This window comes from Streptomyces speibonae, from assembly GCF_984686075.1.
Map to the genome: position 1 here is coordinate 5,957,553 of NZ_OZ480260.1, position 225,936 is coordinate 6,183,488.

The 225,936-nt window shown below is 71.6% G+C and carries 208 protein-coding genes, 1 other RNA gene, 9 pseudogenes and 1 riboswitch (2 of these 219 running past the window's edge); of the genes and pseudogenes, 108 read left to right on the plus strand and 110 right to left on the minus strand.

Translation table 11 applies throughout. From position 1 onward, the window contains the following. The 6 genes and pseudogenes from AC5L3C_RS26675 to AC5L3C_RS26700 form a co-directional block, all read left to right on the plus strand. Window positions 1–738: the 3' portion of an MFS transporter gene (locus tag AC5L3C_RS26675; protein ID WP_493651363.1), read on the plus strand. 540 nt of this gene lie to the left of the window's left edge; 738 of the gene's 1,278 nt are visible here — the last part of the coding sequence; the start codon falls outside the window, past its left edge; its stop codon occupies window positions 736–738. Window positions 739–793: 55 nt separating this feature from the next. Continuing rightward, window positions 794–1,774: a phosphoglycerate dehydrogenase gene (locus AC5L3C_RS26680; RefSeq protein ID WP_493651364.1), complete on the plus strand. Its 981-nt coding sequence runs from the start codon at window positions 794–796 to the stop codon at window positions 1,772–1,774. Window positions 1,775–1,830: 56 nt separating this feature from the next. Continuing rightward, window positions 1,831–3,216: an acyclic terpene utilization AtuA family protein gene (locus tag AC5L3C_RS26685; RefSeq protein ID WP_493651365.1), complete on the plus strand. Its 1,386-nt coding sequence runs from the start codon at window positions 1,831–1,833 to the stop codon at window positions 3,214–3,216. After that, window positions 3,209–3,559, plus strand: coding sequence for a DUF4387 domain-containing protein (locus AC5L3C_RS26690; protein WP_493651366.1), 351 nt, complete (start codon window positions 3,209–3,211; stop codon window positions 3,557–3,559). The genes AC5L3C_RS26685 and AC5L3C_RS26690 overlap by 8 nt, the downstream gene beginning before the upstream one ends. A gap of 64 nt (window positions 3,560–3,623) precedes the next feature. Continuing rightward, a pseudogene (locus tag AC5L3C_RS26695) lies at window positions 3,624–3,803 on the plus strand (hypothetical protein); the annotation flags it as partial. A 638-nt stretch (window positions 3,804–4,441) separates the two neighbouring features. After that, a pseudogene (locus AC5L3C_RS26700) lies at window positions 4,442–4,606 on the plus strand (helix-turn-helix domain-containing protein); the annotation flags it as partial. An 11-nt stretch (window positions 4,607–4,617) separates the two neighbouring features. Here AC5L3C_RS26700 and AC5L3C_RS26705 read toward each other — a convergent pair. The 8 genes from AC5L3C_RS26705 to AC5L3C_RS26740 all read right to left on the minus strand — a co-directional run bounded on the left by AC5L3C_RS26705 (window position 4,618) and on the right by AC5L3C_RS26740 (window position 13,245). Then, complete coding sequence (locus tag AC5L3C_RS26705) at window positions 4,618–5,289, minus strand: TetR/AcrR family transcriptional regulator (protein WP_493651367.1); 672 nt, start codon at window positions 5,287–5,289, stop codon at window positions 4,618–4,620. Then, window positions 5,286–5,684 carry a PaaI family thioesterase gene (locus AC5L3C_RS26710; RefSeq protein ID WP_493651368.1) on the minus strand — a complete coding sequence of 133 codons (399 nt, stop codon included), beginning with the start codon at window positions 5,682–5,684 and terminating at the stop codon, window positions 5,286–5,288. The genes AC5L3C_RS26705 and AC5L3C_RS26710 overlap by 4 nt, the downstream gene beginning before the upstream one ends. Window positions 5,685–5,725: 41 nt before the next feature. Next, a complete protein-coding gene (locus AC5L3C_RS26715) occupies window positions 5,726–7,036 on the minus strand; it encodes an MFS transporter (RefSeq protein WP_493654038.1) in 1,311 nt (436 codons plus the stop codon). A gap of 68 nt (window positions 7,037–7,104) precedes the next feature. Then, the gene (locus AC5L3C_RS26720; protein WP_493651369.1) at window positions 7,105–7,587 is read right to left on the minus strand and encodes a MarR family winged helix-turn-helix transcriptional regulator; all 483 of its coding nucleotides are present in this window, start codon (window positions 7,585–7,587) and stop codon (window positions 7,105–7,107) included. An 86-nt stretch (window positions 7,588–7,673) separates the two neighbouring features. Further along, window positions 7,674–9,089: a sensor histidine kinase gene (locus tag AC5L3C_RS26725; RefSeq protein ID WP_493651370.1), complete on the minus strand. Its 1,416-nt coding sequence runs from the start codon at window positions 9,087–9,089 to the stop codon at window positions 7,674–7,676. Continuing rightward, window positions 9,086–9,805 carry a response regulator transcription factor gene (locus AC5L3C_RS26730; RefSeq protein WP_493651371.1) on the minus strand — a complete coding sequence of 240 codons (720 nt, stop codon included), beginning with the start codon at window positions 9,803–9,805 and terminating at the stop codon, window positions 9,086–9,088. Before AC5L3C_RS26730 ends, AC5L3C_RS26725 begins: the two co-directional genes overlap by 4 nt. 103 nt (window positions 9,806–9,908) lie before the next feature. Further along, window positions 9,909–12,140, minus strand: coding sequence for an MMPL family transporter (locus tag AC5L3C_RS26735; protein ID WP_493651373.1), 2,232 nt, complete (start codon window positions 12,138–12,140; stop codon window positions 9,909–9,911). A 151-nt stretch (window positions 12,141–12,291) separates the two neighbouring features. Continuing rightward, on the minus strand, window positions 12,292–13,245 hold the full coding sequence (locus tag AC5L3C_RS26740; RefSeq protein WP_493651374.1) for a LysR family transcriptional regulator: 954 nt from the start codon (window positions 13,243–13,245) through the stop codon (window positions 12,292–12,294). A 148-nt stretch (window positions 13,246–13,393) separates the two neighbouring features. On the opposite strand from AC5L3C_RS26740, the gene AC5L3C_RS26745 reads away from it, so the two are divergent. Next, on the plus strand, window positions 13,394–14,518 hold the full coding sequence (locus tag AC5L3C_RS26745) for a tartrate dehydrogenase (RefSeq protein WP_493651376.1): 1,125 nt from the start codon (window positions 13,394–13,396) through the stop codon (window positions 14,516–14,518). Here AC5L3C_RS26745 and AC5L3C_RS26750 read toward each other — a convergent pair. After that, window positions 14,513–16,699 (minus strand): 2Fe-2S iron-sulfur cluster-binding protein, encoded by a 2,187-nt coding sequence (locus AC5L3C_RS26750; RefSeq protein ID WP_493651378.1) that lies wholly within the window; start codon window positions 16,697–16,699, stop codon window positions 14,513–14,515. The two genes, AC5L3C_RS26745 and AC5L3C_RS26750, sit on opposite strands and share 6 nt — an antisense overlap. A 150-nt stretch (window positions 16,700–16,849) precedes the next feature. Here AC5L3C_RS26750 and AC5L3C_RS26755 point away from each other — a divergent pair, with 150 nt between their 5' ends. The 3 genes from AC5L3C_RS26755 (at window position 16,850) to AC5L3C_RS26765 (ending at window position 18,260) form a co-directional block, all read left to right on the plus strand. Further along, entirely contained in the window at window positions 16,850–17,470 is a 621-nt protein-coding gene (locus AC5L3C_RS26755) for a TetR/AcrR family transcriptional regulator (RefSeq protein WP_493651379.1), read from the plus strand. A gap of 179 nt (window positions 17,471–17,649) precedes the next feature. Beyond that, a complete protein-coding gene (locus tag AC5L3C_RS26760; protein ID WP_493651381.1) occupies window positions 17,650–17,847 on the plus strand; it encodes a hypothetical protein in 198 nt (65 codons plus the stop codon). Window positions 17,848–17,963: 116 nt separating this feature from the next. Next, complete coding sequence (locus AC5L3C_RS26765) at window positions 17,964–18,260, plus strand: PIN domain-containing protein (protein WP_493651383.1); 297 nt, start codon at window positions 17,964–17,966, stop codon at window positions 18,258–18,260. Between the two features lie 77 nt (window positions 18,261–18,337). On the opposite strand, the gene AC5L3C_RS26770 is transcribed toward AC5L3C_RS26765, so the two are convergent. From AC5L3C_RS26770 to AC5L3C_RS26810, 9 genes and pseudogenes are all read right to left on the minus strand, one after another. Next, the gene (locus AC5L3C_RS26770) at window positions 18,338–18,757 is read right to left on the minus strand and encodes an aggregation-promoting factor C-terminal-like domain-containing protein (protein WP_493651384.1); all 420 of its coding nucleotides are present in this window, start codon (window positions 18,755–18,757) and stop codon (window positions 18,338–18,340) included. Window positions 18,758–19,027: 270 nt separating this feature from the next. Then, window positions 19,028–19,903 carry an ECF transporter S component gene (locus AC5L3C_RS26775; protein WP_493651385.1) on the minus strand — a complete coding sequence of 292 codons (876 nt, stop codon included), beginning with the start codon at window positions 19,901–19,903 and terminating at the stop codon, window positions 19,028–19,030. After that, window positions 19,900–21,570 (minus strand): ABC transporter ATP-binding protein, encoded by a 1,671-nt coding sequence (locus tag AC5L3C_RS26780; protein WP_493651387.1) that lies wholly within the window; start codon window positions 21,568–21,570, stop codon window positions 19,900–19,902. The genes AC5L3C_RS26775 and AC5L3C_RS26780 overlap by 4 nt, the downstream gene beginning before the upstream one ends. After that, complete coding sequence (locus AC5L3C_RS26785) at window positions 21,567–22,700, minus strand: CbiQ family ECF transporter T component (RefSeq protein WP_493654039.1); 1,134 nt, start codon at window positions 22,698–22,700, stop codon at window positions 21,567–21,569. Before AC5L3C_RS26785 ends, AC5L3C_RS26780 begins: the two co-directional genes overlap by 4 nt. Window positions 22,701–22,827: 127 nt before the next feature. Further along, on the minus strand, window positions 22,828–23,463 hold the full coding sequence (locus AC5L3C_RS26790) for an SCO2322 family protein (protein ID WP_493651388.1): 636 nt from the start codon (window positions 23,461–23,463) through the stop codon (window positions 22,828–22,830). Further along, a complete protein-coding gene (locus AC5L3C_RS26795) occupies window positions 23,460–24,698 on the minus strand; it encodes an SCO2321 family membrane protein (RefSeq protein WP_493651390.1) in 1,239 nt (412 codons plus the stop codon). Before AC5L3C_RS26795 ends, AC5L3C_RS26790 begins: the two co-directional genes overlap by 4 nt. Window positions 24,699–24,837: 139 nt before the next feature. Then, window positions 24,838–24,899, minus strand: a riboswitch (cobalamin riboswitch). 193 nt (window positions 24,900–25,092) lie between these two features. Continuing rightward, window positions 25,093–25,986: an IS982 family transposase gene (locus AC5L3C_RS26800; protein WP_493651354.1), complete on the minus strand. Its 894-nt coding sequence runs from the start codon at window positions 25,984–25,986 to the stop codon at window positions 25,093–25,095. Between the two features lie 127 nt (window positions 25,987–26,113). Then, a pseudogene (locus AC5L3C_RS26805) lies at window positions 26,114–26,413 on the minus strand (endo-1,4-beta-xylanase); the annotation flags it as partial. Between the two features lie 271 nt (window positions 26,414–26,684). Beyond that, window positions 26,685–27,377 carry a TetR family transcriptional regulator gene (locus AC5L3C_RS26810; protein ID WP_493651392.1) on the minus strand — a complete coding sequence of 231 codons (693 nt, stop codon included), beginning with the start codon at window positions 27,375–27,377 and terminating at the stop codon, window positions 26,685–26,687. A 206-nt stretch (window positions 27,378–27,583) separates the two neighbouring features. Between AC5L3C_RS26810 and AC5L3C_RS26815 the strand changes: the two genes are divergently transcribed. The 3 genes from AC5L3C_RS26815 to AC5L3C_RS26825 are packed head-to-tail and all read left to right on the plus strand — an operon-like array spanning window position 27,584 to window position 31,070. Further along, window positions 27,584–29,245, plus strand: coding sequence for a glycosyltransferase family 4 protein (locus AC5L3C_RS26815; RefSeq protein ID WP_493651394.1), 1,662 nt, complete (start codon window positions 27,584–27,586; stop codon window positions 29,243–29,245). Beyond that, window positions 29,239–29,979, plus strand: a complete 741-nt coding sequence (locus tag AC5L3C_RS26820; RefSeq protein ID WP_493651395.1) for a class I SAM-dependent methyltransferase — start codon at window positions 29,239–29,241, stop codon at window positions 29,977–29,979. The genes AC5L3C_RS26815 and AC5L3C_RS26820 overlap by 7 nt, the downstream gene beginning before the upstream one ends. Next, window positions 29,976–31,070, plus strand: a complete 1,095-nt coding sequence (locus tag AC5L3C_RS26825) for a prenyltransferase/squalene oxidase repeat-containing protein (RefSeq protein ID WP_493651396.1) — start codon at window positions 29,976–29,978, stop codon at window positions 31,068–31,070. The genes AC5L3C_RS26820 and AC5L3C_RS26825 overlap by 4 nt, the downstream gene beginning before the upstream one ends. Window positions 31,071–31,095: 25 nt before the next feature. Here the strand turns inward: AC5L3C_RS26825 and AC5L3C_RS26830 are convergent, their stop codons facing one another. Beyond that, entirely contained in the window at window positions 31,096–31,389 is a 294-nt protein-coding gene (locus AC5L3C_RS26830) for a hypothetical protein (RefSeq protein ID WP_493651397.1), read from the minus strand. 62 nt (window positions 31,390–31,451) lie between these two features. Next, window positions 31,452–32,234, minus strand: a complete 783-nt coding sequence (locus AC5L3C_RS26835; RefSeq protein WP_493651398.1) for a DUF2249 domain-containing protein — start codon at window positions 32,232–32,234, stop codon at window positions 31,452–31,454. 74 nt (window positions 32,235–32,308) lie between these two features. Here AC5L3C_RS26835 and AC5L3C_RS26840 point away from each other — a divergent pair, with 74 nt between their 5' ends. The 4 genes from AC5L3C_RS26840 (at window position 32,309) to AC5L3C_RS26855 (ending at window position 38,025) form a co-directional block, all read left to right on the plus strand. Next, the gene (locus AC5L3C_RS26840; protein ID WP_493651400.1) at window positions 32,309–33,037 is read left to right on the plus strand and encodes a helix-turn-helix transcriptional regulator; all 729 of its coding nucleotides are present in this window, start codon (window positions 32,309–32,311) and stop codon (window positions 33,035–33,037) included. Between the two features lie 559 nt (window positions 33,038–33,596). Next, the gene (locus tag AC5L3C_RS26845) at window positions 33,597–34,751 is read left to right on the plus strand and encodes a DUF8744 domain-containing protein (protein WP_493651401.1); all 1,155 of its coding nucleotides are present in this window, start codon (window positions 33,597–33,599) and stop codon (window positions 34,749–34,751) included. Further along, window positions 34,748–37,453, plus strand: coding sequence for a multicopper oxidase domain-containing protein (locus AC5L3C_RS26850; RefSeq protein ID WP_493651402.1), 2,706 nt, complete (start codon window positions 34,748–34,750; stop codon window positions 37,451–37,453). Before AC5L3C_RS26845 ends, AC5L3C_RS26850 begins: the two co-directional genes overlap by 4 nt. Before the next feature lie 167 nt (window positions 37,454–37,620). Next, window positions 37,621–38,025, plus strand: coding sequence for a putative zinc-binding protein (locus tag AC5L3C_RS26855; RefSeq protein ID WP_206302321.1), 405 nt, complete (start codon window positions 37,621–37,623; stop codon window positions 38,023–38,025). Window positions 38,026–38,038: 13 nt separating this feature from the next. Here AC5L3C_RS26855 and AC5L3C_RS26860 read toward each other — a convergent pair whose 3' ends face one another. The 7 genes from AC5L3C_RS26860 to AC5L3C_RS26890 all read right to left on the minus strand — a co-directional run bounded on the left by AC5L3C_RS26860 (window position 38,039) and on the right by AC5L3C_RS26890 (window position 46,328). Beyond that, window positions 38,039–38,788: a helix-turn-helix transcriptional regulator gene (locus tag AC5L3C_RS26860; protein ID WP_493651405.1), complete on the minus strand. Its 750-nt coding sequence runs from the start codon at window positions 38,786–38,788 to the stop codon at window positions 38,039–38,041. Window positions 38,789–38,866: 78 nt separating this feature from the next. Then, complete coding sequence (locus AC5L3C_RS26865; protein ID WP_125506772.1) at window positions 38,867–39,241, minus strand: hypothetical protein; 375 nt, start codon at window positions 39,239–39,241, stop codon at window positions 38,867–38,869. After that, window positions 39,238–41,613, minus strand: a complete 2,376-nt coding sequence (locus AC5L3C_RS26870) for a nitric-oxide reductase large subunit (protein WP_493651406.1) — start codon at window positions 41,611–41,613, stop codon at window positions 39,238–39,240. The genes AC5L3C_RS26865 and AC5L3C_RS26870 overlap by 4 nt, the downstream gene beginning before the upstream one ends. A 189-nt stretch (window positions 41,614–41,802) precedes the next feature. Beyond that, a complete protein-coding gene (locus AC5L3C_RS26875) occupies window positions 41,803–42,648 on the minus strand; it encodes a DUF5336 domain-containing protein (RefSeq protein ID WP_125506774.1) in 846 nt (281 codons plus the stop codon). Between the two features lie 160 nt (window positions 42,649–42,808). Then, window positions 42,809–43,798, minus strand: a complete 990-nt coding sequence (locus AC5L3C_RS26880) for an N-acetylmuramoyl-L-alanine amidase (RefSeq protein ID WP_493651407.1) — start codon at window positions 43,796–43,798, stop codon at window positions 42,809–42,811. 22 nt (window positions 43,799–43,820) lie between these two features. Next, the gene (locus tag AC5L3C_RS26885; protein ID WP_493654041.1) at window positions 43,821–44,471 is read right to left on the minus strand and encodes a class I SAM-dependent methyltransferase; all 651 of its coding nucleotides are present in this window, start codon (window positions 44,469–44,471) and stop codon (window positions 43,821–43,823) included. 141 nt (window positions 44,472–44,612) lie between these two features. Next, entirely contained in the window at window positions 44,613–46,328 is a 1,716-nt protein-coding gene (locus AC5L3C_RS26890; protein WP_493651409.1) for an MFS transporter, read from the minus strand. 195 nt (window positions 46,329–46,523) lie between these two features. Between AC5L3C_RS26890 and AC5L3C_RS26895 the strand changes: the two genes are divergently transcribed. After that, a complete protein-coding gene (locus AC5L3C_RS26895) occupies window positions 46,524–47,960 on the plus strand; it encodes an MFS transporter (RefSeq protein WP_493651411.1) in 1,437 nt (478 codons plus the stop codon). A 349-nt stretch (window positions 47,961–48,309) separates the two neighbouring features. On the opposite strand, the gene AC5L3C_RS26900 is transcribed toward AC5L3C_RS26895, so the two are convergent. Beyond that, window positions 48,310–48,942, minus strand: coding sequence for a response regulator (locus tag AC5L3C_RS26900; RefSeq protein WP_493654042.1), 633 nt, complete (start codon window positions 48,940–48,942; stop codon window positions 48,310–48,312). 66 nt (window positions 48,943–49,008) lie between these two features. After that, the gene (locus AC5L3C_RS26905; protein ID WP_493651412.1) at window positions 49,009–50,322 is read right to left on the minus strand and encodes a sensor histidine kinase; all 1,314 of its coding nucleotides are present in this window, start codon (window positions 50,320–50,322) and stop codon (window positions 49,009–49,011) included. 162 nt (window positions 50,323–50,484) lie between these two features. On the opposite strand from AC5L3C_RS26905, the gene AC5L3C_RS26910 reads away from it, so the two are divergent. Beyond that, window positions 50,485–51,342 (plus strand): MaoC/PaaZ C-terminal domain-containing protein, encoded by an 858-nt coding sequence (locus AC5L3C_RS26910; RefSeq protein WP_493651413.1) that lies wholly within the window; start codon window positions 50,485–50,487, stop codon window positions 51,340–51,342. Between the two features lie 377 nt (window positions 51,343–51,719). Here AC5L3C_RS26910 and AC5L3C_RS26915 read toward each other — a convergent pair whose 3' ends face one another. After that, on the minus strand, window positions 51,720–52,952 hold the full coding sequence (locus AC5L3C_RS26915; protein WP_493651414.1) for a hypothetical protein: 1,233 nt from the start codon (window positions 52,950–52,952) through the stop codon (window positions 51,720–51,722). 173 nt (window positions 52,953–53,125) lie between these two features. Between AC5L3C_RS26915 and AC5L3C_RS26920 the strand changes: the two genes are divergently transcribed. From AC5L3C_RS26920 to AC5L3C_RS26930, 3 genes are read left to right on the plus strand one after another with little or no spacing between them, the layout of a single operon-like run. Next, window positions 53,126–53,983 (plus strand): Nif3-like dinuclear metal center hexameric protein, encoded by an 858-nt coding sequence (locus AC5L3C_RS26920; RefSeq protein ID WP_493651416.1) that lies wholly within the window; start codon window positions 53,126–53,128, stop codon window positions 53,981–53,983. Beyond that, window positions 53,980–54,723 (plus strand): zinc ribbon domain-containing protein, encoded by a 744-nt coding sequence (locus AC5L3C_RS26925; RefSeq protein WP_185930989.1) that lies wholly within the window; start codon window positions 53,980–53,982, stop codon window positions 54,721–54,723. The genes AC5L3C_RS26920 and AC5L3C_RS26925 overlap by 4 nt, the downstream gene beginning before the upstream one ends. Window positions 54,724–54,734: 11 nt before the next feature. After that, window positions 54,735–56,639 carry a bifunctional RNase H/acid phosphatase gene (locus tag AC5L3C_RS26930; RefSeq protein ID WP_493651417.1) on the plus strand — a complete coding sequence of 635 codons (1,905 nt, stop codon included), beginning with the start codon at window positions 54,735–54,737 and terminating at the stop codon, window positions 56,637–56,639. 59 nt (window positions 56,640–56,698) lie between these two features. Here the strand turns inward: AC5L3C_RS26930 and AC5L3C_RS26935 are convergent, their stop codons facing one another. The 8 genes from AC5L3C_RS26935 to AC5L3C_RS26970 form a co-directional block, all read right to left on the minus strand. Further along, on the minus strand, window positions 56,699–57,280 hold the full coding sequence (locus AC5L3C_RS26935; protein ID WP_493651419.1) for a hypothetical protein: 582 nt from the start codon (window positions 57,278–57,280) through the stop codon (window positions 56,699–56,701). Next, window positions 57,281–59,530, minus strand: coding sequence for a DUF6571 family protein (locus AC5L3C_RS26940; protein ID WP_493651420.1), 2,250 nt, complete (start codon window positions 59,528–59,530; stop codon window positions 57,281–57,283). A gap of 15 nt (window positions 59,531–59,545) precedes the next feature. Then, entirely contained in the window at window positions 59,546–60,004 is a 459-nt protein-coding gene (locus tag AC5L3C_RS26945) for a hypothetical protein (protein ID WP_493651422.1), read from the minus strand. 232 nt (window positions 60,005–60,236) lie between these two features. Continuing rightward, window positions 60,237–60,881 carry a bifunctional 4-hydroxy-2-oxoglutarate aldolase/2-dehydro-3-deoxy-phosphogluconate aldolase gene (gene eda, locus AC5L3C_RS26950; protein ID WP_493651423.1) on the minus strand — a complete coding sequence of 215 codons (645 nt, stop codon included), beginning with the start codon at window positions 60,879–60,881 and terminating at the stop codon, window positions 60,237–60,239. A gap of 116 nt (window positions 60,882–60,997) precedes the next feature. Continuing rightward, window positions 60,998–61,780, minus strand: a complete 783-nt coding sequence (gene yaaA, locus AC5L3C_RS26955) for a peroxide stress protein YaaA (protein WP_493651424.1) — start codon at window positions 61,778–61,780, stop codon at window positions 60,998–61,000. 27 nt (window positions 61,781–61,807) lie between these two features. Next, on the minus strand, window positions 61,808–62,473 hold the full coding sequence (locus tag AC5L3C_RS26960; RefSeq protein ID WP_493651426.1) for a TetR/AcrR family transcriptional regulator: 666 nt from the start codon (window positions 62,471–62,473) through the stop codon (window positions 61,808–61,810). Between the two features lie 29 nt (window positions 62,474–62,502). After that, on the minus strand, window positions 62,503–63,060 hold the full coding sequence (locus tag AC5L3C_RS26965) for a hypothetical protein (protein ID WP_493654044.1): 558 nt from the start codon (window positions 63,058–63,060) through the stop codon (window positions 62,503–62,505). A 47-nt stretch (window positions 63,061–63,107) separates the two neighbouring features. Beyond that, the gene (locus AC5L3C_RS26970) at window positions 63,108–63,863 is read right to left on the minus strand and encodes a MerR family transcriptional regulator (protein WP_493651428.1); all 756 of its coding nucleotides are present in this window, start codon (window positions 63,861–63,863) and stop codon (window positions 63,108–63,110) included. A 172-nt stretch (window positions 63,864–64,035) separates the two neighbouring features. Between AC5L3C_RS26970 and AC5L3C_RS26975 the strand changes: the two genes are divergently transcribed. The 11 genes and pseudogenes from AC5L3C_RS26975 to AC5L3C_RS27025 all read left to right on the plus strand — a co-directional run bounded on the left by AC5L3C_RS26975 (window position 64,036) and on the right by AC5L3C_RS27025 (window position 73,926). Next, window positions 64,036–64,605: a Uma2 family endonuclease gene (locus AC5L3C_RS26975; RefSeq protein WP_493654046.1), complete on the plus strand. Its 570-nt coding sequence runs from the start codon at window positions 64,036–64,038 to the stop codon at window positions 64,603–64,605. A 26-nt stretch (window positions 64,606–64,631) separates the two neighbouring features. After that, complete coding sequence (locus AC5L3C_RS26980) at window positions 64,632–65,468, plus strand: AraC family transcriptional regulator (protein ID WP_493651429.1); 837 nt, start codon at window positions 64,632–64,634, stop codon at window positions 65,466–65,468. An 82-nt stretch (window positions 65,469–65,550) separates the two neighbouring features. Further along, window positions 65,551–66,318 (plus strand): annotated as a pseudogene (locus AC5L3C_RS26985) (DMT family transporter); the annotation flags it as partial. A gap of 61 nt (window positions 66,319–66,379) precedes the next feature. After that, an RNA gene (gene rnpB / locus AC5L3C_RS26990) (RNase P RNA component class A) lies at window positions 66,380–66,787 on the plus strand. Window positions 66,788–67,228: 441 nt separating this feature from the next. Then, a pseudogene (locus AC5L3C_RS26995) lies at window positions 67,229–67,713 on the plus strand (MFS transporter); the annotation flags it as partial. Further along, window positions 67,601–67,912: a DUF8832 domain-containing protein gene (locus AC5L3C_RS27000; protein ID WP_493651431.1), complete on the plus strand. Its 312-nt coding sequence runs from the start codon at window positions 67,601–67,603 to the stop codon at window positions 67,910–67,912. The pseudogene AC5L3C_RS26995 and the gene AC5L3C_RS27000, both read left to right, overlap by 113 nt. Before the next feature lie 943 nt (window positions 67,913–68,855). After that, complete coding sequence (locus AC5L3C_RS27005) at window positions 68,856–69,044, plus strand: hypothetical protein (RefSeq protein ID WP_344009596.1); 189 nt, start codon at window positions 68,856–68,858, stop codon at window positions 69,042–69,044. A 145-nt stretch (window positions 69,045–69,189) separates the two neighbouring features. After that, on the plus strand, window positions 69,190–70,341 hold the full coding sequence (locus tag AC5L3C_RS27010) for a PLP-dependent cysteine synthase family protein (RefSeq protein WP_344009599.1): 1,152 nt from the start codon (window positions 69,190–69,192) through the stop codon (window positions 70,339–70,341). After that, entirely contained in the window at window positions 70,338–71,639 is a 1,302-nt protein-coding gene (locus AC5L3C_RS27015) for an MFS transporter (RefSeq protein ID WP_344009601.1), read from the plus strand. The genes AC5L3C_RS27010 and AC5L3C_RS27015 overlap by 4 nt, the downstream gene beginning before the upstream one ends. Before the next feature lie 82 nt (window positions 71,640–71,721). Beyond that, complete coding sequence (locus AC5L3C_RS27020) at window positions 71,722–72,942, plus strand: DUF1015 family protein (RefSeq protein WP_344009604.1); 1,221 nt, start codon at window positions 71,722–71,724, stop codon at window positions 72,940–72,942. Between the two features lie 666 nt (window positions 72,943–73,608). Next, entirely contained in the window at window positions 73,609–73,926 is a 318-nt protein-coding gene (locus tag AC5L3C_RS27025; RefSeq protein WP_344009607.1) for a hypothetical protein, read from the plus strand. A gap of 83 nt (window positions 73,927–74,009) precedes the next feature. Here the strand turns inward: AC5L3C_RS27025 and AC5L3C_RS27030 are convergent, their stop codons facing one another. The 3 genes from AC5L3C_RS27030 to AC5L3C_RS27040 form a co-directional block, all read right to left on the minus strand. Further along, complete coding sequence (locus AC5L3C_RS27030) at window positions 74,010–74,663, minus strand: hypothetical protein (protein WP_344009609.1); 654 nt, start codon at window positions 74,661–74,663, stop codon at window positions 74,010–74,012. A 488-nt stretch (window positions 74,664–75,151) separates the two neighbouring features. After that, complete coding sequence (locus tag AC5L3C_RS27035) at window positions 75,152–75,592, minus strand: hypothetical protein (RefSeq protein WP_344009611.1); 441 nt, start codon at window positions 75,590–75,592, stop codon at window positions 75,152–75,154. A 184-nt stretch (window positions 75,593–75,776) separates the two neighbouring features. Next, the gene (locus tag AC5L3C_RS27040) at window positions 75,777–76,352 is read right to left on the minus strand and encodes a histidine phosphatase family protein (protein WP_344009614.1); all 576 of its coding nucleotides are present in this window, start codon (window positions 76,350–76,352) and stop codon (window positions 75,777–75,779) included. 265 nt (window positions 76,353–76,617) lie between these two features. On the opposite strand from AC5L3C_RS27040, the gene AC5L3C_RS27045 reads away from it, so the two are divergent. Then, window positions 76,618–76,839 carry a CbtB domain-containing protein gene (locus AC5L3C_RS27045; RefSeq protein ID WP_171110568.1) on the plus strand — a complete coding sequence of 74 codons (222 nt, stop codon included), beginning with the start codon at window positions 76,618–76,620 and terminating at the stop codon, window positions 76,837–76,839. 16 nt (window positions 76,840–76,855) lie between these two features. Continuing rightward, complete coding sequence (locus tag AC5L3C_RS27050; protein ID WP_344009621.1) at window positions 76,856–77,620, plus strand: CbtA family protein; 765 nt, start codon at window positions 76,856–76,858, stop codon at window positions 77,618–77,620. A gap of 540 nt (window positions 77,621–78,160) precedes the next feature. Here the strand turns inward: AC5L3C_RS27050 and AC5L3C_RS27055 are convergent. After that, complete coding sequence (locus AC5L3C_RS27055) at window positions 78,161–80,728, minus strand: heavy metal translocating P-type ATPase (protein WP_493651435.1); 2,568 nt, start codon at window positions 80,726–80,728, stop codon at window positions 78,161–78,163. A 145-nt stretch (window positions 80,729–80,873) separates the two neighbouring features. Next, window positions 80,874–81,353 carry a general stress protein gene (locus AC5L3C_RS27060; RefSeq protein ID WP_266552449.1) on the minus strand — a complete coding sequence of 160 codons (480 nt, stop codon included), beginning with the start codon at window positions 81,351–81,353 and terminating at the stop codon, window positions 80,874–80,876. Window positions 81,354–81,751: 398 nt separating this feature from the next. Between AC5L3C_RS27060 and AC5L3C_RS27065 the strand changes: the two genes are divergently transcribed. From AC5L3C_RS27065 to pspAB, 4 genes are all read left to right on the plus strand, one after another. Further along, on the plus strand, window positions 81,752–82,528 hold the full coding sequence (locus tag AC5L3C_RS27065; protein WP_344009633.1) for a PspA/IM30 family protein: 777 nt from the start codon (window positions 81,752–81,754) through the stop codon (window positions 82,526–82,528). Next, window positions 82,525–82,803 carry a PspA-associated protein PspAA gene (gene pspAA / locus AC5L3C_RS27070; RefSeq protein ID WP_344009636.1) on the plus strand — a complete coding sequence of 93 codons (279 nt, stop codon included), beginning with the start codon at window positions 82,525–82,527 and terminating at the stop codon, window positions 82,801–82,803. Before AC5L3C_RS27065 ends, pspAA begins: the two co-directional genes overlap by 4 nt. Window positions 82,804–82,808: 5 nt before the next feature. Further along, window positions 82,809–83,711: a zinc metalloprotease HtpX gene (gene htpX / locus AC5L3C_RS27075; protein WP_344009684.1), complete on the plus strand. Its 903-nt coding sequence runs from the start codon at window positions 82,809–82,811 to the stop codon at window positions 83,709–83,711. Between the two features lie 78 nt (window positions 83,712–83,789). Then, complete coding sequence (pspAB, locus tag AC5L3C_RS27080) at window positions 83,790–84,368, plus strand: PspA-associated protein PspAB (protein WP_344009639.1); 579 nt, start codon at window positions 83,790–83,792, stop codon at window positions 84,366–84,368. Between the two features lie 106 nt (window positions 84,369–84,474). Here the strand turns inward: pspAB and AC5L3C_RS27085 are convergent, their stop codons facing one another. From AC5L3C_RS27085 to AC5L3C_RS27105, 5 genes are all read right to left on the minus strand, one after another. Further along, a complete protein-coding gene (locus AC5L3C_RS27085; protein WP_344009642.1) occupies window positions 84,475–84,798 on the minus strand; it encodes a thioredoxin domain-containing protein in 324 nt (107 codons plus the stop codon). A 277-nt stretch (window positions 84,799–85,075) separates the two neighbouring features. Further along, window positions 85,076–86,674 (minus strand): multicopper oxidase family protein, encoded by a 1,599-nt coding sequence (locus tag AC5L3C_RS27090; protein ID WP_344009645.1) that lies wholly within the window; start codon window positions 86,672–86,674, stop codon window positions 85,076–85,078. Between the two features lie 74 nt (window positions 86,675–86,748). Then, on the minus strand, window positions 86,749–87,195 hold the full coding sequence (locus AC5L3C_RS27095; protein ID WP_344009648.1) for a DUF6153 family protein: 447 nt from the start codon (window positions 87,193–87,195) through the stop codon (window positions 86,749–86,751). A gap of 104 nt (window positions 87,196–87,299) precedes the next feature. Beyond that, window positions 87,300–87,635, minus strand: coding sequence for a metal-sensitive transcriptional regulator (locus AC5L3C_RS27100; protein WP_344009650.1), 336 nt, complete (start codon window positions 87,633–87,635; stop codon window positions 87,300–87,302). Beyond that, window positions 87,632–90,466: a heavy metal translocating P-type ATPase gene (locus AC5L3C_RS27105; protein ID WP_493651438.1), complete on the minus strand. Its 2,835-nt coding sequence runs from the start codon at window positions 90,464–90,466 to the stop codon at window positions 87,632–87,634. Before AC5L3C_RS27105 ends, AC5L3C_RS27100 begins: the two co-directional genes overlap by 4 nt. A gap of 207 nt (window positions 90,467–90,673) precedes the next feature. Here AC5L3C_RS27105 and AC5L3C_RS27110 point away from each other — a divergent pair, with 207 nt between their 5' ends. The 12 genes from AC5L3C_RS27110 to AC5L3C_RS27165 all read left to right on the plus strand — a co-directional run bounded on the left by AC5L3C_RS27110 (window position 90,674) and on the right by AC5L3C_RS27165 (window position 99,047). Further along, window positions 90,674–90,940, plus strand: a complete 267-nt coding sequence (locus tag AC5L3C_RS27110) for an SHOCT domain-containing protein (RefSeq protein WP_344009686.1) — start codon at window positions 90,674–90,676, stop codon at window positions 90,938–90,940. Between the two features lie 28 nt (window positions 90,941–90,968). Continuing rightward, the gene (locus tag AC5L3C_RS27115) at window positions 90,969–91,214 is read left to right on the plus strand and encodes a DUF2933 domain-containing protein (protein WP_344009656.1); all 246 of its coding nucleotides are present in this window, start codon (window positions 90,969–90,971) and stop codon (window positions 91,212–91,214) included. Between the two features lie 42 nt (window positions 91,215–91,256). After that, window positions 91,257–91,532 carry a hypothetical protein gene (locus AC5L3C_RS27120; RefSeq protein ID WP_344009658.1) on the plus strand — a complete coding sequence of 92 codons (276 nt, stop codon included), beginning with the start codon at window positions 91,257–91,259 and terminating at the stop codon, window positions 91,530–91,532. After that, a complete protein-coding gene (locus tag AC5L3C_RS27125) occupies window positions 91,532–92,239 on the plus strand; it encodes a methyltransferase family protein (protein WP_344009660.1) in 708 nt (235 codons plus the stop codon). Before AC5L3C_RS27120 ends, AC5L3C_RS27125 begins: the two co-directional genes overlap by 1 nt. Window positions 92,240–92,245: 6 nt before the next feature. Beyond that, complete coding sequence (locus AC5L3C_RS27130) at window positions 92,246–93,286, plus strand: ABC transporter ATP-binding protein (protein WP_344009662.1); 1,041 nt, start codon at window positions 92,246–92,248, stop codon at window positions 93,284–93,286. Beyond that, a complete protein-coding gene (locus AC5L3C_RS27135) occupies window positions 93,283–94,776 on the plus strand; it encodes an ABC transporter permease (protein WP_344009664.1) in 1,494 nt (497 codons plus the stop codon). The genes AC5L3C_RS27130 and AC5L3C_RS27135 overlap by 4 nt, the downstream gene beginning before the upstream one ends. Before the next feature lie 226 nt (window positions 94,777–95,002). Further along, a complete protein-coding gene (locus AC5L3C_RS27140; RefSeq protein WP_344009666.1) occupies window positions 95,003–95,356 on the plus strand; it encodes a cupredoxin domain-containing protein in 354 nt (117 codons plus the stop codon). Window positions 95,357–95,409: 53 nt separating this feature from the next. Further along, on the plus strand, window positions 95,410–95,823 hold the full coding sequence (locus AC5L3C_RS27145) for a DUF6153 family protein (protein WP_344009668.1): 414 nt from the start codon (window positions 95,410–95,412) through the stop codon (window positions 95,821–95,823). 92 nt (window positions 95,824–95,915) lie between these two features. Next, window positions 95,916–96,548, plus strand: a complete 633-nt coding sequence (locus tag AC5L3C_RS27150; protein WP_344009669.1) for a DUF305 domain-containing protein — start codon at window positions 95,916–95,918, stop codon at window positions 96,546–96,548. A 301-nt stretch (window positions 96,549–96,849) separates the two neighbouring features. Next, complete coding sequence (locus tag AC5L3C_RS27155; protein WP_344009671.1) at window positions 96,850–97,311, plus strand: hypothetical protein; 462 nt, start codon at window positions 96,850–96,852, stop codon at window positions 97,309–97,311. A gap of 90 nt (window positions 97,312–97,401) precedes the next feature. Then, on the plus strand, window positions 97,402–98,061 hold the full coding sequence (locus AC5L3C_RS27160) for a DUF305 domain-containing protein (protein WP_344009673.1): 660 nt from the start codon (window positions 97,402–97,404) through the stop codon (window positions 98,059–98,061). A gap of 119 nt (window positions 98,062–98,180) precedes the next feature. Beyond that, window positions 98,181–99,047 carry a F510_1955 family glycosylhydrolase gene (locus AC5L3C_RS27165; RefSeq protein ID WP_344009674.1) on the plus strand — a complete coding sequence of 289 codons (867 nt, stop codon included), beginning with the start codon at window positions 98,181–98,183 and terminating at the stop codon, window positions 99,045–99,047. A gap of 14 nt (window positions 99,048–99,061) precedes the next feature. Here the strand turns inward: AC5L3C_RS27165 and AC5L3C_RS27170 are convergent, their stop codons facing one another. Both AC5L3C_RS27170 and AC5L3C_RS27175 read right to left on the minus strand, forming a co-directional pair. Then, window positions 99,062–99,967 (minus strand): DUF5134 domain-containing protein, encoded by a 906-nt coding sequence (locus tag AC5L3C_RS27170; RefSeq protein ID WP_344009676.1) that lies wholly within the window; start codon window positions 99,965–99,967, stop codon window positions 99,062–99,064. A 146-nt stretch (window positions 99,968–100,113) separates the two neighbouring features. Further along, entirely contained in the window at window positions 100,114–100,728 is a 615-nt protein-coding gene (locus AC5L3C_RS27175; protein ID WP_344009678.1) for a TetR/AcrR family transcriptional regulator, read from the minus strand. Between the two features lie 99 nt (window positions 100,729–100,827). On the opposite strand from AC5L3C_RS27175, the gene AC5L3C_RS27180 reads away from it, so the two are divergent. The 6 genes from AC5L3C_RS27180 (at window position 100,828) to AC5L3C_RS27205 (ending at window position 106,372) form a co-directional block, all read left to right on the plus strand. Beyond that, window positions 100,828–101,073, plus strand: a complete 246-nt coding sequence (locus tag AC5L3C_RS27180) for a hypothetical protein (protein WP_344009679.1) — start codon at window positions 100,828–100,830, stop codon at window positions 101,071–101,073. Further along, window positions 101,070–101,618 (plus strand): hypothetical protein, encoded by a 549-nt coding sequence (locus tag AC5L3C_RS27185; protein WP_344009680.1) that lies wholly within the window; start codon window positions 101,070–101,072, stop codon window positions 101,616–101,618. The genes AC5L3C_RS27180 and AC5L3C_RS27185 overlap by 4 nt, the downstream gene beginning before the upstream one ends. A gap of 114 nt (window positions 101,619–101,732) precedes the next feature. Beyond that, window positions 101,733–102,230, plus strand: a complete 498-nt coding sequence (locus AC5L3C_RS27190; protein WP_493651443.1) for a hypothetical protein — start codon at window positions 101,733–101,735, stop codon at window positions 102,228–102,230. Window positions 102,231–102,315: 85 nt separating this feature from the next. After that, window positions 102,316–103,209, plus strand: a complete 894-nt coding sequence (locus AC5L3C_RS27195) for an IS982 family transposase (RefSeq protein ID WP_493651444.1) — start codon at window positions 102,316–102,318, stop codon at window positions 103,207–103,209. A 95-nt stretch (window positions 103,210–103,304) separates the two neighbouring features. Next, entirely contained in the window at window positions 103,305–104,906 is a 1,602-nt protein-coding gene (locus AC5L3C_RS27200; protein WP_493651446.1) for a multicopper oxidase family protein, read from the plus strand. 134 nt (window positions 104,907–105,040) lie between these two features. Beyond that, window positions 105,041–106,372, plus strand: a complete 1,332-nt coding sequence (locus tag AC5L3C_RS27205; protein WP_493651447.1) for an AlbA family DNA-binding domain-containing protein — start codon at window positions 105,041–105,043, stop codon at window positions 106,370–106,372. Window positions 106,373–106,459: 87 nt separating this feature from the next. Here AC5L3C_RS27205 and AC5L3C_RS27210 read toward each other — a convergent pair whose 3' ends face one another. From AC5L3C_RS27210 to AC5L3C_RS27250, 9 genes are all read right to left on the minus strand, one after another. Next, window positions 106,460–106,801, minus strand: a complete 342-nt coding sequence (locus tag AC5L3C_RS27210; RefSeq protein WP_344016485.1) for a C40 family peptidase — start codon at window positions 106,799–106,801, stop codon at window positions 106,460–106,462. A 321-nt stretch (window positions 106,802–107,122) separates the two neighbouring features. Then, entirely contained in the window at window positions 107,123–107,434 is a 312-nt protein-coding gene (locus AC5L3C_RS27215; protein ID WP_344016474.1) for a hypothetical protein, read from the minus strand. Between the two features lie 120 nt (window positions 107,435–107,554). Continuing rightward, on the minus strand, window positions 107,555–108,421 hold the full coding sequence (locus tag AC5L3C_RS27220) for a hypothetical protein (RefSeq protein ID WP_344016476.1): 867 nt from the start codon (window positions 108,419–108,421) through the stop codon (window positions 107,555–107,557). Beyond that, complete coding sequence (locus tag AC5L3C_RS27225; protein WP_344016477.1) at window positions 108,418–109,131, minus strand: ParA family protein; 714 nt, start codon at window positions 109,129–109,131, stop codon at window positions 108,418–108,420. The genes AC5L3C_RS27220 and AC5L3C_RS27225 overlap by 4 nt, the downstream gene beginning before the upstream one ends. A 188-nt stretch (window positions 109,132–109,319) precedes the next feature. Continuing rightward, window positions 109,320–109,892, minus strand: a complete 573-nt coding sequence (locus tag AC5L3C_RS27230) for a helix-turn-helix domain-containing protein (RefSeq protein WP_344016479.1) — start codon at window positions 109,890–109,892, stop codon at window positions 109,320–109,322. After that, window positions 109,889–111,208: a helix-turn-helix domain-containing protein gene (locus AC5L3C_RS27235; RefSeq protein WP_344016480.1), complete on the minus strand. Its 1,320-nt coding sequence runs from the start codon at window positions 111,206–111,208 to the stop codon at window positions 109,889–109,891. Before AC5L3C_RS27235 ends, AC5L3C_RS27230 begins: the two co-directional genes overlap by 4 nt. A gap of 636 nt (window positions 111,209–111,844) precedes the next feature. After that, on the minus strand, window positions 111,845–112,276 hold the full coding sequence (locus AC5L3C_RS27240) for a hypothetical protein (RefSeq protein WP_493651449.1): 432 nt from the start codon (window positions 112,274–112,276) through the stop codon (window positions 111,845–111,847). 93 nt (window positions 112,277–112,369) lie between these two features. Further along, entirely contained in the window at window positions 112,370–112,705 is a 336-nt protein-coding gene (locus AC5L3C_RS27245; protein ID WP_493651451.1) for a hypothetical protein, read from the minus strand. Between the two features lie 122 nt (window positions 112,706–112,827). After that, window positions 112,828–112,983: a DUF3696 domain-containing protein gene (locus tag AC5L3C_RS27250; RefSeq protein ID WP_493654048.1), complete on the minus strand. Its 156-nt coding sequence runs from the start codon at window positions 112,981–112,983 to the stop codon at window positions 112,828–112,830. Window positions 112,984–113,362: 379 nt separating this feature from the next. On the opposite strand from AC5L3C_RS27250, the gene AC5L3C_RS27255 reads away from it, so the two are divergent. Beyond that, window positions 113,363–114,058 carry a hypothetical protein gene (locus AC5L3C_RS27255; protein ID WP_493651453.1) on the plus strand — a complete coding sequence of 232 codons (696 nt, stop codon included), beginning with the start codon at window positions 113,363–113,365 and terminating at the stop codon, window positions 114,056–114,058. Between the two features lie 286 nt (window positions 114,059–114,344). Continuing rightward, window positions 114,345–114,584: a hypothetical protein gene (locus AC5L3C_RS27260; RefSeq protein ID WP_493651455.1), complete on the plus strand. Its 240-nt coding sequence runs from the start codon at window positions 114,345–114,347 to the stop codon at window positions 114,582–114,584. Between the two features lie 416 nt (window positions 114,585–115,000). On the opposite strand, the gene AC5L3C_RS27265 is transcribed toward AC5L3C_RS27260, so the two are convergent. From AC5L3C_RS27265 to AC5L3C_RS27285, 5 genes are all read right to left on the minus strand, one after another. Continuing rightward, window positions 115,001–115,144, minus strand: a complete 144-nt coding sequence (locus AC5L3C_RS27265) for a hypothetical protein (protein WP_493651457.1) — start codon at window positions 115,142–115,144, stop codon at window positions 115,001–115,003. Between the two features lie 308 nt (window positions 115,145–115,452). Beyond that, window positions 115,453–116,805: a PLL family lectin gene (locus AC5L3C_RS27270; RefSeq protein ID WP_493651459.1), complete on the minus strand. Its 1,353-nt coding sequence runs from the start codon at window positions 116,803–116,805 to the stop codon at window positions 115,453–115,455. Window positions 116,806–117,370: 565 nt separating this feature from the next. Beyond that, window positions 117,371–118,267, minus strand: a complete 897-nt coding sequence (locus tag AC5L3C_RS27275; RefSeq protein WP_493651460.1) for an AAA family ATPase — start codon at window positions 118,265–118,267, stop codon at window positions 117,371–117,373. Further along, the gene (locus tag AC5L3C_RS27280; RefSeq protein ID WP_493651462.1) at window positions 118,260–118,505 is read right to left on the minus strand and encodes a hypothetical protein; all 246 of its coding nucleotides are present in this window, start codon (window positions 118,503–118,505) and stop codon (window positions 118,260–118,262) included. The genes AC5L3C_RS27275 and AC5L3C_RS27280 overlap by 8 nt, the downstream gene beginning before the upstream one ends. Then, window positions 118,502–118,963 carry a DUF262 domain-containing protein gene (locus AC5L3C_RS27285; protein WP_493651463.1) on the minus strand — a complete coding sequence of 154 codons (462 nt, stop codon included), beginning with the start codon at window positions 118,961–118,963 and terminating at the stop codon, window positions 118,502–118,504. Before AC5L3C_RS27285 ends, AC5L3C_RS27280 begins: the two co-directional genes overlap by 4 nt. Before the next feature lie 653 nt (window positions 118,964–119,616). Between AC5L3C_RS27285 and AC5L3C_RS27290 the strand changes: the two genes are divergently transcribed. After that, window positions 119,617–120,459 carry a helix-turn-helix domain-containing protein gene (locus AC5L3C_RS27290; protein WP_493651465.1) on the plus strand — a complete coding sequence of 281 codons (843 nt, stop codon included), beginning with the start codon at window positions 119,617–119,619 and terminating at the stop codon, window positions 120,457–120,459. Continuing rightward, window positions 120,456–120,662: a DUF397 domain-containing protein gene (locus AC5L3C_RS27295; protein ID WP_493651467.1), complete on the plus strand. Its 207-nt coding sequence runs from the start codon at window positions 120,456–120,458 to the stop codon at window positions 120,660–120,662. Before AC5L3C_RS27290 ends, AC5L3C_RS27295 begins: the two co-directional genes overlap by 4 nt. Window positions 120,663–121,132: 470 nt before the next feature. On the opposite strand, the pseudogene AC5L3C_RS27300 reads toward AC5L3C_RS27295, so the two are convergent. Together AC5L3C_RS27300 and AC5L3C_RS27305 are read right to left on the minus strand one after the other, a co-directional pair. Beyond that, a pseudogene (locus tag AC5L3C_RS27300) lies at window positions 121,133–121,750 on the minus strand (class I SAM-dependent DNA methyltransferase); the annotation flags it as partial. A 152-nt stretch (window positions 121,751–121,902) separates the two neighbouring features. Beyond that, a complete protein-coding gene (locus tag AC5L3C_RS27305) occupies window positions 121,903–122,265 on the minus strand; it encodes a CU044_2847 family protein (RefSeq protein WP_493651469.1) in 363 nt (120 codons plus the stop codon). A gap of 219 nt (window positions 122,266–122,484) precedes the next feature. Here AC5L3C_RS27305 and AC5L3C_RS27310 point away from each other — a divergent pair, with 219 nt between their 5' ends. Next, on the plus strand, window positions 122,485–122,694 hold the full coding sequence (locus AC5L3C_RS27310; RefSeq protein WP_493651471.1) for a hypothetical protein: 210 nt from the start codon (window positions 122,485–122,487) through the stop codon (window positions 122,692–122,694). 61 nt (window positions 122,695–122,755) lie between these two features. Further along, a complete protein-coding gene (locus AC5L3C_RS27315) occupies window positions 122,756–124,564 on the plus strand; it encodes an HEXXH motif domain-containing protein (protein WP_493651472.1) in 1,809 nt (602 codons plus the stop codon). Window positions 124,565–125,213: 649 nt separating this feature from the next. Here the strand turns inward: AC5L3C_RS27315 and fxsT are convergent. The 4 genes from fxsT to AC5L3C_RS27335 all read right to left on the minus strand — a co-directional run bounded on the left by fxsT (window position 125,214) and on the right by AC5L3C_RS27335 (window position 133,591). Beyond that, on the minus strand, window positions 125,214–129,692 hold the full coding sequence (gene fxsT, locus AC5L3C_RS27320; protein WP_493651473.1) for an FxSxx-COOH system tetratricopeptide repeat protein: 4,479 nt from the start codon (window positions 129,690–129,692) through the stop codon (window positions 125,214–125,216). After that, entirely contained in the window at window positions 129,689–130,843 is a 1,155-nt protein-coding gene (locus tag AC5L3C_RS27325; protein ID WP_493651475.1) for an AAA family ATPase, read from the minus strand. Before AC5L3C_RS27325 ends, fxsT begins: the two co-directional genes overlap by 4 nt. A gap of 122 nt (window positions 130,844–130,965) precedes the next feature. Continuing rightward, window positions 130,966–132,474: a VMAP-C domain-containing protein gene (locus AC5L3C_RS27330; protein ID WP_493651476.1), complete on the minus strand. Its 1,509-nt coding sequence runs from the start codon at window positions 132,472–132,474 to the stop codon at window positions 130,966–130,968. A gap of 1 nt (window position 132,475) precedes the next feature. Further along, window positions 132,476–133,591, minus strand: a complete 1,116-nt coding sequence (locus tag AC5L3C_RS27335; RefSeq protein ID WP_493651477.1) for an effector-associated domain 2-containing protein — start codon at window positions 133,589–133,591, stop codon at window positions 132,476–132,478. A 227-nt stretch (window positions 133,592–133,818) separates the two neighbouring features. Between AC5L3C_RS27335 and AC5L3C_RS27340 the strand changes: the two genes are divergently transcribed. The 3 genes from AC5L3C_RS27340 (at window position 133,819) to AC5L3C_RS27350 (ending at window position 137,765) form a co-directional block, all read left to right on the plus strand. Further along, window positions 133,819–134,550 carry a DUF7873 family protein gene (locus AC5L3C_RS27340; protein ID WP_125506798.1) on the plus strand — a complete coding sequence of 244 codons (732 nt, stop codon included), beginning with the start codon at window positions 133,819–133,821 and terminating at the stop codon, window positions 134,548–134,550. Between the two features lie 474 nt (window positions 134,551–135,024). Next, a complete protein-coding gene (locus AC5L3C_RS27345) occupies window positions 135,025–136,008 on the plus strand; it encodes an epimerase (protein WP_493651478.1) in 984 nt (327 codons plus the stop codon). A gap of 143 nt (window positions 136,009–136,151) precedes the next feature. After that, window positions 136,152–137,765, plus strand: coding sequence for a hypothetical protein (locus AC5L3C_RS27350; protein WP_493651479.1), 1,614 nt, complete (start codon window positions 136,152–136,154; stop codon window positions 137,763–137,765). A 294-nt stretch (window positions 137,766–138,059) separates the two neighbouring features. Here the strand turns inward: AC5L3C_RS27350 and AC5L3C_RS27355 are convergent, their stop codons facing one another. Continuing rightward, window positions 138,060–138,842 carry an SDR family oxidoreductase gene (locus AC5L3C_RS27355; protein WP_493651481.1) on the minus strand — a complete coding sequence of 261 codons (783 nt, stop codon included), beginning with the start codon at window positions 138,840–138,842 and terminating at the stop codon, window positions 138,060–138,062. A 135-nt stretch (window positions 138,843–138,977) separates the two neighbouring features. Between AC5L3C_RS27355 and AC5L3C_RS27360 the strand changes: the two genes are divergently transcribed. Then, window positions 138,978–140,618: an alkaline phosphatase D family protein gene (locus AC5L3C_RS27360; protein ID WP_493651482.1), complete on the plus strand. Its 1,641-nt coding sequence runs from the start codon at window positions 138,978–138,980 to the stop codon at window positions 140,616–140,618. Here the strand turns inward: AC5L3C_RS27360 and AC5L3C_RS27365 are convergent. Beyond that, window positions 140,605–141,630 carry a Gfo/Idh/MocA family protein gene (locus tag AC5L3C_RS27365; RefSeq protein ID WP_493651484.1) on the minus strand — a complete coding sequence of 342 codons (1,026 nt, stop codon included), beginning with the start codon at window positions 141,628–141,630 and terminating at the stop codon, window positions 140,605–140,607. The two genes, AC5L3C_RS27360 and AC5L3C_RS27365, sit on opposite strands and share 14 nt — an antisense overlap. 144 nt (window positions 141,631–141,774) lie before the next feature. Between AC5L3C_RS27365 and AC5L3C_RS27370 the strand changes: the two genes are divergently transcribed. The 4 genes from AC5L3C_RS27370 to AC5L3C_RS27385 are packed head-to-tail and all read left to right on the plus strand — an operon-like array spanning window position 141,775 to window position 145,968. Next, a complete protein-coding gene (locus tag AC5L3C_RS27370; RefSeq protein WP_493651486.1) occupies window positions 141,775–143,112 on the plus strand; it encodes a multidrug effflux MFS transporter in 1,338 nt (445 codons plus the stop codon). Continuing rightward, complete coding sequence (locus AC5L3C_RS27375) at window positions 143,064–144,257, plus strand: serine hydrolase domain-containing protein (RefSeq protein ID WP_493651488.1); 1,194 nt, start codon at window positions 143,064–143,066, stop codon at window positions 144,255–144,257. The genes AC5L3C_RS27370 and AC5L3C_RS27375 overlap by 49 nt, the downstream gene beginning before the upstream one ends. Before the next feature lie 9 nt (window positions 144,258–144,266). Further along, window positions 144,267–145,268 (plus strand): small ribosomal subunit Rsm22 family protein, encoded by a 1,002-nt coding sequence (locus tag AC5L3C_RS27380; protein WP_125506804.1) that lies wholly within the window; start codon window positions 144,267–144,269, stop codon window positions 145,266–145,268. A 58-nt stretch (window positions 145,269–145,326) separates the two neighbouring features. Next, complete coding sequence (locus tag AC5L3C_RS27385; RefSeq protein WP_125506805.1) at window positions 145,327–145,968, plus strand: TetR/AcrR family transcriptional regulator; 642 nt, start codon at window positions 145,327–145,329, stop codon at window positions 145,966–145,968. Window positions 145,969–146,030: 62 nt separating this feature from the next. On the opposite strand, the gene AC5L3C_RS27390 is transcribed toward AC5L3C_RS27385, so the two are convergent. Together AC5L3C_RS27390 and AC5L3C_RS27395 are read right to left on the minus strand one after the other, a co-directional pair. After that, entirely contained in the window at window positions 146,031–146,498 is a 468-nt protein-coding gene (locus tag AC5L3C_RS27390) for a hypothetical protein (RefSeq protein ID WP_493651490.1), read from the minus strand. Window positions 146,499–146,623: 125 nt separating this feature from the next. Then, window positions 146,624–147,497, minus strand: a pseudogene (locus tag AC5L3C_RS27395) (glycerophosphodiester phosphodiesterase). Window positions 147,498–147,732: 235 nt separating this feature from the next. On the opposite strand from AC5L3C_RS27395, the gene AC5L3C_RS27400 reads away from it, so the two are divergent. Then, window positions 147,733–148,467 (plus strand): bifunctional DNA primase/polymerase, encoded by a 735-nt coding sequence (locus AC5L3C_RS27400; RefSeq protein ID WP_493651492.1) that lies wholly within the window; start codon window positions 147,733–147,735, stop codon window positions 148,465–148,467. Window positions 148,468–148,477: 10 nt separating this feature from the next. On the opposite strand, the gene AC5L3C_RS27405 is transcribed toward AC5L3C_RS27400, so the two are convergent. Next, window positions 148,478–149,476 (minus strand): SCO2278 family lipoprotein, encoded by a 999-nt coding sequence (locus tag AC5L3C_RS27405; protein ID WP_493651493.1) that lies wholly within the window; start codon window positions 149,474–149,476, stop codon window positions 148,478–148,480. Beyond that, a pseudogene (locus AC5L3C_RS27410) lies at window positions 149,439–149,579 on the minus strand (iron transporter); the annotation flags it as partial. The pseudogene AC5L3C_RS27410 and the gene AC5L3C_RS27405, both read right to left, overlap by 38 nt. Before the next feature lie 475 nt (window positions 149,580–150,054). On the opposite strand from AC5L3C_RS27410, the gene AC5L3C_RS27415 reads away from it, so the two are divergent. Next, window positions 150,055–150,507: a hypothetical protein gene (locus AC5L3C_RS27415; protein WP_493651494.1), complete on the plus strand. Its 453-nt coding sequence runs from the start codon at window positions 150,055–150,057 to the stop codon at window positions 150,505–150,507. 68 nt (window positions 150,508–150,575) lie between these two features. Further along, complete coding sequence (locus AC5L3C_RS27420) at window positions 150,576–151,265, plus strand: PhzF family phenazine biosynthesis protein (RefSeq protein ID WP_493651495.1); 690 nt, start codon at window positions 150,576–150,578, stop codon at window positions 151,263–151,265. Between the two features lie 7 nt (window positions 151,266–151,272). On the opposite strand, the gene AC5L3C_RS27425 is transcribed toward AC5L3C_RS27420, so the two are convergent. Continuing rightward, window positions 151,273–151,476, minus strand: a complete 204-nt coding sequence (locus AC5L3C_RS27425) for a DUF397 domain-containing protein (RefSeq protein ID WP_493651496.1) — start codon at window positions 151,474–151,476, stop codon at window positions 151,273–151,275. Further along, complete coding sequence (locus tag AC5L3C_RS27430; protein WP_493651498.1) at window positions 151,473–152,357, minus strand: helix-turn-helix domain-containing protein; 885 nt, start codon at window positions 152,355–152,357, stop codon at window positions 151,473–151,475. The genes AC5L3C_RS27425 and AC5L3C_RS27430 overlap by 4 nt, the downstream gene beginning before the upstream one ends. A 191-nt stretch (window positions 152,358–152,548) precedes the next feature. Between AC5L3C_RS27430 and AC5L3C_RS27435 the strand changes: the two genes are divergently transcribed. Genes AC5L3C_RS27435 through AC5L3C_RS27445 form a run of 3 tightly spaced genes read left to right on the plus strand, consistent with a single transcriptional unit; the run spans window position 152,549 to window position 153,763 of the window. Beyond that, complete coding sequence (locus AC5L3C_RS27435; RefSeq protein WP_493651500.1) at window positions 152,549–153,187, plus strand: ATP-binding protein; 639 nt, start codon at window positions 152,549–152,551, stop codon at window positions 153,185–153,187. Next, window positions 153,177–153,353 (plus strand): hypothetical protein, encoded by a 177-nt coding sequence (locus AC5L3C_RS27440; protein WP_493651501.1) that lies wholly within the window; start codon window positions 153,177–153,179, stop codon window positions 153,351–153,353. The genes AC5L3C_RS27435 and AC5L3C_RS27440 overlap by 11 nt, the downstream gene beginning before the upstream one ends. Then, window positions 153,350–153,763, plus strand: coding sequence for a DUF4276 family protein (locus AC5L3C_RS27445; RefSeq protein WP_493651503.1), 414 nt, complete (start codon window positions 153,350–153,352; stop codon window positions 153,761–153,763). Before AC5L3C_RS27440 ends, AC5L3C_RS27445 begins: the two co-directional genes overlap by 4 nt. A gap of 12 nt (window positions 153,764–153,775) precedes the next feature. On the opposite strand, the gene AC5L3C_RS27450 is transcribed toward AC5L3C_RS27445, so the two are convergent. Continuing rightward, on the minus strand, window positions 153,776–154,423 hold the full coding sequence (locus AC5L3C_RS27450) for a biliverdin-producing heme oxygenase (protein ID WP_125506822.1): 648 nt from the start codon (window positions 154,421–154,423) through the stop codon (window positions 153,776–153,778). 140 nt (window positions 154,424–154,563) lie between these two features. Further along, a complete protein-coding gene (gene map / locus AC5L3C_RS27455) occupies window positions 154,564–155,421 on the minus strand; it encodes a type I methionyl aminopeptidase (protein WP_125506823.1) in 858 nt (285 codons plus the stop codon). A gap of 65 nt (window positions 155,422–155,486) precedes the next feature. On the opposite strand from map, the gene AC5L3C_RS27460 reads away from it, so the two are divergent. Further along, a complete protein-coding gene (locus AC5L3C_RS27460; protein WP_493651506.1) occupies window positions 155,487–155,717 on the plus strand; it encodes a hypothetical protein in 231 nt (76 codons plus the stop codon). Window positions 155,718–155,733: 16 nt separating this feature from the next. Here AC5L3C_RS27460 and AC5L3C_RS27465 read toward each other — a convergent pair whose 3' ends face one another. Then, window positions 155,734–156,336, minus strand: a complete 603-nt coding sequence (locus tag AC5L3C_RS27465) for a hypothetical protein (protein ID WP_493651508.1) — start codon at window positions 156,334–156,336, stop codon at window positions 155,734–155,736. A gap of 141 nt (window positions 156,337–156,477) precedes the next feature. Between AC5L3C_RS27465 and npdG the strand changes: the two genes are divergently transcribed. Then, window positions 156,478–157,203, plus strand: coding sequence for an NADPH-dependent F420 reductase (gene npdG, locus AC5L3C_RS27470; RefSeq protein ID WP_493651509.1), 726 nt, complete (start codon window positions 156,478–156,480; stop codon window positions 157,201–157,203). A 4-nt stretch (window positions 157,204–157,207) separates the two neighbouring features. After that, on the plus strand, window positions 157,208–157,450 hold the full coding sequence (locus tag AC5L3C_RS27475; protein ID WP_493651510.1) for a hypothetical protein: 243 nt from the start codon (window positions 157,208–157,210) through the stop codon (window positions 157,448–157,450). On the opposite strand, the gene AC5L3C_RS27480 is transcribed toward AC5L3C_RS27475, so the two are convergent. Further along, on the minus strand, window positions 157,440–158,240 hold the full coding sequence (locus tag AC5L3C_RS27480) for a site-2 protease family protein (RefSeq protein WP_493651511.1): 801 nt from the start codon (window positions 158,238–158,240) through the stop codon (window positions 157,440–157,442). The two genes, AC5L3C_RS27475 and AC5L3C_RS27480, sit on opposite strands and share 11 nt — an antisense overlap. Before the next feature lie 218 nt (window positions 158,241–158,458). Here AC5L3C_RS27480 and AC5L3C_RS27485 point away from each other — a divergent pair, with 218 nt between their 5' ends. Further along, window positions 158,459–161,749: an ATP-binding protein gene (locus AC5L3C_RS27485; RefSeq protein WP_493651513.1), complete on the plus strand. Its 3,291-nt coding sequence runs from the start codon at window positions 158,459–158,461 to the stop codon at window positions 161,747–161,749. On the opposite strand, the gene AC5L3C_RS27490 is transcribed toward AC5L3C_RS27485, so the two are convergent. The 3 genes from AC5L3C_RS27490 to panB form a co-directional block, all read right to left on the minus strand. Continuing rightward, window positions 161,750–162,568: an ABC transporter permease gene (locus AC5L3C_RS27490; protein ID WP_493651514.1), complete on the minus strand. Its 819-nt coding sequence runs from the start codon at window positions 162,566–162,568 to the stop codon at window positions 161,750–161,752. After that, the gene (locus tag AC5L3C_RS27495) at window positions 162,565–163,584 is read right to left on the minus strand and encodes an ATP-binding cassette domain-containing protein (RefSeq protein WP_493651516.1); all 1,020 of its coding nucleotides are present in this window, start codon (window positions 163,582–163,584) and stop codon (window positions 162,565–162,567) included. The genes AC5L3C_RS27490 and AC5L3C_RS27495 overlap by 4 nt, the downstream gene beginning before the upstream one ends. Before the next feature lie 327 nt (window positions 163,585–163,911). After that, entirely contained in the window at window positions 163,912–164,787 is an 876-nt protein-coding gene (gene panB / locus AC5L3C_RS27500; protein WP_493651517.1) for a 3-methyl-2-oxobutanoate hydroxymethyltransferase, read from the minus strand. Window positions 164,788–164,960: 173 nt separating this feature from the next. On the opposite strand from panB, the gene AC5L3C_RS27505 reads away from it, so the two are divergent. Together AC5L3C_RS27505 and AC5L3C_RS27510 are read left to right on the plus strand one after the other, a co-directional pair. Further along, a complete protein-coding gene (locus tag AC5L3C_RS27505; RefSeq protein WP_493651518.1) occupies window positions 164,961–166,550 on the plus strand; it encodes an MFS transporter in 1,590 nt (529 codons plus the stop codon). A 75-nt stretch (window positions 166,551–166,625) separates the two neighbouring features. Further along, complete coding sequence (locus AC5L3C_RS27510; protein ID WP_493651519.1) at window positions 166,626–167,249, plus strand: TetR/AcrR family transcriptional regulator; 624 nt, start codon at window positions 166,626–166,628, stop codon at window positions 167,247–167,249. Between the two features lie 47 nt (window positions 167,250–167,296). Here the strand turns inward: AC5L3C_RS27510 and AC5L3C_RS27515 are convergent, their stop codons facing one another. After that, a complete protein-coding gene (locus AC5L3C_RS27515; RefSeq protein ID WP_493651520.1) occupies window positions 167,297–168,310 on the minus strand; it encodes an Lrp/AsnC family transcriptional regulator in 1,014 nt (337 codons plus the stop codon). Here AC5L3C_RS27515 and AC5L3C_RS27520 point away from each other — a divergent pair. The 3 genes from AC5L3C_RS27520 to AC5L3C_RS27530 all read left to right on the plus strand — a co-directional run bounded on the left by AC5L3C_RS27520 (window position 168,291) and on the right by AC5L3C_RS27530 (window position 172,645). Next, window positions 168,291–169,979: an amidohydrolase family protein gene (locus AC5L3C_RS27520; protein WP_493651522.1), complete on the plus strand. Its 1,689-nt coding sequence runs from the start codon at window positions 168,291–168,293 to the stop codon at window positions 169,977–169,979. The two genes, AC5L3C_RS27515 and AC5L3C_RS27520, sit on opposite strands and share 20 nt — an antisense overlap. Window positions 169,980–170,008: 29 nt before the next feature. Next, entirely contained in the window at window positions 170,009–171,355 is a 1,347-nt protein-coding gene (locus AC5L3C_RS27525; protein ID WP_493651524.1) for an MFS transporter, read from the plus strand. Between the two features lie 237 nt (window positions 171,356–171,592). Beyond that, window positions 171,593–172,645, plus strand: coding sequence for an endonuclease/exonuclease/phosphatase family protein (locus tag AC5L3C_RS27530; RefSeq protein WP_493651525.1), 1,053 nt, complete (start codon window positions 171,593–171,595; stop codon window positions 172,643–172,645). A 253-nt stretch (window positions 172,646–172,898) separates the two neighbouring features. Here the strand turns inward: AC5L3C_RS27530 and AC5L3C_RS27535 are convergent, their stop codons facing one another. The 3 genes from AC5L3C_RS27535 to AC5L3C_RS27545 all read right to left on the minus strand — a co-directional run bounded on the left by AC5L3C_RS27535 (window position 172,899) and on the right by AC5L3C_RS27545 (window position 176,097). Further along, the gene (locus AC5L3C_RS27535) at window positions 172,899–174,689 is read right to left on the minus strand and encodes an NAD+ synthase (RefSeq protein WP_493651526.1); all 1,791 of its coding nucleotides are present in this window, start codon (window positions 174,687–174,689) and stop codon (window positions 172,899–172,901) included. A 116-nt stretch (window positions 174,690–174,805) separates the two neighbouring features. Further along, window positions 174,806–175,435: a DUF305 domain-containing protein gene (locus AC5L3C_RS27540; RefSeq protein ID WP_125506837.1), complete on the minus strand. Its 630-nt coding sequence runs from the start codon at window positions 175,433–175,435 to the stop codon at window positions 174,806–174,808. Further along, complete coding sequence (locus AC5L3C_RS27545) at window positions 175,432–176,097, minus strand: thioredoxin-like domain-containing protein (RefSeq protein ID WP_493651527.1); 666 nt, start codon at window positions 176,095–176,097, stop codon at window positions 175,432–175,434. Before AC5L3C_RS27545 ends, AC5L3C_RS27540 begins: the two co-directional genes overlap by 4 nt. 168 nt (window positions 176,098–176,265) lie before the next feature. Here AC5L3C_RS27545 and AC5L3C_RS27550 point away from each other — a divergent pair, with 168 nt between their 5' ends. Together AC5L3C_RS27550 and glnA (AC5L3C_RS27555) are read left to right on the plus strand one after the other, a co-directional pair. After that, window positions 176,266–176,709, plus strand: coding sequence for an RrF2 family transcriptional regulator (locus tag AC5L3C_RS27550; protein ID WP_493651529.1), 444 nt, complete (start codon window positions 176,266–176,268; stop codon window positions 176,707–176,709). A 283-nt stretch (window positions 176,710–176,992) separates the two neighbouring features. Next, complete coding sequence (gene glnA, locus AC5L3C_RS27555) at window positions 176,993–178,354, plus strand: type I glutamate--ammonia ligase (protein WP_493651530.1); 1,362 nt, start codon at window positions 176,993–176,995, stop codon at window positions 178,352–178,354. A 54-nt stretch (window positions 178,355–178,408) separates the two neighbouring features. On the opposite strand, the gene AC5L3C_RS27560 is transcribed toward glnA (AC5L3C_RS27555), so the two are convergent. Beyond that, window positions 178,409–178,966 (minus strand): DinB family protein, encoded by a 558-nt coding sequence (locus tag AC5L3C_RS27560; RefSeq protein ID WP_493651532.1) that lies wholly within the window; start codon window positions 178,964–178,966, stop codon window positions 178,409–178,411. A 244-nt stretch (window positions 178,967–179,210) separates the two neighbouring features. Between AC5L3C_RS27560 and AC5L3C_RS27565 the strand changes: the two genes are divergently transcribed. Then, window positions 179,211–179,750: a snapalysin family zinc-dependent metalloprotease gene (locus tag AC5L3C_RS27565; protein WP_493651534.1), complete on the plus strand. Its 540-nt coding sequence runs from the start codon at window positions 179,211–179,213 to the stop codon at window positions 179,748–179,750. A 23-nt stretch (window positions 179,751–179,773) separates the two neighbouring features. Here AC5L3C_RS27565 and AC5L3C_RS27570 read toward each other — a convergent pair whose 3' ends face one another. Continuing rightward, window positions 179,774–180,220 (minus strand): VOC family protein, encoded by a 447-nt coding sequence (locus tag AC5L3C_RS27570; protein WP_493651536.1) that lies wholly within the window; start codon window positions 180,218–180,220, stop codon window positions 179,774–179,776. Between the two features lie 568 nt (window positions 180,221–180,788). Between AC5L3C_RS27570 and AC5L3C_RS27575 the strand changes: the two genes are divergently transcribed. Beyond that, window positions 180,789–183,791, plus strand: coding sequence for a bifunctional [glutamine synthetase] adenylyltransferase/[glutamine synthetase]-adenylyl-L-tyrosine phosphorylase (locus AC5L3C_RS27575; protein ID WP_493651537.1), 3,003 nt, complete (start codon window positions 180,789–180,791; stop codon window positions 183,789–183,791). Between the two features lie 48 nt (window positions 183,792–183,839). Here AC5L3C_RS27575 and AC5L3C_RS27580 read toward each other — a convergent pair whose 3' ends face one another. Next, window positions 183,840–184,730, minus strand: a complete 891-nt coding sequence (locus AC5L3C_RS27580) for a phosphatase PAP2 family protein (protein ID WP_493651539.1) — start codon at window positions 184,728–184,730, stop codon at window positions 183,840–183,842. Between the two features lie 131 nt (window positions 184,731–184,861). Further along, entirely contained in the window at window positions 184,862–185,896 is a 1,035-nt protein-coding gene (locus AC5L3C_RS27585) for a LacI family DNA-binding transcriptional regulator (RefSeq protein ID WP_493651540.1), read from the minus strand. Window positions 185,897–186,335: 439 nt separating this feature from the next. Here AC5L3C_RS27585 and AC5L3C_RS27590 point away from each other — a divergent pair, with 439 nt between their 5' ends. The 7 genes from AC5L3C_RS27590 (at window position 186,336) to AC5L3C_RS27620 (ending at window position 199,068) form a co-directional block, all read left to right on the plus strand. After that, a complete protein-coding gene (locus tag AC5L3C_RS27590; protein WP_493651542.1) occupies window positions 186,336–187,607 on the plus strand; it encodes an extracellular solute-binding protein in 1,272 nt (423 codons plus the stop codon). Between the two features lie 103 nt (window positions 187,608–187,710). Beyond that, window positions 187,711–188,715 (plus strand): carbohydrate ABC transporter permease, encoded by a 1,005-nt coding sequence (locus tag AC5L3C_RS27595; RefSeq protein ID WP_493651543.1) that lies wholly within the window; start codon window positions 187,711–187,713, stop codon window positions 188,713–188,715. A gap of 13 nt (window positions 188,716–188,728) precedes the next feature. Next, window positions 188,729–189,640, plus strand: coding sequence for a sugar ABC transporter permease (locus tag AC5L3C_RS27600; protein WP_493651545.1), 912 nt, complete (start codon window positions 188,729–188,731; stop codon window positions 189,638–189,640). A gap of 108 nt (window positions 189,641–189,748) precedes the next feature. Next, entirely contained in the window at window positions 189,749–191,443 is a 1,695-nt protein-coding gene (locus AC5L3C_RS27605; protein ID WP_493651547.1) for a glycoside hydrolase family 13 protein, read from the plus strand. Window positions 191,444–191,629: 186 nt separating this feature from the next. Further along, window positions 191,630–193,003: an alpha-amylase gene (locus tag AC5L3C_RS27610; protein WP_493651549.1), complete on the plus strand. Its 1,374-nt coding sequence runs from the start codon at window positions 191,630–191,632 to the stop codon at window positions 193,001–193,003. A 205-nt stretch (window positions 193,004–193,208) separates the two neighbouring features. Further along, window positions 193,209–198,650, plus strand: coding sequence for a pullulanase-type alpha-1,6-glucosidase (gene pulA, locus AC5L3C_RS27615; RefSeq protein WP_493651550.1), 5,442 nt, complete (start codon window positions 193,209–193,211; stop codon window positions 198,648–198,650). Window positions 198,651–198,708: 58 nt separating this feature from the next. Continuing rightward, window positions 198,709–199,068: a 5-carboxymethyl-2-hydroxymuconate Delta-isomerase gene (locus tag AC5L3C_RS27620; RefSeq protein WP_493651552.1), complete on the plus strand. Its 360-nt coding sequence runs from the start codon at window positions 198,709–198,711 to the stop codon at window positions 199,066–199,068. Window positions 199,069–199,071: 3 nt separating this feature from the next. Here the strand turns inward: AC5L3C_RS27620 and AC5L3C_RS27625 are convergent, their stop codons facing one another. The 3 genes from AC5L3C_RS27625 to AC5L3C_RS27635 form a co-directional block, all read right to left on the minus strand. Next, window positions 199,072–199,521, minus strand: coding sequence for a hypothetical protein (locus tag AC5L3C_RS27625; RefSeq protein ID WP_493651553.1), 450 nt, complete (start codon window positions 199,519–199,521; stop codon window positions 199,072–199,074). After that, a complete protein-coding gene (locus AC5L3C_RS27630) occupies window positions 199,518–200,213 on the minus strand; it encodes a TetR/AcrR family transcriptional regulator (protein WP_493651555.1) in 696 nt (231 codons plus the stop codon). Before AC5L3C_RS27630 ends, AC5L3C_RS27625 begins: the two co-directional genes overlap by 4 nt. Window positions 200,214–200,277: 64 nt before the next feature. Next, the gene (locus tag AC5L3C_RS27635) at window positions 200,278–202,203 is read right to left on the minus strand and encodes a hypothetical protein (RefSeq protein WP_493651557.1); all 1,926 of its coding nucleotides are present in this window, start codon (window positions 202,201–202,203) and stop codon (window positions 200,278–200,280) included. A gap of 157 nt (window positions 202,204–202,360) precedes the next feature. On the opposite strand from AC5L3C_RS27635, the gene AC5L3C_RS27640 reads away from it, so the two are divergent. Beyond that, entirely contained in the window at window positions 202,361–202,843 is a 483-nt protein-coding gene (locus AC5L3C_RS27640; RefSeq protein ID WP_493651559.1) for a hypothetical protein, read from the plus strand. A gap of 92 nt (window positions 202,844–202,935) precedes the next feature. Here the strand turns inward: AC5L3C_RS27640 and AC5L3C_RS27645 are convergent, their stop codons facing one another. From AC5L3C_RS27645 to AC5L3C_RS27670, 6 genes and pseudogenes are all read right to left on the minus strand, one after another. Next, window positions 202,936–204,426, minus strand: coding sequence for a DUF1996 domain-containing protein (locus AC5L3C_RS27645; RefSeq protein WP_493651561.1), 1,491 nt, complete (start codon window positions 204,424–204,426; stop codon window positions 202,936–202,938). A 215-nt stretch (window positions 204,427–204,641) separates the two neighbouring features. Beyond that, a pseudogene (locus tag AC5L3C_RS27650) lies at window positions 204,642–204,728 on the minus strand (DNA-binding response regulator); the annotation flags it as partial. 129 nt (window positions 204,729–204,857) lie between these two features. Next, window positions 204,858–205,859, minus strand: a complete 1,002-nt coding sequence (locus AC5L3C_RS27655) for an NAD-dependent epimerase/dehydratase family protein (RefSeq protein ID WP_493651562.1) — start codon at window positions 205,857–205,859, stop codon at window positions 204,858–204,860. Between the two features lie 143 nt (window positions 205,860–206,002). Further along, the gene (glnII, locus tag AC5L3C_RS27660) at window positions 206,003–207,031 is read right to left on the minus strand and encodes a glutamine synthetase (RefSeq protein ID WP_493651563.1); all 1,029 of its coding nucleotides are present in this window, start codon (window positions 207,029–207,031) and stop codon (window positions 206,003–206,005) included. A gap of 266 nt (window positions 207,032–207,297) precedes the next feature. Further along, window positions 207,298–207,960, minus strand: a complete 663-nt coding sequence (locus tag AC5L3C_RS27665; protein WP_493651565.1) for an SCO2207 family protein — start codon at window positions 207,958–207,960, stop codon at window positions 207,298–207,300. Window positions 207,961–208,059: 99 nt separating this feature from the next. Further along, entirely contained in the window at window positions 208,060–208,431 is a 372-nt protein-coding gene (locus tag AC5L3C_RS27670) for an arsenate reductase family protein (RefSeq protein ID WP_493651566.1), read from the minus strand. A 230-nt stretch (window positions 208,432–208,661) separates the two neighbouring features. On the opposite strand from AC5L3C_RS27670, the gene AC5L3C_RS27675 reads away from it, so the two are divergent. The 6 genes from AC5L3C_RS27675 (at window position 208,662) to AC5L3C_RS27700 (ending at window position 215,037) form a co-directional block, all read left to right on the plus strand. Then, a complete protein-coding gene (locus AC5L3C_RS27675; RefSeq protein WP_493654049.1) occupies window positions 208,662–208,970 on the plus strand; it encodes a hypothetical protein in 309 nt (102 codons plus the stop codon). A gap of 188 nt (window positions 208,971–209,158) precedes the next feature. Then, window positions 209,159–210,409 carry a sensor histidine kinase gene (locus AC5L3C_RS27680; protein ID WP_493651568.1) on the plus strand — a complete coding sequence of 417 codons (1,251 nt, stop codon included), beginning with the start codon at window positions 209,159–209,161 and terminating at the stop codon, window positions 210,407–210,409. Then, window positions 210,406–211,080 (plus strand): response regulator transcription factor, encoded by a 675-nt coding sequence (locus tag AC5L3C_RS27685; RefSeq protein ID WP_493651570.1) that lies wholly within the window; start codon window positions 210,406–210,408, stop codon window positions 211,078–211,080. The genes AC5L3C_RS27680 and AC5L3C_RS27685 overlap by 4 nt, the downstream gene beginning before the upstream one ends. Window positions 211,081–211,262: 182 nt before the next feature. Then, the gene (locus AC5L3C_RS27690) at window positions 211,263–211,691 is read left to right on the plus strand and encodes a hypothetical protein (protein ID WP_493651572.1); all 429 of its coding nucleotides are present in this window, start codon (window positions 211,263–211,265) and stop codon (window positions 211,689–211,691) included. 23 nt (window positions 211,692–211,714) lie between these two features. Continuing rightward, on the plus strand, window positions 211,715–212,470 hold the full coding sequence (locus AC5L3C_RS27695) for an ABC transporter ATP-binding protein (protein ID WP_493651574.1): 756 nt from the start codon (window positions 211,715–211,717) through the stop codon (window positions 212,468–212,470). After that, complete coding sequence (locus tag AC5L3C_RS27700) at window positions 212,467–215,037, plus strand: FtsX-like permease family protein (protein ID WP_493651575.1); 2,571 nt, start codon at window positions 212,467–212,469, stop codon at window positions 215,035–215,037. The genes AC5L3C_RS27695 and AC5L3C_RS27700 overlap by 4 nt, the downstream gene beginning before the upstream one ends. 18 nt (window positions 215,038–215,055) lie before the next feature. Here the strand turns inward: AC5L3C_RS27700 and AC5L3C_RS27705 are convergent, their stop codons facing one another. Next, window positions 215,056–215,337: an SCO2583/SCO2584 N-terminal domain-containing protein gene (locus tag AC5L3C_RS27705; RefSeq protein ID WP_493651576.1), complete on the minus strand. Its 282-nt coding sequence runs from the start codon at window positions 215,335–215,337 to the stop codon at window positions 215,056–215,058. 131 nt (window positions 215,338–215,468) lie between these two features. Next, a complete protein-coding gene (gene glnA / locus AC5L3C_RS27710) occupies window positions 215,469–216,878 on the minus strand; it encodes a type I glutamate--ammonia ligase (protein WP_493651577.1) in 1,410 nt (469 codons plus the stop codon). 210 nt (window positions 216,879–217,088) lie between these two features. On the opposite strand from glnA (AC5L3C_RS27710), the gene AC5L3C_RS27715 reads away from it, so the two are divergent. Next, window positions 217,089–217,559, plus strand: a complete 471-nt coding sequence (locus AC5L3C_RS27715) for an RDD family protein (protein ID WP_125506883.1) — start codon at window positions 217,089–217,091, stop codon at window positions 217,557–217,559. An 86-nt stretch (window positions 217,560–217,645) separates the two neighbouring features. Here the strand turns inward: AC5L3C_RS27715 and AC5L3C_RS27720 are convergent, their stop codons facing one another. The 4 genes from AC5L3C_RS27720 to lipB form a co-directional block, all read right to left on the minus strand. Then, window positions 217,646–218,350, minus strand: a complete 705-nt coding sequence (locus AC5L3C_RS27720) for a DUF4191 domain-containing protein (RefSeq protein ID WP_125506885.1) — start codon at window positions 218,348–218,350, stop codon at window positions 217,646–217,648. 69 nt (window positions 218,351–218,419) lie between these two features. Beyond that, window positions 218,420–218,620, minus strand: a complete 201-nt coding sequence (locus tag AC5L3C_RS27725) for an SCO2195 family GlnR-regulated protein (protein WP_493651578.1) — start codon at window positions 218,618–218,620, stop codon at window positions 218,420–218,422. Window positions 218,621–218,879: 259 nt separating this feature from the next. After that, window positions 218,880–219,869: a lipoyl synthase gene (gene lipA, locus AC5L3C_RS27730; RefSeq protein WP_493651579.1), complete on the minus strand. Its 990-nt coding sequence runs from the start codon at window positions 219,867–219,869 to the stop codon at window positions 218,880–218,882. A gap of 197 nt (window positions 219,870–220,066) precedes the next feature. Next, a complete protein-coding gene (gene lipB / locus AC5L3C_RS27735) occupies window positions 220,067–220,915 on the minus strand; it encodes a lipoyl(octanoyl) transferase LipB (protein WP_493651580.1) in 849 nt (282 codons plus the stop codon). Window positions 220,916–221,181: 266 nt separating this feature from the next. On the opposite strand from lipB, the gene AC5L3C_RS27740 reads away from it, so the two are divergent. Then, window positions 221,182–222,669: an NsdA family TPR-like regulatory protein gene (locus AC5L3C_RS27740; RefSeq protein ID WP_125506893.1), complete on the plus strand. Its 1,488-nt coding sequence runs from the start codon at window positions 221,182–221,184 to the stop codon at window positions 222,667–222,669. A gap of 220 nt (window positions 222,670–222,889) precedes the next feature. Here the strand turns inward: AC5L3C_RS27740 and AC5L3C_RS27745 are convergent, their stop codons facing one another. Continuing rightward, complete coding sequence (locus AC5L3C_RS27745; protein WP_493651581.1) at window positions 222,890–223,372, minus strand: GNAT family N-acetyltransferase; 483 nt, start codon at window positions 223,370–223,372, stop codon at window positions 222,890–222,892. A gap of 37 nt (window positions 223,373–223,409) precedes the next feature. Here AC5L3C_RS27745 and AC5L3C_RS27750 point away from each other — a divergent pair, with 37 nt between their 5' ends. Then, on the plus strand, window positions 223,410–224,303 hold the full coding sequence (locus AC5L3C_RS27750) for a TIGR01777 family oxidoreductase (RefSeq protein ID WP_493651583.1): 894 nt from the start codon (window positions 223,410–223,412) through the stop codon (window positions 224,301–224,303). A gap of 190 nt (window positions 224,304–224,493) precedes the next feature. Beyond that, window positions 224,494–225,870 carry an NAD(P)/FAD-dependent oxidoreductase gene (locus AC5L3C_RS27755; RefSeq protein ID WP_493651584.1) on the plus strand — a complete coding sequence of 459 codons (1,377 nt, stop codon included), beginning with the start codon at window positions 224,494–224,496 and terminating at the stop codon, window positions 225,868–225,870. 22 nt (window positions 225,871–225,892) lie between these two features. Here AC5L3C_RS27755 and AC5L3C_RS27760 read toward each other — a convergent pair whose 3' ends face one another. Continuing rightward, window positions 225,893–225,936: the 3' portion of a MarP family serine protease gene (locus AC5L3C_RS27760; protein WP_493651585.1), read on the minus strand. Its footprint extends 1,141 nt past the window's final position; only the last 44 of its 1,185 coding nucleotides appear in the window; the start codon falls outside the window, past its right edge — the gene reads right to left on this strand; its stop codon occupies window positions 225,893–225,895.

The following is a 225,936-nucleotide window of genomic DNA, read 5'->3' on the forward strand; positions in this document are numbered from 1 at the left end:
GCGGTCATCATGCTCGTCTCCGTCCTGGTGCTCGCGGCCACCGTGCGTGACAGCCGGTCCGACGCCTACCGGGCCGCCGTCGCGGAGAGCCAGGAGGCGAAGGCGGCGGATCGCAAGGACCCACGGGTGCGGGACACCTTCCTGGAGATCCTCAAGGACACCGACCGCAGCCGGCTGCTCATCCTCTTCGCCATCCTGCTCTTCGGCGGCGCGTGGGCGGCGTCCCGCTCCCTGATGACGCCGTACGGCATGGAAGCACTCGACATGTCACGGGGAGCCGCGGGCGGTCTCACCCTGCCCAGCGGCATCGCGTTCATCGTGGCCGCCTACCCCGCCGCGGTCCTGGCCGAGCGCTACGGACGGCTGCGGGTCATGGCCTCGGGCATGTCGGTCTTCGCCGCGGCCATGGTGCTGGGCACGATCGTCCGGACACCGACCGGTGCCGCCGTGGCCCTGTGCCTGGCGGCGGCGGGCGCGACCTGCTTCCTCGTCAACGCGGTCGTGGTGCTGTGGAACCTCGCCCCGTCGGCCCGCGTCTTCGGTACCTACGCCGGCCTGTACACCGTCGGCTGGGCGAGCGGCGGCTTCCTCGGTCCCGCGCTGGTGGGCGCCATGGTCGACATCACCGGCTGGTCGCTGATGCTCCTCGACATCGCCCTCGTCGCCACCCTCGCCATCCTCGTCGTCATGAGGATCACCACCCTGCGGCGCCGCGCCGTCCCGGCCCCCGTCCCGTGACCACCGACGCCGCCCCGCACCGCACGACAGCGCAGCAAGAAATGAGGAACCACCCGTGGCCCGCATCCTGATCACGACGGACTACCTGCGGCCGGGCGACGAGGTCGACCGGTACCTGCGCGAGCACGGCCACACCACCGTCCACGCGCCGATGACCGGCCGTCGCGACCCCGAGGACCTCGTGGCCGCCCTCGACGGCGTCGACGGCGCACTCGTCGCCGCGAACGAACCTTTCACCGCCGACGTCCTGTCCAGGGCCCCGCGCCTGAGGGCCGTCGTCCGCACGGGCGTGGGCCACGACTCCATCGACGTGGCCGCCGCGCGCGAACTCGGCATCACGGTGAGCAACCTCCCGGGCATCAACGCCGGCGCCGTCGCCGAGTACACCCTCGGGCTGCTCCTGGCGGCGGCGCGGCGGCTCGTGCAGAGCGCGACGGGAGTGGCGGCCGGCGGCTGGCCCCGGCAGGACGGCCACGAGCTGCGCGGGGCGACCCTCGGGCTGATCGGATACGGGGCCGCCGCCCGCGCCGTGGTGCCGCTCGCCCGGGCCTTCGGCATGCGGGTGCTCTGTGTGACCGGCGTGCCCGACAGCGAGCGGACCGACCCCTCGGTGGAGTTCACCGGGCTCCCTGAACTGCTGGCCGCCTCCGACTACGTCTCCGTGCACACCGCGCTGACGGAACGGACCCGACACCTGCTCGACGCCGACGCCTTCCGGCGGATGAAACCGACCGCGGTCCTGGTCAACACCGCGCGCGGGGCCGTCGTCGACGAACAGGCGCTCGCCGACGCGGTCCGTACGGGACGGATCGCCGGGGCGGCCCTGGACGTGGTGGGCGAGGAGCCGCTGCCCGCCGACAGCCCTCTGCGGGACGTCGAGGGCATCGTCGTCCACCCCCACATGGCGGGACAGACCGCCGAGGCGCGGGCCGCCGCGGGCCGGGAGGGCGCGGCCGAACTGGTGGCCGCCCTGGAGGGCCGGCCGCGCTTCGCCGTGAACGCCGCCCCCACACCGACGGTCGGCGACCTCGGATGATCGCCGGCCCGACCACGCGCCGGACACCGGGAACGAAGCCCAGAAGGAAGAGGAACATGGACAACGAACAGGTCGACAGCATCAAGGTGCTGGCACCGACCGGCATGCTCGGGGCCGGTTTCCCCGAAACCACCGTCGAACGCGGCCTGGCGCTCGGTGCCGACGTGATCTCCGTGGACGCGGGAAGCACCGACTCGGGCCCCTACTATCTCGGGTCCGCACAGCCCAAGACCACGCGCGCGGCCGTCGCCCGCGACCTGCGCGTCCTGCTCAAAGCGGCCGCGCGGGCCGGCATCCCGCTGATCGTGGGCTCCTGCGGCACCAGCGGCACCGACGCCGGCGTCGACTGGATCGCCGGGATCACCGCCGAGATACTCGCCGAGGAGGGGCTCGGCCTGCGGGTCGCCCGCATCTACAGCGAACAGGATGCCGCCACCCTCGTCGGGCATCTGGACGCCGGCCGCATCCACGCCCTGCCGCCCCTGGGCGAGCTGACGGCGGAGACCCTCGAGAGCTGCACGCACATCGTGGCCATGATGGGCCACGAACCCATCGTCGCCGCCCTGGAGGCCGGCGCCCAGGTCGTCCTCGCCGGACGCGCCACCGACACGGCCAACGCGGCCGCCTACCCGCTGATGAAGGGCATGCCCGCCGGACCCTCCTGGCACGCCGGCAAGATCATCGAATGCGGCGGCCAGTGCACCACCGACCCCCGGGCCGGGGGAGTGCTGGCCACCATCGACGCCGACGGCTTCACCATCGAACCGCTCGACCCGGCGGTCGCCTGCACCCCGATCCTGGTCGCCGCCCACATGCTCTACGAGACGGTCGACCCCTTCCAAATGCGTGAGCCCGACGGCACCCTCGACGTCCGGGACGCCACCTACACCGCCCTCGACGACCGCCGGGTGCGGGTCGAAGGGTCGCGCTTCCACGTCGCCGACCAGCACACCGTCAAGCTCGAAGGCGCCCGTGTCACCGGCTACGAGACCATGTCGTTCACCGCGATCCGCGACCCGCACATCCTCGAGCACATCGACGACTGGGCGGACCTCCTGCGCACCATCACCACGCAGCGCGTCGCCCAGACCCTCGGCCTGAGCGAGGACAAGTACGCCTTCGACGTGCGCCTCTACGGCTACAACGCCGTCCTCGGGGACCTCGACCCGGCAGAGGGACCGCCGCGCGAGGTCGGCGTCATGCTCCTGGTCAACGCCCCGGACCAGAGCACCGCCACCGCCGTGGCGAAGGTCGCCAACCCGCTGATGCTGCACCTTCCGACACCCGACATGAGCTATCTGCCCAGCCTCGCCTTCGCCACCTCACCGGCCGAGATCGAGCGCGGGCCCGCCTACGAGTTCGTGCTCAACCACGTCGTGGACACCACGAGCCCGACCGACATGTTCCGCATCGAGATCCAGGAGACCCCGCACCGTGGCTGACCGCACCCCCACCACCCTGGCGGACCTCGCGCACGAGGTCCGGTCCAAGAACGCCGGACCCTTCTGGGTCACCATGGAACTGTTCATGCGCGACGCGGACGGCTACGCGATCGCCGCCGACCCGTCGTTCCTCGACGAGCGCAGGATCGCCGAGCTGTACGGGGTCGACGAGGACGACATCCAGATGTTCCGCATCCCCTCCCTGAACGTCGTCAAGATCTCCTTCCCGCGCCCGGTCGGCCAGGCCTCGCTCCGGGACCGCGACGTCCACTCCGGCCAGCACCATGTCCCGCTGGCGCTGCTGCCCGTACCGGACGGGGCCCTCACGGTTCCGTCGGACTGAGCCCACGGGTCACGTGCCACGCGCGGACGGCCTGCCGGAGCCGGGATTCAAGGGACCGCCAGGTTCCACCTGCGAGGCCTTCGACCGCGCCTACGGAACCGGCTGCTTCCACGACCCCGGTTTCCGTCCCGAGCCGTTCGCGGCGAAGGTCCGGCCCCGGCCCGGCGGCGCACACTGGCCCGCCATGTCCGCGGCCCAGGAGCGCGCCTGGAGCCGGATCGGCGGTGTGGGGATCGCGCCCTGACGTCGCAACGCCGATGACCGGGCCGGGGAGGCGCGAGCCCCCGGGGCCCGGTCATCGGCGTTGATGGTGGGGCAGCGGGCGGACCGCCGGTGGCACGGACCGTCAAGAACCCGTCAGGTGCAACCGCGGGCGTCCGTCAAGCCCGCGCAGCAGGATCGGATCGCAAGGCCTCAACCGAGCGGTGCCGAGATGAAAGCCCACCCATGCAGACCCTAGTTCTCGCCGGCGGTCCGAACCTCGTCCGCGCGGCCGTCACCGAAGTCGTCGAGCGGAGCGGTTGCGTGACGGTGGTCGGACAGGCCGCCGGCCACACCGAACTGCCCGAGCTGCTCGGGTCCGAAGGGGAACGGCCGGACGCCGTCCTCCTCGACCGTTCCCTGCGGACCGAGGGCGGACCGGACCTCCCGGAGGTCGTCTCCCTCGCCGCCGCGGCCGCCCGCACCCTCGTCCTCGGTGTCTCCGACATCGGGGAGGCCGACGCCTGTCTGCGGGCGGGCGCCACCGGGGTGCTGGGCCCGGGCATCACCGCCGCCCAGCTGACGGGAGCCCTGGAGACGGTGCTGGGCGGCGGACTCGTCGTGGTCCTGGAGACCGCGCCCACCGTCGAGGCGCACGTACGCCGGACCGTGGGCGCGCGCATGGCCGCGCCGCTGTCGGGGCGGGAGCGGGAGATCCTCACCCTGCTGGCGGTCGGCCAGGAAGGGTCCGCCATCGCCCGTCACCTGGGTCTCAGCCCGCTGACCGTGAAGACCCACATCGCCAACATGCTCACCAAGCTCGGCGCCCGTCACCGCGGTCAGCTCATCACGTACGCCTACGAGCACGGCATCGTGGTGCCGGGGGCCGGACGGATCACGGTGGACATCGAGGGCCGTGACTGCTGGGCCGCGGTGAGGAGAGCGCCGTGCACGGCCGAGGACGCGGCCCGGGTGGCGTAGCGGGCGGGGTCGGCCGGCCATGCGTCGGGGCATTCCTGGTGGATCAGGAGAGCGACCGCGCCGTGAAGGCCGGCACACAGGATCCGGGCCGTTTCGGTGGTGCTCGCCACCGGCACTCCGGCCTCGGCACACGCCGCGACCTTGTCCCGGACGTAGCGGAAACACGCGTCCGCGTTCCGGCGGCTGGCCTCGGTGGCCTCGCCGTCCATCACCAGGCGGTACTGGGCGGGATGGCCGAGCCCGAAGGAGATGTAGGCGACGCAGATCTCGTGGAGCGCCGTCACCGGGTCCGCGACGCCCCGGGAGACCGCTTCCAGCTCGGTGAACAGGGAGTTCCACACCCGCAGACAGGTCGCGTGGACGAGTTCCCTCTTCGAGGCGAAGTGGAGGTAGACGGCCGGCGGTGTGACCCCCGCGCTGGTCGCCACGGCACGGATCGTCAGCGCCCCGGCACCGCCCTCCTCGAGCAGTCGACCGGCGACGTCGAGGAGCTGCTCGCGGAGCAGGCCGCCCTCGCCCTTGGCGGCGCGGGCCCGGGAGCCGGTCACTTCGGCTTGACGGCGGTGACCACTTGGGTCACCCGGGCGCACAACTCGCCCTCGCTGTCGTGCACGTCGACCTCGATGACGGTGTTGCGGCCCACCCGCAGGGGACGGGCCGTGGCGATGACGTCCGTGCGGGCCGGCCGGAGGAAGTGCGTGGTCGACTCCACGGTGGCCGGGGCGGCACCGGCCGGACCGTTGAGCGCGGCGCACACCGCGCCGCTCACGTCGGCCAGGCCCATCAACGCCCCTCCGTGGAGACCGCCGCCCACCGTGGAGAGCGAGTGGTCGTGGGCCAGCGTGGCCCGGACGCCGGCCGGCGTCATCTCGTCGAACACGACCCCGAGGGTCCGGGCGTACGGCGCGAGCGCGTAGACGTCTTCCGCTGCGAGTGTCGGCACGGGCGGCTCCCATCTGAGTGAAGGACGATAAGTTATTGCCGTTAACTCAGACCGTCAACGTCGTCTCGGGATGTCCGAACGGTGCACAGGACCAGGAACACGGCGGCCACGCCGATGAGCGGCCAGGCCATGGCGTGCAGTCCGGAACTCGTGGCGCCGTCGCGGAAGAACACGGCGTTCGCCGCCGCCGCGAACAGTGCGCCGACGTACATGAAGGTGCGCAGCAGGCCCGCCGAGGAGCCCATGCGCGCCGGGTCCGCCTGCGCGTACAGGGCGTTCTGGTTGGCGAGCCCGATCAGCCCGTGCGGGATGCCGACCACCGCGCTGAGTACGACGAGCAGCCACAGGGGGCTGTCGTCGTGCAGCAGCAACAGCGCCGCACAGCCGAGGCATTGCAGAAGCGCTCCGGCGACGAGCCTGCCCCGGATCCGGCCGCGGCGCCCGGTGAGGACGGTGACACCGATGGCCGTCGCCGACAGCGGCACCAGAAGCAGCCCGGCCTGCGACGCGTTGAGCCCCCGCCCCTCCTGGAGCCACTGGCTGTAGCCGTAGAAGAAGGCGTACGACGTCGTGTACGCGAGGCACTGACGGATGTACGTGGCGAGCAGCGGTATGTTCCCGCCGAGCACGCGCAGGTCTATGAACGGCCGGGCGGTGCCGAGTTCACGGCGCACGAACACCGCGCCCGCCGCCAGGCCGAGCACCGGCAGATACCAGGACGCGACCGCCGGCCGCATCAGGAAGAACATGAACGCGGTCAGTGACCCCGCGAACCACAGCATGCCCGGAACGTCGATGGGTGCCGCCCCGCCCGCCGGTGTCGCGCGGGGCAGCCGCAGCGCGCCCAGGACCAGGCACATCAGCGACAGAGGCACGTTGATGCCGAAGATCAGCTGCCAGCCGCCCGCGCCGATGAGCAGCCCGCCGAGGGCCGGGCCGACGACCGCGACGACCTGGTTGGAGACGGACAGCGCGGCGAGGACGCCACCGGGGTTGCCGCGGCCCGTGCGCTCGGACTCGGAACGCAGCAGCGACATGGACGCCGGGAACGCCGCGGAGGTGCCGAAGCCCAGCAGGACGCGGGAGGCGACCAGGACCCACAGGTTCGGAGCCAGCGCGCCCAGCAGCCCGGCGAGGCCGGCCAGTGCGGTGCCCAGCAGATAGAGCCGGCGCGGACCGAACGCGTCGACGAGCCGGCCGATCACCGGCTGACCGACCGCCGTGGCGAGGTAGAGGCCGGACACCAGCCACGCCGTCTGCGAGGGCGGCGCGCCGAAGGCATGCCCGATCGGCACCAACGCGACCGCGAGCATGGAGGAGTTGACGGGGTTGAGGACCGACCCGAGGACCATCGGCGCGATCAGCCGGCGGTCGAAGCCGTCCTTCCCCGCCCGGCGCCGTGTGGGCCCGGCGGTCCGTGTCACGCCTGCGCCACCCGGTCGAGCAACGCCATGGCGGTGATGACCGCCCGCACCTCCTCCTCCGTGCCGTGCTCCTCCAGGGCGCGGGCCAGCCACGCCTGACGCGCGAGACGCTCGCCCCTGCGCCGCTCGCGCCCCCGGTCGGTGAGCGAGACGACCTGGCGTCGCCCGTCTTCGGGGTCCGGGCTGCGGGAGACGAGCCCGGCCGCTTCGAGGGCGAGGACCGTCTTGGCCATGGACTGCGGGCGTACGCCCTCGGCGGCGGCGAGTTCACTGGCGGAGGCGGGGCCGTTCCGGTCGAGGCGGCGCAGGACGGAGCTCTGCGGCGGGGACGGCTGCCGCTCCCCGTCCCCGTCCCTGCGCATCCCTTCCTCGGCCGCCTCCAGGGCCCGCAGCTTGCGGCGGATCCGGCCGACCACCACCCAGATGTCGCCGGCCGCCTGCACCGCCGCCTCGGTCAAGGGTTTCTCGTCCGTCGTCATGCCCTGAGCGTAGATAGACAGCCCAGACTGCACAACCTTGGCTGTACAGTCCGGGCTGTCCAAAAATGCGGGCCGAACCCGCCGCGTCAGGGGCGGGGGGTGCGCGGGATCCGCAGGGTGACGGTGGTCCCCACGCCCAGCTCCGAGCGCACGTCCACCTGCCCGTCGTGGGCGTGGACGATGGCTTCCACGATGGCCAGGCCGAGCCCGGAACCGCCGTAGGCGCGGCTGCGGCTCGCCTCGGCGCGCCAGAACCGCTCGAAGACGCGGGGCAGGTCCTCGGGGGAGATGCCCGGGCCGTTGTCGATGACGCTCAGCTCCACGGACTCGTGGCCGAGGGTGATCTCGACGCGCACGGAGGTTCCGGCCGGGGTGTGCTGGACGGCGTTGCCGACGAGATTGCGCACGACCTGTTGCAGACGGGGCGCGTCCCCGGTGACGGGTGCGGGTGGTGCCGGCGCCAGGGCGATGTCGCGTTGCGGGTAGATGATCTGGGCGTCGTCGACGACGCCGGCGGCCAGGGCGGTGAGGTCCACGTCGTCCTGCTCCACGGGCCGGCCGGCGTCCAGGCGGGCGAGCAGGGACAGGTCCTCCACGAGCAGGCGCATCCGGCCCACTTCGTTCTCGATGTGCTCCAGCGCGGTCTCCAGGCCGGGACCGGACAGGCCGCCCTGGCGGTGCAGGTCCAGCCAGCCGGAGATGGTGGACAGCGGGGTGCGCAGTTCGTGGGAGGTGTCGGCGGCCAGCGAGCGGACGGTCGCCTCCGCGCGGGCCTGGGCGTCGAACGCCCGGTTGACCGCCTTGGCCAGCAGGTCGGCCTCGCTGCCGTTGCGGTGCGTGGGCAGCCGTTCGGTCAGGGAGCCCGCGGCGATGGCGTCGGCGCTGCGGGCCATCCGGGCCAGCGGACGCATACCGAGGCGCAGCACTACCACGGACAGTCCCAGCAGTACCAGTAACGCAGCGCCGATCAGCACCAGTTGACGCCTGATGAGCGCGTCGGTGGTGGCGTCGTCGATGGAGGTGTCGATGGTGAGGACGACGGCCGCCGGTGCCACGGTGCCCTCGGCTTCCCCACGGTCGATGACCAGACCGGGACTGGGGATGCGTACGGCGCTGAGGTCGCCGTCTTTCAGGTTGACCACGTCTCCCGCCGATGCCGTCGCGCTGACCTCGGCCACCTCCTCGGCGGCCCGGGCCGCCGAGCCGGTGCTCAGCAGGACGTCGTTGTCCTCGTCGACGGCCACCGTGCCCATGGGCGAACCGAGCAGTGCGCCGATCTGGTCGGCGTCGGCGGTCTGCGGTCCCCGGGCGAGGACCCGGGTCAGACGATCGGCGTTGGCTTCGAGGGTGTTCTGGTGGCGCTTGTCCAGGAAGTCCTCCAGAAGGAAGGCGCTGATGACGGCGCTGGCGAGGAGGCCGGTGACCAGGAGGGCGGCCAGCCCGGCCAGCAGCCGCAGACGGACGCTGGAGGAGGCCCAGGGAAGACGGCCGCGGAGTCTCACGTGGCGTCCTGCTCTCGGAGGGTGTAGCCGACGCCGCGCACGGTGCGCAGCAGCGGCGTACGGCCGTGGTCGATCTTGCGCCGGAGATTGGAGATGAACCGTTCGACCACCACGGAGTCCCCGCCGAAGTTGTACTGCCACACCGCCTCGAGGATCTGGGCGCGGGAGAGCACCTGCCCCTGATGACTCATCAGGTAGTGCAGCAGCCGGTACTCGGTGGGGGAGAGGTCGATGATCTCCCCGGCCCGGCGGACCTCGTGACGGGGGTCGTCGAGGGTGAGGTCGCCGCAGCGCAGACGTGTGTCGTCCACGGCCGGCGTCCCGCTCTTGGCGCGGCGCAGCAGCGCCTGGAGGCGGGCGCCGACCTCGACGACGCTGAACGGCTTGGTGACGTAGTCGTCGCCGCCCAGACGCAGTCCCCGGACGCGGTCCTCGACGGCGTCCCGGGCGGTGAGGAAGAGCACGGGTACGTCGATGGCACGGTCGCGCAGGAGCTGGAGGATCTCGAAGCCGTCGGCACCCGGGAGCATCACGTCGAGGACGATGACGTCCGGCGAACGGCGGGCGACCTGGTCGAGGGCTTCGCTCAGGTCGCCGGCCACGTCGACCTCGAATCCGGCGAATTGCAGTGCCGAGATCAGCAGGCGCCTGATACCGGGGTCGTCGTCGATGACGAGGACGCGGTCGGCGGTACCCGGCGGGGTGACGGCGTTCATGTCTGCTCCTGGTGGCGGCTGCGGCCGCCCGATGTCTGCCGTGGCCGCCGGTGCGGCGGACCGGTCGGATGCCCCGGTATCGGCTCTGCTGACCATTGTCACGTCACACGCCTGCCCGGGCGGTTTCCTTCGCGGGGGCGTGCGGGGCCGCCGGTTCGGGAGCGTGGAAGCTCTCGCCCTCGACGTCGAGGTGGGGCAGCACACGGTCGAGACGGCGCGGCAGCCACCAGGCCCGGTCCCCGAGGAGTGCCAGGACCGCCGGCACGAGGGTCATGCGGACCAGGAAGGCGTCGACCAGGACTCCGAAGGCCAGGGCGAAGGCGATCGGCATGATATCGGGGTCGTGGGAGAACAGGAAGCTGATGAACACCGAGATCATGATGAGCGCGGCCGACGTCACCACTCGGGCGGCGTTGCGGGCACCGTCGACGATGGCCGTGTGGGCGTTGCGGTGGCGGTTGTAGTCCTCGCGCATGGCCGAGACGAGGAACACCTCGTAGTCCATGGCCAGTCCGAAGAGCACGGACATCACGATGATGGGCACGAAGCTGGCCACCGGGCCCTCGCTGGGCACACCCAGTGGGCCGGCCAGCCAGCCCCACTGGAAGACCGCGACGGTGGCCCCGAAGGCGGCGCCCACGGACAGCAGGAAGCCGAGGGTCGCCTTGATGGGGATCGCGACCGACCGGAACGCGACCATCAGCAGGAGCAGCGAGAGGCCGACGACGACGATCACGAAGGGGAGGAGCGCGCCGCTGAGCTTGTCGGAGACGTCGATGCTGACCGCGGTCATACCGGTCACGGCGACATAGCTGCCGCTGGACTGCGCCAGCGGCTCCATCTGGGCGCGCAGCCGGGACACGAGGCTGCTGGTCTCCTCCGAGCGCGGCCCGGTGGCGGGGATGATCTGGATCCGCGCGGCCTTCTCGTCCTCGGCCGTGTCGATGCCGCTGACGTCCGCGACGCCCCGGACCCCGCCCAGTTCCTTCTCGACGGCGGTGGCCGTGGCGGTGACGGCGGCCGGGTCGTCGTTCTCGACGAGGACGACGAGAGGACCGTTGGCGCCGGGACCGAACGCGTCGCTGATCACGTCGTAGGCCTGGCGGCTGGAGGTGCTCGTGGCGGCGGAACCCTCGTCGGTGAGGGCCAGCTTCAGCTGCATGGCGGGCAGGGCCAGGGCGATCAGAGCGACGGTGCCCAGGATGAGGTGGCGTACGGGGTGGCGCAGGACGCCCTCGGTCCAGCGCACGCCCATCGGGGCCGTACGGCCGCCGTGCGCCGCCTTGCGCAGGGTGCGCCGCGTCTTGGGTGTCTTGGGTGTCTTGGGTGTCTTGGGGGCGAGCCGGTGGCCGGCCATTCCCATCAGCGCGGGCAGCAGGGTCACCGCTGTGACGACGGCGACCGCGACCGCTCCCGCGGACGCCAGACCCATGGAGGTCAGCATCGGCACACCGGCCACAGCCAGACCGGACAGCGCGATGACGACCGTGGCCCCGGCGAAGATCACGGCGCTGCCCGCGGTCGCGGTGGCCGTGGCGACGGACTCCCGCACCGGCATACCGGCGCCGAGCTGGGCACGGTGCCGGGAGACGATGAACAGGGCGTAGTCGATGCCGACGGCGAGTCCCAGCATGATCGCCAGGGTGGGCGCGTTGTCGGAGACGCCGAACGCGGCCGCCAGACCCAGCATCGCGGCCATCGTGCCGACGATCCCCAGAACGGCGGTGAGCAGCGGCAGCCCCGCCGCGAGCAGCGACCCGAAGGTGATCACCAGGATGACCAGGGCCACGCCCAGGCCGATCAGCTCGTTGGGGCCCACCGGCGGATGCGACTCCTCGTACGGCTCACCGCCGTAGATGGTGCGCAGCCCCGCCTGCTGGGCCTCCTCACCCGCGGCCTTCACGGCGTCCAACGTGCCCTGCGGCACGTCGTCCTCCGCCTTGGTGGTGAAGGTGACCCGAGCGACCGCGGTGCGTCCGTCCTCGGAGACGTCGCTCTCGGCCGCGTCACTGACCTCGCGCACCCCGGGCACCTGGCCCGCGGCCTCCAGCGTGGCCTCCATCGGTCCGCTCAGCCCCGCGTCGGTGACCTTGCGTCCGGCCGGGGCCTGGAAGACGATCTGCGCCGACTGGGCGTCCGGCTCCGGGAAGTGCCGTTCCATCTTGGTCAGGGCGGTCTGGGCCGGCGAGCCCGGAATCGAGCTGCTGTCGGTGAACGAGCCCGCGAAGGACACCCCCACACCGACCAGTGCGCCGAGGGCCAGGAGCCACCCGATCAGCATCCTCGGCCACCGGCGGGCCGCCAGTGCGCCCAGGCGGTACAAGAGCGTAGCCATCAATGATCCCCTCATGGTTGCGGAAGACGACCCGCCACATACTTCTGAGCGGACCTGACGATGCCCGCACAGGTGACTTGAGGGTTTCTTGACGGTTCGGCGCCGGGACCGTCAGGCACACCGGCCACCGGTCACGGTCACCGCCCACCGGTCACCGGTCCTGGGTCTGCTCCAGTCGCTGCGGGAGCCGCTCGGCGAGGTGGTCGATGAGCGCGCTGACGCGGCGCGGGACATGGCCGTCCTCGGCCAGGAGGGCGTAGATGTCGGCGGCCGGTGTCGACAGATGCGGCAGGACCCGCACCAGCTCGCCCCGCTCCAGATGCGGCCTGACGTGCCACTCCGAGCGCATGATCACACCACGGCCCTCCAGGGCCCAGCCGGTCACCACGTCACCGTCGTTGCTCGACAGACTGCCCTGGACCCGTACGTGCCGGGGACGGTCCGCGTCCCCGAAGCGCCAGAGCGCGAAATCGCTCTCGTTCTCGCGCAGCACGATGCAGTTGTGCCGGGCCAGGTCCTCGATACCGGCCGGTGTGCCGTGTTCGGCGAGGTAGGACGGGGCCGCGCAGGGCACACGCCGGTTCCTGGCCAGACGCCGCATGCGCAGCGAGGAGTCGGGCGGCAGGCCCACGTGGACGGCCACGTCGAACTCCCGCTGGTGGGGCCTGAGCGGCAGCGCGGACGTCTGCATCCGGACGTGGAGTTCCGGGTGGGCCGCCGCGAACTCGCCGAGCAGCGGCGCGATGTGGGTGCGGCCCAGACCGAGCGTGGCCTCGACGACCAGGGACCCGCGCAACGCCCCGGCCGTGTCGGTGATCGTGTCCTCGAGCTCGCGCACCTGGTCGAGAATCGCCTCGACGCGCGCCGCGTACAGTTCGCCCTCCGACGTCAGCACGAGCCGGCGGGCGCCGCGCTGCACGAGCTTGACGGCCAGGCGGCGCTCCAGCGCGCTGAGGCGTTTGCTGACGACGGGCAGCGAGCAGCCGAGTTCCCGCGAGGCGGCCGTCAGCGTCTCGCTCGAGGCGACCACGTGGAAGAACTGCAGGTCGTCCATGGCGGAACGGCTCTTGGACCAGGGGCGACCGGAACGCCGGGAGCTTTCCATGGGGGAAAACGTACCTTGCCGGCCACGGCCTTGTTCCCGCGTGTCACCGCTGGCCAAGGTGGGACCCAGCCGCGCGCCGACCGGACGCCTCCGGACGGAGTGCTCGTCACCGGGCCCGCGCGGGGATCCGTGGACTGGGAGTGAATTCGTGCCGCAGAGCTATCGCATCGCCGTGATTCCGGGGGACGGAATCGGACGGGAGGTGGTCCCCGAGGGACTGAGAAGCCTCCGCGCCGCCGCCGACGTCCACGGGTTCCGGCTCGACGTCACCGAGTTCGACTTCGCCAGCGCCGACTACTGGCTCGAGCACGGCACGATGCTGCCCGATGACTGGCGGGACGTGCTCGGCGGCTTCGACGCCATCTACTTCGGGGCCGTCGGCTGGCCGGAGGTCGTCCCCGACCATGTGTCGCTGTGGGGCAGCCTCCTCCAGCTGCGGCGCGGATTCGACCAGTACGTCAATCTGCGCCCCGTCCGGCTGCTGCGCGGCGTGCGCAGCCCGCTGCGCGATCACCGGCCCGGTGACATCGACTTCCTCGTCGTCCGGGAGAACACCGAGGGCGAGTACTCCAGCATCGGCGGCCGGATCTTCGAGGGCACCGACCGGGAGACGGTGGTGCAGGAGACGGTGATGACGCGGATCGGGGTCGACCGGGTGCTGCGGTACGCCTTCGACCTCGCCGCCTCCCGCCCCCGCAAGCGCCTGACCTGGGCGACGAAGAGCAACGGGATCTCGATCTCGATGCCGTACTGGGACGAGCGGGCGACCGGGATGGCCGCCCGGTATCCGGCGGTGAGCGCGGACAAGGACCACATCGACATCCTGACCGCGAAGTTCGTCCTCCAGCCCGACCGCTACGACGTGGTCGTCGCCAGCAACCTGTTCGGCGACATCCTCTCCGACCTGGGCCCGGCCTGCACCGGCACCATCGGCATCGCCCCCAGCGCCAACATCAACCCCGAGCGCTCCTTCCCCAGCCTCTTCGAGCCGGTGCACGGCTCGGCCCCGGACATCGCCGGCCGCGGGGTCGCCAACCCCGTCGGGCAGATCTGGAGCGGCGCCATGATGCTCGACCACCTCGGCGAGCCCGAGGCGGCCGCGCACGTGGTGGCGGCCATCGAGAGCGTGCTGGACGAGCAGCCGGCCGTGGTCACCCCCGACCTGGGCGGCTCCGGCACCACGGCCGGACTCGGCAAGGCGATAGCGGACCGCATCGCCGCGGGCCCGCCCGGCGACGCGGACCGCACGACCGGAAGGGCGGCGGCGTCATGACGGTCCGGCGCCGTCCGCTGCCGTGAGGTCGCCCATGTCGAGGGTCACCGGGGACAGCGGGCAGCTGACACAGGCCAGCACGTGGCCTTCGGCCTTCTGCTGAGGGGTGAGGCAGGTGTGCTCGGGCCGGGTGACGTCACCGGCGCGCAGACGCACCACGCATTCACCGCAGTTGCCGACCGTGCAGGAGTACGGCATGGGCAGCCCCGCGGCGAGACCGGCGTCGAGCAGGGTCTGACCGGGCTCGACCACGGCGGTTCCGACGGGCCTCCCGTCCTTCTCCAGAACCATCTGCTGGGGTTCCGCGGCGCCGGGAGCGGCGTCGGCGCTGCTGGTGAACCGCTCCTGGTGCACGCGCTCGTCCGGCACGCCGAGCCGGCGCAGGACGTCCTGGACGGTGTCCATCATCGCTTCGGGACCGCAGGTGAAGTACTGCGCGAGATCGGACCGCTGAGGCAGACCGGTCACCCACCGGCGGATGCCGTCGGCGTCGAGCCGGCCGTCACGGCCGGTGAGAACGTGAGTGACGGTCAGCCGGTCGGCATGGTCCTTCTCCAACCGGGCCAACTCCTCCCGGAAAATGATCTCTTCGGCGGTGCGACTGCTGTAGAGAAGGCCGATCCTGCCGCCCGCCGCCGGGTCGGACAGATGGGAACGCATCATGCTCATCACGGGCGTGATGCCGCTGCCGGCCGCGATGAACACGAGTTGACCGGGGACCGGCGCCGGCGTGTGGAAGGTGCCGGAGGGCCCGCGCACCGCGAGCCGGTCCCCGGGCCGCAGCACCCCATGGGCGTGCGTGGAGAAGACCCCGCCCTCCACCCGCTTGACGGTGACTTCCAGGCGGGGACCGCCGGGTACGGAGGACGCCGAGTAGGCGCGCCGTACCGGACGCCCGTCGATGTCCGTGACCAGGGTGAAGAACTGCCCGGGACGAAAGTCGAAGGGCTTGCCCTCCCCACCCGCGTCCTCGAGGACGATCGTCCGGGCACTGGGCGTCTCCTGCCGTATCCCGCAGACGCGCACGGCCCGCAGCGGCCCCTCCTCCGCTGCCGCTTGGTGGTGACGGCCAGCGGGCGCCCGGACACCGTCGTAGCCTTCCTTGCGCAGCCAGGAGACGTAGGCACGGTCCACGGCCTTCCGCATCAGCCAACTCACGCCCGGAAGGGCGGTGATGGCCTTGATCAGCCCTGCGGACCTACGCCCCGACTCGGCGGAGCCGGCGGCCAGGTGGGCGCTGCCCAGGGCCATCATGTCCGGTGCCCGGCCACGGCCGGCCCGGCCGTCCGGCGTCCACAGCCGTGCGCCGGCCACGGCGTCGCTGCTGCTCAGCTCGGCGTGCTCGGCGTGGATGAGCAGCGCGAGATGCGGTGGCACGCCGCGCAGCGCCATCGTTTCCAGCAGCGTGGCATCATCGGTGATCGCCGCACGTCCGCGCAGGTGCAGCACGCCGCTGCGGCCGGGAACGAGCGCGGCGAGCGAAACCCTGTCGTCCTGGAGCAGGTTGTGCAGGGTGTCGGCGCGCTTGTTGCCCTTGCGGTCGGCGAGCACCAGAGTCCGGTCGTCCAGGATGCGGGCGACCGCCTGACGTTCCCCGCGGGGGCTGGTGTCACTGCCGTTGCCGGCGTCCCAGGAGGACAGGGCGATAAACGGTGAGGCGGCAAGGAACTCACTCACCCCGGCACCGGCCAACGGCCCGTCACCCGCGACGTGTTCAGCCACCAGGAACGGGCCCGGCGACGGCTCCCACAGCCCGGACCGGATGACGGCCTGCGCGCAGTGCACGTACGCCTCGGAGACGTCCACGGCTGTTTCCCCGCCGTCGAGGGCGGACGCGGTGCCGTTGACGCGCAGTACCTCGCCCACGCCGGGCAGCAGAAAGAACAGGGACACCGGGCCGCGTGCGACGCCCGGCCCGAGAACGCGGAAGGAGAACCGCTTCGACGAGTGCACGCGCGCGAATCCTGGCGCGCCGCCGACGAAGGTGGTCCGCGCGGTGCCGTCCACGTCCCGATACCCGAAGGCCGCGACGGGGCTGTGCGCCAGGACGTCGCGGCACCCGGCGTCGAGGTGGCCGATCTGCTTGCGCGTGATCATCGCGGCCGGACGTCCGACGACCGCCTCGACCTCATCGACGGAGGAGAGCAGACGGACGGAGTCAAACGGGCGTGTGTGCTGCATGGGATTCCTTGTCGGCCGGGAGAAAGGAAAGGGGAGTCACTGCGCCGCGCCACGATCGCTTGATCTATCGTTTCCGCAGGTCACATACCTATTCTGAGTAAAGACTCACCTTTTGGCTACTCGCATTCCGCCGCCCGGAAGGACCCCCGCATGACATCCGCCGACCGCCGCCTCACCCCACGTCGCAAGCCCCGTCAGGTCCGTGCGGAACTCACCCGCGAGCGCATCCTCACCGCCGCTGCTCACGTTTTCGCCGAGTACGGCTACGCCGCCGGCACCACCAACCGGATCGCCGAACACGCCCGTATGTCCATCGGCTCGCTGTACCAGTACTTCCCGAACAAGGACGCGATCCTCGCCGAGCTGCTGGTGCGCCACATCGACCGTGGCCCGTGGGCGGGTGCCGAAGAACTGGCCCGATCCCCCGGCAGCCTGAGTGAGACAGTGCGCGCACTGGTCCGTGACGCGATCGACCACCACCGTGACGATCCCCAGCTCCTGCGCATCATGATCGAGGAAGCGCCGGTCTCCAAAGACCTGATCGAAGCGATCGACCGCCACGGCAAACTCCGGGTGGGACAGGTACGCGACCTGCTCACCCGCCACCCGGACGTCCACGTCCGGGACCTCGACGTGGCGGCCGAACTCGTCGTGGGCACGATCGAGATGAACACCCACAAGCTCATGGCGGCCCCGGAACCCATCGAGGTCGAACGCCTGGAAACGGAACTGGTGGCCATGCTCACCCGCTACCTGAGCGGCGACCAGTGATCGCCGTTGCCCTGGCCGGAGGGTGAACGGCTCCAAAGTCGGCCCCTGCGTCCATGACGACCGGGGTGAGTGCTGCTGTACATGTGCTCGGGGTGTCGCTCGCGGCGCGGAAGTGAATGTCAGCAGGTGGCGCCGACCGTATGCTGGCAGCGGAGCCGGTTTTTCCGCTGGAGGTCCTGATGAGTACGCCCGCCCCCGACGACTTCACCTGTGCGCAGCCCAGGCCGCGCCTGTCGGTCGAGGAGCTTCTGGCGGCGAAGGGTACTCAGCCGATCCGTTCCCTGGACGACCTTGCCGCCGACACCTTCGAGTCGGACACGGAGCTGGGAGAGTTCCTTGCCTTCACGTACGCGGAGCGCCACCGAGACGCAGCCTGAGGTCTCAGCATGCAACCCGTCATCCTTGACACCGACGTCGCATCCTGCTGCACAAGCGCAAGCTGACCGGCCCTCTTGCTACCCGGCTCATCGGCCGCAAGCCGCTGATCACCTTCGTGACCTACGGTGAACTCACCAAGTGGATGGAGATCCGTCACTGGGGCGCCCGCAGCCGCCAGGAGCTCGCCGACTGGCTCGCCGACCTTCCCGTTCTTCCTGGCGACGAGGCCGCCGCCACCGCCTGGGGACGGCTCTCCGCAGCAGGGATACAGCGAGGTCGGCCTCGCCCCACCAACGACATGTGGATCGCCGCAATCGCGCTCACGTACGACCTGCCGCTTGCGACTCTCAACGTCAAGGACTACGAGGACTTCCGGCTTCATCACGGCCTGCGCATCCTCGGCGCTGAGTAGCAGGCGGCTCATACGGCGAAGGCGGCGGCCCCGGGGATCTTGGGGTCGCCGCCTTCGGTATGGGGGGTGTGGGGCTGTCAGTACCAGTGGTTGGTCTGCCAGAAGGACCAGGCGTCGCAGGCGCTGCCGTAGCGGTCCTTCATGTAGTCCAGGCCCCACTTGATCTGGGTGGCGGGGTTGGTCTTCCAGTCGGAGCCGGCCGAGGCCATCTTGGAGGCCGGCAGGGCCTGGACCAGGCCGTAGGCGCCGCTGGAGGCGTTCGTGGCGGTGTGGTTCCAGCCGCTCTCGTGCTCGACGATCTTCGAGAAGCACTGGAACTCGGCCGAGTTGCCGATCATCTTCTTCGCGGTCGCCTGGGCCGAGGACGCGCTCGTCGGGGCCGCGGCCTGGGCCGGCGCGGCGGCGATCAGGGTGCCGCAGGTGGCGGCGACCAGGGCGGCGCCGGCGAGGGTCTTCTTCGGGGCGGAGACGGTGCGGAGGAAGGAAGCGGCGGACACAGGCGGCCTTTCGGTCGGGATCGGGGCGGTCGCGTGACGCCGTGCCGGATGCCGTGGTGTGCGGCGGGGGCATGTGTCGGCGCCGCGATCCCGTGGGATTCGTCGGCGCCCGGCGACGGCTCCACAGAAGCAAATCCCGGGAATGTCCGCAAAGGTCCCTTTTACTACCGAAGGTCGGAGGGGATGGGGGGAGGATGGTGGGTGGCTTGCGGGGGGCGGGGCGGTTTCTACGGGGGGCGGTCGTATGTGATGCGGGTCATGTGGGGTGGTTCACCGTCCTGCGGACGGAGCGTGTCCGGCGGGTTGCTCAGGGGCGTCCTTGAATGTGACCGGCGCCTCGAAGGCCGCCCTGCGGGTGGCTCGGCGGAGGGCCTTGAGGACCGGCGTGCCCAGGGTGAGGGTCAGGACGATCGTGACCAGGGCCCGGCCCAGGTCCCAGCCCAGGGACGTGGCCAGGCAGTACGCGACGAAGCAGGCCAGGTTGGTGGGGAGCGGCGCGTCGGGGGAGAAGGAGATGTTCGAGGCCAGGGACGACATGAAGGGCCAGCCCGCCATGTTCATCACCGTGCCGTAGGCGAACGCCGCCAGGAAGCCGTACCCGGCGAGCAGCCACACCTCCGCGCGGCCGCGCAGGCGGTCGGCGCCCGGCAGGAAGCCCGCGCCCATCGTGAACCAGCCCATCGCCAGCATCTGGAACGGCAGCCACGGCCCGACACCGCCCGTGAGCAGCGCGGACGCGAACATCGTCACCGAGCCGAGGACGAAGCCGAAGCCCGGTCCGAGCACCCGGCCGCTGAGGACCATGAGGAAGAACATGGGTTCCAGGCCGGCCGTTCCCGCGCCGATGGGGCGCAGGGCCGCGCCCGTGGCGGCGAGGACGCCCAGCATCGCCACCGCCTTCGGGCCCAGGCCCGACTCCGAGATCGTCGCCGCCACGACCGCCACGAGGAGGACCAGGAGGCCCGCGAAGAGCCACGGCGCGTCCTGGGCGTGTGCGTTCAGTGTGGAGGTGGGCGGGGCAAGGAACGGCCAGCCGAAGCCCACCACACCCACCACGCTGACCAGGGCGAGGGCCAGCCACGAGCGGGGGCCCAGACGGATCGCCCGGGCCTGGCGGTCCGTGCGCCGCGTGAGTGTCGTCGTCATCGCAGTGCCTCCCTGACCTGGGAGACCGTGAGCCAGTGCTGCGGGGCCAGGATCTTCGCCACCTGCGGCGCGAAGGACGGGGACGCCACGACCACCTCCGCCGACGGGCCGTCCGCGATCACCTCGCCCTCGGCCAGCAGGACCACCCGGTGCGCGAGTTCCGCCGCCAGTTCCACGTCGTGGGTCGCCATCACGATGGCGTGGCCCTCCGACGCCAGTCCGCGCAGGATCCTCACCAGGCGGGCCTTCGCCGCGTAGTCCAGGCCGCGGGTCGGTTCGTCGAGGAGGAGCAGGGGCGGGCGGGCCGTGAGGACCACGGCGAGGGCGAGGGTCAGGCGTTGGCCCTCGGACAGGTCGCGGGGGTGGGTGTCGTCCGCCACCGAGGGCAGGAGTTCCGTGAGCAGGGCGCGGCAGGTGCCGGCGGGTGCCTCCGCGTCGCGGTCGGCGGCCGTGCATTCCGCGGCGACCGTGTCGGCGTAGAGGAGGTCGCGGGGTTCCTGGGGGACCAGCCCGACCCGGCGGACCAGGTCGCGGGGGCGGGTGCGGTGGGGGACCGCGTCGCCGGTGCGGACCGAGCCCGAGGCGGGGGCGACCAGCCCCACCAGCGCGCTGAGCAGCGTCGACTTGCCCGCGCCGTTGCGGCCCATCAACGCGATCGTCTCGCCGGGTACGACCGTCAGGTCGACGTGGCGCAGGGCCTGGACGCGGTCGCGGCGCACGGCCAGGGAGCGGACCTCCGCCACGGGGGCGGCGGGCGGTGCGTGGTGGTCCGGCTTCGTGCGCTGGAACAGGCGGCGGGTGGGAGTGGCGGGGGGCGGGGGTGCCGGGTTGTGCTGCCGCACCGGCTCGTGGGGGGCCAGGCGGGTGCGCAGCGCTGCTGCCCTGCGGCGGGCGTCCCGGACCGTCAGGGGGAGGGGGGACCAGCCGGCCAGGCGGCCCAGGCCGACCACCGGGGGGTGGACGGGGGAGACCGCCATCACCTCCGCCGGGGTGCCGAGCCACGGGCGTTCGCCGGGGCCCGGCAGCAGGGCCACCTGGTCGGCGTACTGGATGACGCGTTCCAGGCGGTGCTCCGCCAGCAGGACCGTGGTGCCGAGGTCGTGGACCAGGCGCTGGAGGACCGCCAGGACCTCCTCGGCCGCCGCCGGGTCGAGCGCGGAGGTCGGTTCGTCGAGGACCAGGACCTGAGGGTGCGGGGTCAGCACCGAGCCGATGGCCACGCGTTGCTGCTGGCCGCCGGAGAGTGTGGCGATGGGGCGGTCGCGGAGGCCGGCCAGGCCCAGGAGATCCAGGGTCTCCTCGACCCGGCGGCGCATCACGTCGGGGGCGAGGCCCAACGACTCCATGCCGTAGGCGAGTTCGTCCTCCACCGTGTCCGTCACGAAGTGGGAGAGCGGGTCCTGGCCCACCGTGCCCACGACGTCGGCGAGTTCGCGCGGCTTGTGGGTGCGGGTGTCGCGGCCCGCGACGGTGACCCGGCCGTGCAGGGTGCCGCCGGTGAAGTGCGGGACCAGGCCGCTCACCGCGCCCAGCACCGTCGACTTTCCCACGCCGGACGGGCCGACCAGGAGGACCAGTTCACCCTCCGGGACCTCGAAGTCGACGCCGTGGACGGCGGGTTCCGTCATGCCGTCGTACGTCACCGACACGTTGTCGAAGCGGATCACGTCGTCGGCTCCTTGTGGGAGGGCACGGGGGCGGGGGCCGGCGTGATGAAGGCCGGGAGCAGGGCGATCAGGATGGCCGCCGCCGGCCACAGGGGGAGGGTGGGGGCGACCAGCGGGACCACACCGGGGTGCAGGGCCGCCGGGTCGCGGGACGCCGCGAGGGTCAGGAGAGCGGCTACGGCGACTCCGGACGCGGTGACCAGCCAGGCCCGGGTGTTCCAGGGGTCCGGGCGGTAGCGGGTGCGCAGGGTGCGGCGGCCGCCGAGCCAGAGGCCGGCGAGGGCGCAGGCCAGGCCGGCGAGGAGGACGGGGGCGCCGTAGGTGCCGCCCTCGGCGGTGAGGAGTCCGTACGTTCCCGCGCAGACGCCGAGCAGACCACCGAGGGTGAGGGCGGCGGTGGTGCGGCGGACAGCGGGGGCGACCTCGGCGGTACGGCCGTATCCGCGCGCGTCCATCGCGGCGGCGAGGGCGACGGAGCGCTCCAACGCGCCCTCCAGGACCGGGAGTCCCACGTGCAGCAGGCCGCGCAGGCCCTTGTCGGGGCGGCCGCGCAGACGGCGGGCGGCACGCAGGCGCCGTACGTCGGCGATGAGGTGGGGGGCGAAGGTGAGCGCCACGACCACCGCCACGCCGAGTTCGTAGAGGGCGCCGGGGAGGGACTTGAGGAGGCGGGAGGGGTTGGCCAGGGCGTTCGCCGCGCCCACGCAGATGAGGAGGGTGGCGAGGCGGAGGGCGTCGTAGAGGGCGAAGGTGAGGGCTTCGGCGGTGACCTTGCCGCCGAGGCGGATGCCCTGGGCCCAGTCGGGGAGGGGGATTTCGGGGAGGTGCACGAGGACGTGCGTGCCGGGGATGGGGGAGCCGAGGATCACTGCGAAGGCGAGGCGGATGAGGAGGACGGCGGCGGCGAGTTTGACGAAGGCGCCGTAGGAGCGGGACCAGGGAGTGTGGGGGCGGCGGGTCGCCACGACGTAGGCGGAGGTGGTGATGAGGAGGGTGAGGAGGAGGGGGTTGGTGGTGCGGGTGGCGGCGGTGCCGAGGGAGAGGGACCAGAGCCACCAGGCGCCGGGGTGCAGGTTCGCGTGCGCGCGCTGGGGCTGGGCGGGGGTGGGGGCGCCTTCCTGCGCTGTCAGGGTGCCGCTGCGCCCACCCTCCCCCGCTCTCGACTTCGCTCGAGCGGGGGGACCCCCATCGCCCCTGGGGGTACCTCCCAGGCCCTTCAGGCACTGGGGGAGGCACGACTGCCCGCGGCTGCCATCGTTACGCACGGCGGCGGGCCTGCCAGATTGCTGCTGTTGCCAGGGCCGCGACCACTGCGATGCCTGCTATCAGGCCCACTGACGGCCCCGAGTCGGATGGGCTCGCGTTGTTCTCCGGAGGTGCGGTGGGGTTTTTCTGGGAGATTTGTTCTCCGCAGCCCTTTTTCGGGTAGTCCGCTATCGCGCACAGCAGGGCGTTCGTGTCGTAGCGCAGGGGGCCCGCCACCGCGGCCAGGGCATCGGCCGTCGTCGCGTCCTCGGGGACCTGCGCGCAGGCCGTGCGGCCGGCCGGCGGGGTTTCGCCGGACGGGGCGTCCGCGGGGGTGCCGAAGTCGAGGACCAGGGCGACGCGCTTCTCGCCGTCCCGGGCCGGGGTCTTCGCGCAGATGGTGTCGAAGTCCGCCGTGCCCCGGGGCTTCACCGCGTCCGCGGAGTTCTCGCTCACGGAGAAGCGGAAGCCCTGGACGTCGCCGTCGGCCGGGCGGGCGAGGGACGGGCCCTGGGTGGCGTACGTCCATGCCGTGCCGCTGCGCTCCCAGAAGGACCAGTAGCGGTAGCCGGCGGCCTGGGCCTGGCCCGCTCCTGCCAGCAGGGGCAGGAGCGCGGCCAGGAACACTGCGGTGGCCCGGCGGATCACGACTGCTGCTTCCTGCGGCCGCTGATCAGGAAGCCGATGCCGATACCGGCGACCAGGCAGACGCCGACCACCCACCAGACGCTCATGCTGCTCGAGTCCGACTCGCCTTTCTGCTCCTCGTCCTTCGCCGCCCGCGTGGTCTTCTCGGCGGCCGGGCCCGTCGCCGTCAGCTGCCGCACCAGGTCCGTGCCGCCGAAGGCGCGCGGGTCCGCGCCCGTGGCGTGGGCCGCGAAGATCAGCTGGGCGTAGGCGGCGGGGCCGCTCTGCTCGGCCCAGTCACCGGCGTTCTTCCGCAGCCAGGCCAGGGACTTGCCCGCCTGCTCCGTCGCGCCCTGCGCGGCGAGCGCGACGACCGCGTCGGCGGTGTTGCCGTAGTCGGGCTGGTCCTCGGCGCCGGGGAGGGCGGAGACGAGATGACTGTCCTTGGCCAGCGCGTCCGTCAGGTACGCGGCGCCGTTGGCGGCGGCCTGTTCGGGCGTCTTCGCCTCCTCACAGCCGTCCGCACCGTCCTTGGCGGCATCGTCCCGCGCCGTACCGTCCTGACCGGGCTTCGCGGCCAGGCCCGCGCCCAGCAGACCGAGCACGCCCGCCGCCGTCGCGTCCGCGTTGGCGATCAGCTTGCCCTTCTTGTCCGGCTGGAAGGCGAACGCGCCCCCGCCGTCGTCCTCGCAGGGCAGCTCCAGCGCCAGCAGGGCGTCGTGGGGGGACTTGCCGTCCTTCGTCACCTCGGCCGGCTGCTCGCCGGCGGCGGCGAGCGCGCCTATGACGACCGAAGTGGAGTTGGTGTCGCTGGCGCCGCCCGCGGTGTAACCCCAGCCGCCGTCCTCGTTCTGCACGGACTTCAGCCAGCCGACGGCCTTCTTCGTCACGTCGTCGTGGCCGCCGAGCGCGGCGAGGGCCTGGACGGCGGCGGCGGTCTGGTTGGTGTCGACCATCGTCTTGTCGTCGCACGCCTTCGACGGGTCGGCGCGGTACGGGGCGAAGGAGCCGTCCGCGCACTGCTGGCCGGTCAGCCAGTCGACGGCGCTCCTCGGCGGCTCGACGCCGGCCGTGTGCTGCGCGAGGAGGGCGAGCGACTGGCGCCAGACGCCGTCGTACTGCGGGTCGCTGTCGCCGTACAGGGCGGAGGGAAGCGGTGACGGGGACGGCGACGAATCGGCGGCGGCTGCCGGTGCGGCGGCGGCGCCGATCACGGCGACGGCGGCCAGGACCGCGGCGCTGCGGCGGACATTCATGATCGGGCGGGTGCCTCTCCCTGAAGAGGGCCGGGCAGCGCGGGACACCCCGGCGGCTCGGCTCCGTATACCTCGACGGTGCCCGTGCGCCGGCGGGCTGCCGGGCACGTGAGCCGGTCACGACCGTGCGGGGCAGTCCGGCTCACCGTCTCGCGGACGGCTCACGGTTGCGGGTCAGCGCCGGAATTGCACCGGCTTCCCCCCGTACGGGTGTGATGACGACGCCGCCACTCTACCCGCACGTATGAACGGCGTAAGGAGCGGCCCGACGGGTGCGGTCGCGAGGCGCGAGCGAGGTGGGAGAGGGAGGTGAGCACCGCCGTGACCTCGGTCACGGCGGTGGTGGGACGGAGCCCGCACCCGCGGCTCCCCTAGACGAGTCATTCCGATGTGATCAGTGGTCGTAGGCGATCAGGGATCGCATGACCGGCTGTCCGGTCTTGTGGTTGTGCCAGATCGCCGCAGCCAGCGCGAGGACGCGCTGAGCGACGCGGGTAGCGACGCCCTCGAAGGTCCGGCCGCCGTGTTGTTCCAGGTCGAGCTGGCCCTTGAGGGTGTCGTTCACCGACTCGATCAGCTGCCGCACCGACTTCAGCAGCGACTCGCCCGCGCGGCGCTTCTCCCGTTTGAACGACGGCCGCAGCAACGCCGCCCCGCGCAAGGCCAGATCGGCCTCGAACTCCTTGGAGGCGAAGCCCTTGTCCGCGATGAACAGCAGGCCGGGCCGGCCGGTGACCGCGTCCGGCTCGCGATCCAGCATCGCCATCAGCACTTCGCGCTCGTCCAGCTTGGGGTTGGCCAAGGCCCACAGGATCGGCATGCCGGTCGGGGTGCACACCAGGTACAGCCGCAGGCCCCAGAAGAACCGCGAGTGGCTGGCGCAGTATCCGTATCCGGCCCAGCCGGCCATGTCCGACCGCTTCACCGTGGGCCGCGAGCGGCCGCACTCCACCGGGGTCGAGTCGATGATCCAGTGGTTGTCGAACCAGAAGTCGGTGTCCGCTGCAAGGAGTCGTATCACGCGCTTGACCAGCGGCAACGCTGCCCGCAGCCGCTTGTTCCAGCCCGGCTGCTTCGGCACGTACGGGAACATCGCGCCCAGCCGGGAGTGGACGAACCGCAGCCATCTGGACTCCGAGGCGAAACCCAGCATGGCCTGGGCGACGGCGAGGCAGACGAGTTCGGAGTCCGTCAATCGCGGCGGGCGGCCCAGCCATCGGGTATCTCCAATCTCGTCATCGATCTTCACGTACAGTGCGGTCAGCAGGGCGTCCAGGTCATTCGTCACAGATCGATCTTGGACGCCCTGTCTGTGTTCCCGGACGCACCGTCAGCATTCGGAATAACTCGTCTAGGGCCGCGGGTGCGGGCGGTTCGGGGCGGGCCGGTCAGGCGGCCGTACAGGCGCCGACCTGTTTCATCTCGTTCTCGGGCGTCACCGAGTTGAACTCGCGGTCCAGCGTGGTGGCGTACTGCGACTCACCGAGGTGGTTCGCGGCGACGGCGGCCCCGAAGTTGCGGCCCTGTCCGGCCGCTGCCGCGCCCAGCGTGTCGGCGGCGTGGGCGGTGGTCTGGGGGAGTGCCGCGAGCGGGGTGACGGTGAGCGGGGCGGTGGTCGTGGCGCCGAGGCCGGCGCGGAGCCGGCGTCGGGAGGGGGCGCCTGTGGTCCTCGTGCCGGGGGGTAACGGTCTTCTCGATCGCCTTCGCTTTCGCATTCCGATCATGCGCATGCCTTCCCTTCGATGGGGCCCGTGCGATGCGACTCGGCGGGCGGGAATGCCGTGCTGTGCGCTGTGTACGTACTGTGCGGTGGTGCGAAAATTTCGGACTCGGCTCCGATTGCTGCGGAGACGATACGGAGGGATGGGGCAGGGGTCAACCATCCGGGCGGGGTGGAGCGGGAGTTGGCCGATTGAGGTGTCTCGTGCTCGGGGTGGGTCATCCGGGCCGGCGGCGGGGTGTCGAAAGTTTCGACCCCGGTGGCGCTCAGTCGGTGTCGGGTGTTCCCGATGTCGCCGACAGGTCCATCAGCCGGCACACCGTCTCGAGGTCGACCCTGACCTGGGCGATGGACGCGCGGCCCGAGAGCCAGGTGATCAGCGTCGAGTGCCAGGTGTGCTCGATGACGCGCACCGCCGCCAGCTGGTCCGGTGTGGGGTCGGTGAGCTCCATCGCGTCCAGGATGATCCGGGTGGTCAGCCGGGAGACCTGGTCGACCTCCGGGCTCACGCTGCGGTCCGCGAAGGTCAGCGCGCGCACCATCGCGTCCGCCAGGTGCGGCTCGCGCTGGAGCGCGCGGAAGGCGCGCATCAGGGTCTGCGCGACCCGCTCGGCCGGGGTGTCACCGGCCGGCGGCTTCTTGGCCAGCGTCGCGTGCAGGTGCTCCAGCTGGTCCTGCATCGTGGCGACCAGGAGGTGGATCTTGGAGGGGAAGTAGCGGTACAGCGTGCCGAGCGCCACCTGGGAGGACTCCGCGACCTCGCGCATCTGCACCGCGTCGAAGCCGCCCCGGGCGGCGAGCTGCGTGCACGCCTGGAGGATGCGGCGCCGGCGGGCCTCCTGCCGCTCGGTGAGCGGGGAGGCGGAGTCGGCGCGCCCGGCGGCCGGGTCGGGGCGTGCGGCGCCCGCTGCCGGCTTCGCCTTCTTGGGCGCCTGGGGCCTGTGGACTTCCGCGGGCATGGGTCCCGTCCGTGACAGTCGGTGAGGGTTGATGATCGGACAGCATGGCACGCCGTCCGCCGTGGCGTGAATCACCTGATCCACTGCTCACAGCATCCCTACCTGCCGGTAGATTCGGATCCTCCGAACGATCAACTCTGAAACTTGTTCTAGGTTAGCGTCCCGGCGTAATCTCGCGGGACAGTGCAGGCAGAAGGGGGCCCAGAGTGACCGCTGAGGCCAGTCAGGCCGGGCCCTCGGCGGGCCCCGCATCCGACGGCTTGCGACCGCTCCGGATCGCACTCCTCTCCTACAAGGGAAACCCGTTCTGCGGCGGCCAGGGCGTCTACGTACGCCACCTCTCCCGCGAACTCGCCCGCCTGGGACACCGCGTCGAGGTCATCGGCGCCCAGCCCTACCCCGTACTCGATGAGGGGTACGACGGGCTGAGCCTCACCGAGCTGCCCAGCCTCGACCTCTACCGCCAGCCGGACCCCTTCCGCACCCCCGGGCGCGACGAGTACCGCGACTGGGTCGACGCGCTCGAGGTCGGCACGATGTGGACCGGCGGCTTCCCCGAGCCGCTGACCTTCTCCCTGCGCGCCCGCCGCCATCTGCGTGCCCGGCGCGGCGACTTCGACGTCGTCCACGACAACCAGACGCTCGGCTACGGCCTCCTCGGCGACCTCGGCGCCCCCCTCGTCACCACCGTCCACCACCCCATCACCGTCGACCGGCGGCTGGAGCTGGACGCCGCCGAGAACTGGCAGCGGCGCTACTCGGTGCGCCGCTGGTACGCCTTCACCCGGATGCAGAAACGCGTGGCGCGCCGCCTGCCGTCCGTGCTCACCGTCTCCGGCACCTCGCGCCAGGAGATCATCGACGATCTCGGCGTACGGCGGGACCGTATCCACGTCGTCCACATCGGCGCCGACACCGACCTGTTCTCCCCCGATCCCTCGGTGGCCGTCGTCCCCGGCCGGATCGTGACCACCTCCAGCGCGGACGTGCCGCTGAAGGGGCTGGTCTTCCTCGTCGAGGCGCTGGCGAAGGTGCGGGCCGAGCAGCCCGACGCCCACCTGGTCGTGGTCGGCAAGCGGCCCGAGGAGGGACCCGTCGCCCAGGCCATGGAGCGGTACGGCCTTGAGGGCGCCGTCGAGTTCGTCAAGGGCATCTCGGACGCCGCACTGGTCGACCTGGTGCGCTCGGCGCAGGTCGCGTGCGTGCCGTCGCTGTACGAGGGCTTCTCCCTGCCCGCCGCCGAGGCCATGGCCACGGGCACCCCGCTGGTCGCCACGACCGGCGGCGCGATCCCCGAGGTGGCCGGGCGCGACGGGGAGACCTGTCTCGCCGTACCGCCCGGAGAGTCCGGGGCGCTGGCCGCCGCGCTGACCCGGCTGCTCGGCGACCCGGAGCTGCGCGCCCGCCTCGGCGCGGCCGGGCGCGAGCGGGTGCTGCGGCACTTCACCTGGGCCCGCGCGGCCGAGGGCACGGTGGCGCACTACCGGGAGGCGATGGACCGCGCGGCCGGGCGGGGCGACGCCGGCGGTGTGACGCGTACGACGGCACCGGCACCGGCTCCGGCTCCGGCTCCGGCACGGGCTTCGGCTCCGGCTCCGGCTTCGGCTCCGGCACGGGCTTCGGCTCCGGCTCCGGCACCGGCTTCGGCTCCGGCACGGGCTTCGGCTCCGGCACGGGCTTCGGCTCCGCGCGGGCAGGCGCCGGGCGTTGCAGGTGACGCCACCCTCGACACCCCCGCCGACGCGGGCTCCGCCCCCGTCCCGGTGAACGCGGCCGACGGCCTCTCCCGCAGGCCTGAACCCTCCGCAGCCTCCGACCGCTCCGGCCACTCCGACCGTTCCGACCGTGAAAGCAGGGCCACGTGCTGACCGTCGACTTCTCCCGGTTCCCGCTCGCCCCGGGCGACCGTGTCCTGGACCTCGGCTGCGGGGCCGGCCGGCACGCCTTCGAGTGCTACCGGCGCGGTGCGCGGGTCGTGGCGCTGGACCAGAACGGGGAGGAGATCCGCGAGGTCGCCAAGTGGTTCGCGGCGATGAAGGAGGCCGGGGAGGCGCCCGCCGGGGCCACCGCCACCGCCATGGAGGGCGACGCCCTCGCCCTGCCCTTCCCTGACGAGTCCTTCGACGTCGTCATCATCTCCGAGGTGATGGAGCACATCCACGACGACAAGGGCGTGCTCGCCGAGATGGTGCGCGTGCTCAAGCCCGGCGGACGGATCGCGATCACCGTGCCGCGCTACGGCCCGGAGAAGGTCTGCTGGACCCTCTCCGACGCCTACCACGAGGTCGAGGGCGGCCACATCCGCATCTACAAGGCGGACGAACTGCTCGGCAGGATCCGCGAGGCGGGCCTGCGCCCGTACGGCACCCATCACGCGCACGCGCTGCACTCCCCGTACTGGTGGCTGAAGTGCGCGTTCGGCGTGGACAACGACAAGGCGCTGCCGGTGCGGGCGTACCACAAGCTGCTGGTGTGGGACATCATGAAGAAGCCGCTGGCCACCCGGGTCGCCGAGCAGGCGCTCAACCCGCTGATCGGCAAGAGCTTCGTGGCGTACGCGACCAAGCCGCACCTGCCGCGCGCCGAGGCGGACGCCGCGTGACCACCTCCAGGTCCCCCCGGTCGCCCCGGACCGAACACCTCGTCCTGCCCGGCGTCCTGACGGCCGAGCAGGCCGCGGCGACCGTCGCCGGCATCCTCGCCGTGCAGCGGGAGGACGGGGCGATCCCGTGGTTCCGGGGTCACCACCTCGACCCGTGGGACCACGTCGAGGCGGCGATGGCCCTGGACGCGGCGGGCGAGCACGAGGCCGCCGAGCGGGCCTATCTGTGGCTGGCCCGGCACCAGTTGGAGGACGGCTCCTGGTACGCCGCCTACGCCGACGGCGACCCGCGCGACGTCACCGACCGGGGCCGGGAGACCAACTTCGTCGCCTACATCGCGGTCGGGGTGTGGCACCACTACCTCTCCACCGGTGACGACACGTTCCTCGACCGCATGTGGCCGGCCGTGTGCGCGGCGGTGGAGTTCGTGCTGCGGCTTCAGCAGCCCGGCGGGCAGATCGGCTGGCGGCGCGACGACGACGGCACGCCCGCGGCGGACGCCCTGCTCACCGGATCCTCCTCCGTCCACCACGCGCTGCGCTGCGCCCTCGCTATCGCCGAGCAGCGCGAAGAGCCGCAGCCGGACTGGGAGTTGGCGGCGGGGGCGCTGCGGCACGCGATCCGGCGGCACCCGGAGCGGTTCCTGGACAAGGACCGCTACTCGATGGACTGGTACTACCCGGTGCTCGGCGGCGCGCTGGACGGCGCCGAGGCCAAGGCGCGGATCGAGGACGGCTGGGACCGGTTCGTCGTGCCCGGCCTCGGGGTGCGCTGCGTGGTGCCCAACCCGTGGGTGACGGGCGGTGAGTCGGCCGAACTCGCCCTGACGCTCTGGGCGGTGGGCGAGTCCGACCGTGCGCTGGAGGTGCTCCAGTCGATCCAGCACCTGCGCGATCCGGAGAGCGGACTGTACTGGACGGGGTACGTCTTCGACGACGACGCGGTCTGGCCGCGCGAGCTGACGACATGGACGGCCGGTTCACTGCTGCTGGCCGTCTCCGCGCTCGGCGGCCACGAGCCGACCTGCGCGGTCTTCGGCGGCGACCGCCTGCCCGAGGGACTGGACCCGGACTGCTGCGCGCACGCGTAGACGCGGCCGCGACCGGACCGGCCGGTCAGCGCCGGCCCAGCCGGCCCGCAATGGCGTGGCCGATGAACAGATAGACGACGGCGGCGAGTCCGTAGCCGGCGACGACCCGGGCCCACTCCTCGTCGAAAGTGAACAGATCACGCGACCAGGCGGCCAGCCAGTCGGCCGCGTCATGGACGAACCGGACCAGGTCGTTGGCCCGGTTGGCGTCCAGCAGATACATCAGAATCCACAGTCCGAGGATGACGGCCATGATGTCCGCGATCACCGCGACGGCCGTCCCCGCGGAGTTGGAACCAGTGCGATATCGAGGGGACATACCTTCCGACTGGCCCCGAACGGCCGGTTGAAACCCGCAACGTCCGGGGCCGGGCCGGAGGTTCAGCGGTGGGTGAGCAGCAGCCGCCACGCCTCCGGGCCGCGCTCCTGGTACTCCACGGCGAAGACACCGGGGTTGCGGTCCTCGATCTGCCGCAGCAGCGGCAACGGGTCGTGCGGCGCCACGAGCAGCATGGACCGCCCGGCCTTCACGGCGCCGAGCGCCCCGAAGACGGTGGCGTGCCGCAGCGCGTGGGGGACCTCACGGACGTCGAGTTCGGGCACGTCGGCGTCGTCCGAGCCGCCGCAGGCGCAACCGCCGCCGCAGCCGCCGCCCGAGGACTCGCCCTCGGTCTCCTCGCCGCCGCCGAGCAGTTCGTGCATGCCGCCCAGCAGATCGGCCAGTGAGATGTCCGGGGCACCGGCGAGGAGCGGCAGGATCAGTGCGTTCTCCTTGTCCAGGTGCTCCTCGAACAGCACTTGGAGCGCCCGGGCGTCGGCCGCCGTCCGCACGGCGGGTCCGGACTCGCGCAGCGCGTCGACCAGGGCGGTCAGCCGGCGGTGCTCGGCGAGCATGCCGTCGACGAGGAGACGGGCCTCGGGCAGGTCGCGGGCGGCGGCGTACAGGGTGCTTTCCTCGGCGACCGCGTGCGGGAGCAGGTCCCGGTCGCAGAAGGCCACCAGTCCGGCGCGGACCTCGCCGGCCTCGGCCGGGTCGCGGTCCGCCGCGGCGATCAGCATCGCCACCCGTCCGGCGAGCTCACCGGCCAGCTGGGCGTGATGGGCCTCGACGGCTTCGACGGCCGCCGCGTCCTTCGGGTCCGATGCGAGGGTCAGGGTGCTCATCAGGGGGCCGTTCCTTCCAGCCGTGGGCGACCCGTCCGAATGGACCGGGCCGGTACCTGCAATATAGTACGGACATGACCGTGGAAAATAACGGCCCACTTCCCGGCAGCGGATCGCACCGCGTCCCGCTGTCCCGGCAGCGGCGCGGCGTCCTGCAGTACCTGCGCGGCCAGTCCGGTCCCGTCACCGCCACCGTGCTCGCCCAGGTGTGCGCGCTGCACGTCAACACCGTGCGCGAGCATCTGGACGCCCTGGTCGACGACGGCCTGGCGGCCCGCGAACGCTCCGCCCCCGCCGGACGCGGCCGGCCCGCCTGGCGCTACCGGGCCCGCCCGCCGCAGGAGTCCCCCGCCCGGGAGTACGCCGGGCTCGCCGCGGTACTGGCCGCGCGGATCGCCCGCACCAGCGCCGATCCGCGCGGGGACGCGCTCGCGGCGGGCGAGGACTGGGGGCGCGTGCTCACCGCCGGGCAGGAGCCGTCGGCCGACCCGCGGGAGGCACGGCAGCGGCTGCTCGACCTCCTCGGGGAGATCGGCTTCGCCCCGGAGGCCGACGCGGAGGCACGCGCGGTCCGGCTGCCGCGCTGCCCGTTCGTCGAGACGGCCCGCGAGCACCCCGGCGTCATCTGCGGCGTCCACGAGGGGCTGGCGAGGGCCGCGCTCGCCGCGCTGGGCGAGGACCGCCAGGAGATCGAACTCCTCCCCTTCGCCGAGGCCCACGCCTGCCGCCTCCACCTGGACACGGGCCCGCCGCCGACCGGGCGGGGCGGCAGCGCCGACGCCGGCCCGGGGGAGGCGTCGTGACGGCCCGGCATGCGCGCGCCGACGTCCCGCCCGGGGGCACCTCGCCGGGGATGCGTGCGCGGCACGGCATGGCCGGCGCGCTGCCGGGTGGGCGCTCCTACGCTTCCGGCTGCGCCTCACCGGCCGGTGGGACGGGTGGCGTGGTGGTGCGGTCGGCGTGTGCCGGTGCTGTCGTGCGCCGGAATTCCGCCGGGTGCGTGGGTGGGCGGTCGGGCGTCGGTGTTCGGCCCGAGGGCTGTCTCCGTCCGGCCGGCGGTGCCTGGTCGGGGGTGCGTGCGCGGCACGGCGTCGGCATGTCGCCGGGTGGGTGCTTCTGCGCCTTCGGTGGCGTCTCAGCGGCGGGTGGGACGGGTGGCGTGGTGGTGCGGTCGGCGTGTGCCGGTGCTGTCGTGCGCCGGAATTCCGCCGGGTGCGCGCCGGTGCTGTCCGGTGGCGGTACGCCGTCGGTGGGCTGTTGGCGGCCGGGTCCCGGCACCCCGCCCGGCGGGGGCCCGCGCCCGGGCACCGTCGCCCCGTCCGCGCGCCCTTCGTACGGCGCCGGCCTGCCGGAGGTGGCCCCGTGACCCCCCTCGGTGCCGAGGCCCGGCGGGCCGGTGCCCGGCGGGCGCCGTTGCTCGTCGCCGCCGGGGCCTGTCTGCTCGCCGGGCTCGATGCCGCCCTCCTGCTGCTCGGACTCCCCGCCCCGGTCACCAGTGAGCGTCTGCCCCAGGTGCACGGGGTGCTGCTGGTCCTGGGTTTCGCCGGCACGCTGGTCGCGCTGGAACGCGCCGTCGCGCTGGGCGGCCGCTGGCCCTACCTGGCCCCCGCCGCGCTCGGCGCCGGGGGCCTGTTGCTGCTCGGCCCCGTGGACCTGGCCGTCCCGCGGCTGCTGCTCGTCGCCGGGACCGCCGTACTGACCGCGCTGTACGTGCGCTTCTGGCGGCGGCAGCCGAGCGCGGCCCTGCTCGCCCAGGCGGCGGGTGCCGTATCGGCGCTCGGTGCGGCACTGCTGTGGCTGGGCGGCATCGACGTCCCCCGCATGCTGCCCTGGCTGGCCGCCTTCCTCGTCCTGACCATCGCGGGCGAGCGCCTGGAACTCGCCCGGGTGGCGGCCCTGACCCCGCACGCCGAACCAACCTTCCTGGCCTGCGTCGCAGCCGTCGCCACCGGCACCGTCGCCACCCTGATGTGGCCGGCCACGGGCACCCTCCTCCTCGGCGCCGCCCTGCTCGCCCTCGTCGCCTGGCTCGGCGTCCACGACGTCGCCCGCCGGCTGCTGCGCTCCACGGGACTGCCCCGCTTCACCGCCGCCTGCCTGCTCGCCGGGTACGCGTGGCTCGGCCTCGCCGGCGCCCTGTGGCTGCTGGGCGGTCCCGTCGTCGAGGGCAGCCGCTACGACGCCGTGGTGCACGCCGTGTTCCTCGGCTTCGTGATGTCGATGATCATGGCGCATGCCCCGGTGATCCTGCCCGCCGTACTGCGCCGCCCGCTGCCCTACCACCCCGGCCTCGCGGTGGCGGCCTGGCTGCTGCACGCCTCCCTCGCCCTGCGCGTCCTCGCTGGCGACCTGCGGGAGATCCACGGCGCCTGGCAGCTCGGCGGGGCCCTCAACATCGCCGCGGTGCTGCTCTTCGTCCTCACGGCGGCGACCGCGTCGGTCGCGGCCACCCGGCGCGCCGCCTCATCCGCTCCACCCGTCGCACCCGCCCACGCCGACCCGAGGAACACCCGGTGACCACGCACCTGTCCTCCCCCAGCGCGAACGCACCCGCCCCGAAGCCGCCCGGCCGCTCCCCGCGCGCCCTGTGGCACCTCGGAGTGAACGCGATCGTGGTGGCCTGGCTCGCGCTGTTCGCCGGGGTCGGCAGCGCCCACCACTTCCTGCCGCACGCCTCCTGGCTCCTGGTCCACACCCTCCTCCTCGGCGCGGTCACCAACGCCGTCGTCATCTGGTCGGGGCACTTCGCCGCGTCCGTGCTCCGGCTGCCCGAGGCGAACCGGGGCGCCCCCGCCGCACTGCGGCTGGTCTGCCTGAACGCCGGGGCCGTCGCCGTGATCGGCGGCATGTTCACCGACCGCTGGCCCGTCGTGCTCGTCGGCGCGGGCCTCGTCGCGGCCGCCGTCACCGCCCACGCCTGCTGGCTGGTCCGCCTGCTGCGCCGGGCGCTGCCCGGCCGGTTCTCCATGACCGTGCGCTACTACATCGCCGCCGCCGCCCTGCTGCCCGTGGGCGCCGCGCTGGGCGTCGTCATGGCCCGCGGCGACCTCGGCGGCGACCTGCCGGAACGGCTGCTGCTCGCCCACGAGATGATCAACCTGCTCGGCTGGGTCGGCCTCACCGTGGCCGGAACCCTGATCACCCTGTGGCCCACGATGCTGCGCACCCGCGTCGCCGACGGCGCGGAACGGGCCGGACGCCGGGCCCTCCCCGTCCTGCTCGCCGGGCTCGGCGCGGCCGTCGCCGCCGCGCTGCTCGGCCCCCCGCCGCTGGCCGCCCCGGGCGTGGCCGCCTACGCCGCCGGGCTCGTCGTCGCCGGCATCCCCTGGGTGCGCGAGGCCCGGGCGAAGGCCCCGAGTTCCTTCGCGGCCTGGTCGGTGGCCGCGGGCAGCCTCTGGCTCGCCGGGTCCCTGCTCGCCCTGGCCGGCATCCTCCTCTCCACGACCTCGTGGGTCACGGTGGGGGAGCGCACGTCGCTGCTCACCGCGCCGCTCGCCGCGGGCTGGATCGCCCAGGTGCTGCTCGGCGCCCTCAGCTTCCTCGTGCCCGTGGTCCTGGGCGGCGGCCCCCTGGCCGTACGGGCGGCCACCGCCGGGCTCGAACGAGCCTGGCCCGCCCGGCTGACCATCACCAACGCCGCGCTGCTGCTCTGCGTCCTGCCGGTGCCGTCCATGGTCCGGGTGGTCTGCTCGGTGCTGCTGCTGGTGATGCTGCTGTACTTCCTCGTCCTGCTGCTGCTCACGGTCGTACGGGGCATACGCAACCGGCGGAAGGGCTCGACGGCCGAGCCGGCGCCCCGGCCCGCCCCCGCTCCGGCGCATCGGGTGCTCGGGGGCGTGGCCCTCGGGCTCGCCGTCGTGATGCTGGCCGTCGCGGGCGGTGGCGCGGCGGACGTGCGGTCGCTGCCGGTCCTGGAGCGGTCCGCCGCGACGAGCGCGGACGGCGGCGAGGTGACACCGACCGGCCGCACGACCACCGTCGAGGTGACGGTGCGGAACATGCGCTTCTCCCCGGCCACCGTGGACGTGCCCGCGGGCGACCGCCTGGTGATCGAGCTGCACAACACCGGTGACGACACCCACGACCTGGTCCTGGAGACCGGCGCCCGCACCGACCGGATCGCCCCGGGGAAGCGGGCGACGCTGGACGCGGGCGTCGTCGGACGGAACCTGGACGGCTGGTGCTCGGTGGTCGGGCACCGGCAGATGGGCATGGTGTTCGCCGTACGGGTCACCGGCGGCGGCGACGACGGACGGGCGGCCGACGCCCAGGAGCACGGCACCGCGCACGACCACACCGGGACGGCCCCCGACGGCGACGGCACCTCCGCCGCCGACGCCTTCGACCCGATGGCCGAACCCGCCGACGGCTTCACCGCCCGCGACGCCCAGCTCCCGCCCGCCGGCGACGCGTCCGGGCCCACCGTGCACAAGCGCACCCTCACCGTGAAGGAGACGGAGACCGAAGTCGCCCCCGGCGTACGGCAGACGCTGTGGACCTTCGACGGAACGGCCCCCGGGCCCGTGCTGCGCGGCCGCGTCGGTGACACCTTCGAGATCACCCTCGTCAACGACGGCACCATCGGCCACTCCGTCGACTTCCACGCCGGAGCGCTCGCCCCGGACAAGCCGATGCGTACCATCGGGCCCGACGAGTCACTGACGTACCGCTTCACGGCCACCCGTAGCGGGGTGTGGATGTACCACTGCTCGACCATGCCGATGTCCCTGCACATCGCCAACGGCATGTTCGGCGCCGTCGTCATCGACCCGCCCGGGCTGCCGCGCGTGGACCGCGAATACCTGCTGGTCCAGTCGGAGTTCTACCTCGGCGAGCAGAACGGCACCGCCGACGCGGACAAACTCAAGGCGAAGGAGCCCGACATGGTCGCCTTCAACGGGTACGCCAACCAGTACGACCACGACCCGCTGACCGCGAAGGCCGACGAGCGGGTACGGATCTGGGTGCTGACGGCCGGACCGAACGTGCCGAGTGCCTTCCATGTGGTGGGCGGGCAGTTCGACACGGTGTTCCGCGAGGGCGCCTACGAGCTGCGGCCGGGGAACCGGGAGCGCGGTGGCGCGCAGGTGCTCGATCTCGCGCCCGCGTCGGGCGGATTCGTCGAACTGACCCTGCCCGAGCCCGGCAACTACCCCTTCGTCACCCACGTCATGACCGACGCGGAACGCGGCGCGCACGGCATCCTGCGCGTGCGCTGAACCGCGTGCGCCGAACCGCTTGCGCCGAACCGCGTGCGCCGACCGGGCCGAAGGGGCCGAACGGCCCCGGGCGGTGGCCCGACGGACCCCTGCGTCCGCCGGGCCACCGCTCCTACGCTGCGGGGGAACGCACCGTGCGATCCCCGCCGTTGTGAGTGAGGTCCCCTGTGAAACGCCGCCGTGATCTGCCGCTCGTCTACTCCTGCTCGGGCTGCTCGAGCGCGGCTCAGATGACCAACTGGATCGCCGTCCAGCTCGACCGGCGCGGCATCGCCGAGATGTCGTGCATCGCGGGCGTCGGCGGGGACGTGCCGAGCCTGGTCCGCAAGGCCCGCAGCGGCCGGCCGGTCATCGCCGTCGACGGATGTGTGCTGCAGTGCGCCCGGAACTGTCTCGCGCGGCAGGGCGTGACGCCGGCCGTGCATCATCTCCTCAGCGACGACGGCGTGCGCAAACGGCTGGGGGAGGACTTCGACCCGGAGCAGGCCGAGCAGGTGCTCGACGGGCTGATCGCCCGGATCGGGGAGGAGACCGGAGGCGCGCAGCAGCAGGGGGAGCCCGTCGGCCGCTGAGCCGTGCCGGGGCTCAGGCGGCGTCCGTGCGGCGCAGGGTCGCCACGCACACGTGCGGGGTGACGAAGGGCTCCAGGCCGTCGGCGGCCAGCGGGGCCCGCAGCGTCTCCACCGTGCCCCGCATCAGGCCCAGGTGGATGGCGCACACGATGTCCGGGCGGCGCTCGGCCACTTCACGGAACGGGCAGTGGTGCAGGCGCAGCTTCCGCCCGCCGGCCCCGCCCGGGCCCGCCTCCGCCGCTGCCTCTTCCTCCGTGCCCGCCTCTTCCACCGCCTCCGTCACCGCTTCCGGCGCGAAGCCCACGGCCTCCAGGGTCGCCACCAGCCGGCGCTCCGCCTCCGCCGCGCCGATCCGCTCGGTGGGGGCGGGTGCGTCGGTCAGATACGAGCCCCACGCGTGACCGGCCCGAGTGGCGGCGGCCACCGGATCGTCCACGGTGGAGGAGACGACGCCGAGGAGGATGTCGGAGAGCAGCCGGTAACTGCGGGAGCCGTCCGGGCCCTCGGCGGCGACGGCGGAGTACACCACCTTCGGCCGCCCCGGTTCGTCGCGCGGCGCGGTGTCGCGCACCGCCAGGCCTTCGGCGACGAGCGCGTCCAGATGGAAGCGGGCGGTGTTGAGATGCACGCCCACGCGGGTGGCGGTGTCGGCGGCGCTCAGGGGCTTGCCCGCCTCGCGCAGCAGTTGCAGGACGGCGGCACGCTTTCCCCGCTGGGCCGGAGCATGGGTGCCGGGGTCGGTGAGCGGGCCTCGTGGGGTCATGTCAGGATGATACAACCGTAGGGGTTAGAAACAGGAATATCTGTTTCTAACCCCTACCGTGTAGGGCCGTGGCCCCGCTCACCCGGGCGGTGAGACCTTGGCGTGCCGCAGCCTGCGCCCCAGCAGGGCCAGGAGCACACCGTGCGGCACGGCCACCGCGGCCAGCAGCGCGGCCTCCGCCGGTGCGTGGTGGCGGACCGCCTCGGCGCCGGTGAGCACGAGGGCCACCACGGAGACGAACAGCGAGACGGCCCGGTGGAAGCGGTGCACCTCCGAGTGCGGCCACTCATGGGGGTCCGCCCGCTCCGGGGTCCGCCCGGCCGCCCGGTGGTAGCCCGCGAAGATCCGGGACTCCCAGGCGCCGGTGCTCTGCCGGCCGTAGACGTCGAGGCCGATCACGACCAGCAGGAGCAGGGTCACGTATCCGGCGGCGAGCAGGGTCTCGCCGCTCATGGGGACACCTCCTTCGCACCGTCCGTCTCGCCGTCCGGGTCGCCGTCCGTCTCGCTCTCCGTCTCACCGTCGGTGTCGGCTCCCACCTCGGTGAACAGCAGGCTCACCTCGGTGTCCCCGGGCTGCCTGGTACGGCCGACGCGGTGGCGTACGCCCAGCCAGGTCATCCACAGCAGCGGCAGCACACCGCCGACGATGAACACCACGTCTCCGGGCAGGCGCAGCCATTCCAGGAACACGTTGGTGTCGCCCTGGAGATAGCCGAGGCTGCGGGCGTCCGCGTAGCCGCTCTCGACCACCTCGTACAACTGGAGGGCGCCGCTGGGCAGCAGGGTGGCGAACGACATCCACGCCAGGCCCAGGTTGAGCGACCAGAACGCGAGCCGGGGCCAGCGGTCCGACCACTTGTTCTCGGGGATGAGATACCGCAGCGCGAACACCGCGAAGCCGACCGCGAGCATGCCGTAGACGCCCATCATCGCGCCGTGCGCGTGGTTGGCCGTCAGTCCGGTGCCCATCTCGTAGTAGGAGACGATCGGCAGGTTGACCAGGAAGCCGAACACCCCGGCGCCCAGGAAGTTCCAGAAGCCGACCGCGGCCAGGAACATGACCGCCCACCGGTGCGGGAAGGGCGTGCCCGACGGGCTGTGGCGGCGGGCGCCCATCTGCAGGAAGCTCCACGCCTCCACGGTGAGGAAGAGCAGGGGCACCACTTCGAGGGCGGAGAACGTGGCGCCGAGCGCGAGGTGTTCGGCGGGCTCGCCCGAGAAGTACAGGTGGTGCATGGTGCCGATCACGCCGCCCGCGCCGTACAGCACGATGTCGAGGAAGATGACGGACAGCGCCACCCGTTCGCGGACGACACCGAGCAGGACGAAGAGGTAGGCGACCGTCGCGGTGGTGAACAGCTCCATGAAGTCCTCGACCCACAGGTGCACCACGATGAAGCGCCAGAAGTCGGCGGCGGTGAACTGCGTGTCCGGACTGGCCAGCAGGCCGACGGCGTAGAACGCGGGCAGGGCGAGCGCGGCCAGGAAGAACAGCCACGGCATGTTGGCGACGCTCTCCCCCCGGAGGCGGCGGCGCAGCCCGCGGAAGAGGATGACGACCCAGATCACCATGCCGAGGGTCAGCAGGACCTGCCATACGCGCCCGAGGTCCAGGTACTCCCAGCCCTGGTTTCCCAGTTGGGCCCACAGGTCGCCGAGCCAGCCGCGCTGACCGGCCAGTTCGCCCAGCAGGCTGCCGACGACCACGACGACCAGCGCGCCGAGCAGGATCCGGGTCAGCAGGGCCTGCCGCCGGGGCTCCCAGCCGCGGGAGATCAGCGGGGCGATGAAGATGCCGATCGCCAGGAACGAGGTGACCACCCAGAAGATCGACAGCTGGGTGTGCCAGGTGCGGACCAGGTTGTAGGGCAGCCAGCGGTCGAGCGGGACGCCGAAGAAGCTCTGCAGGTCGGCCCGGTAGTGCTGGGCGGCGGAGCCGAGCAGCACCTGGACCAGGAACAGGGCGGCCATGACGAGGAAGAACCACGCCGTGGCGCGCTGCGCCGGGGTGAGCGTGACCCGGTCGGGCGAGTGGAAGCGCAGCTCGCGATGGTCGCGGTGGTGCCAGCCGAGGAAGTTCCAGCGTCCGAAGGCGGCGAACAGCGCACCGGTCCCCACCAGCAGGAAGATCAGCGACAGCACGCTCCAGGTCACGGTGTGACCGGTCGGCTCGTTGTCGACCAGGGGCTCGGAGGGCCAGTTGTTGGTGTACGAGTAGTCGTGGCCGGGACGTTCGGCCGCGGCGGTCCACGCCGTCCAGGCGAAGTAGGCCGTGACGTCGTGGATCTCGCCGGGGTCGGTGATCGCGTCCGGCTTGAGGCCCTGCTTGCCGTCGGGGCTGCCGAGCAGGCCGGCGTAGTGCTCGGTCAGTTCGGCGAAGGCGGCGGCCTGCGCGTCGCTCCACACCAGGGTGCTGGTGGAGGCGTCGTAGCGGTTGGTGCGGTAGTCGTCGACCGTGCGCTCGTGGGCGTCCGCCGAGTCGCCGCCGTAGGACTCGCGTACCAGTGTGGCGCTGCGGTTGAGGTAGTCGGCCGTGAAGTCCGGGCCCAGATAGGCGCCGTGGCCGTAGATCGATCCGTACTGCATCAGCCCGGTGCGCAGGAACACCTTCTGTCCCTCGCGGACGTCGTCACCGGTGAAGACGACCTCGCCGGCGGCGGTGACGGTGCGCTCGGGTATGGGGGGCTGGGCCTGATAGGTCCGGATCGCCAGGAAACCGAGGACGAAGAAACCGCCGAGCGTGACGAGTACCGCCGCCTGGACCCAGCCGCGGGCGATCAGCCGCGGCCGCTTGGTTCCGGGTGGTCTGGGTGCTGCTCCCATGTGGCATGCCCTTCTTGACATGGGGCGCCCGTGGAGGGCGCTCTGTCCTGCCCGAAGAGTAGTACCAGTGGATTTAGTTTTAACTATGGGGTTCGGTTAAACGAGCCACGTGCCCGCCGCGGGCGGCACCGACGACAACGGCCCCCCGCCCGGGAAGGGCGGGGGGCCGTGACGAGGAGGGGGCCGGGATCAGCCGCGCTGGATACCCGACGTGTCCTGCAGAACGCCGCGACGGCCGTCCTGCGTCTGCGCGATGAGCGACTGGCCGCGCTGCTCGACCGCCAGGTACCAGGTACCGGGCGCGAGTTCCGCGATCGGCGTGGGCGAGCCGTCCTCCGGGTAGAGCGGACGCGGCACCGGCACGGCGAACCAGAACGGCGAGAAGTCACCGGCGGGCGCGGGAGCGGCGGGCTGCCCCTGCTGCGGCTGGCCCGGGAAGGGCTGCTGCCCGGGCTGACCGGGATGGCCCGGCTGCGGCTGGCCACCGAAGGACGCCTGCTGCGCACCGGCACCCGGGTAGCCGTAACCACCGGGCGGCTGGGCGCCGTACGGCTGCGGGGCGGCGGCGGGACCGGCGGCCGGGAGGAGGGAGCCCTTGAGGGCGGGGACCAGGGGGGTCGCGACGGCGGCGGCGGCCATGACGAGCGTGGCGATCAGGGCGAGGATCAGGCCCGTGCCGGCGCCGATGTCGTCGGAGAAGCCACCCTCGCCGTCGAATCCACCGGTCGGGTCGAAGATGTTGCCGAGCGCGCACCACGCGGCGAAGACCGTGAAGCCGACGCCGAACTGGCCGAGGTCGAGGCCGACGATCTTGCGCGGCTGAGGCAGCCCCCGGGCCACGACGACGAGCGCGGCACCGATGATCCCCGCCAGCACGATGCCGAGCACCACGGGCCCGCTGTCCCACAGGTTGGGGATGTCCGCGCTGTCCGGGGCGCCATCGATCGAATAGAGATCGAGGAACGACGCGATGAACAGCAATACCGCTGCTCCGATCACCACGCCGTCGCCTCGAGTGAGGGAGCGGATATTCACTTCAGGTCCTTCGTAGGTCGTCTCGTCGTCGGAAGAGGCGTCGCTGTCACCATGTCGCCCGAAGCGTCCGGTGCGAAGCGCGGGGGTGGCGCCCCTCATCGTACGGACGACACTATCGTCCGCGGGATCGGGATGTCCGCCCGGATCAGCGCGCTGACCCCTACCCGCGCAGGAAACTCACGATTCCCTCGGAAATCCCTTGCGCCGCTTTCTGCCGCCAGGCACCGCTGGTCAGCAGTGCCGCGTCCTTGCTATCGCGCATGTTGCCGCACTCGATGAACACCTTGGGAACCGTTGACAGATTGAGACCGCCCAGGTCCTTACGCGTGACGAGACCGGTGCCGCCGCCGACGTAGTTGGAGGGCGCGCTGCCGGTGACGCGCACGAAGTTGCCCGCGATGCGTTCGCCGAGTTCGCGGGAGGGTTCGACGATGGGGCGGGTGTCGGCCGCGCCGGCGTGCACACTGCCCGGAAGGATGACGTGGAAGCCGCGGTTCCCGGTGCCGGAGCCGTCCGCGTGGATCGAGACCACGGCGTCGGCCTGTGCGTTGTTGCCGATCCGGGCCCGCTCGTCCACGCACGGCCCGAACGGCCGGTCGGCGTCCTGCGTCAGTTTCACGGTGGCGCCCTGCTGTTCGAGCAGCGTACGCATCCGGTGGGCGACGTCGAGGGTGAACTGTGCCTCGGCATAGCCGTCGTTGGTGGCGGTGCCGGTGGTGTCGCACGCCTTGCGGTTGGTCCCGATGTCCACCTGCCGGTTGATCTCCGAGGTGTGCCGGACGTTGCCCGGATTGTGACCGGGGTCGATGACGACGACCTTGCCCTTGAGCGGGCCGGTAGCGGCGGGCGCGGAGGCGGAGGCCGACGGGGACTTCGCGGGTGCGGAGGCCGAAGGTGCCTTGTCCTCGGGACCGGCCGACGGCGACGTGCTCCCGGACGTCGCGGACGAGGGCGACGGCGTGGGGGACGCGGCGGACGAGGAGGCGGCGGCGCTGCCCGAGCCCGTGCCGTCCCCCGACCCGCCCACGGCCGCGTACACGGCCCAGCCGAGCAGCGCCCCGGGCACGAGCGCGGCGAGCGCCACGGTCAGGGTGCGACGCCGGGAGCGCGGGGGCGGGGGCTGATCGAATTCGGGACCTGTGTACGACACGCAGTCACCCTAGCGTCGGGGATCAGACGCCCGCGCCCGTGCGCCGCAGGACGCGCAAGGAGCCGGTCACCGAGGTTTCCGTGAACGCGCCGGACGCCAGTGCCCTCAGGTACACGCGGTAGGGAGCCTGGCCGGTGAACTCGTCCGCCGGGTCCGGGAAGACGTCGTGGATGACGAGGAGGCCGCCCTCGGCGATGTGCGGGGCCCACCCCTCGTAGTCGGCGGTGGCGTGCTCGTCGGTGTGGCCGCCGTCGATGAAGACGAGGGCGAGCGGGGCGGCCCAGAGGGCGGCGACGCGGGGGGAGCGGCCGACCAGGGCGACCACGTGGTCCTCCAGGCCCGCGCGGTGCAGGGTGCGCCGGAAGGTGGGGAGGGTGTCCATCAGACCCAGTTCGGGGTCGACGGTCTCCGGGTCGTGGTAGTCCCAGCCGGGCTGCTGCTCCTCGCTGCCGCGGTGGTGGTCCACGGTGAGGGCCGTGACCCCGGCGGCGCGGGCCGCGTCGGCGAGCAGGACCGTGGAACGGCCGCAGTAGGAGCCGATCTCCAGCAGGGGCAGCCCCATCCGGCCGGCCTCGACCGCCGCCGCGTACAGGGCGAGCCCCTCGTCCACGGGCATGAACCCCTTGGCCGCCTCGAACGCGGCCAGGATCCCCGGTTCGGGTGCCGTCGGCAGGGTGCGTGCCTGTTGTGAGGTCGTACGTGTGTCCACGGGCCCATGCTGCCGCACCGCCCGCCGGACGACGCGCCGGGGGTACCGAGGGGTAACGGGAGCGAGGGGGCGCGGCGGACGCCGCCTCGCTCCGGGCGCCCGGGACTACGCCGTGACCGTCTCTCCCGGCAGGGACAGGTCCAGGTCGATCGGGTCGTGCTCGCCGGTGTGGGTGGCCGGGGAGGTGAGCGGGGGATGGCCGGGGGCGTGGGCGGTGAGGGCGTAGGCGCCCCGGCCGGGGACGGTGAGCGCGTAGGTGCCGTCGGCGGCGGAGACGGTGGTGCCCGCCGGGCGGCCGTGGCGGTCGGTCAGGCTGATCCGGGCGCACGCGACCGGGACCCCCGCCGCGTCCAGGACCCGGCCCCGGAAGCCGCGCGGGGCGTCGTCCTCGCTGCCGGCCCGCAGCTGCGGCGCCGGCGGGCGTCCGGCGGGCAGGAACACGGCGAGGAGCAGGCCCACGGCCACCGCGGCCGTCGCGATCATGAAGGAGAGGCGGAAGCCGTGCAGCGTCGGGATCTCCGCACCGCCCACCGTGTCCGAGGTGACCGCCAGCACCATGCCGATGACGGCGCTCGACACCGACGTACCGATGGAGCGCATCAGCGTGTTGAGCCCGTTCGCCGCGCCGGTCTCCGACGCCGGGACCGCGCCGATGATCAGCGCGGGCAGGGAGGAGTAGGCGAGGCCGATGCCCGCGCCGATGACCGTCGAGGTGACGACCGTCTGCCAGGCGGCGTCCATCAGTCCGAGGCCGCCGCCGTAGCCCGCCGCGATGACCAGCAGGCCGATGATGAGGGTGGTCTTCGGGCCGTACCGGGCGGACAGACGGGCGTAGAGGGGAGCCGTGAACATCATCGTCAGGCCCAGCGGGGCCACGCACAGGCCCGCGACGACCATGGACTGGCCGAGCCCGTGCCCGGTCGCGGCCGGCAGTTGCAGCAACTGGGGCAGGACCAGCGAGACGACGAAGAAGGAGACGCCGACCATGATCGACGCGAGGTTGGTGAGCAGGACCTGACGGCGGGCGGTGGTCCGCAGGTCCACCAGGGGCGCGGAGACCCGCAGCTCCATCAGGCCCCACAGGAGCAGAACCACGACCGCCGCGCCGAGCAGCCCCAGCGTGGTGCCGGAGGACCAGCCCCAGTCGCTGCCCTTGGAGAGGGGGAGCAGGAACAGCACGAGCCCGGCGGACAGCCCCAGCGCGCCCGGCAGGTCGAAGGTGCCGGGCGCCCGCACCGGGGACTCCGGTACGACGGCCAGGGTGAGGACGATGGCGAGGGCGCCCAGTCCCGCGGCGCCGAAGTAGAGGGCGTGCCAGTCGGCGTGCTGGGCGACCAGCGCCGCGGCGGGCAGCGCGAGACCGCCGCCGACGCCTATGGAGGAGCTCATCAGCGCCATCGCGGAGCCCAGCCGCTCGCGCGGCAGCATGTCGCGCATCAGCCCGATGCCCAGCGGGATCGCGCCCATCGCCACGCCCTGCAGCGTGCGGCCGACGATCATCAGGATCAGGTCACTGGTGAACGCGCTGATCAGCGCGCCGGCCACCATCCCCCCGAGGCTGGCGACGAGCATGCGCCGCTTGCCGTGGAGGTCGCCGAGCCGGCCCATGATCGGGGTGGCCACGGCGCCGGAGAGCAGGGTGGAGGTCAGGACCCAGCTGGCGTCGGCGGGGGAGGCGTCCAACAGCCGCGGCAGGTCCTTGACGACCGGGAGCAGCAGGGTCTGCATCACCGCGACGGTGATGCCCGCGAAGGCGAGCACCGGGACCACGGTCCCGGCCGCTCTGCCGACGGGGCGGTCGGACGTCGTCGTGTGCGTCATGAAGGGTGCCTCCGGTGCCGGCAAGTCGATACGTGTACGCCGAACCCCGTACACCGAGGCAACTATTCCGATGTTTCGGCCCCCTAACGAATTCTTGACCGTTCCTTGGTGAGGAGGCCCACCCCGGCCTAGACCCGGCGTACGAGGCCGCGTCGGCCGAAATGCCGATGCGTGGGTGGCCGGATGGTTGAGAGCATGACCCCCATGCTCGACGCCACCGACACCGCCCGCATACCCGACCGCCGCACCTCGCCCCCCATGTGGCTGGTGGTGGCGCTGGCCTGTGCCGGCCAGTTCCTCGTCGTCCTCGACATCTCGGTGGTGAACGTCGCGCTGCCGTCCATGCGGACCGCCCTGGCCCTCGACGCGCAGGGCCTGCAGTGGGTGGTGAACGCCTACTCCATCGCCTTCGCCGGCTTCATGCTGCTCGGCGGCCGCGCCGGTGACCTCTACGGACGCAAGCGCATGTTCCTCATCGGCCTCGGCCTGTTCACCCTGGCCTCACTCGCCGGCGGGCTGGCCCAGGAGGGCTGGCAGCTGCTGCTGGCGCGGGCGGCGCAGGGGCTGGGCGCCGCCGTGCTGGCGCCCTCCACGCTCACCATCGTCACCTCGGCCGTGCCGGAGGGCGCGGCGCGGGCCCGGGCGATCGCGACCTGGACGGCCGTGGGGGCGGGCGGCGGCGCGGCCGGCGGGTTCGTCGGCGGGCTGCTGGTCGACGCGCTGTCCTGGCGGTGGGTGCTGCTGATCAACGTTCCCGTCGGCGCGGTGGTGCTGGCCGGGGCCGCCCGGTGGCTGGCGGAGAGCCGGGCCCGGGACGGGCGGCGGCTCGACCTGCCGGGCGCGGTGCTGGTGACGGCGGGCCTGGCCACCTTGGCGTACGGCATCTCCCAGACCGAGGCCGAGGGCTGGACGGCCGCCGCCACCCTGGTGCCGCTGGCCGCGGGACTGGCCCTGATCGCGCTCTTCCTCCTCGTCGAGGCCCGCTCCAAGGCCCCGCTGATGCCGCTCGGGCTGCTGCGGCTGCGCTCGGTGGCATCGGCGAACGTCGCGATGTTCCTGAGCGGCTCCGCGATGTTCTGCATGTGGTTCTTCATGACCCTGTACGCGCAGAACGTCCTCGGCTACACCCCGCTCGAGGCGGGCCTCGCCCTGGTGCCCAGCTCCCTCGCCGTGGTCCTCGGCTCCAAACTCGCACCGCGTCTGATGCGTACGGCGGGACCGCGCACGGTCGCGGTGTTCGGCGCGCTGGTCTCACTGACCGGCTTCGGCTGGCAGTCGACGATGACCGCGGACGGGGCGTACCTCACCGCGATCATGTTCCCCGGGATCCTGATGATGCTGGGCGCGGGCCTCGCCGGGACCCCGCTCGCCGCGCTGGCCACGTCCGGCGCGGCGCCGGGGGAGGCCGGGCTGGTCTCCGGCCTGGTCAACACCTCCCGCACGATGGGCGGCTCGCTGGGCCTCGCCGTCATGTCGACCATCGCCGCCGCCCACACCGCGGGAGTCCGGACACCGGAGGCGCTGACGGACGGCTACGCCCTGGTCTTCAGCGTCGGGACCGTCGTCCTGGCGGCCGGGGCGGTCCTGATGTGGGCGTGGCTGCCCCGCCGGGCGGCGGCCGAAGCGCACTGAGCCCTGGCCCCGGGGGGGCACATCGGACCTTTGGCCCCGGTCGGGGTGCGCGGGGCCGTGGTTTGGGTCGGGGCGCGGAGCCCTGGTTCGGCTCGGGGTGCGCTGGGCCGTGGTTTGGGTCGGGGTGCGTGGGGCCGTGGTTTGGGTCGGGGCGCGGAGCCCTGGTTCGGCTCGGGGTGCGGTGGGCTTCTGGTTCGGGCCGGGGCGCGAGGGACCGTGGTTTAGGTCGGGGTGCGCGGGGCCCTGGTCCCGGGTCGGTCGGGTGCGGTGGGTGTCTGGTTCGGCGGAGCGCACTGATGCCCTGGTCCCGCCGAAGCGCACTGAGCCCCACGCCCGCGCCGGGCCCCGGTCACAGCCACCCCTGGTGGCGGGCCTCGCGCAGGGCCTCCATGCGGTTGCGGGTGCCGGTCTTGCCGATCGCCGCCGAGAGGTGATTGCGGACCGTGGACTCCGACAGGTGCAGCCGGCTCGCGATGTCCGCGACGGTCGCCCCGTCCGCCGAGGCCCGCAGCACCTCGCACTCACGGGCCGACAGCGGGCTGGGCCCCGCGCTGAGCGCCGCGGCGGCCAGCGCGGGATCGACCACCGTCTCCCCGGTCAGCACCCGGCGGATCGCCGAGGCCAGCTCCTCCACCGGCCCGTCCTTGACGAGGAAACCGGCGGCCCCCGCGTCCATGGCCCGCCGCAGATAGCCGGGCCGGCCGAACGTGGTGAGGATCAGCACCCGGCAGTCCGGCGCCTGGTCCCGCAGTTCCGCGGCGGCGTCCAGGCCGCTCATCCCGGGCAGCTCGATGTCGAGGAGGGCGACGTCGGGGCGGTGGGTGAGCGCCGCGTCCACGATCACGTCACCGGCGGCAACCTGGGCCACCACCTCGATGTCGGGCTCCATCCCGAGCAGCAGCGCGAGCGCGCCGCGCATCATCCTCTGGTCCTCCGCGAGCAGCACCCGGACGGACTTGGCGGGCCGGTGGTCGCGGGGCATGTCGCTCACATCCGCAGCGTAGGACGCGGAGGGCGGTGTGCGCCTGCTCGTGGCGGTCACGGCCGCTCAGACCCCGGTCCTCGCGAGCCCGGCGGAGCCGCGGGCGTCCGCCGTTCCGGTTCCCGCTCCCACGGGCTCCGCGCGCGTACCGCCGTCCTCGGCGACATCAGGGCGCTCTCCGGCATCCCCGGCGTCCGTCGGCAGCTCCGCCCGAAGCGTGAAGCCCCGGCGCGCGCCCTCCGTGTCGTCCCCGCGCCCCCGCGTACCCCCGTCCGCGCCGGTCCGCAGGCTGCCGCCCGCCGCCGCGAGCCGCTCCGTCAGCCCGTGCAGACCCGTCCCGCCCGTCTCCGTCCCCGGGGCGCCCCAGCCGTCGTCGGCGATGGTCAGCACGACCCGCTCCGGTGCCGCCGCGACCGTGATCTCACAGTGGCGCGCCGCGCTGTGCCGTATGACGTTGGTGACCGCCTCGCGGACCACCCAGCCCAGCAGCACCTCCGTGCGCGGGCCCAGCGGCGGGCCCGAGCGGCGCACCACCGCGGTGACACCCGCCGCCGTGAGCGCCGAGCGCGCCCGGTCCAGTTCCGTGTCCAGGCCGCCCTCCCGGTAGCCCGTCACGGCCTCGCGGATCTCCGTGAGCGCCTGCCGGCCGACCGACTCGATGTCGGTCACCTGGGCGAGCGCGGCGTCCAGATCACGCGGCGCCAGCCGGCGGGCCGCCTCCGACTTCACGACGATCAGCGACATGGTGTGCCCGAGCAGGTCGTGCAGGTCGCGGGAGAAGCGCAGCCGCTCCTTCTCCACGGCCCGGCGGGCCAGCTCCTCCCGCGCCGCACGCAGCTCACGCACCGTCTCCGCCAGCCGCAGCAGCGTGGCCGTCACCATCGTCGAGATCGCGGTCACGTAGAGGATGGTGAGGCCGCCCCAGCCGTCGTGGGCGAAGGAGACCGCCCCGGCCACCACGGTCACGGCGGCCGCCGCGACCGCGAGCCGGCGCCCGCGCAGGACCACGCCGGTGGCGAGCCCGAGCAGCGGGAAGAACAGCAGCCAGCCGCCGCCGTACCCGATGGCGAGCGCACAGGTCACCGCGGCCAGCAGACCGAGCGCGACCTGTCTGGAGCGCGTCTCGTACCGCCCGCAGGGATGGGCGCCGCACGCCACGAAGATGTAGAGCGAGTTGAAGGCCAGCAGACCGGCGACGCCGATCCACGGGTTGGGTGTGGTGCCCTGGAAGAGGTTGGAGAACGCGCCCATCCCGAGCAGCAGCCACGGCAGCAGCCGGACGACGTCCGGCACTTCTCCCGCCTCCTGTGCCCTCTCCTCCTTCCCGGATCCGCGCCGCCCGAGATGCCACCACGCGTGGGTGTCGCAAGTCGTCGACATGTCGTTCACCATGTTGTTGATCCCCCATTCGTCCGTCGTCCCTCCCGACGGTACGGGCGGGCCCGCACCGCCCGACAGAGCCGCCTGTACGGTCTCCGGCAGGACAAATGTCCCGGGCCGGGGCCGTTCCCGTGGCCGCGCCCGCCCGCGACCAGGAGAGACATGCCCGTCGACGCAGCCAAGGCGCTCGCCGCCCCGCCCCGGACCCGCACGGTCTCCTGGACCGCCTCGGACGTCCTGCTCTACCACCTCGGCATCGGCGCGGGCCGCTCCGCCACCGACCCCGGCGAGCTGCGCTACACACTGGAGTCCCGGCTGCACGTCCTGCCGAGCTTCGCCACCGTCGCCGGCGGCGGACCGCCCGGGGCGATCGGCGGGCTGTCCCTGCCCGGGGCCGACGTCGACCTCGCCCGCGTCCTGCACGGCGGACAGTCGCTCGCCGTGCACCGCCCACTGCCCGCCGAGGGCACCGCCACCCTCACCGACCGGATCGTCGCCGTGCACGACAAGGGCAGGGCGGCCGTCCTCGTCGTGCGCACCGAGGCCGCCGGCGGCGACGGCCCGCTGTGGTCCTGCGACGCGGAGATCTACGTACGCGGCGAGGGCGGCTGGGGCGGCGACCGGGGCCCGTCCGTGCGCCGCGAGCCGCCCGCCGGCTCCCCGGACCGCACCCTCGACGTGCCCGTCCGCGAGGAACAGGCGCTGCTCTACCGCCTCTCCGGTGACCGCAATCCCCTGCACGCCGACCCCGCGTTCGCGGCCCGCGCCGGCTTCGACCGGCCCATCCTGCACGGGCTGTGCACCTACGGAATGACCCTCAAGGCGGTCGTCGACACGCTGCTGGACGGCGACGTCACCCGCGTCCGCTCCTGCGCCACCCGGTTCGCCGGGGTCGTGTACCCGGGCGAGACGCTGCGGATCAGGATGTGGCGCGGGGACGGCGAGGTGCGCGTGACCGTGGGCGCGGTCGAACGGGAGGACGCGCCGGTGCTCACGGACACCACCGTCGGACACGGATGAGCCGTGGGGCGGAGCCGCCCCGGAGGAACGGCGAACGGCCCCGCCCGTCGGTGTGCGACGGGCGGGGCCGTTCGTGGTGCGATGCGGCCGCGCGGCAGCACCTGACGGTATGTCAGGCGGCCGCCTCCGCGTGCTCGTTCTCCTGCGCCGGCCGGCGGTGACGGCCACGCGGCGACGTTTCCCCGTCCTGCGTGGAAACCGGCCCCCGGTGCCTGCCGCGACCGGCAGTGACCTGCCCGTCCTCGGCGGACTGCGCCTCGTTCGTCCTGACGTCGTTCATCGGAAGGAATTCACCCCGTAGACATGATCTTTCCTGCAGCCGGGTGAGTCTAACCGGCCCACCGCACCCCGGATCCAGGCGACCACGCCGACCGCCACTACTTCGTTACAAGCCGCCCCAGAGGCGCCTGTTGAAGGGGTACGGGCCGGGGCGCCGAGGAGCCGTCATGGCCGTCGCCCGCGCCCTCGGGCGGAAGTTCACCCGGAGGTGTCACCGAGTCCCCGCCGGCCGCGAGTGATTGACCGCCGTCACGAGCTGACGGCATGTCAGGGATCGGCTGGACGTCCAGACCCTCCGCCTGCCGCTCCCGCCCCGGCATCCGCAGCACCGCCACCCCGCACGGCACCGACCGGTTGGCGTACGGCAGCCGGAGCTCGCCGTCCGCCGTCCAGAGCCCGGAGCCCGTCAACCACCCGGCGGGCGCGGGGAAGTGCAGCATCCGCCGCTCCGCCGGCCGCCACACCCCGACCCAGCTGCCGAGCGCGCCGTCGACGCGCAGCGCCACCGCACAGCCCTCCGGTGTCAACATCTGCCCCGGCTGGATCGCGAACGGCGTCACCGTGCAGTCCGGCACCCGCAGGCACTCAGGGAAACGCACCGGCAGCGTGCTGCCCAGCACCCCCCAGCCCAGCCGGTGCCGCCCCGGCGAGGGCGCGTCCGAGCGGAGCAGCAGCAGCCCGCTGTCCGGGTCGGCGAGCAGCACCCGGTCGTCGCTGTCCTCGGCGATCTCCAGCAGCGGTGACATCTCGCCGCCGCGCTCCAGGTCCACCACGACCGCCTTGGTGTGCCCGCCGCTCTCCCGGTCCAGCGCCAGCATCCGCCCCGCCCGGTCCAGCCACACCCCGCCCGAGCAGCGGCCCGGGACCTCCGCGACCCGCTCGGGACCGAACGCGCCGCCGGCCACCCGCCACACCGTGGTCGACCGCGGGCCCGCGGCGAGGGCGTACGCCCGCTCCCCGTCCGGGGCGGGCGGCAGCAGCCGCAGCCGGGTGGCCTCGTCCGGGCGTTCGACCGTGCCCAGCGGCAGTTCGCCGGTGCCGGGGCCGGCCGGGTACAGCAGCGAGAAGGCGTGCCGTCCCTCCACCAGCCGGTGGATCAGGACCCGCCCGTCGCTCAGCGGCTGCACCTCGGTGCCGGGCTCCTCGGGCTGGTTGCCGGGCAGCGGAACGGCGTACGGCTCGGGGCCGTCCAGGGTCCAGCGCTCCGGGAAGAAGGATTCACCGGCGAGGGCGAGGCGCGCGGCGTAGCAACCGTCCGCGGTGATGGTGCAGCCCGCCCGCCCGGCTCCGTCCTCGTGTCCCGCCGCAGGTTCGATGGCACAGACCGTCATCGTTCGGTCACCTCCGGTGACGAACGGTAGTTTTCGCCCGCCCCGACGGTGGACGGGTGGGACCCGCTTCACACGTAAGGGTGCTCCAGGAACGATTCTCCTGAGGAGGGGGAGGGAGGTGTGCTCCACGGAGCCGGTACTCCCGTGCGAAACAGCCAGGTAGCCTTGCAGACGTGCCTCGTCTGTCAGAAGTCATCGCCGCGCTGGAGAACCTGTGGCCCGCCGAGCGGGCCGAGTCCTGGGACGCGGTCGGCACCGTCGTGGGCGAGCCCGAACAGGAGGTCACGCGGGTCCTGTTCGCCGTCGACCCGGTCCAGGAGACCGTCGACGAGGCGGTGAAGCTGGACGCCGGCCTGCTGGTCACCCACCACCCGCTCTACCTGCGCGGTACGACCACGGTGGCGGCCTCCACGTTCAAGGGCCGCGTGGTGCACACCCTCATCAAGAACGACATCGCGCTGCACGTCGCCCACACCAACGCCGACACCGCCGACCCGGGTGTCTCCGACGCCCTCGCCGGCGCGCTGGACCTCAGGGTCGTACGGCCCCTGGTGCCGGACCCCTCCGACCCCGGGGGGCGGCGCGGGCTGGGCCGGGTGTGCGAGCTCGACCACCCGGTCACCGTGCGTGAGTTCGCCGCCCGAGCGGCCGAGCGGCTGCCCGCCACCGCGCAGGGCATCCGCGTCGCCGGCGACCCCGACGCGATCGTGCGTACGGTCGCCGTCAGCGGCGGCTCCGGCGACAGCCTCTTCGACCACGTCCGCGCCGCCGGTGCGGACGCCTTCCTCACCGCGGACCTGCGCCACCACCCGGCGTCCGAGGCCCGCGCCCACAGTCCTCTCGCGCTGCTCGACGCGGCGCACTGGGCCACCGAATGGCCCTGGTGCGAGCTGGCGGCCGCCCAGCTCGACGAGATCTCCGACCGCCACGGATGGGACCTGCGGGTCCATGTCTCGCGGACGGTCACCGACCCCTGGACCGCCCACGCGGCGTCGTCCCGAACCACCGACCCCTCTGGAGCCCCCAACTGAACGCCGAGCCCGCCGACCAGATCCGACTTCTCGACGTCCAGGACCTCGACGTCCGCCTCCAGCAGCTCGCGCACAAGCGGAAGTCGCTCCCGGAGCACACCGAGATCGAGTCGCTGAACCGGGACCTCGCCCAGCTGCGCGACCTGCTCGTCGCCGCGCAGACCGAGGAGAGCGACTGCGCCCGCGAGCAGACCAAGGCCGAGCAGGACGTCGACCAGGTGCGCCAGCGCGCCGCCCGCGACCAGAAGCGCCTCGACTCCGGTGCCGTCTCCTCGCCCAAGGACCTGGAGAACCTCCAGCGCGAGATCGCCTCCCTCGCCAAGCGGCAGGGCGACCTCGAGGACGTCGTCCTGGAGGTCATGGAGCGCCGCGAGTCCGCGCAGGAGCGGGTCGCCGAACTGACCGAGCGGGTCGGCTCCGTGCAGGGGAAGATCGACGACGCGACCGCGCGCCGGGACGCCGCGCTCGAGGAGATCGACGGCGAGGTCGCCTCGATCACCAAGGAGCGCGAGGTCGTCGCGGGCTCCGTGCCCGCCCCGCTGCTGAGCCTGTACGACCGGCTGCGCGAGCAGCAGGGCGGCATCGGCGCGGCCAAGCTGTACGCCCGTACCTGCCAGGGCTGCCGTCAGGAACTCGCCATCACCGAGCTGAACGAGGTCAGGGCCGCCGCCCCCGACACGGTGCTGCGCTGCGAGAACTGCCGTCGCATCCTGGTGCGTACGTCGGAGTCGGGGCTGTAGGCGGCCGGGCCGTGCGGGAGTTCATCGTCGAGGCGGACGGCGGGTCGCGGGGCAACCCGGGCCCGGCGGGCTACGGCGCCGTGGTGAGTGACGCGGCGACGGGGGAGACGCTGGTGGAGGCGGCCGAGTACATCGGTGTCGCCACCAACAACGTGGCCGAGTACCGGGGCCTGCTGGCCGGCCTCACCGCCGCCCGCGAACTGGACCCGGGGGCGCGGGTGCACGTCCGGATGGACTCCAAGCTCGTCATCGAGCAGATGACGGGCCGCTGGAAGATCAAGCACCCGGCGATGAAGCCGCTCGCGGCGGAGGCGGCCCGCGTCTTCCCGCGGGAGCGGGTGACGTACGAGTGGATCCCGCGCGAGCGCAACAAGCACGCGGACCGTCTCGCCAACGAGGCGATGGACGCGGGCAGGCGCGGCGAACAGTGGTCGCCCGCGACGTCCCGCGCCGACCTGTCCGGTCCACCCGAACCGTCGGGCCCGCCCGGCGACGCGAGGACGGGCGCGGCCCGAGTTCGCGCGGCGCTGTCGGGCGCGGCCGGCGGGGGCCGCGCGGGCGCCGGTGAGGTGGCCGAGGGTACGGCCGACGGCGCCGGGGGCGTTGCGGGGGACGCGGCCGACGGCGGCCGGGGCGCGGGTGCCGCTGCCGGGGCGGGTGCCCCCATCGGCGGTACCGGCGCTGCGTCCGCGGACGATGCGGATGCGCGGACGGCGGGTGGCTCTTCGGGCGTGACCTACGGCGCCGGAGATGCGGTGGCCGAGCGCGCCGGGGCTCGCGGTACGGGTGCGGCGTCCGCCGGCGACGCGGACGTCCGGGCCGCGCAGGCGGCAGGTACGCCCGCTGCCCCCCGGGCGACCTCCGGGGCCGACGGTGCTGGTGGGGCGGCCGAGGGTGCCGTGGATGCGGCGGTTGGGCCGTCGGGCGCGACGGATGGCGCCTCGGATGCGGTTGCCGGCGGTGCTGCGGGCGACGCGGACGTCCGGTCGGCGCGGGTGGCGGGTGCGCCCGCTGCCTCCGGGGCCGACGGTGCTGGTGGGGCGGCCGAGGGTGCCGTGGATGCGGCGGTTGGGCCGCCGGGTGTGACGGATGGCGCCTCGGATGCGGTTGCCGGAGCAGCCGGCGCCGAGGGTGCCGTTGCCGACCGTGCCGGGGCCGGTGAGCGGGCGGGACGCGGGAACGCCGATGCCGGACGCGACGGGGGTGCTCAGGCCCGTACCGGGGTGGATGCCGATCGGCGGGCCGCGCGGGCCGTGGCCACGCCCTCCGTCGGCTGGGCCGGGCCGGACATGGGCGCGCCGGCCACGTTCGTGTTGCTGCGGCACGGGGAGACGCCGCTGACTCCGCAGAAGCGCTTCTCCGGCAGCGGCGGAAGCGACCCCTCCCTCTCCGGCATCGGGCGGGAGCAGGCCGAGCGGGCCGCCGCCGTGCTCGCCCGGCGCGGCACGGTGCAGGCGGTCGTCGCCTCCCCCCTCGCCCGCACCCGCGAGACCGCCGGCATCATCGCCGCCCGCCTCGGTCTCGCGGTGAGCGTCGACGACGGACTGCGCGAGACGGACTTCGGTGCCTGGGAAGGCCTCACCTTCGGCGAGGTCCGCGATCGGTACCACGAGGACCTGAACGCCTGGCTGTCCTCCCCGGACGCCGAACCCACCGGCGGCGGCGAGAGTTTCGCGGCCACCGCCGCGCGGGTCGCCGCCACGCGCGACAAGCTGATCGCGGCGTACGCCGGACGTACGGTCCTGCTCGTCACCCATGTGACGCCGATCAAGACCTTCGTACGGCTGGCCTTGGGCGCCCCGCCCGAGGCCCTGTTCCGCATGGAACTGTCGGCGGCCTCACTCTCCGCCGTGGCGTACTACGCCGACGGCAACGCCAGCGTCCGCCTGTTCAACGACACCTCGCACCTGCGCTAGGGGCACCTGGCCGGCCCCGACGGCGCAGGCCAGGGGGCGGCCTCAGGCCGCGGGGGCGGTCAGGCGGCGCAGTCGTACTGCTTCGCCAGGTTGGCGGCACTTTCCAGGAGGATGGTGCGGCTCTTGGCGGTCACCGACCCGGTGTTCCAGTTCTCGTGGATGTTCACCTGCGGATAGACCGACAGCAGCAGCTCGCCGTACCTGTTGGTCGAACCCATCTTGCTCACACAGTCCTCGGGGAGCCGTAGCACCGAGTGCCGCAGGGTCAGCCAGCCTTGGTAGCCGCCGCCGAGCGGTGTCGCCCCCTTCGGAGCCTCGCTGGTTCCGTCGCTGGTGGTGGCGGTCAGAGCGTACTGTTCCCGGTACGTCTCACCACCGGGGTTCTCGCGCGTGACGGTGCAGACGGTGCCGAAGACCCGGTCGTCCTTCTCCGCCTTCCCGCTGCTGCCTCCCATGACGTCGTCGGAGGTCGTGCCCGCCTTGCCGTCGTTGAGCAGGCCCGCGGTCTTCTCGGTGAGGGAACCCCAGCAGAGATTCTGCTCCCGCATGTCGTCCTTCGGATCGGGCCACAGGCTGACCGCCGCCACGACGGCGGCCGCGACGACCAGCGTGCCGGGAAGAACCAGACGCTTCTTGTCCATCTAGCGCTCGCCCATCTTCAAGTCCGAGTCCTTGAGGCCGTGCTGGTACCACTCCTCGTTGAGCCGCTGGATATTGTCCTCGAACTCGCCGGGGCTCATGTCCAGTTCCTCGGGCTCGAGCCCCTTGCTGCGGGCCATCTGCTCCAGCAGGCTGTCCATCTCCTTCTGCCCGTAGTCGAAGTGTTTGACCAGGTCCTCCCGGACCTGCTTGTCGACCTTGGTGTTCTCCTCGCCCAGGTACTGGGCAGTGCCGACGTCCACCATCCGCTGGATGGAGTCGCCGACGAGGGGAATCCCCGTGACCGGTGCACCGAGGGCGTGGTAGCGCATCATCTTGTCCCAGCTGTTGGCGTCCTTCTCGGCCTGGCCCAGGTCGTAGATGACATCGGCACGGACACCGTCGAGATGGCCGAGCACGGACGAGGACTGCTTGACCCAGGCATGCAGTTCCGGGTCGGACTTGCGGTAGGAGTCGGCGGGGAATTCGTGCAGGCCCTCGCCGATCAACGTCGCCTGTGAACGGTGGATGACACCGAACGCCTCGCCGTCCTCCGAGGTCGCGCGAAGGACGCGGACCAGGTCACCACGGTCCAGATCGAGATCGTTGTACGTGGAATGCCCATTGAGGTTCTTGCCGAGGATTTCGTGCACGTCGCCGGAGTAGTCACCGATCATGTAGCCCATCGACGTGCGCAGGGCGGCCGGCATGTTGCCCTGATCGCCCTTTGTCTCCTTGCCGTAGTGCTCGATCGTGTTCTCGAAGATCGCCGACTGTGCGCCGTCGTGGCGGGCCGGGGCCTGGGCGAGCGGCGAGCCCGGTTCGCGGCCGGTGGCGGCGGCTTCCAGGGCAGCACCGAATTCGGCGCGGGCCGAGGTCCTGACCAACTCGTCGGGCATCTTGGATTCCACGGAGTTGCCCGGCCAGTCGCGGTCCTCGAGGAAATACTTCAGGTTGTCACCGGTGTTCGGGTCGAAATAGGCGGTACTGGCGGCCGGGTTACGGCTCATGGCGTTCATCAGACCCTTCATCGGGTCCTCCTGAGTGCCCTGCCAGTTCTCGTAAACGCCCTCGTACGGATCGTCGGTGTGCGTCTCCCACTCCCTGATCGTGTCGCCGACCTCGGTGAGGAACGCCGCGTCGAATCGGGGATCGTCCTTGTCCTTGGCCCTCTGGTCGGATCCGGACGAGCCGGGCCCTGCCTTCGGGGCGTACGCCGGGTCGCCGACGTCGGCGGCCATCAGGGTGGTGAGCGTGTTCAGCCCCGCGGCGCCGCCCGGAAGCCGGCCCGGGTGACGGGCGGGCAGGCCGTTGCCGTCGCGGGCCGTGGCGATGAGCCTGTCGGTCCAGGCCGAGGTGACGCCCCCGGGGGAGCCGATCGCGGAGTCGGGGCCGGTGGCAGTGGCGAGGGTGCCGGACAGGGCCTTGTAGAGGCGTGCGTCGGTGCCGGAGACCTGGCCGTCACGACCGCCGCTCTCCAGGCCGCCGGCGAGCAGAAGCACCGCCTCCTGCTCCTCCCGGCCTCGGTAGCTGAGGTTCGTCATGAGCTCCTCGGCGAAGGCCGGCGAGTCCTTGCCGCCCTCGGCCAGCTGAAGCAGCCGCTCGCGCTCCTTGTCGTCGAGGTGCTCCCAGCGGGCGTACAGTTTGGCGGCTTCGCGGCCGTTCTCGGCCTGCTGCTTCTCTTCCGCGCGCATCTTCTTGGCGTCGGCGACTCCGCCGAGGTCGGTGCTGCCGAAGTCGTTGGGGTGGTTCTTGATCAGGGCACGCAGGCCCCAGGCGCACAGTTCGTCCGCTTCGGCGGCACGCTGGAGTATGCCTTCCAGCTTTTTGCGGTAGTGGTCGAACTGCGCCTCGGTGGCGACGGGGTCGGTGCTGTCCTTGGACCGGCGGTCGGGGTGGACGGTGTGGCTGAGCACTCCGTCGGGGGAGACGGTGATGCCCGGCGGCGGGTTCTCGTACGCGGCCTTGAGGTCGCGCTGAGCGGTCTTGAGCAGAGCGTGGGCGTCCTTGAGGAGGTCGCGTACGGACTCGGCCTCGGTGACGGCGTCGTTGAACTCCTTGGCCGTCTTGGTGACGAACTCCTTGGTGACGCTGGCGTTCTCGCCCTTCCAGGTGGCCTTGTCGGACTTGGTCTTCATGGCCTTGGCGTCGGTCTGGAGCTGTTTCAGCTTGGTGATCATCTCGGTCCACTCGGTGACCGCGGTGTCGAGCGGGCCGAGCTTGGCGTTGAGGAGCTGCTCGAAGGTGGGCATGGCGGCTGCTGCTCCTCAGCGGAAGTACTTGTCGATCTGCGAGGCGGACACGGCGCCGTCCTCCCCGGGCACCACTGGGCCGATGATGCGCAGCTGAGCCTGGATCCAGTCGTCGTCCTTCGCTCTGGACTTCTTGGTGTGATCCAGGTGATTGGAGATGTGCGCGCATGCCTGGAGGAGGGTCCTGACCTGGGTGTCCCAGGTCCGCTTCACCTCGGTCAGCGCCGTACCGGTGTCGAAGCCATCACCCGTCAGGCTCGATCCCGCCGTCTCGCTCGCCGCTGCCGCGTGCTTCCCGCCCGACTCGAGGCCGTTGAAGAGACCGAACGCGTCGTGGCCGATGTCGCCGAGCTCGTCGTCCTCCACCACATAGTCGGCAGAACCCGGCTTCGGCTTCGAACCGCCGTCACCGCCGGCGTTGTTCACGCGCATGGCGGCCGTCTTGGCCGAGGCCCACTCGTCGTCGAACGACATCGTCGACACCCCCGTGTCGTCAGGAACAGCTCACGACACGCTATCCGCTTGATCAAAAACCCGCCACAAACGATCGTTCCGAGCACGGGCTCTCGAGGCGGACCGTCCTCCCTTCCCACGCGAGTCGTGGGCTGCCGAGGCAGCGTTTTCGCCCTGGCCCTTCTCTCGTGCCGGAGGGCCCGAACGACACAGCAGTCGCCCTGGCACCGCAAGGATCAACAGAAGTCACGGCTTACGGCCTGAGCCCCGCCGCCTCGCGGGCCAGCGCCTCCACCCGCGCCCAGTCACGGGCGGCCACCGCGTCCGCCGGCAGCATCCAGCTCCCGCCCACACAGCCCACGTTGGGCAGCGCGAGATACTCCGGCGCGGAGTCGGGGCCGATGCCCCCGGTCGGGCAGAAACGGGCCTGGGGGAGTGGCCCGGCGAGCGACTTCAGATACGCCGTCCCGCCCGCGGCCCCGGCCGGGAAGAACTTCATCTCCCGCACCCCGCGCTCGAGCAGCGCCACCACCTCCGAGGCGGTCGACACCCCCGGCAGGAACGGCACCCCGGACGCCCGCATGGCCTCCAGCAGCGTGTCCGTCCACCCCGGGCTGACCAGGAACCGCGCCCCGGCCGCCACCGCCTCGTCCACCTGCCCCGGCGTGATCACCGTCCCCGCGCCGACCACGGCCTCCGGCACTTCGGCGGCGACCGCCCGGATCGCGGCCGGCGCGGCGGGTGTCCGCAGCGTCACCTCGACCGCCGTCAGCCCGCCGGCCACCAGCGCACGCGCCAGCGGTACGGCATCGGCGACGTCCTCGATGACGACGACGGGCACGACGGGCGCGAGGTCGAGAACCGAGGGGGAGGGGGCCGGGGGCAGGGGAGAACTCATGCGGTCATCCTGCCCTCACCGATGCAGAGCACGCAAAGGTCGTTGCACACTCTGCAATACGATCATCAGTGCACCGCCGGTGCGCGCCAGTGCATGCCAGCGCACGCCACCGCACGTCAGTGCACCTCGGTCACCAGCACATCCAGCGACCACGCCGCCCCCGCCCGTGCCGGTGCCGCTGCCTCCACCTCGTACCCGAGGCCGCGCAGCGCCTCCACCAGCTCGGCGGGGTCCTTCGGCGCCGCCCCGGCCGTCAGCAGGCTCCGTACGATGCGGCCCTTGGTCGCCTTGTTGAAGTGGCTGACCACCTTCCGCGTCGGCGCGTGCAGCACGCGTACGGTCGCCGTCCGCGCCGCCACCTCGCCCTTCGGCTTCCAGGCCGCCGCGTACGCCGCCGACCGGAGATCGAGGACCAGCCCCTTGCCGGCGGCCTCGGGCAGCACCTCGGCCATCGGCGCACGCCAGTGCCCGCTCAGCGCGCCCAGCCCGGGCAGCTTCACCCCCATCGAGCAGCGGTAGGAGGGGATCCGGTCGGTGACCCGGACCGCGCCCCACAGCCCGGAGAAGACCAGCAGCGACCGCGCCGCCCGCCGCTTCGCCGCCGCGTCGAGGGACGCCAGGTCCAGGGCGTCGTAGAGCACCCCGGTGTAGATCTCCCCGGCGGGCCGGGCCCCGGCGGTCCGCAGCCGCGCGTTCTTCGCGACCTCGCCGCGCAGCCCCTCGCTCAGCCCGAGCACCTCGCGTGCCTTGTCCTCGTCGCCGGTGCACAGGTCCACCAGTTCGGCGAGCACCGCCTCCCGCGCGGCGGTGAGCCCGGGCAGCGACAGCGACTCGGGCTTCAGCGGCGCACCGCGGCCGGAAGCGGCCTTGCCTTCGGACGGCGGCAGCAGGACAAGCACACGTACTCCTTCGGTCGAGCCTGTCCGTCAGGCTACGGGGTGCGCCAGCGCGTCCAGCTCGGCGCCGTAGAGCAGCGCGGGGTCGAAGGCCATGCCGCTGAAGTGGCCCGCCAGCTCCAGGGAGAGGACACCGTGCAGGCGGGTCCAGAAGGTGAGCGCGCGGCGCAGGACGGCCGGTTCGGCGGGGTGGTCCCCGGCCCAGCGCCGGTGCTCCTCCTGCGCCAGGTGACCGTCGAGGGCGGTGGGGTCCGCCGGGTCCGTCACGAGCTGTGCGGCGTCGAGCAGGCGCGCCATGATGCTCTGCGCGATCAGCGTGATGTCGTCGGGGGCGTGGTAGCCCGGGACGGGGGTGCCGTACACGAGGAAGTAGCGCTGGGGGTCGGCGAGCGCCCAGGTGCGCAGGGTGTGTCCCAGACCGGCGAGGTCCGCGCCCGACTCCGCGGCGGCGGTGAAGGCGTCGGCGAGGCTCCGGTAGGCGTCCCGGATCAGCTCGGTGATCAGTTCGTCGCGTCCGGAGAAGTACCGGTAGAGCGCGGGGCCGCTCAGGCCCATCCGCTTGGCGATGGCGTTCAGCGACAGCCCCGGCGCGCCCGAGACGGCGATCTGTTCCCAGGCGCGCTCCTTGATCTCCGCGCGCACCTGGCTCCGGTACCGCTCGCGGGGCGTCCGCCCCTCCTTGCCTCTGGCCGTCACGTGCCGTGTCCCCCTTTGACAGCTGTCGGTTAGACGCTATCACCGGAGAGAGGAGCTGCAGCTGGCCGTGCGCCGAGGGCACGGACGAGGCCGTCGGCGTCGTCCGCGTGGAAGCGGACCAGTCGGATCTCGCGGCGGTGGCCGAAGAAGGTGCCGTGGACGACCGGCTCGGTGAGCTCGACCGTGACGGTGGTCTGCGAGCCGATGACCAGGTCCAGCTCGCCCTCGGCCTCCTCGTGCGTCATCCGCAGCTCACGCCGGACCGAGGCGATGCGCTCCAGCGGTATCCGCAGATCGACGTGCACGGCGCGACGGATCCGCAGCTCATCCGCGTCCAGGACATGGGGACGGACGACGGACGCGGCGTGCAGCGCGATGACGAAGACGACGGTGTAGACGTCCAGGAAGAGCACCACGGCGTGCACGGCCGGCCAGTCGTCGAGGAGCACGGACATCGCGACCGTCTCGATGACGCACACGAACGCCAACCCGAACATCACGGCCGCCTGCCCGCCCGCGTACCCGAAGGCCGTACCGCCACCGATGCCGTGCGCCCGCCGCGCCAGCCACAACCCCAGACTCGCCATCAGCCGCAGCTCGTGCCGGGCCAGCAGCAGCCCCACCCGCAAGGCCCTCACGACCGGCGCCCTTCCCCCACGATCCGCAGGGCCCGCCGGATCGCCTCCGCCTGCGCCGGGGCGAAGTCGGCGTAGAAGGCCCGCAGAAAGCTGTCGCTCTCGTCGAGTGCCCCCTGCGGCACCAGCTCCGCCGGCACGCACGCGGCGAGCGCGTGAGCGGCATCCTCCACTCTCGGGTCGTCCGGGTCCGCCTCCGCCAGCTCGTCGAGCAGCCGGTACACGGCCGCGGCCCGCTCCGCCCCGCTGGGCGCCCCGGCCACCGAGCCGATCAGCCCCATCAGCCGCTCCCGCTCCTCCGGCGGCGCCGACGTCCCGATCAGCGCGAGCAGCTCGCGGTCCTTGGCGGCCATGGGGGAGTCGGACAGATGGGCGGTGTCACGGAAGAGCGCGGCCAGCTCCGGAGGGACCGGCCCCTCGGCGGTCAGCTCGTCCTCCGACTCCAGCAGCGTCCGCAACCGCGCCCGCCGCTCCCGGATCGCCGCCTCCTGCCGCGCCAGATCCTCGTCCAGCTCCGTCAGCACCTCGGCGAGGTCCTTGCCGGCGTCGTCCGCGAGTACGTCCCGCACCTCGGCCAGCCCGAGCCCCAGCTCGGTCAGCCGCCTGACCCGCGCCAGCACGACGGCATGCCGCAGCGTGTAGTCCCGATACCCGTTCCCCAGCCGCTCCGGCTCCGGCAACAACCCCAGATGGTGGTAGTGCCGCACCGTCCGTGTGGTAACCCCCACAACCGCCGCAAGCTCTCCGATCCGCATGCCCCCAGTAGAAACGTTGCCGCTACGACAGGGTCAAGCAGATGTCGTGGCGCCTGCCGAGGCTCGTGTCCCTGTGCCACGATCGAGGGAAGGATTCCCGATCTCACGGACAGGTGATCACCCGATGTCCCAGTCTGGCGAGCGACCGAAGGAGGGGCGTGACATGACTGCCATGGCCCATGAGCCGCTCTCGCAGGCGGATGTCCTGCTCGAGGGCTTTCTCGCCCTGGACACCCCGGAGGGTTTCCGGGCTGAGCTGATCGAGGGGGAGATCGTTGTGACGCCGCCGCCGGACGGGGATCATGAGGACTACATCAATCTGATCATGAAGCAGGTGATGAGGCGGTCCCGTACCGACATGGACTTCTCCGGGAACAAGGGCCTGAAGCTGAAGAGCGGCGGAGCCTGCCCCAAAAATCACGTCACCCCGGACGGTACCTTCGCTCCCACGGCTGCGCGCCTCTATCGGGGAGCCGACTCCTGGATGCCCTGCGACGGCGTCGCCATGGTGGTGGAGGTGACCTCCAGCAAGCCTCAAGTGGACCGAGAGGCCAAGCGCCGCTGCTACGCCCTTGGAGGCATCCCCCTCTACCTCCTCGTCGACCGTGAAGCCTCCGCGATCACCCTGTTCAGCGACCCGGAGAAGGACGAGTACCGCGAGCGGTGCACCCGCCCCCTGGGCAAGCCCCTGTCCCTTCCTGCTCCGTTCTCCTTCGACCTGGACACCGCCGACTTCCTCTGATCCCCTGTGGACAGGGGGTGCGAGCCGTGCAGGACGGACGGGAACAGGCGCGCTGGACCAGGGCGCGGCTCGGTCGGTGCGGGCCTTCCCTCGATCTGCTCACCGCCCGCTTCAACCGGCACGAGTACGCACCGCACGCCCACGACGAGTACACGGTCGGTGTCACCGTCGGCGGGCTGGAGGTCATCGCCTACCGGGGCGGGCGCATCGTGTCGGGGCCGGGGTCGATCGTCGTCCTGGAACCCGGTGAGATGCACACCGGCGGCCCCGCCGCCCCCGACGGCTACTCCTACCGCGCCCTCTACGCCGCCCCCGCCCTCCTCACCGACGGCACCCTCGGCACCGCCCTCCCGCACTTCCGCGAACCCGTCCTCGACGACCCCGAGCTGGCCGCCGCCCTGCGCCGCACGCACACCGACCTCAGCGCCCACCCCGACCCCCTGGAGGCGGAGTCACGCCTGCCCTGGCTGCTCACCGCCCTCGCCCGCCGCCACTCCACGGCCCGCGCGAGCGACGACGACACCGTCCCCGGCGCCGGCCCCATCGCCCTCGCTGTCCGCGACCGCCTCGCCGACGAACTGCTCGCCCCGCCGTCCCTGGCGGACCTCGCCGCCGGCCTCGGCCTCTCCCGCTACCAACTCCTGCGCGCGTTCCGTACGACGATGGGGGTGCCGCCCTACGCCTGGCTCGCCCAGTACCGGGTGACCCGGGCCCGCGCCCTCCTCGACGCCGGGGTGCGCCCGGCCGAGGCGGCCGCCCTCGTCGGCTTCGCCGACCAGGCGCACCTGACCCGCTGGTTCCGCCGCGTGCTGGGGGTCACCCCGGCGGCGTACCGCAACAGCGTTCAAGACGCCGGACGCTGACCGGCCCGACACTCGCCGCATGACTGCACGCGGCTGGTTCCTGTTCTCCCTGATGGGAGTGGTCTGGGGCATCCCCTATCTGATGATCAAGGTGGCGGTGGACGAGGTGTCCCCGTCGGCGGTGGTGTTCGCCCGCTGCGCCCTCGGCGCGCTCCTCCTGCTCCCCTTCGCGCTGCGCCAGCCGGGCCTCGCCCGGAACATACGCACCCACTGGAAGCCGATGCTGGCGTTCGCGGTCATCGAGATCGTCGGCCCCTGGTACACCCTGACCGACGCCGAACGCCACCTCTCCAGCTCCACCGCCGGCCTGCTGATCGCGGGCGTGCCGATCGTCGGCGTCCTGCTGTCCCGCTTCTTCGGCGCCGCGGAGTCGCTGGGCGCCCGCCGCATCACCGGTCTGGCACTCGGTCTCGGCGGCGTCGGCGTCCTCACCCTGCCCCATCTGACCGGCGGCGACGCCCTCTCCCTCGCGGAGGTCCTGGTCACGGTCGTCGGCTACGCCACCGCCCCGCTGATCGCCAACCGCCACCTCAAGGACGTCCCCACCCTCCACCTCATCACCCCCTGCCTCGCCCTGGCCGCCCTCGTCTACGCCCCCGCGGCGGCCGCGACCCGCCCCGCGTCCCTGCCCTCCGCCGACACCCTGGGCGCCCTGGCCGCCCTCGGCGTGGTCTGCACGGCGGTGGCCTTCGTGGCCTTCCTCGAACTGATCAAGGAGGCCGGCCCGATCCGCGCCTCGGTCATCACCTACGTCAACCCGGCGATCGCGGTCGCGGCCGGCGCCCTCTTCCTGGACGAGACCCTGACCGCGACCGTCCTGGCCGCCTTCGCCCTGATCCTCACCGGCTCGGTCCTGGCCAACGCGGAACGGAAGCCCGCCGTCCGGCGGGTACCATGGTCCATACGGCAGACGAGCCGGGCGGACGGCCGCGTGGAGTCCCTCACGGGACTTCCCGAGGAACGTCCGGGCTCCACAGGGCAGGGTGGTGGCTAACGGCCACCCGGGGTGACCCGCGGGACAGTGCCACAGAAAACAGACCGCCCGGCGCTCAGGCGCCGGGTAAGGGTGAAACGGTGGTGTAAGAGACCACCAGTGCCCAGGGTGACCTGGGCAGCTAGGTAAACCCCACCCGGAGCAAGGTCAAGAGGAGACGCCTCTTCGGAAGCGTCTCTGCGCGGACGCTCGAGGGCTGCCCGCCCGAGTCCGCGGGTAGACCGCACGAGGCCGGTGGCAACACCGGCCCTAGATGGATGGCCGTCGCCGGCGGGCCCGCGAGGACCCGCCGGAACAGAACCCGGCGTATAGCCTGACTCGTCTGCCACTCTTTATTTTCGCAGGTCAGAGGCCATGTTTTCTCGCTGAACAAACTACCCGGGTCGAATTTGGGCCCGCGTATTGTCGCCCCTGTCCACTATCTATGCGACAGATCAGGGCATTCCGGGTGTTGAATGTGGTCCGATGCCGGTCTGGAGTGGACATTCAGGTGCCGGATGCATTCGGAAGTACATGTACGAGGTGTCTTCTTGCCGACTCGCTCGGGTGCACTCGCGCACCGATGGCCGCCCGGCGGCGCGCCGTCCGCGTTGCGGGTCGGATCGGCGACATGGCTCGCGCAGCAGGTCGAGGTAGCCCTCGTCTTCAGTGACCACCGGCGAGAGCATCTCGCTGACTGCTCTGCCTGGAACCACTGGTTCTGGTGAAGGCGGTGATGTGGCGGCATGGCGTTCCCGTCCGTGAGGGCGCGGCGCCGTCGCCCCGCGTGCCGTGGTTGGACTCAGGGTTCTGCGGCACCGGCCCGGGCGTCTTCAACGCCTACGTCATCGCCTTCGGCGGGCTGCTGCTGCTCGGCGGCCGCCTCTCCGACCTGTTTGGCGCCCGTAAGATCTTCAACACCGGTTGGCCGTGCTGATCGCCGGCTCGGTCGTCGCCGCAGCCGCGCAGACGGCGTGGGTGGAGGTCGTCGGCCGTGCCGTTCAGGGCGTAGGCGGCGCGCTGATCGCGCCGTCGGCCATGACACTGCTGATGATGCTCTTCGCGCACGACCCAAAGGAGCTCGGCAAGGCCATGGCGCTCTACGGCGTCGCCACCCTCGCGGCCACCAAGCTCCTGCCCGCCGTCGGCAGCCGTCGCGGTGCCGTCGACGTGCTGGGAGCCGCCGCGGTCACCGCCGGCCTGGCGCTCGCGGTCTTCGCCATCCGAGGTCTCCTTCACGGCTACGGCGCCCAGCGCCGGTGCGTACCGCTTGTTCCTGGACTTCCAGCACGAGGGCACCGTGCGCACGGCAGCCTTCACGGTGCATGCGGGCGGCGCAGTGGATGAGCCCGAGAAGCCTTCGCAGGCCGAGCCCGCTGAGGACGGAGCCGGGCACACGCACACTGAGGCGCGCTGCTGCGGCACGTGTGCCGTCTGCATACTCGCCGCAGCAAACCAGCCATTCACCTGACGAGTTAACCCGATGTTTTAGGACTGGTGGTCGATCACTGCCGAAGAGCCGCTAGGATCACGGCATGGTTACGGCTTGGTCATCCTGGCGCATGGACAGGACCCGCTTCGGTGCGGGTCCGCTGTTGCGCGTGCTGGCCCTGGCCGTGCTCCTGTTCGGCGTCCTCGTGTCGCACGGCGCATACGTGGAGACTGCCAACGGACACCTCTCCACCAGCGCATCAACCCCTGCGGCACTGTCGGCCGATGACATTCGCCATGCTGGCGCTGAGTCTGGAACCCGGTTCACTGCGGAAGCGGCCGGCCATCATGGTGATCACGAGTCGTCTCATCCTGGCGAGCAGTGTGTATCCGGGCAGCCTCAGCAGGGGCCTGCCCTGGCCGCTCCCTGCTTTGCAGCGTCGATTCGCGAATCAAACGGTGCCCACGATGCGTCGGTCGTGCGTGTGCCTGCATCTGGTGGGCCCATGGGCGGGGCGTCCCCCGCGGCTCTGAGAGCAGCCTCCGTGGTGCAGCAGGTCTAGGAGTACCAAGTCCTCCAACCGGCCCGCCGGTGTCACCGGTTCGGCTGATCACGCGCGACGAGCTCCCGATTCCGTGCCCATGATGGGCCGGTCACGTTCGTCGAAGCTGTCCTGCCCCCACCCATGTCTGCGCCTCCCTCCGTCCTCGTCGGAGAGCGGCAGCAGCGCGGAGGACCTGTGCCGACACCTTCCTGTATGCCCTCGCACGCTCCCTGGGCCTCGTGCGGCTCGCCCCGGTGGCGCCGACTCCTCTCGGCGATCCGCGGCACCCTCGTGATCGCGCTCATTCTGTGCGCTGTCATCCACGGAGTGCCCGAGGAGACGCACGGGTCGGTGCCCGTCCCCACCGTTTCATCGGCGATGGTTGCAGGCGGAGAGCCTCACGGGCCCCATGCTCCCCACGGGGCCGAGGACTGCGTGATGGACGTCGTCATCCGTACGGCGGCCCAGTCGATCGAGGATCTTCCCCTCGCCGCGCTGGCTGTCGTCGTGCTCGTCGCCACGTCCGTGGCGGCGGGGAGACCGCTCGTACGGCATGAATCCCGCAGACGTCGCAGCGCGCGCACCGGCCGTGTGGCGCTCGTCCGTACGTCTCGCTGGCGGATCTAGACCACTCGCTCGCAGCCGACCGACCTCGTCGGCTGCCGCGCACTCATGGCCTGAGCGCGGACCGACCCACGGTCCGCTCTGTCGCCATGGGGCGCGAGATGAACCCGCACCCGTGCATTCATCGAGCGAGAGTGACAACACAGACATGCCTTCATTGACCAAGACCGCGACCGGTTCGGGCCAGTCCGCCCTGTCCGGGCTGGTGGGCAACACCCCGCTGCTGCGCGTGTCGGAGCCGCTGGCCCCGGCCGGACGTGGCTTCTGGGCGAAGCTGGAGGGGTTCAACCCCGGCGGCATCAAGGACCGTCCGGGGCTGCACATGGTGGAGCGGGCCCGGGCCCGTGGTGACCTGCGGCCCGGCGGCCGGATCATCGAGTCCACCAGCGGGACGCTGGGCCTCGGACTGGCCCTGGCCGGGATGGTGTACGGCCACCCGGTCACCCTGGTCACCGATCCGGGACTGGAGTTGTCCATGACCCGGCTGCTGACCGCGTACGGCGCCCAGGTCAACGTCGTCTCCGAGCCGCATTCCTCGGGCGGCTGGCAGCAGGCCCGCCGTGACCGCGTGCAGCGCCTGTTGGAGCAGCACCCCGGCTCCTGGTGCCCGGACCAGTACAACAACCCCGACAACGTCGCCGCCTACACCCCACTGGCCCTCGAACTCGCCGCCGAGATGGGCCACATCGACGTACTGGTGTGCAGCGTCGGCACCGGCGGCCACTCGGCCGGCGTCTCACGAGTCTTGCGGCAGCTCTACCCCGAGCTGACCGTCGTCGGTGTGGACACACCGGGTTCGACGATCTTCGGTCAGCCCGCCCGGCCCCGGCTGATGCGCGGACTCGGCTCCAGTATCTACCCCCGCAACGTCGCCTACGAGCAGTTCTCCGAGGTCCACTGGGTGGCCCCGCAGGAGGCCGTGTGGACCTGCCGTCAACTGGCCGCCTCCCACTACGCCACCGGCGGGTGGAGCGTCGGCGCGGTCGCGCTGGTGGCCGGCTGGCTGGCCCGGACGATGCCCGCGGACGCACGGGTCGTCGCGGTCTTCCCCGACGGCCCGCAGCGCTACCTGGGGACGGTCTACGACGACGACTACTGCGCCGCCCACGGCCTGCTGGACGCGCCTCCGGCGCCCGAACCGGAGCTGATCGGCCGCCTGGACGAGAAGGAGGTCACCCGCTGGACCCGGTGCACCACCGTGGTCGATCCCCTCACCCTGCAGGACACAGCGCAGGATTTCGCTGCGGACGCCTCAGACACCCTGGGCGCTGGGTCGGACTCGTCGGAGGAGGGACGGTGAAAGGGCTGCTCACGCGGGTCCGGTCGTACGAGCGCAGCGTCCAGCTGTTGATGGTGAACCAGTTCACCATCAACCTCGGTTTCTACATGCTGATGCCGTATCTGGCCGCCCACCTGTCCGGCACGCTTGGCCTGGCCGGCTGGATCGTGGGACTCGTCCTCGGCGTACGGAACTTCAGCCAGCAGGGCATGTTCCTGGTCGGCGGCACGCTCGCCGACCGGCTCGGCTACAAGCCGATGATCGTCGCCGGTTGTGTCCTGCGCACCCTCGGGTTCGCGACGCTCGGGCTCGTGGACTCGCTGCCTGCGCTGCTCGCCGCCTCGGCGGCCACCGGGCTGGCCGGGGCGCTGTTCAACCCGGCCGTGCGGGCCTACCTCGCGGCCGACGCCGGGGAGCGCAGGGTCGAGGCGTTCGCCCTGTTCAACGTCTTCTACCAGGCGGGAATCCTGCTGGGCCCACTGGTAGGCATGGTGCTGACCGGGGTGGACTTCCGCGTCACCTGCCTGGTGGCAGCCGGGATCTTCGCGCTGCTGAGCGTCGTACAGATCCGCGCGCTGCCCGCCCGGCGGGCCGAGGACGCCAAGCGGCAGCAGAGCGACGGCGGTCCAGGTGTGCTCGCCCAGTGGCGCGGCATCCTCGCCAACCGGCCGTTCCTGCTCTTCTCCGTCGCCATGATCGGCTCGTACGTCCTGACCTTCCAGGTCTATCTGGCGCTGCCGCTGGAGGTGCGCCGGCTCGGCGGCGACGGCAAGTTCGGCACGGCGGCGGTGGCCATGCTCTTCGCGGTCTCCGGGCTGAGCACGATCCTTTGCCAGACGCGGGTGACGGCGTGGTGCAAGGAGCGGTACGAGCCCGGGCAGGCGCTCGTGCGTGGGCTGGCGGCGATGGGCCTGGCCTTCGTACCTCTCCTGCTCGCCACCGCCGTCCCCGTACCGGAGTCCGGGATCGGGCTGTGGCTGCTCGCGGCCGCGCCGCCGACGCTCGCCGCGCTGCTGCTGGCCATTGGCACGATGATCGCCTACCCCTTCGAGATGGACACCATCGTCCGCCTCTCCGGTGACCGCCTCGTCGCCACCCACTACGGGCTCTACAACACGATCTGCGGCATCGGTATCACCGTCGGGAATCTGGGCACGGGCGCCGCGCTCGACGCCGCCCGCGCGGCCGGGATGCCCGCGCTGCCGTGGATCACGCTGATCGCGCTCGGCCTGGCGTGCGCGGCCGCCCTGTACGGCCTGCACCGCACCGGCCGACTGGCGGCGCCGCCCGCCTCCGAGCCGCTGCCCGCCACCGTCTGACCCACCGGCCCGCTGGCCCAGGGGCGGGGCACCACACGGTGCCCCGCCCCTGCTGGGCCGTGCCCTCTTCCTGGAGTTCTTGATGCCCACCTTTGCCGAGCCCATCGCGAAGCCGACCCCGTTGCAGCTCCGGCCCTTCCGGGCGGTGCGCTACGACACGGACCGCGTCGGCGATCTGACCGACCTCCTCGCTCCGCCTTACGACGACCTCGGCGCCACCCGCGCCCGCGAACTCCGGCGTCATCCGCACCACGTGGCCCGACTCCTGTACGCGGACGCGCCGCAGGCCGCCGCCCGGGAACTGGGGCGCTGGCTGCGACGCGGCGTGCTCCGCCGGGACGAGCGGCCCGCCCTGTACGTCTACCAACAGCAGCGGGGCGCCCGGATCCTGCAACGTGGCCTGATCGGTGATCTGGTGCTGCCACGCCATGGAGGGCAGCTGCTGCCGCACGAAGACGTGTCCGCCCACGTGGTCCGGCAGCGTGCTGGCCATATGGCGGGGTTGCGTGCCCAGTTGGAGCCGCTGTTGGTGGCCTGCCGAGGCGCGGAGTCGACGGCTGCGCAGGTCGCGGAGCACGTGACGCGTCGGGCACCGGTCGCCGTGGCCCGCGTCGGAGAGCTCACCCACCGGCTGTGGGCGTGCGAGGACGCCACGGAACTCTCGCTCCTCACCAGTGGCCTGTCCACCGGTAAGGCCCTCATAGCCGACGGCCACCACCGCCACGCCGCCTGTCTCCACTTGAGCGGCGACGCGGGCAGCCCCTGGGACAGCAGCCTCACCCTGCTCGTCGACACCACGACGTACCCCCTCCAGCTCTCCGCGATCCACCGTGTGATGACCGGACTGGAACCGGAGAAGGCGGCGAAGGCCGCGTCCGAGGTGGCCCGGGTTCTGCCCCTTCCCACAGGGCCGCGTCCGCCCGAGCCCGGTGAACTGGTACTCACCGGTGCAGAGCAGGCGTGGACCATCACCGATCCCGACCCTCTGGCCCTGCACGAAGCCCTGGCCGGCCATCCCAGTCGGTGGGCGCAACTCCCCGCTGCCGTCAGCGACCACCTGCTGCTCCGCCACACCTGGTCCGTACCCGACCTGCCAGGTGCCGTGACGTATGTCCACGACCTCCCCCAGGCCACCGCGGCCGTGGCCGGACCCGACAGCGGCAGCGCGCTTCTGCTGCCCGCGATCAGCGAGGACACGGTGTGGGAACTGGCCGGTGCCGGAGTGCGGTTGCCCCGCAAGTCCACCTCGTTCGGGCCCAAGCCGACAGCCGGTCTGGCCATGCGCGTCCTCGGACTGTCGTAAGTGCTGCGCCGGCGTTCGCCGGACCGGAGGTTCGAGGTGCGGGTCATCTCCCCGAAGTGCCAGTTAGTGATCGATCACCGATCGAGGTCGGTCACGCTGCGAGAGCGAGCGGCGCGCGGTGCCTTTCGTTGCCGACCACCCGCATCGGGCAGCGGCGTGGCTTGGGCGGATTGAGCTTGCCCCACCTGAGTGCTTGTGGTGATGGCGCCGAAGACCAGGGTTGAGGTCGGCGATCCGTCGGGACTCCCGTATGGAGGGATTGTCGGCGTACTTGGTCAAGGGCCCTCACCCGCCGCGGCGAGCTGGGGAAGCACCAGCGAGGAGAACCGGCTGGAGGGACGCCTCGCCGAGCGGCGCACTCGCTAGAACGCGCCGCATCCCGGGCCCGCCGACGGCACGCGCAAGCGCCGTGAGCGGGAGTACGAGCCCAGCGTGGTCCGCGTGGGCCTGCGAGAACGGCTACGAGGTGCCGGACCCGGGTCAGTGGCTATGGGACGTATGATGCCGGCTCGGCCGGGTGTCCTGCTCAACGGGAGTCTGATCCTCCTCAACGGAGCCCGGTCCGGCTCTGCGGGGGTCTTGGTCGTGGAGCCGTGGTCGTGGCTGTGGCCGTCGGAGCTGATGGAGCCGGCGAGGGCGGTCATCCCCCGCCAGGCGAGGGCCGCAATGACGACGACGGCCGCGAACGAGCTGAGGAGGTGCCGCCAGCGGCCCTTGGAGTTCTTGGCGACGAACGCGACGTACGAACATGAGCAGGCCGATGGGGGTAATCCAGGCGCTGCGCTCGGGGAACTGCTCGAAATGCTGGATGCCGCCGCCGACCAGGCCGACACCGAAGGACAGCGGCAGGGAGAACGCGAGGCTGTTGATGACCTTCGTCTGGGCGTAGAAGCCGAGCTCTCAGAGGCCGACCGCCATCGCTTCGACGCGGTGACCGCAGGGCTGACCACCGACTGGAACTCCGCCCGGCCGAAGAAACGGTGAACCGGATCAAGTGATCGCTCCACCGCTGCCGGGAGCCGCAGCAGGTGTCCATTGCTAGCAGCCCCGGCCACGGGCGCTCCGACTCAGTGGGCGTGTCCGTCCTCCGCGTGACCGGCTTCTTCCTCGCCTGCGCCGGATCCGGTGCTTTCGGCGCTGGGCGAGGCCTCGGGCGCCGTCGTTCCGGCGTGCTCGGTGTGGCTGTCCTGCGTATGACCGTCGTCTGTCTTCGCCGTCTCCGTTTCGCTCGTGGTCTCCTCGCCGTGGCTGTGGCCGCCACTGCCCGACTCGGCGGCCATGTCGGCGGCGATACCGCGCAGCCCGACGAACGCGACTGCCGCGGTGACCAGCACCAGCAACCCGGTCGGGCCGATGATGCTGCGCCAGCGCGCGGGGTCGTAGCGCAGCACGTACGCCACGAAGGACAGCGCCAGCCCGAACGGGATCAGCATCGCCGCCCGCTCGGGGAAGTCCTCGAAGTGCTGCATCCCGCCACTGAGCATGCCGATGCCGAACGACAGCGCTAGCGAGGCCAGCACGATCGCGACCACCTTCGAGGCGCTGGGCCGCTGCCGCTTGAGGATGAACTCGTTCAGCAGGGTCGCGCAGAGGAACACGCCCGCACCGACCAACGCGATCACTGTGTACCGGTCCGGATCCAGCGGATGGTGCACCACCGCGCCACTGATCAGACCCGCACCCACGAACGTCGTGGCGTATCCCAGGTAGTCACCGATCACCGGTGTCCGCTTCTTCGCCCGCCGACGTGCCCGGCGGCCACCGGTCGGGGGAGGGGTGTGGGATTCCGACGTCTGGTGCTGACGCGGGCTGGACTCCGAGACCGTAGGAGCTGGAGCGGGCTGGACATCCGGTCGGACATGGCCATGCGGCCGCTGCTGGCGTGGCGGGTGCGGCTGATACGAGGGCTGCTGCTGGTACTGCTGCGGGCGAGGGTGGCGTGCCTGCGGCTGGGCGGGCACGCCGACACGGTCGACGAGGTGGGGCTGAGTCACGAGGAGGGGCCTTTCGCGGGTCGGCCGGCACGCGGCAAGGCGTGCCCGGTCCGCCGGGGGCATGCGTGGCAGGGATGCGTCGGATCAGCGGCAGGAGTGCCCAGGCGTACGCCGCCCGGCCCGGACCGCGAAGGGTGCCGGACCCCGGGTGGTGCCTGATTGCGTCGTACGACGTCGCACGAAGAAGGACACGGCCTGCACGCCGTGTCGGCGGCCTAAATCCGCAGGACTGCCAGCTGCGCGATACCGACGCCTCGCGAAAGACGTGGATCTGGTGGTCGGAACAGGCCGGACCGCGCGGCTCGCCTTCGCCTCCTGCGCAGGGGGAGCAGGGCGATGCGGCGACCGCGGAGTCGCCTACCGCCAATCGCCAGCAGAGCGCAGCAGCCGATGACAGCCGCGCAGAGGCCGAGATCCGTCGTGCCCTCGGTGCCGTGATGGTCGTGCTCGACGGACGCCGTCGCGACGAGCGGGATCGCCTCACCCGGTGTGGTCGGCTCGGACTGAACCGCGTGAGCATGAGCGACTGTCTCGCGCTCGTGGCCGATGCCGGTGTCGCCTGCGTGGGCGAGGAGGTGCATCAGGCCGAGGGCGAGGAGCAGCAGCAGGAACAGGCGCCCGACGACGCCTCGCTCCGCCCTGGCCCTGTAGCTCATACGCTCCGTCATCTCGCCGTGGCGCCGATATGGCACCTTCCCTCTACTGTCGCGGCGCATCAATGTACCGGTGCTCGATGACCGGGCGGCAAGCTGTCTGCGTCCGGACGGTGGTGAGTAGCCCTCGTCGTGCGACGCGGCTCGGGCAGGCAGTCCCTCCATACCACCGGGCCAGCGCCTACCGTCAGCTGTCTCCGCTTCCCACGACGGCTCCCATCCGCAGATTCCACCGCCTGGCCCGCCCGGTGAGCGATACGGCGCTTAGGGGAGGCACATCGATGCGCCAGAACGACGCGGGCGGGGTGTCCAGCGCGCGGATCACCGCGGCACGCGCCACCGCCTGCTCGACCACGGCCACCACCCGCCCGGCATCGGCCGACAGCGCATCGAGCCATTCGGCGACCCTGCGGCACACGTCGGCCACGGACTCGCCACCGTGCGGTGCGGCCTCCGGATCGCTCAGCCAGGCGGTGAACCCGGCGGCGTCCGCCGTGGCGAGTTCCTCCGGCGTACGGCCGTACCAGCGGCCCATGCCCACGTCGCGCAGCGCCGGTTCGGTGATGGCGGAGTCCCATCCCAGCGCCTCGGCGGTCTGGCGGCACCGCTGCGAGGGCGCGGCGTATCGGACGGTCGCTGTGGGCAGGGATCCAGCGGCTGTGCGCGCCTGCCGCAGTGCCCGCTCGTCGAGCGGGGTGTCGGCGAAGCGCACCTCGCGCGCGATGGGCGCGGCGGCGCACAACAGCGTGAGCCGGATTGTCATGAGAGCCCCCTTCGCCGGGTCCGCACCGGCCGGCCCATGGTAGGTGGCGCACGCCATGTTGGCTGATTGTCGCCGTGCCCCTACGATTTGGGCGACAAGGACGACGGCGCCTCGGAAGTCCGGTGCAAGCCCGGCACGGTCGCGCCACTGTGTGCCGCAGGCTCCTGCCCCAAAGGGATGCAGGGGGATGGCGGTGAGTCAGACCCGATGCCGTCGTCGAGTGCTCCACATGACACGGGACGCGTGTTCCCGAGGAGGTCTCGCCATGGCGCAGTCCACTGCCGCCCCTGCCCCCGCCGCCCTGCCCGTCACAGCCCCGCTGCCCGTTCGAGCCATCCTGCCCTGGGCTGTGTTCTTCGGCCTCCTGATGCTCGTCCTGCTCTACTTCGTCGGCGCCGAGCAGGGCGCCTTCGCCGTCTTCTCCGGCGAGGGCGTCCACGAGTGGGTGCACGACGGCCGTCACCTGCTCGGCTTCCCCTGCCACTGACGGGGAGCGGACACCCATGAACTCCGCAATAGTGCGAGCCCTGTTGGTGCGCGGCATGCTCGCGGGCCTCGGCGCCGGCATGTTGACCTTCGCCTTCGCGTACTTCGTCGGCGAGGGGTCGGTCGACGCGGCGATCGCCTTCGAGGAGTCGAACTCCCACCACGCCGCCGGCGGGGAGGAGCTGGTCAGCCGGTCGGTGCAGTCGACCGCGGGGCTGGCCACCGGCGTCCTCGTCTTCGGCGTGGCCGTCGGCGGCATCGCCGCCCTCGCGTTCTGCTTCGCGCTGGGCCGGATCGGCCAGTTCGGCGCCCGGGCCACGGCCGCCCTGACCGCACTCGCCGCGTTCCTCACCGTCTACCTGGTGCCCACCCTCAAGTACCCGGCGAACCCGCCCGCCGTCGGCAACCCCGACACCCTGGACCAGCGGACCGCCCTGTACTTCCTGATGATCGCGCTGAGCGTCCTGCTCGGCATCGCGGCCGTGCTGCTGGGCCGCCGCCTCGCCCCCGGCTGGGGCAACTGGAACGCCTCCACAGCCGCCGGGCTGGCCTTCCTGGCGGCCGTGACGGTCGCGATGGTGTTCCTGCCGTCCGGGGACAACGTGCCCAACGGCTTCCCGGCCACAGACCTGTGGGAGTTCCGCATGGCCTCCCTCGGCGTCCAGGCCCTGCTCTGGGCGGCCTTCGGCCTGCTCTTCGGGTACCTCGCCGAGCGTGTCCTGGAGCCGAGGGCCACTGCCTCGGCCGGCCGGGGCGCGGAGCTGTCCGCACCGGCTGCCTGACGGACTCAGCGCCGCGTACAGCACTGCGGCTGGACCTGCCGGGGGCGCGCCCGGCAGGTCCAGCCGTCTTCGCAGGACCGAAGGGCGAAGCGGCCTCGGCCGCGACCGCGGCTTCAACCGACGTGACCGGAGCAGGTCAGCGAACCGTGGGTGCGTTGCCGCACCTGCAGGGCTTTCGAGCCGGGGCGGCTCCGGGCTCCGTGAGGCGGGTCCGCGGCGTGGAGAACGCCGCAGCCGTGAGCCTGGCGACGGGGGCCGACGGCTCGGCGCAGCAACTCCGCCCGCCGGTTCACCGGCTCTCGCCGCCGACGAGCTCGTAGCGGGCCTCGTCGACCGCGGCGGCGACGGCAGCGGGATCCAGCGGCTGCTCGCTGGTCACCTTGACCTTGCCCGACGGCAGATCCACCTTGCCCGTACTCGACTTCTGTCGGGCCCTCCCCGGTTTCCCGGTGGTCCTCGAGCTCGTGTGCGCGGTTCGGTACGACGGGCAGGCCGACCCTGGCCCTGTCGCCCGTAGCCCCGGCCCCGTAGCCCTGGAGGTCAGGTGGCACGGTGGCCGGTGTCGAGCCCGGCGCTTTCGCTCGTGGCGAGGGCGGCTGGGGCGCCGGCAGGTTGGTCGGCGGGCGACGGTGCCGCGCCGGGAAGGTGCAGGCGTTTGAGGGCGAGGGCGTTGACGGCGACGATGATGCTGGACCCGGACATGGACAGCGCGGCGATCTCCGGCCGCAGCACCAGGCCGAGGGCGGGCTCGAAGACGCCCGCGGCAATGGGCAGCGCGATGGCGTTGTAGCCGATGGCCCAGCCGAGGTTCTGCCGCATCTTGCGCAGGGTGCCGCGGCCGATGCGCAGGGCGGTGGGCACGTCGAGGGGGTCGGAGCGCATCAGGACGAGGTCGGCGGTCTCGATGGCCACGTCGGTGCCGGCGCCGATGGCGATGCCGAGGTCGGCCTGGGCGAGGGCGGGTGCGTCGTTGACGCCGTCGCCGACCATGGCGACCTTGAGGCCGCCGTGTTGCAGTTCGGCCACCTTGGCCGCCTTGTCCCCGGGCAGGACCTCGGCGATGACGGTGTCGATGCCCAGACGGTCCGCGATCCGCTCGGCGGTGGCCTGGTTGTCGCCGGTGAGCATGACCACTTCGACGCCAAGGGCGTGCAGTTCGGCCACGGCGTCGGCCGAGGTTTCCCGGGGCGTGTCGGCGATGCCGATCAGGCCCGTCGCCCGTCCGTCGACGGCGGCGACGACGACGGTACGGCCGGTGGCGGCCAGCGCCTCGCGCCGGGCGGCCAGTTGCCCGAGATCGACGCCTTCGCGCAACGCCAGTCCGCGGTTGCCGACCGCGACCCGGTGGCCGTCTACGACAGCGGTCGCACCGTGGCCGGGGACGTTCTCGAAGTGCCGCGCGCTCACTGCCGCCACGGCCCGGCTCTCGGCGTACCGTACGACGGCTTCGGCCAGCGGGTGCTCGGACTCGCGCTCCACCGCCGCGACCAGCCGCAGCAATTGGTCCTCGTCCGTTCCCGGGATGGTGATCAGGTCGGTCACCTCCGGCTCGCCCTTGGTCAGGGTGCCGGTCTTGTCCATGACCACGGTCTGGATTCCGGCCGATGCCTCCAGGGCGACGGCGTTCTTGAACAACACCCCGCGCCGGGCCCCCAGTCCTGTGCCGACCATGATGGCCGTAGGGGTGGCCAGACCCAGGGCGTCCGGGCAGGTGATGACGACGACGGTGATGGCGAACAGCATCGCGGTGCCCAGCGAGCGGTCGGTGGCCAGCAGCCAGACGGCCAGCGTCGCGGCGCCGCCGATCAGGGCGACGAAGACCAGCCAGAACGCGGCCCGGTCGGCGAGCCGTTGGCCCGGTGCCTTGGAGTTCTGTGCTTCCTGGACGAGCTTGACGATCTGGGCCAGGGCGGTGTCGGAGCCGACCTTGGTGGCGCGCACGCGCAGCGTGCCGTTGGCGTTGATGGTCGCGCCGATGACCTGCGAGCCGGGGGCTTTGTGCACGGGCAGGCTCTCCCCGGTGACCATCGACTCGTCGACCTCGCTCTCGCCCTCCTCCACGAGCCCGTCGACGGCGATCTTGGCTCCGGGCCGGACCAGCAGGAGGTCATCGACCACGACCTCGGCGGTGGGCACCTCCACCGGCTGCCCGCCACGCACGACGAGTGCCTTGGGCGGGGCGAGGTCGAGCAGGGTGCGGATGGCGTCGTTGGCGCCGCCCCGGGCGCGCATCTCGAACCAGTGGCCGAGCAGCACGAACGAGGCCAGCACGGTAGCCGCCTCGTAGAAGACGTCGCCGCCCCCGGTGAGCGTGATGATCAGCGAGTACGTCCAGCCGGAGCCGACGGCGACCGCGACCAGCACCATCATGTCCAGGGTGCGGGCACGCAGCGCGCGCACGGCGCCGTCGAAGAAGATCGAGCACGAGTAGAAGATCACCGGCAGGCTCAGCAGCAGCGCCCAGACATCCTGGCGCAGCCCGAAGGGCACAGGGACGTCCAGACCGAAGACGTCCTCGCCGATCGGTGACCAGATGACGATGGGGATCGAGAACAGCAGCGCTACGAGGAAGCGGTTGCGCATGTCGGCCACCATCGCCGCCATCGACATGGCCTCGTGGCCGCCGTGTCCCATCAGCTCGTGCGGTGTCGGCATCTCCTCGGCCTCGGCGGGAGCCTCGGCCGCCGCGTGCTCGACGTAGTCGGCGTGCTCCGCAGGTGCGCTTGGAACGGCCACCCGCGCGGCATGGCCCTCAGGATTCGCATGACGGTCCTCAGCCGCTTCGACAGCAGGGTCCGGTTCGGCCATCGGATCGCAGACATGGGACGGCACCAACTGGCCGTTGCAGTGGTAGCCGCATTCGGTCACCCAGCGGCGCAGCTCGGCCAGTGACGTACGCCGCGGATCGAAGGCAACCGTCGCCGATTGTGCGACCGGGTTGACTTCGGCCTGAAGTACGCCAGGCCGCCGGCCCAGCGCAGCGGTGACGGTGCTCTGCTGGGACGCCCAGGCCAGGCCGCGCACATCCAGAACTGCTGTGGTCCGCTCCTTACCGGGATCTTCGCGCCCGGACGTTTCGTGATGTTGATGATCCGCGTGGTGCTGCACGGTCACTCCTCCTTCAGCGAGTGAGTCCGGGACGGCTGAGGGGCAGAGCCGTCGAGCACGTGGAGTCTGGCCGACCGGTGGCGAGGCCCTTGCGAGAGACAGGGGTGTTCGCAGCGCTGCCCGTGGTGGCAAGGCCGACGGCAGGTCACTCTTCGCGCCAGGCTAGTTTGATCAGCAGGTTCTTGGCCTCCTCGGCGACCTCGGCGTCGGCGACCACGTCGTAGCGGGCGGCCACGATCTGGCTGCGGGAGGAGAAGTCGCGGTGGCCGCCGCTGAGGGCGTGACCGGCGAACCCGAAGACCGCGCCGAAGACGGCGCCGTAGGCCAGTCCGCTCAGCATCAGTACCAAGGCGTGGTGGTTGCCGGCTGAGAACACCGACAGCAGCAGCCCGACCAGCAGCCCGAACCAGGCGCCGGTGCCGGCCCCCGCCAGGGCGGCCCGGCCGCGAGTGAGCCGGCCGAGGACGGTCTCGACCATGCGGAGGTCCGAGCCGATGATCGCGGTGCGTTCCACCGGGAATCTGCTGTCGGACAGGAAATCGACCGCGCGCTGGGCGCCGGTGTAGGTCGGGTACGAGCCGACGACTGGACGATCGACCTCTGTGGTAGGCGGGTGCTGGGTCATCGAAGGACTCCCCTCGTCATCAAGCAGCCTGCGCCCGTGCCATCTCTCGTGCAACGCACGCTGCCGTGGGTGAGCGCATGAGGGGCGGAAGAACGGGTCGGCGACGTCGAAGTTCTGCAGAACGCGAGCCCGAACAGGCTGCTGGCCGCCGAGCAGGAAACTCTGCACAGCGGTACTGGTCGGCTTCGGCGAGACTGCTCCCGGGGTGCGGACCCGGTGCAGGGCCCGACCGGCCCCGAGTGGGGACCGCTGGTCCCTACCCCGCTGGGTATCGCGGGGCGAGGATGGCCGAGTACCCCAGGGATCGAGGTTGCGGCCCGGACCACCGGGCCGGAGCCTGAAGGTGTCCGCCGTGTGGCCTGGCTGATTCCTCACCCCATCGAGAGGAGGCGGCCGTCATGAGCAGCATCGCTCACCGCATCGCCGCCCTGTTCCGGATCAAGGCGAACAAGGCCCTGGACAAGGCCGAGGACCCCCGCGAGGTCCTGGACTACTCCTACGAACAGCAGCTCCAGATGTTGCAGAAGGTGCGGCGCGGCGTGGCCGATGTGGCCACCAGCCGCAAACGCGTCGACTTGCAGATCAGCCAGTTGCAGCAGTCCGGCGGCAAGCTGGAGGGACAGGCCCAGCAGGCGCTCGCCGCAGGGCGCGAGGATCTCGCCCGCGAGGCCCTGACCCGGCGCACCGCCGTGGCCTCCCAGATCACCGACCTGCAGACCCAGCAGGCGTCGTTGCAGGACCAGGAGGAGAAGCTCACCCTCGCCACGCAGCGCCTGCAGGCGAAGGTCGACAGCTTCCGCACCCGCAAGGAGACGATCAAGGCCACCTACACCGCGGCCGAGGCGCAGACCAGCATCACCGAGGCCGTCACCGGCATCGGCGAGGAGATGGGCGATGTGGGTCTGGCCATGCAGCGGGCCCAGGACAAGACCGAGCAGCTGCAGGCCCGCGCCGGTGCGCTGGATGAGTTGCTCGCCTCCGGCGCGCTGGAGGACGCCACCCTTCCGGCCGGCCGTGACGACATCCAGGCCGAACTCGAACGTGTCACCGCAGGCAGCGACGTCGACAAGGAACTGGCCATGATGAAGGCGCAGCTCCCGGCGGCTTCCACACCGCCGGCCGTGGAGGGCGGCGGAGCCAGGCAGGCACCGCCGGACCAGGAGACAACGTCATGATCATGCGGATTCTCGGCGAAGGCCAGTACGAGATCACCGAAGAGCACCTTGACCGGCTCAACGAACTGGACGCGGCGCTGCAGTCGGCCGCGGACGCGGGCGACGAGACCGCGTTCACCGCCGCCCTGTCAGCCCTGCTGGACGCAGTACGCAGCCTCGGCACACCCCTGCCGGACGAAAGGATCACACCGTCCGACCTGGTGCTGCCCGATGCGGACACCAGCCTCGCGCAGGTGCGCGAACTGCTCTCCGACGAGGGCCTGATCCCGGGGTGATGACGATGCGCAGCCGCTTCGAGCCCGACCGGCAGCTGACCGCCCGCATGGCGGTCACGATGTTCCTGCTCGGGCTGGTGTACGTGGCGTTCATCGCCGCGCTGATCGTGCTGCTCAAGTCCGTCGTCCTGGTGGTCGTCATCGCCGCCGCCCTGCTGGTCGCGCAGTTCTGGTTCTCCGACCGGATCGCCCTGTACGCCATGCACGGCCGCTTCGTCAGCCGCGAGGAACAGCCCGAGTTGCACGGGGTCATCGACCGGCTGTGCGCCACCGCGGACATGCCCAAACCCCGGGTGGCCGTCTCCGAGATGGACCTGCCCAACGCGTTCGCCACCGGCCGCAACGCCGACCACGCCGTCGTCTGCGTGACCACCGGACTACTGCGCCGCCTGGAGACCGATGAACTCGAAGGCGTCCTCGCCCACGAGCTGTCCCATGTCGCACACCGTGACGTCGCGGTGATCACCATCGCCTCGTTCCTGGGTGTGATCGCCGGGCTCATCGTCCGCTTCGCCTTCTACTCCCAGCTGTTCGGCGGACGCAACCGTGACCAGAACACCGCCGCCCTGCTCGCCATCGTCATGGCGGTGTCCGCGCTCGTCTACGCCCTCAGCTTCCTGCTCATCCGGGCACTGTCCCGCTACCGCGAGTTGGCCGCCGACCGCGCTGCGGCCATGCTCACCGGGAAACCCTCGGTACTGGCCTCGGCGCTGACCAAGGTCAGCGGCGACATCGCCCGCATTCCCACCCAGGATCTGCGCACCGCGCAGGCGTTCAACGCGTTCTTCTTCACCCCCGCGCTCGGGCCCGGCACGGCGCTGGCCAGCATGTTCTCCACCCACCCCAGCCTGGAACGCCGTCTGGAGGCGCTCGCGGCCATCTCTGTGGAGCTGGGTGAGGCGGCATGACCACCCACCACCGTCCCGGCCGCCCGCCCCGGCGTTTCCCGCCCGAGCCGGGCCCAGGCAGAAGGAGCTGACGGCCCCGTGGGTTTCCTGGACGTCCTGTTCGGCCGGACCAAGCCGGTCAAGCCCGACCTGGACCAGCTCTTCGGCCTGCCCTCGGCCGCGATCACCCTCCAGGCCGCGAGCGGCTTCACCTCGACCGGAGCGGGCTCGGTGTGCTTCGCCGCCATCGAGGGCGGGGCATTCGCCCAAGTCCAGCAGGACGTAGGGGCCCTGCTGGACGCGGACTCCGAACGGGCCGGCGTGCCGGTGGAGTTCAGCCGTGACAGCTACGGCTACTCCTGGCTGCTCTCCCGTCGCGGCCCCGGCGACCTGCCCGCCCTCGTGAGCGACCTGCACGCGGTGAACACCGCCCTGCAGGACAGCGGCTTCGGCCCGCAACTGCTGTGCTCCCTGGTCACGTTCCACGACGCTGAGCTGCGCCCCCTCGCGCTGGTCTACCTCTACAAGCGCGGCACCTTCTACCCGTTCGCTCCGCTGCCCGGCCAGAAACGCGACAACCCGCTGGAACTCCAGGTCAAGGCCACGGTCAAGGACGACCTGCGCGTCGAGGAGGACCTGACCCGCTGGTTCCCGCTCTGGGGCGCCCCCGGCCTGTGAACCCGCGGCCACCTTCTGACAGGTGCGCCTGCGCCGCGCTGCGGCCCTCTCCAGCCAACGCGAACCCCGAAGGGAGCGCCCGGGGACGTGTGGAGGGACGTGTCGCTCAGTGCGGGGAGGCCTCGGCCACGGCCGTGAGGGCCCGTCGCAGCTGACCGGCGTCGGGCGCGCCGGCAAGGCCCTGGGCGGTGCGGTAGACCCGGCAGGCCAGCCCTGGCGGGCGGCCCGGCTCGGTGAACAGGTCGCGCCCGTCGACGAGGATGGTCGGGGAGCCGGTGAAGCCGTCGCGCTCGGCCTCGGTCTGGTCGGCGATCACGCGCGTGGTGAACCCGGTCTCGCGCAGCCCGATGTCGTCGAGCGCCTGCCGCAGATGGTCGGCGACGGTCTGCTCGTTGGGGCAGCCGGGCACGACCAGGACTTCGATCTCCATGCCTTCAGGATCGCTCGCCTGCGGGCCGCGGGGAAGCCGGAAGGGCCCGCGTTCGCCGGGGCGCTGCGGCGCACTGCCTTTCATCTGGAACGGGAGGGATTGACCGGCCGGCGGCAGGGGCGTCCGCTCCCACACCGGTCCGATGACCTGCCTCTCGCGGTTCCAGGGCGCCTGGCGCCACAGCTCGGGCAGCGCTCGCATCTCTTCTCTTGGTCACGTTCCCCGGCAACGGCGGTTGGATGGCACGCAAGCACTCCGCATGCCACCCAACCCGAGGTCACGCCCGGTAAGCCACGATTCCCATCATCCCGGCCTCGCCGTGGTAGGCGTTGTGGCAGTGCAGCATCCACTGGCCGGGGTTGTCGCCATCGAAGAAGACGGACAGCTTCTTCTTCGGCAGGACGATCGCGGTGTCCTTACGGGGACCGGAGTCGCCGAGTTGGTAGGTGTGGCCGTGCAGGTGCATCGGGTGCCACATGGTGGTGTCGTTGACGAAGTCCAGCCGCACCCGCTGGCCCTCCTCCATCAGGATCGGGTTCGCATCCGGGTTGGCCATGTCGAAGGGCTTGCCGTTGATGGCCCAGTTGTAGTGCATCATGCCGCCGGTGAGCTTGATCTGGTGCGTGACGTCGGTCCTGGCGGACTTCAGGCGCACGTCGTCGGCCGCGCGGAGCTGGGAGGCGGTCATGATCAGGCCGTTGAGTTCCTTCGGCCGTACGGACACCGACGGTGCGCGGCCGGAACCCGTACGGACCAGAGCCATGCCGCCGGTGTTCTTGCCCTCGGCCGCGGCGACCAGGGGGAAGACGCCGTCGCCGAGGGTAACCAGGACGTCGTAGCGTTCGCCCATACCGATGAGCAGGGCGTCCACCTGCTGGTGCTGGACCGGGAAGCCGTCGGTGTGGGTGATGGTCAGCCGGTGGCCGCCGAGCGCGACCCGGTAGGCGGTGTCGGAGCCCGCGTTGATGATCCGCAAGCGCACCTTGCGGCCGGGCTTGCCGGTGTAGACGTCCGGGTCGGCCGGGATGCGGCTGTTGACCAGGTGGTACGGGTACTTCACATCACCGGCGTCGCCGCCGAGCAGGTCGCTCTCGGCGCCCATGAGCATGAACCTCGACGACATTCCGCCCGACGAGGAGGACGGGGACGGGGACGCCGCGTCCTCACCCGTGTCCCCCATGCTGTGCATGTCGTGGCCCTCCATGCCCGAGCCGGAGGCGCCGCCCATGTCCATGCCGCCCATGCCCTGCCTGAGCTCGGCGAAGACCTCGTCGGGGGTACCCGCTACGCCGTCGACCCAGTCGTCGAGAACGACGACCCATTCGTCGTCGTACGCCAGCGGCTCGCGCGGGTCCTCCACGATCAGCGGGGCGTACAGCCCGCGGTCGAGCTGGACGCCGACGTGCGGGTGGAAGAAGTACGTGCCCGGGGCGTCGGCGACGAACCGGTAAGTGAAGTTGGACCCGGCCCGGACGGCGGTCTGCGTGGCCGGGGGCACACCGTCCATGTCGTTGCGCAGCGCGATGCCGTGCCAGTGGATCGAGGTGGTGATCTTGCCCGGCAACTGGTTGGACAGCTCAGCGGCCAGGGTGTCTCCGGCGGAAAGCCGGATCTCCTTGCCGGGCGTGCGGCCGTCGAAGGTCCAGGTCTTGGCCCGGACGCCACCGCCCAGGTCGAGCATGGCGGGCACGGCGGTCAGGGTGATCTTCTGCTCCCTGCCGGTGCCGGCCCGCTTCTTCTCCACGCGGACGACCTGAGAGCCGGACGGGCTGACCAGGGCGGGAGTGCTGCCGGAGGTGCTGCAGGCGGCGAGCGCGCCCGCGCCGGCGGCGCCGAGTCCGGCGAGCAGGACGGAGCGGCGGTTGATGCTGTTCACAATGTGAGTCCTCTTGTTCGAGCTGCAGGTGGGGTCGCGGACGCGAGACGGCACACGGGTGCCGTGGGTGCGGCCTAGATGCGCAGCTGGGAGAGGACCGACAGGTCGGGTGGCGCGCGGCCGATCGTCCCGGCGGACACCGGGCCGGATCGGGCCTGGTACGGGTTTGCCGACTGCCCGGCAAGCCCCTGCGGTGGCACAGCGAGCTTGACCACTTCGACGCTCGCAGTGGTGCAGTGCTGCATGCCCGCAGTGGCGCAGGCGCTGTCGGGAGAACTGTGCGCGGACGTACTCGCGCCGGGCACGTCCGTGTGGCCGGCGGCGGAACTCATCGGCTTCGCGTCGGCGGGCGAGGACGCCATGCCCGGCATGACGTGCCCGGCATGCGGGGTGGAGGGCGCGGAGGTGACAGCGATCGCGGCGGTCTCGTGGTGGACCAGTACGGCCAGGGCGGCGCACAGGGCGATGACGACGCCGCGCGCCCAGCGCACGGCGCCCGCGCGGGCTGACTGTGTCGCCATCGCCTCCACCCGGACTTCTCCTTTCCGAGCCCTGTGGGTAGGAGCTCGCCGCCCGCTCAATATACCCCCGTGGGGTGTGTCCGGCCTTGGGGCCGCGGAGGCGGTCACAGGCGCAGTGTGCGGCGCAGGGCGAGGGCGAGTTCGCCGAGCTTGGCCTCGCCCGCGGCCGGGTCCGAGCGGGCGGCGTCGGTCACGCAGTGCCGCACGTGGTCGTCGAGCAGGCCGAGTGCGACTTCCTGCAGGGCTCGAGTGACGGCGCTGATCTGGGTGAGGACGTCGATGCAGTACCGGTCGTCGTCGACCATGCGGGTGACCCCGCGTACCTGGCCCTCGATCTTGTGCAGCCGGGCGAGATGGTCGGACTTGTGGTCGGCGTAGCCGTGCGGGGCCGCGCCCGGTGCCGGATCCGGAGTACCTGCAGGGCCGGAGATGGTGGTCACCTGGTCTCATCTCCTTGTGCCGTGCCGTGCGCAGCAGATGCCCGGTAGCGGTCCGGGTCGGCGCAGAAGGTGGCAGCGCATCCGGCGGAGCAGAAGTAGTACCGCTCTCCGTCCATCACGTGACGCTCCGCCGCGGTCTCCGGGGTGACCTGCATGCCGCACACCGGGTCAGTGACAGCGGTGGCGGACTCGCGTGGATGGTCGTGGCTGGGACGCTTGTCGCTCACTTCGCCCTCCGGTGTCGTGGCGGACTGGGGCGCGTGATCAGCCGGTGTCTCCGTCCGCGGCTCGACCCCTGGTTCGACCGCTGCCGCTGCGGAGGGCGGCAGCGGGCTGGTGTGCCAGCGCCGCAGGCGCGAGGCGTTGGTGACCACCGACAAGGAGGACAGGGCCATGGCGGCGGCGGCGATGATCGGGCTGAGGCGGATGCCCCACACCGGGAACAGGGCGCCTGCGGCGAGGGGGACGCCGACGGCGTTGTAGACCAGGGCGAAGAACAGATTCTGCCGGATGTTGCGCATCGTGGCGCGCGAGAGCCGGATCGCGGTGACGACACCGGTCAGGGAGCCGGAGATCAGGGTGATGTCGGCGGCCTCGATCGCCACGTCGGTGCCGGTGCCGATCGCCAGCCCGACATCGGCGGCGGCCAGCGCCGGGGCGTCGTTGATGCCGTCACCGACCATGCCCACCCTGCGGCCCTCGCCCTGCAGGCGGCGGACCTCGTCCGCCTTGTGCTCGGGCAGCACCTCGGCCAGCACCCGGTCCACGCCGACCTGTGCGGCGATCGCGGCGGCGGTCCGGGCGTTGTCGCCGGTGAGCATGACCACGTCGAGGCCGAGCCTTTGCAGGGCTGCAATGGCCTGGGTGGAGTCGTCCTTGACGGTGTCGGCGACGGCGAGCACTCCGGCCGCGCGGCCGTCGACAGCCGCGAGTACGGCAGTCTTGCCCTGGGAGGACAGCTCGGCCGCGACCGGGGCCAGCGCGGTGGTATTGATGCCGGCGTCGGAGAGCAGCCGGGCGGTGCCGACCAGGACGGCGCGGCCGTCGACGGTGGCCTGTACGCCCTTGCCGGTGACCGACTCGAAGCCGCCCGCCGCACGTGGGGTGAGGCCGCGTTCCCGGGCCCCGGTGACGATCGCCGCCGCGAGCGGGTGCTCGCTGTCCGCCTCGGCCGCTGCGACCAAGGCCAGCAGTTCGTTCTCCTGGAAGTCCTCGGCCGTGTGCACGTCGGTGAGCACGGGCTTCCCGGCGGTGACGGTGCCTGTCTTGTCCAGCACCACGGTGTCCAGCTTGTGGGCGGTTTCCAGGGCTTCGGCGGAACGTATGAGGATGCCGGCCTGGGCGCCCTTGCCGGTGCCGACCATGACCGACAGCGGGGTCGCCAGGCCCAGGGCGCACGGGCAGGCGATGATCAGAACGGCGACTGCGGAGACCAGCGCGAGGGTGAGTGCCGGTGCCGGTCCCACCGTGTACCAGAGCGCGAAGGTGGCGATGGCGATGGCGATGACGGCGGGCACGAAGTAGGCGGAGACCGCGTCGGCGAGCCGCTGGATGGGCGCCTTGGACGCCTGGGCCTGCTGCACCAGGCGGACGATCTGCGCGAGCATGGTGTCGGCGCCGACCTTGCTCGCGCGTACCCGCAGGGATCCGGTTCCGTTGACGGTGGCGCCGATGACCGTGTCCGCGGCGCGTTTGGTGACCGGCATGGGTTCGCCGGTGACCATGGACTCGTCCACCGCTGAGGAACCCGACAACACCTCCGCGTCGACCGGCACCTTCTCCCCGGGCCGGATCAGCACCTCGTCGCCGACCGCGACGTCCTCCACCGGGATCTCGGTCTCGGTGCCGTCACGGATCACGCGGGCGGTGCGGGCCTGCAGCCCGAGCAGCGCGCGGATGGCCTCGCCGGTGCCGGCCTTGGCGCGCGCCTCCAACAGCCTGCCGAGCAGGATCAGAGTGAGGATCACCCCGACCGCTTCGAAGTACACCTCGCGCACGTTCTCGGGCAGCAGGGTGGGGGCGAGCGTGACGACCAGGCTGTATCCGTACGCGGCCGTGGTACCCAGCGTGATCAGGGAGTTCATGTCCGCGCCGCGGTGGCGCAAGGTGAGCCAGCCGGTGGAGTGGATCGGCCAGCCGGTATAGAGCATCACCGGAGTGATCAGCACGAGTTGCAGCCAGTGGTTCAGCAGCCAGCCCGGCACCCAGTCGGCGCCGAAGAGCTCGTGCGCCATGACGGCGAAGAGCACCGGGGCGGTCAGCACCGCGCCGAGGGCGACCCGCCGGGTGAGGTCGGCGATCTCCGCGAGCCGCTCGGCGGACTCCGCGGCCTCCGCCTCGGCTGCCGCGGCCTCGCCGCCCGGCAAACTGGTCGCCGGCCCAGCAGGAGCAGTCGTGGTGGCAGCCGCTGTCCGGCCTTCACCGTCCGAGGCGGTCTCCGGGGCGCCGGAACCGTCTGCCGGTTCGACCAGTAGCGTGCCGTGGATCATGTTCATCCCGCATGCGAAGCCGAACGAACCAGCCTGATCCGGGCTGAGGTGCACGGTGGTACGCGTGTACGCCGGGAGCCCGGCGCTGACCCGCAGGTCGGGGAAGACCACCCGGGAGGTGCACTCCCCGCTCTCCTGCCGGTCGAAGACCAGTTCCACCGGCACCCCTTGGCGGACCTTGATGACGTCGGGGCTGTAGCCGCCCCGCACGGTCACCTCCACCCGCTGCATCCCGCCCTCGATCAGCGCGGTGCGGGCCCTGCGCGGACCGAAGAAGAACCAGCCCAGACCCGCGATCAGCACCGCCGCAGAGACCACCACGACGACATCGGCAACATCCATGGCAGATCGGCCTCCCTGCGTGTTCACTCCCTCCAGCCTCGCTCGCGGCTACCCCAACCAGGTAGGGGCTGACCGGACCCCCGCCCGGGACCAGTGGACCCTGGGCCCTCAAGCCAGAACGGGAGGACCCTGGAAGCAACACAAGAACGAGGCCGGACAACGCGGGCCCTGCGCCCGCCGCCCGGGTGACCTGGGGACGTGATGGTGATGATGTTCTGGTACGACCACGACGTCAGCGGATGGGGCTGGTTCGCGATGTCGGCCGGCATGATCCTGTTCTGGGCGTTGATCATCACCGCCGCCGTCCTGCTCTTTAGGGCCCTGGGCCGCCCCCACGAGCACACTCACAGCCCGGCCAGTCCCTCGCCCGAACAGTTGCTCGCCGAGCGGTTCGCCCGCGGCGAGATCAACGAGGAGGAGTACCAGCGACGCCTGACGGCCCTGCGCTCTTCGGGCCCTCTCACCAAACACTGACCCGCCCTCCCAAGGCGGAGGCCCCGCCATGAGGAACAACCGGAATTACGGCCTGTACGCGATCGCCGTCGCCATCGCCTTCGTCGGCGCCCTGGTGCTCGGCATGCCCCTGGGCAGCCTCGCCCTCCTCGCCATCGTCGTCGCCTGCCCGCTGATGATGTTCTTCATGATGCGCGGCATGCACGGCGGCCACGGCGGTGGTGACCAGCACACCGACGACAGCGATTCGCTGCGCAAGCACGACCACCACCAGCACCCCGGAGGCCGGCTGTAACCGGCCGGATCCCCGCCTCGACGGCATGGCGAGGAGAACGCCATGAGCGCCGTGATAGCCATTTCGATCGGCACGCTGATCCTGGCGGGCGTGATCTACGACATCGCGCGCCTGATCACGCCGAACGAGCCCCGCTGCCCTCCTCTGGCACGCCTTCGGAGTCGGCGCGCCGCTCTGGAAGACGCTGAGCGATGGTGCGTCGGCCTGCGCCTGCACGGCCGTATTGACGAGGCCACCTACCAGCACCGGATGAGCGGCCTCGCCCGCGGCCGACGCAGACCAGTCACCAATCGCACAGCCTCGACGAGGAGGACGTGATGGCGGATGCCGCATACGGCCTGTGGCCGCTGGTGGTGCTCAACACCCTGCTGTTCATCGTCTTCGCCGCGAGCTTCTTCCACCCGAAAAGCAAGCGGGACTGGCGAGCGATGGGCGCCTACAGCGCCTTCCTGGTGGCGTTGTTCACCGAGATGTACGGCACCCCGCTGACCATCTACCTGCTGGGCGGCTGGCTCGGCAACCAGTTCCCGCTGCTCAAGGACACCCACGCCGGCGGTCACCTGTGGAACGACCTGACCGGCTGGCAGGGCGATCCGCACCTGAGCCCCTTCCACCTCGCCAGCTACGTCGCCATCGGCGTCGGCTTCTGGCTGATCGCCGCCGCCTGGAAGGTTTTGCACGAGGCCGCCCAGCACGACCACCTCGCCACCACCGGCCCCTACTCCTGGGTGCGCCACCCGCAGTACGACGGCTTCCTCCTCATCATGATCGGGTTCCTGCTGCAGTGGCCCACCATCCCCACCCTGATCATGTTCCCGGTCCTGGTGTACGTGTACGCCCGCCTCGCCCGCAGCGAGGAACGCGAGGTCGCAGACCGGTTCGGCGAGCAGTGGACCGTCTACGCCGCCGGCACCCCCGCCTTCTGGCCCAGGCGGCCCCACAGGACGCCGCCCGCCACGAAGCACGGCACCCCCAGCACTCCCGGGTCCGCACGTGGACCCGACTCACGAGCCACGCGGAGGTGACCTGGCATGGAAGCCCTCGTCTGGACTCTGATCGTCCTCGGCGACCTGGCCACCGCCGTGTGCGCGGTGCATCTCACCCGGCGCCACAGGCGCGACGCCGCGCACCTGGTCCGCTTCATCCACCGCGCCGCCCCCGTCCTCCTCGCGGCCGGTCTGCTTCCCCTTCCCGCGCTCCTTGCCGCTGACGCGTCCGCGGCAGCCTGGGGTCTGTGGGGCGCCACCAGCATCGTTGCCGCTTTGGTCTACGCCTACGCTGACACCCTTCGCGACCTGCCGCCGCACGCACGGGACGGCATCCCGGGCCGGGAGCGGGCCGTGAGCGGCCGGGAGCGGCGGGAAACACGGAACAGCGGTCCCAAGCCGACCGATGCACCGCACACCAGCGTGATCGAACCCGCCCGGCAGAGCGCCGACCGCGCGGCCCTGGAGGCAACCGGGGTCGAGAAGACCTACCGGCGTGGCCTGTGGCCGGCCTCGCACCGGATACCGGTACTTAAGGGCGTGGACCTCACCCTGGCCCCCGGCGAAGTGGTCGGCCTGGTCGGGGAGAACGGCTCCGGCAAGAGCACCCTGATGAAAATCCTGGTCGGCGCGCTGGCCGCGGACGCCGGCACCGTTACCCGCAGCGGGCGGCTGGGTTACTGCCCGCAGGAGCCGATCGTCTATGAACGCCTCACCTGCGACGAGCACTTCGAGCTCTTCGGCCGCGCTTACCGCCTGCCCCAAGAGGCGGAGCGACGCTCGCGCAAGGACATCTACACCTCGCTCGGCTTCGAACGCTACGCCGCCACCCGCGCGGACCAACTGTCCGGCGGGACCCTGTCCAAGCTGAACCTGGGCCTGGCGCTGCTGGCCGACCCCGAGGTGCTGCTGCTGGACGAGCCGTACGCAGGCTTCGACTTCGACACCTACCTCAAGTTCTGGGACCTGGTCGGCCAGCGCCGCCAGGCGGGCCGCTCCGTGCTGATCATCAGTCACTTCGTGACTGACCAGGAGCGTTTCGACCGAATCGTTCAGCTGCGGGACGGGCGGGCGGTGCCACGGTGACCGCCGCGCCGTTCACCCGCAGGTTCCTCATCGAGGCCGCCCGGACCCCGGTCAACCTGCTCGTGCTGGTCCTCGTGCCGGTGGTGTTCGTGGTCGTGGCCGCCGGACCGATGGCGGATGCCGCCGAGCTGCTCGGCGGCCCCGGCGGTCCCGCAGTGCAGACCGCCACCGCCGGGTGGGCCGCCTCCTTCATCGCCGCGATCGCCATGTACTTCCAGATGCGCGGCGCCCGCGCGGCCGACCGCCGCCTGGTCCTGGCCGGACTGGCCCCCTCCCGTCTGGTCGCCGCCCGTACGACCACCGGCCTGGCACTGGCACTGCTGGCCGCCGCGGCTGCCCTGCTGGCCCTTCAATTGCGGACCGGACTCGGGGACGATCCGGGGCGGGTATTGGCCGGGACGCTGATGTTCGCGGTGATCTACCTGGCGATCGGTGCACTGATCGGCGTCCTGGTCGCGAACCCGGTCAACGGCACCGTGCTGGTGCTGTTCGTGTGGATCCTGGATGTGTTCTTCGGTCCCGCGATCGGCGCGGCGGACCGGCCGGTGACCCGCGTCCTGCCGACCCACTTCGTGACCCTGTGGATGATCGACCTGCCTTCCCACCACGCGGGCCGGATCGGCGATCTCGGCTGGGCCCTGGCCTGGGTTGTCGTTGCGACCGCCGTCGGCTGGACGGTGATCATCGCCACCAGCCGCGTCGCCCGGCCCCGCCGCCATGCCCGACCCGGCTCGGCCGTCGACCAGGTGGCGGCAGGCGTGCGGATGGGCCTGCGGGAGACGGGACGCAACCGCGTGCTGTGGGCGCTGCTTATCGCCGTACCCGTGGTCTTCGTCCTCCTCGCGGTGGCCACCACCCCCGACGAGTTCACTTCCATGACGGTGCGCGAGCACGGCCGCGCCTTCTCTCAACAGGTCTGGCTTCCCGACGTCCACGGCGGCACCATGGCCCCGATCGCCATCGCCTCACTGGCCACCCTCGCCGGACTGTTCACCGTCCTGGGCGCCCGTTCCGCCGACCAGCGCCTGGCCCTGGCAGGCTTCCGTCCCGGCAGCCTGCTCGCCTCCCGGCTGGCCGTCGTCAGCCTGCTGGCGCTGCTCGCGACCGCCGCCTCCCTCGCCGTCACCGCAACCGTGTTCGAGGCCCGCCAGTGGGGCCTCTACATCGCCTCCAACACCCTCATCGCCCTCACCTACGCCCTGATCGGCGTCCTGATCGGCCCGATCTTCGGCCGCGTCGGCGGCGTCCTCATCGCCTTCCTGGTGCCCTTCCTCGACATCGGTATCGAACAGAGCCCGATGCTGCAACCTCAGCCCCCAACCTGGGCCCACGCCCTGCCCGGCTACGGCCCCGGCCGCGTCCTCATCGACGCAGCCCTCACTCCCACCTTCGACGAAACCGGCGCCCTGCTCCTCGGCATCGCCTGGCTGGCCGCCCTCACCACCGCTGCGGCCCTCCTGTTCCGCCACGCCGCCACTGCACCCCGCTGACTCCCGTACCCGCGCCCGTACTGCGCCGGGCTCCACGCCGGCTTTCAGGCGAACAGGCGACGCGGACGGCCGTACCGCCATGGCGAGCGCCGCCCCGGGCGGCGAACCTGAGTGCGATGGCCCACCGACGGCCGCGCTCTGACCCCACAGCCCTCGCCCGAAAGGTCCGCCCCGCATGTCACCCACCTCTCCGCGCCGGGGCCGCGCCGCTCGCGCCGTGGCAGGAGTGTTCACCCTGCTCGCCCTGGCCGGCTGCTCAAATGGCGGCAACGGCACCGCCCCCGCCACCAGCCCCTCATCCGCCGCAACCAGCGACGGAACCGGCACGGCGCGCATCGTGATCGAGAACTTCACCTTCAGCCCGGCGGATCTTCAGGTACGCCCCGGAGCGAAGATCACCGTCGTAAACCGCGACTCGGACCCACACACCGTGACCGCCACCGGGGACAAGACGACGTTCGACACCGGCAACATCACAGGCGGCGCAACAGTCACCTTCACCGCTCCGTCCAAGGCCGGCAGCTACTCCTACCTCTGCACCATCCACCCGAACATGAAAGGCACCCTCACCGTGCGCTGAGACCACGGCTGCAAGCCCGCGCACCTGGCCCCGGCCGCGCCTACGATGACGCTGTGAGCCCGAGCACGCCGACGTCGTCTTCGCGCCCGCAGCCGACGCTGCGGCTGCGGGCGCTGCTGGTGCTCACGGTGCTCGTCGCGCTTGTGGGCATGCACGGCCTGACGTTCGCGAGCCAGGCCCCCTCCGGACACACCGGGTCGCATGCCTCGCGCCAGATGGTGGCTGATGCAGATCAGTCGTACGCGTGCCATACCGATGACTGCGGCAGCGCAGATCGGCACGCAAGCCACGCGGACCAGATGTGCGCCGCGGGGGCGATCCCCGGCCCCGCCGTGATCCCGGCCCTGGCCGCCTCGGTACCCAGCGGTATCGCCACGGCAGCACAGCCCCTCACCCCGGTGCCGTACCAGCCCGCAGGCGAACGCGCGCCGCCCTCGCTCGCCGAACTCCAACTCCTGCGGATATAGGAAACGCCCCGCGGCACGCCGCCTCATGCACGGGCCTGTCGCCGCGTCCAGGTATGCCCTGATCCCCTTCCGATCCCAGGAGCTCCCCCCCCATGAACGCGAACGCTTCCCTCACTCGCCGTACCACCCTGGCCGCCACGGCAGCGGCCGCCGCGCTCGTCCTGGCCGCCTGCGGCGGCAACGGCGACACCGGCACGGCCGTCACCTCGCCCAGCCCCACCACATCCGCTTCCGTCCCTGCAGGCGAGCACAACCAGGCCGACGTCACCTTCGCCCAAGGGATGATCCCGCACCACCGTCAGGCCATCGTCATGGCCGACATGGCCGAGACCCGGGCCTCCTCCAGCAACGTCAAGGCCCTCGCCGCACAGATCAAAAAGGCGCAGGACCCGGAGATCAAGACCATGTCCGCCTGGCTGACGGCCTGGGGCGAGAACGTCCCGCAAGGCATGGACGGAATGGACGGCATGGATCACGGCGACCCCTCGTCCATGCCCGGCATGATGGACAACCAGCAGATGGACGACATGCGAGACGCCTCCGGCAAGGCATTCGACACCATGTTCCTGACCATGATGATCGAACACCACGAAGGCGCTATCGAGATGGCCGAGACCGAGAAGAAGCAAGGCGCCTACGCCCCAGCCAAGGACCTCGCCGACGACATCATCACCGCCCAGACCGCGGAGATCACCCAAATGCGGAAGATGCTCGGCACGAGCTGATCCCGGACACCTGAACCGCTGTACGCGAGCCGAGGCGGCAACCGGAGCAGCGACTGCAACACCGGCACCGACGCCCCACATGGAACGGCGCTTCCCGCGGCGCCACACCGCCCTTCGGCGCGTCCGCAGCCTCTCACTCCCAGGTCGTGGCTGGCCAGGCAGGAGATCCACCGGACGACGTGTCTCGACGTCGACGAGCAGGGGATGGGCCAGGCCTCGACCCGAGACCTGAGTGGCGGCGCCCCAGCGCCAAGTCACTTAGTAGTATCGCGGACGGTCGAGTACGGAGGGCAGGCTGAGTATGAGCGGGCGACTGCGCGCAGGTGGGGCCTTCGGGCACCTGCTGCTGGTCGTCGTGCTCTCGCTGGGCGTGTTCGCCATGCACACGATGGGCCACCCGGAAGAGTCGTCCGGGCACGGCATGAGCGGCACCATCCCTGCTGTGGCAAGTGCGTACCAGGGCGGCATGGCCCGAGAGGCCGCAGCCGCTGAGGCCCCGGCCCAGACCGAGGCGATGGCCGAGCACGGGAGCGCGGCGCCGGCTGCCACACTGCCGGTGCACGAGATGCCGAGCGGCACGGACGTGATGTCCGTGTGTGTTGCGGTGCTCACCGTGTGGCTGCTCGGGCTGTTCCTGCGTGCGGCGGTGGCCGGTCGGCAGGCGCGGTTGACCGCTCTTATCGCTCGATCGATGGTTCAGGCGCGCCCCAGCATTCCGCCGCCAAGACCGCTCCTCTCTCGGTTGTCAGTTCTGCGGATATAGGCCGACCCGTCGCGCGGCCCATTCAGTGCTGCCCGCGCCAGACGCGCATGCCCCCACACAGACAGAACTGACCACAAGAGGTATTCGCACATGACTGCCGACAAGCACGCCCAGAGCCGTCGCCTCCGCCGCCGTCTCACGATGGTGGGCGCCATCACGGCGGGCGGGCTGCTCCTCGCCGCCTGCGGCGGGGACGACATGGAGGGCATGGACCACGGGAGCGGCAACTCCGCTTCCGCCACGTCCAGCCAGACGGCGGGTGACAACCCGGCGCCCGGCGCGTTCAACGACGCGGACGTCACGTTCGCGCAGATGATGATCCCGCACCACGAGCAGGCCCTGGAGATGGCCAAGCTCGCGGACGGCCGGGCCTCCGACGTGGAGAGCAAGACCCTGGCCGCGGACATCGAGAAGGCCCAGGACCCCGAGATCCAGACCATGAAGTCCTGGCTGAAGGCCTGGGGCAAGCCGGAGTCCGCTGAGGAGGGCATGCCCGGCATGGACCACGAGTCTGGGATGTCCGGAATGATGTCCGACGAGGACATGCAGAAGCTTGAGACCGCCAAGAGCACCGAGTTCGACCGGATGTTCGCGGAGATGATGACCGAGCACCACAAGGGCGCGATCACCATGGCGGAGGACGAGCAGAAGAACGGCCGTAACGCCACGGCCAAGAAGCTCGCCGCCGACGTCGTGAAAACCCAGTCCGCCGAGGTCGAAAAGTTCGAGAAGATCCTCGACCGGCTCTGAGCATCACCCACTGACCGCCCAGGGTTCCGAGGCACGCACCTGAGGAGCCCGGGCGGTCATCTCCCTATGCCGGCTGACCGCTGCGGCGGTCGTCGCTCCCGTACGCACCCCGAGGAATCATGAACAAGCGCCCCGCCGTAGTGGCAGCCACTGCCCTGGCTCTCACCCTCACCCTGGCCGCATGCTCCGACAGCGGAGACAGCGCAGAATCGACCGGCTCGTCCGCCGCTTCCGGGACGACCATGAGCCACATCCACGGTCTCGGACTGGACCCGGCCGACCAGCGTCTCTACGTCGCCACCCACGAAGGCGTCTACACGCCCGACGCAAAGGGGAAGCCCGAGGTGGTGGGCGACAGCAAGGACGACTTCATGGGCTTCACCGTGGCCGGTGACAAGACGTTCTACGCCAGCGGCCACCCGACCTCCGGCGGCAACAAAGGGCTCATCAAGAGCACCGACGCGGGCAAGACCTGGAAGTCCCTGTCCTTGTCCAGCGAGTCCGACTTCCACGCCCTGGACTTCGTCCACGGCACCGTCTACGGCTACGACTCCACCAACGGCCTGGTGCGCACGACCAAGGACGGCGTCTCCTGGAAGGACGGGGCGCGGCTCGAAGCCCTGGACATAGCAGTCAGCCCCACAGACCCTGGCGTCATCCTGGCCACCACGGCCGAGGGCGTCGCCCGCAGCAGCGACGGCGGGAAAACCTTCGCCCGGGGGAAGGAGCCGGTGATGGCCTTCCTGTCCTGGACCGCGAAGGACGGCCTCTACGGCATCGACACCTCTGGTGGCCTGAGCCGCAGTACGGATGGCGGCACCACGTGGAAGAAGGTCGCCACCGTGCCGGGTGGCCAGCCGCAGGCGCTTACGGCTGTCGGCGCAGAGCATGTCCTTGCCGCCACTCAGACCGGGGTGTTCGAGTCGAAGGACGGCGGTAAGACGTTCAAGAAGCGCTTGGCTGTTGCGTTGAGTGGCGGCCACTGACCCGCGACGGGCGGTCAGGCGGCCATCATGACGAGCATGGTGCACATGGTGCCGCCCATGCCGATGTGGGCCGTCAGGGCCGCGCCCGGTGATGTGCCGGGAGGGCGACGGCGGCTCCGGTTTCCCCCTGCCGCATGTGCCCGGCGTTTGGTCCCTCCCAGCCGGGCCGTGTCCCAGACGGAGAGGGCTAGGGATGCGACGAACACCACGATCGCGTCGGGCAGGGCGAGAAGTCTCCGTGCCCAGCGTCCCCTGCCTGCACCGCGGCCCGCACCTGCCCGCTCTTCGGTGCCGCGGAGCCGCGCCCATACGGACGCGACGATCGAGAGCAGGAAGTACAGGGCCAGAGCGATCAATACCACACGCCACGCAGAGGCCGATCCTCCCGCGGCGGCGCTTTCGGTGGCGCCGGTCGTCATGTCGTGGGCAGTCATCCCCGAGGAGTGGCCAGTGCTGCCCGCGTCCCCGGCCATGCCCGCCATCTCGTGGCCGTGGGTCGTCCCGGCGGATCCGTGCCCGTGCCCCGTACCGGCTATCGAGTGCCCGCCCAGTGCCAGGACCGGCCCGGAGTCGCTGCCCGGCATGGCCAGCGTCATGATGACCATGGCGGCACTGCCGATGATGTGATGCGCCCAGCGGCGGCCGTGCCGCCAGCCGTGCAGCCGAGCGTGGCGTATGGCCAGGCCCACGCTGCCGAGGCCGACGGCGGCGAACCCCGCCACCCACCACAGGCTGTGGTTCCCGAAACTGGCGGCCATCGCGGGCAGGAACATCGCGGCCATGCCGCCGGCCATGAGGACGTCGCCTCCGGCGGCGAACCGGGCCTCTCCGCTGTCGGCAGCGGCCAGTCGGGCTGCGCTCACGACGGCCACGAGTGCGGCCACCGCCGCCAGCGTCCAGGCCATAGCGGGACTTCCCATTGGTGCCCTCCGCGTCGACCGGCAATCGCCCGCGCCGTATGCGCGAGCACGTCGACGTGCGTCGTCCTCTGGCTGCTATCTACGGATGCCCTTAGTACGTAGCGAAGCCAAGAGGCGTTCAGCGGAAGGGAGTTTCCCTGGGGGCCTCAGTGCTGGGGAGGGCGCACGCCTGCCAGGGTGACCGTGACCAGGCGCCGCACGGCGGCCTCGGACGGCAGGGTTCGTGCTGCGGCGAGGGCGCTGAGGCAATAGCGCGTGAGCTCCGCCGACGGGATGTCGTCCCTGACGTCGCCGGCCCGTGCTGCCTCGGTCACCAGCTCTTGAACCATGTGGTGAAGGTGCTGGTGCGCGTGGGCAAGGTGGTTGCCACTGTCCTGGTGCAGGAACGCGCCGAGGTCCGTGTCGTGGTGGCCGTGCGATTCGTGGGTGATGAGGGCGTAGGCCTCCAGCACCGCTTCGAGGCGGGCACCGGGTCCTTCGGTGCGGTCCCGGACTCCCGTCAGTTGGTCGAGGTGACCGGCGATCTCGCGCGCGTGCCAGGCGTGCAGGATCGCTTCGACGTCCGGGAAGTACTTGTACAGTGTGGCCCGCCCGATACCAACCTTCTCCGCAATCTGAGACATCGTCACCGACAGCGGGCCCTTCTCAGTCGCCAGGGCGGCGGTGCTGTCCAGGATGGCGTCGCGCACGTCCCGGCGGTGCGCCTCGATCGTCTCGTTCCACAGCTTCGGCACGCGGAAAGCGTACGCGATGCCGATCATGCGGCACTATGGTTTGATGGCGACAATGTGTATCGATAAATCTGGGGTCGTTCGCACGGCACGCCGCCCAGGCCTGGGCGAGAACAAGGAGAACCCGTCATGGTGGATCCGTCTCAGGAGCCGGACGCTCGCGACAAGACCGCTGAGTCTTCCGTCAGCGGCCCGAGTGGGGGAGTGCCGCGCTGGGTGAAGGTGTCCGGGCTCGTCACGCTGGTCGTGGCCCTTCTCGTCGTGGTCATGCTGCTGATCCCGGGCAACCACGGTCCGGGCCGTCACCTCGGCGGACAGGCTCCGCTCGGCGGCGTCACTGCAACCACCGGTCCGGCCACAGGAGGCACCGGATGACGATGCCGCCTCGCCTGCGCAAGCTGGCTCTCATCGTGCACGTCACGTCCTCGGTCGGCTGGCTCGGCGCGGTCCTTGCCTTTCTCGCTCTGTCGGTGATCGGCCTGACCAGCCAGGACCCGGCGACGGTACGCGGGGTCTACCTCGTGATGGAGCCGGCCGCCTGGTACGCCCTTCTCCCCCTGGCCTTCGCCGCGCTGCTCACCGGCATCATCCAGTCGCTGGGTACGCCCTGGGGCCTCTTCCGGCACTACTGGGTCCTGTTCAAACTCCTGATCAACGTGGTTGCCACCGTCGTACTGCTGATCTACATGGGGACCTTCAGGTCGATGGCGCACATGGCAGCCGACCCGGAGGTCGAGCTGTCCTCGGTGCGCAACTTCTCACCTGTGCTGCACTCCGTACTGGCGCTGGTCGTGCTGCTGCTCGCCATGGTCCTTGCGGTGTACAAGCCGCGGGGCGTCAGTCCATTCGGGCAGCGGAAGCAGCGGGCGCAGAGCGAGAGCCGTATCGCGCCGGGCGCGGTGTCCGTGCCTCAGGCGTGAGGGGGCGAGGGGGCCACCACTGAGGGGTGCGACAGAGGCTGTTCCGGGAGTGCGGCTTACCCCCTACGGGTATATTGGCGGCCAGTCGTCTCACCGGGAACTTTGAGGGAAGCGATGACAGCACCGGGAGCCTGGGCCCCGCGGATCCACGCCTCGCACGGCGCCGGCCGCTGGGCGCGTGCTGCCGTCATCGCTCTCCTCGCGGCACTCGCCGTACTGATTCACCACGAGACCGCCGGCGCAGCGATCGGCTCGAACCCTTCCTCCGCCGCACACGTGATGACGCCCGGCATGGCGATGTCGGACAGCCATGCCGCACCGGCGACGGCCATGTCCGGGCATGGGCACGGCAGCGCCGCAGCGCAGGCCGCAGAGCCGACGACGGCCGCCGTTCCGACGAAGAGCAGTGCCGACAGCCCGCCCTGCGCCGGCATGACCATGCAGCACTGCGCGACCGCGAGCTTCGAGGTCGTGAAGCTGCCGCCACCGATGGAGACCCCGGTGCCGTGGGGTCTCGCTGTGCCTGTCGGTGTCGCTACCGGGCCCAAGGCCGCCGGGACAGTGAACCGAGCGCCCCCGGACCTGTCCGTTCTCTCTCAGCTGCGCATCTAGGCCGTGCCCAACGGCTTCCTAGACGAGTTATTCCGAATGCTGACGGTGCGTCCGGGAACACAGACAGGGCGTCCAAGATCGATCTGTGACGAATGACCTGGACGCCCTGCTGACCGCACTGTACGTGAAGATCGATGACGAGATTGGAGATACCCGATGGCTGGGCCGCCCGCCGCGATTGACGGACTCCGAACTCGTCTGCCTCGCCGTCGCCCAGGCCATGCTGGGTTTCGCCTCGGAGTCCAGATGGCTGCGGTTCGTCCACTCCCGGCTGGGCGCGATGTTCCCGTACGTGCCGAAGCAGCCGGGCTGGAACAAGCGGCTGCGGGCAGCGTTGCCGCTGGTCAAGCGCGTGATACGACTCCTTGCAGCGGACACCGACTTCTGGTTCGACAACCACTGGATCGTCGACTCGACCCCGGTGGAGTGCGGCCGCTCGCGGCCCACGGTGAAGCGGTCGGACATGGCCGGCTGGGCCGGATACGGGTACTGCGCCAGCCACTCGCGGTTCTTCTGGGGCCTGCGGCTGTACCTGGTGTGCACCCCGACCGGCATGCCGATCCTGTGGGCCTTGGCCAACCCCAAGCTGGACGAGCGCGAAGTGTTGATGGCGATGCTGGATCGCGAGCCGGACGCGGTCACCGGCCGGCCCGGCCTGCTGTTCATCGCGGACAAGGGCTTCGCCTCCAAGGAGTTCGAGGCCGATCTGGCCTTGCGCGGGGCGGCGTTGCTGCGGCCGTCGTTCAAACGGGAGAAGCGCCGCGCGGGCGAGTCGCTGCTGAAGTCGGTGCGGCAGCTGATCGAGTCGGTGAACGACACCCTCAAGGGCCAGCTCGACCTGGAACAGCACGGCGGCCGGACCTTCGAGGGCGTCGCTACCCGCGTCGCTCAGCGCGTCCTCGCGCTGGCTGCGGCGATCTGGCACAACCACAAGACCGGACAGCCGGTCATGCGATCCCTGATCGCCTACGACCACTGATCACATCGGAATGACTCGTCTAGTGCCTTTGTCATGCTGAGGAGCCGTCTCAGCACGCCAACTTCCGTATGCGTACTCTGAGATCGAGGACACCCATGAACGGCATCAACCGTCGCTCCGTCCTGCTCGCCGGGCTCGGCGTCGCGGGCGCCGGCGCGCTCGCCGCCTGCAGCAGCGGCTCCAACAGCACCCCCGCTCTGGTCGACCCCTTCGGCGCGGTGGTCGCCGCAGCCGAGAAGAAGCGGAAGGGCACCGGCAGGACGCAGCAGGCGACCCTGACCGCCGCGGCCGCCATGCTCGACCTCGGCGGCGGCGTCATGGCGAAGAGCTGGGCCTTCAGTGGCCAGGCCCCGGGCAAGGAGATCAGGCTGTCCGTCGGCGACACCCTGGCCGCCGAACTCTCCAACCAGCTGCCGAACAGGACCGCCACGTCCATCCACTGGCACGGCATCGCCATGCGCAACGACATGGACGGCGTACCCCCAGTGACCCAGCAGGCTGTCCGCGCGGGTGCCAACTTCACGTACCGCTTCATCGCGGACGCCCCCGGCACGTACTTCTTCCATCCCCACGTCGGCGTCCAGCTCGACCGGGGGCTGTGCGCGCCGCTGATCGTCGAGGATCCCGAGGAGCCGCTGTCGTACGACGACGAATGGGTCGTCGTCCTGGACGACTGGATCGACGGCGTCACCGGCACCCCCGACGAAGTCCTCGCCGAGCTGCGGCAGGGTATGCGCGGCATGGAGATGGGCGGCGACTCCACCTCCGGCGGCCACGAGGGCCACGACATGGGGGGCATGGACATGGGGGAGGACTCCGCGCCCCCGTCCGCCTCGCCCTCCTCCGGCGGGATGTCGATGAAGTTCATGCTCATGGGCGCCGAGAGCGAGCTGCTCGGCGGCGACGCCGGCGATGTGAAGTACCCGTACCACCTGGTCAACGGCCAGGTCCCCGCCGACCCCGCCGTCTACCAGGGCAAGCCCGGCACGCGGGTCCGGCTGCGCATCATCAACGCGGGAGGCGACACCGCGTACCGAGTGGCGCTGGACGGCCACAAGCTGACCATCACCCACACCGACGGCTTCCCCGTCGAGCACCAGCAGGTCGACGCCCTGTTGATCGGGATGGGGGAGCGGTACGACCTCCTGGTCACCCTCGGTGACGGCGTCTTCCCGCTCGTTGCGCTGGCCGAGGGCAAGGACGCCACCGGCATGGCGCTGGTCCGTACGGGATCCGGCACTGCGCCGAAGGCGACCGTCCGCCCGGAGGAGCTGAACGGCAGGATCCTGACGGCGTCCCAGCTGCGCGCGAACGACGACGTCCGTCTGCCGTCCAAGAAGGTGGACCGGGTACACCGCGTCGAGCTGACCGGCGGCATGGACAAGTACAACTGGGCTATCAACGGCAAGGCGTACGACATGGACGACCCGACCGCGCATCCGCTCACGATCGAAGAAGGGCAGCGGGTCCGGCTGGACTTCGTCAACACCACGGAGATGTGGCACCCGATGCACCTGCACGGCCACACCTACCAGCTCGGGGACAACGGCCCGCGCAAGGACACATCGATCGTGCTGCCGAAGAAGAAGCTGTCAGTCATCTTCGACGCCGACAACCCCGGGCAGTGGATGCTGCACTGCCACAATGCGTACCACGGAGAGGTCGGCATGATGACGCTGGTCGCGTACCAGAGCTGACCGCCACCGCTGTGCTTGGTCCGGGGCCGGTTCTGTCCGGCTGGCCCCGGCGCCGGGAAGTGACGGTGGGCGACAGCATGAACGCTCTCGTCTCCGCCCGAACTCGTGCGCTTGCGCTCGTAGACTCTGGGCGCATGGCCGCTGATAGCCCCGCCCACCTCGTCTCCCTGCTCACCAGGCAGCAGCCTCAGGAGATCCTCGGCACACCGGAGAGCGAGTGGGTCGACTTCAAGAGCGTCGGCCCCAAAGGGCCGTACGACCTTTCCACTGAGAAAGGCAAGTTCGAACTAGCGAAGGACGTCGCAGCGTTTGCCAACGCCGGCGGCGGTCTGATCGTGTGCGGCCTCAAGGCGAAGCAGCGGCCGACCGAGCTCTACGAGGTCGCGGAGAAGCTGACACCCTTCGCGAAGTCGTTGGTCAACAGCACCTCGTATAAGGACGTCATCACCGAATACGTGCGCCCGCTGCTCAAGGTGAACTACCTGTGGTTCGACCACGCCGCTGATGACCCCGACGCATCCGGTCACTACCTGGTGATCGAGGTGGCTGCGCTGCCCGAGTCCGACCGGTGGGCGCTGGTCACTCGGGGGCTGACCGAGGACGGCAGGTTCGTCAAAGGAAGCTGGACGGTCCCCATCCGCAACGGTGACACCACGGCCTACCTTTCGCCGGACGAGGCGTACCGGCTCTTGAGCGACGGCCTGCGCATGCGACGGGAACCCGCCACGACCCCACCTGCCCCGGAGCCGCACGCAGACCGGGAGGCCACACGGGTTTCTTTGCGAGCCCGCCTGGACCTGGACGACGTACCGGTCTTGTTCTTTCAGAGCACGCCCGACCACCCGAAGGGGCTTGTCCCCGGTATGCACGCCACTGGCGGCTTGCGGAACGTATTGCGCAACCAGGACACGCTGCGTGGCACCCAAGGCTTCAACTTCGCGTCGGTCTACCACCAGCCCGAGGCCCACGACGGTGGACTCCTCCTCACTCAGCCTCCACGGCGCGGGTTGTGGATTGAGTCCGACGGAGCAGTCACGGCGGCCGTGGCCGCGACGCGGGACATGCTGGGCTGGGCCATGGAACGCTACTCCGGCGGTGCGGACCGCAGGATCAGTGTCTTCGTGCTTACCGAAATCACGCTGGAGTACTTCCGGCTCGTCGACCAACACGTTCTGCCGTTGGTAGACGGCTCGTGGACACACCGGATTGTGGCCACCGAGTTCGCACGTCCGCCGGCCCGCACCCTTGCAGCCGGGGACGACCCGAACTTTCCGCTCCGGGGCTCACCGCAGCCAGCGACCAACGATGACTGGAACCACAGTTGGCACGCCTTGGGCGACCCGGAGCGCGATGCGTATGAGGCCCTGCGGCATCTCTACGTCCTGTTCGGCCTTGACGTCACGGACAATCCGTTCACTGATGGCGGCCGGGTGAGCACAACGCTGCTGCTGACCAAGGGGCCGTGACATCAGCCGGTTGGACGCTTCCGCGAACGGCGCGTGCGACAAGCCGAGTAAGACCGCTGGGCGAGTGGGTGAGAGGGCACGAGGCGGCTACGCCGTCCGGGATTCAGGGCCGCGTGGCCGCGAAGTACGGCATGGAGGCGAGGTTGGTGATCTCGATGTTCTTGCCGGTGCGCGGTGCGTGGATGGCCTTGCCGTGGCCGATGTACAGGCCGTTGTGCTGGCTGTTGTTGTACCAGTAGGTGATGTCCCGGGCTGGAGGTCGGAGCGGGCGACCTGCCGGCCCGCGTTGTACTGCTGGTTGACGGTGCGGGGCAGTGAGACGTCGGCGGTGCGCCAGGAGGCGCCGGTGAGGCCGGAGCAGTCGTAGGAGTTCGGGCCGGTCGATCCCCACTCGTAGGGCTTGCCGAGCTGGGCGTAGGCGAACTCGATCGCGGTACGGGCGCGTCCGCTGGCGGGACTGCAATACGCAGCGCCATAGTAGAGCTTGCCTTCGGCCGTCCGGCCTCCGCGATGTTGCCGAGGCGCCGGGCCGAGGAGTAGTCCCTCTGTCTACTCTTCTCAGCCCTGTTCCTGACCCTGCGCCGTGATGATCTCGGTGTGGGATGAGGAGATCTCTGCTGGAGCCGTTGTTGCCGGTCGCGGTGAGGGGCAGGCCGTCGGCCCGGCCGCGAGTTGCTTGGCGGGTACGGGCGGGGGCGCCCCGGCGGGACTTACCACCGAGGGGGCATGGCAGTGAAGTCGGCCGCGTGATCAGCGTGCTTCGGCTTTGGGCGAGGTGAGGTCGGGTGGGTAGCCCTTAGCACGCAGCCACGTGTCAAGTGCGAGGGCGACGATGTCGCCGTGGGGCATGTCGTGATCGGCGTTGTATCGGCGGATGCGTTTCTGGAGCTGGAGGGCATCGGGGACGGCGTAGTTGAGCTGTCCGCGTTTGGTGTGGCGATTGCTGATGATCTCCAGCGTGTTCGGGTGTGGAGTGAATGGGTCTTCAGCGGGCTGGGACTGCGCTTCCAATGCGTCGGCCATCTCACGCAGTCGTCGGGCGTGATGGGCGAGATCGGGCACGAGTTGCTCCGGTCGGTCCGGATAGGCGGATAGCTAGCCGCCTATTGGGCTATTGGAATAGTCGGCACGGGGTGGCCGCCCCCTTGCGTGGGGGTGGCCGCCCCGTGCCGTGCGGTCGGGTCAGAAGCCGCGGGCGGTGAGCCACTCGTCCAGTGCGACCGAGACAATGTCGCCGATGGGCAGGTGATCGAGTTCGTTGTCCAGCGCGAAGCGCTTGATCCGCTTCTTCAGCTTCAACGCAGCGGGAACCGAAGAGTCGAGACTCTCCCGCGCGATGATCCGCTGGTTGAGAACGACGGCGACCTCGGGAACATCCTTGGGACGGCCGGGACCGTGCGCATACGGCGTTCCCTCGCTGGGATCCTCCTGCGATCGAGTCTCCTGTTGTTCCTGGTGAGCCCCCGGACCCTCGGTCCTCACCGGGAATGCGGTGCCGCCTGCCACCGGGGAAACGGCCGGGCGAATGGCCACCTCGGCGGCCGGAGCCGCACCAGCAGTCGCGGACGTGACAGGAGGCGGACCATGCTGCGCAACAGGTTCGGCCGGCTGCGTGGCCTGGACCGCAGGTGCTGCAGGCTCGGGAGCCGGGACCACAGGCGGCATGTGCCGCTCCACCGGCTCCCCACCGACCGCCGTCCCCGCCTCGGGGGCGACGACGGCCGGGCGAACCGGCTGACTGGTGGCCGGCTCCGGCACGGGGCCGCTCGGCACGTCGGCAGTCGGCTGGGCTGAGGTCTGCGCCACTTCGGGCATCGCCTCGGTCCGGCCCTGTGCCGATCCCTCGGGGATGGGAACGGCGGAAGGAGCGGTCTGAACTTGCGGCTCGCTGGCAGCGGGACGGCCCTGGCCCTGGGCGGCGGCCTGTTCGGCGGCGTACTGCTCGGGGGTGAGCTCGGCGGCCGGGGGAGGGGGTGGCGGGGCCGACTTCTTGGCCCCGCCCAGGGTGCGACCCGTGCGGCGGGCCGGGGGCTTCATGCGCTCGCTCATGCCGTGAGCTCCTTCATCAGTTCGGCGTACTCGCTCAGTTCGGTCGGGATCTCGCCGAAGGCCTCCATGTAGTGCACCCAGGAGTGGATAGTCGTCTCGGCGAGCGGGAAGGGCTCGTCGCGGTCCGGGCCGATGCCCTCGCCCTTCTCGGGCTCCAGCAGCTTGTCCTTTGCGTTGCGGGGCAGGCTGGTGCGGTCGTCGGCCTTCACGAGGACTACGTGGGCGGTGACGTCGCGCTCGTTGCGGGCGGCGGCGCGCTCGGCCTCGTCGAAGGTGGCCACGAGCTTGCGGCGCTCGATCTTGGTGGGGGCGACCGGCACGAGCAGCAGGTTCGCCTCGGTAACAGCCTCGTGGAACAACTTCGCGCTGCCGCCGCCGGCGTCGACCACGATTGCTCCGAACTCGGACCGCTTCTCACGGATGTATTCGGCGATGTCGTCGAACGGGTACCGCTCGACCACCAGGTTGGCCGGGATCTCGAAGCCCTCGGCCTGGGCGACCTTGAACCAGTCATAGGCGGACTGGCTGGTTGCGTCCGCGTCCAGGAGCAGCGTCGGCAGGTCGAGGACGACGGCGTAGTAGAGGGCGATGAACCAGGCGGAGGTGGTCTTGCCGGTGCCGCCCTTGAGCATGCCGACGACGATGACGAAGGCGTCCCAGGCGCGGGCTGTGGCCGCGGCCAGGGCCCTGTGACGGGTGTTCTCGTTCACGTGTGCTTGATCTCCTGAAACTGGAAAGGTGAGTTGTCCTATGTGCGTCGGTAAGAGGGCCGACATTCGGTGGCGGCTGCTTGCCGATGTCGGAGGGGCTCGCGCTGCAGTACTGCGCCTGGGATGGCGCACGGCCGACTTCTTGATCTGTCGGGCATGGCGGGGGACACCCGACAGGGCGGGGCCGCTCATGACCGCTTCCTCGGGTCACGGGCTTCGCCGTGGTTGTGCTGGGGACGCATCCGGGTGCCAGCCTGGTGCAGGAGCCGGTAGACGGTGGCGACCGAGTAGTTGCACTCCTTGGCGAGGTCCGGGACCGTGGCGCCAGCGTCGTACCGTGCCCGCAGGGATACCGCGAGCCTTTGCCGCTCGGCGGCTCGCATTGCGGCGCGCATCCGCATCGTCTGCTGCGTGGTGCGCACAGCGCCGCCGGCCTCGATCAGCAGGCGCCGGGCAGCACGCCTCGTCCCAGCCCCCGCCGCAGCGAGCTCGGTGAGGGTCGCGCCATGCTGCTCGTACAGGGTGCGCAGGTGGGCCGCGAGACGCTGGCGCGCCTGTGGATCCTGGCGCATCCGACGGGTCTGCCACGACGTACGCATCTCGGTCCCGGCCTCGTGCAGCCGGTTGAGCACCGTGCCGTACGACAAGCCGCTGCTGGCCACGAGTTCGTCGACCGTGGCGCCGGACTCGTACTGCTTGCGCAGGGACTCGGGCGTCACCGTCTCGCTCGCATCGGATGTGACTGGGGGCTCTGGGTTCATGCGGCGGACTCCCATTCGCTGAGGGCTTCGGCATGGGCGGCGGCCAGCTCGTCGTAACTGCGCTGGTCCGATGGGGTGATGAGGATCAGCCGACCGTCGGTGGCCACGCGCCATTCGGCGTCAGGGCGGCCGGTGACCGGGTCGAGGACACAGCCGCCGGGGGCGTGCCACGCAGGAGGGATCTCGTCGGGGCGAGGTGCGGGAACCAGGACCTGGCCTCCGTCGCGGACGATCACCATGGCCTTGCCCCGGTGCTCCGCCAGCCGCTCCAGTGCCTCCCGGTACGCCGAGCGCTCGGCAGCGTGCAGCGCTTTGCGCTGGGCTGCCACGCCCGCGGTGCCGTATTGCTGGGCGACCGCGTCCCAGCCCTGTGCCGGGGGCGCGGTCGGTGCGGGAACCGCATCTGGCAGGCTGGTACCGAAGCCCTCCAGCGCGCGAGGCGCGAGGATCCAGGTCTCTCCGCTGTGGTGCACCAGGCCGTGGTCGGCCAGGCGTCGCAAGGTCCGGTAGGCGGTGGCCCGGGACACCGATGCCGAGCCGACGAGTTCGCCAATGGTCTGGGCGGGCCGGGCGTGCAGCGCGCCGATGATCATGAGGGCGGAGCTGCCGAGGCCGTGGTGGGCGAAGGCGTCGTGGCCCATCAGGCGGCTGATGACGGTGGAGTCGATGTCGGCCGCCGCCCGTGTCTCAGGGGTGGGCCACTCCTCAAGTGCCGGGTCGGGGGGGTACTGAGTGGTCCGGAAACGAGACAGCGAAGCGGGGGCGTTGCCGTCGGCGAGGTACCAGGTGGAGCCCTCCCGGCCATGGCCGACCCGCAGCCGGCGCAGCCAGCCACCCGGCTTGAGAACGGTCTCGTAGACCACCCGCAGCGTCGTCCGCGAGACCCCTGCCTCCTCCGCGGTCTGCCGCTCACTGGCGTGGTGCAGCGGGCCGCCGGCGGTCTCGGCGAAGTTCAGATGGGCCCGCAGCACCCGCAGCGCGGTCCGACCCCGCTCGCCGCGCCAAGGAGTGGTCTCGATCCGGTCGCGCAGTGCAGCGAGGACCTCGTACGCCTCGTGCCGGGAGCCCAGCGCCCTGGTGCTGTCGACTGCGGTCGAGGCGCTGGCCCACACCCGGCGGATGTAGTCCAGGGCACGCGCCTGCCCGGAGCGGAGCGCGATGTGCCGGGCGTGCCGGCCACCCTCGTGGTCGGGGTGGAGCAGCAGCCGGGTCAGCTCGTCGACGGTTCCGCCGGCGCGGGCGACGTGGCAGGCGATAGCCGCCGTGATCCGGTGCCCGTGCTCGGCCGCCCCCTGCCGGTCCTCGCGCAGGACCACAGTCTGGCCGTCGGATCCGAGCCTGCTGTAACTGCCCGCCGCGTAGCGGCCGGTGAGGTCTCCGAGCAGGACAAGGTCAGCCGCAGCCGGAGGCAGCCGGTGAAGCCCCAGTCGCTCGCTCGGGTGAAATGTCCGTCGGGATGGGTCTGCCTGGTGGGTGTGGTGTGGCACTGTGGGGTCGTCTCGCAAGGACGTGGACGCCACCCCGGCCCGCTAAAACCACGGTGGCGTCCGGAACCGACCTCCAATCGGTGCCAAGCGAAGCCTCCAGGATGGCCGTCCTGGAGGCCTTCGTATGCCTGGCTCCTCAGCGGAGGCAGGCGTCCCCATCGCGGCTCGACCGAGATCGACTCGGAGTGCCGCCAGAGGAGTCCTGACCCATCCGACACCGCCCCGACCTCGGCCGATTCGGGGCCAAACAGAGGGCGATTGCCTCTGACTGGCTCCGAGCAGCTCGGGTCGAACCCGGGTCGAATCAGAGCGGTTTCCTCTGACTGCCTCCGATCGCCTCTGCAACCCGACCTAGCAGGTCACAACCGATCCGGCCCGCGAAAGCGCAGGTCAGAAAGGTGCTCCAGGAATACCCGGCGTACAGCCCGACTCGTCTGCCGCCCCGCGACCGGGTCGGCCGGGGCGTCAGAGGTGGCGGCCGATGTGTGCGATGCGGATCGCCTTCTCCTCGTGCACCAGCCGGAAGTAGACGCGCCCGGCGTTCCGGTTGAGATTCCCGTGGAGTTCGAAGCAGCGGCGCTCGCCGTCCAGATCGTCCCAGTATCGGTTCCTGCGCGCGTTCTCGTGCTCCGGCCGGATGCTGGGGGCCTCCCAGTGCGGCCCCGTGGGGGAGGAAACGGGGTCCCATCCCGCGGCGGTCTCCTGGAGCTGCCGAAGGAGCCTGCGGGCCCCCTTGAACCACTTCGGGTCCAGGTTCTCCAGGTCGTCCCGCACCCGGGGGAGGAACTGGAGGTTGGGGAAGAAGTCCTCCCGCCCCGCCCACAGTTCCGCTCCGCTGGAGACGGCGCCGAGTCCTTCCCGGCGGCCCCACAGCTCGTGTTCCTCGAGGTGTGCCACGCGTGACGCGTGCCGGACCTTGTCGGTGTACTCGTCGGCCGAAATGTCCCCTGAGACAGGGTCCTCTGTCAGCTCCTCGACCGTGAACTCCAGTCAGTAGGCGTCCCAGGCCGGGTCGAGCGGCAGGCTGACGGCGATCCCGTCCGTCATCCGTGCCGCCCCGAGCCCGTGCGCGTCCACCCCCTCGTGCCGGTGCCAGATACCGGCACGGTCGGTCGCGGCGGACGCGTGGAGGGTCGCCTGGAAGGTCGTGCAGCGGTTGCGCATCGCCTGGATGTAGCGGTGCTGGTCCTTGTTGCGCGCGTCGTTGCGCCACTGGGCGTAGTAGTAGCCGCGGGCCAGTTCGGCCTGGTCGAGAGGACTCTGGGTGGCGAGGCTGATGTCCCGCCATCGGCGTAACTCCCGCAGTACGTCCACGAAGGTACGCATCCCCGTGGCGACCTTGTCCGGTCCGTGGTCCGACGCACAGGACCGTTCATTGAGAAACACCAGCAATGGCACGCCCCAACCCCCTTGTCGATCGTGCCGTCTCATCTCACACGCCCCCTGGATCAGTCGAGCAACTGGTCCAGGGAGTTCTCCCACTCGTCGAAGAACCCCTCGGGCCACTCGGAGAGCGTGCCGTCCGGTCCGATGACCGGACTGACGACCTCCGTGCTCTGTCCCTTGCGGCGGAAGTAGTGCACGGCCGTCCCATCGGCGGCCAGCCGGCCGTTCTTGCGCGGACGAGGCGGCCTTCCGCCGCTGGTGTGCGACCGAGCCCGCGATCGCCTGGCTCGGCACGGTCAACCTGCTGGGCCTGCCGCCCCTGGTCCGCGCTGAGTTCCAGTGGGGCATCTTCGCGCACACCCAGCGGGCGAGCCACACCTTCTGGCCCACATGGTGGCTGCAGAGCCTGGCGACGAAAGTCCGGGAGCGAGGAGTGCCCTCCGTCGTCGATCTGGCAAAGGACCAGGACTCGTTCAACGGGCAGCACCGGATGATCCTGCGCGAGTTCCTCAACGAGCTGCGGCTGGTCTACTACACCCCCGAGGAGACCAAGGCGTCCGCTACCGCCAGCGGCAGAGCAACTTCGACCTCACCGCCGTGTCCCAACGTTGGCTTCGGGACCTGCTCTGGGACGACATCGCGGACCGGCTCCGCCGACCGCGGGCGCCCCGCAGCCCCGGCCACCTGGAGATGGGCCGACGCGCCTGCGTGGAACTGAGCACCTTCCTCGAAGCGGCCGCCCCCGAGGGCGGGCGCGACCCGAGGCTGCTGACTGAGGACCACGCCCGGCGGTTCGTCGCCGACTACACCAAGCGGGCCCGCGAGGGCCTGCCCTCGCTGGGCATCGTGCTCGCCGACGGAAAGCCGAGCACCGTCACCGCGCACACCCAGCGGTTCGTCTTCGGTCACGCGCGCATGATCCTGCGAGCCGCCCTCGACGACGGGAGAGCCGACGCGCTCGGACTGTCGCGCAGGTTCATCGTCGCGTTCCCGCCCGGCGGCTCGGGCACCGCCCGGGCCCGCAGCCCATTCCCCGACGCGGTGGCCCGGGCCCTGGCCGCCGAGGCGAACCTACAACTGCTGGCCGCCCGCTGCGACCCCAACGACCGCGGCCTGCGGGACGCCTGGGAGGCCCTGGTCTTCACCGGCCGTCGGTGCACCGAGGTCCTCCGGCTGCGGCTGGACTGCACGCGCCGACACGGCGGGGCCGCCTTCCTCTGGCACGACCAGAGCAAGGTCGGCAACTACGACGAGGCCATCCGCATCCCTTTCGGCGTGGGCGGGCGGCCGTGACGGTGGAAGTAGTCCTGCGGCCGTCGCAGTGTATGGGTATCGGGCCGGTGCTGCTGACCGTGATGGGCGCGGCCTTCCACTGGATGGATCGCGACCAGACCCTGCGCGACCTCGACCAGCTCATCGAGCCGAACGGAGCCGTCGTCCTCGCTTCCGGCGGTGCCCCCGGTGGCCTGGAGCCTGCCCCCTGGCTCGACGTGGTCGCCGAGGTCCGCACCCGCTACCTCGGCCCCGAGCGGCGGCTGGCTCTGGCACCTACAGCCACCCCAAGGAGCGCCACCAGGACGTGCTGGCCCGCAGCCCGTTCTCCAACATCGACATCACACGCTGGGACCGCACCCTGACCCGCACCCTCGACGAAGTCATCGGCTGGGTCTTCAGTCTCTCCTACTCCAGCCCTGCCCAGCTCGGCGACCACAAGGACGCGTTCGAGCGCGACCTCCGCGAGGCCCTGCTCGCCTTCCAGCCCGAGGGCGGCTTCGAGGAGGTAATCCGCACAGAGGCGATTATCGCCACCCGCCCCTGACACACCGCAGAGACGGCGAGAGGCCCAGCGCATTTGCGCTGGGCCTCTGCATGTCCCCGACCTCGGCAGCCGCGCCGTCCAGACCGAGTGATCGACGGGCTCTGCACCTTCAACGACCAGCGAGTTCAAGGCATCGGGACGAAGAGCCAGTCTTCACCACCCGGGTCTCTCTCAACGAGCTGGCCACTGACCTCGTCGTCGAAGACGGCCATCCCAGCCCCCAAGACGGCGCACGAATCCGCGCGTAACGCGGTGCAGGGACATCAGGCTCCGATCTGCGTGAACCGGCTGCGAGCGTGTCGGTGCCACCGACAACTGGGATATCGGTCCGCGTACTTGGTTGCTGAGGGGTAGGAAACTGACCCGCGCGGCCAGCACCACGGCGGGAGTGCTGGCCGTGGGCTGGGCGGCGTCCATCAGGCCGACGTGCGGTGCTGGATGAGGAAATTCCAGGCGAGGCGTCCGACTGCGGCGGCGCAGGTAGTGGCGGCGGTCGCGAGCAGGGATGTCTCCGCGTGCGGCAGCGGTGATGCGATCACGATCAGGGGCAGTGCTGGCACTGCGATGAACGGGATGGGAATCATCCGCCGGTGCGGTCGACGAATTCGGTACCGGCGCCTCGGGTAAACACGCGACCGGCTCTTGCGTGCGAGGTGTGCTGCATCAGATTTCGGGCGCGGCCTCATGGACGCTCCGCTCCTTAGGTTGATTTCTTGTTCGTGGAATGCGGGAAATGCGCGAGTACTCAGTAGCGAATTCGACGTGCGGCTCCCATCGGGCACCGGGCAGGCCGGTGCCCGTGGAGAGTGAACTCGGCGGACGCGGTTGTCGGGCGCACAGTGTTGCGCTCGCAGCCATACGACAGGCATCACGCCAGCAGAACATCCGCCGCGTCGGTGGTGAGGTTGCCTTCCATGTCGGCCCAGTTCGGGTGCCAGGCATATCCTTCGTCGGCGCCGTGCTGCCAGGTGTGGGTGACACGCCCGTTCGGGGCGCGGCCGAAGACGGACAGGGTGTTGTGGGGGTTGAGGACGACGGCGGGGTCGTCGGTGAGGTGGCCGCCGAGGCCGGCCCAGTCGGACCAGGGGCCGCCGGTGCCGGTCTGCCAGCGGTGGGCGAGGGTGTTGTCGGCGGCGCGGGCGAACACGACCATGCCGCCGTCCCGCCCGACCAGCACGGTCGGCCGGCCCTGGATGGCGCCCTCCATGTCCACCCAGTTCGGATGCCACACGTGGCCCTCGTCGGCGCCGTGCTGCCAGGTGTGCGTCACCCGGCCGCCGGGGTCGCGGGCGAAGACCGACAGGGCGTTGTTCGGGCTGAGCACCACCGCCGGATCGGAGGCCAGCCGGCCTCCGAGGCCGGCCCAGTCGGACCAGGGGCCGCCGGTGCCGGTCTGCCAGCGGTGGGCGAGGGTGTTGTCGGCGGCGCGGGCGAACACGACCATGCCGCCGTCCCGCCCGACCAGCACGGTCGGCCGGCCCTGGACGGCGCCCTCCATATCGACCCAGTTCGGATGCCACACGTGGCCCTCGTCGGCGTCGTGCTGCCAGGTGTGCGTCACCCGGCCGCCGGGGTCGCGGGCGAAGACCGACAGGGCGTTGTTCGGGCTGAGCACCACCGCCGGATCGGAGGCCAGCCGGCCTCCGAGCGAGACCCAGTCCGGGGCCCAAGCTCCTTGTTCGGACTGCCAGGTGTGCCACAGGGCGCCGTCGGCGCCGCGGACGAACACGGCGAGTTTGCCGTAGCGGCCCACCAGGGCGAAGGGGCGTCCGGTGGCACCGGGGGCGGGGCGGCCCAGCGACGTCCAGGGCGACCAGGCGCCGCCGGGGGCGTTCTGCCAGCGGTGGGTGACGCCCCCGCCCGGCTCCACCCCGAAGATGACCATGCCCGATCCGGTGTCCACCACCGACGGCACCCCCACACACAACCGAGGCATGCCCTGGCGCCCAGGACCAACTGCCCGGGCCGCCTCATCCAACAGCGCGAGGGCCTTCGCCTCGGCCCGGTCGTACCGGTCAGGGAAGGCTGATCGCTGAACCCGCTGTGCTGTCTGACCGGCCGTCAGACCGGGGGACTCCTGCTCGACGCGCACGGCGCGGACGAAGAACTGCCGAGTTGCGTACGACACGTTCATGATCTGCTCGGGAGTGCCCCAGCCCTGGCTGGGACGCTGCTGGAAAACACCGAGCGAGTCGAGGTCCCCGCAAGGGAGATTGTTCATGTGGGATTCGACCCACCCGGCCTCGAAACCGGCAAGCATCACCTTGTCGGAAACCCCGAGAGCGCGGCCTACGGAATAGACGGCCTTTGTGACTTCCAGATCGTGAGTGGGCGGGACAGGGCAAGGTGCCATGGATTCTTCCTTCGTGCCTGGAACTGCGCCGGACGACACCGGTCGATGTCGAGAACGTGGACAGTCCGGCGGACGTGTCCACGGCACCGAGCGTCCAGCTCTCCATGGCGCCGGGCAAGTGTTTCCCTGTCGTCTCCGGAAGAGGAAACACGAAAACCGAACTCACGATCGCCACACGTGACGCGAATTGGCCGGAGAAAATGGGGAGTACCGATTTCAGGCACCAGACTTCGCATTCGCAGGACAGGGCCATCGTCGACGGCGGCTGCGGGGTATCGCCCGGAAGGCGGGGACGCGCTCGGCGTACCGCATGCCAAAGTCGCGCCACTCGCCGCCCATAGTCGGATCAGTGGGCATTCCTGCGACCGTCAGTAGCTCGTCAGAGCGACAGGCGACGTGTTCCCCTCGATCGTCCCGGACATGTTCGCTATGTTCAGGACCAGGTCACGCGGTAACGGCGAACGCCCGCGGCCGGAAATTCGAGCAGGTGGGCCTCGGGGTTCTCCAGCAGGATCAGGCTCCCGGGCCGGGCCGACAGACACGCCACGACGACCGGCAGTACGTACGTCAGCCCGAACCCGACATTGGTGGGCCGGTACCGGTTGGACTCGGAGAAGCCGCTGCCGAAGTGGTAGCCGAGCCGGACGGTGTCGGTGCCGTGGATGTCCTCCGCCACCAGCCGGACCCCGGGGCACAGCCGCTGCATCCACGCCTCGGTCTGGGCGAGGAGGGTGGTGGAGGCGGCGTCCGGGAGCCGTAGCGCCTCGCCCGTCACCGGTTCGTCCTGGTGGGTGCGCAGGTAGTTCACGGTGTGCTCGCCGTGTGGGCCGAGGAAGCCGCGGGTGGTCACCGCGTGGTGCGATCGGGGGTAACTGACCTGCGGAGAGACCCGGTCGGCCTTCAGGTACTGGAATCCTGGCCCGAAGAGGCTCGGCAGCAGCGCGGAGGGCTCCCGCTGAACGCCCTGCTCATCGGGGACCAGCTTGAGGTGGTCCGCCTCGCGCTCGTAGACGGCGGTCCACCGCGCCGTCGCACCGTCGCCCCGCAGGGCAAGCGCGATGTGCGGGCCGGTGGCGTCGTCGTACGCCTCGTGCCGCACGTCCTGGCCGGTACCGAGCTGCACCAGCTCGTCGTTGAGCAGCAGCCCCGCCTCGCCGCCTCCCACCGGGGCGAGATCACCGGACTCGTACGACTGCCGCAGCAGGGCGAGTGCCTGGAGAACGGAGCTCTTGCCGGAGGAGTTGAGCCCGGTGAGCAGGGTGAAAGGGGCCAGGGAGATCTCCTGGCGGGCGAACGCCTTGAAGTTGGTGAGGGTCAGTAAGTCAAGCACTCAGTACGTCGCGGAACAAGTCCTTCATGGACTGGAAGCGGTAGTTGACCTTGTCGGCGTCGCCGGTGCCGGAGGAGATGGAGTCCCAGAACCGGGGGTCGTCCATCAGCTTCCTGAACTTCTCGTTGACGACTTCCTTCTGCGCTACGAGAGCGTTGACTTCCTCTCCGGTGTACCCGACCAGTGTGACGGCCTGAACCTCGAACAACGCCTTGTTGATCGGGTACCGGCGCTTCACACCCTCTCGAAGCGGGCGCCGTCGTACTGGGTCAGGTACTCCAGGTTCTCCAGCCGCAGCGGCTTCAGACCGGCCGCCTCCGGCTTCACGAAGCGCACGATGCTGGTGAGGCGCTGCACACCGTCGACCACCGACCAGGACTCGTCCGCCTCCTCCGCCACGTAGAGCGTGGGCAGGGCGATCCGCAGCAGCAGCGACTCGATCAGCCGGCTCTGCGCGGTGTCGTTCCAGATGCCCGAACGGCGCTGGAAGTCCGGCTGGAGGTCGAGGAGCCGGCGCTTCAGCCGCCTGAGGACGAGGTCGACCGTGGGATTGCGGGGGGTGACGTCGATGAGCTCGGGATCGAAGGGCATCCGGCCGGCCTCGCCGATGTCCTCGGCCTCGATGCCCGTGCTGACGCCGGTGTCGGTGAACTCGACGGCCGGTTCGTCCGCGGCGGTGGGCGTCTCGCCCGGCATCCCGTACTCCCCTCACCCTTCCGATCATGGGCGGAACGTCCCGTACAGTAGCGGATCCGCTACGGGACGAAGCACGTCTATGAAGAATCGCGCGGACCGGCCCTCCGCTCGGCCGGTGCGGAGCCCGACCGTCCGCGGAGCTTGTCCACGAGTGGGCGGCACGCGTCTATGAAGGCGCAGAGCTGTTGCACGAGTCCTTGCAGGACGAAGAGGAGGATGGACGCCACCCCACCCCATGCCAGCAACCAGAGGACGGCCTGGGAGTCCACGTGCCCGGTTCCCTTCTGTCGGGGTGGCCGAGCTGAGCAAGCGCGTGGCAGGTCCCAGATCGACCACCGCACCCCCTGTGGGGTGTCACCTGTGATCAACTGAGGCCCTGCCGACGTTCAGGCCGTGTATGCGGTTAGTGCCTTGGCACGATGTCGCGCCCGAGCGGGACGTCGGTCCCGCAACTCCCCCACCAGGCCCCTGAGACCTGTAACGCAATTGCGTAGAAAGGCGTTTGGCAAGTCCGCCCTTCCACGGGTCAGGGTAAGGGGCCGTTCACCGTGATCACAACAGGTGACCGGCGCACTCGTTCTGGTGAACCACGGTCGTTCACCGATTCCCTCGTGTCCCAGGTGCCTAGCGTGGCGTCCGGTGGAGGTGAGCTGATGACCAGTGAGCAGGTACAGGAGCCGGAGGCGGCTCCTCCGGAGCCCGGGACGGGGATCCTGCGGGTGTTCGGGCGGCAGATGAAGCTGTGCAGGCTCCGGGCGGGGCTGGAGCGGCCGGAGGTCGGAGCGCGGACGGGGTACTCGCCGTCCACCATCACGTCCTACGAGCTGGGGCGGCGGATTGCCCCGCCGAGGTTCATCGACGAGGTGGATGAACTGCTGGACGCGGGTGGGTTGCTGAAGGAGATGAAGGACGAGGTCGCGCGGGCGCAGTACCCGGCGTTCTTCCGGGACGCGGCGCGGTTGGAGGCGGAGGCGGTTGAGGTGCAGATCTACGCCAACCAGGCGGTGCCGGGACTTCTTCAGACCGAGGAGTACATGCGTGCAGTGTTCGGCATGGGGCGGCCGCTGCTGGACGAAGAAGTCGTTGAGCAGCAAGTGACGGCGAGGCTTACGCGCCAGGCCCTCTTCAGCCGCAAGCCTGCGCCCCTGCTGTGCTTCGTCATCGATGAGTCAGTGATTCGTCGGCCCTTTGGTGGAGCGACGGTGTTGCGTGGCCAACTGGAACACTTGCTGCTTGCTGGAGCACTCCGCAACGTTGAGATCCAAGTCATGCCGCTGGACAGGGAAGACAACGCAGCGGTGGACGGGCCCTTCACGGTGCTGCATCGAGAGGGCGGGGAGCCAGTCGCCTACCTGGAAGCACAGGGACGGAGCACAATCGTCACGGGGCTGACGGAGGTCCGCGGGATCGTGGCCCGTTATGGGATTATCCGAGCACAGGCTCTCACTCCTCGTGAGTCCTTGGCCTTCATCGAGAAGTCGCTGGGAGAGATGTGAACGTCGAAGAGACAGCTACTGGCCGACTTGCCTGGTTCAAGAGCAGCTACAGCGGAGCCCAGGGCGGTGAATGCGTGGAGGTGGCCACCTGCCCGCACACCGTGCATGTGCGGGACTCGAAGGACACGAACCGTCCTGGTCTGGCGGTCGGTTCGGAGGCGTGGGCCGCGTTCGTCGGGTTCACCGCCGATCGGATCGGCTGAGTCGTCGCCTTACGCCTGTGCCCTGTGGCTCCGTGGGGAGTCACAGGGCACAGGCGTGTCATGGGCGGTAGCGGCCTGCGGCGATCTCGGCGTCCAGCCGCGCCTGGAAGTGCGCGTGCGCAGCCCGCATCTCGGCCTCCCGGTCGGCCTTGTAGAAGGGGGCCTGGTAGCCGGCTGGGGGCGGGGTGCTCTCCGGGTCCTCCAGGTGGGCGAGGAGATCGAAATAGTCCTGCTTGGTCTGACCGTGTCCGTAGGTGTTGAAGTCGGCGGCGATCTTACGGCCGTTGGCGTCGAAGTAGGTCGCCGACTCGTAGTCGTGGAGCTGGGGGTAGCGGGACTTGAAGATTGCGGTGAGCTGATCGGCGGTAATGCCGAGCCAGACGGCGACCAGAGCGTCGAGTTCGACGTGGGCGGCACGACGTTCGTGCTCGGTGCGGAGGGGAGTGGTGTACTCCCAGGTCGGTTTGAGACTCGTCCGCGCCCCACACCGGGATCCGCCGCGAGATGTCCCGCTCGGAGATCTCCAGGCGGCGCACGACGAGGTCCCACAGGAACTCCACGCGCCGGGCCAGCGCCTGGAGCCGCTCCGCCTGCTTGGCGGTGGGCGTTCGTGTGATCATCTTGCGCCAGGCGGCGAGCGTCCGGGCCGCCTCCGGGGCGAGGGCCCTCGCCTCCTTCTCGGCGGCGACCGCGCCCCACTCCTTCGCCGGAAGCAGGAAATGGTGCACGGCGTTCTCCGTGACCCGCTGCGCCGCCCCGCTGCGGGTCGTGCGCTCGGTCACCGTGACCGGGAGGCCGCCGCCTGCCTCCGTCAGCGGGAAGCGCTCAGGAGTCGTCCCCAGCCAGGCCCCTTTCTTCAGCTTCTCCGGCGGGTACACCTCACGCCGGCCGCCGATCAGCGAGTTGCCGCGCCGCAGGTGCAGCCCGAACCACGGCGCCTCCTTCCCCGGATGCATCGTGTTGAGCCACAACGACACCTCCGCCAGCTCCACCGCCGTCTCGTTGAGGTCGACGCCGTAGGAGTTGTGCAGGGCGACGTACGCCTTCACCTTCTGGAGCTCGACCGCGTACATCTCGGTGTCGATGGCGACGTCATGTCCCGTCTCTTTCAGGGCTTCACGGGGCGAGGGGGTGCCTTGCCTGCTGTCGCCGCCGTGCTTCCGCCGACGCTGTTGTACCGCTCCACTGTGCCCTACGTACGGCGCGCCCGCGTACCACCCTCACCGGGCAGACGTGCAGGTCAAGAGTTCCCGGCGGTCGCGGGGCGCTCATCCCGTGGCTCGTCCAGGCCGTTGTCGTTCCGCCACGTCAGCTGCACCTGAAGATGACCCTGCGCCCCCGTCCGGGCCAGTACCGCGCCCACCTCCGCGTCCAGCTGGATGCCGAACTCCACGGTGACCTCGTCGGGCCGCTGGGGGAGGTCGCGCATGCGGTGGACGGTGAGGGCGGCGGCGCTGCGCACCTGTTCCAGGGCGGTGGTGAAGGATCCGGTGGCGCGGGCCACCAGGTCGGACGGGGTGGCGGCGTCCACGACCGTGCCCTCGTTCACCGTGATGTCCGCGATGACGAAATCGTCGTCGTCCAGGTCGAATCTGACCAGCATGCTGCCTCCCCCTCGGCCGTCCGGCCGGACCGGGCCCCACGGTAGCGATCAGGGGGACCGGCGGGAACACCGACGGCCGTACGGCGGGTCTGATCGAAAGATTCCGGCCTCCGTGGCCGCCAGGAGCCCTTTCGGCACGGCTGCGCGCCCGCCACTATGGGAAGAGGTGCGTCCGCGCGCGCCGGGTCACCAGCGGGAGCCGACAGGGGGAAGCCTGACGTGAGGACTTCTACGACCGACATCGAGAGCGGACTTGTCGATCTCAGCGGTTGTGGTCTTCGGGAAGCAATGGCCCTGTCCGGCGATCCCATAGCCAAGGCGCAGGAGGCACTGCTCGCGGAGCTCGCCCGGGAAGCGGCGGGACAGAGCGCCGGAGGCCCGTACCCCAGCCCGTTCTCCCCCGTGCGGTGCGACGCCCCCGAGGACTGAGCGCCCGATGTCCCGGGCGACATCGAGACCGGCCGGCGGTACCGCGCGGCACCGCCTTCCGGTGGCCGATCTCGACGCCGTGGCGGCCGGACAGGTGGGAGCGGGGACGGCGGGGCGGCTGAGCCTCGGCGAGCGCAGCCGGCGGATGCTGATGCTGCGCGGGGTGACCGCGGCGGTCGTCGCCGCCGGGGATCCCGGGCCGCTGCCGCCCGTCACCGACGCGGTCGCGCTGCTGCTGCGCGCGGAGGCCGCCGACGCCCGGGTCGTGTCGGAGATCCTCACGCATCCCGCGGTCGGGGTGTGGGCGGTGGATCTGCTGGCCCGGCTCCGGTCGGGGGAGCCGCCCGACGTGCCCGGCGGGCGGCCGCTGTGGCAGGACACGGGGTATCTGCACGCGCTGGCGGGCGTCGCGGCCGTACGGGCCGGGGTGGACGCCCTCGTACGGGTCCCGGCCCGCGCCGGCACGGTGTGCCTGCCCACGCTGGGCCGGGCCGAGTTCCCCGGCCCGCACATGGAGTACGCCACCGCCGTACTCGAGACGGCCCCGGACGCGGGGGCCACGCTGACCCTCGGCACGCGCCTGATACGGCTGTCCGAGCAGCCCGCGCCGCCCGGTGGGCGCTGGCACCCCGTGCGCACGGTCCGCCGGCATCCGGGCGGTGACGAAGCGCCGTATGCCCTCGTGCTCGACGACTGCGACCCGTACCGCGACTTCCGGGAGCTGCACTCCGCGCGCCCGCCCCTCACCGGCCCCGAGGAGGACACGTGGCGCCGCCTCCTGGACGACGCCGGGCGGCTGCTCGCCGCACGCCATCCCGGGACCGCCGGACTGCTGTCCTTCTCGCTGCGCACCCTCGCGCCGCTGCCGCGCACCCCCCGCTTCCGGGCCGAGAGCGCCTCGTACTCGGAGGCCGTCGGCGGTGTCGTCCTGTCCGAGCCCCACGACGCGACCGAACTCGCCGCCACCCTGGTGCACGAGGCCCGGCACTCCGTCCTCAACAGCCTCGTCCACCAGGTCGGGCTGTTCCGGCGGCCGGAACCGCGCGAACCGCTGCTCTACGCGCCCTGGCGCAGCGACCCGCGGCCCACCGCGGGGCTGGTGCACGGGGTGTACGCCTTCGCCGGGGTCGCCGACTTCTGGCGGGTCGAACGGCACGCGCTGAGCGGCCGCCGCGCCGACCTCGCCCACTTCGAGTTCGCGGTGTGGCGGGACGCGGTGGCGCAGGCGCTGCGGTCCCTGAGCGAGCCCGGCGCGCAGGCGCGGCTGACCGACTGGGGGCGCCGGTTCGTCGCCCGACTGGCCTCCTGGACCGCCCCCTGGGCCGGGGAGCCGGTGCCGTCGTACCCGCTCGCGCTGGCCCGCGCGGAGAGCGCCGACCTGCGCATCACCTGGCGGCTGCACCATCTGCGCCCCCACCCGGACGAGGTCCGCGAACTGGCGGAGCGCTGGCGGTCGGGCAGGCCCGCGCGCGGGGTGGACGGCGCCGCCGAGCCGGCGGTGCGGGCGTCCGACGGCGGCCGGCGCGAACCGCGCGGTGAACTGCGCCGGTTGCTCCTCGCCGACGGCTCCCTCACGACGGCGGACGCCGCCGACGACCGCCGGCCCGCCCTGCTGGCCGCCGACCACGCCCTCGTCGGCGGGGACGTCACCGGCGCGCTGCGCGGCTACCAGGCGGTCCTCTCCGACGACCCGGGCGCGCACCCCGCCTGGGCAGGGCTGGCGCTGGCCCTGCACGCGGCGGACGCCACCGCCGCCACACCCTGCCTGCACGCCCGCCCGGAACTGGTCCGCGCCCTCGCCCTGGAACTCCAGGCAGACGGCACCTCCCCCCTGGAGCCGGTGAAACTGTGCACCTGGCTGAGTGAGTAACACCGGCACCGGGCCCGGCACAGGGCCCCGCGTGCCCGACACGCGGGCCGTACGGGGCCCCGCGTGCTCGGCACGGGACCGCGCACGCTCGACACGGGGCTGGGCGTGCTCGGCACGGGGGTCGTGCGTGCCCGGCACGGGGACCGTACGCGCCCGGCGCGGGGCGGCACACGGCCTGGCTTCGAGGTGGTACGCGCCCAGCACCCGGCCGCACGCTGCTCGGCTTTGGGGCCGCACATCGCCCGGCACAGGGTGGCACGCTGCTCGGCTTTGGGGCCGTGCGCGCCCGGCGCGGGGCGGCACACGGCCTGGCTTCGAGGTGGTACGCGCCCAGCACCCGGCCGCACGCTGCTCGGCTTTGGGGCCGCACATCGCCCGGCGCGGGGTGGCACGCTGCTCGGCTTTGGGGCCGTGCGCGCCCGGCGCGGGGCGGCACACGGCCTGGCTTCGAGGTGGTACGCGCCCAGCACCCGGCCGCACGCTGCTCGGCTTTGGGGCCGCACACCGCCCGGCGCGGGGCGGCACGCCGCCCGGCTCCGGAGCCGTAAGCGCCCAAAAACTCAGCCGCGCAACCCCCGGCACCGGAGTCGCACACCCCCGGCGCCGGAGGCGCGTGTGTGTGCGGTTTCCGGGCCGGGGGGGGGTGGGGTCAGATCTGGAGTGGGTCGATGTCGCAGTTGGCGGTGCGGCCGTCTTCCGCCGCGCGGCTGGCCGGGTGGTCCTCGCCGAGGGACGAGCGGTAGCGGGCGAGGGTGTCGGCGTAGAGCTCCTCCGCCTCCTCGTGGCGGCCCAACTGCCGCAGGCCGAGCGCCAGGTTGAGCGCGGTGGCCAGCACGACCGGGTGGTCGTGGTCGGTGCCGAAGCGGGCCCGGCCCTGTTCCAGGCTGCGCCGCGCGAGGTCCACCGACGCCTGGACCTCGCCCAGTTCGTACAGGTCGACGGCGAGGTTGGAGGAGCAGGCGAGCGCGTTGGGGTGGTCCTCGCCCACGGTCTCCACCAGACGCTGCCGGGCCTGCGTGTCGATCCCGTGCGCCGCCTCGACCTGGCCGGACAGCCGCAGACAGATCGCCTGGTTGACGCGCCCGGCGACGGTGTGCGGGTGGTCGTGGCCGAGCAGCGCCTCGAACCCCTCGTACCCCTGCTGTCCGAGCAGCAGCGCCTTCTCCAGGTCACCGCTCTGGCGTACGTCGATGGCGTGGGCCACCAGCGTGGAGACGGTCAGCGGGTACTTGTCGCCGTACCGGGTCCGGAACAGGTTGAGGGCACGGCCGGACAGTTCCAGGGCCCGGTCGTGGTTGCCGGCCCGCCGCTCGGTCACCGACAGCAGGCGCAGGGCGGCCATGGTGTGCGGGTGGGCCTCGCCGTAGTTGTACTGGTAGCGGTCCGCCACGTCGCGCGCCTGGTCGCGGGCGGCCAGGTAGTGCCCGCCCTCCTGGAGGTCGAGGGCGACGGCCGCCATCGTGGACAGGGTGTTGAGGGAGTTCTCGCCGAACTCCTCCACTCTGCGGCGGTAGGTGTCCCGGTCCAGTGCGAGCGCCTCGCCCAGCTCGCCGATGAACCGCAGGTTCAGCGCGTGCCGGTGGGCCGCCACCAGGGTGGTCACGTCGTTCGGCCCGAACAGCCGGGTGCAGGTGTCGAAGACGTGCTTGTCGAGCTCCAGGGCCCGGGAGAAGTCACCGCGCAGGCGCAGGTCCCAGGCGAGCATGCTGGTGACCTCGAGGGTGGACTCGTGCTCGGGACCGAGGACCTCCGTCATGCCGGACAGGGTCCGCTGGTCCAGTTCGTACGCCTCCGAGTAGCGGCCCAGGATGCGCAGCGCGTCGGCGTACGGCTTGGCGGCGGCGAAGACCTGCTCGGCGTTCTCCCCGTCCCGCGCCCGCCAGGTGTCGTAGGTCAGCTTCGCCAGATCGGCGCAGCCCTGGTGGTCGCCCCACGAGAACATGTACTGCACTTCGTTGAGCACGAGTTGGCGCACCCAGGGGTCGGTCGACTCGACGGCGCGGCTGTGCAGCACGTGCGGCAGCAGATCGCCGTACTGCTGCCACTGGTGCGAGGCCTCCGGCTCGTCCGGGTCGCCCTTGGCGAGCAGCCGGTGGGCGCCCTCGCGCATCTGCCGCTTCAGCGGGTCCGACATCTGGTTGATGAGCACCCGCTGGACCAAGCGGTGCAGTTGGATCGTGTTGGTGTTGTGGTTGATGCGGGCCAGCGCGTAGCGGTTGATCTCACGGATGGCCCGGCCCAGTTTGATCGGGTCGCTGAGCGCCGCGCTCAGTTCCGCCGGTACGGGGGCGTCCCGCACGCCGGTGAGCAGCCGCCGGGAGATCGGCTCGGGGGCGAAGAACGCGCACACCTGGAGGAGTTGCAGGGCCGCGGGGTGGTTGCGGCGCAGCCGGTCCAGCGACACGTTCCAGGCGGCCGCCACGGTCAGCGGGTAGTCGGCCGGCGGGTCGCTGTTCATCAGCTCACTGGCCTGCTGCTCGAACAGGCGCAGATACTCGTCGGCGGGCATACCGGTCTCGGACAGCCACACGGCCGCCTGTTCGATGCCCAGGGGCAGGTCGCCGAGTGTCTCGGCGAGCCGGTCCGCTGTCTCGTCGTCCAGGGTGGGGGCACGCAGTTGCAGCAGTGCCTTGCTCTCCTCGCGGGTGAAGACATCGACCTCGAGCGGGCGCGCCGAGGCGGCCCACTGGGCGTTGCGGGAGGTGACGAGAATGCGGCCCGGTCCGTTTGTCGGAAAGAATTCGCGCACGGCCTCGGGATTTTCTGCGTTGTCGAAGACAAGAAGCCAGTTCTTGTAGGGCTCGCCGATACGCAGTGCTTCTATCACCGCGGGAACGGCGCTGTTGGCCTCCCCGCTGCCGACACTCACTCCGAGCCTGCTCGCCAGCATCACCAGGAACTGGCGGATCTGCTGCGGCTGCTCGGACGGAATCCACCAGATGACCTGATACTCGTGGAGATGGCGATATACGTACTCGACCGCGAGCTGGGATTTGCCGACGCCGCCCATTCCCTGCAGGGCCTCGGGCAGCACGGCCGTGGTGCCCTCCTGCAACCTGCGATGGAGATCCTCGAGGAGCTGGACACGGCCGGTGAAGGCCCGGTTTCGGGGAGGGACATTGCCCCAGACGGGTGGCGGCTTCTGCAGCCCGTCACTCCTCTGCCCGACTTCGGCGGACTGCAAGCCGGTCACTACAATGGTCCCTTCTTCTTCGGTTTCCGGTACGTCGGCCACCACGGTCACCACGTCGGGGCCGTCGGAGGTCGTCTCCCCCGGGGGCTGTGGCGCCACGGCGGGCGAGGGCTCAGGCGCCGGGGAAACGCGGACACTGAGCTCGTGCAAGGCCGTCGCATAAGGGCCGGACATGGCCGCGAATGCGGGAAAAACAGAGGAAATCCATGGTGGTAAAGCTTCCATGGGAAAACGGGAAGCGCGAGTCGGATCGCGGACGATTCCCCCGAGCTGACCGAAGGTTTGCCCCAAGGGGCCCTGCACCGCGGCGGCCAGGGAATCGAACATGAGGGTCATCGCCCATGCCGTCTCCCCCTTCGTCCCCTCGGACAGCAGCTCCCTGCGCAGTTCGGTGCCGAGCTCCAGCTCGGAGCGGGCCAGGGCCGGTGCCCCGGGGTCGCCGGGGACCCGGCGCAGGATGCCGGAGAGCAGCAGCTCGGCCACGTGCCAGGTGCGCGCCTCGGGCAGCAGCCGGGCCTGCATCATGCGCAGCACCGCGAGGTTGAGCAGCGGCAGCGCGGCGCACAGCCGGGCCAGGCGGTAGGCGGTGGGGGACAGCTGGGCCCGCAGGGTGCGGGCCGCCACCTCGGGCGGTGCCGCGAGGCGAGCCGGGTCCTGACGGGCCACCAGCGTCGGGCCGCCGGCCGTCGGGGACACCCACAGGGCCCGGGTGGCCCACGCGCCGGTCGTTCCGCCCGCGGTGAAGCGCGCCCACCGGCCCAGCCCTTCGGCCGTCAGCGTCACCACCGGTACGGCGATGCCCCGGCCGGCGGCGCCGGGTCCCGGCCCGGGGGTGTAGCCGTCCGCGAGACCGTTCCCGAGTCCGTCCGCCGGGCCGCCCCCGAGTCCGTCCGCCGCGCCGGTGTGGAAGTCGTCGAGGTCCAGGGCGAGGTCGTCGTGGCGGGCGGACCAGGTGGCGTTGGCGGCCGCCGGGCCCGGCGCGGTGAGCCGGAGCCGGCGGGTGCGGGTACCGGTGCGGGCCCACACATGGCCGGGCAGCACGTGCACGACCGCCGTGGGGGCCGCGCCGGCCCACCGGGCGAGCGCGCGGTGGGCGCTGCCGTCGGCCCAGCGCACGGCCTGGAGGTCGGAGAGGACCAGCAGCACGTGGCGTCCGTCGCCCGGCGGCATCGGATCGGCGGAGCGCGGTCCCGTCGGCCAGTGGAGCAGCCGGACGTCCCGGAACGCGCCGGAGCCGTGCAGGGTCTCCTGCAGCCGCTCGGCGGTCGGCGCCCACAGCCGCATCGACTCCCCGGTGTCGACCACAAGGGTCAGCGTCAGCCAGCGCTCCTCGGCGGGGCGCTGGAACGGCAGCCAGACGCCCTGTTCGGCGGCGGTCTCGGCGGTGCGCTCCTCGTCCAGCACCTGCCGGTGCGGCGAGCCGACCCGCTGTTTGAGGGGCAGCACCGACTTCTCGATGGAGCGGGAGTCGTCCAAAGCCAGCTTCTTGCCCAGCTCCACCAGCAGGTTCTCCAGCCGCTCCGCCGACCGGCCGGCGGGACCGGGCCGGGCCGAGGCGCCGGTGTCGCCCACGGGTATGGGGACGGGTACGGGCGCCGGTCCGGTTTCTTCGGGCGGCCGGAGGTCGTCGGTGCGGGTGGTGGTCTCCCGGGGAGCGGGGGTGGGCTTCGGCGACCGGACCACCTGGGGCGCGGGGGTGTCGTCGGCGGTCGGGGGCTCGACCCGTGCCGTGTGCTGTGCCGGAGCCTCGGGCGGGGGTGCCCCGGCGGCCCGGAGGATCAGCCTCTCGCGCTGCATCGCCAGCCAGACGGCGTCCCCGGCCTCGTCCCAGAGCGGCGCCGAGCGGTCCCGGCCGGTGCGCGTCGCGGACCCCGAAGCGGCATCCGGTCCGACACCGTCACGCGCCCCGCCGCCTGGGAAGGGCGAGCGGCTCATCCTCCAGTCCCTGCCCCGTCGAGCCGCCGCCACAACGCGTGCAACAACTCGCTCCAGGAGTCCTGGTCGGGGCCCGACGGGGCGGTGCGGAGGAACTCCGAGCTCAGCAACTGGTCCGCGGCGAGGGTGCCGCTGGTCCGGGAGCGGGCCAGGAAGTCCCGGATCATGACGGCACGGTGCTCGTCGTCGCCGTCGGCCAGGTGGGCGGAGAGCACCGACGCGAGCTGGTCCGCGTCCGGCGGGGGGAGTTCGAGATAGAGACAGCGGCGCAGAAACGCCGGCGGCAGGACGCGCTCGCCGTTGCTGGTGATCACGACGACGGGGAACGCAGCACAGCGCACCATCCCGTGGTGGACGACCGCCGTGCCGTCGGGGTCGTCGGTGTGTACCTCGGCATCCGGCATCCGGGCGCGCATGCGGGCCAGTTCGGGAATCCGGTACTCGCCCTCCTCGAACACGCTCAACAGGTCGCCCACGAGATCCACGTCGGCCTTGTCGATCTCGTCGATCAACAGCGCTCGTGGCACCGAGCGGGGGAGCAACGCCGTTCCCAGCGGGCCGAGCTGGATGTAGTCACCGATGTTGTGCGGCCCGTCGGCGACGGGTTCGGCGGAGGGTTTGCCGTCCGTCTCCCCGTCCGTCCCCCCGGATAACGCCCCGGTGGCGGCGCCCAGCAGCGCGCCACGGGCGGCGGCCTCCTGGACCCGGCCGATGGCGTCGTAGGCGTAGAGGCCCTCCTTGAGGGTGCTGCGGCTGGTGATGTTCCACCGCAGCACCCGGCCGAGGCCCAGTTCACGGCTGATGAGGTGGGCGAGGCTGGACTTCCCGATGCCGGGCGGGCCGGCGACGATCAACGGGCGGCGCAGCATCAGCGCGGCGTTGACCAGGTCCTTCTCCTGGGTGGAGGCGGTGCGCGGCACGGGGCCGTCGGCCGGTCCGAGGCGGCGGGTGAACTCCGCCTCGTCCTGCGGCGCCGGCTCCTCGATCAGCGGTCCGCCGGAGAAACGCCGCCAGGGCGGGGGAGGCGGCAGCAGGTCGGCGCCCGGTGTGTCCTCACGCGGCCGGCCCGTGCCCCGGTAGATGTGCCAGGCACCGGGATCGACGACGGTGCCGTCGGCCGCTGCCGGATCGTGCAGACCCCTGTCGGCCATCGACCGTCCCCCCAAACCTGAGTCGTGCGCGGAGCGGTGCACATCCGTACGACCGAGCCACCTCCCCGTCCAACATCCCGCGCTCTGCCGCGAGTTGACGTATGCCCGGACGGGCGGAGAGCTCAACCCGCCGATTCCGGGACCTCGGGGAGGCGGCTCGGATCGTCCCACAGCACAGCTATGCGAGAACGCATGGCGTCCTCGCGCCCATCGTCCCGTGTTCCGGGAGAGAAGTGCAAGCGCGTCACATGGTCGAGTAGCGCATCCCAGCCGCCCGCGTCGGACAGTGTGTGCACCACGGCGTGCTCCCGGTCGCTGAGCGCCCCCTCGTGCGCCCACAGCAGAACCGGCAGACCCACCTGCAATCCCAGCACCAGCTCACGCCGGCCCGCCTCGTCGTCGGGCGGTGAGCCGAGGGTCATCAGGGCGATGGACGGGTCCTGTTTCAACTTCGCGTAGAGATGATGACGTTGGGCCCCGTCGCCCTTCTCGCAGCGGTGCACGCTCGCCGCGCCTCCTCCGGTGAGCACCTGCCAGCGCTCGTTCCACACCCGGTGCAGATGCAGGGCGTCCATCCGCTCCAGACTGCGTATGACGACCTTGTACTCCATCCCGAACGGCGCGGCGAAGGCCGCGTCCTGGGCCGCCGAGCCGAAGGGAGCCGCGCGCGGCCACTCCTCCACCGGGGTGTTGACCATGTCCACCGGAAGGATGAACTCGATTACCACGCCTCCCCGGTGATGGCGCAGCCGCGCCTCCTCCTGGTCCACCAGGGCGGCCACCCGGGCCGGCACGTCGCTCAGCGGCAGCCGCCGGTCGTCGCGCTGGCGCGGCTCCCAGGACCCGCCGGTACTGGTCCAGCAGGTGAGCCACACCTGCTCGGCGGAGTCCTCGCACGGATGCAGCCGGACCACGACATAGGCCGTCCCCTCCGCCGCATCCTGCCAACGGCCCGTGCTCCGGCGGACGTTGTCCAGCAGGCGCATGGCCTCCACGCCCTCGTCGACCGACGCGCGCACGTCCCGGCTGAGCCACTGGCGCAGCGCGTCACCGAGTTCGGGCCCGACGACGTAGGCCACCTCCTGCACGAAGCGCACGCTGCGGGAGACGCCGTCGGGCGGCACATTGCAGTTCTCCAGCAGCTCGTACGCCTCCCAGGCCGTGCGCACGCTCGCGGGCAGCGGCCCGAAGCCGTCGCCGGCGGCGAAGGCGAAGATCCGCTCCAGTTCCGGCACGTTCTGCCGGTCGAGGCCGGCCAGGAGCGAGGCCAGCTCGCGCCGCTGCTCGGAGTCGCCCAGGTGCGGGGCGGGGCCGACGGCCAGGGCGGCCGCCTGCTCCGAGGGCAGGTCGTAGTGGGCCAGGAACCGTACCGCGCCGGTCAGTTCCCGCCAGCCCTCCGGGACACCCCCGAAGACCTTCACCATCTCCACCAGATGGGGCTTCTTCTCGTCGAACTCCGCGACCGACAGCCGCTGTCCGAGGCGCTCCAGGGCGGTCTCGACGCACAGCCGGCGCGAGCGCAGCGTGTCCAGGACGGGCACCTTCATGAGCGCGTCGACGAGCTGCGCGGCGCGTTCGGTGCGGGAGACCGGGTCGCCCGCACCCGGGCTCCACCAAGGGCGCTGCGACATGTCAAACATCGCCGTCCAACCGGTCGGGCCACAGGGCGCGTGCCGCGCGGGCGAAGTCCCGTGCGGTGACGGAGTCGCCCTCGAGTTTGCGCACGGCGCGCAGCAGTGCGGCGGGCCCGTCCGTGAAGTCACCGCACCGGCGCACCAGGTGGAACAGCTGCAACCGCGGTACGTCGTCGCGCGGGACGGTGCCGGAGATGCCGGCGGGCAGCACGGACAGCAGGCCGCGGGCGTCGGCGGTGGCGGCCCCGGTGGCCATGAGCACGTCGACGAGGTCCCAGGCGTCCACGGACACGGACACGGCCGCGGCCGCGGGCGCACCGGCCGCGGGCGGCGGCGCCGGCGCGAAGGGGGTGCCGGCGAGGAGCGCGAGGGGGATCATCCACGCGACGCGCGTAGGAGCCGGTCCGACCGCGTTCAGCACGGACGCCACCACGCCCACGACCCGGCCCCTGGCCTCGTCGAAGACCCCCGCGCCGCTGAAGCCGCGTTCGATGCGCGCGCCCCGGCCGTCGTCGCCGTCGAGCTGCATCCAGCCCGGGTGCGCCCCGCCCACCGCCACCGTCCTGGCCCGCGCCCACACCCCGTCGGGCACGGCGGCGGGGTGCCCGTACACCAGGACCTCGGCACCGTCACCGGCCGTGCCGTCCGCGACGGGCGCCGGGGCGGCGCCCGGGGGAGAAGGACCGTCCAGCGCCAGTACGGCCAGGTCGGCGGCGGGCGGGTGCCGGAACCAGCCGCCCGGGGCCACGCGGGCGGTCACCCGGTGCCCGGGGTGCGCGGGGAAGTCCACCGGGAAGGCGCCCTCCGGGGCGTCGTCCAGGCGACCGCACCGCAGCGCGCTTTCCACCACATGGGCGCAGGTCACGGCCAGGTGGTCGGTGAGCAGTACGGCGGCGCCCGCGACGGCGGTCCGGGACGGGCCGCCCAGCTGCCGGGGCACGGTGCCGGTCCCGGTCCTCGGCGGATCGGTGACGATGCCGCCGCCGGCCGGCCGCAGTTCCGGTAACTCTCCTGCCCGCGCGGTGTCGGGGACGGCCAGTACCCGCATCCGCCACGGCGCCGTGCCCGCTCCGCGGGCGGCCGGGTCCGAGAACCCCGGTCCTTCTCCTGCCATGTCCACGTGCCCCCTCACGCGTACGCCGGGCCGTGTGCCGTAGCGCCCCACTGCCCGGGTCTGTCAGGTTAAGGCGTTCCCCGATGCGTGGGTACCGTACCCACGCGATGCCGTGGACGGTCAACGTTCCGCACGGGAGCGCCGGTCGCGGTGGGGCGCGGGCGGAAAATCGGCGGACGCGGACGTCCGGGACGGGTAGGTTCCCTGGTGTTCGAAGGGGGAGCCACGTGGCGAAGCTGAATCAGATCATCGCTGTCGAAAAGGGTGTCAAGAGCAAGGCGCTCCAGGACATCACCGCCGCGCACCACAAGGTGCAGAAGCCCGCGCTGCTGGCGGGTATCTCGCGCAGCTACCAGCCCAAGGACGAGGAGGGCGAGCAGTTGCCGCCCGAGTCGACCCGGGTGCAGGTGCAGGGTGAGGACGTGCTGCGGGAGATGGCCGCCTCGCTGACCCGGCTGTTCGACGTGACCGCCACCAAGGACTGGGCGAACTGCACGGCGCGGGCGGACGTCACCGTCGACGGGCGCACCCTCGTGGCCGACGCGCCGGTCAGTTACCTGCTCTTCCTGGAGAAGCAGCTCACGGACCTGCACACCTTCGTCAGGAAGCTCCCCACCCTCGACGCCGCCGAGTCCTGGTCCCACGACCCGTCCACGGACTGGTGGAAGACGGACCCGGTGCGCACGATCCGTACCAAGAAGGTGCCCCGCAACCACGTCAAGGCGGAGGCGACCGACAAGCACCCGGCGCAGGTCGAGGTGTACTACGAGGACGTGCCCATCGGGTACTGGACGACCGTGAAGTTCTCCGGTGCGCTCCCCGCGCGGCGGGTCAACGAGCTCGTCGAGCGGGTCGAGAAGCTCCAGCAGGCGGTCAAGTTCGCCCGTGAGGAGGCCAACAGCGCCGAGGTCACCGACCAGCGGGTCGGGGACGCGGTGTTCGGGTACCTGTTCGGCTGACGCCGGACACGGGTACCACGACCGAGAACGCCCCCGCGTGCGAGCGCGGGGGTGCGCTACGGGGCACGGGCCGGATTGAGGACCGGTGCGTGCCAGGAGCGCAAGCTGAAACTGAAGTTCAGCCTGAAAGCGCGGCTCGCCGAGACGGCGGCCGCGGTCAATCTCAGACTCTCGCTCCAGTCTCAGCATTGCCGCCGATCGCCGGATCGACCGGGGACGGACAACGCCATCGGATGCGAGTTCGAATCTCGTCTGCGCCTCTCTCGCGGCGCGGTAGTTCAAAGGAAGAACACGACGGCTTGATGACTGATCCGTCCTCTTAAACGCCACCGGCGTGCGCAATTGGGTGGCATCCCCAGGGGCCCGGGAGCTGGATACGACTCCCGGGCTCCGCCACGTCCGGGCGGGGTCGGCGCCCAGTTTTTGAACGTGTTCAAATACGGGTTAGGGTGGTCCCGTCGAAGGGCGGGGCCGATGAGGATCGTGATACCCGGAGGAACCGGGCAGGTGGGGACCGTGCTGAACCGCGCGCTGAGCGCGGCCGGGCACGAGGTCGTGATGCTGACCAGGCGCCCCGCGGGGCCCGGCGAGGTGTACTGGGACGGCCGGACACCGGGCCCGTGGACCGAGGCGGTCGACGGCAGCGACGTCGTGATCAACCTGGCCGGGCGCAGTGTGAGCTGCCGCTACACCCCCGCCAACCTCCGCGCCATGATGGACTCCCGGGTGCTGTCCACCCGCGCCGTCGGCGAGGCGATCGGCGCCGCGGCGCGGCCGCCACTGGTCTGGCTCCAGATGAGCACCGCCACCGTCTACGCCCACCGCTTCGACGCGCCCCACGACGAGGCGACCGGCGTGATCGGCGGAACGGAGCCGGGCGTTCCGGGCTACTGGTCCTACAGCGTCGACATCGCCAGGGCCTGGGAGCGCGAGCAGGAAGCGGCCGCCGTCCCCCACACCCGCAAGGTGGCCCTGCGCGCCGCCATGGTGATGAGTCCCCACCGGGGCGGCGTCTTCGACGTCCTGTCGTGGCTGGCGCGCCTCGGCCTCGGCGGGCCGGTCGCGGGCGGCGCACAGTACGTGTCGTGGATCCACGACCACGACTTCGTCCGCGCGGTGGAGTTCCTCATCGACCGGGACGACCTCACCGGCGCGGTGAACCTCGCGGCCCCCGGGCCCGTGCCGCAGCGCGCGTTCATGCGCGACCTGCGCGGGGCGTGGCGCAGGCCGGTGGGCCTGCCCGCGACGCGGTGGATGGCCGAGGTGGGCGCCTTCGCCCTGCGCTCGGACACGGAACTGCTGCTCAAGAGCCGGCGGGTGGTCCCCGGCCGGCTGCTCGACGCGGGCTTCGACTTCACCCACCCGCGGTGGCCGGAGGCGGCCCGCGATCTGGCGCGGCGCCGGTCCGCGGCCACCCCGCGGCGCACCGCGCCGGCGCGACGGCACCGTTACGGATAGGTAAACATCAACTAACGGTGCGTGTGGCGGAGTTCACCCCCCGGCTACCATCCCTGACCCAGCCCGGTCCGCGAAGGGGAACGTCCTTGAGTACTCCCGCACACCGCACCCTGACTCACCCATCGGCGACCGGAGCGCGGCCGGTGTCGCGGCGGCAGAGCCCGTCCGGGCTCGCCACCTCGCGGGAGCGTGCCCTCCTGGACATCCAGCGCACCGCGGGCAACCGGGCCGCGGTGACCGTCATGCGGTCCGGCGGGAACGGGACGACCGGGACGACCGGAACCACTGAGGACACCAGGAACACAGGGAACACCGGAGGCACGGCCACGACCGCGGCCTCGGGGACGCAGGAGCCCGCGACCAGCGAGGCGCCGGCGAAGAAGAAGAAGAGCTTTCACGACCGTGTCGCCCATGCACTCGAAAGGGCCCAGCAAGCTTTCGGGCAGCTCGACACCTGGGTCAGTAACGTGCATTCCCCCATCAACGCGGGTTTCCTCAGCAAGGCCTACGTCACCAACAACGCCGGTCTGAGACAGGACGTCGCCGCTTCGGGGATGGGTGCCGTGGCGGTGGGCGCCGGTGCCGAGGCCCTCGAGACCGTGGTCGCCGGCATGGAGGCGCGCGAGGCCCGGAAGGAAGCCAAGGAGCACGGGAGCGGGGCCGCCTTCCACACCGCGAACAAGAAGGCCAAGAGCACGGCGGCCGACTCCGGTCTCGGCGCCGCCGGCACGGTGAGTGAGGCCCTGCTCATCGCCAGGCAGGCGGCCAGGATCGAGGAGGCGATGAGCGTCGCCAGACCGGTGGGCACGGTGGCCGGCGCCACGGGCGGTGCGACCGGCCTGGTGATAGGTGGCCGGGCCGCGGTCCGCACCGTGACGACGGACAGGAAGCGGCGCAAACTGAAGAACGTCGCCATGCCCGCCGTACCTGGCGAGGAGGCGATGGGCGAGCTGAAGCAGGCGCTGGTGAACGCCGAGGGGGCAACGGCCGAAGCGCACGCCGCGCTGGACAGGTACGTGACCGAGAAGGACGCCCCGGTGGCCCATTTCGCAGCGGCCATCGACGCCGCCTTCGAGGCGACGAAGCCGCTGGCCGAGGCCGGTGCGGCACTCAAGCGGGAAACGGACAAGCTGGACCGGAAGGCGCTGTACGAGGAACTGCCCGAGGTGCACAAGTACGCCCTCAAGAAGCAGCGCAACAAGGAGGTCAAGCAGGCGCTCACCGCCGTCGGCCAGACCACCAGGGCCGCGGGAGCCATCGCGACGGCGACCTCCATCGGCATGGGCGGAGCGCTGCTGACCAGCCCGGTCGGCTGGGCCCTCGCGGGGAGCGCGGCGCTGATCCTGTTCGGCGTCGCCGGTTACAAGGGAGGCCGCGCGGCCAAGAACCGCTACGACAGTGCCCGCCACCCTGAACGCCACGCGGAGCCCGTGGAGTCGGAGGACGCGGCTCAGCACAAGCCCATGTCCCGCAGCGAGGCGATGCGGGAGGCCCTGAAGTTCTGGAAGAAGGCGGAGACCGGCGAACGCAAGGCCATGGCGCGCAGGCTCTATCAGTTCGCGGCGGGCCCGGACGTCAACGCCCAGTCCGGAGTGAACGATGAACTGCGGGCGACGGCCCGGGAGATCCTCGTCATCCTCAAGGCGGGTCCCGCCGACCACCGCATGGACCGGGAGGCCTGGGAGGGAAGCCTCAACGACCCGGAGAAGAGCGAGGCGTGGATCAAGGAGATCGAGTCGGCGCTCTCCTCGGCCTGACCGGCAGGCGCGCAGCGTGAGGTGGGGGCGGCTGCCGCGGATGTGCGGCAGCCGTTCCACCCACCGGTGCGTACCCGCGGTCCCGCGCGGGTCCACCCCCAACCCGACGGTGTGGAACGACTGCCGCCTCCCCCCGGGACATGGCCTGCGGAAGCCCTCTACTCCAAGTGTGAAGCTTTGGTGTAGGAGAGTTGAGCATAAGTCCACTACCGGCGGCAATGGGGCGGACGTTGAAACTCCGTTTGTGGAAGATATGTCCCCCGAGGCTGCGTCAGCGCGGCCGGTCCGCCGCCCTCAGCCCCGCCCCACGTACGGCATCGCCGTCGCCAGCACCGTCGCGAACTGCACGTTCGCCTCCAGCGGCAGCTCCGCCATGTGCCGCACGGTGCGGGCCACGTCCGCGACATCCATCACCGGCTCGGGCACGGTCCGCCCGTTCGCCTGGAGGGCGCCGGTCTCCATGCGCCGGGTCATGTCGGTGGCCGCGTTGCCGATGTCGATCTGCCCCACCGCGATCCGGTACGGCCGGCCGTCCAGCGACAGCGACTTGGTCAGACCCGTCAGGGCGTGCTTGGTGGCGGTGTAGGCGGCCGAACGGGGGCGCGGGGCGTGCGCCGAGACGGAGCCGTTGTTGATGATCCGGCCGCCCTGGGGATCCTGCTCCTTCATCTGCCGGTACGCCGCCTGCGCGCACAGGAACGCCCCGTTCAGGTTGGTGTCCACCACGTGCCGCCAGGCCTCATAGGGCAGGTCCTCCACCGGCACCCCGCCGGGGCCGAACGTCCCCGCGTTGTTGAACAGCAGGTCCACGCGGCCGAAGCGCGCGACCGTCGCCGCGAACAGCCCGCTCACGTCCTCGGGTTGTGACACGTCCGTCCGCACGGTGAGCGATCCGCCCCCGCCGGGCTCCCGCGCGGCGAGCGCCGCGGTCTCCTCCAGCGTCTCCTCGCGGCGTCCCGCCAGCGCCACCGACCAGCCCGCGCGCAGCAGTTCCACCGCCACCGCGCGCCCGATGCCGGAACCCGCCCCGGTCACCACCGCGACCCCTGCCCGTCCGTCCGTTTCCTTGGCGTTCATGGCCCCGCAGCGTACGGGAGGGTCCGCCATGCGGAACTCATACGACCGTCATCCGGACGGTGTGTACGCGTCAACCGGACGTCGTCCCCGCCCGCTCGAATTCCCTGCGCACCCACACGCCAGGGGAGGAACAGGATGACATCCGAGGTCCGCCAGTCATCGCACGCACCCGAACTGCGGGAGGCCGCCCGGCACATCGGCCGCCGGCGCTTCCTGACCACCACCGGCGCCGCCGCCGCGCTCGCCTTCACGGTCAACGTGCCCGGAACGGGCACCGCGGCCGCCGCCGAACTCGACGCCGCACGGATCACCGACGACCCCTTCACCCTCGGCGTCGCCTCCGGCGACCCCCACCCCGACTCCGTCCTGCTGTGGACCCGCCTGGCCCCGGAGCCGTACCGGGCCGACGGCGGACTGCCCGCCGAACGGGTCGCCGTCGACTGGGAACTCGCCCTCGACGAGCGCTTCCGCCGCGTCGTCAGAAGGGGCAGGGCCACCGCCCACCCCGAGTTCCACCACACCGTGCACGTCGAGGCCGGCCACCTCGCCCCCGGCCAGGTCTACTACTACCGCTTCCGCGCCGGCCGCCACGTCAGCCCGGCCGGCCGCACCCGCACCGCCCCCGCCCGCCGCAGCCGGGCCGCCGGACTGACCTTCGGCGTGGTCTCCTGCCAGCGCTACGACCAGGGCTACTGGACCGCCTACCGGCACCTGGCCGACGAGGACCTGGACGTCGTGTTCCACCTCGGCGACTACCTCTACGAGTACGCCGTCAACGACGTGGCGGGCGCCCGCGCCTACCCCGCGGGCACCCTCCCCGGCCTGTTCGCCCGGGAGACGGTGACCCTCGAGGACTACCGGCTGCGGTACGCCCTCTACAAGTCCGACCCCGACCTGCGGGCCGCGCACGCCGCGCACCCCTTCGTCGTCACCTGGGACGACCACGAGACCGAGAACAACTACGCCGGCGGCATCCCGGAGAACAGCGTCCCGCCGGAGGAGTTCCTGCTGCGCAGGGCCGCCGCCTACCGGGCCTACTGGGAGAACATGCCGCTGCGCCGCCCCCAGCTCCCCGACGGCCCCGATCTGCGGCTGTACCGCCGTCTGCACTGGGGCCGGCTGGCCCAGTTCGACGTGCTCGACACCCGTCAGTACCGCTCGAACCAGGCCTACGGCGACGGCTGGCAGTACCCGGGCCCCGAGTCCGAGGACCCCTCGCGCACCCTCACCGGCGCCGCCCAGGAACGCTGGCTGCTGAGCGGCTGGCGCCGGTCGGACGCCCTGTGGAACGTGGTGCCCCAGCAGGTGACCTTCTCCCAGCGGCACGACACCACCACACCGCCGTCGAAGGTCTCCATGGACTCCTGGGACGGCTATCCCGCCTCCCGCGAGCGGGTCCTGGCCGGCGCGCAGGCCGCCGGTGTCGAGAACCTCATGGTCCTCACCGGCGACGTGCACGTGCACTACGCCATGGACATCAAGCGCGACTTCGCCGACCCCGACTCCCGCACCGTCGGTACGGAGATCGTCACGACCTCCGTCTCCAGCGGCGGCGACGGCGCCGCGAAGCCGGCCAACTGGGAGACCATCACGGCGGCCAACCCGCACATGAAGTTCTACAGCGGGCTGCGCGGCTACACGACCGTGACGCTCGGCCGGGAGCGGGCGCGCGCCGACTTCAGGACGGTCTCCCACGTGACCACGCAGGGCGCGCCGCTCACCACCGCCGCCTCCTTCGTGACGGAGGCGGGGGAGCCGGGGCTCAAGCCGGCGTGACCTCGGGGGCCCGAGCGCCCTCGCCCGGGTAGCGGACGCCGACGCGGTCCCGGATCGTGTCGAGCGTCCGCATCACGGCGAGGGTGCCGTCGAGCGGTACCAGCGGCGACTCCGTCTCCCCGGCCCGCAGGGCCCGCATCACCTCCGCGGCCTCGTGCTTGAGGCTGCTCCGGGGGCCGTCGGCGGGGTCGGCCGCGAACTCCTCGGGGTCACGGCCCGACCGGTGCAGGGTGAAGCGGTCCGGGAAGAAGAAGCCGTACGGAATGTCGATCCGGCCCTTGGACCCGGTGACCGACGCGGAGGCCGCCGTGCCCCCGACGATGGAGCAGTGCAGCGAGGCGAGGACGCCGCCGTCCCAGGAGAGCAGCGCCCCCGTCTGCAGATCGACGCCCTCCTCCGACAGCACCGCCCGCGCCGCGATGTCCGACGGCTCGCCGAGCAGCAGCTGCGCGAACGACACCGGGTACACGCCGAGGTCCAGCAGCGCGCCACCGCCCAGCGCGGGGTCCCGCAGCCGGTGCGAGGCGGAGAACGGGCCTTCGAGGCCGAAGTCCGCCTGGACGCTGCGCACCTCGCCGATCGCGCCGTCGTCGACCAGCGCCTTGAGCCGCCGCACCATGGGGTTGCAGTACATCCACATGGCCTCCATCAGGAAGCGCCCGTTGTCCCGCGCGAGGGCGACCAGCTCCCGCGCCTCCCGCCCGTTCAGCGTGAACGGCTTCTCGCACAGCACGTTCCGCCCGGACTCCAGCATCAGCCCGGCCGCCGCCCGGTGCGCCGAGTGCGGTGTGGCCACGTAGACGACGTCGAGGTCCTCGTCCCGCGCCAGCGACTCCCAGTCGCCGTACGCCCGGGGTATCCCGAACCGGTCGGCGAACGCCTTCGCCGACTCCGCCGAGCGGGACGCCACCGCCACGATCTCCGCGTCCGGCATGTCCACCAGATCCGCCACGAACGTGGCGGCCATCCCGCCGGTCGCCAGGATCCCCCAGCGCGTTCTCCGCTCGGTCATTCGTCCCACCTTGCTCGTGTCTTGTCTCAACGTTCGGTTCATCCACACTCTCGGGAGCGCTCCCATGGGATCGTCGTCGATGTCCGAGCACTCCGTACGAGCTGAGAGCATAGGGAGCCGATGGCATGAAAAGGGAGGGGTCACGTGCCTGAGGGTGGGGCATACATACCGAATACGACAGAAAGCAGGGTGCCGGACACAGCAGCGACAGCGGCCGTCAGAGGCGGGCACACGCTCCCGCCGGACACCCGCACCACCACCGCACGCCGTACCAGCCTGCTGGTCACCCTTCTCCTGGGCGGCCTGACCGCCACCCCGCCGCTGGCGATGGACATGTACCTCCCCGCGCTTCCGGAGGTCACCCGGTCCCTGCACGCGCCCGCGGCGACGGTCCAGCTCACCCTCACCGCCTGCCTGGCCGGCATGGCGTTCGGGCAGCTGGTGGTCGGTCCGATGAGCGACCGCTGGGGACGGCGCCGGCCGCTGCTCGCCGGCCTCGCGGTCTACGTCGTCGCCACCGCGCTGTGCGCGTTCGCGCCGACCGTGGAACTCCTCGTCGCCTGCCGGCTCGCGCAGGGCCTGGCGGGCGCCGCGGGCATCGTCATCGCGCGTGCGGTCGCCCGTGACCTGTACGACGGCGTGACCATGGCCCGCTTCTTCTCCACCCTGATGCTGATCTCCGGCGTCGCGCCGATCGTGGCGCCGCTCATCGGCGGGCAGATCCTGCGGGTCACGGACTGGCGGGGCGTCTTCGCCGTCCTCACCGTCGTCGGCCTCGCCCTGACGGCCGTCGTCTGGGCCAAGCTGCCCGAGACGCTGCCCGCCGCCCGGCGGCACGGCGGCGGCATCGGCGAAACCCTCGGCTCGATGCGCGGGCTCCTCGCCGACCGGGTCTTCACCGGCTACATGCTCGCCGGCGGATTCGGCTTCGCCTCGCTCTTCTCCTACGTCGCGGCCTCCCCGTTCGTCATCCAGGAGATCTACGGCGCCTCCCCCCAGACGTTCAGCCTGCTGTTCGGGCTCAACTCGGTCGGCCTGATGATCATGGGGCAGGTCAACGGGAAGATCCTGGTCGGCCGGGTCCGCCTGGACAAGGTGCTCGGCATCGGACTCGTCGTCGTGATCGCCGCCGCGGTCGTGCTGCTGATGCTGTCCCTGGGCGCCTTCGGCGACGCCGGGCTGGTGCCCATGGCCGCCGCGCTGTTCGTGCTGATGTCCGCGATGGGCGTCATCCTGCCCAACACCCAGACCCTCCCGCTGATGCGCGCCCGGCACGCGGCCGGCTCCGCGTCCGCCCTGCTCGGTACGACGGCCTTCCTCATCGGCGCCGTCGCCTCACCGCTGGTGGGCGTCGCGGGCGAGGACACGGCCGTCCCGATGGCCGTCGTCCAACTGGTCGCCGCGCTGGTGGCGATGGGCTGCTTCCTGGGAATGTGCCGTCCGTGGAACGGACGGACGGGAGCGAAGGGCGGGGGCATCTGAGCACGCCGCGACTCCGCCACGGCACGCCCGAACGGGCCGGGCTCGACGCCGGGGAACTCCGGCACCTGGTCCGTGAGGTCCACGCCCGCACCGACGGCGCACGCCCCTGGGCGGCGGGCGCCGTCGTGGTCGTCGGGCGCGGCCCGGTGCTCGCCGTGCGGGAGGCGGCGGGCTGGGCCGTGCGCCACGCCGCCCACGACGAGGAGACGGACACCCCCGTCGAACTGCCCCCGTCCGCACGGGTGCCGATGACCGTCGACACGCCCTTCGACCTGGCCTCCCTGACCAAGCTGTTCACCTCCGTGGCGTCGGTGCAGCAGATCGAGCGGGGCACGCTGGGCATCGACGCGCGCGTGGGCGCGTACCTCCCTGACTTCACCGCCGCCGTACGGCACGGCATCACCGTCCGCCAACTGCTCACCCACACCTCGGGGCTGCGCCCCGAACTCCCGCTGTACGCCTGCGCCGACGACGCCGAACGGCTGGCCCTCCTGCGCGCGGAGCGGCCCGTCGGCGTGCCCGGCACCTACTGCTACTCCGACCTCAACATGCTGCTCCTCCAGCACGTCCTTCAACGCCTCACCGGCCGCCCGCTCGACGTCCTGGTGCGGGACGGCATCACGCGGCCCCTCGGCATGACCGCGACCGCCTTCGGACCGTGCCCGTCCGCCGCCGCCACCGAGGACCAGCGGCGGCCGTGGGCCAAGGCGGACCGGGGGATGCTGCGGGGCGAGGTGCACGACGAGAACGCCTGGGCGCTGGGCGGCGTCGCCGGCCACGCCGGCCTCTTCTCCACCGGCCGGGACCTGGCCGTCTTCTGCCGCACCCTGCTGGCCGGCGGCTCCTACGGCCCCGCCCGCATCCTCGGCCCGGACTTCGTGGACCTGCTGTTCCGACCGCCCGGCCTGGGCTTCGCCCTGGACCAGCCCTGGTTCATGGGGGAGCTGGCGGGCCGGGGCGCCGCCGGCCATACGGGCTTCACCGGGACGTCCCTCGTCCTGGACCGGGCCACGGACACCTTCGTGATCCTCCTGGCCAACACGGTCCACCCCCGCCGCCCGCGGTCGCCCGACAGCACCCCCAGGGCGCTCGCGGCGACCCGGGTGGCGCGGGCGGTGCGCAAAGCGGGCGGCTCCGCTCAGTAGACTCACCGGGTGAACGACGCCGCCACCGCCCCGCGCACCGCCGACACCCTGCGCTCCGCCCTCGCGGGGCTGCTGGACGGGCTCCCGCCGCGGCAGGCCGCGCAGGCCGTCGAGCGGCTGATCGCCGCCTACCGGGGCGCCACCCCGACCGCGGCGCCCATCCTCCGCGACCGCGCCGATGTGGCCGCGTACGCCGCCTACCGCATGCCCGCGACCTTCGAGGCGGTGCGCTCGGCCCTGGAGGCGTTCGCCGACGCCGTGCCCGGCTGGACGCCCGGCTCCCACGTCGACGTCGGCGGCGGCACCGGCGCGGCGGCCTGGGCGGTGAGCGCGACCTGGGACGGGGAGCGCCCGGTGACCGTCCTCGACTGGGCCGAACCCGCGCTCGCCCTCGGCCGGGAGCTCGCCGCCGCGAACCCCGCGCTCGGCGCCGTCCGCTGGCACCGCTCCCGCATCGGTGCGGAGCTCACCCTCGACGACACCGATCTCGTCACCGTCTCCTACGTACTCAACGAGCTCACGGCCCTCGACCGGGCCGCCCTCGTCGACGCCGCCGCCCGCGCCGCGCGGTCCGTCGTGATCGTCGAGCCCGGCACCCCCGACGGCTACGCCCGGGTCATCGAGGCCCGCGACCGCCTGATCTCCGCGGGCTTCCACGTCGCCGCGCCCTGCCCGCACAGCGCCGCGTGCCCCATCGCCCCGGGCACGGACTGGTGCCACTTCTCCGCGCGGGTCAGCCGCTCCTCGCTGCACCGCCAGGTCAAGGGCGGCTCCCTCGCCTACGAGGACGAGAAGTTCAGCTATGTGGCCGCCACCCGGGTCCCGGCCGCCCCGGCCCCCGCCCGGATCGTCCGCAGGCCGCAGATCCGCAAGGGCCAGGTGCTCCTCGACCTCTGCGAGACGGAGCCCTCCCTGCGCCGGACCACCGTCACCAAACGCCACGGCGACCTGTACCGGGCGGCCCGGGACACCGACTGGGGCGACCCGTGGCCCCCGGCCGCCGACGCCTGACCCACACTCCCCCTCCGTGGCGAGACGCACCGTCTTGCCATCCTGGTAAATTCGACCCATGGCCCAGAACCAGACCGCCCCCGACGCCACCCGCCGCAGCGAGCGCTCCCGGCGGGCCATCTACGATGCCGCCCTCGCCCTGGTCGCCGAGGTCGGCTACCCGAAGACCACCATCGAGGGCATCGCCTCCCGCGCCGGCGTGGGCAAGCAGACGATCTACCGCTGGTGGCCGTCCAAGGCGGACGTGCTCCTCGAGGCGTTCCTGGACCTGAGCGACCAGGCGGCGGAGGAGGCCGCCCGGGGCCAGGGGGGCACCGCCGGCCAGCGGCAGTACGCCATCCCCGACACCGGCGACCTCGCCGCCGACCTCAAGCTCGTCCTGCGCGCCACGGTCGACGAACTGCGCGACCCCGCCTTCGAGGCCCCCTCCCGCGCCCTGGCCGCCGAGGGCGTCGTCAACGAGGAGCTGGGCCGCAGATTCGTCGCCCGGCTCCTGGAGCCCCAGCTCCGGCTCTACGTCGACCGCCTGCGCTCGGCCCAGGAGGCCGGGGACGTCCGCCCGGACATCGACCCGCGCATCGCGCTGGAACTCTTCGTCTCCCCCCTCGCCCAGCGCTGGCTCCAGCACACCGGCCCGATCGGCTACGACTACACCGACACCCTCGTCGACTACGCCCTGTACGGCCTCGCCCCCCGCTGAGCGGGAGACGGGCCGTACGGGGTGCCGGGCGGTGCCGGGCGGTTCCGGGCGGTTCCGGGGCCTCAGTGCCAGGTGCCCTCGCAGTGCAGGATCGCGCCACTGGAGTTCGCGTGGCAGGCGCGGGCCTGCAGATCCTTGGTGGGATAGCGGGACAGCCAGTAGTGGCTGCTCACCGCCTTGCCGTTGGTGGTGCAGTCGACGGCGGGTGCGAGCTTCCGGTGGTGCCAGCCCGACCACTGCCCGGAAGACGTCGAGATCCGGTAGCGGATCTGGATCGCCCCGCAGTAGCCGTCCGTTTTGGTGTCCGACACCGACCCCGCGACGACCACGTCCCCGCTGCTGTTCCATTGGATGTACGTCTGCTGATACACGCCGCCGACGTGACTCGTCGCGTTGCGCCAGTTCGGCAGGGTGAGGTTGGAGCTCGTCCGCACCCAGTCGTCCGTCTGCGCGCCGGCGTGTGCCCCGGACGGTGTCATCAGCACCGCCGCGAACACCACGGCCAGCAGCGCCAGGAATCTGCGCTTCATCGGTTCCCCCTCGTTGATCTGTACGGGACAAATCTGCTGCGCACCACCCTGCACCGGACGAGGGGCCCGGGACGTCAAACGCCGGATGGACTTCCGGGCCCGCGTGGTAAACCCTCGCGGTAGACCTACCGCCCCAGTGCCGCCGTCACCGACCCCGGAACGGGTGTCCGGTGGCGGGCCAGGCGTCCCGGGGCGTCCGTGATGATGCCGTTGCAGCCGAGGGCCAGGGCGCGGTCGCGTTGGGCCGGGGTGACGACCGTGTGGGCCCAGACCCGGGGGATGCCCGAGTCCACCGCCCGCCGCAGGTCGGCGTCGCGCGCCTTGATGTCGACGTCGAGCAGGTCGACGTAGGAGCGCCAGCGTTCGGGGCGGTCGGTGCGCATCTGGCGGGCCGAGCGCCACAGCTGCGCGGTCAGGCCCAGGCCGTGGACCCGGCGGGCGACCTCGGGGTCGTTGGTGTTCACGAACACCGAGCGGGTCAGGCCGCGTGACCGGATCAGCCCGGCCACCCGGTCGAGGCCGCGCGGATCTTTCACCTCCAGCATCAGCACGATCCGCCCGCCGAAGCGGTCCAGCACCTCGGCGACCGTCGGCGGCCGCTCCGCGCGCCAGCTCCCCGGCAGCCGGTCGCGCGGCCGCAGCCGTACGTCCCGCCACTCCCCGGCGTCCAGGTCCCGGACCTTGCCGTCCACGGAGGTGGTGCGGTCCAGGGTGGCGTCGTGCAGGACGACCGGTGTGCCGTCCCGCAGCACCCGGGTGTCGAAGTCGAGCACCTGCGCCGTACCGCGCCGGTACGCCGCCATCAGCCCCGACATGCTGTTCTCGGGCACCTCGCGCGCCCCGCCCCGATGGGCGGCGTACGGGATCCGGGGCAGAGTCGACCGTCAGCGGTCCGCGGCCCCACTCCAGCGGCGGGCTGCCGCCGTGTCCGCCCGTGAGGGTCAGCGAGACCACGGAAGCCGCGGCCGCGAGCCCCGTCGACCCGATCCATGTGACCATGCCGACCACGGTAGGGGCGTACCTCCCGGCACGGTCCGCAATGACACCCGGCGCACCACCGCGCGCGCCCGGTTCGCGCGCCCGCGCGGGCGTCCCCTTCGCCCGTCCGGGCCCCTCTCGTCCGCTCCGGTCCCCCTCGTCCCACCTGCGCGGATTGTGGGTGAGGGACCCCGATGGCCGCGACCGTGGGACCATAGGGCATGCTGATGCGCACGACGGCGAGGCGAGGGGATAGATGAGCGCGGAGTTCGGCGGCCGGAGCGGCCGACAGGGCAGACTCTCCCAGTGGCTGCGCGGACGACGCCCGCAGCCAACCGCCGACGAAGGCGGACGTGAGGCCCTGCTGCTCGCCGCCGCCGAGGCGGGACTGCCGCTCGCGCCCGCCGCCCACCCCGCCGGATACCGCTGTTCCTGCGACCGTGTGGGCTGTCCCACCCCCGCCCGGCACCCGGTGTCGTTCGCCTGGCAGACGCAGTCCACCACCGACCGCGCCCAGATCGAGCGCTGGGCCCGCCACCAGCCGCAGGCCAACTTCATCACCGCGACCGGCATGGTGCACGACGTCCTCGACGTCCCCCTCGACGCCGGCCGCGAGGCACTCACCCGGCTGCTCGACGCCGGCATCGACGTCGGCCCGGTCGCAGAGAGCGACGACGGCCGCATGCTGTTCTTCACCCTCACCCGCGGCACCCCCGAGGACGAGGACGAGTGGTGGCCGTGCGAGCTGGACTGCCACCCGGAGACCATGGACGAGCACCCCGGCCTGCGCTGGCACTGCCGCGGCTCCTACGTCCTCGTACCCCCCGCCCGGCTCCCCGGCGACGACGGCCGGTCGGTGCACTGGGTGCGCGGCCCCGAGCACGCGCTGCCCGACCCGCTGAGCCTCCTCGAGTTCCTCACCGACTCCTGCGCCCGCCACGCCGGCGAACACTCCGACCAGGCCGGCACGGCCTGGCCCCTGCGCCGCTGAACCGGCCGCCCTACTCGCCCTTCGCCGACGTCAGCCCCTGGACCCTCCCCAGGACCTCCACCGCCCCGTCGGCCGGATCCAGCGCCACCTCGCTGGAGACGAACTCCATCGTCAGCGACTGCCTGATCTCCCCGCTCGTCAGCGCCAGCACATCCTTGTTCGGCGTCGGCACCGACGCCCCCTCCGCGGCGGTCTGCTTCTCGAAGTGCCGCGTGGCGAAGAACACCAGCGCCCCGCCGTCCTTCGTGCGCAGCGCCAGCGGGGCGTAGTCGCCGTTCGTCAGCGGCTCGTCGATGTACTGCCGGGCCAGCCCCGGCCGTTCCGCCTTGTTCTCGCGCGCCTCGCGCCACCCGCTGGTGTGCGGGCCGTCCGCGAACGCCTCCCCGCCGTCCCCGAGGAACGTCGCGTAGTCCTTGCTCAACTCGCCCGGCGGCACCGCCACATCGGACGCGTTCGCGGGCACGGCCTCCGCCCAGCCGTCCCCGTCCGTCTTGAACTCGGGTATGTCCTCGGGCGCCACCAGCGTCACGTACGCCGCTTCCCACGGATCGTCCACCGCGTCGCGGGTGAACACCAGCAGCCAGCGCGTCTCGCCGCCCTTGTTCCCGGCCGCGTCCGCCAGGAACCAGCGCGGCCAGCCCGCCTTCGCGGGAATGGCGAACTTCGCGTCCGTCAGCTCCAGCGGCTCGTGCCGGGGATTGCCCTCCGGGTTGTTGGTCCGCCCGGCCTTCAGCCGCGCCGTGTCGATGTCGGCGAGGGCGCCGGTGGTGTGATCGGCGTCCAGGGAACTGTCGTAGGCCTTGTCGGCCGCGTTGTAGGCGGCCGTGAACTCCTCCAGCGCCTTCGCGGCCTCGGCGCGGGTGGCGGACGGGAGCACCTCGCGCTCACCGTGCACGACCACACAGCCGCTCGCCGTCAGCGACAAAGCGGTCAACGACGCGGCCGTGAGCACGCCTGTGCCGAGCCGGCGCCGCCCGCGGAGCCTTCGAAGGCCGAGATCCCTGCTCATCCGGTTCCTTCACCTTCCCCTTCCCGGAGGCGAACCCTACCGGGGCGGCCGAACGCGTGAACGCGGGGACCGCGGACCGCGTCCGCACCGTGACCCGGCACACGGCATCGGCCCGATATCGGACCGGCTGTCCGCGCCGGTGCTCGATGCCGAAAGGGCTCCACGGGCCGGTCGTGCGCCGTGTCACGTGGTGCAGTGCGTCGCGAGGCCGAGCGCGGCCGTCGGTTCGTCGAGCAGCAGCAGGGGAGCGCTGGGTGAGCACCCGGGCCTGCCTGGCCGTGAGCGGATGGGTGCCGGTGTCGGCGGCTCTGATGCCGCAGGGGCGTGACGGGCATCAGGACGGAGGCCGGACACGCGCCGGACAGAATCCGGACAGGTCTCTGACCAGTCCGGACGCAGCAAGAGTTGTCCGGGGCTGATCGCCCCCCTTGTCCAGTCGGGCACGGGCCGAACATGCTCATGGCGGCACATCCGACGGCGCAGCTCACCGCGCCGCCACGTCATGCCGAAGGGCATGCAGCGCGTCGGGCGCGTACGTGCCGTCACCCATGAATCACCCACGAAGAGCAGGAGGGCACATGCGCGGACGAACCACGGCAACGCTCGCAGCCGCGGCCGCAGTTGTCGCACTGTGCGGAACGCCGGCGGCACAGGCCAGTCAGGAGAGCCCCGCCCGTGCGTCTGTGGACGACAGCTTCGACGTGAACACCTACGACTACTGCGGCTCTGCCGACTTCATCGACTACGGCGAAGGAGCACCCGGCGGCGGACCCAACGACGACTTCATCTACATCCGCGACCTCTGCGCCGACGGACACGGGGTGAAGGCCTGGGCATGGCTCGACGGAGTCGCGCTCGGCAGCAAGTACTACGGTGGGGGAGCCGCCGGAGAAGGCCTGGTTTCCTGGGACCCCTTCGGAAACGTCCTGGCAGGTCAGTCCATCGGCATCAAGGTCTGCCTCGTGGACGGGTCGAACGACCCGACGCCCTTCAACTGTGACTCCCGCACGGAAACGAGCGTTGACGGTTGATGTCGCGGGGGTCGACATGCTGCCAGGCACGCCGACCCACCACCCCTGGCGATGCTTGAATACACCCCGTGACTGACTACGACGTGCTGCGTGTCTTCTGCGGGCCCCGGGGCGGGTACGGCAACGAACTCGGTGTCGTCCGCGACGGTTCGGTGCTGCCGGAGCGGGCGGACCGCCAGGCCCTCGCCGCGAAACTCGGCTTCAGCGAGACCGTGTTCGTCGACGACCCCGAGCGCGGGGTGATCGACATCTACACCCCCACCCTGCGGCTGCCCTTCGCCGGCCACCCCTGCGTCGGTACGGCCTGGCTGCTCGACGTGCCCGAACTGGTCGTGCCCGCCGGGGTGGTGGGCGCCCGGCAGGACGGGGAGTTCTGCTGGATCGAGGCGCGTGCGGAGTGGGTACCGCCGCGCACCCTGCGGCAGTACGCCACCGCCGCGGAGGTCGACGACCTTCCCGTGCCGCCGAAGGGGGAGTGGATCTACGCCTGGGCGTGGCTGGACGAGCCGGCCGGCCGCGTCCGCGCCCGCGCCTTCCCCGGCCGTATCGATGAGCGCGGCGACAGCCGCTCCGGTGGAGCCGGTGCTTGCACCGGGGGCATCGACGAGGACGAGGCGACGGGCGCGGCGGCGCTGCTGCTCACCGACCGGCTGGGCCGCGCCCTGAACATCACCCAGGGCGCGGGCTCCCAGATCCTCACGGCCCCCCAGCCGGAGGGCTGGACGGAAGTCGGCGGCCGCGTCCACCTGGAACGCTGACGGGGCGTCAACGCAGCCGCGCGAGAAACGCCCCCCAGGCGCTCCGCCCGAAGGCGATCACCGGCCCGGTGGGGTTCTTGCTGTCGCGGACGGGAGCGAGGGCGGGGATGTTGTGGGCGAGTTCCAGGCACTCGTTGTTGCCGCCGCTGTAGGTACTGCTACGCCACGTCGCGCCCGACAGGTCCGGCGTGCCGTGGCGTGCGGTGTTCATGTCCTGTGCTCCTCGGCCCGGCGGCGGATGACGGTACGGGATTCCACAGGGGACAGCGCGGACGTGCGAGCGGCGTCGAACAACTCCTGGTAGCGCGCGACTTCGGTCTCCCGCTCCAGCCACATGGAGCCGGTGGGGTTGTCCGCCAGCACGACGTCGAGCGCCGCCTCCTCCGGGAAGCCCAGTACTACGTATGGCCCGAACATACTCGCATGGGCTCCGCGTGAGAACGGCAGGACCTGGACAGTCACATTGGGCTGCTCCGACGCGATCAGAAGCTGTTCCAACTGCGCCGCCATCACCTCCGGACCTCCGACCTGTTGCAGGAGCACGGCTTCGGACAGCACGGCCCACAGTTCGAGCGGGGAGTCGCTGACCAGACGTTCCTGCCGGGCGAGACGCACCTGCACGAACTGCTCGATCTCGTCCGCCGTTCGCCACTGATGTGACGCCACCGTCACGGCGCGGATGTACTCGGGCGTTTGCAGCAGGCCCGGCACCAGTTGCGCCTGGAAGGTGCGGATCGATCCGGCCATGGTTTCGAGTGCGATGTAGTCGCGGTAGGTGTCGGCAAGCACGGACCCGTACTGGCTCCACCACCCCTGCCTGCGTCGGCGATTGGCCTTGCGGGCGAGCGTGCCGAGCCGGGTGCGGACGTCGGCGTCCGTGACTCCGTACGCGACCAGCATGGCGGTCAGGTCCGGGATCCGGACCGTCACCCGCCCGTTCTCGATGCGGCTGATCTTCCCCTTGGTGCAGTCGAGCGCCCCAGCCGCTTGGGTGGTGGTGAACCCGGCGGCCTCGCGCAGCCGACGCAACTCGTCGCCGAGTTGGCGTCCGAGGACGGTCGACGGGCTGGAAGCGGTGGTGTTCGCAGACATGGCAACACCTCTAGCAGCGGAATGGATGGGATGTGCGTGCCATAACTCGAAAGGTGGAAATTCCGGCCCATCTCTACTGGAAACGTTGCTAGTCCGCATAGTGCGCGTTCAGTCTGTCGACGTGTGCCACCCCAACGCCGCGCCCAGCGAGCGGACTTCGCCGCGGACGTCGAAAGCTGAGGAGCCCTCCCATGACCTCGTCGAACGACATCTCCTTCCGCCTGCCCCGCAGCCGCCGCAGCGTTCCCCGGGCCAGGGCCCTGCTGCACAGCGTGCTCGGTGACTGGGGGGTGGGCCAGGAGACGCTGGACAGCGCCGAGTTGGTGCTGTCGGAGCTGGTCACCAACGCGTTGCGCGTGCCCGCGCCGGGCGACCGGCAGGTGGGCGTGCGGATCATCCGCTCCGTGGCCGACGGGCTGCTGCGGCTGGAGGTGAGCGACGCCGGAGGCGGCCGGCCCGAGGTGCGGGAACCGCGCGAGGACGAGACCGGCGGACGAGGGCTGCTCCTGGTCGCCGCGCTCGCACACCGCTGGGGCTGCGAGGAGCGCCCGGCCGGGATCGGGAAGACGGTGTTCGCGGAGCTGAAGGCTCCGGACATCGTCGTCGGCGCCGCGGTGCGCGAGGTAGCGGCGGTTCTGGTCGGGGCTGACCAGGAGGTACGCGTGTGGGGCCAGTGGCGCACGGTCACCCGCGTACGCCGTGACCAGCGCGGAGGGGGTGCCCCGGCCGTACTGCTGGAGTTCGACGAGGGCCCGTCCCTACGCGTGCATCCGTCGGAACCGCTGACCGTACGGACGGGCGAGCACGGGCGGTACGCGCGTGGGGCGTAGACATCTCAGCCTGGCCCTGCTCACGGAGGGGGCGAGTGACCAGTGGTTTCTCGTGCCGCTGATCGACCGGCAGGTCGCCGAACTCGCCCTTGAGGCATCGGTCGGCTTCGACTACTCGGGAGTGGTCGCCGGAGAGTGCCTACCGTCGCGCACCGGGACCTGGTGACGAGTGAAGTGACCGACCTGCTCCACTACTTCGACATCGTGGTGATCCACCACGACCACAACGAGCGGAGCAAGGTCGAGGCGATCCGCGAGCGTTTCCCCGGTGACGCCCACCGGATCGTGGCCCTGGTGCCGGTGCGGGAGACCGAGGCGTGCATGCTCGCGGACCCCGAAGCGCTCGCGGAATCGGTGCCCACGCGTGACCCCGCGTGGAAGGTGCCGCGCGATGTGCAGAAGATCGCCGACCCGAAGGCCGTACTGAAGGCGGCACTCGGTGGGCGACGCGACGCGGAGCACGCCTTCGCCCGGCTGGGACAGACGGTCGCGCTCGATGCGCTGAGCAAGGTTCCCGCGTACCGGCGCTGGACCGCGGAGCTGCGCGCGGAGATGGCACGGCAGTGGTTCCTGTGAAGGTGGCGGCGCTCACGCCGACAGCGGGAACTCCTCGCCCAGGGCCCGGAAGACCGCTGTGTTGAGGGCGAACGCCCGCTTGCATTCGGTCACGATGCGCTGCTTCTCCAGGTCGTCCACCGGGACGGCGTCCAGGAGCTCGCGGTAGCCGCGCTTGAAGGCGGCCGGGTTGGGGATCTGGTCGAAGACGTAGAAGCGGACGCCGTCGCCCTTGCGGGCGAAGCCCCAGGTCTTCTCCGCCCGGTCGCGGATGATCTGGCCGCCGGAGAGGTCGCCCAGGTAGCGGGTGTAGTGGTGGGCGATGTAGCCGGACGGCCAGTCCCGGGCGCACTCGGTCACCCGGTCGGCGTAGGCGCGGGTGGCGGGCAGGGCGGTCAGGGTGGAGCGCCAGCCGGGGCCGCGCAGGTGGGCCAGGTCCCGCTCCAGCGCGGCCAGCCGGAACAGCTCCGGGCGGATGAACGGGCCCGCCGCCGGGTCCGACGCCAGGCCCTGCGCACCGGCCTCCAGCGCCTCGTACACGAACCACAGCTGTTCGGTGTAGCGCGTGTAGGCGTCGACGCCCAGCCGGCCGCCGAGCAGGTCGCTCATGAACGTCGAGGTCTCCGCCTCCACGTGCTGCTCGTGGGAGGCGGTGCGGATGAGGCTGGAGAAGGAGTCCATGGTCGGATTTTCTATGGTTAGGCTTACCTAAGTCAATGTCATGCCGACGACTTGTCGGGAACTGTGCCCTCCATCATCCCCGCACAAACGAGGGCCCGCCCTCCGGAAGAGAGCGGGCCCGGAGCGGGCGTGCCGGGCGGCTACGGCAGCGTGAGGATGTCCGCCCCCGTGTCCGTCACCGCCAGCGTGTGCTCGAACTGCGCCGTGCGCCTGCGGTCCTTCGTCACGACCGTCCAGCCGTCGTCCCACATGTCGTACTCGTGGGTCCCCAGCGTCAGCATCGGCTCGATCGTGAACGTCATCCCCGGCTGGATCACCGTCGTGGCGTGCGGGCTGTCGTAGTGGGGGATGATCAGGCCCGAGTGGAACGACGAGTTGATCCCGTGGCCGGTGAAGTCGCGCACCACCCCGTACCCGAACCGCTTCGCGTACGACTCGATCACCCGGCCGATCACGTTGATCTGCCGGCCCGGCCGGACCGCCTTGATCGCGCGGTTCAGCGCCTCACGCGTCCGCTCGACCAGCAGCCGGCTCTCCTCGTCCACCTCCCCGACCAGGTACGTGGCGTTGTTGTCGCCGTGCACCCCGCCGATGTACGCCGTCACGTCCAGGTTGACGATGTCCCCCTCGCGCAGCACCGTCGAGTCCGGGATGCCGTGGCAGATGACCTCGTTCACCGAGGTGCACAACGACTTCGGGAAACCCCGGTAGCCGAGGGTCGACGGGTAGGCGCCGTGGTCGCACATGTACTCGTGCGCCACCCGGTCCAGCTCGTCCGTCGTCACGCCCGGGGCGATGAGCTTCGCGGCCTCCTCCATCGCGCGCGCGGCGATCCGCCCGGCGGTCCGCATCGCCTCGATCGTCTCGGGCGTCTGCACCTCCGGTCCGGTGTACGGCGTGGGGGCGGGCTTGCCGACGTACTCGGGACGACGGATGTTCCCGGGCACGGAACGGGTGGGGGACAGCTCCCCCGGAACGAGCAGTGACTGGCCAGACATGCCGGCGAGTCTAATTCAGCGGCGATGGGGGACCATCCTCATGGCGAACGCGAGAGGAGCCGGTCATGCCCCTGTTCAAGAAGCGGACGGTCGGAAAGCCGGGCGAGTGGTACTACTGCCTGGAGCACCAGAAGGTCGAGGAGGGCCCCGAGTGCCCCGCCAAGGACCGCTTCGGCCCGTACGCGAGCCGTACCGAGGCCGAGCACGCCATGGCGACCGCCCGCGAGCGCAACCTCCAGTGGGAGAACGACCCCAAGTGGCACGACGCCCCGGCGGCGGGAGGCGACGAGGACTGACACCGGCGCAGCCCGGCTACCAGCGGGTCGGCGGGGGCGCCGTCAGCAGGTCGGCCAGCCGCGACAGCCGGTCCCGGAAGCGGCGCGGCCCCCTGCGGGCCGGCAGGGCGTTCTCCCCGGCCGCCGCGCTCACCAGGTGCTGCACCGTGTCGAGATCCAGCTCCGAGCCGTCGGGCACCGGCAGGACTTCGTGCGCCAGCGCCGGCAGCTCCCCCTCGCCGGGGCCCAGGGACAGTAGTGTCGCCCCGGCCCGCCGGGCGTCGCAGACCCGCTCCAGCAGCGGGGCGGGCGGCTCCCCGGGTGCCACCACCAGCAGCGTCTCGCCCCGGCGCGCCGCCTCCAGCCGCCCCGGGCCCACCGCCAGATGCGCCGGATCGGAGGGGCGCGCGCCGTGCCGGACCAGCGTGGGGGCCAGCTCCGGCGTACCCGACCACGCGGCCTCGTCCACCAGATGCGCCGCCAGGTGCCACGGCTCGTAGTCCGGCGTGCCCACCAGCAGCAGCCCCCCGCCGTGCGAGACCACCGACCCCCGCAGCGCCCCCGCGAAGTGCCGGGTGGCGCCCAGCCACTGCGTCCCGGCGAGCACGTCCCGCAGCAGCGCGACCCGTACGGCATCCATGCGGCCGCATCCTGCCCCAACCGCTCGCCGGTGTCCCGCCGTTCGCCCCCGATTCGCCCGACCCGGGGACAAGCGCGCGCCGCTCCGTGACGGCGCTCACCCGGGCCGGAAACGCCGCCGTCACGGACGTAGAGTCGGCCCATGACCTCTACCGACAGCGCACAGCAGCCCGCGAAGGCCCCCGCCAAGGCCCCCGCCAAGGACCCCTGGGACCTGCCCGATGTGTCCGGGCTCGTCGTCGGCGTGCTCGGCGGCACCGGGCCGCAGGGCAAGGGCCTCGCCTACCGGCTCGCCAAGGCCGGCCAGAAGGTGATCATCGGCTCCCGCGCCGCCGAGCGCGCGCAGGCCGCCGCTGAGGAGCTCGGCCACGGCATCGAGGGCGCCGACAACGCCGAGACCGCCCGCCGCAGCGACGTCGTGATCGTCGCCGTGCCCTGGGACGGTCACGGCAAGACGCTGGAGTCCCTGCGCGAGGAACTGGCCGGCAAGCTGGTCGTCGACTGCGTCAACCCGCTCGGCTTCGACAAGCAGGGCGCCTACGCGCTGAAGCCGGAGGAGGGCAGCGCCGCCCAGCAGGCCGCCGCGCTGCTCCCGGACTCCCGGGTCACCGCCGCCTTCCACCACCTGTCGGCCGTCCTGCTCCAGGACCCGGAGATCGACGAGATCGACACCGATGTGATGGTGCTCGGCGAGGTCCGGGCCGACGTCGAGACCGTGCAGGCGCTGGCCGGACGCATCCCCGGCATGCGGGGCATCTTCGCCGGCCGGCTGCGCAACGCCCACCAGGTGGAGTCGCTGGTCGCCAACCTGATCTCCGTCAACCGGCGCTACAAGGCACACGCCGGGCTCCGCGTCACGGACGTATGAGCCGATGGGGGACACTGGACGCCGTAGCAGTGTCCCCCGACAGGAGCCCCCGCCCATGCCCCGCCTCGCCCTCTACGCCCTCGCCGTGTGCCTCCTCGCCGTCGCCGCGGCCGTCGTCTCCTTCGTCCGGGGCAGTGTGTTCATCGGCGTCGTCTGGGTGCTGCTGGCGGGCCTGTCGTCCAACATGACCTGGTACTACGTGCGGCGCGGGCGGGCCGGGCGCAACGACGGGCCGGTCACGGGCTGACCGAGCAGACCCCGTTCGGATCGCGCCAGAAGCGGAACAGGTCGTACCCGCAGTACGTCTCGAACTCGTGGATCCCCAGCGTCCCCAGCAGCGCGTCGACCATGTCGAAGAACACGCCGTTCACCTCGGGCACCCACAGCAGCGCGAACACGAACAGCAGACCGAACGGCGCGAACGGCTCCACCTGGCGCCGCACGCCGTACGACAGCCACGGCTCGATCACGCCGTAGCCGTCGAGCCCCGGCACCGGCAGGAAGTTCAGGATCGCCGCCGTCACCTGGAGCAGCGCCAGGAACGCCAGCGCGAACCGGAAGTCGGCCGGTACGCCGTCCAGCGCGTCCAGCCAGAACGGCGCCGTGCACACGACGGCGAACAGCACGTTCGTCAGCGGTCCCGCCGCCGAGATCAGACTGTGCCGCCACCGCCCCCGGATCCGGCCGCGCTCGATGAACACGGCACCGCCCGGCAGACCGATCCCGCCCATGATCACGAACACCACGGGCAGCACGATGCTCAGCAGGGCGTGCGTGTACTTCATCGGGTTCAGCGTGAGATAGCCCTTGGCGCCGACCGATATGTCACCGCTGTGCAGCGCGGTGCGCGCGTGCGCGTACTCGTGCAGACACAGGGAGACGATCCAGGCGGCCGTCACGAACAGGAACACCGCGATGCCGGGCCGGGCCGCGAACCCGGTCCAGGTGGCCCATCCGGTGACCGCCGTGACGGCCAGGATCCCCAGGAAGACCGGACTGATCCTCCGGTCGCTGTGGCGGGTGGCGGCGGTGGTCATGGGACTCCCTGGACTGTCGGGCACGCGTACGGGCACGCGGGGGACCGCCCGACCGTACCGGGCGCACCGGGAAAACGTCTCGCGCCGGCCCCCGGTTCCGTGCAGGGTGGGACGGCCCCGGCACGGCCGCACGGTGCCCGGAGGGCGCCCCCGCCGCCCTCGCCGGTGCCCGCAGGGCGCCCCCGCCGCCCCTTCACCGGTTCCGACCTCCGGAGACAATGGACCCCGTGCGCTATCGCATCCTCGGCACCACCCAGGCACTCCGCCCCGACGGCACCGCCGTCCCCGTCGGCGGGGCGCGGCTGCGCGCGCTGCTGACTGTGCTCGCCCTCCGGCCGGGGCGCACGGTCCCCGTGGGCCTGCTGGTCGACGGGGTCTGGGACGGTGCCCCGCCGGCCGACGCGACCGGCGCGCTGCAGGCCCTGGTCGGCCGGCTGCGCCGGGTGCTCGGCGCCGACGCGATCGCCTCCGCCGACGGCGGCTACCGGCTGACCGCCGCGCCCGACGACGTCGACCTGCACCGCTTCGAGCGGCTGGCCGACGAGGGCCGGCGCGCCCTGTCCGACGGCGACCCCGCCAAGGCGGCCGTCGTCCTGGACGACGCCCTCGCCCTGTGGCACGGCGGCCCGGCCCTGCCCGGCCTGCCCGACGGCACCGCGGAGGCGGCCCGCGTCGAGACCCGCCACCTGGACGTGCTGCGCGCCCGGCACACCGCCGCCCTCGCCCTCGGCGAGGCCGAGCGGTCCCTGCCCGAACTCACCGCGCTGTGCGACACCCACCCCCTCGACGAGTCCCTCCAGGCGCTGCGGCTGCGCGCCCTGCGCGACACCGGACGCACCGCCGAGGCCCTCGCCGGTTACGAGGACGTACGCCGTCTGCTGGCCGACCGGCTCGGCTCCGACCCCGGCGCCGAACTGCGGGCGCTGCACGCCGAGTTGCTGGCGCCCCCGCCCGCGCCGGAGCCCGCACCCGGCGTCCGCGGAGCCGGTCCGCCCGGAAATCTGCGGGCCCGGCTGACCTCGTTCGTCGGACGCGAGAGCGACATCGAGACCCTCCACGCGGACCTCGCCGCCGCCCGGCTGGTCACCCTCCTCGGACCGGGCGGCGCGGGCAAGACCCGCCTCTCCCAGGAGGCCGCCGAATCCCTGCGGGAGAGCCTCCCCGACGGTGTGTGGCTCGCCGAACTCGCTCCCGTCGAGGATCCCGGCGCCGTCCCCCAGGCCGTCCTGACCGCCGTCGGTGCCCGCGAGACCGTCCTGTACGGCGCGGGCGCCGAAACCATGCGGGCCGTCACCGAACGCATCACCGACCCCCTGGAGCGGCTCGCCGAGCACTGCGGCCCCCGGCGCATGCTGCTGATCCTCGACAACTGCGAACACGTCGTCGAGGCGGCCGCCCGCCTCGTCGAGGCGCTGCTGGAACGCTGCCCCCACCTCACCGTCCTCGCCACCAGCCGCGAACCGCTGGGCGTGCGCGGGGAGTTGCTGCGCCCCGTGGAGCCGTTGCCCGAACCGGTCGCCCTGCGCCTGCTCGCCGACCGCGGGGCCGCGGCCCGCCCCGGCTTCCGCACCGACGCCGACGAGGACACCGCGCGGGCCTGCGCGGAGATCTGCCGCCGCCTCGACGGACTGCCCCTGGCCATCGAACTCGCCGCCGCCCGGCTGCGCATGCTCACCCCGCGCCAGATAGCCGACCGGCTCGACGACCGCTTCCGCCTGCTCACCGGCGGCAGCCGCACCGCCCTGCCCCGCCAGCAGACCCTGCGGGCCGTCGTCGACTGGTCCTGGGACCTGCTCGACGAGGACGAACGCGACGTCCTGGTCCGCCTGTCGGTCTTCGCCGGCGGCTGCGACCTCGCCGCCGCCGAGGCCGTCTGCGGACCGGTCGCGCTCGACGCGCTCGGCTCCCTCGTCGACAAGTCCCTCGTGGTGGCCGTCCCTTCGGGTGACGGCGGAATGCGCTACCGGCTGCTGGAGACCGTCGCCGAGTACGCCCGCGAACGCCTCGACGAGACCGGCCGCCGCGCGGAGGCCGAGCGCGCGCACCTGACGTACTTCCGCGAGGTCGCCCGCACCGCCGAGCCGATGCTGCGCGGCCCGCACCAGGTGGCCGGCATCGCCCTGCTGGAGCGGGAGTACGAGAACGTGCGCACCGCCCTGCGCCACGCCATCGCCCTGCGCGACGAGCAGGAGGCGCTGTGCGTCACCCTGTCGCTGAGCTGGTACTGGCAGATGCGCGACCTGCGCATCGAGGCCCGCAACTGGTGCCGCGAGGTCATGGCCCTCGGCCCCGACCCGTTCACCGAGCCGCTGCCGCCCGCCGCCCCGCTGTGGCAGCGCTGCACCGACACCCCGCCCCCGATGAGCCAAGAGGTCCTCGCCGAGGCCCGCCGCGGGCTGCACCTGATCCATCTGGCCCACATGGACACCGAACTCGACGACTGGCAGACCCCGCAGGCCCAGCACAAACTGCGCCTGGCCGCCGCGGCCTACGAGCCGGGCATGCCGCAGGTCTGCCGCCCGCCCGGTCTGCTCTGGGTGTTCGCCGTGATGCTGACCGGTGACGTGGAGCGGCTGCACCACGTGGTCGACGCGGCCATCCGCACCTGCCGGGCCAACCCCGGCTTCGAGTGGGAGCTGGCCTGCAACCTCCAGCTGCGCGCCAACTTCCTGGCCAACCGCAGCGACTGGGCCGGCGACGCCCGCCGCGACGCCGACGAGGCCCTGGAGATCCACCGGCGGCTCGGCGACACCTGGGGCATCGCCGAGGCCCTCTCCGCACGCGGTGAGGCCCGCGAACGCGCCGGGGACCACCGGGAAGCCGCCGCCGACTACGAGGCGGCCATCGAGCACGCAGGACGACTCGGCGCCCGGGCCCACACGGCCGTCCTCACCGCCCGGCTGGGCAGCGCGCTGCTGGAGACGGGCGAGACGGAGCGCGGTGAACGGCTGCTGCGTGAGGTCATCGACGACGCGCGGGGCCGGCACACCGAGGCGCTGCCCGCCGCCCGTCTCTTCCTGACCGGCTGGCTCTGCATGAACGGGCGCACGGCCGAGGCCCGGGAACATCTGCGGGCCCTGCGCGAGGAGTTCCGCATCGCGCACTACGTCGTCTTCGACGCGTTCATCCTCGGGGCCGAGGGCTGGGCGGAGGTGGTCGACGGCAACGACGCCGAGGGCCTGGCGATCCTCCGCGAGGCGATCCGGCACACGGGCGACCCGCTGTCCGCCGCCATCGCCCCCCACATGCGCTCGGTGTACGTCACCACGGCCGCCATCGCCCTCGCCGGGATCGACGGCGGACGGCACGCCCGGGACGCGGCCCGCTGCGTCGGCGCGGCCGACTCCTGGCTGCCGCCCGGACACCGGCCCGTGCGGATGGAGCGCGCGGTGCGCGAACGCGCCGAGGAACGCATCCGGGCGGTCCTCGGCGACGCCTACGACGCCGCGTACGCCGAGGGCGGCGGCCTCTCCCCGGAGGAGGCCGCCGTCCTGCTCGAGCCCGCCTGATCAGGTCTTCGTACGGAACTTGTGGATCGCGACCGGCGCCATCACGGCCGTGATCCCCACCGACCAGGCCAGCGTCATCCACAGGTCGTGGGCGACGGGGCCGCCCACCATCAGCCCGCGCGCGGCGTCCGCCAGCGCGGACAGCGGGTTGTACTCGGTGAAGTTCTGCAGCCAGCCCGGCATCGACTGCGGCGGCGCGAAGATCGACGAGCCGAACTGCAGCGGCATCAGCACCAGGAAGCCCATCGCCTGCACCGACTGGGCGTTCTTCATCACCACACCCAGGGTGAGGAAGACCCACATCAGGGCCGAGCCGAACACCGCGGACAGCCCCATCGCCGCGAACAGCCCCGGCCAGTGGGTGATGTCGAAGCCGACCAGCACCCCGACGACCAGCAGGATCGTGGTGGCGATGAGCATCCGTACCATCTCGACCGAGATCTTCGCGAACAGCACCGAGCCACGGCCGATGGGCAGCGACCGGAAGCGGTCCATCACCCCGGTGTTGAAGTCCTGGTTGAACCCGGTGCCCACCCCCTGGGCCATGCTCATGCCCATCATGGCCATCAGCCCCGGCACGATGTACTGCACGTAGGCGTCCTGTCCGCCGCCCAGCGACTGCCCGATCGAGCCGCCGAAGACATACACGAACAGCAGGGTGAAGACGATCGGGAACAGCACGGCGTCGAACATCGACTCCGGGTCCTGCCGGATCCACAGCAGATTGCGGCGCATCAGGGCACCGGTGTGCCGTAGGTGGGCACGCAGCGTGATGCGCGTGTCCGCGCGGAGTTCGGTGGTCACAGCGGTGGCGCTCATACGGCGACCGCCTCCTCGTGGGTCTCGGCGGGCACGGCGTCCTGCGGGGCACTGGCACTGTGGCCGGTGAGGGACAGGAACACCTCGTCCAGGCTGGGCAGTTCGGTGCTGATGGAGCTGATCGTGACGCCGCGCGCGGTGAGCGTGCCGACCACGGCGGTCAGCTGCTCGTCGCTCAGCACCGGCACGAGCACCGCACCCCGCTCGTGGTCCACCACGGTGCCGGCGAGCCCGGTGATGCCCTGCGCGTCGAGGGTGTCCGCCAGCGGACGCAGCTGCAACGGATCGGCCGGGCGGATCCGCAGCGTACGCCCGCCGACCTTGGCCTTCAGCTGCTCGATGCCGCCGCTCGCGATGACCTTGCCCCGGTCCACGACGGTCAGCTCGGACGCCAGCTGCTCGGCCTCCTCCATGTACTGCGTGGTCAGCAGCACCGTCACCCCGTCCCCGACCAGCCGCTTGACCTCGTCCCACACCTCGTTGCGGGTACGGGGATCGAGCCCCGTGGTCGGCTCGTCCAGGTACAGCACGGCCGGCCGGCCGATCATCGAGGCGGCCAGGTCGAGCCGGCGCCGCATGCCGCCGGAGTAGGTGGCCACGGGCCGCCGGGCCGCCTCCGTGAGCGAGAACCGCTCCAGCAGCTCGTCGGAACGAGTCCGTGCCTCCTTGCGGGGCAGGTCGAGCAGCCGCCCGATCAGATACAGGTTCTCCCAGCCCGAGAGCTTCTCGTCCACGGAGGCGTACTGCCCGGTCAGCCCGATCACCCGGCGCAGCTGCCGCGGCTGGCGGACCACGTCGTACCCGGCCACGGTGGCCTGTCCGGCCGTCGGCGGCAGAAGGGTGGACAGGATCCGCACCAGCGTGGTCTTCCCGGCCCCGTTCGGCCCGAGCACCCCCATGACGGTGCCCTCCCGCACGTCCAGGTCGACCCCGTCCAGCGCCTTGGTCTCCCCGTAGTGCTTGACCAGCCCCCGTACGGAAACGGCGCTCCCCGATTCCATGTCGTTTCGCGTCATGGAAGAGACGCTCCCACCCCCCACCGACAAACCACCGACATCCTGCCGACAGGACATAGCTGCGGGCAGGCGTGCCTCTTAAGTGCCTGGGAGGTACCCCCAGGGCGATGGGGGTCCCCCCGCTCATGGGGGTACCTCCCGCTCGAGCGGAGCCGAGAGTGGGGGAGAAGCCGAGAGTGGGGGAGGGTGGGCGCAGGCGGCACCCCGCAATCGCCGGGCTGCGAAAGCACCCCCGCGCACCCGGACATGCGTCGGCCCCGCCGACGGGGGAAGATCAGCGGGGCCGACGCGGATGGTGCCGCAATGGCTCAATGCCGGCGCGAGCGCTCAGTGCACGGAGTGCTCCTCCTGCGGGAACGCCCCGCCGACGACGTCCTCGGCGAACGCCTGCGCCGCCCCCTTCATCACCTCACGCAGATCCGCGTACTGCTTGACGAACCGAGGCACGCGCCCGCCCGTCAGCCCCAGCATGTCGGTCCACACCAACACCTGCGCATCCGTCTGCGCCCCCGCCCCGATCCCGACGGTCGGAATCTGCAGCACCCGCGTCACCTCGGCCGCCAGCTCCGCCGGCACCAGCTCCAGCACCACCGCGAACGCGCCCGCGTCCTGCACGGCCTTGGCGTCCCGCAGCAGCTGCTGGGCCGCCTCCTCACCACGCCCCTGCACCCGGTAACCCATCGCGTTCACCGACTGCGGGGTCAGTCCGATGTGGGCCATCACCGGGATGCCGGACTCCACCAGCAGTTCGATCTGCCGGTGCGACCGCTCCCCGCCCTCCAGCTTGACGGCGCCCACACCGGCCTCCTTGACCAGCCGGGTCGCCGAGCGCAGCGCCTGCACCGGCCCCTCCTGGTAGGAGCCGAAGGGCAGGTCGCCCACGATCAGGGCGCGCGAGGTGCCGCGGACGACCGCGGCGGACAGCATGGTCATCTCGTCGAGGGTGACGGGCACGGTCGTCTCGTACCCGAGGTGGCAGTTGCCCGCCGAGTCGCCGACCAGCATGACCGGGATGCCGGCCTCGTCGAACACGGACGCGGTCATCGCGTCGTACGCGGTGAGCATGGGCCACTTCTCGCCGCGCTCCTTGGCGGCGGCGATGTCACGGACAGTGATACGGCGAGTGCCCTTGCCCCCGTACAGCGTTTTGCCGTCGGAGGAACCGGATGTCGTCCCGGTCTGGGCAGCCGAAAGCTGCGTCATGGAACCGTCTCCCAACACGTCATCTCGAGGCGCCCTGACGGCGTCCCCGGACCACATCCATGGTGGCACCTGTGCCGCCCGAGGGCCAGAGGCGCCCGAGCGCGGGCAAGAACTGGGCAAAAAGACATCCAATACGAGACGGTCTCGTATCGAAAGTCGCTACGATGCATCCCATGACTTCTCCTGCCGCCCCTGCCCGCCGGGTCCCGGAAGCCGTGCACCGGCGCCGCTGGGCGATCCTCGGCGTGCTGATGCTGAGCCTGCTGATCGTCGTCCTGGACAACTCGATCCTGAACGTCGCCGTCAAGACGATCTCCACACCCGCCCCCACCGGTCTGGGCGCCACGCAGAGCGAGCTGGAGTGGGCGATCAACTCCTACACCCTCGTCTTCGCGGGCCTGCTCTTCAGCGCGGGGCTGCTGGGCGACCGGCTCGGCCGCAAGAAGGTGCTGATCGGCGGTCTGGCCGTGTTCGGCATCGGCTCGGCGCTCGCCGCGTTCTCCGGTTCACCGGCCGAGCTGATCGGCTTCCGCGCGGTGATGGGTTTGGGCGCGGCGTTCGTCATGCCGGCCACCCTGGCCGTGCTGATGAACGTCTTCGAGCGCGACGAACAGCCCAAGGCCATCGGCATCTGGGCGGGCGGGGTGGGCCTGGCCATCGCCATCGGCCCGATCACCGGGGGACTGCTTCTGGATCACTTCTGGTGGGGCTCGGTCTTCCTGGTCAACGTGCCGATCGTGGTCCTCGCCGTCGGCCTGATGCTGTGGCTGGTGCCCGACTCCCGCGATCCGCAACCCGGCCGGATCGACCCCGTCGGCGTCGTGCTGTCGGTGGCCGGCCTGGTCCTGCTGGTCTACGGCATCATCAAGGGCGGCCAGCTCGCCGACTTCACCGACGCCACCGTGCTGACGACGATCGGCGCCGGTCTCGCCGTACTGGCCGCGTTCGTGGTGTTCGAGAAGCGCAGCGACCACCCCTCCATCGACATCACCTACTTCAGGAACAAGGTGTTCTCCGCCGCGATCGTCGCGATCGCGCTGGTGTTCTTCGCGCTCATGGGCGTGACGTTCTTCGCCGTGTTCTACACACAGAGCGTGCGCGGCTACTCGCCGCTGGAGACGGGTCTGCTGATGCTGCCGCTGGCCGCCGCCCAGATGATCTTCGCGCCGCGGGCGCGCCTGCTGGTGGACCGGTTCGGCAACAAGGCCACCACCACCGCGGGCCTGCTCCTGCTCGCGGCGATGCTGGCCGCCTTCGCGACCCTGGACGGGGACACGCCGATCTGGATCCTGGAGGTGATCTTCCTCCTGATGGGCACGGGCATGGCCCATGTGATGACCCCGGTCAGTGTCGTCATCATGCAGGCCCTGCCGCGCGAGAAGGCCGGCTCGGCGTCCGCGCTGAGCAACACCTTCCGCCAGGTCGGCGGCGCCCTCGGCATCGCCGTACTCGGCTCGGTGCTGTCCACCGCCTACCGCAACGACATCGAGGACAAGCTGGGCCTGCTGCCGCCCGGCGCCCGGCACGCGGCCGGGGAGTCCATCGAGGCCACCTTGGCCGTCGCGGACCGGATCGGCCCCCGCGCCGACGCCCTGGCCGACGCCGCCAACGACGCGTTCCTGCACGCCATGCACGTCACCTCCCTGTGGGGAGCGGCCGTCGCGGTGCTGGGCGCGGTCGTCGTCGCCGTCTTCCTGCCCGGCCGCCCGCCCACGCCCGAAGGGGACGACGAGGACCAGGAGCTGGTGACGGCGGCGGACTGAAAACGCACGCCCGGTGGGCCGGTGCCGGCGCCCACCGGGCAGAATCACCGCAGCCCACCGAAAGGATCCGACGACGTGAGTCCGGCCGACACCGGTCCCCGGCAGGAGGCGCCGCCGCGGGGCCGCCCCCGCAGCGAGGCGGTCGAACGCGCCATCATCGAGTCGGTGATGAAGTTGCTGGAGGACGGCGTGCCCCTCGCGGAGCTCTCCATCGAGCGCATCGCCCGCACCGCCGGCGTCGGCAAGGCCACCATCTACCGCCGCTGGACCGGCAAGGAGGACCTCTTCGTCGACGTGATGCGCGCCGCCGAGCTGCCCGACCCCGAACTCCCGGGCACCTCCATGCGTGACGACCTCGTCGTCCTGCTGGAGGCGCTGCGGCTGCGCGGCCTGGCGGGGCGGACCTCGGCGATCCTGCACAACGTGCACGCCCAGATGAAGAGCAGCCCCAACCTCTGGGCGGCCTACCACAGGACCGTCATCCTGCCCCGCCGCAGGCTCGGCCTCGAGGTGCTGCGCCGGGGGCAGGAGAACGGTGAACTGCGCACCGACGTCGACCTGGAACTCCTCAACGACATCGTCGTGGGCCCGATCCTGGTCCGTACGGTCATGCGTCCGGACGCCGACCTCCCGGACGACCTCGCCGAACGCATCGTGGACACCCTCCTGGAAGGGCTGCGCCCCGGCGGCGACCGATGAGGGCCCGAAGCGCGTCATGACGGCCGGGACGATCCGCTCGGCCGCTGTCAGCCGAGCGGGTCCGGCCCCTGCCAGATGTCGATGGGGACCGTACGGACACAGCGGCTGCTGCCGTCCAGCAATCGCCCGTACACCTTGACGGTACGAATGGTCACGTTCCGCTCGGTCACTCGCGCCGTGGGCAACTCGTGCTCGATCTTCGCGACCAGCCGGGTCAGATGTGAGACGGAATTGAGGGCAGCGGCGAAGACGATGTTCTCTGTGCCGACCACGGAGGCACACAGGCGGCACTCCGGCCAGTTCCTCAGCGTGGCGCCGACCCGGTGCAGGTCCCTCTCCGGAACGGCCATCCTGATCATCACGACGGTCTGGGAGCCCACCAGACGGCGGGCCACGTCGCACCGGAAGACGATGTCGTGGCCGCGCTGCAGCAGGTGGAGGCGTCGTTTGACCGCGAGTTCACTCTCGCCGAGCCGACGCCCGAGCTCCGCGTAGCTCATGCGGCCGTCCATGCTCAGCAGTGCGAACAGCGCTCCGTCCCTCCGGTCCATGCGGGACACGGCAGGGGACTCCGCCCTCTCGGCGTCCCGCAGGGCGCGCAGCCGACCCGGCTCGACGGCGCCCAGACGCCAGCGGGTACCCCCGAACCACTCGGTCCCGATGTCGCTCCGCAGCCTGCGTACGCCGACGACGCCCGGGATGTCGCGGAGGAGCAGACCCGATATGGCGGTCAGGTTCTCGGCGAGCACGATCGCGGAGATGTCGTACTCGCCCGTCGTCACCGCGACCGAGATCACCGGTGGCATCTCAGCCAGTGCCTGCGCCGCCTCCAGTACGCGGGCGGGGTCGCATTCGAGCTCCACGAGCGCGAAGACGATACGTCCGTACTGACGCGGGCCGAACGCGACACTGACCCAGGCCTTTCCCGACCGCTGAAGCCGAGTCCAGCGGCGCTGCACCGTGGAGGCGGAGACCCCCAGGGCGCCGGCCAACTGAGTCCAGGTGGCGCGCGGACCGACCTGCAGCGCATCGACGATCTCCATGTCGGATTCGCTCAGCACAGCATCACTCTCGGGGTTTTCTTGCACCGGATCAGCCCTTCGAGGGATTTTCCTGCCGGTCACGCAGCCTATCCGGCACCGCTGTGAGCCTGGTCATGACCGATTGGAGGGCGACCCTCTCGTGACATTTCAGCCAACTCACAGTAACTCCCCACCGCACCGGGCCGGGTACTCGGACGCCTATGACCTGGTGTTCTCGGGAGGTCGCGTGATCGACCCGGAAACCGGCCTGGACGCCGCCCGTGACGTGGGCATACGGCAGGGACGCATTGCGTGTGTGTCAGAGGCCCCGTTGCGGGGCGGCGTCCGGATCGACGCGAGCGGTTTGGTGCTGGCTCCGGGTTTCATCGACATGCACAGTCATGCGCAGACGCTCGCAGGTCTCCGTCTGCAGGCCCTGGACGGTGTCACCACCGCCCTGGAGCTCGAGGTGGGCGCCGCCTCCGTAGCGGCCACCTATGCACTGGCGGAAAGACGCGGGTGCCCCATCAATGTCGGCTACTCCGCGTCGTGGACCGCGACGAGGGCACGGCTTCTCGACAACGCGACAGAGCCCATGAGCACTCCCTTCCGCGCCTTTCTCGACCACGCCGGGCTGCACAACTGGCGTCGCCGGCACTCGCCCTCGACCGTGAGCGGGATCGTGCGGCAGCTGGAGAGCGAGCTTCATGCCGGGGCGCTCGGCGTGGGCGTCGCACTCGGGTACGCACCGGAAACGGATCCGGCCGAGTACATACGACTCGCCGCGTTGGCGGCCCACTGGGACATGCCTGCCTTCACCCATGCCCGATGGGCCGCGGTCGAATCTCCCGGATCCGCGCTGGACGCCGGCGCGGAGCTGGTGGCCGCCGCCTCGGAAACGGGGGCGCATATTCACTTCTGCCATCTCAACAGCACGACGCACCGCCTGGCCGAGGCAGGGATGAAACTCGTCGAGGAGGCGCACCAACGCGGCGCGCGTGTGTCCACGGAGGCGTATCCGTACGGCTCCGGGTGCACAGCGGTCGGAGCCTCCTTCCTGGACCCCGCGGCACTGGCCCGCCTGGACCTTCCGGCCACGGCTGTCACGCACGTGGCGTCCGGGCAGCGGCTGTCCGGCCCGGAAGAGCTCAAGAGCTTGCGTGAGAAGGATCCGGGGGCCCTCGTCATCGTCGATCTGCTCGACGAGCAAGTGGACGAGGAAAAGCGACTGCTGAGGGAGATACTGGCCCGCCCCGAGGTGGTCATCGCCTCGGACGCCGTCCCCCCGATGCGGCCCGACGGCGTCTTCTACGAGGAAACGTGGCCGTTGCCCAGGGAGGCGCAGTCACACCCCAGGACCGCGGGCTGCTTTTCCCGGATGCTGCGCTGGCTGGTGCGAGAGACCGGAACCGTCAGCGTGTCCGAGGCTGTCCGCCGCGGTTCCCTGCTCCCCGCCCAACTGCTCGAGTCCACATCCGATGCCTTCCGCCGGAAGGGCCGAGTGCAGGCCGGATCCGACGCGGACATCGTCCTGTTCGATCCCGAAAGAATTACCGACCGCTCCTCCTACTCGCATACAACGAAACCTTCGACGGGAATGGTCCATGTTCTCGTGGGAGGAGAGTTCGTCGTTCGTGACGGAGCCCTTCTCGGCGATGCTCTGCCGGGCAAACCCGTCTACGGCCGCCTCCGTCAGCAGACTCAGTAGAGGAAACCGAGAAGGGAAACGTTTCTCTGATGGCAGAATCAATTCTCCGGTCCGATCCTGCGACCGAACCAGCTGTGCGCAAGGCCGCCCGGCGGCTCATCCCGCTCCTCGGCCTCATGTACTTCCTCTCGCAACTCGACCGTGTGAACGCGGGCTTCGCCGCTGAGGGGATGCGCGAGGACATCGGATTGACCACCGCTGCCTTCGGACTGGGGGCAGGGCTGTTCTTTCTGGGCTACTGCCTGCTCGAACCGCTGAGCAACATGATCCAGCACCGGGTGGGAGCCCGGTTGTGGCTGGCCCGCATCATGGTCTCCTGGGGTGCCGTCACTGCCGTCATGGCGGCTGTGCAGGGCGACTCGAGCTTCTATGCCATCCGTATTCTGCTCGGAATCGCGGAAGCCGGGTTCATCCCAGGGGTCATTCTCTACCTCACCACCTGGTTCCCGGCCGAGTACCGAGGTCGCCTGACGGCACAGTTCTACTTCGCCGCGCCCATTGCCATCATCGTCGGAGCACCCTTGTCCTCCTGGACCATCTCAACCCTGGACGGATGGTTCGGGCTCGAGGGTTGGCGAGTGATGTTCCTCACCCACGGCGTGCCCACCATACTGGTCGGTCTCCTTGTGCTGTTCATTCTTCCGGACCGCCCCCGGGACGCCGGCTGGCTCAACGACAGCGAGATCAGAGCACTCGAGAACGCTCTCGCACAGGAGAACGACAGAGCCCTCGAGGCCGGCTCGTCCCACCGGTCGAACGCGCTGCGAGACGTTCGCACCTACCTCGTGGGCGCGGTTCTCTTCGCGAACCTCTTCGGCCTCAACGCTTTCAGCTTCTTCATGCCGCAGGTCATGACGGATTTCGAAACCGAATACGGCATCGACTTCTCCTCGTTCGAAGTGGGCCTGCTGACCGCGTTGCCCTACGCGGTCGCCGTGATCGCGATGTGGTTCACCGGACGTGCCTCGGACCGGACCGGAAACCGCATCGGGTATTCCGGAGTGGCCCTGGCGATCGGTGCCGTCGCGGTCATCGCTGCTCCGCACGCCCCTACGCCGGTTCTCCAGATGACGGCGCTCAGTGTGGTCGTCGCCGCCTCCCTCTCCGCCTTGCCGATCCTCTGGCAGATACCGAAGGCATTCCTCGCCGGCCCTGCCGCCGCGGTGGGGATCGGCGTCATCGCGGCCATCGCGAACTCATCCGGATTCTTCGCGCCGGCCCTTACCGGAGCCTTGCGTGAGAAGACTGGAAACTTCACCGCCGGCCTCGAGGTGATCGGCTGCGTGATGCTCCTGGCCGTGGCCATCCTGTTCTTCATCAAGAAGACGACCGAGAGGAAAGAGGAGAGCTCTCTTCCGGGCAGCGAACCGCAGTAGCCGTCCGACCGTCATGCCCCGGGCGATTCCCGGTCGTCGGGGACGCCCTGCGGGCCTCTTTGTGTTCGTTCGATGACAGATGGAGCTCTCCTCCGCCTCACCGGAACCCCTCGAGCGCCCACCGACGTCCTCGCTCCCGGACGGCCGCCTCGCGGCGGCAGGAAAGGAACCGATCATCCCCTAGGGTCTTACGGGCACGGGGGTGACGGTGTGCACGGCAGGTAGTGAGGCGACGGTATGGCGCAGCAGGCGTACGTGACGGAGACGGACGATTCAGGCTCGGGCGCCGAGCAGCCGGCCTCCCGCCTTCGACGCCTGTGGGACCGGGTGAGCGAGGGCTGGCGCGGGGACCGCCGGATCTGGCGGCGGGGACTGTTCGTGGCGGCGGGCGCGGGCCTGCTGGCCCTGATCATGTCGGCCCATTCGCAGATCCCCAACGTGATCGGGAACCTGGGCAGCCTGGTCGAGACGTTCCTGCCCTGGCTGGGCCTGTTCATCCCGGTGCTGCTCGCCCTGGCGGTGCTCCGCAGGTCGGCGACGGCACTGATCGCGACGATCCTGCCCGTGGCCGTCTGGCTCAACCTCTTCGGGGGTCTGCTCACCGACAAGAACACCGAGAACGGCGACCTGACGGTGGCCACCCACAACGTCAACGCCGACAATCCGGACCCGTCGCGCACGGCGCGCGACGTGGCCGCCTCGGGCGCGGACGTGCTGGCCCTGGAGGAGCTGAAGGCGTCGAAGGTACCGGCGTACAAGTCGGCGCTGGCGTCGACGTACAAGCACCACGCGGTGGTCGGGACCGTGGGTCTGTGGAGCAAGTACCCCCTGAGTGACGTGAGGTCCGTGGACATACGCCTCGGCTGGAAGCGGGCGATGCGTGCCACGGTGGCGGCGCCGGCCGGGCGGGTGGCCGTCTACGTCGCCCATCTGCCCTCTGTCCGGGTGAAGATGGAGGCCGGGTTCACGGCACGGCAGCGTGACCGGAGCGCGGATGCGCTGGGGAAGGCGATCTCCGCGGAACGTCTGCCGAACGTGGTGCTGCTCGGGGATCTGAACGGCACGATGAACGACCGTGCGCTGAACGCCGTGACCGCGCAGATGCGGTCCACGCAGGGGGCTGTGGGCAGCGGCTTCGGGTTCAGCTGGCCGGCGTCGTTCCCGATGGCGCGGATCGATCAGATCCTGGTCAAGGGGGCGGAGCCGGAGGCGTCCTGGACCCTCCCGGCGACGGCGAGCGACCACTTGCCCATCGCAGCCCGCGTAAGGCTCGCCGCCCCGGCCGACTGAACCCACGGCGCTTCTTGTGGGCCGGGTGGGTGTTGCACCGCCGGCGCGTCTGCGGGTGCCCGGTGCTGGTGCGGGCCGGGGGTTGTTCGCGCAGCCCGGCGCGTGCGGGGTGCCGCCCGCGCCCACCCGTGCCGCCCCAGCGGCACGACTGCCCGCGGACCGCGCGGATGGCCCCGGCCCCGCAACCACCCACCCACCGTGGGCGCTACGCGCACCCCCACCGCACCCGCAGCTGCGCCGCAGGCATTCGCATTCAGCCCTCGCGCCAGCCGTTCGTGATCGGAAGGCGGCGGTCCTTGCCGAAGCCCTTCGGGGAGATCTTCGTCCCCGGCGGGTACTGGCGCCGCTTGTACTCCGCCCGGTCCACCATCCGCAGCGTCTTCGTCACCAGCTCCGCGTCGAACCCGGCCGCGACGATCTCGTCCGCCCCCCGGTCCTGGTCCACGTACAGCGCCAGGATCGCGTCCAGCACCGGATAGTCCGGCAGCGAGTCCGTGTCCACCTGCCCCGGCCGCAGCTCCGCACTCGGCGGCTTCGAGATCGAGTTCTCCGGAATCGGCGGCGTCTGCCCCCGCTGAACCGCCGCCCGGTTGCGCCACTCCGCCAGCCGGAACACCGACGTCTTGTACACGTCCTTGATCGGCCCGTACGCCCCGACCGAGTCCCCGTACAGCGTCGAGTATCCCACCGCCAGCTCCGACTTGTTCCCCGGCGCCAGCACGATGTGCCCCTCCTCGTTGGAGAGGGCCATCAGCAGCGTCCCCCGCAGCCGCGACTGGAGGTTCTCCTCCGCCAGCCCCGTGAGCTCCAGCGCCCCCATGTACGCGTCGAACATCGGCTCGATCGCCACGGTCCGGTAGTTCAGCCCGGTCCGCCGCGCCAGCTCCGCCGCGTCGTCCTTGGAGTGCTCCGAGGAGTACTTCGACGGCATTGACACGCCGTACACGTTCTCCGCGCCCACCGCGTCGCAGGCGATCGCGGCGACCAGCGCCGAGTCGATCCCTCCGGACAGCCCGATCAGCACCGACCGGAACCCGTTCTTCCGGACATACGCCCGCAACCCCACGACCAGCGCGGAGTACACCTCCTCGTCGTCGTCGAGCCGCGCGGCGTACCCCCCGGCGTTCCCGCCCGCCTCGCCCGTCTCGCCCGTCTCGCCCGCGTCGTGCGCGTCGTGCGCCGGCGCCGGCTCCTCCGACAGCACCACCCGGTCGATCCGCAGCCCGTCGTCCACGACCCCCTCCGGCGCGTCGGCCACCGCACCGGGCAGCTCCAGATCGACCACGACGCACGCCTCGGCGAACTGCGGCGCCCGCGCCACCACCTCACCGTCCCGGTCCACCACGATCGAGTCCCCGTCGAAGACGAGCTCGTCCTGCCCGCCCATCATCGCGAGGTACGCGGTCGTGCACCCGGCCTCCTGCGCCCGCTTGCGCACGAGCTCCAGCCGGGTGTCGTCCTTGTCCCGCTCGTACGGCGAGGCGTTGACGGACAGCAGCAGCCCGGCCCGCGCCGACCGCGCCGCGGGCACCCGCCCCCCGTCCTGCCAGAGGTCCTCGCAGATGGCGAGCGCGACATCGACACCCCCCACCCGTACCACCGGCATGGTGTCGCCGGGCACGAAGTACCGGAACTCGTCGAAGACGCCGTAGTTCGGCAGGTGGTGCTTGGCGAAGCCGAGCACCACCTCACCCCCGTACAGCACCGCGCCGGCGTTCTGCGGCGCACCGGCCGGCTGCCCGTACTTGGGCTGCGCGGCGGCGCTGCGGTCGAGATACCCGACGATCACCGGAAGACCGCCGAGCCCCTCCTCGGCGAGCCGCGCCGCGAGCGCGCGCAGGCCGGCCCGCGACGCTTCCACGAACGACGACCTGAGGGCGAGATCCTCGACGGGGTACCCGGTCAGCACCATCTCCGGGAACGCGACGAGGTGCGCCCCCTGTTCGGCGGAGTGCCGGGTCCAGCGGACAATCGTTTCGGCGTTGCCGGCGAGGTCACCGACGCTCGAGTCGATCTGATTCAGGGCGAGACGTAGTTGAGGCACGGGGCCCAGTGTAATCGTCAAACCGACACGATGTCGCGGAGCGCACCAGACTCACCCCGCACCCAAACTGCCCCTCGCCCCCCTACTGCCCCCGCACCTCTACTGCCCCCGCACCTCTACTGCCCCGGCGCCCGCGCCCCCCGCTCCTTCAGCATCCGCCCCATCAGCGCGATCTCCGACTCCTGCGCCTCCACCATCCCGCGCGCGAGCCGCTTCTCCGCGCCCACCTCGCACGCGCTGACGCACCCCTGCGCCATGTGGACCCCGCCCTTGTGGTGGTCCGTCATGAGCTGGAGATAGAAGACCTCGGCCGCCTTCCCGCCCAGCGACCCCAGCCGCTCCATCTCGGCGTTCGTCGCCATCCCCGGCATCAGCGCACCGTCCTTGCCGGAGGCCGCGTCGCCCATGCCCATCCAGGTCATGGGCGGATCCGAGGACACCTTGGGAAGCTCCCACAGATCGAGCCAGCCCAGCAGCATGCCCCGCTGGTTGGCCTGCGTCTGGGCGATGTCGTAGGCGAGCCGGCGGACCTCCTCGTCGTCCGTGCGGTCCCGCACCACGTACGACATCTCGACCGCCTGCTGGTGATGGACGGCCATGTCCCGGGCGAACCCGGCGTCCGCGGAGTCCGCCGACGGCACCGTGCCCGACGACGACCCGTCGTCCCCGGCCACCGCGAAGGTGATCGCACCGGCCGCGACGAGCGCGGTGGCCGCGGCGCCGGCGATCAGCCCGAACTGCCTCACTTGGACAGCCCGTTCGTGCAGGCGGCCCCGGGTTCGGGCGTCTGCTGACCCTGGACGTACTTCTCCAGGAACGCGTCGACGTTCGGATCGTCCGCACCGGTCACCGTGCGCTGGTGGCCCCAGGCGGTGAGCATGATCGGGTCCTTCTGCCCGTCGACCGGGCTCATCAGCGTGTACGGCGTCTTCTTCACCTTCGCGGCGAGCGCGTCGACGTCGGCCTTCCCGGCGTCCCCGTTGTACGTCACCCACACGGCTCCGTGCTCCAGCGAGTGCACGGCGTTGGTGCTGTTGATCTCGTCGGTGTAGACGTCCCCGTTGCAGTTCATCCACACGGGGTTGTGGTCACCGCCGACGGGAGGCGTGACGGGGTAGTCCACGGACTTGGTCACGTGATTGCGCCCCAGCTCGCCGTCCCAGGTACGGACGCCGTCCGCGCCGGTGGTGAACGTGCCCGCGTTCTTCGACGCGTCCGCCGAGCCGCTCCCGCCGTCGTCCGACTGGGACTGGATGAGCACCACACCGCCGACCACGAGTCCGGCGACGACGACCACGCTCGCGCCGATGGTGAGGAGCCGGGCACGCCGCTCGCGGGCCTGTTCGGCGCGCCGCATCTCCTCTATGCGTGCCGTGCGTGCCGCGCTGCTCTTCTTGGCGGAGCCCATGGGAGTGCCCTTCGGGAGAGGAGTGGGACGAACGGATCAACTGAACGGGTCAACTGATCGTAATGACGAACGGATCAACTGATCGTAATAGGGAAGCGAGGTCCGTCGTAGAGCACCGGGGCCCCGGAATTCTTGAATGCCAGATGCGTATTACCTACCCTGCATGCCATGCGGCTCCTGCGCTCCACCGACCTGGCTCTGCGGGTCCTCATGCGCCTCGCCGTGACCGGCGACTCCCACCCGACCACGCGGGACGTCTCCACGGCGATGGACGTGCCGTACACCCACACCGCGAAAGTCGTCGCCGAACTCCAGCACATGGGCCTGCTCACGGCCCGCCGCGGCAGGGGCGGAGGCCTGGCGCTCACCGAGGAGGGCCGCACCGCCTCGGTCGGCGCCCTGGTCCGGGCCTTCGAGGGCGAGGGGGACGTCGTCGACTGCGAGGGGACGTCCACCACGACCCCGTGCCCGCTGAGCCCCGGCTGCGGTCTGCGCGGCGCCCTGCGCGGGGCCCAGGAGGCGTTCTACGCCACCCTCGACCCCCTCACCGTGGCCGACATCGTCGCCGGCCCCACGCGCCCCCTCCTGCTGGGCCTCTCCCCGAAACCCTGAGCGGCGCGCCGCCTCTCCCGCGCGCCACCCCCTGTCCGCCCGACCCTCCCCACCCGTTACGAACCCGGCCCCGAACGGGCAGGATGGCCCCCGGAGCGGTACACCTGTCGTGTGCTGTCGTGCACGCGGCGTTCCGGTCACGGCCGGTCGTCCGACCGAGGCCGGCAACGCGTATGAAACGCTGGTGTGGTGGGATGCGCGTGTGCCCGCTCGTCAGCTCGCTCGTCTCCCGTGGGGCGGGCGCGGACCGGCGGCCTGACCGGCAAGGATGGGGAATCGGAAGATGGACAAGCAGCAGGAATTCGTGCTCCGGACGTTGGAGGAGCGCGACATCCGGTTCGTGCGCCTGTGGTTCACCGACGTGCTGGGCTTCCTCAAGTCCGTGGCCGTCGCCCCCGCCGAACTGGAGCAGGCGTTCGACGAGGGGATCGGCTTCGACGGCTCGGCCATCGAGGGCTTCGCCCGGGTGTACGAGTCCGACATGATCGCCAAGCCGGACCCGTCGACGTTCCAGGTCCTCCCGTGGCGCGCCGAGGCCCCCGGCACGGCCCGTATGTTCTGCGACATCCTCATGCCGGACGGCTCCCCGTCCTTCGCGGACCCGCGCTACGTCCTCAAGCGCGCGCTCGCCCGCGCCTCCGACCAGGGGTTCACCTTCTACACCCACCCGGAGATCGAGTTCTTCCTGCTGAAGGACAAGCCCGTGGACGGCACCCGCCCGACCCCGGCCGACAACTCCGGCTACTTCGACCACACGCCGCAGAACGTCGGCATGGACTTCCGCCGCCAGGCGATCACGATGCTGGAGTCGATGGGCATCTCGGTGGAGTTCTCCCACCACGAGGGCGCCCCCGGCCAGCAGGAAATCGACCTGCGCTACGCGGACGCGCTCTCCACGGCGGACAACATCATGACGTTCCGCCTGGTCATGAAGCAGGTGGCGCTCGAACAGGGCGTCCAGGCGACGTTCATGCCCAAGCCCTTCTCCGAGCACCCGGGCTCCGGCATGCACACCCACCTCTCCCTCTTCGAGGGCGACCGCAACGCGTTCTACGAGTCCGGCGCCGAGTACCAGCTCTCCAAGGTCGGCCGCTCCTTCATCGCCGGCCTGCTGCGGCACGCGGCGGAGATCTCGGCGGTCACCAACCAGTGGGTCAACAGCTACAAGCGCATCTGGGGCGGCTCGGAGCGCACCGCGGGCGCCGGCGGCGAGGCCCCGTCGTACATCTGCTGGGGCCACAACAACCGCAGCGCCCTGGTCCGCGTCCCGATGTACAAGCCCGGCAAGACCGGCTCGGCGCGCGTGGAGGTCCGCTCCATCGACACCGGGGCCAACCCCTACCTGGCCTACGCCCTGCTCCTGGCGGCCGGCATGAAGGGCATCGAGGAGGGCTACGAGCTCCCGCCGGGCGCCGAGGACGACGTCTGGGCCCTCTCCGACGCGGAACGCCGCGCGCTCGGCATCGAGCCGCTGCCGCAGAACCTGGGCGAGGCCCTGAGCCTGATGCAGCGCAGCGACCTCGCCGCCGAAACCCTCGGCGAGCACGTCTTCGACTTCTTCCTGCGCAACAAGAAGCAGGAGTGGGAGGAGTACCGCTCCGAGGTCACGGCCTTCGAACTGAAGAACCTGCTGCCGGTGCTGTAGGCGCGGCCGGCCGGCGCCGTGGGGGGAGTGCCCTCGCCCCCCACGGCGCGCCGGTCAGCCCATGCTCTTCGCGCCGTCCAGGGACTCGCGGAGGATGTCGGCGTGGCCCGCGTGCTGAGCGGTCTCGGCGATGATGTGCAGCAGCACCCTGCGGGCCGTCCACCGCGCGTCGGACTCGAACCACGGGGCCTTCGGCAGGGGCCACGCGGCGTCCAGGTCGGGCAGCGAGGCGACCAGGTCCTCGGTCCGGCGGGCCACCTCGGCGTAGTCCGCCAGCACGCCGGCCAGCGTCTCGCCGGGCAGCATCCGGAACTCCGCCTCCCGCCGGGCCCAGTCCTCCTCGGTCTTGGCCGTGAAGTCCCCTATCGCCGAGGGGCCGTGCTGGATGAACTCCGTCCAGGTCCGCTCGCACGCGGTGACGTGCTTGATGAGACCGCCCAGGCAGAGTTCCCCCGCGGTGGTGCGCAGCCCGGCCTGCTCGTCGGTGAGGTCGCGGGTGGTGAAGCGCAGGAAGTGCCGGTGCTTGGCCAGCGTCTCCAGCAGGTCCGCCCGCTCACCGGTGACCTCCGGGGAAGCGGCCGATGCGGGGGTGGTCGTCTCGTTCACGGTCATGACAGGTGGCCTCCGTGGATCCGTGGTTGTTCCGTTGTTCCGTCGTTCCCTCGTTCCGGAGACCACGCTAGGGACCATCTAGGTCGGAGCCGGTCCTAGATGCACCGGAATCATGCGTCCCGTTTGTGTACGCATTTCCTCCGCATGCCCCTTTTCGCCTGATGGCCCGTGCCGATCTCCCTCCGATAACTTTCCGGCGTCGTGATCCGGAACCGGTTCGGGAGGTCCCGCTGTGCCCCGTCGAATGGTGAAGTTACTGACCGCCGCCCTCTGCGCCTCGGCCGTCGTCGCAGGGAGCGTCGCCCCGGCCCAGGCCGCCGAGGCCGAGCCCGAGGTCATCGCGATCGACCTGCTCCTCGCCGGGTCGTACACGGACGCGGTCCGCGATGCCATGGACGTCTGGAACGACGCCGTGCCCGGCATCAGATTCGTCGAGCAGGACACCCCGGCGGCCCTGCGGGTCAAGGAGTACACCACCGCGACCGGCACGGGGTCGCACGTCTACGTCAACGGACTGGGCCGGGGCTGGGTCTACCTCGAGACCGGCGACGCCACCGTGTACCGGCCCTCCCGTATCGCCGTCCACGAACTGGGGCACATCCTGTCCCTCCCCGACCTCGGTCCCGGCAGCCCCTGCTCCAAGGTCATGTCCGGCGCGTGGGCCGGGCCCGAGTGCACCAACGACCAGCCGGACGCGGAGGAAACCGCCGCCGTCGCGGCCTTCTTCGCCGCCTACGACGTCGGTGACCCGGTCCCGGGCTGGCCCGACCCGGTGGACCGGTAGACCGGTGGACCGGTAGCGGGGGCCTACCCCTCCGCTTGCTTCGCCAGCACCTGGTGCAGCGGTTCCGTGGCCCGGCGGCGGAACTCCTGGATGGCCCAGACGTTGCCGTCCGGGTCCGCGAAGTGCATGAACGTGGCGCCGTCGGACGGGGAGTACTGAACCGGCTCGGAGACGTCGAGGCCGCGCGCGGTCAGTTCCGCGTGGGCGGCCCCGATGTCGGCGACGCAGAGCTGAAGGCCCCGGTAGGAGCCGGGGGCCGGCGGGGAGCCGCCCGGAACGGTGGCCCAGAGGCCGTCGCCGCCGAGGGCGATGGAGCAGCCGGACCCCGGCGGGGTCAGCTGGACGATACGCATGCCCGGCACGACCTCCTGGTCGATGTCGACGTGGAAGCCGACCTTGTCCCGGTAGAAGTCCCTGGCCCGGTCGATGTCGCTCACCGGGAGCGGGATCACTTCGAGGGTCATGTCCATGGATACTCCGGCCCCTTCGTCGCGCACGGCTTCAGGCGAACCGCCACCGTGTCCGGCGGAACGGCTCTCCCTTACCGAAACCGAAAACGGTCCGCGGCGCCACCGAGAACACCGGGGCACGTTCTCCTCCCTTGCCGCTGCCGGCCCGCGCAGCCGCGCAGCCGCGCGTCGTCAGGAACCCGTACGGCCGCACCCCGGGTTCTCCGGCGGATTGCGGGCCCCGCGTTCCTCCGGTCCGGTGCGGAAGTGCGGCGCGCCGCCGACCACACGGCCGGGAGCGGTGTGCGGCCGCACTCCGGGTTCTCCGGCGGATTGCGGGCCCTGCGTTCCTCCGGTCCGGTGCGGAAGTGCGGCGCGCCGCCGACCACACGGCCGGGAGCGGTGTGACATGGGGGCGCCCGTCGGGTCGGACCGTGGAGGTCCAGAACGGCTCCGCCCCGCTGATCAGCCGCTCCACCTCCGTCCAGGGCCGGAACCCGTCGCAGGCCACACCAGCGCCGCGCGCCCGTACTCCGGCTAGGCTCATGGCCGTACCACCGAGATCCGCGAGGCACGAGGGAGGCCGGGCATGACGTCGGCGCCGGGGCGCAGGAGCAGTATCTTCACGCGGCTGCTGCGGCACGGCTTCACCGATCCGTCCGCCGCCGAGCGGCTGCTCGACAGCGACGAGCTGGCGCCGGTGCGCAGCGACCCGATCCTGCTGGACGCCCTCGGCCGGACCGCCGACCCCGACCTCGCCCTGCTCGGACTCGTCCGGCTGCTGGAGGCGCAGGACGGCGCCACCGCCCGCCAGGAGCTGCTGGACACCCTGATAGCCGCCAAGCCGCTGCGGGACCGGCTGCTCGGGGTGCTCGGCGCCTCCGAGGCACTGGCCGAGCACCTCGTCCGCCACCCGAGCGACTGGCAGGCGCTGGTCACCTACGAGCCGCGCGACCTGCACCCCGGCATCGAGGAGTTCGAACGCGGACTCGCCTCGGCCGACGACCCGGTGTCCCTGCGCGTCGCCTACCGGCGCTGCCTGCTGTCCATCGCCGCCCGGGACGTCTGCGGCACCATCGAGGTCGCCGAGACCGCCGCCGAGCTCGCCGACCTCGCCACCGCCACCCTGCGCGCCGCCCTCGCCCTCGCCGAGGCGGCCGCGCCCGAGGACACCGGGCTGTGCCGGCTCGCGGTGATCGCGATGGGCAAGTGCGGGGGACACGAGCTGAACTACGTCTCCGACGTCGACGTCATCTTCGTCGGCGAGGCCGTGAACGGCGCCGACGAGGACAAGGCGCTGCGCGCGGCGACCCGGCTCGCCTCGCACATGATGCGGATCTGCTCCGAGACCACCGTCGAGGGCTCCATCTGGCCCGTCGACGCCAACCTGCGCCCGGAGGGCCGCAACGGGCCGCTGGTGCGCACCCTCGCCTCCCACCTCGCCTACTACCAGCGCTGGGCCAAGACCTGGGAGTTCCAGGCGCTGCTCAAGGCCCGCCCGGTCGCCGGCGACCTCGCCCTCGGCGAGGAGTACGTGCGCGCACTCCAGCCGCTGGTCTGGCAGGCCGCCGAGCGGGAGAACTTCGTCGCCGACGTGCAGAAGATGCGCCGCCGCGTGGTGGAGAACATCCCCGCCGCCGAGGTCGACCGCCAGCTCAAACTCGGCCCCGGAGGGCTGCGCGACGTGGAATTCGCCGTGCAGCTGCTCCAGCTGGTGCACGGCCGCGCCGACTCCTCGCTGCGCAGCGGCACCACCCTCGACGCGCTGAAGGCCCTCGCCGCCGGCGGGTACGTCGGCCGCGCGGACGCCGCCCAGCTCGACGACGCCTACCGCTTCCTGCGCTCCATGGAGCACCGCATCCAGCTCCACCGGCTGCGCCGCACCCACCTCGTCCCCGAGGACGAGGCCGACCTGCGGCGCCTGGCCCGCTCCCTCGACCTGCGCACCGACCCGGTCACCACCCTGATCCGCGAGTGGAGGCGGCACTCCTCCGTCGTACGGCGGCTGCACGAGAAGCTGTTCTACCGGCCGCTGCTGGACGCCGTCGCGGCACTCGCCCCCGGCGAGGCCCGGCTCAGCCCGGAGGCGGCACGCGAGCGCATGGTGGCCCTCGGCTACGCCGACCCGGCCGCCGCGCTGCGCCACCTGGAGGCGCTGGCCTCCGGCGTCACCCGCAAGGCCGCCATCCAGCGCACCCTGCTGCCCGTGCTGCTCGGCTGGTTCGCCGACTCCGCCGACCCGGACGCCGGCCTGCTCAACTTCCGCAAGGTCTCCGACGCGCTCGGCAAGACCCCCTGGTACCTGCGGCTGCTGCGCGACGAGGGCGCGGCCGCCGAGAACCTGGCCCGCGTGCTGTCCGCCGGGCGGCTCGCCCCCGACCTGCTGATGCGCGCCCCCGAGGCGGTGGCGCTGCTCGGCGACGGCGACGGCGGGGGACTGACCCCCCGCTCCCGCGCCCATCTGGAGCAGGAGATCCTCGCCGCCGTCCGCCGCGCCGACAACGCCGCGCAGGGCGTCACGGCCGCCCGTGGGGTGCGCCGCCGGGAACTGTTCCGTACGGCCGCCGCCGACATCGTCGGCTCCTACGGCACCGAGTCCCAGCCCGCCGAGGCCGACCAGGGCGCCCTGGTGGACCTGGTGGGGGGCGCGGTGTCCGACCTGACGGCCGCCACCCTCGCCGGCACGCTGCGCGCGGTGGTCCGCGAGGGCTGGGGGGACACCCTCCCCACCCGCTTCGCGATCATCGGCATGGGCCGCTTCGGCGGGCACGAACTGGGCTACGGCTCCGACGCGGACGTGCTGTTCGTGCACGAGCCGCGCGACGGCGTGGACGAACGGGAGGCGGCCGGGGCGGCGGGCAAGGTCGTCGCCGAGATGCGCCGGCTGCTCCAGATCCCCAGCTCCGACCCGCCGCTGCTGATCGACGCCGACCTGCGCCCGGAGGGCAAGTCGGGGCCGCTGGTGCGCACCCTCGCGTCGTACGAGGCGTACTACCGGCGCTGGTCGCTGGTGTGGGAGCGGCACGCGCTGCTGCGCGCCGAGCATGTCGCCGGGGACGAGGACCTCGGCCGCCGCTTCATCGAGCTGATCGACCCGCTGCGCTACCCGGCCGACGGGCTCGACGAGGAGGCCGTCCGTGAGATCCGGCGGCTGAAGGCCCGGATGGAGTCCGAACGGCTGCCGCGCGGCGCCGACCCCAAGCTGCACGCCAAGCTCGGTCCGGGCGGGCTGTCCGACGTCGAGTGGACCGTGCAGCTGCTTCAGCTGCGGCACGGCGCGCGGGAGCGGGCGCTGCGCACGACCCGCACGCGCGAGGCGCTGGCCGCCGCCCGTACGACCGGACTGATCTCCGAGGACGACGCCTCCATCCTCGACGAGGCGTGGGTGCTGGCCACCCGCGTGCGCAACGCGGTGATGCTGGTCAAGGGCCGCGCGGGGGACACCTTCCCCACCCAGCCCCGCGAACTGGGCGCCGTCGGCCGCTACCTCGGCTACGGCCCCGGCCACGCCGGCGACATGCTCGACGCGTACCGGCGCACGGCACGGCGGGCCCGGGGCGTGGTGGAGGAGCTGTTCTACGGCGGGGCGTGAGGGGCGGCGCCCCGTGCGACGGCGGGGCTCGGGCCGTCCCCGCCGCGCTCACCCCTGCTTCGGCACCGGAGCCCGCTCAGGCTCCCGTTCCCCCCGTTCCGTTCGCTTCTCCGGTTCGGGCACCCGTCGCGGCAGGGCGTACGGCTGCCGGCCGTACCAGAGGCGTGCGATGCCGTAGCCGACGGCCAGGCAGACCAGGCCGCCCACGGCGTCGAGCCAGAAGTGGTTGGCGGTGGCGACGATGACCACCAGGGTGAGCGCCGGGTAGAGCAGCCCCAGCACGCGCGCCCACGGGACGGACACCAGCGCGAAGATCGTCAGACCGCACCACACCGACCAGCCGATGTGCATCGATGGCATGGCGGCGTACTGGTTGGACATGTTCTTCAGATCGCCGGAGGCCATCGACCCCCAGGTCTGGTGGACCAGCACGGTGTCGATGAAGTCCTGGCCGTTCATCAGCCGGGGCGGGGCGAGCGGATACAGGTAGTAGCCGACCAGGGCCATGGCGGTCGTGGTGAACAGGACGAGGCGGGTCGCCGCGTACCGGCCCGGGTGACTACGGAAGAGCCACACCAGAACACCCAGCGTGACCACGAAGTGCAGGGTGGCGTAGTAGTAGTTCATGCCGATGACGAGCCAAGTCACCGAGTTCACGGCATGATTGACCGACTCCTCGAACGCCGCGCCGAGCTGCTGCTCCAGGCGCCAGATCCAGTCGGCGTTGCGCAGCGCCTCGGCGCGCTGTTCGGGAACGGCGTTGCGGATGAGTGAGTACGTCCAGTAACTCACCGCGATCAGCAGGATCTCGAACCACAGCCGGGGGCGCCGGGGGGTGCGCCGGTGACGCAGGAAGCCCGGCCCCGTCGGCTCCTCCGCGACGGGGTGCGCTGCGGCCTCTTCCCGGCCGCTCAGCGTTGTCACGGTCGTGTCACCCATGGGCACAAAGTCTGCCAGAAAAGACGTCCTACCCGGATCATCCCTCGGACGGGTCCGGCCCGCATGTTCTCCCTCAGGGACAGGTGCCGGCCGTCCTCCCGTGGCAGTGCGCGAAGGGGCGTTCCTCCGCCCTAAGGACGATGTCGCTCCCCGGGGGCGGAAGCGGTCGAACCGCGCACCACCAGCTCCGGCATGAACACGAACTCGCTGTGCGGCGCGGGCGTTCCGCCGATCTCCTCGAGCAGGGTGCGCACCGCCGCCTGGCCCATCGCGGGGACCGGCTTGCGGACGGTGGTCAGCGGCGGGTCGGTGAAGGCGATCAGCGGCGAGTCGTCGAAACCGACCACCGAGACGTCCTTCGGCACGTCCAGGCCGCGCTGGCGGGCCGCGCGTATCGCGCCCAGCGCCATCATGTCGCTCGCGCACACGACGGCCGTGCAGCCGCGGTCCATCAGCGCGGTGGCGGCGGCCTGGCCGCCCTCCAGCGTGTACAGCGAGTGCTGGATCAGCTCGGTCTCGACCGTCTCGGCGCTCAGGCCCAGTTGCTCCTGCACGGTGCGGACGAAGCCCTCTATCTTGCGCTGCACCGGGACGAACCGCTTCGGCCCGAGCGCCAGCCCGATCCGGGTGTGCCCGAGGGAGGCGAGGTGCGTCACGGCGAGCGCCATGGCGGCCCGGTCGTCGGGGGAGATGAACGGCGCCTGCACCTTCGGCGAGAAGCCGTCGACGAGCACGAACGGCACGCCCCGCGCCCGCAGTCGCTCGTAGCGCTGCATGTCGGCGGTGGTGTCGGCGTGCAGCCCGGAGACGTAGATGATGCCGGCCACCCCGCGGTCCACGAGCATCTCCGTCAGCTCGTCCTCCGTCGACCCGCCCGGGGTCTGGGTGGCGAGCACCGGGGTGTAGCCCTGGCGGGTCAGCGCCTGCCCGATGACCTGGGCCAGCGCCGGGAAGATCGGGTTCTCCAGCTCGGGGGTGATCAGCCCGACCAGGCCCTCGCTGCGCTGCCGCAGCCGTACCGGGCGCTCGTAGCCCAGGACGTCGAGGGCGGCGAGTACGGACTGGCGGGTGGTGGCGGCGACGCCCGGTTTCCCGTTCAGGACCCGGCTGACGGTCGCCTCGCTCACCCCCGCCTGAGCAGCGATATCAGCAAGCCGTGTGGTCACAGGACCGGACTGTATCTGCCGTTTCTCCCCTTGCACACCAATGGGACGCCTGGTGCGCGCCGTCGAACGGCCCGCTGCGGGCTGCTGGGTCATCGCGATCCCTCACGTCGTGGTCGGCGTCCGCTTCGCAAGGGATGATTCCTCCGGCGGCAACGGATGGCAAGTGCTTGCAGAGTCTTGCACAACAGTCCGAACCCCTGTCGTACGGGCGGAAACCCGGGTCGCGCAACGGTCGAGGAGAGGTCACGGCGGGATAACTCTGGGCGTCTCTTGCAAAACTTTTCTGCAAGGTCTTTCGGAACGGTTCCATCGCTGTTACGTTCACGTCGCCCGGCGGCGGCAACGGCGCGGTCGGCAAGTCAGCGGGACGGCAGACGGGGCCGGCCCGCGGGCCCTCGTCAGGGCCCACCTCACGGGCTTAACCCTCAAGGAGAACCTCATGCGGCGTGGCATAGCGGCCACCGCGCTGGTGGCGTCCCTCGCCCTCGCGGCGACGGCCTGCGGCTCGGACAGCGACAGCGGCGACTCGGCCGGCGGTCCGGTCACCATCACCTGGTGGGACACCTCCAACGCGACCAACGAGGCGCCGACCTACCAGGCCCTGGTCAAGGAGTTCGAGGCCGCCAACAAGGACATCAAGGTCGAGTACGTCAACGTCCCCTTCGACCAGGCGCAGAACAAGTTCGACACCGCCGCCGGTTCCAAGGGCGCCCCCGACGTGCTGCGCTCCGAGGTCGGCTGGACCCCCGCCTTCGCCAAGAAGGGCTTCTTCCTGCCGCTGGACGGCACCGAGGCCCTCGCCGAGCAGGACAAGTTCAAGCCCAACCTGATCGAGCAGGCGAAGTACGAGGGCAAGACCTACGGTGTCCCGTTCACCACCGACACCCTCGCCTTCGTCTACAACAAGGAGCTCTTCGAGAAGGCCGGCGTCGAGGCCCCCAAGACCTGGGAGGACCTGAAGAAGGCCGCCGCCACCATCAAGGACAAGACCGGCGTCGACGGCTACTGGGGCTCCACCGCCGCCTACTACGCCCAGCCCTTCCTGTACGGCGAGGGCACCGACACGGTCGACGCCGACGCCAAGAAGATCACCGTGAAGTCGCCGGAGGCCGAGAAGGGCTACGGCGCCTGGCTGGACCTCTTCGACGGCAAGGGCCTGCACAAGGCCGACGTCACCGCCGACGCCTACGCCCACATCCAGGACGCGTTCGTCAACGGCAAGGTCGCCTCGATCATCCAGGGCCCGTGGGAGATCACCAACTTCTACAAGGGCTCCGCCTTCAAGGACAAGAACAACCTCGGCATCGCCACCGTCCCGGCCGGCTCCACCGGCAAGGCCGGCGCCCCCACCGGCGGCCACAACCTCTCCGTCTACGCCGGCTCCGGCAAGGACAAGCAGGAGGCCGCGCTGAAGTTCGTGAACTTCATGACCTCGGCGAAGGCGCAGGAGACCATCGCGCTGAAGAACTCCACGCTGCCCACGCGCGACGACGCCTACACCGACGAGGTCAAGGCCGACCCGGGCATCGCCGGCTACCAGACGGTCCTCTCCGCCGCCCAGCCGCGCCCGGCCCTGCCCGAGTACAGCTCGCTGTGGACCCCGCTGGACGACGAGCTCCCGCAGATCGCGAGCGGCAAGGAATCCCTGGACAAGGGCCTCGGTGACGCGGAGATCGCGATCGCCAAGCTGGTGCCGGACTTCAGCAAGTAATGCCCGCGTGGCCGCCGGACCCGCTTCCAGGAGGGGAGGGTCCGGCGGCCGCCGGCCTGTGTGCCGTACTCCTTGATCGTGATCATCCAGAAGGTGCCGAACCATGACAGTCGCCATCGACCGCGCGACCGGCAAGCGCCGCGGTGACCGCGCGCCCCGCCGCGGGCCGGTCAGCCGCCTGAAGCACGCGTACCAGAAGCACTGGTACGCCTACGCCATGATCGCGCCGGTCGCCCTGGTGCTCGGCGTCATCGTCCTGTACCCCCTGGCCTACGGCTTCTACCTCACGCTCACCGACGCGGACAGCCTCAACTCGGCCCGCACCATCGGCGTCAACGAGATCGAGGCCACCTACAAGTTCGTCGGCATCGACAACTACGCCGACATCCTGTGGGGCGAGACGGCCTACGACCGCTTCTGGTCGCACTTCATCTGGACGATCGTGTGGACGGCCGCCTGTGTCGCCCTGCACTACGGCATCGGCCTCGGCCTCGCCCTGCTGCTCAACCAGAAGCTGCGCGGCCGCACCCTCTACCGGCTGCTGCTGATCCTGCCGTGGGCCGTACCCACCTTCGTCACCGTCTTCGGCTGGCGCTTCATGCTCGCCGACGCCGGCATCATCAACTCCGGCCTGGACTTCCTCGGCCTGCCCACCCCGGCATGGCTGGAGGACACCTTCTGGCAGCGCGTCGCCGCCATCATGGTCAACACCTGGTGCGGTGTGCCGTTCATGATGATCTCCCTGCTCGGCGGGCTCCAGTCCATCGACGCCAGCCTGTACGAGGCGGCCGAGATGGACGGCGCGAGCGCCTGGCAGCGGTTCCGCCACGTCACCCTGCCCGGCCTGCGCTCGGTCAGCTCCACCGTGGTCCTGCTCGGTGTCATCTGGACCTTCAACCAGTTCGCGATCATCTTCCTGCTCTTCGGCAACACCGCGCCGGACGCGCAGATCCTGGTCACCTGGGCCTACCAGCTCGGCTTCGGACAGCAGCCGCGCGAGTTCGCCGAGTCCGCGGCCTACGGCATGCTGCTGCTGGCCGTCCTGATCGTCTTCACCTCCTTCTACCGCCGCTGGCTGAACCGCAATGAGCAGCAGCTCGCGATCTGAGGCAGGAGTCCCCATGAGCACCCCGACCGTCACCACCGCTGCTCCCGCGGACCGGCCCGCCGGAGCCCCGCGCCCGGCCCGCACGGTGCGCCGGCGCGGCGAGAGCAGCCCCGCGGCCCGCCTCACCTCGCACGGCGTCCTGATCGTCGCGAGCGTGATCGCGCTGTTCCCGGTCGCCTGGCTGGTGTTCCTGTCCCTCGGCCCCGACAAGGACGACTATCTGCGTCCCGGCGGCATCTGGGGCAAGATGACGCTCGACAACTACACGTTCGTGCTCCAGAACACGAACTTCTTCGACTGGCTCAAGAGCTCGCTGATCGTCTCGCTCGGCACCACGGTCATCGGTGTCCTGGTCGCCGCGACCACCGGCTACGCCGCCTCCCGCATGCGTTTCCCGGGCTACAGGAAGTTCATGTGGGTGCTGCTGGTCACCCAGATGTTCCCGGTGGCCGTCCTGATGGTGCCGATGTACCAGATTCTCTCGGACCTGCAGCTCATCGACACGTACCTTGGACTGGTACTCGTCTACTGCTCGACGGCCGTGCCGTACTGCGCCTGGCTGATGAAGGGCTATTTCGACACCATCCCGTTCGAGATCGACGAGGCGGGACGCGTCGACGGGCTGACCCCCTTCGGCACGTTCGCGCGGCTGATCCTGCCGCTCGCCAAGCCCGGGCTGGCGGTCGCCGCGTTCTACAGCTTCATCACCGCCTTCGGCGAGGTCGCCTTCGCCACGACGTTCATGCTCGACGACGAGAAGTACACCCTCGCGGTCGGTCTGCAGAGCTTCGTCAGCGAGCACGACGCACAGCGCAACCTCATGGCCGCCACCGCGGTCCTGATCGCGATACCGGTCTCCGCGTTCTTCTACCTCGTGCAGAAGAACCTGGTCACCGGACTCACGGCCGGCGGCACGAAGGGATAAGGCCCGAGGCGGCCGCGGTGGCCATCCGACCCCGCTGCCACCGCGGCCGCCTCGTCCCCCTCGCCGCCGGTCCACTCGCCACCCGACGACACCCGTATCAAGGACGACATGAGTCAGCAGCACTCCGCCGCCCCGGCCCCGACCCCCACCACCGACGCGGCCGTCGCCACCGTCGCCCGGCGCCACGACTGGTGGCGGGACGCGGTGATCTACCAGGTGTACCCGCGCAGCTTCGCCGACAGCAACGGCGACGGCATGGGCGACCTGGAAGGCATCCGCTCCCGCCTGCCGTACCTGCGCGACCTCGGCGTGGACGCCGTGTGGCTCAGCCCCTTCTACGCCTCCCCGCAGGCCGACGCCGGCTACGACGTCGCCGACTACCGCGCCGTCGACCCGATGTTCGGCACCCTGCTCGACGCCGACGCGCTGATCCGCGACGCCCACGCGCTGGGCCTGCGGATCATCGTCGACCTCGTGCCCAACCACTCCTCCGACCAGCACGAGTGGTTCAAGCGTGCCCTCGCCGAGGGCCCCGGCTCGCCGCTGCGGGAGCGCTACCACTTCCGGCCCGGCAAGGGCGAGAACGGCGAGCTGCCGCCCAACGACTGGGAGTCGATCTTCGGCGGCCCCGCCTGGACCCGGGTCACCGAGCCCGACGGCACGCCCGGCGAGTGGTACCTGCACCTCTTCGCGCCCGAGCAGCCCGACTTCAACTGGGAGCACCCGGCGGTCGGCGACGAGTTCCGCTCCATCCTGCGGTTCTGGCTGGACATGGGCGTGGACGGCTTCCGTATCGATGTCGCACACGGCATGGTGAAGGCTGAAGGGCTTCCCGACCTTGGATCCCATGAGCAGCTCAAGCTGCTGGGCAACGATGTCATGCCGTTCTTCGACCAGGATGGTGTGCACGACATCTACCGGCAGTGGCGGCACGTCCTCGACGAGTACGCCGGCGAGAGGATCTTCGTCGCGGAGGCCTGGACGCCGACCGTCGAGCGCACCGCCAACTACGTGCGCCCCGACGAACTGCACCAGGCGTTCAACTTCCAGTACCTCGGGACGTACTGGGACGCGGAGGAACTGCGCGCGGTCGTCGACCGCACCCTGGACTCGATGCGCCCGGTCGGCGCCCCCGCCACCTGGGTGCTGTCCAACCACGACGTCACCCGGCACGCCACCCGCTTCGCCAACCCGCCCGGCCTCGGCACCCAGATCCGCCTGGCCGGCGACCGTGAGCTGGGCCTGCGCCGGGCGCGTGCGGCGACGCTGCTGATGCTGGCGCTGCCCGGCTCGGCGTACGTCTACCAGGGCGAGGAGCTCGGCCTGCCGGACGTCGTGGACCTGCCGGACGAGGTGCGCCAGGACCCGGCGTACTTCCGGGGCGCGGGCCAGGACGGCTTCCGCGACGGCTGCCGGGTGCCGATCCCGTGGACCCGCGAGGGCTCCTCCTACGGCTTCGGCGACGGCGGCAGCTGGCTGCCGCAGCCGGAGGGCTGGGGCGAACTGAGCATCGAGGCGCAGACCGGCGACCCGGGCGCGACCCTGGAGCTGTACCGCTCCGCGCTCGCCGTCCGCCGGGACCACCCCGACCTGGGCGCGGGCGACGCGGTGGAGTGGCTGCGGGCGCCCGAGGGTGTGCTCGCCCTGCGGCGCGGGGAGTTCGTGTGCGTCGCCAACACCACGGGGGAGGCGGTGACCGTCCCGGCGTACGGGAGGGTGCTGCTCGCCAGCGGTGAGGTGACGGAGACGGCCGGCGGGACGGAGGTCCCGGCGGACACCACCGTGTGGTGGACCACGGCCTGAGGTTCGGCACGGCCTGAGAGGTTCGGTCCGCAACTTTTTCATACAAGTGGGTACGGCCCGCTGCCCTTTTGGGCGGCGGGCCTCTACCATCTGCGTTGCCGCAAGGTTGTTGAAGCTTTCTGCAAGAAGCTTCACTCCGTTTGCCTGGCGGTATCCCCACACCCTTCGATGAAGAAGGCACCCCACATGGCACGCAGAACCCTCTCCGGGGCCGTCGCCCTCGCGGCCGCCTCCATTGTCATGGCCCCGACTGGAGCGGAGGCCTCCCCGCCGGGCGCCAAGGACGTCACCGCCGTCCTGTTCGAGTGGAACTTCGCCTCCGTCGCCCGCGAGTGCACCACCACCCTCGGTCCGGCGGGCTACGGATACGTCCAGGTCTCCCCGCCCGCCGAGCACATACAGGGCGGGCAGTGGTGGACCTCGTACCAGCCGGTGAGCTACCGGATCGCCGGCCGGCTCGGCGACCGCGCCGCGTTCAAGAACATGGTCGACACCTGCCACGCGGCCGGCGTCAAGGTCGTCGCCGACGCGGTGATCAACCACATGTCCGCGGGCAGCGGCACCGGCACCGGCGGCTCGTCGTACTCCAAGTACGACTACCCCGGCCTGTACTCCTCCTTCGACTTCGACAACTGCACCGCGCAGATCACCGACTACCGGGACCGCTGGAACGTCCAGAACTGCGAACTGGTCGGCCTCGCCGACCTCGACACCGGCGAGGACTACGTCCGCGGAGCCATCGCCGGGTATCTGAACGACCTGCTCTCGCTCGGTGTGGACGGCTTCCGCATCGACGCGGCCAAGCACATGCCGGCGGCCGACCTGGCCGACATCAAGTCCCGGCTCACCAATCCGAACGTGTACTGGAAGCAGGAGGTCATTCACGGCGCCGGAGAAGCCGTCCAGCCGACCGAGTACACCGGCAACGGCGACGTCCAGGAGTTCCGCTACGCCTACGACCTCAAGCGGGTCTTCAACAACGAGAACCTCGCCTACCTGAAGAACTACGGCGAGGGCTGGGGCTACATGAACAGCTCCGTCGCCGGGGTCTTCGTCGACAACCACGACACCGAGCGCAACGGCAGCACGCTGTCCTACAAGGACAACGCCCACTACACCCTGGCCAACGTCTTCATGCTGGCCTGGCCGTACGGCGCCCCGGACATCAACTCCGGCTACGAGTGGTCGGACCACGACGCCGGGCCGCCCAACGGGGGCCGGGTCGACGCCTGCTGGCAGAACGGCTGGAAGTGCCAGCACGCCTGGCCGGAGATCAAGTCCATGGTCGCCTTCCGCAACGCGACCCGGGGGCAGGCGGTCACCGACTGGTGGGACAACGGCGGCGACGCCATCGCCTTCGGGCGCGGCAGCAAGGGCTTCGTGGCCATCAACCACGAGTCCGGCCCGCTGACCCGCACCTACCAGACCTCCCTCCCGGCGGGCACGTACTGCGACGTCCAGAACAACGCCCCGGTGACGGTGGACGGCTCGGGCCGGCTGACCGCCACCCTGGGCTCCAACACCGCCCTCGCGGTGTACGCGGGCAAGTCCGGCTGCTGAACGCGCGCGCCCCGCGCCGCCGTTCACGGGCGGCGGCGCGGGGCGCCGCGCGCTGCAAGTCCTTACCGTTACTTTCATGACCCTTGCTGTAAAGCTTTCAACGGCGATACGGTCACGCCGACGCTCCGGTGATGTGGCCGAAACAGGCCACCACTGTGGCGTGGGGTCGGACCCAATGAGCCGTAAGCGCAAGGAGTTCACTGCCTTGATACCCAGATGGCCCGCGCCCCCGGGGCGCCGCACCGCGCGGGGGCGACGCGTCGCCGCCGTCACCGTGGCCGCACTCGCCGCCGCCCTGGTACAGCCGCTCGCCGCCACCGCCGGCACACCCCCCGCGCCACCCTCGGACGCGAAGCTCGCCAAGTCCCCCGCGCGGCACGACCTGACCCGCGAGCAGTTCTACTTCGTCCTGCCGGACCGTTTCGCCAACGGCGACACCCGCAACGACCGCGGCGGACTGACCGGTTCCCGCCTCACCACCGGGTACGACCCCACCGACAAGGGCTTCTACCAGGGCGGCGACCTCAAGGGCCTGACGAAGCGGCTCGACTACATCAAGGGACTCGGCACCACCGCCATCTGGATGGCGCCGATCTTCAAGAACCAGCCCGTGCAGGGCACCGGCAATGGGGGTACCTCCCAGGCATCAAGCACTGGGGGAGCCTCCGCCGGCTACCACGGGTACTGGATCACCGACTTCACCCAGGTCGACCCGCACTTCGGCACCAACAAGGACCTCGAGAACCTCATCGACAAGGCCCACGCCAAGGGCATGAAGGTCTTCTTCGACGTCATCACCAACCACACCGCCGACGTCGTCGACTACAAGGAGAAGTCCTACGACTACCTCTCCAAGGGCGCCTTCCCGTACCTGACGAAGGACGGCGTGCCCTTCGACGACGCCGACTACGCCGACGGCCGCCGCAGGTTCCCGCGCGTGGACGCCGGTTCGTTCCCGCGCACCCCGGTCGTACCGGCAGCCAAGAAGCGGATCAAGGTCCCCTCCTGGCTCAACGACCCGGAGATGTACCACAACCGGGGCGACTCCACCTTCGCCGGCGAGTCCGCCGAGTACGGCGACTTCTCCGGGCTCGACGACCTGTGGACCGAGCGTCCCGAGGTCGTCAGCGGCATGGAGAAGATCTACCAGCGGTGGGTGAAGGACTTCGACATCGACGGCTTCCGGATCGACACCGTGAAGCACGTCAACATGGAGTTCTGGACCCAGTGGGCCACCGCCCTGGACGCCTACGCGGCCAAGAAGGGCCGGGACGACTTCTTCATGTTCGGCGAGGTGTACTCCGCCGACACGGACGTCACCGCCCCCTACGTCACCGAGGGCCGCCTCGACGCCACGCTCGACTTCCCCTTCCAGGAAGCGGCCCGCCAGTACGCCTCCCAGGGCGGCAGCGCGAAGAAGCTGGCCTCGGTCTTCGCCGACGACTACAAGTACACGACCGACAAGGCCAACGCCTACGAGCAGGTCACCTTCCTCGGCAACCACGACATGGGCCGCATCGGGACGTTCCTGAAGCAGGACAACCCCGACGCCTCCGACGCCGAACTGCTGAAGAAGGACATGCTCGCCAACGAGCTGATGTTCCTCAGCCGCGGCAACCCGGTCGTCTACTACGGCGACGAGCAGGGCTTCACCGGCGCCGGCGGCGACAAGGACGCCCGCCAGACCCTGTTCGCCTCGCGCACCGCCGACTACCTCGACGACGACCTCATCGGCACCGACCGCACGCACGCCGAGGACACCTACGACACCCGGGCGCCGCTCTACCGGCAGATCAGCGCCCTGGCCGGGCTCCGTAAGGCGCACCCGGCCCTCACCGACGGCATCCAGCAGGAGCGGTACGCCGCCGACGGCGCGGGCGTCTACGCCTTCTCCCGCACCGGGACCGGCAAGGACACCACCGAGTACGTGGTCGCCTTCAACAACGCCGACGAGGCCCGTGAGGCCACCTTCGCGACCGGCTCCGCCCGGATGACGTTCACGGGCATCCACGGCACCGACGCGACCGTGCGCAGCGACGCGGACAAGAAGATCACCGTCTCCGTCCCGGCCGGCCGCGCCATCGTCCTCAAGGCCGCGGGACCGCTCGCCGAGCCCGCCACGAAGCCCGCGATCACCCTGAAGGCACCCGAGGCGGGCGCCACCGGCACCGTCGAGGTCACCGCCGACGTCCAGGGCGGCCGCCTCAACCGGGTGGTCTTCGCCGCCCAGACCGGCAACGGGAAGTGGCAGAGGCTCGGCTCCGCCGACCACGCCCCCTACAAGGTCACCCACACCATCGGCGAGGACGTCCCCGCCGGCACCGCCCTGCGCTACAAGGCCGTCGTGACCGACTCGGCCGGCCGCACCGCGAGCGCCCTGGCCGCCTCCGCCACCGGCACCCCGCCCGCGCCGCAGCCGCCCACCGCGGCCTCCCGCGACTACGCGATCGTCCACTACCAGCGCACGGACGGCGACTACGACGACTGGGGCCTGTACGCCTGGGGCGACCTGGCGGACGGCGAGGCCACCGAATGGCCGGACAGCCACCCCTTCACCGGCCGGGACGCCTACGGCGCCTTCGCCTACGTCAAGCTCAAGCCGGGCGCGTCCGACCTCGGCTTCCTCGTCATCGACAAGGAGGGCACCAAGGACGTCGCCGCCGACCGCACGATCGACCTCACCACCACCGGTGAGGTCTGGATCGAGCAGGGCGAGGAGACCGTCACCACCGAACGGCCCGAGTACCCGGCCCCGGACCCGGCCAAGGCGGTGCTCCACTACCACCGCGCCGACGGGAACTACGACGGCTGGGGCCTGCACACCTGGACCGGCGCCGCGGACCCCACCGACTGGTCGAAGCCCCTTCAGCCGGTGGAGACTGATGCCTATGGCGCTGTCTTCGAGGTGCCGCTCGCCGAGGGTGCCACCAGCCTCAGCTACATCATCCACAAGGGCGACGAGAAGGACCTCCCGTCCGACCAGTCGCTGGACCTCAAGGCCAACGGCCACGAGGTGTGGCTGTTGAACGGCCAGGAGAAGTACCTGCTGCCGCAGCCCGCGGGCTCCGCGGCCGCCCTCGACCTCGCCACCTCCAAGGCGGTCTGGATCGACCGCGACACCGTGGTCTGGGACGGCTCCGAGGCCGCCGCCTCCACCCAGCTCCTCGCCTCCCGCACCGGTTCCATCACGGTGCGGGACGGCGCGCTGACCAGCGAGGACGCGCGCTGGATCCGGCTGACGAGCGCGAAGCTCACCGACGCCCAGAAGGCGAAGTTCCCGCATCTGAAGGACGGCACCGCATGGTCCGTCGACCCGCGCGACCGGGACCGGGTGCGCGAGGCCCTGCGCGGCCAGGTCGTCGCGACCCAGCGGGCCGCCACCGGGGCCGTGCTCGCGGCGACCGGTGTGCAGATCGCGGGCGTCCTCGACGACCTGTACGCCGCCGGCGCCACCAAGGCGCAGCTCGGCCCGGTGTTCCGCCACGGCCGGCCCACCCTCTCGGTGTGGGCGCCGACGGCGCGGCAGGTCTCCCTGGAGATCGGCGACCGCACCGTCCGGATGCGCCGCGACGACGGCACCGGCGTCTGGTCCGTCACCGGACCGCGCTCCTGGAAGGGCAAGGCGTACCGGTACAAGGTCGAGGTCTGGGCACCGAGCACGCAGAAGGTCACCACCAACACGGTCACCGACCCCTACTCGGTCGCCCTCACCACCGACTCCGAGCGCAGCCTCGTCGTCGACCTCGGCGACCGGTCCCTGAAGCCGCGCGGCTGGTCGGCGTACGACAAGCCGAAGGCGGTGCCGCTGAAGGACGCGCAGATCCAGGAGCTGCACATCCGGGACTTCTCCGTGGCGGACCGCACGGCCGGCCACCGGGGCACCTACCTGGCCTTCACCGACCCCGACAGCGACGGCCGCAAGCACCTGCGCGAGCTCGCCGAGGCCAGCACCTCCTACGTGCACCTGCTGCCGGCCTTCGACATCGCCACCATCCCCGAGAAGAAGTCCGACCGGCAGAACCCCGACTGCGACCTCGCCTCCTACCCGGCCGACTCCGACAAGCAGCAGGAGTGCGTGGCGAGGACGGCCGCCAAGGACGCCTACAACTGGGGCTACGACCCGTACCACTACACCGTCCCGGAGGGCTCCTACGCCACCGACCCGGACGGCACCGCCCGCACCGTCGAGTTCCGCGAGATGGTCAAGGCGCTCAACGAGGACGGCCTGCGGGTCGTGATGGACGTGGTCTACAACCACACCGCCGCGAGCGGCCAGGCGAAGACCTCCGTCCTGGACCGGATCGTCCCCGGCTACTACCAGCGGCTCCTCGCCGACGGCTCGGTCGCCACCAGCACCTGCTGCGCCAACACGGCCCCCGAGAACGCCATGATGGGCAGGCTGGTCGTCGACTCGGTCGTCACCTGGGCCAAGGAGTACAAGGTCGACGGATTCCGCTTCGACCTCATGGGCCACCACCCGAAGGCGAACATGCTCGCCGTCCGCAAGGCCCTCGACGCCTTGACCCTCAAGAAGGACGGCGTCGACGGCAAGAAGATCATCCTGTACGGCGAGGGCTGGAACTTCGGCGAGATCGCCGACGACGCCCGCTTCGTCCAGGCCACCCAGAAGAACATGGCCGGCACCGGCATCGCCACCTTCTCCGACCGGGCCCGTGACGCCGTGCGCGGCGGCGGCCCCTTCGACGAGGACCCCGGCGTGCAGGGCTTCGCCTCCGGTCTGTACACCGACCCCAACTCCTCCGAGAGCAACGGCACCGAGGCCGAGCAGAAGGCCCGCCTGCTGCACTACCAGGACCTCATCAAGGTGGGCCTGAGCGGCAACCTCGCCGACTTCACCTTCACCGACACCAGCGGCAAGGAGGTCAAGGGCTCCCAGGTCGACTACAACGGCTCGCCCGCCGGATACGCGGACGCGCCCGGCGACGCCCTCGCCTACGCGGACGCGCACGACAACGAGTCGCTGTTCGACGCGCTCGCCTTCAAGCTGCCGAAGGACACCCCGGCCGCGGACCGGGCGCGCATGCAGGTCCTCGCCATGGCGACGGCCACTCTCTCCCAGGGCCCGGCCCTTTCCCAGGCGGGCACCGACCTGCTGCGCTCCAAGTCCCTGGACCGCAACTCCTACGACAGCGGCGACTGGTTCAACGCCATCCACTGGAACTGCGCGGACGGCAACGGCTTCGGCCGGGGTCTGCCGCCGGCCGCCGACAACAAGGACAAGTGGCCCTACGCCAAACCGCTGCTCGGCGCGGTGCAGGTCGGCTGCCCGCAGATCGAGGGCGCCTCGGCCGCGTACCGGGACCTGCTGAAGATCCGCTCGACGGAGAAGGTCTTCTCCCTCGACACGGCGGGAGAGGTCCGCTCCCGGCTGTCCTTCCCGCTCTCCGGCAAGGACGAGACACCCGGCGTGATCACGATGCGGCTCGGCCATCTGGTCGTCGTCCTCAACGCCACGCCGCAGCAGCAGGAGCAGCGCGTCGCCGCGCTCGCCGGGACGGCCTACGGCCTGCACCCGGTGCAGGCGGCGGGCGGGGACGCGGTCGTGAAGACCTCGTCCTACGCGAAGGGCACCGGCACGTTCACCGTTCCGGCCCGCACGGTCGCCGTGTTCACCAGGGCCGGCTGACGCCCCGGTGCACGGCTGCGGCTAGGGTGAGCCCTCCTGACCTGGAACAGGAGGGCTCATGCCGCAGATCACCGTCGACTACTCCGAGCACCTGGCGGACGGCTTCGACCGGCCCGCGTTCGCACGGGACCTGCACACCGCCGTCGTGGAGATCGCGGCCGCCAAGCCGCAGGCGTGCAAGACCCGGTTCCGGCGGACCGAGGACGTCGTGGTCGGCGCCGACGCCGGCGGACACGCCCTCGTGCACGTCGGCATCGGCCTGCTGGCCGGCCGCACCGACGCGACCAAGGCCCGGCTCACCGAAACCGTCCTGGAGTTGCTGCGGCAGTACGTCGAACCGGACGGGGGCAAGGTGCTGCACGCCTCCGCCGAGGTACGCGACCTGGACGCGTCGTACCGGAAGTTCGAGGGCGAGTAGGCCTCAGGACAGGTCGCGGCGGCCCAGCCACGACGGCAGCACCGGCACCCCGTCCGCGTCCAGCTCGGCCAGTTGCTCCGCCGTCGGGCGGGGCGGGGCGGGCGGTGGCGCCTCCACGACGGGTTCCGGGACGGGGGTCGCCTCGACGACGGGTTCCGGGACGGCGGGCGCCGCGGAGTCCTCCAGCAGTTCCGCCACGGTGAACCGGGTGGCGAACGTCTGCCACGCCCCTTCGACCACGAGCAGGAAGCCGTCACCTGTGCGCAGCAGCCGGCGGCGCCGAGGGCTCGACGGGTGCTCCGGTACGTAGCTGCGGGCCTGCCGCTCCAGCTCCGCCAGCGCCTCCTCGCGGGACCCTCCGACATGTGCCAGCACCCGGGCCACCATGTGCTTGCGCTGCCCGATGCCCTGGGTCGTCTCGACGACCAGAGCCCACGTCGGGCGGGTGCTCACCGGCCCGCCAGCGCGATGAGCCGGACCGCCAGGTCCGTGAACGGCCCGTCGCCCGGCTCGTTCTTCAGCGACTCGCGCAGCAGCGCCGCCAGTTCCTCGTCGCGCGCCGCGGCCACGGCAGCGAGCGCGGCGAAGTCCTGCACCAGCTGCGCCTCCAGCTCGGCCCTCGGCACCCGCCGCCCGTCCAGCCAGATCAGCGCCGTCGACTCGACGAGCGAGATCCAGGAGCGCACCACCAGTTCCAGCCGCGCCGGCGCCGCGCCCACCACGCCCATGTGCGACAGCATCTGGTCATAGGCGGCCTGCCGTACGGAGTCGATCAGCGCGTTGGTGGCCGAGGAGCCCACCGCGGGACCGCCCCGCATCAGCGCGGCGAAACCGGGCCCGTGCTCCTCCACGAAGTCGAAGAACCGGGCCATCACCCGCCGCAGCCGCGACCCCAGCGGGCCCTCGTGCGGCTCGACGAACCGGGACGCCAGATCCTCCGAGGCACGTCTCAACGCCGCCTCGTACAGGCTGAGTTTGCCGGGAAAGTAGTGATAGACCAGCGGACGGGAGATGCCCGCCCGCGACGCTATCTCGTCGATCGAGACCTCGTCGGGGGAGCGCCGGCTGAACAGTTCGAGGGCCACGCCGATCAACTGCTGCCGTCGCTCCTCGACTCCCATCCTGCGCCGCACCCCGGTAGTCATACGAACACCTTACCGATCGATTCCGGCCTGTCTCGGCCCGGACCAGCCGGCGGTGCTCATCCGGTCATCGCAGCCCGCTGATCGACCGCCCGCTCTCCAGTCTGCCCTCCAGGTCCGCCCGGGCACCCTTCTTCGCGCGAAGGGTCAGCAGATGCCCGCGGGCCGATCCCTCGACCCCGCCCGTCGCTTCGACCTTCACCGTGTCGGGACTGCCGGCGGCCAGCAGGTACCAGGTCCCGCCCTCGGACTTCCACAGCACCCCGGCGAGCACCCGCGGCGCCCGCTTCCCGCACTCCGGCACGCTCTCGCCCTTCGCCGCCACCGCGCCGAACCGGGCACCGGGCGGGTGGAACTGCGCCAGCACCCGCGCCCCGCCGCCCCGCCAGGTCTCCGCGCGGGTGCACACCCACTCCGCCCGCCGGTGCGTGCCGGGCAGCGGCTGCTCGGCGAACGCCCAGGCGTTCACGCTCCGCACGCCCGCCGAGCGCATCGCGGCCAGCGTGCAGGCGTACGGCGCCCAGGTGCGCAGCGCCTTCGCGGTGGACGCCTCGGTGACCGCGCCGGGCCGCCCGGCGGTCAGCCGGGCCGGGACCAGTTCACCGAGGTCGGCCAGGAGCCGGGTGCCGGTGGCGTCGGTCAGTTCCAGCACGTTCCACGAGGTGCAGGAGCCGTTCTGCGACGCGGAACCGGCCAGGGGAGCGGTCACTCCGTCGGCGAGGGCGAGGGCCATCGTGCCGGAGCCCGGCTCGCGCAGGTCGCGCTCGCCCGCCTTCCGCACCCAGGGGGCCGTCAGATAGCGGATGTTGCCGTCGGTCCGGCTCAGCACCACCGCGCTCGACCCGCCCCGCCCGGCACCGTCGACCCGGGCGAGGTCGAGCGCGGCACCGGCGGTGCCGTCGGCCGGCTCGGCGTAGCGCACGACGCGCAGGCCGTCGTGGAGGATCACCACCCGCGCCGTTCCCACCGTCCCCGCGTACAGCAGCTGGGGCGGTCCCGCCGGGCCGCCGGTGGGGGTGCCCGGGGTCGCCGACACCCGTACGGTGCGCCCCGGGCGGGCCCAGACGGCGAGGGCGCGGCGCAGCAGGGCCCGGTCGTCGGTGAGCCGGCCGCGCGCGGGCCACACGGAGAAGTCGGTGCGCGTGGAGGTCTTCCAGGCGCCGGGGGAGACCCGGGTCAGCTTCCCCGGGTCCAGCGCGGCCTGCGCGGCCGGGTTCCGCGCGTACGGGGGAGCGGCGGCGCCGTCGGGACCCCAGCCGTCGCCCGGCAGGCCGATCAGCGTCCCGCACACCACCAGCGCCGCCCCGCCGACCAGCGCGGCCTTCAGATGACGGCGGCGGCGCAGCAGGTCCGTGGGCCGGGCCTGGAGCGAACAGGGGTCGAACTCGCAGGAGTCGAGCAGCCGGTAGGCGTCGCCGGCCCGGTCCGCCTCGGCCAGCGCGGCGTCCACGTCGGTGACGCCGGCGGCGGTGAGCACCGCGCGCACGTCCCCGTCCGGGAGCCGTTCGAGGCCGCGCAGCGCGTGGGCGGCGCGGGCCGGCCCGGACAGGGCGGACAGCCGCTGGTCCAGCGCGAGTTCGTCGGCGCCGCCCGGGCGCGGGAACAGCTTCAGCCCCCACACCTGGGGGAGCAGCGGCGGCAGCTGCGCCCGCCTGGGCCAGGCGGCACGCCGCAGCGGCAGGCCGGCTTGCAGCGCGGTGCGCACCACCTGCAACCGGACCAGCGCGTAGCCGGGGTCCCCGGGGCGGCCGGCCGACTGGGCGGGGATCACCGGCGCGGGGGTGCGGCCGCGGGGCAGCGCCCGCTGGACCAGGGCGTGCGCGGTCAGCACCCGCCTGCTCCGGCCGATACGGGCGGGAAGCACCAGGTAGGCGAGCCGGACGAGCCGCGGATAGTGCTCGACGAGAGCGGCCTCGGCCTGCTCGACGTCCACCCCCGGACCGGCCGGGGAGGAGGAGGGCACCGAGGGCGGGACGACATCCTGTGACTGCACGTCCAGCAGAACGAGCGAGCCGGTCGATGGTCACCTGCGTCGGGCCGCATTGAGCACGGCGGGCCTTCGGGACGTATCGAAGGCGGAGGGCCCCGTGCCGGGGCTCCGTGCGGCGTGCCGCCGTCACGATGCCGCCGTCCATGGACCGGAGGAACACATGAGGCTGACCCGACCGATGCTCGCGCTGACCGGCGCGGTGGCGGCTCTCGCGCTGACGGGCTGCGGATCCGGTGGCGACGGCGGGGACGAGGTGCCGCCCACCGCCACCGGCAGCCTGGAGCACCTGGCCGCCGAGGTGGAGTGCGAGCCGAACATGCAGACCGACGCCGACACCATCCGCCAGGCGCTGTGCAAGAAGGGCGGCGAGAAGTACGTCCTCGCCACCTTCGCCACCGACCGCGGCCAGCGCGAGTGGCTCAACACGGCCAAGGACTACGGCGGCTACTACCTCGTCGGCCGCAAGTGGGTCGCCGTCGGCCACGAGGACGTGGTCTCCGACCTGCGCACCCGCCTCGGCGGCACGGTGGAGCAGGGCACGGACCACAGCGGCATGAACCACGGCGGCGGTTCGGACGACGGCGGATCGCACGACGGCGGCTCCGGTGACGGCGGCGGCGGGCACGCCGGCCACCACGGCTGACCCCCGCCGGGCCACGCACACGCACGACACGAGGGAGGGCCGGTGGCGGGAATCCCCGCCACCGGCCCTCCCTCATCGGCGTCCGGCGGAACCTACTTGCAGTCCTCGCCGCTGTTGATGCACTCGACCACCTGGTTCATCAGGTTCTCGTCCATGACGTTGATGAAGTCGTTGTGATCGGTGATCGGCTTGTGCAGCTGCTCCGGGAAGCTGTCCACCGCGTACGGCTCCCGCACCTGGCCGTTCTCGATGACCGGGGTCGGGATGTCGTACACCAGGCGGACCTGGAGCTGCGGGATGGCCTGGAAGCCGTTCGGGCAGCTGCCGTCGGCCTGGACGAACGCCGTGTGGTCCCGGTGGTTGGCGCTGTCGATGTTCTGGCCGTCCCAGCAGCTCTGGAAGTTGGTCGTCCGCACGACCTGGCTGCCGTCGGGGCACAGCGGGTACTTGTCCGTCACCTGCCGGTCCTCGAAGCCGGTGCAGCTCCACGAGGTGTTGGCGTTGGCGTTGCCGTTGACGAACGACTTGGCGTCACCGGTGATGATGCGCAGGAACTTCGGCATCGCCACGACGTCGCCCTGCTTGTTGCCGACGAACCTCAGCTCGGCCTGCTGGGGCTTGAGGATCCGGCCCACGTTGCCCTCGGCGCCGCCGCCCTGGTCGTTGGCGTCGAACTCCTCGGTGCCGTCCTGGAGCCGCAGCACCGGCCAGTAGTACGTGGACTTGTCGCCCTGGTTCTGGCACGTGGTGTCGGCGTTGGCGAGGTCCTCGTCGCTGGAGAAGGCGTCGTTGTCCTGGTTGCCGACGTAGTCGTGCACGTGGTGCGCGCCGTTGTCGACACCCGGGGCCGCGATCAGGTTGTCGCTGTTGAACTTGTTGTTCTCGTTGGTACCGCACTCCGTGGTGAAGGTACCCGTGGAACCGGTGTCCCCGTTGGCCGGCAGCCCGTTCTGCAGATCGCGGGAGTTGGGCTGGACGTCGTTGATGTCGATGAAGTCCTCGGCCACCGGGCCCGCTGCCCCGTTGCCGTTGTCGTCCTGGTTCTGACCGCCGTCACCCTGGTCCTGGCCGCCGTCCTGGCCGTCTCCGTTCTGGCCGCCGCCCTGCTGCTGGTCGGCGGGGCGGCCGGTGCAGCCGGCCAGCCGGTCCAGGTTGCTGTCGGCCTGCCCGCCCGCGCGGTTGATCTGCAGCTTGATGCGGTCGATCAGCACCTTCCGCCGGTCCTTGAGCGGACCCAGAATGGAGTTCTGGACGAACTGCGGATCCCCGGCCTGGGCCCGGCGCGTGGTGACCAGCCGCTGGTAGGCGTCGGTGATCTGCTGGTCCATCGAGGCCAGCTCACCGTCCACCTCACCGCGGGCCCGGTCGGGCACGTTCGAGAGCTGCTGGCCGACGTCCGGGCAGTCGATCGTGGCGACCTGGGCGCCACGCGACTTCGTCCGGTTATGGCCTCCGTTCTCCTCGTGTGCCGAGGCGTAGAAGTTGGCCCAGATCAGCCCGCCCCCACCGAGCGCTAGGGCCGCCGTTGCGGCAATGGCCTTGGTGGCCAGCGGCGTGCGGCGTTTTCTTGTGTTGCGTCCCATGGAACTCCTCTGACTTCCTTGCGGGGCATCCCAGTGCGGGGCTTCGAGGCGCCCGTTAGGAGTGAAGCGGCTCCCTTGAGTACGGCAGTCGCCCCACGGGTGTTCACCCGGCTCGGAAATCGGTGAGAATTCATTACGGCCCCAGGGGTTTCAACAGCCCCTGGAACACTGGGAGTTGCGGATCACCCACCCGGGGTGAAGCGGCCGGTCCGGTTTCACCGGCCGTGGTCGGGATGCGCGAGAACCGCCGGCACGCGCCGGTTGTCGTCGTCCGAGACCTCCAGGCCCAGTTGGGTGAAGATGTACCACCAGCCCGGCGGCGGCCGCCACGTCGGGCTCGTGCTGTGGCGAGCGCCCGGGCCGGCCCGGGCCCGGCCCCACGGCGGCCGCGATCTCGAAGCCGCCGGCGCCCACCGGGAGCCGCGTCCGCCTCACACCGTGCCCAGCACCTTCGCCTCCACCTGCGGGTCGAGCCCCTTGACGGTCCGGTCCGGGCGCTGGGGCGCGGAGCCGCCCAGGTCCGTCAGCCAGCGCCAGGTGTCGGCCACCGTCTCGGCGACCGGACGGCAGCGCAGCCCCGCCGCGAGCGCCCGGGAGACGTCCGCAGAGTGCAGCGCGTCGTGCAGGTCGGTGCCCGGCGGCACCCACACGGGCAGCTGCGTCCAGGGCTCGATGCCCGCCTCGAGGATCACCTCCGGCGCGGTCCACCGCAGTTGCGCCGCACCGCCGGTCACCCGGACGCACGCCTCGAGCAGCTCGCCCATGGTGGTGTGGCCCTGCGGGGACATCAGGTTGTACGGCCCGCTCAGCTCCCGCTCGGCCGCCCCGAGGACCCACTCGGCGAGGTCACGGACGTCGACGTACTGCAACGGCAGCTCGCGCGGGCCGGGGGCGAGGACGGGGCCGCCGCGCGCCATCCGGTTCAGCCACCAGGGCAGCCGGCCCACGTTCTCGTACGGCCCGATGATCAGTCCCGCCCGCACCAGCACCGACCGGTCCGCGCCGAAGGCGTCCACGGCGGCCAGCTCGCCGCCCCGCTTGTCGCGCGCGTAGTCCGTGACGTCCGCGTCGGCACGGGCGCCCCGCACCACGGGAGCGTCCTCGGCGTACCCGGCGGGCGGCGCCCAGTCGTACACCGAGCAGCTCGACACGTACACGTACCGCCCGGCGCGGCCCCGCAGCAGCGGCGCCGCGTCGCGCACCGCGCGCGGGGCGGCCGACCAGGTGTCGACGACGGCGTCCCACTCGCCGGGGGCCTCGTCGAGCGCGGCCAGGCCGTCGAGCGCGGTGCGGTCGCCCAGCAGGGTCCGTACGCCCGGCGGTGACGGATGCCGCCCCCGGTGGAGGACGGTCACCTCCCAGCCCTGGCCGAGGGCCGCCTCGGCCAGGGCCCGCCCCGCGAACTCCGTACCGCCCAGCAACAGAAGTCTCATACCGGGACTCTGCCCGCCCGGGCCGCCCCGGGGAACGGGTATCTGCTGTCGGCAGACCCGGCGGCCCGCCACACGGGCGGACATGCCGCGAGGGGCGTCCACCGGTCACGGCGGACGCCCCTCGGGTACGACTGCGGTACGGATCAGACCTGGCCGGCCTTCTCCAGCGCGGTGCAGCAGGTGTCGACCAGCAGACGGGTCACCACGTACGGGTCGACGTTGGCGTTCGGACGGCGGTCCTCGATGTAGCCCTTGCCGTCCTGCTCGACCTGCCACGGGATGCGCACCGAGGCGCCGCGGTCGGAGACGCCGTAGGAGAACTTGTCCCACGGGGCGGTCTCGTGCAGGCCGGTGAGGCGGTCGTCGATGCCGGCGCCGTAGTTCTTGACGTGGTCCAGCGGCTTGGAGCCCTCGCCGAGCGACTCGCACGCGGTGATGATCGCGTCGTAGGACTCGCGCATCGCCTTGGTGGAGAAGTTGGTGTGCGCGCCGGCGCCGTTCCAGTCGCCCTTGACCGGCTTGGGCTCGAGGGTGGCGGCGATGTCGAAGTCCTCGGCGGTGCGGTAGAGCAGCCAGCGGGCCACCCACAGCTGGTCGGCGACGTCCAGCGGGGCCAGCGGACCGACCTGGAACTCCCACTGGCCGGGCATGACCTCGGCGTTGATGCCGGAGATGCCCAGACCCGCCTTCAGGCAGTTCTCCAGGTGCGCCTCGACGACGTCACGGCCGAAGATCTCGTCGGAGCCGACGCCGCAGTAGTAGCCGCCCTGCGGGGCCGGGAAGCCGCCCTTGGGGAAGCCGAGCGGGTAGGAGTCCTTGAAGAAGGTGTACTCCTGCTCGATGCCGAAGACCGGCTCCTGCGCGGCGAACTTCTCGGCGACCTCGGCCAGCGCGGCACGGGTGTTGGACTCGTGCGGCGTCATGTCCGTGTTGAGGACCTCGCACAGCACCAGGACGTCGTCACCGCCGCGGATCGGGTCCGGGCAGACGAAGACCGGCTTGAGCACGCAGTCCGAGGCGTGCCCCTTGGCCTGGTTGGTGGAGGACCCGTCGAAACCCCAGATCGGCAGGTCCGCGCCCTTGGCTTCGTCGCCCAGGATCTTCGTCTTGGAACGCAGCTTGGCGGTCGGCGCGGTGCCGTCGATCCAGATGTACTCGGCCTTGAAGCTCACGGTCCACATCCTTCGGGGTGGGTCTGGGCGCTGTGCGGGTGCTGCGGCGCTGCGGCACTGGGGCGCCGCTGTCGATGCCCCGCAGCCTGTCAACAGGCGATTTCCCGGCCATTGCCCGCATGTGAACCCCGTGTTACCGGGCGCCGCTGTGCCCCGCGTCACTCCGTGAGGGCGTACGGAGGCCAGGGAGTGCATGCGAAGGCGCCATGCGAAGGCGCCGCCGCTCCCGACCCCGGAGCGGCGGCCCCTTCATGGCATCCGATCCCTCACCCCACCTTCTCGATCACCGCGCGGCGGATGAGGAACTTGCCCTCCTCGCGGACCTGCTCGAAGGCCGCGTTGTTGAGCAGCACACAGCTGCCGGACACCGAGGTGACCTCCACCGTCGTGGACTTGTTGTTGTCCAGGTTGGTGACCTTCAGCTGGGTACCGACGGGGAACTGGTTGCTGGACGCCGCCGGGGCGCCGTCCTCACCGGAGAGCGTGACGGTGGAGCCGTTGCACACCTGCTCGCCCACGGCGGCGCCGGCGTCACCACCGGCCTGCTCGCCCTGGCCCTGTTCCGGCTGGGAGGGAGCGGGCTGCTCCGGCTGTCCGGCCTGGGAGCCCTGAGCCGACTCCCCAACCGCGCACCCGGACGCCTCCTGCTGCACCTTGATCTGGGCGATGACCGCCTCGCGGTTGGCGATCCGCGCCTCGGACTGCGCATCGGGGTTGGCCCGCTGGCCCTCGATGAACCGCTCGTTGTTGCCGAGCGCCGTGGCGAGCCCCTGGCAGACGGTCGAGTCCGCCGCCGACTTGGTGGTGGGCCCCGGCGGAGTGGCGTTCGACGTGGTCGCCATGACGAAGGCGCCGCCTCCCGCCACCGTGGCGGCGCTCAGCAACAGTGCGAGCTTCTTCTTCGTACCGAGCGTTCTCCTGCGCGACATGCGCGCCTCCTCGAAGAGGTAGGGGGGCGTACGCCGCTATGTACGAGATACCGAACGGAGTTACTCAGCAGTCGAGCCAACTCGTCCAAGTGGCCTGCGTCACACGGATGCTCCGCGGGAGAGGGCGTCCCGGACCGCCTCCTCCGTCCGGCCGACGACCGCCGTGCCGTCGTCCGCCGTGATGATCGGCCGCTGGATCAGCCCGGGATGCGCGGCGAGGGCCGCGATCCACCGCTCCCGCGTCGCGGCGTCCCGCGCCCACTCCTTCAGCCCCAGCTCCCTCGCGACGGCCTCCTGGGTCCGGGTGATGTCCCACGGCTCGAGCCCGAGCCGCTCCAGCACCTCCCGGATCTCCTCCTCACCGGGCACGTCCTCCAGATACCGCCGCACGGTGTAGTCCGCCCCCTCGGCGTCGAGCACGCTGAGCGCGGAACGGCACTTGGAACAGGCGGGATTGATCCAGATCTCCATACCGCACACGGTACGCCGGTTCCCTCTGTTCGATTTTTGAGGCGTCTCGCGGGTGACGCGCGGGAGTGCCGTGACGCAGCGACAAAACCCTTCTCCACCTGCACATTTATTGGCCGGAGCGGGTCTGATGAATGTCAGTGGCGGGCAGTAGACTGGAAGCAGTGTTCGAGGGAATCGCCGAAGTCGTCGTGGGCTCCGGCGAGCCACCCGACCGCGACAGGAGGATGCCCGTGCCCGCTGCCGCACTGAAGCCGAAGCCCACCCAGTCCACCGCGAAGCGTCCCGTGCTGCTCGAAACGCCCTGTGCCCCCGTCGCGAAGCGTCCGCTGCCGCCCGGCCGCCCGCGTCACTGGTACGTCACCCACAACCGCCGGCTCAAGGCGATGCGCCTCGCCATCGCCCTGCTCGACTCCGGCGTCTACCTGCCCGACCAGGCGCGCAACGAGACGATACGGAGCACCGCGGCGCTGATCGGCGTGCACCCGCCGTCGGACACCACGTGCCACATGGTGCGCGCGTTCATGCGCTACAACCGCTGAAACCCCGACCGATGCCGGGCACCCCCGAGCCGGGGCGCCCGGCATCACCGTGCCGCACACCGGCCGTCCGCTGAGGCAGTATGGGGCGGGGCGGGGGTACCGTCCCGGCCCGAAGTCGCCCCGGTCCGACGGCTTTTGCGTCGTCGTCCGCGCGGGCGCACCCCTGCCGGAGGAGAGAGGTACGACGGTTGGCTGAGCAGAGGACGGTCCCGGTTCCGTCGTCCTGGCTGGCGCCGTCCGGCCGCTACGGACGCCTCCTCGCCCGGGCCTGCGACATCGCCATGGCCTCGGTGGTCCTGATGGCCACCTGGTACTACAACGGCGACTACGACACGCTGGTGGGCGCCGCGATGGCCCTGAGCATGCTGGCCCGCAGACAGCACCCCGGCACGGTGATGGCCGCCGTCCTGGCGCTGTGCGCCGTCCAGTTCGCCCTGCACGACCTGCCCGAGGAACCGCTGGCGTCGGCGCCCGCCTCGTACGACGTGGCCGTGCTGTTCGCCATGATGTCGGTCGTCCACCACTCCCGCACCACCTGGATGCCGTATGCCGCGGGCGGCACGGTGCTGCTGGCGACGGGCGCCGGGACGGTGGGCCTTCCGGCCCTCGGCATCGAGCCGTTCGCCGACGCCGAGACACTGATGGTCTTCTGGGGGCTGACGCTGACGGTCTGGCTGACCGCCTTCGCCCTGCACACCCGGCGCCTCTACGCCGAGAGCCAGGCCGCCCGCGCCTGGCACGCCGAGCGGGAACAGGAGCAGCGTGTCCGGCTGGCCGCCACCCGGGAACGCGCCGAGATCGCCCGTGAACTGCACGACGTGGTCGCGCACAGCCTGGCCGTGATGATCCTTCAGGCCGACGGCGCCGGGACGGTGCTGCGGAAGTCGCCGGAGATGGCCGAGAACGCGCTGAAGACCATCGCCGCCACGGGCCGCGACGCCATCGACGACATGCACCGCATCGTCCGGGTGCTGCGCGAGGGCGGCAACCCGGACTCCGGCGACCTGGCATCCGCCGACGGCGGCCCGCCGCGGCGGCTGGTCACCCTCGAAGAGATCAAGGTCGTCGCCGAACGCGCCCGGGCCGCCGGGCTGACCGTGGACGTCTCGCTCGAGGTCGGCGCGGGACGGCTGTCGCCCGCGGAGGAGATGACGGCCTTCCGCATCGTCCAGGAGTGCCTCACCAACGTGCTCCGTCACGCCGGGGCCGGGGCGGGGGTCGACATCCGGCTCCGCGAGGAGCGGGGCACACTGCAGATCGACGTGATCGACGACGGAGCGGGCACCCTCGCGGGCCGCCCCGTCGGCCAGTCCGGGGGCAACGGACTCGTGGGCATGCGGGAGCGGGTGGAACTCGCCGGCGGTAGCTTCGAGGCCGGCCCCCGGCTCGGCAGCGGATGGCACGTACGTGCCTCGATACCAGCAAGGACACAGGAATGACACAGGCGGACAGGCCGATCCGGGTGGTCGTCGTGGACGACCAGCCGCTCATCAGGGCCGGCTTCTCGATGGTGCTGGCCGGTCAGGACGACATCGAGGTCGTCGGCGAGGCGGACAACGGGTCGGACGCCCTCGACCTGCTGGGCAAGGTCGAGGCGGACGTCGTCATCATGGACATCCGGATGCCCGTCATGGACGGCATACAGGCCACCGAACAGCTGATGCGGTGGGAGAACCCGCCCGGCGTCCTGGTGCTGACCACCTTCGACGACGACGAGGACGCGTTCGCGGCCCTGCGCGCCGGAGCGGGCGGCTTCCTGCTGAAGAACGCCCCCGCCACGGATGTCGTCAACGCCATCCGGGTGCTGGCCGCGGGGGAGTCGGTGGTGGCCCCGCGCATCACCCGGCTGCTCCTCGACCGCGTCTCGGACCGGCTGGCACCGGCGAACGGGCAGTCCGAGCGGCTCGGCCTCCTCACCGCACGCGAACGCGACGTGCTCGCCCTCGTCGCCCGGGGACGCTCCAACGCCGAGATCGCGGCGGACCTCTACGTGGCGGAGGCCACCGTGAAGACCCACCTGGGCAACCTCATGGCCAAGCTGCACCTGCGGGACCGCGCCCAGGCCGTCGCGTTCGCCTATGAGTCCGGGCTGGTCCGTCCCTCCCCCTGAGGGTGCAGAAACGGCCCCGTCCCCTCCCCCCACGGGGGCAGGGACCACCCCGCCCGGCGGGGCGGAACGGCCGTATCCGGTTTCCCTCTGGCACCCGATCCCCGACGGGCCCCGGATCTCCAGACTTCTCACTACCGCCGCAACACCAACCGGACGCGGCCGAGAAGACCCTGGAGGACCCGATGAGCACCATGCCCACCACCGCCGACCGCAAGCGCAACCGTCTCGTCATCGGCGCGGCCGCGGCCGTCGTCGTCGCCCTGGCCGCCGGAGCGGGCTACTGGTACCTGGACCGCGACGAGCTCAGCCAGGCGTCCGCCGACGACTGCCGGATGGCGCAGCGCATCATTACCGAGGCCGAGGAGATCTCCACCGCCCCCGAGGCGGACGCGGAGAAGTGGTGGCGCAAGACCGGCGACGAGCGTCGCGCCCACATGAAGGACGGCTACCTCGGATTGAAGATCTCCCAGTACGAGGGATGGGCGCTCGCGACCGCCCAGAAGTCCCCCGAGACACCCTCGGCGAAGGACGTCAAGGACCTGGAGAAGAAGGCCCAGGGACACTGCAACGACTCCGGCGTCACCCTCACCATGCCGCCGCTCGGCTCCTGACCCGGATTGCGAGAACCGTCCCCATGTCTGCGCTCCCCGCCGCCGGCGGCCCCGCACCGGACGACGTCATCACCGCCACCGGCCTGGTCAAGACCTACCGTCAGGGCACCACCGAGATACGGGCCCTGGACGACGTGTCCGTCGCGGTCCGGCGCGCCCGGTTCACCGCCGTCGTCGGCCCCTCCGGGTCGGGCAAGTCCACCCTCATGCACTGCGTCGCCGGCCTCGACACCGTCACCTCCGGCAGCATCGTCCTGGACGGAACCGAGATCACCGGGCTGTCCGACCGCCGGCTGACCCGGGTGCGCCGGGAGCGGATCGGGTTCGTCTTCCAGTCGTTCAACCTGCTGCCGCAGCTGACGGCCCTGGAGAACATCGTGCTGCCCGTCACCATGTCCGGGGGACGCCCGGACCGCGCCCTGGTGAACCACCTCTGCGACGTCCTCGGTCTCACCGGCCGGCTCTCCCACCGCCCCGCCGAGCTGTCCGGCGGCCAGCAGCAGCGCGTCGCCGTGGCCCGGGCCCTGGTGGCCCGGCCGGCCGTGCTCTTCGCCGACGAACCCACCGGCAACCTCGACTCCCGCAGCGGCGCCGAAGTCCTCCAACTGCTGCGCCGGTCCGTCGACGACCTCGGCCAGACGGTCGTCATGGTCACCCACGACCCCGCGGCCGCACGGCACGCGGACCGGGTGCTGACCCTCGCGGACGGACGCGTCGTCAAGGACGAGCACCACGCCGACTCCGGACGGCCCGCCGCCGGCACCGCGGGGAGGCGATGATGAGGACCCCGTGGCGCGCGACCGTCCTGGGCTCCCAGGTGGCGGAACTCCTGCGCAGGCCCGGACGCTCGGCGGCGACCGGAGTGTCGCTGCTGATCGCGGCGTTCGTCGTCTTCGGAGCCGTCACCGCCCAGCAGATCATCGGCGCGACCGTCGTCGACAACTTCCGCGGCACACCCGAAGCGGTGTCGGTGGTGGTCACACCCGGCGACGAGGAGGAACTCGGCGAGGACCGTCTCCGCGCGATCCGCGAGACGCCCGGGGTCACCGAGGCCGTGGGCCGGATCGAGGGCGGCGCCCCGCTGGGCGGCAGCGCCGTCGAACGCTATCTCACCCTGTCCGCGGACCCCGGCAGCGGAGCCCTGGCGGAGGTCCGGCTGGTCGAGGGCACCTATCCCTCCGGGCCGGACCGGCTCGCCGTCAACACCCGGGCCGCGCGCGACTTCGGCCTCGCCCCCGGCTCACCGCTCGTCCTGCTGCAGCCCGACACCGACGGCGAGTCCACCCGACGGGTGGAGGTCGAGGTCAGCGGCGTCGTCCGCAGCACCGCCACGGACGACGCGGAGCCCACGGGATACGCCCCCGGACCCGCGCTGCGCGAACTGCTCGGCGTCTCCGGCTACTCCCGCATCGACATCGGCGCCGGCGCCGCGTCCGCCGCGTCCGGTGACGCGGCCCCGCTCGCGGAGCGGATCCGGCAGGCGGTGCCCGGGGCGCAGGTGCGCTCCGGGGACGCGGTGCGCGACGAGGAGGCCCGCGCGGCGGTCGCCGAGGCGAAGGACACCCTGGAGCTGGTCTCCGTCTTCCTCGCCGTCGCCGTCGGCGCGGCCGTGCTCGTCGCCACCTCCACCTTCCGCATCGTCTTCACCCGGCGCGTACGCCAACTGGCGCTGCTGCGCACCATCGGGGCCACCCCGCGACGGCTCGCCGCCGCGCTGGTCGCCGAAGGAGCGGCGGTCGGCCTGCTGGCCGGCACCATCGGCGTGCTGGCGGCCTGGGCCTGCGGACAACTCGTCCCCCCGGTCGCCGATCGACTCGGTCACGACCTGACCGCCCCCGCCCAGCTCCCGCCGGCGGAGGCCGTCCTCACCGTCCTCGGCACCGGCCTCCTCGCCGTCCTGGCGGTCCTGGCCCCCTCCCTGTCCGCCGCACGGGTCTCCCCGCTGGAGGCCCTGCGCAGCGCGGCGTCCGACGAGGACGGCAGGGCGACCGGCATCGGCCGGACCCTGCTCGGCCTGCTGTGCGCGGCGGGTGCCGCGCTCCTCGCCCGGCAGCAGTACGGCGGACTCCCCGAGCCGGGCGACGGGGACTACGACCGGTTCGCCGCGCTGACCGCCGTGGTGCTCTCGGGCGGGCTGGCCTTCCTGGCCCTGATCGCCCTCGGCCCCCTGCTGGTGCGGCCGGTGCTGTCGGCCCTCGCCGTGCCGCTGCGGCGCGCCGGCGCGGCCGGCCGTCTCGCGGTCGCGGGCGTCGGGGGCGCGCCGCGCAGGGCCGCCTCGGTCTCGGTCGTCGTCGCCCTCGGCGTCTGCCTGGTCGGCTCGACCCTGACCTGCCTCGCCTCCCTGGAGGCCTACGCACGGTACCGGCAGGCGGTGGAGACCCCCGCCGACTTCCAGCTGTACCCCAGGGACAGCGACACCCTGGACCGCGACCTGGCCGCCGACCTGGCCCGGCGCCCCGAACTCGCCGGTGTGACCGCGTTCCGCAGGGCCGAGGTCGTCGAGGGCACCCGCACCGCGACGATCTCCGACCTCGACCTCGCCACCGTCCGCTCCGGTACGGGCCTGACCGCCCGCACCGGCTCCCTCGACCGGCTCGGACCCGGCCGTGTCGTCGTGGACGCCGAGACCGCCCACGACCTCGACGTCCGGGCCGGCGACCGGGTGACGCTCACCTTCGAGGGCCGCCCCGTCCAGCTCACCGTGGCGGCGACGCTGCCCGGGGCCGGACCCTACGGAGGCGAGTTCTTCGTCCCCGCCGCCGACCTCACCCGCATGGGAGCGGACCCGGCGCCCACCACGGTCACCGCCGACGCCGCCGAGGACGGCGCCCAGGGGCGGATCCGGGCCCAGCGGGCCATCACCGGCACGCTGACCGGCCCGGAGCGCGGCGAGGGCCGCGTCATCGCCGAGGACACCGCCGCCGAGGACACCGCCTCGGACGACCTGCGCACGACGGCCACCATGGCGGTCCTGGTCCTGGGCCTGACGGTCCTGGTGGCGGTCGTCGGCGTCGCGACCACGGCCAGTCTCACCGTCGTCGAACGCAAGCGGGAGTTCGGTCTGCTGCGGGCCCTGGGGCTCGGCGGGGCGGCCGTGCACCGCATGGTCACGGTGGAGTGCGCGCTGCACGGCGCACTGGGGGGACTGCTCGGTCTGGCCCTCGGGGTGCCGTACTCCTGGCTGGTGGTCCGGGTCGCCGAGGCGAGCGCCCCGTTCACCGTCCCGGTGGGGCAGCTCTCGGCGGTCTTCACCGCCCTGGTCCTGGTGACCGCCGCGGCGGGAACGGTGCCCGCCCTGCGCGCCTCCCGCACCTCCCCGACGGTGGCGGTTGCCCGGAGCGACTAGGGGCGCGGGCCCGGGGGGTCAGTACGGGCGGAAGTTGATGTAGCCGAGCAGCACGATCACCGCGACGACGCAGCCGAGCACCACGGCCGTCGACACCCAGGAGGAGCGGCCCGCCGCCGGTCCCCGTAGCCGCCGTCCCCGTCCCCGGTGCTCCGGCTCGCCGCGGAACGGCACCGGTCCCGGCGGGTTGTCCTTCCAGCGGGCCGCGAGCATACGGGCTCGCGCCGACGGCTCCTTGTGCTCGGCGCCGTCCGCCCACTTGAGGTCGAACTCCCGCTCTTCCTCGTCCCTTTCGGACATCCCCGTGACCTTCTTTCGAGCAGCGGTGTCCCATCAAGGATCCCTCCCCCGCCGTGGAGAAGGAAGCTTTCAGGACAGACAACGAAGCCCCCGCCCCCAGAGGTTCCGGAGACGGGGGCTTCGCGGGCCGGTCACACGTCGAAGTACATCTCGAACTCGTGCGGGTGCGGGCGGAGCTGGAGCGGGGCGATCTCGTTCTCGCGCTTGAAGTCGATCCACGTCTCGATCAGGTCCGGCGTGAAGACGTTGCCCTGGAGGAGGAACTCGTGGTCGGACTCGAGGCGGTCGAGCACGGCGCCGAGGGAGGTCGGGACCTGGGCCACGTTCGCGTGCTCCTCGGGAGCCAGCTCGTAGAGGTCCTTGTCGATCGGCTCGGCCGGCTCGATCTTGTTCTTGATGCCGTCCAGGCCCGCGAGGAGCAGCGCCGAGAAGGCCAGGTACGGGTTGCCGGAGGCATCCGGGGCGCGGAACTCCACGCGCTTGGCCTTCGGGTTGGACCCGGTGATCGGGATACGCATCGCGGCGGAGCGGTTGCGCTGCGAGTACACCAGGTTCACCGGGGCCTCGAAGCCCGGCACCAGGCGGTGGTAGGAGTTCACCGTCGGGTTGGTGAAGGCCAGCAGCGACGGGGCGTGCTTGAGGATGCCGCCGATGTAGTAGCGGGCGGTGTCCGACAGGCCGGCGTAGCCCTGCTCGTCGTAGAAGAGCGGCTCGCCGCCCAGCCACAGCGACTGGTGGACGTGCATGCCCGAACCGTTGTCACCGAAGATCGGCTTCGGCATGAAGGTCGCGGTCTTGCCGTTGCGCCAGGCGACGTTCTTCACGATGTACTTGAAGAGCTGCAGGTCGTCGGCGGCGGCCAGCAGGGTGTTGAACTTGTAGTTGATCTCGGCCTGGCCCGCGGTGCCCACCTCGTGGTGCTGGCGCTCGACCTGGATGCCGGCCCGGCCCAGCTCCAGGGAGATCTCGGCGCGCAGGTCGGCGAAGTGGTCGACCGGCGGGACCGGGAAGTAGCCGCCCTTGTAGCGGACCTTGTAGCCGCGGTTGTCCTCCAGCGCGCCGGTGTTCCAGGCGCCCGCCTCGGAGTCGATGTGGTAGAAGGACTCGTTCTCGGAGGTCTTGAAGCGCACGCTGTCGAAGACGTAGAACTCGGCCTCGGGACCGAAGTACGCGGTGTCCGCGATACCGGTCGAGGCGAGGTAGGCCTCGGCCTTCTTGGCCACGTTGCGCGGGTCACGGGAGTACTGCTCGCCCGTGATGGGGTCGTGGATGAAGAAGTTGATGTTCAGCGTCTTGTCGCGGCGGAACGGGTCGACCCGGGCCGTGGAGAGGTCGGCGCGCAGCGCCATGTCGGACTCGTGGATGGCCTGGAAACCACGGATCGAGGATCCGTCGAAGGCCAGCTCGTCGTCCGGGTTGAACGCCTCCACGGGCACCGTGACGTGCTGCATCACACCCGGCAGGTCGCAGAAGCGGACGTCGATGAACTTGACGTCCTCGTCCGCGATGAACTTCTTGGCCTCGTCGGCGTTCTGGAACATCCAGCTCCTCCTACTCCCGACCGTCCCGCCGGGGTGGTAGATCGTTCGTGCGGCCAGTGCGGGTGGCACACGCTGCACTCGACCCTAGGGACGGGTCATTTCTCATGCGTGACCCATTTGTTTCGCACAAGTTAACCGGGCTCGCTCCCACGGTAGCCCCGACGCACCCCGCCGTCCTGCGGTCATCACCGGGCGCAGTACCGTGGACGGGTGGACAACAGGCAAGCAATCGGATCATGGCTGTCCGGCCCGCGTGCGGCGCTGGAGGAAGCCGGTGCCGAGTTCGGCTACCGGGGCGAACAGCTGGGGCTGCCGGAGCACGGACCGGGCTCGATCGCCCGCCCCGGCCGCAGGCTCGGCGCCCTCGCCGTGGACTGGGGTCTGTGCATGCTGATCGCATACGGTCTGATCACCGACGGCTACGACGGACAGACGACCGGTAACTGGGCGCTGCTGGTGTTCCTGGTGCTGAGCGTCCTCACCGTCGGCACGGTCGGCTTCACCCCGGGCAAGCGTCTGTTCGGGCTGCGGGTGGTCTCCGTGGAGAGCGGCCGGGTGGAGCCGCTGCGCGGGCTGGTGCGCTCGGCGCTGCTGTGCCTCGCCGTGCCGGCCCTGATCTGGGACCGCGACGGGCGCGGTCTGCACGACCGGCTGGCCCGTACGGTGGAGGTCCGGGTCTGACCCGGCCGGGGGCTCGGGTCCGAGGTCCCGACATGACGAGGGGCGCCGGAAGGAATTCCGGCGCCCCTCGTCATGTCGGGAAGAGCTCAGCGGCCGCGCGGGCCGCCGCCCTTCGGCAGCTTCATGCCCTTGGGCATCGGGCCCTTCGGCAGCGGCATGTTGCTCATCAGGTCGCCCAGCGCGCGCAGCCGGTCGTTGGTCGCGGTGACCTGCGGGCCGGTCAGCACCCGCGGGAGCTTGAGCATGGTCGTGCGCAGCTTCTTCAGCTCGACCTGGCCCTCGCCCGTGCCCACGATCAGATCGTGCACCGGGACGTCCGCGACGATGCGGTTCATCTTCTTCTTCTCGGCGGCCAGCAGGCTCTTCACCCGGTTCGGGTTGCCCTCGGCGACCAGCACGATGCCGGCCTTGCCGACCGCCCGGTGCACCACGTCCTGGCTGCGGTTCATCGCCACCGCCGGTGTCGTCGTCCAGCCCCGGCCGATGTTGTCGAGCACGGCCGCGGCGGCGCCCGGCTGTCCCTCCATCTGCCCGAAGGCCGCTCGCTCGGCCCGGCGCCCGAACACGATCGCCGTCGCGAGGAAGGCGAGCAGAAGGCCCAGGATGCCGAGATAGATGGGGTGCCCGATCAAGAAGCCGATCGCGAGGAAGACACCGAAGGTGACGATTCCGACAGCCGCGAGTACAAGACCGATCTTCTTGTCGGCCCTGCGGGTCATCTTGTAGGTCAGGGCGATCTGCTTCAGTCGCCCGGGGTTCGCAGCGTCCGCTGCGGTTTCCTTCCTCGCCATGCCGTGAAGTCTACGTGTACCCCGGAGCGGCCTCGACGGCAGTGCCGGGGTGGATCTGCGGCGTGCGGGTCAGGGGCGGGCGGCCGGGGTCCGGTCGAGGACGCGCTGGACCTCGATCCGGTCCTTGGCGCGACGGCGGTCCTCGAGGACGGAGGTCCAGGCGTTGCGGCGGGCGGTGCGCTGGCCGCCGCTCATGAGCAGCGACTCGACGGCGCGCAACGCGGTGGTGAAGGACGGGATGGCGGTGGCGCGGACAGGCGCGGCCTGCATGGTGGAGGTCTCCCTCGGTGCCGACGGGTAGGGGTGTGCGTGCGGTGGTTCCAGGCTCACCGACTGGTGTTACCAGGGCGTGACCGGCCGGTCAAACAGGCATGAAGCCTCCACGCGAGGCCCCGGAACGGCGACGCGGTCCCGGCCTGTGCCCTCATCTGCGAGGACGGTCGGGACCGCGTACTCTCGGCCTTTACTGGCCGGTAGGGCCTTGTGCGTGAATTCACACGTCGTCGGAGGTGTGGGTCCGGGGGTCTTGTCAGACCGCCTGGGAGGCGGCGTACGCGCCGCCCCGCTGCGGAGCAGTCGATTCACGCTGCTCGATGGCCATGCGGTACAGCCGGCCGGCGCGGTACGAGGAGCGGACCAGCGGGCCGGACATCACGCCGGAGAAGCCGATCTGCTCGGCCTCCTCCTTCAGCTCCACGAACTCCTGCGGCTTGACCCAGCGCTCCACGGGGTGGTGCCGCACGGACGGGCGCAGGTACTGGGTGATGGTGACCAGCTCGCAGCCGGCGTCGTGCAGCTGCCGCAGCGCCTCGCTGACCTCCTCGCGGGTCTCGCCCATGCCGAGGATCAGGTTGGACTTGGTGACCAGACCGTAGTCACGGGCGTCGGTGAGGACCTTCAGCGAGCGGTCGTAGCGGAAGCCGGGGCGGATCCGCTTGAAGATCCGCGGCACCGTCTCGACGTTGTGCGCGAAGACCTCGGGGCGGGAGGAGAAGACCTCCGCGAGCTGCTCGGGCACGGCGTTGAAGTCGGGGGCCAGCAACTCGACCTTGGTGCGGCCCTCCGCGCGGTCGGCGGTCTGCGCGTGGATCTGGCGCACGGTCTCCGCGTACAGCCAGGCGCCGCCGTCCTCCAGGTCGTCGCGGGCGACGCCGGTGATGGTGGCGTAGTTCAGGTCCATGGTGACGACCGACTCGCCCACCCGGCGCGGCTCGTCACGGTCGAGGGCCTCGGGCCTGCCGGTGTCGATCTGGCAGAAGTCGCAGCGTCGGGTGCACTGGTCGCCGCCGATGAGGAAGGTCGCCTCGCGGTCCTCCCAGCACTCGTAGATGTTCGGGCAGCCGGCTTCCTGGCAGACCGTGTGCAGTCCCTCGCTCTTGACCAGGTTCTGCATCTTGGAGTACTCGGGGCCCATTTTCGCCCGGGTCTTGATCCACTCGGGCTTGCGCTCGATGGGGGTCTGGCTGTTGCGGACCTCCAGGCGCAGCATCTTGCGTCCGTCGGGTGCGACTGCGGACACGACCGGCTCCCTAGCGTTGATTCTTCGGCGTGCTCAAGCGTACGCCCGTTGATGTGCATGTCCGGCGAGGGTGTCTGCCTGCTGATCGCGGGCGGGCTTGGGTCTCGTCGGCCTGTGGCACCGTGACGTGCAACGTCCGGCGGGCACCTTTTATGCCGGTGCCGTTCATGCCGGTGCCGTCACGTGTGCCCGTGCCGTCACGCCGGTGTCCTCTCGATCTCCCGCGGCTTGAGTTCCGCGTTCTCCAGGATGTCGCGCAGGTGCCGCTCGACGACGGGCAGCACGTCCTCGATCGTGATGTCCCGGCCCAGCTCGGCCGCGAGGGAGGCGACGCCCGCGTCCCGGATCCCGCACGGGATGATCTTGTCGAACCACTTGTTGTCGGGGTTCACGTTCAGCGCGAAGCCGTGCATCGTGACGCCCTTGGCCACCCGGATGCCGATCGCCGCGATCTTGCGGTCCTCGCGGCGCTGGCCGGCGTTGGACGGCGCGTACTCCGGGCCGTTGAGACGCGGGTCGAACTCGTCGTCGTGCAGCCGGGGGTCGAAGTCGAGGGAGAGGCCCGCCCGTCGCCCGCCACCACCCTCAGCCGAAGCGCTGCGCGCTGCCCCTCCATATCGGGCGGGGCGCTGCTCGACCGGGTCGCCCAGGACCCAGACGCCGCTGCGGCCCTCCACCCGGGTGGTCTCCAGGCCGAACTCCGCGCAGGTGCGGATCAGGGCCTCCTCCAGGCGGCGGACGTGGGCGACCACGTCCACCGGGCGGGGCAGCTTCTGGATCGGGTAGCCCACCAGCTGGCCCGGCCCGTGCCAGGTGATCTTGCCGCCGCGGTCCACGTCGATGACCGGCGTGCCGTCGAGCGGGCGCTCGCTCGGCTCGGTGCGGCGGCCGGCCGTGTAGACCGGGGGGTGCTCCAGGAGGATGACGGTGTCGGGCACCTCGTCGGCGAACCGTGCCGCGTGCACCCGGCGCTGCTCGTCCCAGGCCACCTGATAGTCGACGGCCTCGGCCCCGAAGCCCATCCGGACGAACCGCAACCCACTCACCGCACGCGCCTCCTCGGAAGGTCATCAGGCGCTTCATGCGCCCACGCCACTGTACGACCGTTCGAGCGGGGGGCAGTCTGCGGCCTTCCTGTCGTCAGCTGTCGTCAGCTTTCGGGCAATTCTCACACGATCGGATGAACGATGGTGGAAGTGTGCGATCGTGCGCTTACTCTCCGCTACATTCGCGCCGTCCATGAAGGCCATAAGGGCTGCTCACAGGCAATCCGGGCACCACAGGAGCCGGAAGGCAGGAGACCGCACCGCAGATGACGGAACGACCCGCGCAGCGCACCCCCAACCGACAGCTCGCCGCGCTCATCGCAGAAGCGGGGTTCTCCAACGCGGGACTCGCCCGTCGCGTGGACCAGCTCGGTCTCGAACACGGGCTCGACCTGAGATACGACAAGACATCCGTGACCCGCTGGCTGCGCGGCCAGCAGCCGCGGGGGACGACACCGGCCCTGATCGCCGAGGTCTTCACCCGGCGTCTCGGGCGCCGTCTGACCGCGCAGGACCTGGGCCTGGACGCCTGCGCGCCCGTCTACGCGGGCCTGGAGTTCGCGGCCACCCCCGAGGAGGCCGTCGACATCGTCAGCGGGCTGTGGCGCAAGGACTCCGGCAGCCATGCGGAGCTGCGCAAGATCGCCTTCACCTCGGCGGGGCTGGTGGTGCCGAGCCGGGACTGGCTGATCGGGCGGGCCGACGACAAGGTGGCCCGCGCGGCCGCGGAGCCGCCGGTGCGGGTGCCCGCGCAGGGGCGGCCGGGAGGCAGGCCGGTGGTGCCGGCGTCCGTGCTCGCCGCCGCCCGCCGGGGCGGCGGGGCCGGGGCGGCGGCGGAGCGGGGGCCGGGGCACCGGGTCACCGGCGGCGACATCGCCGCGCTGCGGTCGGTGGGGGAGCTGTTCCGCACCCTCGACGACGCGTACGGGGGCGGGCACGCCCGCCAGGCCCTGGTGCGGTACCTCGAGCACGAGTGCGAGCCGATGCTGCGGGGCACCTATGGCGAGCAGACCGGGCGCCGGCTGTTCGCCGCCGCCGCGGATCTGACCCGGCTGGCCGGGTGGACGTCGTACGACATCGCCGCGCACGGGCTCGCCCAGCGCTACTTCGTGCAGGCGCTGCGGCTCGCGCAGGCGGCGGGGGACCGGGCCTACGGTGCGTACGTCCTGGTCACCATGAGCCGGCAGGCCGTCTACCTCGGCCACGGGCGGGAGGCCGTGCAGCTCGCCCGTGTCGCCCAGCAGGGGGCGGGGGGTTCCGCGCCGCCCGCCGTGCAGGCGCTGCTGCACGCGGCGGAGGCGCGGGGGCACGGGGTGCTGGGGGAGGTGCGGGCCTGCACGGCCGCGCTGGTGCGTGCGGAGCGTGCGCTGGAGGGGGCGCGGGCCGGGGACGAGGTGCCGTTCTGGGCGCGCTCCTTCGACGAGGCGCAGCTCGCGGACGAGTTCGGGCACTGCCACCGGGATCTCCAGCAGTACCGGGCGGCCGCGCAGCACGCGGAGCGCTCGTTGCAGTTGCGGGCGCCGGGGTTCGCGCGCAGCCGGCTGTTCTGCCGGGTGGTGCTGGCCACGGCCCGGCTGGGTCTGGGCGAGCTCGACCAGGCCTGCCAGCTGGCGGCGGAGGCGGCGGCGCAGGCGGCCGAGATGCGGTCGGTGCGGGCGGTGGAGTACGTCCGTGACTTCGAGCGGAAGCTGGAGCCCTATCGGGATGCGGCTCCTGTGCGGACGTATCGGGATCGGACGGCCGCGTATGTGTGAGAGTCGGTGCGGTGCGGATGGTGGGGGTGCGCGTTCCATGCCTGCGGCGCCTCTGGCCGTTCGGTGGGGGTGCGCGTAGCGCCCACGGGGGGTGGGTGGTGCGGGGCCGGGGCGGGGGTGTCCGTCCTCGGACTGGCGCGATCGAGCTTGCTGGTGGGGGTGACCGGCGCGGACGCGCCAGCCACTGAGGCCCCGTCCCCTCCTCGCCGTGCGCGGCCGCTCAGATCAGTGGGCGGCCCATGAGGACGTCGTCCACGTAGTCGCCGGCCACGAAGAACTCGCCCGGCTGTATGCCTTCCACCACGAAGCCCTCCGACTCGTACAGTCTGCGGGCGGTGGTGTTGTGGCCCAGGACGCGGAGGGTGATGCGGCGGGCACCGTGGTTTCTGGCTTCTGTCATGGCGGCTCGTAGCAGGGCGCGGCCTATGCCCAGGCCTCTTGCCTCGGTTGCTACGGCCAGGCCACGGATCTGGCGTACGTGGGCGTTGGAGGCCAGTTCGGTGGGGTGGCCCAGGCGGACGTAGCCCACCAGGCGGCCGTTGTGTTCGGCCACGTGGTGGGCTCCGGGGCCGGCGCTCTCGGTGAAGAACGTGTCGTGCGGCCGGGGTTGCGGGGTCACGGCGTGGGCGGGGGACCAGGTTTCGCGGTCCAGGCGGGCCAGGTCGCCCTCGTCGGTGGGGCGGGCGACGCGTATGTGTGGCATGTGGGCACTTTACGGTCGGCGGGGCAGGATGGAAGCCATGGAACGAGCGCGCATCGCGGTGGCCGGGGCGTCCGGGCTCATCGGTGGGGCCCTGGCCCGGTCCCTGACAGCGGACGGGCACACGGTCGTACGGCTGGTACGGCGGGCCGCCCAGGGGCCGGACGAGGTGTCCTGGGACCCGGAACGGGGGGTCGTGGACGCCAAGGGGCTCGCGGGGTGCGATGCCGTGGTGAACCTCGCGGGGGCCGGCGTCGGCAACCGGCGCTGGACGGAGGCGTACAAGGAGCGGATCCGGGTGGGCCGGGTGCGGGGTACCGCCGCTCTTGCCGAGGCCATCGCCGGGTTGCCCGCCGATGTGCGGCCGGGGGTGTTCGTGAGCGGTAGCGCGATCGGGTACTACGGCGATACCGGGGATCGGGTGGTTGATGAGAGTGCGCCGCCTGGGAACGGGTTTCTGCCGGAGTTGTGTGTGGAGTGGGAGGCTGCCGCTGAGGGGGCGGGGGCGCGGACGGTGCTGGCGCGGACCGGGCTGGTCGTGGCGCGTCGCGGTGGGGCCTGGGGGCGGCTGTTTCCGTTGTTCCGGGCGGGACTCGGCGGGCGGCTGGGGGACGGGCGGCAGTACTGGTCGTTCATCGCCCTGCACGACGAGGTGGCGGCGCTGCGTCATCTTCTGGAGGGGGAAGGGCTGTCCGGTCCGTTCAATCTGACCGCCCCTCATCCGGCCACCAACCGTGAGGTCACCGAGGCGATGGCCCGGGTACTGCGCCGGCCGGCGGTGTTCGCGGTGCCGGCGCCGGTGCTGCGGGCGGTGCTCGGTGAGATGTCCGGGGAAGTGCTCGGCAGCGCCCGGGTGTTGCCGACGCGGCTGCTGGAGTCGGGCTTCCGGTTCGCGTTCCCCCGGATCGAGGGCGCGGTGCGGGCCGCTGCCTGAAACTGTGCTTTCATCGACCACTTCGTGCCCATGCGGCGTGCGTATGCGACCGTCGTGCGCCCGTGCACTGGCCATGCGCGACTGACCCGCCGGCCGATCACGGTCCTAACCTCGACCAGAACTCGGGTATCCCTGGGGCCTGTTGAGGGCATGACGTCTCCAGCGCCCGCGCAACCTCGAGGAGGGGCACGTGCCAGAGCCCACGTACCACGCGGATGTCGTCGTCGTGGGAGCCGGGACCGCCGGACTCTCCGCGGCACGACGACTGACCAGCGCAGGAGTCACCACCGTCGTCCTGGAGGCCGCCCAGGAGGTGGGCGGCCGCATGACGACCGAGAAGATCGACGGCTTCCGGCTCGACAGGATCGGGCGGCTGATGTCCACGGCGCATCCCGGACTGCGGCAGGCCGCGCCGGTGCTGCTGCCCTTCGACCCAGGAGTCCTGCTGCACAGCGACGGACGGCACCACCGCGCGGGCGTGCAGCCCGGCGCACGGGGGGCGCGCGGGAGGGGCGCACTCCATGCGGTGCGCGCCCTCCGGGCGGGCGCCGGTCCCAGAAGGCCGGTGGCCGTGCCCGGGCGGCAGGTGTCCGTGCCGCGCAGTCGCAGCGGCGCTCCGCTGGGCACCGCGATGGACCAGGCCAGACTGGGCGCCGCGCTGTCCCGGCTCGCGGGCACACCCGTCGAACGGCTGCTGGCCCGGCCCGAACTGCCCGCCGCCGAGGCGCTGGCGGCCCGGGGCCTGCCCTCCCGTACCATCGACGGCTTCCTGCGCCCGCTCCTCGCCGCCCTGCTGTGCGACCCCGACCTCACCACGTCCAGCCGGTGCGCGGACCTGGCGCTGCACGCGTACGCCGGTGGACGGCTGTGTCTGCCGGAGGGCGGCGCCGAGGCGCTGCCGCAGCAGCTGGCGCGGTCGCTGCCGCCCGGCACCGTGCGGACCGGGGTGCGGGTGACGTCCGTGTCGACCACGTCGGTGGCGACCGCGGAGCACGGGGAGTTCCGGTGCTCCGCCGTGCTCGTCGCCACCGGGGCGCGGGCGGCCGCCGAACTGCTGCCCGGGCTGCGGGTGCCCGACTTCCACCCGGTGACGGTGGTGCACCACACCACCGACGAACCGCCCGCCACCGGGGCGTCGCTGCTGCTGGACGCCGACCGCGGCGGGCCGGTCGCGTACACGGCCGTCGTGAGCCGGGTCGACCCCTCCCGGGCGCCGGCCGGCCGCACCCTGGTGACGTCCACGGTGCTCGGCCCCTCGGTGCCGGGGATCGACACGGCCGTACGCATGCACCTGGCGCGGCTGTACGGCGTGTCCACGGCGCGCTGGGAGACGCTGGCCGTGCGCCACACCGCCGACGCCGTGCCCGCGATGCGCCCGCCGTTCGATCTGGGGCGTCCGGTGCGGCTGCTGGCGGGGCTGTACGTGTGCGGGGACCACCGGGACACCGGGACGGCCGAGGGCGCCCTGCGCTCGGCTCAGCGGGCCACGGCCGCGCTCCTGGCCGACCTCGGCGTGAACCGGCCGCTGCACACGGCGGACCCGGTGCCGACGGCCCGGGCGGCCTGACGGTGCCGCGCCGGCGGACACGTCACGAGGTCACCAGCGGGCCCGTGTCCACCGGCGCCGTCGCCG

Excerpts from the sequence above, each read along its gene's own strand:
- AC5L3C_RS26760 (WP_493651381.1), top strand. The coding sequence starts at position 17,650 with ATGAGTACGCCCGCCCCCGACGACTTCACCTGTGCGCAGCCCAGGCCG.
- AC5L3C_RS27565 (WP_493651534.1), top strand. The coding sequence starts at position 179,211 with ATGGTGAAGTTACTGACCGCCGCCCTCTGCGCCTCGGCCGTCGTCGCA.
- AC5L3C_RS27065 (WP_344009633.1), top strand. The coding sequence starts at position 81,752 with ATGAGCAGCATCGCTCACCGCATCGCCGCCCTGTTCCGGATCAAGGCG.
- AC5L3C_RS26935 (WP_493651419.1), bottom strand. The coding sequence starts at position 57,280 with ATGGACAAGAAGCGTCTGGTTCTTCCCGGCACGCTGGTCGTCGCGGCC.
- AC5L3C_RS27185 (WP_344009680.1), top strand. The coding sequence starts at position 101,070 with ATGACGATGCCGCCTCGCCTGCGCAAGCTGGCTCTCATCGTGCACGTC.
- AC5L3C_RS27430 (WP_493651498.1), bottom strand. The coding sequence starts at position 152,357 with ATGTCTGCGAACACCACCGCTTCCAGCCCGTCGACCGTCCTCGGACGC.
- AC5L3C_RS26865 (WP_125506772.1), bottom strand. The coding sequence starts at position 39,241 with ATGAGCGGCGAGACCCTGCTCGCCGCCGGATACGTGACCCTGCTCCTG.
- AC5L3C_RS27285 (WP_493651463.1), bottom strand. The coding sequence starts at position 118,963 with ATGCCGGGCGAGACGCCCACCGCCGCGGACGAACCGGCCGTCGAGTTC.
- AC5L3C_RS27175 (WP_344009678.1), bottom strand. The coding sequence starts at position 100,728 with ATGATCGGCATCGCGTACGCTTTCCGCGTGCCGAAGCTGTGGAACGAG.
- AC5L3C_RS27475 (WP_493651510.1), top strand. The coding sequence starts at position 157,208 with ATGGGGGACACTGGACGCCGTAGCAGTGTCCCCCGACAGGAGCCCCCG.
- AC5L3C_RS27005 (WP_344009596.1), top strand. The coding sequence starts at position 68,856 with ATGGACGTCGTCATCCGTACGGCGGCCCAGTCGATCGAGGATCTTCCC.
- AC5L3C_RS27560 (WP_493651532.1), bottom strand. The coding sequence starts at position 178,966 with ATGACCGTGAACGAGACGACCACCCCCGCATCGGCCGCTTCCCCGGAG.
- AC5L3C_RS26685 (WP_493651365.1), top strand. The coding sequence starts at position 1,831 with ATGGACAACGAACAGGTCGACAGCATCAAGGTGCTGGCACCGACCGGC.
- AC5L3C_RS26740 (WP_493651374.1), bottom strand. The coding sequence starts at position 13,245 with ATGGAAAGCTCCCGGCGTTCCGGTCGCCCCTGGTCCAAGAGCCGTTCC.
- AC5L3C_RS27150 (WP_344009669.1), top strand. The coding sequence starts at position 95,916 with ATGAACGCGAACGCTTCCCTCACTCGCCGTACCACCCTGGCCGCCACG.
- AC5L3C_RS27245 (WP_493651451.1), bottom strand. The coding sequence starts at position 112,705 with ATGCGTACCTTCGTGGACGTACTGCGGGAGTTACGCCGATGGCGGGAC.
- AC5L3C_RS27575 (WP_493651537.1), top strand. The coding sequence starts at position 180,789 with ATGACGTCGGCGCCGGGGCGCAGGAGCAGTATCTTCACGCGGCTGCTG.
- AC5L3C_RS27155 (WP_344009671.1), top strand. The coding sequence starts at position 96,850 with ATGAGCGGGCGACTGCGCGCAGGTGGGGCCTTCGGGCACCTGCTGCTG.
- AC5L3C_RS27670 (WP_493651566.1), bottom strand. The coding sequence starts at position 208,431 with ATGGAGATCTGGATCAATCCCGCCTGTTCCAAGTGCCGTTCCGCGCTC.
- AC5L3C_RS27270 (WP_493651459.1), bottom strand. The coding sequence starts at position 116,805 with ATGAACAATCTCCCTTGCGGGGACCTCGACTCGCTCGGTGTTTTCCAG.
- AC5L3C_RS27125 (WP_344009660.1), top strand. The coding sequence starts at position 91,532 with ATGGCGGATGCCGCATACGGCCTGTGGCCGCTGGTGGTGCTCAACACC.
- AC5L3C_RS26720 (WP_493651369.1), bottom strand. The coding sequence starts at position 7,587 with ATGACGACGGACGAGAAACCCTTGACCGAGGCGGCGGTGCAGGCGGCC.
- AC5L3C_RS27220 (WP_344016476.1), bottom strand. The coding sequence starts at position 108,421 with ATGAGCGAGCGCATGAAGCCCCCGGCCCGCCGCACGGGTCGCACCCTG.
- AC5L3C_RS26975 (WP_493654046.1), top strand. The coding sequence starts at position 64,036 with ATGGCCCATGAGCCGCTCTCGCAGGCGGATGTCCTGCTCGAGGGCTTT.
- AC5L3C_RS27620 (WP_493651552.1), top strand. The coding sequence starts at position 198,709 with ATGCCGCAGATCACCGTCGACTACTCCGAGCACCTGGCGGACGGCTTC.
- AC5L3C_RS27490 (WP_493651514.1), bottom strand. The coding sequence starts at position 162,568 with ATGAGCGCCACCGCTGTGACCACCGAACTCCGCGCGGACACGCGCATC.
- AC5L3C_RS27230 (WP_344016479.1), bottom strand. The coding sequence starts at position 109,892 with ATGAACCCAGAGCCCCCAGTCACATCCGATGCGAGCGAGACGGTGACG.
- AC5L3C_RS27180 (WP_344009679.1), top strand. The coding sequence starts at position 100,828 with ATGGTGGATCCGTCTCAGGAGCCGGACGCTCGCGACAAGACCGCTGAG.
- AC5L3C_RS27035 (WP_344009611.1), bottom strand. The coding sequence starts at position 75,592 with ATGAGCTACAGGGCCAGGGCGGAGCGAGGCGTCGTCGGGCGCCTGTTC.
- AC5L3C_RS27385 (WP_125506805.1), top strand. The coding sequence starts at position 145,327 with ATGGCCCAGAACCAGACCGCCCCCGACGCCACCCGCCGCAGCGAGCGC.
- AC5L3C_RS27085 (WP_344009642.1), bottom strand. The coding sequence starts at position 84,798 with ATGGAGATCGAAGTCCTGGTCGTGCCCGGCTGCCCCAACGAGCAGACC.
- AC5L3C_RS27545 (WP_493651527.1), bottom strand. The coding sequence starts at position 176,097 with ATGGGCTCCGCCAAGAAGAGCAGCGCGGCACGCACGGCACGCATAGAG.
- AC5L3C_RS27130 (WP_344009662.1), top strand. The coding sequence starts at position 92,246 with ATGGAAGCCCTCGTCTGGACTCTGATCGTCCTCGGCGACCTGGCCACC.
- AC5L3C_RS27040 (WP_344009614.1), bottom strand. The coding sequence starts at position 76,352 with ATGACAATCCGGCTCACGCTGTTGTGCGCCGCCGCGCCCATCGCGCGC.
- AC5L3C_RS27095 (WP_344009648.1), bottom strand. The coding sequence starts at position 87,195 with ATGGCGACACAGTCAGCCCGCGCGGGCGCCGTGCGCTGGGCGCGCGGC.
- AC5L3C_RS27305 (WP_493651469.1), bottom strand. The coding sequence starts at position 122,265 with ATGCTGGTCAGATTCGACCTGGACGACGACGATTTCGTCATCGCGGAC.
- AC5L3C_RS26915 (WP_493651414.1), bottom strand. The coding sequence starts at position 52,952 with ATGACGGTCTGTGCCATCGAACCTGCGGCGGGACACGAGGACGGAGCC.
- AC5L3C_RS27105 (WP_493651438.1), bottom strand. The coding sequence starts at position 90,466 with ATGGATGTTGCCGATGTCGTCGTGGTGGTCTCTGCGGCGGTGCTGATC.
- AC5L3C_RS27045 (WP_171110568.1), top strand. The coding sequence starts at position 76,618 with ATGGCGCAGTCCACTGCCGCCCCTGCCCCCGCCGCCCTGCCCGTCACA.
- AC5L3C_RS27525 (WP_493651524.1), top strand. The coding sequence starts at position 170,009 with ATGGCAGAATCAATTCTCCGGTCCGATCCTGCGACCGAACCAGCTGTG.
- AC5L3C_RS27720 (WP_125506885.1), bottom strand. The coding sequence starts at position 218,350 with ATGGCGAGGAAGGAAACCGCAGCGGACGCTGCGAACCCCGGGCGACTG.
- AC5L3C_RS27465 (WP_493651508.1), bottom strand. The coding sequence starts at position 156,336 with ATGGATGCCGTACGGGTCGCGCTGCTGCGGGACGTGCTCGCCGGGACG.
- AC5L3C_RS26890 (WP_493651409.1), bottom strand. The coding sequence starts at position 46,328 with ATGACGCACACGACGACGTCCGACCGCCCCGTCGGCAGAGCGGCCGGG.
- AC5L3C_RS27050 (WP_344009621.1), top strand. The coding sequence starts at position 76,856 with ATGAACTCCGCAATAGTGCGAGCCCTGTTGGTGCGCGGCATGCTCGCG.
- AC5L3C_RS26795 (WP_493651390.1), bottom strand. The coding sequence starts at position 24,698 with ATGAATGTCCGCCGCAGCGCCGCGGTCCTGGCCGCCGTCGCCGTGATC.
- AC5L3C_RS27630 (WP_493651555.1), bottom strand. The coding sequence starts at position 200,213 with ATGACTACCGGGGTGCGGCGCAGGATGGGAGTCGAGGAGCGACGGCAG.
- AC5L3C_RS27165 (WP_344009674.1), top strand. The coding sequence starts at position 98,181 with ATGAACAAGCGCCCCGCCGTAGTGGCAGCCACTGCCCTGGCTCTCACC.
- AC5L3C_RS27025 (WP_344009607.1), top strand. The coding sequence starts at position 73,609 with ATGACGACGACGGCCGCGAACGAGCTGAGGAGGTGCCGCCAGCGGCCC.
- AC5L3C_RS27495 (WP_493651516.1), bottom strand. The coding sequence starts at position 163,584 with ATGACGCGAAACGACATGGAATCGGGGAGCGCCGTTTCCGTACGGGGG.
- pspAA (WP_344009636.1), top strand. The coding sequence starts at position 82,525 with ATGATCATGCGGATTCTCGGCGAAGGCCAGTACGAGATCACCGAAGAG.
- AC5L3C_RS27425 (WP_493651496.1), bottom strand. The coding sequence starts at position 151,476 with ATGAACACCGCACGCCACGGCACGCCGGACCTGTCGGGCGCGACGTGG.
- AC5L3C_RS27550 (WP_493651529.1), top strand. The coding sequence starts at position 176,266 with ATGCGGCTCCTGCGCTCCACCGACCTGGCTCTGCGGGTCCTCATGCGC.
- npdG (WP_493651509.1), top strand. The coding sequence starts at position 156,478 with ATGACCTCTACCGACAGCGCACAGCAGCCCGCGAAGGCCCCCGCCAAG.
- AC5L3C_RS26730 (WP_493651371.1), bottom strand. The coding sequence starts at position 9,805 with ATGAACGCCGTCACCCCGCCGGGTACCGCCGACCGCGTCCTCGTCATC.
- AC5L3C_RS27645 (WP_493651561.1), bottom strand. The coding sequence starts at position 204,426 with ATGGGACGCAACACAAGAAAACGCCGCACGCCGCTGGCCACCAAGGCC.
- AC5L3C_RS27740 (WP_125506893.1), top strand. The coding sequence starts at position 221,182 with ATGACGGAACGACCCGCGCAGCGCACCCCCAACCGACAGCTCGCCGCG.
- panB (WP_493651517.1), bottom strand. The coding sequence starts at position 164,787 with ATGACGCAGCTTTCGGCTGCCCAGACCGGGACGACATCCGGTTCCTCC.
- AC5L3C_RS27665 (WP_493651565.1), bottom strand. The coding sequence starts at position 207,960 with ATGTCGCGCAGGAGAACGCTCGGTACGAAGAAGAAGCTCGCACTGTTG.
- AC5L3C_RS27355 (WP_493651481.1), bottom strand. The coding sequence starts at position 138,842 with ATGAACGCCAAGGAAACGGACGGACGGGCAGGGGTCGCGGTGGTGACC.
- AC5L3C_RS27605 (WP_493651547.1), top strand. The coding sequence starts at position 189,749 with ATGAGTCAGCAGCACTCCGCCGCCCCGGCCCCGACCCCCACCACCGAC.
- AC5L3C_RS26735 (WP_493651373.1), bottom strand. The coding sequence starts at position 12,140 with ATGGCTACGCTCTTGTACCGCCTGGGCGCACTGGCGGCCCGCCGGTGG.
- AC5L3C_RS26810 (WP_493651392.1), bottom strand. The coding sequence starts at position 27,377 with ATGCCCGCGGAAGTCCACAGGCCCCAGGCGCCCAAGAAGGCGAAGCCG.
- AC5L3C_RS27685 (WP_493651570.1), top strand. The coding sequence starts at position 210,406 with ATGACACAGGCGGACAGGCCGATCCGGGTGGTCGTCGTGGACGACCAG.
- AC5L3C_RS27010 (WP_344009599.1), top strand. The coding sequence starts at position 69,190 with ATGCCTTCATTGACCAAGACCGCGACCGGTTCGGGCCAGTCCGCCCTG.
- AC5L3C_RS26910 (WP_493651413.1), top strand. The coding sequence starts at position 50,485 with ATGCCCGTCGACGCAGCCAAGGCGCTCGCCGCCCCGCCCCGGACCCGC.
- AC5L3C_RS27485 (WP_493651513.1), top strand. The coding sequence starts at position 158,459 with ATGGACCCCGTGCGCTATCGCATCCTCGGCACCACCCAGGCACTCCGC.
- AC5L3C_RS27570 (WP_493651536.1), bottom strand. The coding sequence starts at position 180,220 with ATGGACATGACCCTCGAAGTGATCCCGCTCCCGGTGAGCGACATCGAC.
- htpX (WP_344009684.1), top strand. The coding sequence starts at position 82,809 with ATGCGCAGCCGCTTCGAGCCCGACCGGCAGCTGACCGCCCGCATGGCG.
- AC5L3C_RS27335 (WP_493651477.1), bottom strand. The coding sequence starts at position 133,591 with ATGGCAGGAGAAGGACCGGGGTTCTCGGACCCGGCCGCCCGCGGAGCG.
- AC5L3C_RS27480 (WP_493651511.1), bottom strand. The coding sequence starts at position 158,240 with ATGACCACCGCCGCCACCCGCCACAGCGACCGGAGGATCAGTCCGGTC.
- AC5L3C_RS27655 (WP_493651562.1), bottom strand. The coding sequence starts at position 205,859 with ATGAGACTTCTGTTGCTGGGCGGTACGGAGTTCGCGGGGCGGGCCCTG.
- AC5L3C_RS27580 (WP_493651539.1), bottom strand. The coding sequence starts at position 184,730 with ATGGGTGACACGACCGTGACAACGCTGAGCGGCCGGGAAGAGGCCGCA.
- AC5L3C_RS27640 (WP_493651559.1), top strand. The coding sequence starts at position 202,361 with ATGAGGCTGACCCGACCGATGCTCGCGCTGACCGGCGCGGTGGCGGCT.
- AC5L3C_RS26945 (WP_493651422.1), bottom strand. The coding sequence starts at position 60,004 with ATGTCGTTCGACGACGAGTGGGCCTCGGCCAAGACGGCCGCCATGCGC.
- AC5L3C_RS27365 (WP_493651484.1), bottom strand. The coding sequence starts at position 141,630 with ATGACCGAGCGGAGAACGCGCTGGGGGATCCTGGCGACCGGCGGGATG.
- AC5L3C_RS27120 (WP_344009658.1), top strand. The coding sequence starts at position 91,257 with ATGAGCGCCGTGATAGCCATTTCGATCGGCACGCTGATCCTGGCGGGC.
- AC5L3C_RS27200 (WP_493651446.1), top strand. The coding sequence starts at position 103,305 with ATGAACGGCATCAACCGTCGCTCCGTCCTGCTCGCCGGGCTCGGCGTC.
- AC5L3C_RS26715 (WP_493654038.1), bottom strand. The coding sequence starts at position 7,036 with ATGGTCCTCGGGTCGGTCCTCAACCCCGTCAACTCCTCCATGCTCGCG.
- AC5L3C_RS26870 (WP_493651406.1), bottom strand. The coding sequence starts at position 41,613 with ATGGGAGCAGCACCCAGACCACCCGGAACCAAGCGGCCGCGGCTGATC.
- AC5L3C_RS26755 (WP_493651379.1), top strand. The coding sequence starts at position 16,850 with ATGACATCCGCCGACCGCCGCCTCACCCCACGTCGCAAGCCCCGTCAG.
- AC5L3C_RS27695 (WP_493651574.1), top strand. The coding sequence starts at position 211,715 with ATGTCTGCGCTCCCCGCCGCCGGCGGCCCCGCACCGGACGACGTCATC.
- AC5L3C_RS26965 (WP_493654044.1), bottom strand. The coding sequence starts at position 63,060 with ATGGCGAGTCTGGGGTTGTGGCTGGCGCGGCGGGCGCACGGCATCGGT.
- eda (WP_493651423.1), bottom strand. The coding sequence starts at position 60,881 with ATGAGTTCTCCCCTGCCCCCGGCCCCCTCCCCCTCGGTTCTCGACCTC.
- fxsT (WP_493651473.1), bottom strand. The coding sequence starts at position 129,692 with ATGAGCCGCTCGCCCTTCCCAGGCGGCGGGGCGCGTGACGGTGTCGGA.
- AC5L3C_RS27460 (WP_493651506.1), top strand. The coding sequence starts at position 155,487 with ATGCCCCTGTTCAAGAAGCGGACGGTCGGAAAGCCGGGCGAGTGGTAC.
- AC5L3C_RS27505 (WP_493651518.1), top strand. The coding sequence starts at position 164,961 with ATGACTTCTCCTGCCGCCCCTGCCCGCCGGGTCCCGGAAGCCGTGCAC.
- map (WP_125506823.1), bottom strand. The coding sequence starts at position 155,421 with ATGTCTGGCCAGTCACTGCTCGTTCCGGGGGAGCTGTCCCCCACCCGT.
- AC5L3C_RS27190 (WP_493651443.1), top strand. The coding sequence starts at position 101,733 with ATGACAGCACCGGGAGCCTGGGCCCCGCGGATCCACGCCTCGCACGGC.
- AC5L3C_RS27415 (WP_493651494.1), top strand. The coding sequence starts at position 150,055 with ATGCGCGGACGAACCACGGCAACGCTCGCAGCCGCGGCCGCAGTTGTC.
- AC5L3C_RS27705 (WP_493651576.1), bottom strand. The coding sequence starts at position 215,337 with ATGTCCGAAAGGGACGAGGAAGAGCGGGAGTTCGACCTCAAGTGGGCG.
- AC5L3C_RS27595 (WP_493651543.1), top strand. The coding sequence starts at position 187,711 with ATGACAGTCGCCATCGACCGCGCGACCGGCAAGCGCCGCGGTGACCGC.
- AC5L3C_RS26940 (WP_493651420.1), bottom strand. The coding sequence starts at position 59,530 with ATGCCCACCTTCGAGCAGCTCCTCAACGCCAAGCTCGGCCCGCTCGAC.
- AC5L3C_RS26860 (WP_493651405.1), bottom strand. The coding sequence starts at position 38,788 with ATGACCCCACGAGGCCCGCTCACCGACCCCGGCACCCATGCTCCGGCC.
- AC5L3C_RS27600 (WP_493651545.1), top strand. The coding sequence starts at position 188,729 with ATGAGCACCCCGACCGTCACCACCGCTGCTCCCGCGGACCGGCCCGCC.
- AC5L3C_RS27110 (WP_344009686.1), top strand. The coding sequence starts at position 90,674 with ATGATGTTCTGGTACGACCACGACGTCAGCGGATGGGGCTGGTTCGCG.
- AC5L3C_RS27590 (WP_493651542.1), top strand. The coding sequence starts at position 186,336 with ATGCGGCGTGGCATAGCGGCCACCGCGCTGGTGGCGTCCCTCGCCCTC.
- AC5L3C_RS27725 (WP_493651578.1), bottom strand. The coding sequence starts at position 218,620 with ATGCAGGCCGCGCCTGTCCGCGCCACCGCCATCCCGTCCTTCACCACC.
- AC5L3C_RS27390 (WP_493651490.1), bottom strand. The coding sequence starts at position 146,498 with ATGAAGCGCAGATTCCTGGCGCTGCTGGCCGTGGTGTTCGCGGCGGTG.
- AC5L3C_RS27060 (WP_266552449.1), bottom strand. The coding sequence starts at position 81,353 with ATGACCCAGCACCCGCCTACCACAGAGGTCGATCGTCCAGTCGTCGGC.
- AC5L3C_RS27325 (WP_493651475.1), bottom strand. The coding sequence starts at position 130,843 with ATGGCCGACAGGGGTCTGCACGATCCGGCAGCGGCCGACGGCACCGTC.
- AC5L3C_RS27610 (WP_493651549.1), top strand. The coding sequence starts at position 191,630 with ATGGCACGCAGAACCCTCTCCGGGGCCGTCGCCCTCGCGGCCGCCTCC.
- AC5L3C_RS27530 (WP_493651525.1), top strand. The coding sequence starts at position 171,593 with ATGGCGCAGCAGGCGTACGTGACGGAGACGGACGATTCAGGCTCGGGC.
- AC5L3C_RS26830 (WP_493651397.1), bottom strand. The coding sequence starts at position 31,389 with ATGTCCCCTCGATATCGCACTGGTTCCAACTCCGCGGGGACGGCCGTC.
- AC5L3C_RS27405 (WP_493651493.1), bottom strand. The coding sequence starts at position 149,476 with ATGAGCAGGGATCTCGGCCTTCGAAGGCTCCGCGGGCGGCGCCGGCTC.
- AC5L3C_RS27205 (WP_493651447.1), top strand. The coding sequence starts at position 105,041 with ATGGCCGCTGATAGCCCCGCCCACCTCGTCTCCCTGCTCACCAGGCAG.
- AC5L3C_RS26750 (WP_493651378.1), bottom strand. The coding sequence starts at position 16,699 with ATGCAGCACACACGCCCGTTTGACTCCGTCCGTCTGCTCTCCTCCGTC.
- AC5L3C_RS26900 (WP_493654042.1), bottom strand. The coding sequence starts at position 48,942 with ATGCCCCGCGACCACCGGCCCGCCAAGTCCGTCCGGGTGCTGCTCGCG.
- AC5L3C_RS26970 (WP_493651428.1), bottom strand. The coding sequence starts at position 63,863 with ATGCGGATCGGAGAGCTTGCGGCGGTTGTGGGGGTTACCACACGGACG.
- AC5L3C_RS27450 (WP_125506822.1), bottom strand. The coding sequence starts at position 154,423 with ATGGACTCCTTCTCCAGCCTCATCCGCACCGCCTCCCACGAGCAGCAC.
- glnA (WP_493651530.1), top strand. The coding sequence starts at position 176,993 with ATGGACAAGCAGCAGGAATTCGTGCTCCGGACGTTGGAGGAGCGCGAC.
- glnA (WP_493651577.1), bottom strand. The coding sequence starts at position 216,878 with ATGTTCCAGAACGCCGACGAGGCCAAGAAGTTCATCGCGGACGAGGAC.
- AC5L3C_RS26895 (WP_493651411.1), top strand. The coding sequence starts at position 46,524 with ATGACCCCCATGCTCGACGCCACCGACACCGCCCGCATACCCGACCGC.
- AC5L3C_RS26835 (WP_493651398.1), bottom strand. The coding sequence starts at position 32,234 with ATGAGCACCCTGACCCTCGCATCGGACCCGAAGGACGCGGCGGCCGTC.
- AC5L3C_RS27750 (WP_493651583.1), top strand. The coding sequence starts at position 223,410 with ATGGAACGAGCGCGCATCGCGGTGGCCGGGGCGTCCGGGCTCATCGGT.
- AC5L3C_RS27745 (WP_493651581.1), bottom strand. The coding sequence starts at position 223,372 with ATGCCACACATACGCGTCGCCCGCCCCACCGACGAGGGCGACCTGGCC.
- AC5L3C_RS27330 (WP_493651476.1), bottom strand. The coding sequence starts at position 132,474 with ATGTCGCAGCGCCCTTGGTGGAGCCCGGGTGCGGGCGACCCGGTCTCC.
- AC5L3C_RS26840 (WP_493651400.1), top strand. The coding sequence starts at position 32,309 with ATGACCGTGGAAAATAACGGCCCACTTCCCGGCAGCGGATCGCACCGC.
- AC5L3C_RS27360 (WP_493651482.1), top strand. The coding sequence starts at position 138,978 with ATGACATCCGAGGTCCGCCAGTCATCGCACGCACCCGAACTGCGGGAG.
- AC5L3C_RS27700 (WP_493651575.1), top strand. The coding sequence starts at position 212,467 with ATGATGAGGACCCCGTGGCGCGCGACCGTCCTGGGCTCCCAGGTGGCG.
- AC5L3C_RS27170 (WP_344009676.1), bottom strand. The coding sequence starts at position 99,967 with ATGGGAAGTCCCGCTATGGCCTGGACGCTGGCGGCGGTGGCCGCACTC.
- AC5L3C_RS27435 (WP_493651500.1), top strand. The coding sequence starts at position 152,549 with ATGACCTCGTCGAACGACATCTCCTTCCGCCTGCCCCGCAGCCGCCGC.
- AC5L3C_RS27520 (WP_493651522.1), top strand. The coding sequence starts at position 168,291 with ATGTCGGATTCGCTCAGCACAGCATCACTCTCGGGGTTTTCTTGCACC.
- AC5L3C_RS27160 (WP_344009673.1), top strand. The coding sequence starts at position 97,402 with ATGACTGCCGACAAGCACGCCCAGAGCCGTCGCCTCCGCCGCCGTCTC.
- AC5L3C_RS27345 (WP_493651478.1), top strand. The coding sequence starts at position 135,025 with ATGAGGATCGTGATACCCGGAGGAACCGGGCAGGTGGGGACCGTGCTG.
- AC5L3C_RS27020 (WP_344009604.1), top strand. The coding sequence starts at position 71,722 with ATGCCCACCTTTGCCGAGCCCATCGCGAAGCCGACCCCGTTGCAGCTC.
- AC5L3C_RS26775 (WP_493651385.1), bottom strand. The coding sequence starts at position 19,903 with ATGACGACGACACTCACGCGGCGCACGGACCGCCAGGCCCGGGCGATC.
- AC5L3C_RS27400 (WP_493651492.1), top strand. The coding sequence starts at position 147,733 with ATGAGCGCGGAGTTCGGCGGCCGGAGCGGCCGACAGGGCAGACTCTCC.
- AC5L3C_RS27115 (WP_344009656.1), top strand. The coding sequence starts at position 90,969 with ATGAGGAACAACCGGAATTACGGCCTGTACGCGATCGCCGTCGCCATC.
- AC5L3C_RS27690 (WP_493651572.1), top strand. The coding sequence starts at position 211,263 with ATGAGCACCATGCCCACCACCGCCGACCGCAAGCGCAACCGTCTCGTC.
- AC5L3C_RS26905 (WP_493651412.1), bottom strand. The coding sequence starts at position 50,322 with ATGTCGACGACTTGCGACACCCACGCGTGGTGGCATCTCGGGCGGCGC.
- AC5L3C_RS27290 (WP_493651465.1), top strand. The coding sequence starts at position 119,617 with ATGACCAGTGAGCAGGTACAGGAGCCGGAGGCGGCTCCTCCGGAGCCC.